The sequence below is a fragment of the Rhizobium sp. BK251 genome (assembly GCF_004345245.1).
Lineage (GTDB): Bacteria > Pseudomonadota > Alphaproteobacteria > Rhizobiales > Rhizobiaceae > Rhizobium.
On the sequence record NZ_SLUQ01000006.1, the window covers coordinates 342,886 to 520,690 of the forward strand.

The window sequence follows — 177,805 nt, forward strand, 5'->3', positions numbered from 1 at the left end:
AGCATCCTCCTTTGTCAGCCCCGCAAAGGCCCGCCACGGCATGATTGGTGCGAGTTCGCGCCCATCGGGGGTCGTGCCCGCCTGGAGAGCGGTGACAATCTGATCGCGGGACCAGGCGCCAATACCTGTCTCCCGGTCCGAAGTGAGGTTAGGACCAACGAAGGTTCCGAGCCCAGGTACGAAGAAGCCCACGTCCGAACCGCCGAGATAACGATCCTGATCCGGCCGCCCGAGAAAGTAACCCGGCGTGTGACAGTCATTGCATCCCGCAATGCCAACAAGGTATTTCCCACGCTCCACCGGGTCCTGCGCCGATGCATTTGCGAAGGAGAGGAGAAAGGCTGCAATTCCAAGAATTCCGACCGCAGATTTGCGGCGGCTGGGCACATTCGAAGCATTGGTCTGTTTCTGCATAACTAGTCCTCTCGTGATCAAGCGGACTTGTTCTAGCCGTTGCGATTTCGACGAATATTTCAGCGCCCCGGACCTTTGCAACGAATTCGGTTGCAACTGAAACGCGGCTGGCCGCGCAATTCCTGGTCGTCTCGACAGCCGGCCAGGGCCAGACCGGCTGCTTCCTTGCTGATCGCACATTGAGGGCAGGCCGGCGTCCCTTGCGCAAAACGAGCGTGCCCTGCGTCTCTTCCTTTCCAAAATAATGGGATCTCGCTGCACGTTCCTCATTTACTTATATTAGTATTAGGTTGAATATGAGCGCGGTGGGGGAGGCCATTCGGCCATCTTTAACAAACGCATCCGAACGGCTTTCTCCCGTTACGAGGGAGGAAAAGTCATGAGGCGTATTCTGTTGAACGCGGCGACATCTGTCGCGGCGCTGTCGCTTGGCGTTTCGTATGCATCCGCACAGTCAGGCAGTGTAGAGAAGGCCGTCGGGGGCTACAGTTTCGAGGAGGCCGCGAAGGAATCCCCTGAAACGAAGAACTTCCATTCGGACGACGGGCATCTCACCTTTGCCATCGTCACCCACACGGCCGGCAACGGCTTCTTCGATCCGGTCTATGTCGGGGCAACCGTGGCCGGCAACCTGATCGGCGCCAAGATCCTGCTGCTTGGATCGGAGTCGCCGGTGGACGATCCCGCCCGCGAGATCGAAATCCTGAACCAGATCGTCCAGGATCCGACGATCGATGGCGTCATCATGACGACACCGCAGGTCGGCGCCTACAACGACATCGTCAAGGCAGCCGAGGCGAAGGGCATTCCGGTCGCCACGACGAACTCCTATGACGGGACGATGATGAACCGCAATGGCATCAGCCATACCGGCCAGGATGCATCGGCGGCGGCAATCGGTGGCGAGGCGCTCGCCAAGTGCGTACTCGCCAGCGGCAAGGACAGCGGCTCGATCCTGCTGCCATCCTCGACGGCAATGGGCAATATCGAGGTGAACAACCGTGTGACCGCGGCCTTCAATGCCATCGTCAAGACCTTGAAGGATGCCGGCAAGCTCGAGAACTTCAAGGTCGACGCCGGCCCCGAGAACGTCGGCATCGACACCAACCCGAACGATCCGGTCAATGCGCTCGTTTCGTTGTTCGAGTCGCGCGGTGATGCCGTTGGCGCCTTTACCGCCAACAACGTCTTCACACCGCCCCTCGTCAAGGCCGTCGCCCAGATGGGGTTGACAGACAAGTTCTGCGCTTTCGGCTTCGATCTCGGGCCGGCGCAGCAGGAGGGCATCGCCGCCGGCAATCTGACGGGCTCGCTCGGCCAGCAGCCATTCCTGCAGGGCTTCTGGCCTGTGATGCAGCTCTACCTGCAGATTGATCGCGGTATCTCCGCGGCCAATCTCGACACGAGGGCCCAGCTGGTGACCAAGGACAACGTCGCCAAGGTCGGCAAGCGTTTCGAGAACTGATTGGCTCGAGCCAATTCAGGCACGGGGCGAGGCTACGGCCCGCCCCGCGTAAAGGTAGCGACCGATCGGACGAAAGCCCATGGCCACCACCACGACGACATCGCTCGGCCCCGCGCCCCGGCAACTTGCCGGAGGCTGGGAGGTCGGGCTTCTCCTGTTTCTTATCCTCCTTTATGTCGTCGGGGCGTTCATCAACCCGACCTTCTTCGCATCCACGGAGGCGCTTCACGCCCTTCTTCGCGACACGTCCCGTGTCGGCATCATCGCCGTCGGGATGACCTTTGTGATCGTCAACAAGGATCTCGATCTTTCCGTCGGCTCCACCTACGGCCTCGTCGCCGTAGTGTTCGCCCGGCTCTTTGCGCCGAGCTTTCTCGATTTCGGCATCGTCACCTCGATCGTTCTCTGCCTGCTCCTGGGTACGGCCATCGGCCTTCTCAACGGGGTGCTCGTCACCATCCTGAAGGCGCCGGCATTCATCGCGACGCTGACGATCCTCTTCATCGGCCGCGGCTTCGTGCTTGCACTCACCCACGGCCAGGCGATCTACTATTCCGACAAGGCGGGCGCGCATCCCCTCTTTTTTCACCTCGGTGAAACGAATGTCCTCGGCTTCAACAACCAGATCCTGATCTTTGCCGCCGTTGCCGTGGTCGGTGCGATTGTCCTCGCGAAGACGCGCTGGGGCTATGAGACCTTCGCCACCGGGGGCAACGAGCAGGCGGCCGTCTACGCAGGCATTGCAACGCGCTGGGTGCGCATACGCGCCTACCTGATCTCATCGCTCTGCGCGACCCTTGCCGCGCTCCTGTCGGCGGCGCAGGACAAGGGCGTCACGCCGCTTTACGGCGTCAGCTGGGAACTCACCGTGATCGCATCCGTCATCATTGGCGGCGCATCGATCCTCGGAGGCCGCGGCCGCGTAATCGGTTCATGCCTGGGGGCAGTGGTGGTCGTCCTGGTCGACAAGGTGCTGCGCGAAGGCTGGCCGATCACGCGCATCGTCGTCATCGACGGCGAGCCGACCCCGGTCAACGCAAAGTTCACCCTGCCGGCGGGCGCGGTGCTGGTCTTCCTCGGCCTCCTCCTCGTCACCGCAGTGCTGATCGAGCCGTACCTCATACGCCGCCAGGCTGCCGGCCGGTTCTGGGCGTGGCTGCGCGGCAGGCCACCACCTCCCGCCTACGAGATCGGCGGGGTCGCGATAGAGGGCGTGCAGACCAAGGGAGGCATGGCAAGCGATCTTGCCTTGTCGGCGACGGGGTTCGGCAGGTTTCTCGCGCGTCGCGATGCGCTTGCCATCATCCTGACGGTGCTCCTGTGGCTGACCGGGCTCGCCCTCAGGCCGGACTACTGGTGGAATCTCTCCAACACCTTCGCGATTCTGCTCAATTACACCGAACTCGCGATCATCGCGGTCGGGCTTACCTATGTCATTGCGGCCGGCGACATCGATCTCTCAGTCGGAGCGGTGCTAGCGCTTGCCGGCAGCACGGCGGCCTATTTCCTCAAGGTGGTGGGCGCCGACCCTATGACGGCCGTGGCCATGGGCCTGCTGGCGGGGATGGCGGCGGGCCTGGTCAACGCCACGGTCACGATCGGTTTCAAGCTGCCCGCCTTCATCGCGACGCTCGGCATGTTTTATATCGCGCGCGGCCTTGCCGCCTGGTTTGTCGCCGGCCAGCAGCTTACCGGATGGCCCGAGAGCTACAACCTGCTCGGCCGCAAGGCGAACGACGTTCTCCTCCATTTCGGCCTTGAGCTTCCGCCGGGCTTCGTTCGCACCGTTGCCGAGGTTGTCAGCGTGCAGACGATCTGGATGGCGCTCGTCGCCCTTCTCGCCGGTATGGTGCTCGCCTACATGCCCCTCGGGCTGAAGGTCCTTTCCACCGGGGGCAATCTCCGCGCCGCGGCCTATGCCGGCATAAACACGAACCGCGTCCGTTTCATTGCGCTTCTGCTGTCGGCGCTCTGTGCCTCCATGGCCGGCATCATCAACATCGCCTACTTCCGCAGCTTCAATCCCGTCGCCGGCCAGTTCCGCGAACTCGACGCCATCGCCTCTGTCATCATCGGCGGCGGATCCATCTTCGGCGGCTACGGCACCATCATCGGCTCGCTCGCCGGAGCCGCGGCAATCACGCTGGTACGGGCGCTTCTGCAATTGAACGTACAGGGCTTCACCATGCCGCAGCACTGGATCAACGTCTTCATCGGCGTCATCCTGATCTTCGCCGTGCTCGTCGACATCTGGGTGCGCCAGGCCAACATCTTCGGGCGCCTGCGATCCCGCCTGGCGCGACAACGGCAGGCAGCGGAGGTAACCCATGCGCAATGACGCCGAAGGCACACCGATCGTGGAAATGCGCGGCATCGAAAAGGCCTTCGGGGCTGTGCAAGCTTTGCGTTCAGTGGACCTCGTGCTCTATCCCGGCGAAATCCTGGGCCTCGTCGGCGACAATTCCGCAGGTAAATCGACGCTGATGAAAATCCTGACGGGCGCCTACCAGCGCGATGCCGGCGAGATATTCGTCGCCGGCCAGCCGGTGCATTTCAAGAGCCCGCACGAGAGCCGCGACGCCGGCATCGAGATGATCTACCAGGATTTCGCGCTTTGCGGGAACATGGATGTCGGCCAGAACATCTTTCTCGGGCGCTGGCCGCTAAGCGGCCCGTTCGTCAGCCGACGCAAGATGTATGCCGAAGCCGACAAGGTGCTCAAACGCCTCAAGGTCGATGTCAACTCGGTCTACCAGAAAGTCGAGAGCCTTTCGGGCGGGCGCCAGCAATCCGTCGCGATTGCCCGCGCCATCTCCTTCGACCCGCGCGTCGTGATCCTTGACGAGCCGACCGCCAATCTTTCGGTCATGGCAACCGAGCGGCTTCTGGAAACGATGCTGGAACTGAAGAAGCAGGGCGTCGCCCAGATCATCATCTCGCATCGTCTGGTCGACATATTCGCGGTCGGCGACCGCGTCATGGTCCTGAAGCGCGGCGAGTATGTCGGCGACCGCTTCATCAAGCATACGGATGAACACGAGGTCCTGGAGATCATCGTTTCCGGCACCCGCGAGCAGGCGCGCACCGCCGACCAGGCAAGGAAAGCCTGACCGGCCGATAGAGATGCTTTTGCGCGGCACCCGCTATGTCGAAGTGCCACAAGCCGATCACCGATGCAGACCCGGCGCCTCTTGTCCCGTCCGCTCCACATATTCGGAGTAGCCGCCGCCATACTGGTGGATCCCATTCTCTGTGAGTTCGAGGACGCGGTTGGAAAGCGCCGACAGGAAATGACGATCGTGCGAGACGAACAGCATGGTGCCTTCGTAGGCCGAGAGCGCCTTGATCAGCATTGCCTTTGTATCGACGTCCAGATGGTTGGTCGGCTCGTCGAGGACGAGAAGGTTCGGCGGGTCGAACAGCATCGCCGCCATCACCAGCCGCGCCTTCTCTCCGCCGGAGAGCACGCGGCATCGCTTTTCGACGTCATCCCCGGAAAAGCCAAAGCAGCCCGATAGCGCCCTCAGCGGCGCCTGCCCGGCCTTGGGGAAGCGCTCCTCAAGCCACTGAAGGATGGTGCTGTCGCCGTCGAGCACGTCCATCGCATGCTGGGCGAAATAGCCGAGCTTGACGTTGGCGCCGATCGTCACGGTGCCCTTGTCCGGTGAGGCCGTGCCCGTGACGAGCTTCAGCAGGGTCGACTTGCCGGCGCCATTGATGCCCATGATGCACCAGCGTTCGCGCCGGCGCACCATGAAGTCGAGGCCGTCATAGATCGTCCGGCTGCCATAGGCCTTGTGGATATTCTTGAGGTTGATGACGTCTTCACCCGAGCGCGGAGCCGGCAGGAAGTCGAAGGCTACCGTCTGGCGGCGGCGCGGCGGCTCGACGCGATCGATCTTCTCAAGCTTCTTCACGCGGCTCTGGACCTGCGAGGCGTGAGATGCGCGGGCCTTGAAGCGCTCGATGAACTTAATCTCCTTGGCAAGCATCGCCTGCTGGCGTTCAAACTGGGCCTGTTGCTGCTGTTCGTTCAGCGCCCGCTGCTCCTCGTAGAAGCCGTAGTCGCCGGAATAGCTCGTCAGGGAACCACCATCGATCTCGATGATTTTCGTGACGATCCGGTCCATGAACTCGCGGTCGTGCGACGTCATGAGCAAGGCGCCGTCATAGCCCTTGAGGAAATCCTCGAGCCAGATCAGGCTCTCGATATCAAGGTGGTTGCTCGGTTCGTCGAGCAGCATCACGTCCGGGCGCATCAGGAGAATGCGGGCGAGCGCCACGCGCATCTTCCAGCCGCCTGAAAGCCCTCCGACATCGCCGTCCATCATCTCCTGGCTGAAGCTGAGCCCGGCCAACACCTCGCGGGCACGCCCCTCCAACGCGTAGCCGTCGAGTTCCTCGTAGCGCGCCTGTACTTCGCCATAGCGCTCTATGATCGCATCCAGTTCATCCATGCGATCCGGATCCGACATGGCGGCTTCGAGCTCGCGCAGTTCCGCCGCCACGGCACTGACCGGACCGGCGCCCTCCATGACTTCAGCGACGGCCGAATGCCCGGACATTTCGCCGACGTCCTGGTCGAAATAGCCGACCGTCACGCCCTTCTCGACCGAGACTTGGCCCTCGTCCGGCAGTTCCTCGCCGGTAATCATGCGAAACAGCGTCGTCTTTCCGGCTCCGTTCGGGCCGACGAGGCCGATCTTTTCGCCGCGGTTCAGGGCCGCTGAGGCTTCGATGTAGAGGATGCGATGGCTGTTGGACTTGCTGATATTTTCGATGCGGATCATGGGGAAGGAAGCCTGGTGGGTTGCGGGCCACCCTATGCCATGCCTCGGCGGCCCTGTCACGCGATCAGATGCACTGCAACATGATTGAGCGCGGTTGAGATCCGGCCGAATGCCTGACCACAGGGTGTGCCACGCGGCATGCGAGAAGTTTTCGAATTTCGGTTGAATAAGTCTGGACTTTGAAGAGCACGGGCGGTGAAACTCGCCCCGGCGAAATTCCCGGATGCATGAGGAGGAACGATCTATGCTTTACGCCATTCTGGCCTATCACGAAGAGGAAGTGGTCGAATCCTGGACCAAGGAGGAAGATGCGGCGCTGATGGATGAGCTGCTTCAGGTCAATGACCGCCTCGTCGAGGAGAAACACCTGGGACCGGCCGCACGGCTTGGTTCGACACAGCGTGCTGTCACCTTGCGAGGCAAAGGTGACGGGATGGTCATCGACGGCCCATTCGCGGAAACCAAGGAACAGCTGCTCGGCTTCTATGTCGTGGATTTTCCGACGCTCGAGGAGGCCGTTGCCGCCGCCCGCGATTTGCGCAAGGCCAATCCGACTGCCGTCTATGAAATCCGGCCGATTTCGCTCTTCATACCCGGTGCGCCGCTGGCATCCAGCGACGAGGGGTAGCCTTTCCGCCTTGCCGCGATGTTGAAGTCCCCTATCGCGCATTCAAGCTGAAATTCTTGGAAAGGTGAAAATCAGCGGTCGAAGAGGTCTTGCCACTGCCGCTCGCCGATCATGCAATCGGTGGTCGGCTGGCTCGTCGCAATTTTCTGCACGCCCGACGGCGGAGTAAGGCCGCTGATCTCCAAGACCAGCTTGCGGCGCACCGCGACGGCGAAGTCCTCGATCTTGTGGACAGGCAAAACGAAGGAACCGGGGCCGCCGATGACGCAATCCGCATAATACTTGTCGAGCCCGCCCGGCGCGCCGGACGGTCGCAGCATGAGCGCAAGCCCGTTGATGACGATGCCGGCTTCCAGCGCCTTGTCGCGGGTCGGCACAACCGGATTGCCGGAATTGTTTGTGCCGTCCCCGGAAACATCGATCACCTGACGCATGCCATGATGGGGACTGGAGACGATCATCGCGGCGCCTTCGGCAATTGCGGCGGAGATAGAGGTGCGGCGTTGGGTTATGATCGGTCGCTGTTCGAGCTTGTTGGCGAAATCAATCGCGTCCTGCTCGGTCTCGATCACGTGCCAGCCGATGGTGGAATCCGGCACCACATAACCTGCCCATTCGAAATAGCTGATTGCAACGCGCCCCGTGAGACCACCCCTCACCGCGTCGATGAATTCCTTGTGTCTGAGTGCTTCGACATAACCCTCGCGCTGGATGCGGACTTCCTCGTAATCCATGGATCGCGATGTATCGACGGCCAGAACCAGCTCCACGTCGACTTCGTTTTCTCCGGCTTGCGCGAGCGTCGGCGCCGCGCCGGAGAGGCTCATGAGAATCGCGAGTGTTGTAAGCATAGCAACCCAACCACTGCCTCATCGAAGGAGTGGACTGTAACACAGCCTCGTGCGAGGGCGACTCCCGGCTGCGGGCCTCCTGTCAACTTTCGGTGATGGATTCATCCGGAGGGATTTGCGGAGCTCGCGACGGCGCAGAAATACAGCCAGGCGGTCCAGGCCAAGCGGTTGCTCAGGTCACATCGACACTGGACTTGTCGATATGACCTGGTCATTGGGGACGCTTTGAGCGGGTCGCCGAGGTTTGCCTTGGCACCGGATCAGCCCCGCGAGCGGACTTGGTACTTTCGACTACCTCACGATTCCAAGGTTGATCAGCTGTACCCGCCGGTTGTCCGCGGCTGTCGGATGGGCAGCATCGACTGGCCATTCCTCCCCGACGCCGATCGAGAACAGGCGGTTCGGCGATACGGCGAAGGTCGTAGAAAGTGCCTCGGTGATCGCATCAGCCCGCTTCTGACTGAGCATCAGATTGTGTTTGGCATCGCCCGTCGAACTGGTGTGGCCAACAACCAGAAACTTGTATTGACGCAGGTTCGGATGGTGCAAGGCATCCGCTATCAGTCCGACAGTTCGATAGGATTCCGGCTCGATTGCAATGGAGTCGTTCTCGAAATCGATCTCCACGATCAGTTGGGAAAGCTTCGACAACTGCTGCCAATCCGGGAGCATCGCCACGCCCTTGCCTGCACGCGCCGTGGCCTCTTGTATCAGCACGGCAACATCGACGGCCGGTGCCGCTCCCTGCACCTGACCCAACGTCTCGACGAGCTGCTTGTCACTTAGTTCCTGGGACGCGACGTATCCGGGGACCATCAAAAGACCAGCCGCGAGGAACGCACGAAATCTCTTCTTCAACATTGTCGTTCTCCGATATCTGGCTGCTACCGCCACCCGGCGTCTGTGATGGCTTGACCGCACTTCCCTCGGGTGGCGGCCCTTGTTTTGAGAAGGCACGCGAGAACGAAACCCTCACCTTTCACGTCACCGCAATATTGCGCCATGTCGTGGTCGCAGACCTTCGTGTAAGCCGCTTGCGCCGCCTGTCTCTGCTGGATCGACGCGATCACGCTGGCCAGGGTCGCGGTGCAGACGGGAGATACCTTGCCTGCATTCTTTTCCAGGCAGTCCTGGATTCGCCCGTTCCCCAGATTGAGGCCCCTGCAGAATTTCTTGATATCGGCGCCGCAGTCCTTGGCTAGCACCGACACCGCATCCGCATAACTGATGGTATCCGCGCGGCTTTCGGCGGCAAAGGACAGGGCGACGAGAAACAGCGCCCCTCCAAAAACGGCAAGTCGTTTGGGCATAGGAAGCTCCTGAAAAGTGGTTCGACTTCTTCATGCAACACCGACGGCTCGTTTGGCGAACCAGCCCGGTTAGGCGCTCTTGCAACCGATACCCCTCTCGAGCGGTCCGGTCAGCGCGGGAGCTTTGCTTAAACCGGGCCGCAATCAAAGTAGGTTACTGTTACAAACACCGTTCGGACGGGCGTGCGCAGCGGCCGAAGTTGCCGGAGAGGCGTCATTTGCGCGACCGGGGGAAAGGAATGATCGCCGTGTTGTCGAGTGCGGTTTCGATCTCGATCCTGAGGCTCTCAACGAGTTCCGCGCACTCGGCGTAGCGCTCGTCGCGTTCGGGCGCGGGCGATCTGGCCCATGTCTCTCGCAGTTCCTCTGCCGTGGCGAAATCACGGCAAAGGTCGCGGAAATCCTCGTCGCGGGCCGCGAGGTCGTCGATCAGTTTGGCGCGGTTCGCAAAGTAACGTTTGGCCAAACCAACGTCCTCTGACATGGATGGCACCTCCCACCGGCGCCGTTTCGCAGCGATCCGGCGATTTGCGGCGACGACACCATCATGACGCAAGTCTGTCGTTTTGCCGCGTATGTTACAGTATCTCGCACGATGAAACCGCAGACCGACAGCCCCGACCAGCATCGGGATCGCATGCTCGTGCGCTGCCTGTATGTAGACGCGGGACCAATCCTGGCGTAGGTTAAAGTAGGGATTCAGAATAAAATTTGCGATTGCAATCAGTCCGCGAGCGTGGTCGGGGAGCCAGCGATATGCAGACTTCGATGCCAGAGCGTGGCGATGAAGTGCAGCCGTCGACAAGGCCTCCACCGAGTCCCGATGAAATACGGGCTCAGCTCAGCCGTATTCTGACAAGCTCGGAATTTCCTCATGCCGGGCGTGGCGCGGCTTTCCTGACATATGTCGTACAAGAGGCACTGGAAGGTCGCGCGGAGCGGCTGAAGGGCTACTCCATCGCCATCGAAGTGTTCAAGCGAAGCGACAACTTCACCCAGGACGATCCTGTCGTACGGATCGAGGCGGGGCGACTCCGGCGTTCGTTGGAGCGCTACTATCTTGTGGCCGGGCAGGAGGATCCTATCCGGATCGATATTCCGAAAGGCGGCTATGCCCCGTCCTTTGCATGGAATTCTCTTCCGTCAAGTGAAGCAATCGAGACCCCGGCTATTCCCCTCACCGGAGTTGCACGGCGGGACGGCTGGCTGCCGGGCCGATGGATCCTGGCTTCCTTGCTCGTCGCAATTTTCGGAGCGACCGCTCTTGCGTACTGGCTCTCGGAACGGGCGACGCAATCCGGGCGGCCGGACGAACCGACCGTCGTGATCGCACCCTTTGCAAACCTCGGCGACGATCCACAGGCGAAACTATACACAGTCGGCCTGACCGAAGAGCTGCTCACCGCGCTTCCGAAGTTCAAGGAGATAAAGGTCTTTGGCCGAGAGACATCGAAGTCATTGACACCCGATGTCGACGTGGCGCGGGTTCGCAGTGAGCTGGGCGCTCGATATCTTCTGACGGGCGGCGTCCGCGTTTCCGGCAACCGTGTGCGGGTGACGGCACGCCTCCTCGATACGTTGGATGGCGAGATCCTGTGGTCGCAGACATACGATGACGACATGACTACGCGGGAGCTCTTCACCATCCAGTCCGACGTTGCCAGCAAGGTCGCGACAGCAGTGGCTCAACCCTACGGGATCATCGCTCAGGCCCTGACGGCCAATCCCCCGCCCGACGATCTTGGTGTCTACGAGTGCACCCTTCGCTTCTATGCCTACCGTGCCGAACTGAGCCCGGAAACGCATGAGAAGGCGCGGAACTGCCTTGAGAACTCGGCGGCGCGCTACCCCGCCTATGCAACGGCCTGGGCCATGCTGTCGATCATCTATCTCGATGAAGGCCGCTTCCGGTTCAACATGCGGCCCGACGCGCAGACACCGACGGAAAGGGCCCTGGTATCGGCACGGCGGGCGGTGGAGCTCGAACCGGAGAACGTTCGCGCCCTTCAGGCACTGATGACATCGCTTTTCTTCAGTCAGCAACCGGATGAAGCCTTGAAAGTCGGCGAGCACGCGCTGGCGACGAACCCCAACGACACCGAATTCCTTGGGGAGTTCGGCACGAGAGTGGCGATGAGCGGACAATGGCAACGGGGAGCGGCATTGCTCGACCAGGCCCTTGCCCTCGACCCTGGCGGGGCAGGCTACTATTACGGCACGCGCGCTTTGGCGGCCTACATGCTCAACGACAACGACAGCGCCGTGGCTCTCATCCGGCGAGCCGACCTGCAGAAATTTCCGCTGTTTCACGTCGTGGCGGCTGGAATCTACGCTGAGGCCGGCATGATCGAGGAGGCCGGGCTCGAGGCAGATACCTTCATGAAGATGCGCCCCGAATTCATTCACGGGATCGTCAAGGAGCTCAAGAGCCGCAACATACAGCCTCGTGACAACGCCCGCATGATTGCCTCGCTTCGCAAGGCAGGATTTCCCGTACCTGACGAGGCGACAGTCAAGGCCGAGATATCGATGCCCGGCGAGTCGAGCGGTTTCTAGCGCATCTTTTTGAGCGCCAGTGCAGGGCAGTCGGTTGAGATTGGCCGCCGCAGCCTTACCGGCCCGGGGGAATTCATCGGGCGGGCTTCATTTCGGCCGGCGGATGGCCCGGATCTTGCCGGTAGTGCCGCCGCCGCAAAAGAGCCGGTCTCCACCGTCGGACTCGAGCCCTGATATTCCGATGCCGGCCGGCATGTCGACACGTTCTAGGACCTCTCCCGTTTCGGGATTCAGCCGCCTCACTTCGCTCTCGTCGCCTTCCCAGGTCGCGTGCCAAAGCTCGCCATCAACCCAGGTAACGCCGGTGACGAAGCGGCTGGATTCGATGGTGCGGAGGATCGCACCTGTTTCGGGATCGATCTGGTGGATTTTTCGGCCGCGATGCTGCCCTACCCAGAGTGTTCCCTCGGCCCAGGCAAGCCCGGAGTCTCCGCCATTGCCGGGCGCCGGGATCGTCGAGAGCACCTCGCCGGTCTTCGGATCGATCTTCTGGATGCGATCCTCGGCTATCTGGAAGAGATACCGGCCGTCGAAGGCCGTGCCCGCATGGGCGGCGACATCGATCGAGCGCACGATTTCCCCGATCTCCGGGTCGAGGGCGTTGAGTCTGTCTCCGGATGCAAACCAGACGTGCTGGCCGTCAAATGTGACGCCACCGACGCGGTCCGCGCCCGGAAAGGGACCATATTCACGAAGAATTTCGGCTTGAGACTGTTTCATGAGATCATCCTAATCGCTTGGCAGTGGACCGGGGAGTAACAAAGTTGACGGGAACCCGGGCACAGAAGGGCTCGTCCAGCGGCGTGCCGGCCCCTGGCCGAAGGACTGCACCTTGCCGTCGGCCGCGAGTGTATCAAGCGCCCGCTGCACCGTGCGCGGGCTGACCCCAAGCGCGATCGCCAGGGCGGAACTCGACCAGGATTCGCCGTCGGCAAGGAAAGCGAGCACTGCTCCATGCTGCCCCTCGATGGGCGGCGCCAAGACGACGACCTCGCGTGCGCGCAGCGGCGTAAGCACGAAGCCCTCCTTGGTTGCCTTCACATCCGCGAATGCACCAAGCTCACCGCGAAGCCGTCCGATTTCGACGCGCAACCGGGCGCGATGCGATTCATCGGCATCCTTTGCCCGGAAAGCACCGGAAACGAGTGCATTGCGCGATACATCCCCCGGCCAGCTCTCGCCAAGCGTGCGGGCCAGCGCAAACAATACCGGACGCGTCGTGAGCGACACAAGCTCGTTGGCATCACGTACCGCGTAACGACAGGCATCCACCACGAGAGCGCCGGAAGCCAGCAACGCCTCGACCTCCTCCAGCAGCAGGAAGCGCTCCTCGCCTCCGGCAATCAGACGTGCGGCGGGAGTCTTCAAGACCAGCGACGCGCTTTCGACCTCCGCCATGAGTGCAGGAATACTCGCCTGGCGCGCGGCTCGCTCGGCGCGCGCCAGGGCCGCGCGCGCTGCCGCCGTCCGCAAGCGGCGGATGGCGATCCCGGCAACGACCAGCTCATGCGCGGCCCTCGATGGAGGCGGGAGCGGTGTGGGATCGAGCGCGGCCAGCAGTCGCTCGGCCTCATCGAGATGGCCGATCAGAAGCAGGCGCCGGACTTCGAGGTGACGCGCAAGCGCGGCATTCAGGCGGTCCCCATGGGCTTCAAGCACCGCTCGTGCTGTCGCCAGCGATTTCGCCGGCCAGGTGAGGTCACGCGAGACGAGCGCAATTTCGGCCTCGGCGACAATACAGCGCGCGCGCGCCATCGCCTCTCTCGGCCCGAAGGCACGGGCAGCCATCTTGAGGAGAACCTTGGCCCTGGCGAGATCGCCAAGCTGCGCCATGGCGATGCCCCGAAGCGCAAGCGCGGGTGCATCCTCGCGCAGGGCAATCCTCTTCAACGCGCCGAGAAGATCGCCGGTCGCGAGCAGCCGCGCCGCAGCGCTGATCATCGAGTCCATCGAAATCCCGTCAAACTTGTAACTCCCACCATCTCGCGGCCCGGCCGTAATCTGTTTGCGACTACCGAGCAACCGCTCGCCCCCACCAATGCTACGACAACAGATGGCCAGAGGAGAAGCATGATGACGATACACATGACCGGGACAAGGGATGAATGGCTTGCGGCACGGCTCGACCTGCTCGAGGATGAGAAGGAGTTGACGCGACGCAGCGACATGCTGGCGCAGCGGCGCCAGGAGTTGCCCTGGGTACGGATCGAAAAGGAATATCGGTTCGATACGGAGAGCGGCAACGCGTCGCTCGTCGACCTTTTCAAGGGACGCTCGCAGCTCCTCGTCTACCATTTCATGTTCGGACCCGACTATACCGCCGGCTGCGCGTCCTGCTCGTCGATCGCCGACGGCTTCAACGGCGTCGCCGTCCATCTCGAAAACCACGACGTCGCCTTCACTGCGGTTTCGCGCGCACCGCTCGCAAAGCTGCAAGCTTTCAGGAAACGGATGGGATGGAACTTCGATTGGGCCTCATCTTTCGGGAGCGATTTCAACAGCGATTTCAGCGTCTGGTTCACCGAAGAGCAGCAGCGCAATGGCGGCATCGGATACAATTATCGCCGTGAGGCTCCGCTGGCAGGACCGCCGGCAGGCCAGACCGTTCAGGAATGGCAGCTGCGGGGCAGCGAAAGTCCGATCGGCCAAATCGCGGCGATGACCGGGACCGACATCGCCACATACACGCGCGACAGGCCCGGCCTCAGCGCCTTCGTGCTCGAAGACGGCGCCGTGTACCACACCTACTCCAGTTACGCCCGCGGGCTGGACGGGGTTTGGAGCACCTATCAATGGCTCGATCGCGCGCCCAAGGGCCGCAACGAACACGGCATCTGGTGGCGACTCCACGACGAATATGGCCGGGAGTGACGATCATGCTCTCGTTCGACCGGACGAATGCCAAGACATCTGCCGGCGCGACCGTCGGTGGTGCAGCCGGCATCGCCGACTGGCTGTGCCTGGCCGCCGCACCAACCTTCGCGATCATGGGGCTTCTGTCGGCGAATGGAGGAGCAGATATGATCTGCTCCTCCATGCCAGATGCCTTCCCGCTCGACGGCATGGCGGCCATGTACTTGCTGATGAGTGCCTTTCACCTGCCGCCATGGCTGCGCCTATTTTCGCATCGTTCGCCCTATAGAAGGCGATGAGCGCCAGCTAGCCTCGTTCAGCCTGACCATCGTCTTCCAACGATTGGCAAGCAGCGTTTGCAGACCCGCCGACGGGCATGTTCATGCCCGTCGGACTATGCGCTGGCCATTACTACCGACCCATTCCCGGATGGCATCAATAGCAGGGCGGAAGCGGGTAACGACCGCACGACTGGGAAAAGTCGTTGTCGCGGTCCTCGTCATAGGCATAGCGATACCGGTAATCCTGACGCCCTGCGACAGTCGTATCTGCAGGGCGGGAATACCAGGCGCCGTGATACACGGGAGCGTGCCAGTAATGATCGTCGGCATCGCCTACGCGGCTGTCGTCGCGCGCAAAATCGCCCCCTCGGTCGCGTCCACCAAAGTCGCCACCACCACGGCCGTCAAAGCCGCCGCCACCAAAGTCGCCACCGCGGCCACCGCCGCCAAAGTCGCCACCGCCGCGGCCGCCATCGCCACCGCCGCCGCGACCACCGCCGCCGCCACCGCCACCGCCTCCGCCGTGTCCGCCACCGCCACGGTCGATGAACAGCGCTGCAGGTCCGCTCGCGCCGCTGAGGCTACCTTCGAGCACCGAAACCTCGAATGTCAGGTTGCCAGCCTCGATCTTCGGCGACCTCAGCGTGACTACCGCATCCTCAACCTTCGAGCCGTCTCCACCGAGGACGGAGATGGTCCCGTTCGGCGGATCCTTTATAAAATTGTCCGCGCCTACGTCCCATTGCATGACGAACTGCTCGGTGGTCACGTGGCCAGCCGCCCGCACGGGGCGGTCAGCAAAGACAATCGAATTGGCCGACACACCTGTCATGGTCAGCGTGTTGCCTTCCAGTTTTGCGCCCGCCGAGTTCAGGACAAAGAGCGACGGGACCGGCCCTGTCGCCGTGACAACGCCGATAGTCTTTTCCAATGGAACATGCGGCTTGACGGCCGCGTCCTGCGCGAATGAGCCGCCTGCCGCAGCGCAAAGGCCGCCGGCAACGAAAACGAGACATGCGAGATTCCTGGTGAGCATGGCTAAACCTCCTCCTTGAGGACCTATGGCAATCCATTACGCTTTGAGGCGATCAATCTTCCCACGGAAGACCCAGTATACTGCAATTGTATAGGTGGGGCGCACACCGAAGCGGTCAAACGCGCCGAGGGCATAAATGAATTCCGTATTGCCCCTCGGTCCCGCCTCGATCATTCGAACGTCAGGATCGGCCGGGAGCTGGTTGCGCACCTCGCCTCGGCAGTCACTGCTCCTGGAAAATCTTCCTCCAGTCGTTTTTCATGCTGATGACGAGCCAGCCGTTCGTCATGGCTTCGTCGTATAGTTCCTGCGTGAAAGTGCCGACCTTGGTGTCGGGCAGCCCTTGCGCCGGACCATAGGCATATTCTCGCTCGGCATCGTCGTGCAGTACCAATACAGAGAGACGGGGCCCATCACCCGCTTCGGTATATTCGAGCATCTCCTTGTCGCCGGTTGAGTTGCCAAAGGCGATGATCGGCTGCCGCCCGATCACCAGATGGATGCCCTCCGGCTTTCCGGCATTGTTGTCGTTCAAGAGAAGCTTGGGTTCTTTCGTCAGGAACGGCTTACCATCCTTGTCGTAGCTAAAGCTCGTTCCGCCGGCCGTTCCCACCACCTGCTCGGGGGGAATGCCGTAAACCGCCTCGGCATACACCCGCACGAAGTCTTGGCCACCGCCCGTCACGATGTAGGTCTTGTATCCATTATCTCGCAGATAGCCGAGCACTTCCTTCATCGGCTGGTAGGCGAGGTCCGTGTAGGGCCGCTTCCAGCGCGGGTCCTTTGCTGATGCGATCCACTTTTGCACCTCGGCCTTGAACTCATCGACGCTCATGCCGGAAAGCGTGGCGGCCAGGACCTTCTCAAGTTCCGACAACGGCAAATTGGCTATTTTCTCGCGGTCGCCGGTCAGAATGGTCTTGAAGGGCTCGACCTCCTTGAGCATGGGCTTCTCGGCAACCAGAGCCGGCACCCGGTCCAGGCAGTAGATGACCTGGCTGTAAATCGGGTGCTCCACCCATAGCGTTCCGTCCTGGTCGAAGGTTGCTATCCTCGCTTCGGGCGGGACAAATGTCGGCTTTGTATTGTCGGTGGTCGCCTGCACGAACTCCACGATGGCCTGCTTCGTCACGGTATCATTCCATGACAGCAACGGATCGGATTGCGCCCGCGCCGCCGCAACGGCGAACAACACCAGGACGCCTGTTGCAATCTGCCTGAGCAAAGCTCTCCGCGACACCATGACACACTCTCCATTTTGATTGCGACAGAAGCGGACGCCACAAGGGCGTCCGTTCACCGTAGCATTTGAAGCACCTACTCGCCCGCGCCTCAGTCGTGTCCTGTCTTCATATCCCGGACCTGCTGCATGACCTGCTCAAGGTTATAACTGGCAGGGTCTTGAAGCGGCGGGAAGTTGATGTAGGTCTCGAGATGCTTCAACCACAGCTGCTGGCCTACGGGCAGGATGTTCCAATCATAGACATAGGCCGTCGATGGAGACGCGATCGCGCCCGCCATGCCAAACAAGGTCTTGATCTGCTGTCCGACCGAGGTCTCGAAAGGATCGCGCTTGATGTTGACGACCTGCGTCCATGAGTAGGGCATCACCCCGGCAATGAAACCAGCCGGATCGTCAGACACCATGGCGAAGTACATCTTCCAGTTCTTGTAGCGAACCGCCGACGGTTCCTTGCCGGAATAGTAAAGGAAAGAGTCGCGCGCGGACGGTGCCTTTCCTTCCAGGAAGTCGCGCTGGTCGATCCCGTCGAGCGTCGTTTTCACCACTCTCGGATATTTGCCCGCCTCGATCTCCTTTTTCAATCCGTCCCCTTTTGGGCCGCCAGCAATGTTCACGAACGTCGGCAGCCAGTCCAGTGACGCAAAGATGTCGTTCTTGACCGTTCCCGGTTCGATATGGCCCGGCCAGCGCACGACCAGCGGCGCTCGCATGCCTCCTTCCCAAGTGCTCAGCTTGCCGCCTTTGAACGGAGTGGTGCCACCATCGGGAAAGGTAATCGTCTCGGCGCCATTGTCGGTGGTGAAGACGACGATGGTATTGTCGAGTTCGCCCATCTCCTCGAGCTTCTTCAGCACGTAGCCGATATTGTCGTCCATCTGTTTCATGCCGGCTTCATTGACGCCCCAGTCCTTGCCGCCCGGCTCGCCGACCATGTTCAGGTACTTGTCCGGCAACACCGTGGTGATGTGCATGCGCGCCGGGTTGTACCACACGAAAAACGGTTTCTTGGTCTTCTCGGGATCGTTCCTGTCGAGGAAATCGATGACCTTGCCGGAGATCTCTTCGTCAATCGTCTTCGAGCGCTCGAGTGTCAGCGGACCTTCATCCTTGCAGGATTGATTTTCCGGAGTTCCGTCGGAGGATACGCACGCTAGCATCGGACGCGGCGGTGTCAGGCACGTTGTTGTCTTGGGATCGACCGCCGCAGGATTCTCGGTCAGTCCGGGGATCGGCGTATTCCTGCAAGGAGGTGCGATCCCTTGCTCTGTCGGCGTCTTGTTGATGTCAGGGAAGCTCACACCTTGCATGGCGTCGAGGTGATAAAGATAGCCCCAAAATTCCTGGAACCCGTGCGCGGTCGGCAGGGATTCTGTGGTATCACCGAGATGGTTCTTGCCGAACTCGCCTGTTGAGTAGCCGAGATCATTCAGGAACCGGGCGAGATGTGGTGTGCCGGCCCTTAGGTAGGACGGGCTTCCGGGAATCTCCGGCAGGACCATGCCAACCCGCACCGGCTGCATGCCCGTAATGAAGGCAGTACGACCAGCGGTGCAGCTTTGCTCGGCATAGTAGGTCATAAATTTCGCACCTTCTTTGCCGATGCGATCGATGTTGGGCGTTTCGCCCACCATCAGGCCCTGATGGTAGATGCTCGGCTGCATCCAGCCGATGTCGTCGCCCATGATGAACAGGATATTGGGCTTGGCCTCCTGCGCGTGTATTGTCGCCGTACTCGCCATAAGGCTGCCCGCGACCGCGACCGCTGCTGTCATGAACTTTACTGTCCGTCTCATGTTTGTCCCCTCCCTGAAGGGGGCCATCTCAAGGATGGCCGAGGTTGGCTTGAAGGCGAGTCAAAGAAAAACGCTGTCGGATCAGGAGATGACCAGTTCGGCAATCTGCGTGGCACGTCAGTCTCGAAGTATTCGGATACGCGCTTCGCGTCCGAGATACTGACCGATGACGTGCGGATGGAGATCGCTCTCCTCCAATCGCAACTCTAACTTCACTTTGTTCAAAGCGATATTGCCCTTTGGGGCAGTTGCATGCCCCAGTGTGGACGATGCCGCGTTTTGGCGTCCGGCCAGTATTACCGGAGTTCCGAGCGACAGCGGAGACGGCAGAAATGCCGACCTTCAACGCGCCGCTACGGCAGTACGTTGACCGCGCGTGCCGCCACGATGACGAGGGTCAACAGCGAAATCGTGCTTTCGAGCGTCATCAGCATCTTCGCCCGCCTGCTAAGCGGCATCACGTCGGTCGGACTGAAGGCAGTCGCCGTATTGAACGCAAGGGACATATAGTCGAGATACCGCGGTCGCCAGTCCACAGGCGTGACCTCCGGAACCGTCGTTTGCGGAAAGAGCCAGTCATGTGGCGCACCGGTTCCGCGCAGCCGAGCTGAGGGGCCGCCCCGATCGATCTGCCAGTAAAGCAGGGAAAAAGTGAGTACGTTGGTGAGCCATATCGCGAGCGATGATGAAAGCAGCGAAATCGACCGCACCTCCGGCGGACGAAGCGTGATCATGCCAATCATATCCGCCAGTTCCGCCGCCGTGTTGACCGCATAGACTGCGGCAAGCACCATGATCGCTGTTCGCTCGACCCACAGCCAGAAGGCCTTGTCCGTCGCCAGCATCACGGCAATCATCGGCAGGACGCCCACAAGAACGACTCCGTAGGCCACCCATTCCGGCATTATATAGACGTGATGGGGCAGAACCTTCAGCACGCCGAACACGACAAGAATGGAAAGTACGGGGGCCCAACGACGTTCGTCACGGCTTGCCTGGGCTGTATCGCTCATGGTGCTCCCCCAGTTCCGACTTCTGGACGCATTTTCCCGGCTCGGAACCGGGGCTGCAGCATCGATCAAGTGAGACACCGACCCAAACAAAGGAACATTCACTTCGTCCATAGCGGGGTGGGCAGTGCGCACCATCCGATGAAAGACATTCAAGAGGCCGCTCAAGTACATTTCCAGCCTAATATTGTCTTGCCCATGTAACAAGCTCCTCCCGCTAAGTTCGATTTGCTCCAGCGGCCAATCAGTGGCATGCTCAGATCGGCAAAATCGTTGCAGTAAGTGTAATCGCGTTCGAGATCCCCCATGATGTCAGTCGATGCCGACCAACTTTCGACCATGATTTCCCATGCAATCGCGCCGGCATTCCTGCTCAGCGCTATCGCGGCCCTGGTATCGATCCTGATCAATCGGATGGCCGATGTCACCGAGCGGATTCGCACGCTCAACCAGATAAGCGAAAGCGATGCGGAGCGTGCGTGGCTGAAGGCCGACACAGCGCGCCTGCAGAAGCGTGAAAGACTGCTGAACAGCGCCCTGCACATGGGCGTCATTGGCGGCATCGGTATCACCTGCCTCCTGCTGCTGGGGTTCGTGGTCGCTTTCTTCGGCTATCGCCATGAGCCGGGCGCCGCATTGCTGTTTGTCGTGGCCCTGTGCTTCCTGCTTGCGTCCCTGTTTCGGTTTTTGCAGGACGTAAGACTGTCCCTCAGCGAACACGACCATCACCGCTAACGATGACCGAACTCCCGCGAAGGCTACCGTTTGCGGACCGGAAAGCCTCGTTGATCAATAGCAGGACGGTAACGGATAGGTGCCGCATTCCGGGAAGGCGTTGAAGGCACCGTAGTAGGGATAGTAGTAGGGGTTGTAGTAGGGACGGACTGCTGCGGCCCCGACCGCTGCACCAACTGCCGCTCCCGCGACGACCGGAGCGCCACGATACCATGCGCCGTGGTAGACAGGCGCGTGCCAGTAGGTGCCTCCGACATGGGCGAAGTCATCGTCGCCGACACGTGCGTAGCTTCCATGGAAATCGCCTGCGGAAAAATCTCCGCCACGGAACCCGCCCCCCGCAAAACCGCCTCCGCCGAAGCTGCCGCCGAAATGATCGATGAAGACCGCAGCAGGCCCGGCGACCCCGCTCAGGCTCCCTTCCAGAACGGCAACGTCGAACGTGAGCGTATTGCCGTCCAGCTTCGGCGTTTTCAGAGTCACGACGGCGTCGCTCACGTCAGATCCGTCGCCACCCAGCACCGACACCGTTGCATTGGGGGGATCGACGGCGAAATTGTTCTTGCCTTCGTCCCACTGCATGATGAACTGTTCGGTGGTGACATGCCCGGCGGCCCGCACGGGCCGATCAGCAAAGACGATCGAATTTGCCGACACGCCGGTCAGGACCAGCTTGCCGTTCTCGATCTTCGCGCCCGCTGAATTGATGACGGCAAGCGACGGAACCGGACCGGTTGGGGTGACTTGCCCGATGGTCTTTTCCAAGGGCACGTGCGGCTTCTTGGCCGCATCTTGCGCAAGGGTGGCCGTGGCCGCCAATATGAGACCGCCGGTAATGATAAAAGTGGTGAAACGGTCGATGTTCATCGTGAATGCCCTTCGGGTTTGGGACAGGTAGAAGGCCCTCTGCCATCTATCGTCATCGCATGATCTGAATGAACGTAGGCCAGGAGCTGACACCGCCTAGTCCGGGAAGATCTTTCTCCAGTCTGCTTTCATGTCTACAACCGTCCAGCCATTCATCGGCGCGAGGTCGAGTGCCTTGTCGAGCCGCCCGAATTCGGTGTCACGATCGTAGGCATATTCACGTTCCGCGTCGGTGTGGTGAACGATCAGGCCGAAGCGCGCCGGCGCACCCGCCAGTGTCGTCCATTGCAACATCTCCAGATCGCCGTCGGAATTGCCGAAGGCGGCAAGCGGTCGGCGGCCGATATATTGGTTGATCCCGACCGGCTTGCCCGCCTTGTCATCAATGAAGTTGATCTCCGGCAGACGATACAGGATCGGCGTATCGGCACTCATCCTGAACTCGGTCTTGATGGACGAGCCGATAACCTGCTCGGGGGGGATGCCGTAGACCCGCTCGGTCCATGGCCGCATGAACTCGATGCCGCCGCCGGAAACGATATAGGTCTTGAAGCCGTTTGCCCGCAGATAGGTCTGCAGTTCGAGCATCGGCTGGTAGACCAGTTCGGTGTAGGGACGCTTGAAGCGCGGATGGCGCGCCGTTGAAATCCAATCGGAGACGATCTTCTGAAACTCGTCTGTGGTCATTCCCGCATGGGTGGCCATCATGATTTCCATGAGACCCTTTTCGCCCGATGCGGCAAGTGCCTTCATGTCGCCCTCAAGCACTGCCTTGAACGGCTGCTTGTCCTTCAATTCCGGATGGGCCGGAACCACTGCCTTCACGCGGTCGAGGGCGAAGGCGAGCTGAGTGTAGATCGGGTGCTCGACCCACAGCGTGCCGTCGTTGTCGAATACGGCAATGCGCTCTGGTTCGGGGACGAACTCGGGCGAATTTTCCTTGGTCACCTTCTCGACGAAGGCGATGATTGCCGCCTTGGGTGCGGTGTCGTTCCAGGAAGGCAGCGGATCGGTCTGTGCCAGCACGGAAACCGCAAAGAGCAGCAGGGCTGCCGCTGCCAGAGAAATGCATCGAGAAACATAGGCCAGTGCGCTCATTGAAATCCTCCCGTTGGAAAGGCCGCGGCCCGCTCGGTTCGGTTCCGATTGGCATCGGAAGGTCTGCGCCCCATGGCGAGGTGATCGACGCACAGGAAACATGCCGGAACATCGCTCATCCGCCGCCCAGTGAATTTGCCGTGGCCACGCCATCACCTCGCTGCGCGAAGGCTACTCCTCGCATGTAAGCCTAGTCAGGAACTCGCCCGAGCGGTATTGTCCTTTGGGGCAGGAGCGCATCGGCGAAGCATTGCCGACCAGGGCATCGCGATTGGGTGTGGAGGCTGGACACGCGGCAGAGCGATCTTGATGCGGAGGAACGGTCCTACTCTTGAGACCGGTGAACCCCGACGGGAAATCGCTCAAGCCGCAACGCCTGCCCCGAAATGCATAGACGGTGAACGGCGCAGGGGACGTTCAATATGGTTCGTGCATCCGGGAATCCATCGGGCCAGGCCATCCGGACTGCTTCAGGATTCATCTGCCTTCTGTTGTTCGCGATCCTGATGAACGCCGGACCTTGCTCGGCCGAGCCGCTTGCTCGCGTCCCGCGCATCCTCATCCTCTATCCCTACGACGAGAGGATTCCCGCCACTGCGGTTGGGGGCGAGGCTGTGCGCAAACGGCTGCTCCAGGCCACCGACGGGAAAGTCGATCTGTTTTCGGAGTTTCTTGATCTCTCCCGATTTCCCGAGAAGGTGCATATTGACCGGACGGCGCGGTATCTCAGCGAGAAATACGCTACTCGGCGTCCGGATGTGGTGATTGCACTCGGTGAGGAGGCAACCGACTTTATCGCAAGGAACCGCAATGAAATTGCTCGGAACGCGAAAATCGTCTTCTGCGGTCTTGGCGGTACGGATGCCGCGGGCATGAGCCTGCCAAGCGACGTGGTCGGTGCCTTCAGCGAGTTTGATATCGCAAAGACGCTCACAATGGCGCGCGGGCTGCAGCCGAATGCCCGAGATCTGTTTGTCGTCGGCGGCTCCTCGGACTTTGACCGCTCCTGGCTGGCCACGGCGCGCAGGGATCTACCCGGCCCCGCAACCGGCCTCAGGACGACCTATCTCGAGGATCTGACCATCGACGAATTCGAGGACCGCGTCTCTCGGGTCCCGGAAGCAAGCATCATACTAGTCCTGACCGTTTTCAGCGACAGCAGTGGCCGAAACTTCATTCCTCAAAACGCGCTCCAACGAATTGCCGCGAAGGCGAGCGCTCCGGTCTACGGGCCCTACTCGACATACGTCGGACAGGGGGCCGTCGGTGGCAATACCGTCACCTTCGAGTCTGTTGGAATGGCTGCCGCCGAATTGGCCGTCGACGCGATCGCCGGAAAACAGATCGCGAATGTCAATGTGCCGCAAACCTATATCGCCGATGCGAGACAGTTGAAGCGTTGGGGATTGGCGGAAAGCAACCTACCTGCCGGCACCGTCGAGAGTTTCAAGGAACCGTCCATCTGGAAGCAATATTGGCCGGCGATCATCGGCATTATCGCCGCGTTCGCGCTTCAGGGCGCGATCATCACCGGGCTGCTCCTCGAGCGGCGGCGGCGCCGGTACGCCGAGCACAATGCACGACTTCGCCTGCTCGAGTTGGTGCATCTGAACCAATCGGCAACGGCGGGAGCGCTGTCGGCGTCCATCGCCCATGAACTGAACCAGCCGCTTGGCGCGATCCGCAGCAATGTCGAGACCGCCGAAGTGCTGCTTCAGCGAGAACATCCGGATATCAACCTCATCCAGCAGATTCTTGTCGACATCCGCGACGACGATCAGCGGGCCAGCGACATTATCATCCGGCTGAGAGGGCTGCTGAAAAAGCGAAGCGAGATCGACCTGCAGGAATTCGACCTGAACGACGTGATCAAAAGCGCGATCCAGATCCTTCACGCAGAAGCCGAGCAAAAGAACGTTCTGGTCAGTTCCACCGAACCGGCACGAGAGCTTCCGGTGCGGGCCGACAAGGTACATGTGCAGCAGGTCATTCTCAATCTCGCCACCAATGCAATGGACGCCATGCTTGATGCGACAACAACAGAGCGAAAGCTCGTCTTCGAGACGACACTGATAGAGAACTCCAAGGTCGAGCTGTCGATCTCCGATACCGGCCGCGGCATTCCGAGCGATCAGCTCGACAGTGTTTTCCGTGCGTTTTACACCACCAAGCCCTCAGGTACCGGGCTTGGGCTTTCCATCGCCCGGGCGATAGTCGAAACCTATGGCGGGAACATATGGGCGGACAATCGGGCCGAAGGCGGCGCTGTGTTCCGCTTCGTCCTGCCGCTTGCGCAACGTGGATGAACCCAGTGGGACCGATCATTCATATCGTCGATGACGACAAGTCTTATCGAACCGCGGTCGGACGGTTGATGGAGGCCTCCGGTTTTCGGGTCGCCACCTATGCCTCCGGCGAAGAGCTTCTGGCGCATCTGCCGAGTGCTGAGCCCGGATGCATCCTGCTCGACCTGCAGATGCCTGGTCTGAACGGGCTGGAGCTGCAGGACCGATTGGCCGAGAAGGCACCGCTGCTGCCCGTCGTGTTTCTGACCGGGCAAGGCGACATCAAGGCCAGCGTCCAGGCAATGAAGGCGGGCGCTGAAGACTTCCTTGAAAAACCGACCTCCAGAGAGGCGCTGCTTGACACCGTGAGGCGGGCGCTGCTTCACTGCGACGCGCGGCGCGTCGAGCATGATCGCATTCATGCACTCCAGGCGCGTCTCGAGAGCCTGACGCCAAGGGAGCTCGACGTCTTCGACCTGATCGTGCGCGGAAAGCTCAACAAGCAGATCGCCTATGCCCTCGGCGCGTCCGAGCGTACCATCAAGGCGCACCGGCACAATGTCATGGAAAAGCTTGGCGTGCGTTCATTGGCCGAGGCGGTATCGATTGCCGAGAGATTGGGACTTCTTGCTCCGGTGTCAGATCCGCCGGCGCAGCAATCCGGGCATCGCTCTTCCCCATAGGACAATATCCAGCCTTCGATGTTGGTCCTACGATTGTCGTGGCCGGGGCCGGTCATGCTTTCCGCATGGGCCCCAGAAAGGCACACCTTGGAAAGCCCACCACGAAAAGTGGCTGTCGTGGATGACGATCTGGGCATGCGGAAAAGCGTTGCGCGGCTCTTGAACGCGCATGGCTTCGAGACGGAGGCGTATGCCTCGGCCGAAGCCTTTCTGAACCGAGCCTCGCCGAGCGTGATCGGCTGCATTGTGCTCGATATTCATCTCGAGGGCATGTCGGGCATCGAACTTTGGCACCATATGAAGCGCTCCAATTCCCAGATCAAGGTGGTCTTCATCACCGCCGTGGACGATGACGCCCTGGAATCGGAAGCAGTGAAGGCGGGCTGCGTTGCGTATCTTCGCAAGCCGTTTCCCGCTGACTCCCTGATCAGGGCAGTCAACGAGGCATTGACGGGTTCGCCGGCCGAGTGAATGGCTGGCCCGTGGCGCTGCGCAACAGTTGCGCCCATTCAGACAGCCAGCGCGAAGTGGTTGGGTTCGATTTCGACGATCTCGTCCACCTGAGCAGCCGAACGCCGACGGATTTCTGCGACCTCCCGCGGCTGCAGCCGCGCCTTCGGATCATCGAAACGGACATCCGGATCCGGCACGGCCGAAAGCAGGAGCCGCGTATAGGGATGCCTGGGATTGTCTATCACCTTGGCAGTGCTGCCCCACTCGACGATCTGGCCCGCATACATGACCGCGATGTCCTCCGCCACGTAGCGGGCGGTGGCGATGTCGTGGGTGATATAGAGCAGGCCGAGATGCATCTCTTTCTTCATCTCGTTCAGGAGATTGAGCACGCCGAGGCGCACGGAGACGTCGAGCATGGATGTCGGCTCGTCGGCGACGATCACCTCCGGCTGCACGGCAAGTGCCCTAGCGATGTTGACGCGTTGGCGCTGCCCCCCGGAAAGCTCGTGCGGATATTTGGGCGCGACAATGTCAGGATCGAGCTTCACGCGTTGCAGCAGTTCACGGATGGTCGCGTCGACCTGGCTGCCGCGCACGTCCGGTCGGTGCAGCTTCAACGGCCGACGCAGATGGTGGGCGATGGTGTGGGCGGGGTTCAGGGAGGCAAAAGGGTCCTGGAAGATCATCTGCACCGAGCGCCGGTAGCGCGCGATCTCATCGGCCTTGGCCGCTTCGATTGGACGGCCCTTGTAAAGGATCTGCCCGGACGTCGGAATGTATTCCCGCATCGCCATGCGGGCGCAGGTGGTCTTGCCGCTGCCGGATTCGCCGACTAGCGCCAATGCCCTTCCCGCATGCAGCGAAAAGGTGATGGAGCGGGCGGCATGGACGGTCGCCGCACCATGGCCGAACGTCTTCGTCACCTTGTCGAGGGCAAGGATCGCATCGTTCATAGCTGCGGGCCCCCGTGAAGCGAAGGGAACGGGGCCCAGAGTTTCCTGGTGTAGTCATGCTGCGGCGTCTTGTAGATCGCCTCGGCGCTGTCCTGCTCGACGAGCTTGCCGGCCAGCATGATGCCGATGCGGTCGCAAAACTGCACCATCAACCCGAGATCGTGGGTGATGAAGAGCACCGAGAAGCCGAACTGCTTCCTGAGCTCATTGATGCGCTGCAGGATCTCGCGCTGGACGACGACATCGAGCGCCGTCGTCGGCTCATCCATGACGACAAGCTTGGGGCCGAGTGCCATGCAGATGGCAATGACGATGCGCTGACGCATGCCGCCGGAGAACTGATGCGGATAGTCGCGCATGCGATCCGGCGAGATATCGACCAGCTTCAGCATCTCGGCGGTGCGCTCGCGAGCCTGCGCCTTCGTCATGCCCTTGTGTGCCCTGAGCACGTCGTAGAACTGGGTCTCGACGCGCAGCACAGGATTCAGCGAGTTCATGGCGCTCTGGAAGACCATGGCCACCTCGCGCCAACGGAAATTGCGGAGCGCCTGTTGGTCGAGATCGAGCACGTCGCGGCCAGCGAGCACGATCCGGCTCTCCTTGCGGATCAGCGCCGGCGGCTTGTGCAGGCGGCTGATTGCGAAGGCGATCGTGCTTTTGCCGCAGCCGGATTCGCCGGCAAGGCCGAAGACTTCGCCCGGAGCTACATCGAAGCTGACGTTGTCGACGGCGCGGAAATCCTTCTCCTCGCCGATGTAGTCGATCGTCAGGTTCTTTACCGAAAGCAGCGCCCCACTCACAAACGGCCCTCCCCTGTGCGGACAAGAAGGGACCAGCGCTTGAGGTGATTGCCGGTGCGCAGCCGCGGGTTGGCGATCTCGTCGACGGCAAAGTTGAGCAGCGACATGCCGATGCCGAGCACGGCAAGCGCGAAGCAGGGCGACAGGATATCCCACCACGCTCCGACCGACAGGGCCGAGGCTTTCTGCGCATTGTAGAGCATGGTGCCCCACGAGACGGCGCGTGGATCGCCGAGGCCAAGGAATTCCAGCGTCGCCTCCGTGATGATGGCGAAGATGACGCTGCCGATGAAGTTGATACCCACGATGGAAATCACGTTGGGAAAGATCTCGAATGTCATGATGCGCCATTGCGGCTCGCCCATCATCTCCGCCGATTTGACGAAATCCTTCTGCTTGACCGAAAGCGTTTCGGCGCGGGTAACGCGCGCCCCCCAGGCCCAGGAGGTGGCGCCGAGAATGAGTGCGATGATGAGCGGGCTCGCCTGGCCGATGAAGGCGGCCAGAACGAGCAGCAGCGGAAGGTTCGGCACCACGAGCACCATGTTGGTGAAGAAGCTGATGATCTCGTCCGTCTTGCCGCCGCGATAGCCTGAAATGATGCCGAGCGCCGTGCCTACGAAGGTAATGAGCAGGCCGGCGCCGAAGCCGACGGCGAGCGAGGTGCGAGCGCCATAGATCAACCGGGCAAAGACATCCTGGCCGATCCGCGTCGTGCCGAGGAGGTGGTCGACCGAAGGTGGCTGGTGCGGTCGTCCCGTGCGGGCGGTGGGATCGTAGTGGGTCAGAAGCGGCGCAGCTATCGCCACGATGACGATGGCGGCGATGATGGCGAGGCCGACTAGCGCCTTGCGATTGCGGAGCAGGCTCTTCATCTCACGCTCCCTTCAGCCGCGGATCGAGCAGCACGTAGCTCACATCGACGATGAAATTGGCGACCAGCATGGTCGCGGTCATGATCAGAAGCTGGCCCTGGATGACGGGGTAGTCGCGCGCCAGGATCGCCTGGTAGAGGATATTGCCGAGGCCGGGATAATTGTAGACGACCTCGGTCACCAGCGAGCCGCCAAGGATGGTGCCGATCGCAATCGCGAGGCTCGATACGGTCGGCAGAAGTGCGTTGCGGGCGGCATACCAGAGCATCACGTGCCGGTCGGAGAGGCCCTTGGCGCGGGCCATGACGATATAGTCCTCGCCGAGCAGGTTGATCATGTTGTTGCGCATCGTCACCGTGAAGCCGCCGACCAGAACGGTGCACAGCGTCAGCATAGGCAGGATGCCGTGATAGGCGACGCTGCCGATATATTGCCAGCTGAGCGACGGATCGAGCGACGGATCGGCGGCATAGCCATTCGGGAACCAGCCAAGGGTGAAGCCGAAGACGAAGAGCACGATCAGCGAGGTGACGACGGCCGGCACGGACGTCGCGAAGATTGCCCCGACGGAAACGACGACGTCGAACCGGCTGCCACGCCGCCAGGCAGCGAGGATCCCGAGGATCGTGCCGAGCGCGAAGCTGAGGATGGTTGCCGTACCCATCAGCCCCACGGTCCAGACCAGGGCATGACCGAGGACAGAGGTGACGGGCAGCGGGAAATATTTGATGGACCGGCCGAGGTCGCCGGTGAAGATGCTGCCGAGATAGGTCAGGTATTGCTGCCAGAGCGGACCATCGACAAAGCCGAAGGTCAGCTTCAGGGCCTGGAGGCTTTCCGGCGGCAGTTCGGCCCCCGCGCTGGAGAACATGATCTGTACGGGGTCGCCCGGCATCAGTCGCGGCAGGAAGAAGTTGATCGTTGCTGCTGCGATGAAGGCTGCGAGGTAGAAGACGATTCGGCGAAGCAGAAAGGCCATCGGAACTCCGTGTGGCCGGGAGGGCGCTTGCAGCGCGCCTCCCGCAGGTTTCAGTGGCTTACTTCACTGGCTCGAGCGCGAGCAGGTTGAGCAGGCGCGCCGGGTTGGTGCGCGAGATCGACGGATTGACGAAGGAGTTTTCCTTGGTCGACCAGCCGGTGAAGCGCTTGGTGTTGTACTGGTACCAGTTCGGATTGTTGAAGACCGGGATCATCGGCATGTTCTCGGCGACGATGCGCTGGGCCTTGTCCATCGCTTCCTTCTGCTTGTCGAGATCGGCCGTGTGGGTGAACTGCGTCACGAGGTCTTCCACCTCCGGGTTGAACCAGCGCTGGGCCGTGAAACGGGTCTTGCCCTTGTCCGAGGCGCTGAAGGCGCGCTTGTACGGATAGTAGGGTGAGGCAGAAGCCGGCAGGCTGTTGATCGCCGCATCGAATTTGCCCTCGATGAGGTCGGAGGTCCAGACAGCCTCTTCCGGCGTCTCGATCTTCGCATCGATGCCGACGGCCTGCATGCCTTCGATGGCGATGTTCACCGTATCGATCCAGTCCGTCCAGGCATTCGGAACGATGATGGAGAAGGAAATCTTCGAGCCGTCAGGATTGTCGCGAAGACCATCACCATCCTTGTCCACATAGCCGGCCTCGTCGAGCAGCGCCTTGGCGGCGTCGGTATCATAGGCGCCGAACTTGCCGAAGTCGGTCTTGACGGAGGGGTCCGCCCAGCTCTTGTAGAGCTCGCCCATGAGGCCCGGGTCCTCGTTCAGCGTTGGATAGCCGTAGCCGGCGACATCGATCATCGTCTTGCGATCGAGCGCCATGGAAACGGCGCGGCGGAACTTCACGTCGTTGAAGGCCTTCTTGTTGGCCTCGTTTGCAGTCTCGAGGTTGAACAGGAAGGCAACCATGCTGCTCGGTGAGTACCAGTAGTGATAATGCTCCGGGTCCTTGGAGACATAGACATTGTCGATGTCCGGGATGAAGGAGACACCCCAGTCCAGCGTACCGTCGGCGGTTGCGGTTAGGATCTGGTTGTTGTCGGCAAGCTGCGGGAAGCGCAGGCAGTCGACCTTCAGATGCTCGGCGTCCCAGTAGTTCGGGTTGCGGCACTGGTCGTAGGTCTGACCGGTAAAGCGCGGAACTTCGGTCAGCGGACCGCTGCCGACCGGGTTTTCGTTGGCGAAAGTGACCGGGTCGGCAACATCCTTCCAGACATGCTCCGGAACGATCGGCAGTTGCGAAAGCTGTTCTGCGGCAAGGGAGCTCGGATTGGCGAGCGTGAAGCGGATCGTCTGAGCATCGACGACCTGGACGTCGGTGATGAAGGTCCAGATGCTGACGAAATCGAGCGCCGGGAACTTCTTCAGATAGTCATAGGTGAACTTGACGTCGGCCGAGGTAAGCGGCTGCCCATCCGACCATTTCAGGTTCGAACGCAGCTTGAAGTCGATGCTCTTCAGGTCGTCGGCGAGCTTGTAGCTTTCAGCCAGGCGATAGACCGGCTTGTTGCTGTCGAAGCGATTGAAGATGACAAGCGGCTCGTAGATGAAATCAAGCGTCGACTGGCGCGAAGAGGTCTGGTTGAACGGATTGAAGTTGCGAACCCAGGTCGTTGCCGGCTCGATATTGGCCGTGAGCACGGTCTGCGCCATGGCTGAGCCCGAAAGAACGGCGAGCGCGACGGCGCTCAAGAAATATCTCTTCATGTGAAATTCCCCTTTTTTTATAGTGATAACAACGCAGATCAGGAGACCTGCGCGCCTGCAAACATGGCTTCGACTTCGGCATGCACTGCGCGGTAGTCGACCTTGAGATTGCCGAGCCGGGCGTTGCCGGCGGCGATGCGCTTCTGCGCCGCATCCGTCAGCGGTCGGGCCGCCTTCGCAGCGGCTTCGCTTTCCGGGATGTCGCCATGGCTGTGCAGTGCAACGTCGAAGCCGGCATCGAGCACCTGCTTTACGCGCTCCGGCAGCGTACCGCGCAGCGACTCCATGAAGATGCAGTCGGAAATCAGCACGCCGTCGTAGCCCATCTCCGTGCGGATGACGTCATGCATGATCGGCGAAACCGAAGCCGGCAATTCGGCGTCGTAGGCCGAATAGACGACATGGGCGACCATGGCCCACGGCGTATCCTTCAAGGCGGTGAAGGGCTTGAAATCCGTTGCGATCAGCGTCTCGCGGGAGGCATCGACGACCGGGCGCTCCTTGTGAGAGTCAAGCGTCGCGCGGCCATGGCCGGGAATGTGCTTCATGACCGGCAGGTTGCCGGTTTCCATGAGGCCGTCCACGACCTCCCGGCCAAGCGCTGCGATGAAATCCGGATCCGGACCGAACGAGCGGGCGCCGATGACCGCACTCGTCGTTTCGAAGACGAGATCGAGAACCGGCGAGCAACCACTTGAAAGACCAAGCTCCGTTATCATGGCGCCCATGGCCTGGGAGGAAAGGCGAAGAGCTTTCCTTCCAAGTTCGAAGTCATGCCGGGCGAGCGCGGCAAACTGGCCGAAGCTGCGGAAGAGCGGCCACGGGCCGGCGTCGAGATGCTGAACCCGGCCGCCCTCCTGGTCGGTGAAGACGGGCGCATCGGCGCGGCCGACCGCCTCACGGAAACGGTCGATCAGGATCCTTGCCTGCTCCGGATTGCGCAGGTTGCGGCGGCCCACGAAGAGGCCGAGCGGATTGGTGTCGCGGAAGAGAGCGAATTCGTCTTGCGAAATCGTTGGGTTCGGCAGGCCGACAAAAAGAGCGAGCGGTGTGGAGGACACGATTTAAAACTCCGATATCAGATGGTCATTTCGGCTGGCTTCGCAGCATGCCTTCATAGATGCCCTTGTCGGGGGCCGGGATTTCGACCGCACCCGCGGTCTTGACGTAGAAGTCGATGGGGCCGGCGTCGCCGATGAATGCATAGGCGTGGCCGAGCGTTTTCATGGTCTGCAGCGCCGCTGAAAAGAGTGCCAGGCCAAGGCCGCGACCGCGAGCATCAGGATCAACCCCGGTCGGGCCGAAGAAACCGCGTGCCGTCGTATCGTAGCAGGCAAAGCCGAGCAGCTTTCCATTCTCCACCGCAATCAGGCAGGCGACGGGGTGGCGGGAGAAGGCAACGGCAACTTCACTTGCCCAATTCTTGCTGAAATGCGCCTGTACCCAATCAACGACGACATGCAGTTCCGGCGGCAGAGCAGGCCGAATCGTGACACTGACGGACCCGGCTTTTTCTTTCAGTTCGCCAAGCTTTGTGGAATATAAACTTACAAGCAGGTCGGACAGCGTCGGTCCTCCTATGATCCATTATTATGGAATGTATCCCCTTTTAATGTCATAGACTTCAATATCTGTGGCAGCTTGTCAATAGAGCTCTCGCGATGACGCAACAGAGATCGGCCCGCAGTCGTCACCGGGGCCGAATGGGCGCCCTGCCCTCTCACCAACGGCAACTGCAGCTGCCAACTCCACCGAATTTGGAGGGGCAGCTCTCGCCGTTTTGATCGGCCGATCTATTTTCCCCTCATGGGATCACAAACCGGAGCAAGGGGAGAAGGCGGCTTGTGGGATGGCTCTCGCTTTGCCGCGGGCCTCGGCAGAGGCTTTGCCGGAGCTTTGATCTTCGCCCTTCCGATGTTCATGACGATGGAGATGTGGGAACTCGGCTTCTACATGGACAGAGGCCGACTCCTCCTCCTTCTTCTCGTCAACATTCCCCTGCTGATCGCCCTGGCCGACCGGGTCGGTTTCGAAGAGACTTCGACTTGGCGAGATGCGTCCAGAGACGCGGCAATAGCCTACGCCATCGGCATCCTCTCGAGCGCCATCATTCTTCTTGCCGTGGGTGTCCTCAAGCTTGGCGAATCGCCCTCTGAAATCGAAGGGAAAATTGCCGTCCAGTCGGTGCCGGCCAGCATCGGCGCGTTGTTGGGCCGAAGCCAGCTAAACGGCGACCGGGAAAATAGCGCCGAGGACGGTGATCCGGTTCAGGAAGGGCCGGTAGGTTACGTGGGCGAATTGTTTCTCATGGCCGTCGGCGCATTGTTTCTCGGGCTGAACGTTGCCCCCACGGAGGAGATGATCCTGCTATCCTACAAGATGACGCCATGGCATACACTTGCCGTCATCATCATCTCATTGCTTGTGATGCACGGCTTCGTCTATGCAGTCTCATTCAAGGGCGGGCATGAAATCGGTGACGACGTGCCCGCCTGGCATATAGTGGTCCGCTTTACCTTGCCGGGTTACGTGATAGCCCTCCTGATCAGCACCTACGCACTCTGGACCTTTGAACGCTTCGGCGCGACGAGTGCACTGCAGATCCTGCCCGCGGTCGTCGTTCTGGGCCTGCCATGCTCCATAGGGGCGGCGGCAGCGCGATTGATATTGTGAGGAAACGAACCGTGCCGGAAAAACGACACCAAGATCGAGGTTCGCCGCATCCCATCGAATGGACCGTTGGAGTGGCGAGCGCCATTCTCGTAGCGGGCCTTATATCCATGACAGCCTATGAGGCTTTCACGAACGCAGATACGCCACCCCAACTAGCCGTTGCCAGGCTTGTCGCGGCGCCCGGGCAGCCTGAAAACCAAGTGCGCTTTGAGATCGTCAATTCCGCCGACACCACGGCAGCCGGCGTTCTGGTTCATGGTGAAATTCGCAATGAGAACGGCGTTGTCGAAACGGCAGAAGCGACATTCGATTATGTGCCTGCCCAATCCAAGGCGGCGGGCGCACTGATTTTCCTCTCGGCCATCAAGGGAAAAGAGTTGACCATTCATGCCGTCGGCTACGCGGACCCATGACTGGAAGGCGAGAGCGAACAACAGACACAGCGGGGCGGCGGTCAATGGTGCAGGGGCCTGTGAGCAAGCGTTGGATCATCAGCAAGGACGCGCACAAATCGAAGGCAAGCTTCCCCGAGCTTTTCTTCGATCTGGTTTTCGTATTCGGATTGATCCAGCTCTCGCATACGCTTGCGACGGATTTCAGCCCGACGGCAGCAGTCGAGGCCGCGATTTTAATCCTTGCCATCTGGTGGGTCTGGATCAACACCACCTGGGTGACGAACCTGCTCGATACCGAACGTGAGCCGGTCAGATACATGCTTTTCGCCTTGATGTTTGCCGGCATCCTGATGGCGATTGCCCTGCCGGAAGCTTTCGGCGAACATGCGCTGCCGTTTGCGGCGATCTACGTGGCGATGCAGATCGGCCGGTCGGCATTTGCCGCCTATGCATTTTGCGACATCGATCAACCTTCGGCCAAGACATTCCTGCGGATCACCCTATGGGCGACGATTTCCGGGATTTTCTGGATCGCGGGTGCCCTTTCGAATATCGAACTGCGCATCCCTCTCTGGATCATTGCGGTATCGATTGAATACGCAGCACCGCTCATTCGCTACCCTCTGCCCGGGCTCGGAAACGCCTCGAAGGAGACGCTAAGCCTTTCCGGCGAGCACATGGCTGAGCGATGCGCGCTGTTTGTCATCATCTGCCTTGGCGAAACGATCCTCACCACCGGGCGCAATGCCGTGGAGCACATGGCCGCCGACAGAACCTTTGTTGTCTTCTGCAGCGCGTTCCTGAGCACGGTAATCATGTGGTGGATCTATTTCCATCACGGCCAGGAAGAGGTCGCGGAAAAGGCCGAGACGACGTCGTCGCCCGAAACGGTGGCCCATAATCTATTCACATACGGCCATTTCCCGATTGTCGCCGGCATCATCCTTACGGCGGTTGGCGAGGATTTTTCTCTCTCGCATGCCGGGGAAGAGGGCAACCTCAAGCACGGACTTGCAATGCTTGGTGGACCTGCCCTGTTTCTCTGCGGCAATATCTGGGTGAAAATGGCATCCGCGCGCCAATTCCCCCTGTCCCACCTGGTCGGCCTGCTCTTGCTCGCTTGCGTTGCGGCTATCGCACCGCTCACGTCCAATTACGTCCTCAATCTCTGCGCCACTGCCAGCCTTCTTGTTGTCGCTGCCTGGGAATATTTCGCTTTGAAGGCGCAGGCGGCGTCAACCGCATAATCGGCCGGCATACATGGCGGCCCGATTTGATGTGTCGAGACATGCTCGACACATCAGTGGTGCTTGTGGAATTGGCGAACGGCGAAAAACGTCGTTCTATCCAACCTTGCGTTTGAGAAAGTCGCGGATCAGCGGCACCAGCTCGTCGGCCTTGTCCTCGAGCGCGAAATGGCCGGTGTCCAGGAGATGGAACTCCACTTCCGGCAGGTCGCGTTTGTAAGGGTGGGCGCCGTCGGCCGGAAAGATCTTGTCATTCTTGCCCCACACGATCAGCGTCGGCGGACGATGCTTGCGGAAATAGGCCTGGACATCCGGATAGAGGGGCAGATTTGTGCGGTAGTCGTAGAAGAGATCCATCTGGATTTCGGCATTGCCCGGCCGATCGAGCAGGGCCTGGTCATGCACCCAATTGTCCGGCGAGATGCGGCTGACGTCGGAAACGCCGTCGGTGTATTGAAACTTCGTCGTCTCGAGTTCCACCAGTACATAAAGCGCCTTGCGATGCGCTTCCGAATGATCCGACCAATAGGCCTTGATAGGGTCCCAGAACTCCTTCAGGCCCTCGTCGTAGGCGTTGCCGTTCTGGACGATGAGGCCGGTGATGCGCTCCGGATGCTTCAGCGCAAGCCGCCAGCCGACGGGCGCCCCATAGTCCATGACGTACATCGCGTAGCGATTGACGCCGACGTAATCGAGGAGCCTGTCGACGAGCTCGCCAAAGCGATCGAACGTGTAGGCGAACTTTGTGTGATCGGGCATGTCGCTCTGCCCGTAACCAGGATAATCAGGAGCAATCACGTGGTAGCGATCCGCAAGGGCGGGTATCAGATTTCTGAACATATGCGACGACGTCGGGAAGCCATGCAGCAGCAACACGACCGGAGCGTCTTTCGGACCCGCTTCGCGGTAGAAGATATTGATCCCGTCGATTTCCACGCTTCGATGGTGCGTCACTTGAGCCGACCTATTCGTTTCCTGAATCCCATTCATACGAACCTCCAGCGTTGAAACCATGTGTTGCGATATCAGCGCGTCCGTTCTCAGACGCCCTCGTAGACCAGCCGCGTGAAGAACGCGGGATCGATGACGAACTGGCCCCATTTCGCGTCGAAGGCCGCTGTCGGCTTGGCTGCGACCGTCTCGTCCCGTGATTTGCCTTGTTGCTTGAGCTTTGCGACGTTGTCGCGGATCGTCACGAGCATGTCGCGGAACTCCTGGAGTTCAGCCCTGTTGCTCACCGGCTTTCCATGGCCGGAAATGATGATCGTCTGGTCAGTCGTCGCGGCGAGATTGGCCTCGGACGCTGCGATCGTTCCGTCGATGCTGCCACCTGTCGAATAGTCGATGAATGGATAAATGCCGTTCCAGTAAGTATCGGCGAGATGGATGACGTCGGCCTCCGCAAACCTGACGGAAATGTCGCTGTCGGTGTGCGCGGGCCCGTAATATTTGAGATCGATCGACGCGCCGTTGAGCTTCAGGTGGTGCTCGTCGGCGAAGACTTCGGTCGGAAGCGCACCCGCAGACGAGGGAAGGAAATTGTAATCCCAGTCCTCGACACGCTGCACCTCGGAAAGATGCTTGCGGGTATTCTCCTGGGCGATGATCTTCGCGCCGGCCGAATGCAGCCATTCATTGCCGTCGGCATGGTCGAAATGCCAGTGGGTGTTTACAAGATGCGTGATGGGATCGCCGCCGAGAGCGGCAAGCGCCTCCGTGATCTGCGGGCGGGAAACGCCGATACCGGCGTCAATGAGCACTTTTCCGTCGGGGCCGGTAAGGACGACGATGTTGCCGCCCGAGCCTTCAAGCACGCTGATATTGTTGCGCAGCTTGTGCGTTACAATCGGTGAAACGGCGGCGCTGTCCTTGATGAGGCTGACAAGTCCTCGGGCTTCCGCGAATGCCTGGCGCGGCGTCGGCCAGAGGCCAGTGGCGGCGAAGGTTGCGCCGCCGATACAGCAGAGGCAAAAGCCACGTCGCGACAGGGTAGCTTCCTTCAAATGTGCCATGACTGCTTCGCCTCCTGCTGCGCTGGATTGCTAAGGTGAGTTTTTCCAAGGGTTGCTCGGGGCGAACTCCTTGGCGGTATCGGTCGACGGGCGGAATATGGATATGACATCTCGGCGGCCAGGATTCGGCTGCTGGCGGGCTTACTCAGTCTGCGTCTCGGATAAATGTCTCACGCAAGGCGTGATATCGGGCACTGTGGCCGGTGCCGGTTTCGGTCGCGAGTTTCGTGTGCAGGTATTTATAGGCGATTGTCGCCCATCGCGACAGCCCTTATGTTTGAAAGGTGGGTTTCCGAAAACCGGAAGGGCGACCCGGGTGGATCGTTTTGAGTTGATGTCGATAGTCGTTGCGATCGCCGAGGCGGGGAGCCTGTCGGCCGCATCCCGCAAACTCGGAAAGCCCATCGCCACGGTCAGCCGCAAGCTCGCCGAGCTGGAGGCACGACTGAATACCCAGCTTTTCCGGCGGACCTCGCGACAAATGGCGCTGACGGAGACGGGACGGTCGTACATCGAGGCCTGCAAACGCATCATCGACGATGTGGCCGACGCGGAACGGGAAGTGTCAGGCGAATACAGAATGCCGACCGGCGACCTGACGGTGACTGCGCCATGGGGGCTCGGACACATGCATCTATTGCCTGTCGCCTGCGAATTTCTGGAAGCCTACCCCGATATCACGCTGCGGCTGCTGCTCAGCGACCGCGTGATGAACCCGCTGGAGGATCGCATCGATGTCTCCATCCGCATCGGCAATCTCGCCGACAGCAGCATGATCGCGACGCGCATCGGCTCGGTGCGTTTCGTACTGTGCGCAAGCCCCGCATATATCGCTGTGCACGGCTGCCCCGCCTCACCCGGCGACCTGGAGAACCATGACTGCATAACCATTGACGAGATGGCCACTCCGCGCTCCTGGAGATTTGCCGTGCAGGGCAGCGACATCATGGCGCCCATACGATCCAGGCTCACGGTGAATACCTCGGAAGCTGCGGTCGAGGCCGCGCTGGCCGGTGCCGGCATCTGCCGCGTCATGTCCTACAAGATGGAAGCAGCAAGAAGAAAAGGCGACCTTGTCATCATGCTGGAGGAGTTCGAGCAGGAGCCATGGCCGGTACATATCATGTACACCGAACGCAAACCGGTGCCGCTCAAGCTGCGCGCCTTCCTCGACTGGATAACGCCGCGCCTCAAGACTCGGTTGAGCTAGCAGTCGAGAGCGTCGGTTGCGTGTGGGGAGAGCGGGATTGATGACTTCGCGCGGCACTTTTCGACCAAAAACGGAGGTGCACGCCGGGCAGACCTGCTTTTTAGCCCAGCGCTGCCACTTGCGAACTCGCGCGTGAGGCACGAAAATGTTACAGACCATTGATCGCGAAGCGATCGAGCTATAGGTTCGCAGTGCGGCAAGCAGCCGCGGAAACGACGAGGAGTTGTCATGCCCATCGGCACCGTTAAATTTTTCAATGAAGACAAAGGGTTTGGCTTCATTACGCCCGAGAATGGGGGAGCTGATGTGTTCGTGCATGTGTCTGCTTTGCAGCAGGCCAGTTCGCTGAGAGACGGACAGAAGGTGAGCTACGAGTTGGGCCAGGATCGCAAGACCGGAAAATCGAAGGCCGAAAACGTCACCGTGCTTTGATCACGTCAGTTGCTTTGGCCAGGAAACGCTCCGCCAGAGCAGCTTGCCACTGGTTTTCGGATTTTCGGACGGCGCAGTTGACTACTGCGCTCTGAGAGGATCCGAACCAGACCCCTTCAAATCGACTTAGGGCTCGAAGGCGCAGGTCGTTGCAGCGGAACTATGCTTTCCGCCGGCGGGGTAGTTGCAAATCTCCGATTTGATGTGTTCATGATCGCGACGCTGCATGCCTGCTTCGCTATCGGCTGGGTGTAGACTCTTGCCGATTTCTGGCAGAATGCAGCGTCGCATCGATCTCGCCAGAAGGTGTCCCGGACGGAAGATCCTTCCTTCCCGAGCTATATCCATTCGATCGAGAACCGCCCTCGGTCACCGTCTCTCATCATGCTCTTGAGGGTTCGAACCGCCGATCCCGCTTACGAGATCAACAGGACCTCTTGCTCTGCGGCTTGCGGGGGTAATCGATCCACCGCCTGGGCAGGAGCTGCGGTCTTGGTCGTGTCGCCTCAGCGGTGTCGTGCGAATAGACGCAGTGGGCCGACGCAAGTTCTGCGAGCCACCGACGTAGCCGCTCCCATGAAAAGCTGTATCTCATCCTCTCCCCCCATGGAGTATCATTGTCTGCGAATTTTCACGCGATCCGCTCTCGATGACCTACGGCCTATTGTCGATCGCAGCGCGCCATTCAAAAATCTCCGTGGACCCATAGATGCCATGAACGACAAATGGGTCGTCTAAACTAAACTCGCGCATTTCCGCGAGATCCGTGACCTCCGCGATTACGACACCGCCCACCTGATCGCCCTCTTCGTTAAAAATCGGTCCCGATTGCAGGACCTTGACCTTTCCCAAGCGGAGATACGCCTTGTGATCCTCAAGATACCGGGCGCGAGCCTCAGCGCTTCCCGGCGCCGAGAGTGACCTACGGATCGCAAGCATTCAATCTACTCCCAATTTCCTGCCTTGCCGCTGTAGTTCGAAATCACCGGCGCGGCCCTCGCCCCCCCGCGCTGGCATAGGCGCCGTGGTTTCCCACGCCTATTGCGGTGAGCACAATCACGCATCCGACCTGCATCGTCGTCCCTCGAAGTTCAGGCGGAGGCTGGTCGCTCGCCGCGATAGGCACGCGCAAGCAGGCCTGTCAGGGCATCCTTCTCCAGTGGCCGCGGGTTCCAATACGGGTTTGCCATCGCCTGCTCGATGGCAGCGCCGACACCCACTTCGGGCATGCCGAGGGATTGCAGCGACATGGATGCGCCGAGGCCCGAGGCAAGATCGTAGAGGCCGACGGCGGCATCATCCGAGCCGAGCGCCCTCGAAATGCGCTTCATCGCTTCAGGAGCGGCGTCCCGGTTATAGGCGACGGCATGCGGCAGGAGGGCGGTATGCATTGGCGCGTGCGGCAGGTTGAACATGCCGCCAAGCGTGTGGCACAGCTTGTGATGCAGCGCCATGCCGACAGAACCAAGGCAAACCCCGCAGAGCCAGGCGCCATACAATGCCGCAGCGCGGGCATTTTTGTTCTGAGCGTCATCTCGAATAAGCGTCAACGCGCGGGCAAGCGACGTGATGCCCTCCTCCGCGACCAGCGAGATGATCGGATTGGCATCGCGCGAGTAAAGCGCCTCGACGGCATGGGCGATCGCGTTGATACCGCTCGTCACCGAGAGGGAAACCGGAAGCGTCATGGTAAGATCGACGTCATAGATGATGACTTCGGGAAGGATGCGCGGATCGGATTTCGTGACCTTTCGGCCATTCTCCGTCTCTCCGAGGATCGGTGTCGCCTCCGATCCCGCATAGGTCGTCGGCACCACGATCTGCGGCAGGTCGGTGCGGAAGGCGATCGCCTTGCCGAGACCGGTCGTCGACCCGCCACCGATAGAGACGACGGCATCGGCCCGCAGCCGTTCGACGATCTGGAGTGCTTCGACGGTCACCTCTGTAGGGGTGTGCATTGTCGCCTTCGGATAGATACCGGCGAGGCGTGCCCCCAGGTGGCGGGCAATGATCTCCGCCTGGTCGGCCTGCTCCGGCGTCGATAGCACCAGCACCCGCTCAGCCGAGAGGCGCTCTGCTTCTTCCTCGAGCTTTGCGACAGCGCCGTGGCCGAAGATAACCCGGCCGGGATTGGCGTTGTAGACGAAGCTTTCCATGGTGATTATCCCTTCATCCGCTGCTGGGGTGTCGCGAGGACGAAGTCACAGGTAACAGCATCAAAGGGGTTCGGAAATCCGAGATCCGCCGCCTTTCGCGGGTCGTCGATCTTCGTGAAGTCCGCTATCAGATCCTCCTTCACGCCGAACACCGCATCCGAATGCAGGTAAGGGCAGTCGGGCGTGAAGATATGGGTCGTAATCGGCTCGTAGCCCTCGGCCCCGACGATGAAGTGAATGTGTGCCGGCCTGTAAGGGTGACGCCCCATCTGCCGCAGCAGCTTGCCGACCGGCCCGTCGTCGGGGATGGGATAGAATTTCGGCCTTACCGACTTGAACCAGTAGCGGCCGTCGCCGTCAGTGGTGAAGATCCCGCGCAGGTTCATGTCCGGCTGGATGCCTTTCTGCTGCACGTCGTAGAAGCCTTCATCGTTGGCCTGCCAGACATCGAGCATTGCCCCCGCGATCGGCCGTCCTTCCGTATCCGTCACCCGGCCGGTCACCAGCAGCGGCTCGCCCTTGCCGTCGAGGCATATATTCGCCCCGCTTTCATATCGCGGTGCATCCGAGACGTGGAAGGGACCGAGAACGGTGGTCTCGGTAGCTCCGGACGGCTTGCGGTTGTTGATCGCGTCGACCAGCATCGAGGCGCCGAGAATGTCGGACAGGAGGATAAACTCCTGCCGCCAGTCGTTGCACATGTGGCCCGTCTCGGTGAGGAACTGGATCGCCGTTTCCCATTCCTGCTGGGTCGGCTCAACTTCCTTCACCAGCGCATGCAGATGGCGAACGACGGCGGTCATGACCTCCTGCAGGCGAGGACTCATATCGCCGGCCATGCGGGCCAGCACCACCTCTTCCGATTTTCCCTCGGAGAAATAGCCGCTGGCGGCATCATGTGCGGCATGGTGATCAGTCATTGGCATGTTCTCCTGCAAGTGCTTCAAGGTATCACCCGATCCGCCCGGAGGCGGTCGAAGGCGTCGGTGAAGGACTCGATCGTATCCTGATAATCGAGAAAGCCGAGCTTTCGGCTCCGTCCCATGTCGTTGAACGTCTCGACTTCGCGACCAAGATCGGCGTCCGTATGCCAGAACGAGGCCACACGGGAGAGCGAATTGGGCTGGAGCCCACGCGCCTTGACGAGACGGTCCCAGACGGGTTCGGCATCTGCCATTTTCGCTTCGAGCGAATCCGGGCCGCCGGGATATTCTGCGGCCTCGATTCCGAAATAGTTGGCGAGCCGCGGCCAGAGCCATCTCCAGCGGAAGATTTCTCCATTGACGACGTTATAGGCTTGATCCGCCGCGGCAGGGGTCGTCGCTGCCCAGGCAAGGTGCCGGGCGAGCAGCCGCGCATCGGTGACGTCCGTGGCAGCCTGCCATTGCTGCGGCGAGCCGGGAAAGACGAACGGCATGCCGGTTTCCTTGCAGATCGATGCGTAGACTGCGAGCGTTGCCGCCATGTTCATGGCATTGCCGACCGCATAGCCGATCAGCGTGTGCGGCCGATGGACCGACCAGGTGAACTGCTCGCGCTTTGCCGCGGCAAAGACCTCGTCCTCCTGCACGTAGTAGAAATTCTCGTTCGGCAACCGCGGCTGCTCTTCCCGGAAAGGTGTCTCCGGAGCGGTCTTGGCATAGGCTTCGAACGGGCCGAGATAGTGCTTGGTGCCGGTCACGAGCGCGGCGTGCCGAATGCCGCGTCCGGCCAGCGCGTCGAGCACGTTGCGGACGATCGCACCGTTGACCCTGCAATTCTCCGCCTCGGTCGCCTGACGCGACCAGGCCGTGATGAACACGTGGCTTGGCCTGACGCCGGCGAGAGCGCCACGGACGGAATCCGGATCGGCGAGATCGCATCTTAGCGTATCGACACCGTCGATCGGACTGACGGATCGGGAAAGTCCCGAAACGCTCCAGCCACCTTTGGCCAGCAGATGTTGCGCGAGGTTGCTTCCGGTAATTCCGGTGGCGCCGACGATCAGGGCATGCTTGCTCATGTGCTCAACCATTCAAAAGGGTAATCTTGATGCTCTTCGTCGGATCCTGTCCGAAGGCGAAGGCCTGGACCGCGTCGGCCAAGGCAAAATCATGCGTCTGGATCGGCGAAAGGTCGAGACCGGTTTTTTCGAGGAAGCGAATGGCCGCTGGCCACACACCCGGCGACCCTATGCATCCGCGCACTGTCAGGTTCTTCATCTGGATCTGCCCCAGTACGACGGGAACCTTGCGGCCGATATTGATACCGACCATGGACATGCGCCCGTCCTCCCGGGCGTAGTCGAAGGCTGCGGCAAGAGATGCGTCGTGGCCGGATGCCTCGATGACGAGGTCGGCGCCCTTGCCTTCAGTCAGATCCCGGATCCGCTCTGCCGCTCCTCCGTCGGAAGGGTCGATGGCGATATCGGCGCCAAGCCGTATCGCGACGTCACGGCGCGATGCCAGGGGATCGACGACAATCACCCGCGCGCCCATGCCGATCGCTGCAGCCGCTGACACCAGTCCGATCGTTCCGCCGCCCGACACGACGACGGTCTCGCTCGCATTCGTGCCGCCGGAGCGAAGGACCGCGTAGAACCCGCATGTAAACGGCTCGATCAGCGCTGCCTTCTTGTCGTCGACGGCGTCGGGAAGCTTGTGCAACCACTCCGGATTGACCGCGAAATACTCCCGATCGGCACCACTCAGCGAGAAGCCGAAGTGGTGGAGCCGTTCAGGCGTTCGCACGACACATTCGCCGACGACCCGGTCGCCCTTGGCGAAGCCGGTGACGTTCCGCCCGACCTCGACAATCTCGCCGCTCCATTCATGGCCCGGCGTAACCGGATAGGAGATTGGGATGATATACCGGCCGGCAAGGAGCTCATAGTCCGAATGGCAGATGCCGACCGCCCGCGTCCGAACGAGCACCTCGTTCGGCGAAATTTCGGGCATGGCCGCGTCGATCACGACAGGTTTTTCCGGAGCTTCGAAAACAAGAGCCTTCATCATGTCCTCCTCAGACCGCTTCAACGGCACCCGTGCGCGCGGAGCGGACGATGGCCTCGAGCAATGCGATGTTGTTGATCATGTCCTCGCCGGTGATCGGATAGTCTCTCCTGCCGCGAACGGCTTGCGCAAAGGCCCGGAGATTGTCGCGCACCGGCTCGGCGGGCGCGACCTCGCGCACGGTGATCGGCCGGTCCTTCCAGCCCTCCGTGACGATCCAGCCGTCCGGAGCCTCGACATGCGCCTTGTCGCGCACTTCGATCCATCCGAGCGTGCCATATACCGCAAAGCGCGAGACGAAGGGTGTCGCGAGCGTCGCCGAAACATAGGCCGACCCACCGTTCCTGAAGCCGATATGAGCGCTCATCGTATCGCCCTGGGGAATCTTCGAGGCGAGGTTCTCGCAAATCACGCGAACGTCCCGTGCGGGGCCCATCAACTTGACGGCAAGGTCGGTCAGGTGAATGCCGGTCGCCGTCATTCCGCCGGCTGGCGCCTGGTCCGCCTTCAGGCGCCAGTTGGATGGATCGAGGCCGAGGAACTTGTCGTGGCTGAAATTCGCCTCGATCTGCAGCAGCCTGCCGAGCTTCCCCGTCTCGGCTGCCTTGAGAATCTCGGCGATCGGCGGCTCGAAGCGGCGCTCGTGCCCCATTCCCAACACCAGGCCGGCGTCCTTGCAAAGCGCCACCGATCTCTCGGCACCCCGCCTGGTCAGGGCGAGAGGCTTTTCGCAAAAGACGTGCTTGCCCGCCGCCACGACCTGCGCGATCTGCTCCTCATGGAGCGCGTGCGGTGTTGCAAGGACGACCGCCTCGATGCTGTCGTCTTCCACTGCTTCGGCAAGCTCGCCCGAGAACTGCAGTCCGAGCTCGTCCGCAAAGCCTCTCGCTTCCGGGTTCGGATCGACCGCGCGGGCGAAATGCATCTCGGCGCCACCGGCATTGACGAGGCTCGCCATCTTCTTGCCCCACCAGCCAAGGCCGACGATCGCGGCGATGACCGGTCTCTGTTCGAGCACTGTCATCGATTGTCCACCCGCTTGCTGAAGGGATGGATATTGACGGTCTTCCAGACACCCGCCTTGGTGAAGGGATCGGCGCGATTGAAGGCGACTACCTCTTCCTTGTTGTCTGCTTCGAGCAGGAACAGCGAGCCGATCATCGTCTCGTTGTCATCGGCGAGCAGCGGCCCGGAGATGACCGTCTTGGTCGATGCACTCGCCAGATAAGCCTTATGTGCATCGTAGTTGGCGAGGCGTTTTTCGACCGCGCCTTCGTGGTCGAGGCAATGAACGATGTAGTGCATGTTTCTTTTCCTTTCAAAATCAGGCGATGGAATAGCCGCCATCGACCATCAGCAGATGGCCGGTGATGCCGCTTGCGGCATTGGACAGGAGTAAGGCCACGGCAGAAGCGATCTCTTCCGGCTTGATCAGGCGGCCGACAGGGGTGTCGTCCATCCATTGGCGCATCACCGCCGGCTGGGTTCGGCCAACTTCGGCAAGCATGGCCGTGTCGGTGTAGCCGGGGCCGACCGCGTTGACGCGAACACCCGATCTTGCCCATTCCGCGGCAAGCACCTTGCACATATGGGCGACGCCGGCCTTCGAGACATCGTAACCGACGTGCAGTTCGGGACGGACAGCCTTCACGCCGGCAATCGAGGCAGTCATCACCACAGATCCTCGCCCGCGAGCGATCATCTGGCGCCCGAACGCCTGCACGGTCCAGAAGACCCCATCGAGATTGACCGACATGACGGTGCGCCAATCGGCCTCGCTGTGCTCGAGTGCCGGGCGCTCGTAGGAGATGCCGGCATTGGCGAAGATTCCGTCGATTTCGCCGACCTTTGCAGCGGCAGCCTCGACAGCCCCCTTGTCGGCAACGTTGAAGGTGATGCATTCGGCGCTGCCGCCGGCGGTGCGGAGGTCGTCGCGTGTCGTCTCGACCGCGTCATCCCGGTCGGCCGCGATGACGGTCGCCCCTAGCGCGGCGAGATAGGTGCAGGCGGCGCGGCCGATCCCGCCTGCCGCACCCGTCACGAGGACCTTGCGACCGCTCATGTCCATCGGGCTCATCATCGATCAGGCCTTCATGTTGACGAGGATCTTCATGTGGGAAGCAGTCGGATCGAGAAGCGCCTCGAAGCCCTTTTCGACCACGTCCTCCGGCGCGATCTGTGCAGTCACGATCTTTTCGACGGGGAAGATGCCGGCACCGATCATCTGGGCGATGCGGGGCCAGATCTGCACCGGATAGCACCAAGTTGCTTCGACGGTGATGTCCTTCAATGCCCAGAGCATCGCGTCAATGGCGGCGGGCCGCACATGAAGACCGACCTGCACGACGGTGCCCTGGCGCCGGACAGCCTTTGCGCAGAGATTGAGGGAAGCCTCGGCGCCAACGCATTCGAGCGCGACATCGACGCCGACGCCCTCCTCCGTATGCTCGCGGAAGAGCTTTGCCGTATCCGTCTCGCGCGGATCAAAGACGATCGCCTCCGGTACGAGCTGTTTTGCGAGCGCCCGGCGGTTCGGGTTGAGCTCTGATACGAAGATCGTCGTCGCACCCGCCGCCTTCGTGGCGAGCAAAACCAGCGCGCCGATCGGCCCGACGCCGGAGACGAGGACGGTGCTGCCTGTTCCGACCTTGCCGCGATCGACGCCATAGAGGGCAACAGCAGCAGGCTCGATCATCGCGGCCTGCACGTCCGTGACGCTGTCGGGGACGGGAAACACGTTGTAGCCGTTGACGACGGCCCTTTCACCCATGCCACCCCAGTCCCAGGACAGGCCGACGCAGGCCATCTTTTCGCTCAGGTGGAAGAGGCCGCGTCGACCGTAGTAGTCGTCGCGCGGCGAGATCAGCGGCTGTATCGAAACGCGCGATCCCGGCGATACATGAGTGACATCCTTGCCCGCCTCGATGACGCGCGCCGAAAACTCGTGGCCGAGGATTTGCGGAAGCCTTGCGCCGGAATAGACGTGCGGCTCCGCCGGCGTCACGATCGGACCCGCGACATATTCATGCAGATCCGTCCCGCATATGCCACAGACCAGCGGCTCGATAAGGACCATGTCGTCTGCGAGCGGCCCGCTCGGTGCAGGAACGTCCTCAACGCGAATGTCTTTCTTTGTGTAGTATCGTACGGCTTTCATGGGTATGTCCTTCTGGTCATTGGGCGGTGTAACCGCCGTCGCAGACAAGGCTGCTGCCGGTCACGAACCGGGCTTCGTCGGATGCGAGGAAAAGAACGCAGTTGGCAACGTCGACAGGTTCGCCAAGCGTCAGGGGATGTTTCGACGCCATCATCTCCAGGTAATGGTCGAGCCCGCCCGGATAGGTCTCCCCCGCCTTCATGAAGAGCGGTGTCTTGGTGGATCCCGGATGGACCGCATTGATGCGGATACCGAAGGGCGCGTAGCAGACGGCATCTGTCTTGGTCATCGCCAGCACGGCGCCTTTCGTTGCATGATAGGGCGGAAGATCGTCATTGCCGATGAGCCCGTAGATCGATGAGAAATTGACGATCGAGCCCGCCTTGGCTGACATCATCGGCTTTACGGCATGCTTGGTGCATAGAAAGACGCCGCGGACGTTGATCGCGAAGATCCGGTCCCATTCATCGACCGCCACCTCGTGGGCGAGCTTGTTGACGCCGGTGACCGCAGCGTTGTTGACCAGAACGTCCAGCTTGCCCCACCTAGCGACGACCTCTTCGATTGCCGGGGCGACCTCGCCCTCGTTGGAGACGTCGACCTTGTAGAAGGCGGCGTCGCCGCCTTCGTCCTCGATGGCCCTTGCAACGCGTGCACCTTGCTCGGCGCTGACGTCGAAGATCGCAACCTTCGCGCCCTCCTGCGCAAACCTGTGGCACGTCGCTTCGCCGATGCCCGTGCTTCCGCCGGTGATGATCGCCACCTTGTCCTTCAGACGCGACATAAATTCTCTCCTCCGCTCTAGATAAGCACCATACCGCCATCCACCATGACGGTCTGGCCGGTGATGTAGTCCGATGCCTCGGACGCCAGGAACGTCGTGACGCCGGTGATGTCCTTCGGTACGGAGACCCGCCCGAGAAGGATCGACTGCGAAAATTCGTTGATCGCCTGCTCCGGCTTGGACGTAAGCCCATGCTCCATGAACTCACGGTCGAGCTGCTGCCAGAGTTCCGTCGCAACCACGCCGGGGCCGAAGCAGTTGACGGTGATCCTGTGCTCCGCGAGTGCCCGGGCCGCCGCCTGCGTGATGGCGACGACGGCAAATTTAGACGCGCAATAATGTGCAAACAGCGGGTATCCCTGCTTGCCCGCGATCGACGCGGTGTTGATGATCTTGCCGCCATCGCCCTGGGCAATCATCTGCCTGGCAGCCTCCTGCGTTCCGATCAGCACGCCCAACCCATTGATCTTCATGATCCGGTTGAAATCGTCCTCCGTGACGTCGAGAAACGGGCAGGTCTGGCTGATACCGGCATTGTTGAACATGACGTCCAGACGGCCATATTGCCGAACCGTCTTGTCGATCAACGCCTTCACGCTGGCGCGCTCGGACACGTCGACACCGGCCGCAATCGCCTCGCCACCGGCAGCCTTGATCTTCGCTGCAAGCGTGCCGGCAGCATCCAGATTGATGTCGGCGATGACGACCTTTGCGCCCTTGTCCGCAAGGTCGGCCGCTATTGCCGCGCCTATCCCGCGGCCGGAGCCTGTAACGATGACAACTTTGTTCACTTCGGACTTTCCCATGAACATCCTCCTCCAATTTTAGCGAACGGTGCGAACATAGAGGCTCGCGGCGACAATGATCACGATGCCCTTGACGATGATCTGAAGCTGCACCGGCATGCCGACCATCACCACCGCGTTGGACAGCACCACCAGGATCGCTGCGCCCGCGAGTGCGCCGATGACCGAACCTCGCCCGCCGGAGAGCGCGACACCGCCCATGACAGCCGCAACGATCGAGTCCAGCTCGAAGCCGCGGCCGACGAAATTGTCGACGACACCGACGAATCCCGAGAGCACCAGACCGGCGATTGCGGCCAGCACGCCGCAGATGACGTAACAGAGGATGATGATGCGATCGGCGGAGATGCCGACAAGGCGCGCCGTGATCGGGTTGCCGCCGGTAATGTAGACGCGGCGGCCGAACGCGGCGCGGTGCAGGAGGAGCGCAAAGACGGCGGCCGCGGCCACCATGACAACAAGATTATAGGGAACGCCCCAAAACGTGCCGGCGCCGAGCGCGCGGAAAACGGGCGGCACGTTGCCCGAGGGCGCCCCTTGCGTCCAGGCAAAGCGCAGCCCCTGCAGCACGATCATCGTGGCGAGCGTGGCCAGGAAGGGCGAGACGTTGCGTTTGGTTACAAGCAGGCCGTTCGCCATTCCCGTTGCCGCTCCCATCAGGATGCAGCAAAGGATCACCAGCGGCGCGTCGCCGTCCAGGCCGCTGAAGCTGGTGGCAATGACTGCAGCCGTCGCCATTACCGAGGCGACGGAGAGATCCAGCCCACGCACGAGAATGACGAATGTCTGGCCGATCACCACGATGCCCAGCGGTGCAAGCTGCATCAGCATGTTGGAGACATTGGCCCCGCTGATGAAAGCCGGGCTCGCGATGGTCGCCGCGACGATCGCAAGCACCAGGAAGATGAAGATTCCGTAGGACTTGGCGATGGCAAGAACACTGATGTTCGACGCTGTGCGCGCCATCGCGGCACTCTCGTTGACATCCGCAACGTTCATCATGCGACCCTCCGCTTTTCAACGTAGACAGAAACCGCCGCGATGATCACCAGCCCCTGCGCAACGAGCTGGAAGTGCGTCGAGACGTCGAGGAAGTTGAGGAGATTGTTCAGCAGCGAGACCAGATAGACGCCAAGCAGCGTTCCCATGACGCCCCCTCGCCCGCCAGCCAGCAATGTTCCGCCGACCACGACCGGGGTGATGGACGACAGCGTATAGTTGGCGCCGGTATAGGGCTGGCCCACGCCGAAGCGGCTGACGAGATAGACGGCAGTCAGGGCGGCAAACAGGCCTGACAGCGAGTAGACGCCGACGATGACGCCCGTCTTCGGCAGGCCCATCAGCACTGCAGCCTGCGGGTCGTCGCCGACAGCATACACATAGCGACCGCTTCTGGTGTTCCGCAGCAGGAGAGCAGTCACGACAAAGAGAAAGAGGACAAACGTCGCGCCGACCGACAGTCCGCCGGCAAGACGGCCGTAGGCGAAATAATCGAAGTTCAGCGGCACCTTGCCGACGGGGCCGAGACCGTAGAGCAGCGCGATGCCTTGAAGGACGGCGCCGGTACCCAGCGTGACTATCAAGGGGTGCACGCCGGTGAGGATGATGACGCCGCCATTGACCGCACCAATCACGGCACCGAGCAGAAGAACGCCTGCGACGACCGGGATAACCATGCTCTGATCGCCATTGATCAGGCCGGACGTGAGCATCGAGGCAAGGCTGATGATCGAGCCTACGGAAAGGTCGATGCCTCCAGTCAGTACCGTCAGCGTCTGGCCGAGGCTGACGAGCGCGAGCCCCGTCGATTGCTCATAGACGTTGAGGATGTTGTTTGCGGTGGCGAAGCGGTCGGAAACCCCAAGACCGATCAGGAACAGCAGGACAAGCAGCCCGACGACCACGGCCAGGCCGGCGCGCGGGCCGCTGAAAAAGCGAAGGCTGGTGGATGCGATAGTGCTCATGACGATCTCCTCAAGCGGCCGCGTGATGCGTCGCAAGGCCAACGACAGCTTCTTCGTTGATCTCGTGAGCGAGTAGTTCGCCGGTGATCGCCCCCTCGCGCATGACGATGACACGATCCGACATGCCGACGATCTCGGGCAGTTCCGATGAGATCATCAGGATAGCAATCCCGCGGTTCGCGAGATCCTGCATGATGCGATAGATTTCGGCCTTGGCACCGACATCGACGCCACGGGTCGGCTCGTCGAGGATCAGCACTCTCGTGCTGGTCCTCGCCCAGCGGGCGACAATCACCTTCTGCTGGTTGCCGCCGGACATCAACGAGACGGCCGTCGACGGGCCGCGACATGCAATCCTGTAGTTCTCGATCTCCGCGCGGGCGATGTCGCCCTCCATCTTCCGGTCGATGAGGCCCATGCGCGTCACGCTAGGCAAGGTCGATGCCGTAACGTTTGCTGCGATATCGAGAAGCATTGCGAGGCCCTGCCCCTTCCGATCCTCGGTCACCAGGCCGACACCCTCAGCAATCGCGCGCGCCGGTGTCATGGAGGCAATCTCCCTGCCATCCACGAAGATCTGCCCGCCGGACTTCTGCAGAGCGCCGAATATCCCGAAGGCGAGTTCCGACCGGCCGGATCCGACCATCCCGGCGAGGCCAGTGATCTCGCCGGCTCTAAGGACGATTGACGCGGACCTTACATGGCCCGGAACGCTGAGATCCCGCGTCTCGAGCACGACAGGGCGCTCGGTCGCCGGCCGGCGCTGCGGAAACAGCTCGGACAACGATCGTCCAACCATAAGGGCGATGAGCTGATCACGATTGACCGCGGAGACGTCGCGCGTCGCCACGTATTTTCCATCCTTGAGGACCGTCACCCGATCGCAGAGCGCGAAGATCTCCTCGAGGCGATGGGAGATGTAGATGATGGCAACGCCTGCGTCGCGCAGCCCGCGAAGACGCCGGAAGAGAACATCGACCTCGTGCCCGGATATCACGGCAGTCGGTTCATCAAGAATGAGCAGCTTGACGTCGTGGACCAGCGCCTTGGCGATCTCCACCATCTGCTGGTCGGCGACGGAAAGGTCTTTGACGAGCGCCTTCGGATCGATCTGCAGTCCGAACCTGGCAAGAAGCTCCTGCGCATCCTTGGCCGTCTTGCGGTGGTCGATCAGCCCGAGGCGGTTTCTGCGTTCATGCCCGATGAAGATATTCTCGGCGACGGTCAGATGCGGAAAGAGCACGAACTCCTGATAGATGACGTGGATGCCGCCTTCCTTCGCGTCTCGCGGCTTCGCCCAGCGCATCTCTTTTCCGTCGAACCTGATGACCCCGCTGTCCGGCTGATGCACTCCGGCGATAATGCGCGTGAGCGTCGACTTGCCCGCGCCGTTCTCTCCGACAAGAGCGTGTATCTCTCCGGCGCGGACGTCGAGCTGCATGTCCGTCAAGGCGCGGACGCCTGGGAACGACTTGGATATTCCGTCGAGTGACAACATTGCCTGATCCTCGCGAGACTCTGGAAAAATCGACGGGGGCATTTTCGCCCCGCCGAACGCCTGGGAGGTTATTGCGGGTAAGCGATCTTGAAGGTCGTCGGGTTGTAGTCCGGACCCATGCCGCCGGTGACCAGCATGTCGGCCGGCGCGTTCGGAAGCACCATGTCCTTGATCTGAAGGTCCGGGTGGATCGAGGGCGTCTCGTCCCCGTCCGTGGTGGCGATCTGCGCGTTGATCTCATAGGTACAGGGAACTTGCGCGCCGGCGAGCACCTTGAGCGCCACATCGATGGCGGTGCCGCCCATGGCCGGGGGATATCCGACCTCAAGCATCGGCACCTTGTATTTCAGGGCCATCTGAAGCGGTCCGTTGACATCGGATGTCGTATGCGGCGGGATCTCACCGGGCTTGAAGCCGGCTTCTAGGAAGGCTTCGATCGAGCCTGGCGTCTGCAGGCCATGCGTGGAGAGCACGGCGTTGATGTCCTTGCCGTATTTCGAGATCACCGCCTGCATGACCTGCTTACCCTTGACCGGGCTCCAGTCGGAATAGACGGTGTCCAGGATTTTGATATCCGGATACTGGTTCAAGACCTGCATGGCGGCTTTCACGCGTAGTTCGTTGGGGCTGGATCCGGCCTGGCCGCCAAGGATCACGATGTTGCCCTTGCCATGCAGCTTTTCGACGATCCACTGCGCAAAGAGGCGCCCCATCATCGCGTCCGATGCCGTGACGAAGGTCACGAAATTGTCGGAAGAGACGCGACGGTCGACCATGACGACGGGAATGCCGCGCTCCATGGCGCGCGAGACGGCCGGATCGACGGCCTGTTCAGTATTGGCGCTGACAACGAGGAGATCGACGCCGCGCGAGATGAGGTCCTGGATGTCGGAGACCTGCTTTGCATCGTCATGGCCTGCGTCAGTGATCAGCAACTGCTTGATCTGGTCCTTGTGCTCGAAGGCGGCCTTTTCCATCGAGTGCAGCATGACGACGCGCCAGCTGTCGCCAAGGCCGGCATTGGAGAAGCCGATCACATAGGGGCCGTCCTTCTTGTATTGCGAAGTATCCTTGAAGCAAACATCGAGCGATGGGTTAAAAAGGAAGGTTCGCGGAACACCGGCATAGGTGTCGGCGAACGCAGATGCGGTGCTCGACAGCAAAGCGAGCGAAGTAAATATACCGATAACTTTGGTTTTCATGATCAATCCTCCTCCTGTATCTTAGTCAAACCGCGATGCAACAAAGTATCCATCCCGAAACGATCAACGCCTCAGGGTATGTCTCTCTGTTGACGGCCTGTATTCCTCCCTTAGGAACCGCCGTGCGATCCGAAGAGAAAGCTAAGGGATGAACCACATCTCTCACAAACCTATAATTATCCAAAATGGATATTTTAGAGCGCGCATTCTATTTCCGCCTCGCCATACTGAAGCTGTGGGGGAGTGACACGCGCTCAGCATCGGCGGAACAAGACCGTGTGATCGCGCACGCCTCCTCGAGAAAAGCAGCATTGATAGCTTCACGTCAGGGCAATCCCTGGCACGGAAGGGAGGTCCAGGATGAGTGAAACATTGAGGGTCGGATGGGCCGGCATAGGCAAGATGGGGGCTCCCATGAGCCGGCGTGTACTGGATGCCGGTTACGCGCTATCCGTATTTGAACCATTGCCGGAGAACCGCGCAACGATTGTCGCGGAAGGCGCCAATGTCGCCCATTCGCTGGAGGATCTCGCGACCGCCTCCGATGTCGTGGTGTTGACGATTCCGAACGATGCCGTCCTTCGCGATCTGGTGCTTGCCAAGGGCGCCCTGGCGGATGCCCTGAGACCCGGCCAGATCCTCATGGAAATGAGCACGGTATCGCCCGAAATATCGGCAGAGGTGAGTGCTGCGCTAGGCGCGCGCGGTGTCGCCTATCTTCGTGCGCCGGTATCGGGCAGCACGATCACAGCCTCCTCCGGGAACCTCTCGGTGATGGTGTCAGGGCCTGATGATGCCTATCGCAAGGTCGAGCCGATGCTGTCATGCTTCGCCTCACGGCAGTTCTATCTCGGGCAGGGGGAAGAGGCTCGCTATCTGAAGCTTGTCCTCAACGCGCTGGTCGGCGCTACCGCTGCCCTCCTGGGCGAGGCGCTGACGCTCGGACTGAAGGGCAATCTCTCCGTCGAGACGATGCTGAGCGTCATCTGCGAAAGCGCCGTAGCGTCCCCGTTGATCGCGTATAAACGCGACCTGTTGGTCAACCGCAACTTCGACCCGGCCTTCTCCGTCTCGCAAATGATGAAGGATTTCGACCTCATTCTCGCAGCGGCAAAGTCAGACCATGTACCGATGTATCTGGCCTCCATGATCCGGCAGCAATACGAAGCCGCCTATACGGATGGGCTCGCCGACAAGGATTTCTTTGTCCTGTTCGAACAATACGAAAGGCTGGCGGGTCTTTCGCCACGCGAAGACCGTCCGCAGCAAAATCTCAAGGCGGTCTGAATACACTCTTCAATCTTGCGTTTTCCTGTCTAAATTCGTTCTGAATGGATGCGCGACGGCGAGGAGACCGACGTGAACGAATACGAGATGCTGCGCGTGATCGACTTCCTGGAGAAGACGCGCCGCCCCTTCAGGGAGGTCGTGGAGATCTCCGACGACGATGCGATCTGGAGGATCGTGACGTACCTCATAAGATCGCACATTCTGAGCCAGAGCGTTTCCATCTCGACGCTCGGGCAGGAATCCGGCCTGCCCTACGCAACGTCGATGCGGCTGATTAACCGGCTGATCGACACAGGCTACATCCAGCGGATCGCCAAGGGAACGACAGGAAAGAGCTTCGCGCTGCAGCCGAGCGATCGTCTACTGACCTCCTTCCAGACATATGCGCGCAAGACGAAGTCGCTGCTGGCGCAAACGCTGGGCCTGCGCGCGGGCGAAGAGGAGGACGAGTATTATTTCGGGGGGACGCCACTCGGGTCCCAGATCATCCCACCCATGCGCCTGCTGCAGAAGCGGGCGGAGTCGCACGTCGAATTGCGATTCCTGCTGAACGACGACAATTACTTCTCCGCCATGCGCAACATGTGGGCGGACTTCCGCAACAACCTTGCCTCCCGCAAGAACTTCGATCTTCTGCCCTTGCCCGATCTCTATCGGCGTGCGCGCGAGAACGGCAGCAAGCCGGTCTCGGATTACGATGTCATCGCCATCAACATGCCGTGGCTCGGGGAATTCGCGGAGAGCGGCATCGTTCGACCCATCGATACCTATATTCAAAAGACCGGCATCAACCCCCTCGACTTCCACCCATCCATCTGGTCCACGGCCACATGGGAGGGAAAGGACTACGGCGTGCCGGGCTACTGCACGATCGGGATCCTGGCGGCGCGAAAAGATCTCTTTGGCGATGCGGACTTGCCATTCCCAAAGACCTTCGACGACGTGATCGCCACCGGCAGGCGATTTCATGCACCCGAGAACGGAATGTTCGGGGCGGTCTGGGACGGGGCGCGAGGCATGCCGATCGCGTCGAGCTTTCTGTTCTTCCTGGGTGCCTGCGGTCAGCCGGCAATTTCGCTCCGGAAGACCCGGTCGGGTTTCACGCTCGATGGTGTCGATCCGGACGAGCTGAGCTGTACGATCATGTCGGAGGCAGGCTTAGCAGCATTGGACTTCATGCGGAGGCTCCTGGAAATATCGCCGCCCAACATCCTCGAGATGGCCTGGGACCGGACGCTCGAAATATTCCTCAAAGGCCACGCGAGCCTTGGCTATTTCTGGACCATGAGGACGGCCCGCTTCGAATATGACGTCCAGTCTGTCGTGAAGCGGCGCGTGGAATACCTGCCCCAACCCTCCGGGCCGGGCGGCACGAGAGCTTCGCCGATCGGCGGCTTTCTCTTTTGTATTCCCACGAATCTTCCCGACGAACGCGTTGAACTCGCTGCCGACGCCATTGCCTGGATGGCATCGCGCGAGGCGATGAAGGCCCATGTGAAGAATGGATTTCCGGTCGCGCCCCGTTTTTCGGTCAGCGCCGATCCGGAAGCGGCGGCGAGCTCGCCAATCGTGCGGTTCGTCGATCAGCTGGCCAAGAAGAACCTTCTCCACACATGGCAGCGCCCCAATATTCCGCAATACACCACGATCGAAAAGGTGCTGGGCGCCGAGATCCACGATGCGCTTGCCGGAAACAAGTCCCCGAGAGCTGCTCTTGAAAATGCAGCTGCGCTGATAGAGTCCGGTTTGAAATCCGGGCATAAGAAGAGGCCGAGGCAACAGGCGATCTAGGCGATCTCCCTGCCTTGTCTGCCACCTTCGTGCCTGGATGCGAGGCAGCTGGCTAAAAATCGCGCATGGCGCGACAGGCATTTTGAAGGTCGGTGAAAGCCTTGTAGCGCTTGGCGTGGATCTCCGACACCGCTCCCCCCGCCGGAGTGTGAACGCCGGCGCTGTTGGACAGGCTGGCCATCGCGTCAAGAGCATTGGCAAATGCGCCTGCGGCCATCGCGCCAAGTATTGCAGAGCCAAGCAGAACCGGCTCTTCCGAACTGGGTGCCACGACAGGTTTGCCGCAGGCATCGGCGAGAACCTGGCGAACAAGGTCATGCTGTCCGGCTCCGCCACTGATGACCACGCGATCCACATTCGCCCCGGCATTCGCCTGGACTTCGATGATCTGCCTGAGGCCGTAGCCGATACCGCAGAGGCCGGCCACGTAGAGTGCGACGAGACTGTCGAAATCCCGTTCCATTCCGAGGCCGGCAATGACCGCGCGCGCCTGCGGGTCGGCAAATGGTGCGCGATTGCCGAGAAACTCGGGAACCACATGCAGACCTGACGCCAGCCGCACGACCTCGGACATATCTCCAGCCTTCTCAGCGGCGGCATCGGCAAGCACGACCGGCACGGGTATGCGTCGCTCCGCCGCCCGGGCGGCCGCCTCGGCCGAAGCGGGATGGAATGAGAGAAGATGGTCGATCGCGGCACCGGCTGCGCTCTGTCCACCTTCGTTCAGCCACATGCCGGGTACCATGGCGGAATAGTATGGACCCCACACTCCCGGAACGAAAACTGGCCCGAACGTGGAGGTCATGGTGCAGGATGACGTTCCGAAGACATAGGCAAGATTGGTTTCCGGCCGGCCGCCGATGCCAACGGTTCCGATGCCGCCCGCATGGGCGTCGATCATCCCCGCCGCTACCGCGGTTCCGGGCTTCAGCCCCATGGCCTCTGCTGCTGCCTTGGTCAGTCCGTTTCCAAGGGGCGTGCCCGGATCGGCAACATCCGTCCCTATCCGCGAAAAATTCTCTTCTGCGAGTTCGCCCAAACCGATCTTGTGAAAATAGCTCGGATCCCAGCGCCGTTCATGGGCGAGAAAGGTCCATTTGCAGGTGACCGTGCAGGTGGAACGAGCAAGCGAGCCGCTCGCCCGCCACGTAAGAAAATCGGCGAGATCGAAGAACTGCCAGGCGGCGGCGAATACCTGCGGGCGGTTCTCCTTCAGCCACAGCAGCTTCGGCGTTTCCATTTCTGGCGAGATACGGCCTCCGACATATTTCAGGACGTCATGACCGAGCGTGTTGATACGTTCCGCCTGAGCGACGGCGCGGTGATCCATCCAGACGATGATGTCGCGACCAGGATCCTCGGAGGAGCCTACGGCGAGCGGCATCCCGCCCTCGCCCAAGACAACGAGGGAGCATGTCGCGTCGAATCCGAGGCCGACGACGGAAACAGGATCAACACCTGCGGCCAACACGACCTCACGCACGACGGTGCAGACCACGTCCCAGATCTCCGTGCTGGATTGCTCGACCATCGCGCCTGGCTCGCGGAATATCGAGATGTCGCGTTTGGCGACGGCAAGCATGCGACCATCGAGGTCGAACAAGCCGGCACGTGCGCTTCCGGTGCCGACATCGACGCCAATGACGTGGGCGGCGACCTTCGGCGCCGCCGTGCTCGGTGTAGTGTTCATGGTCTCTGGCTCTTCCTAAGTCTTGGCAGGCCTACCGGCGGCTGAAGCTACCAGCGTCACAGATCGACGCTGTTCGGCAAGATCACGAGGTCGCGGACCGTGACGTTGCGTGGCCGCGATAGCATGAACAGAACAGCATCTGCCACTTCCTTCGGCTGCATCAGGCTGCCATTTGCAAGCGCTTCCTCCATCTTGGCCTTCGGCCAGTCATCGAGCAGTGCCGTTACCACGGGTCCCGGCAGGACTGCGCCGACACGCACCCCGTATTGGGCAACCTGGCGGCGTGTCGAATGAACGAATGCCTGCACGGCAAATTTCGACGCGGTATAGATCGGCTCCCAAACCACGGGGACGACACCGGCGATGGAACTGGTGAAAAGGATGTCGCCCGACTTCTGCGCGATCATGTGGGGCAGGACGGCATGAACCGAGCGGAAGGCCGCATTGATGTTGAGATTGAGCATGCGGTCCCAGGCATCCGGGTTACCTTCGGCGACAGCGCCGCCGATGTAAGCGCCTGCGTTGGCGTGAAAGATATCGAGTCCGCCGGCCAGTTCCAGGATGCGCGGCAGCATCCCGGAGACCTCCTCCGGAGCGAGCAGGTCGACCACAAGCGGCTTGGCGCGATCGCCAAGTTCCCGGCAAAGCGCTTCAAGCTTGTCCTTGGCGCGGTCGATCAGAACAACGGTGGCGCCTTCCGCAAGCAGCGTACGCGCGCATTCGAGCCCGATGCCCGAGGCCGCACCAGTGATGGCGGCAACCTTGCCTTTCATGAGTTCAGCCATGACATATTTCTCCCTGTAACGTGCTCTAGGCGCGCCCGTGGCTGACACGGGACCGGCGGGCAAGCGAGTCGACGATGACGGCGATCGCCAGAACCGCGCCCGTGATCATGTAGCGCAAGGACGAGCTGAGATTGAGAAGCGTGAGGCCGTTCGAGATCGCCTGGATGACGATAATGCCGAGCAACGCCGAGTAGGCGCTGCCCCTGCCGCCGAACAGGCTGGTCCCACCGATGACGGCGGCCGCGATAGCGTTGAGGTTGACGTCACCGGTACCCGCCTGCTGACTCGACGAAGCCAGTCGGGCTGCGGAAAGGATGCCGCCGAGCGTCGCAAGCGTAGAGCATAGCATGAAAGCGCTCAGGTAAATCCGACGCACATTTATACCGGATCGGCGTGCGGCTTCGCGATTGCCGCCGACGGCAAATACCGAGCGGCCCCACTTGGTCCTGGTCAGCGCATAGTTGAGGATGACGGCCAAGGCCACGAGCAGGCCGAACATCCACGGCACGCCGCGGCCGAGATTGAGATAATAGGCCGCGAATTCCAGTGCGGCCGTCAACACCACGGCCTTGATCACGAGGGCGCCAAGCGGCTGCGACGAGAGATTGACGGCCTGGCGACGCTTGCGCGTGGCAAAGCCAACGACGACCATGATGACGCCAGGCAGCAGAGCCAGCAGATACGAGGCCCAATCCGGCATGACCATGATCTGGCCGAAACGCACCAGCGGCGAGGCATATGGCAGATTGATGCTGCCGGTCGGGCCGAGAATGTAGAGCTGCAGGCCTAGAAGGGCGAGCAGTCCAGCAAGTGTCGCAACGAAGCTCGGCATGCCGAGACGGTTATACAACACGGCATAAAGTGCGCCGACCACCGCGCCCGTGACCAGAGCGGCAAAGATAGCGCCGATGATCGGCCAGCCTGAATTGACCCAGAGCACGCCGATGATGGCCGAAGCCAGACCGCTCATCGAGCCGACGGAGAGATCGATCTCGCCGAGCAGCAGCACGCAAACGATGCCCAGCGATATGATGCCGACCGTGGCACAATCGAACAACAGGTTGACCAGATTGTTCGGCGCGAGGAAGATCGGATTGAGAATGCTGAAGACGGTCGAAATGACGATCAGGCCGACGGCGACCGGCAACATCCCGAGATCGCCGGAGCGGATGCGATCAGCAAATGCGCGCAGCATGTCGACCACACCTTCATCGTGCTTCACGCGCTCATCGCTGCGATCGAGAGCCTGGCCCTGCGATGGGTTCGCCGTATCCTTGGACATTTTCGGGCTCATGGGGTGCTCCCGCTCAAATCGTTGCTCTGGCTCGCCTTGCGATCAAGTCGACGCGATACGGCATTCTCGGTCGCGCCGGTAATGGCCGCGACGAGTTCCTGGTTGGAGGCATCCGGTCTGAAGACACCGTTGTTGCGGCCAAGTCGAAGGACCACGATCCGGTCTGCGACGGCACGCACGTCCTCCATGTTATGGCTGATGATGATGACGCCGAGGCCGCGCTCGCGAACGCGCTCGATGAGGTTGAGAACCTCGGCCGTCTGGGCAACGCCAAGGGCGGCTGTCGGCTCATCAAGCATGATGATCTTCGGGTCGAGCAGCAATGATCGCGCAATCGCGACCGTCTGGCGCTGCCCGCCGGAAAGAGAGGCGATCGGTTGCCGCACGGAGGGTATGCGCGCAGCGAGTTCCCTGAGCAGCGTCCAGGCGCGTACTTCCATCGCCACCTCATCGAGGTTCCACGGCGATACCTCATGCCCCAGGAAGAGATTGGCCACGACGTCGAGATTCTCGCAGAGCGCCAGATCCTGGAATACGGTCGCGATGCCAAGCTCAAGTGCCCGGCTTGGGCTGTCGAGGGCGACATGCTGGCCGCAGTACTCGATCGAGCCCGAGGACGGCTGGTGGACGCCCGCAAGTACCTTGATCAGGGTTGACTTTCCCGCACCATTGTCGCCGACCAAAGCCACCACTTCGCCCGCATGAACTTCGAGTTCGATGTCGGTGAGCGCCGACACCGCCCCGAAATGCTTGGAAATACCGCTTAGCCGCAGAATAAGACCGCCCTTCTCCGGCATGGGACTCACTTCTCGGATCATGGCTGACCGCCTTCTTTGAAAATCGGGGTGTGCCCGGCCGAGGCAAAGCTCGACCGGGCACCTTGGGAGGTATTACTGGATAATGCCGAGCTTCTTGCAACCGTCGGCATACTCGCCGGTGCAAACTTCCTCGGGGGTCTGGATCTTCTTGTCGAAGATTTCGGCCTTGATATTCTCTGCGGTGACGACGGCCGGGACGAATAGCTCGGACGGCGTGTTGTAGAGTGTCGTCTTGGGCTCAGGCGTCTCGCCCTTGGCCAACTGGACGGCGACCTTGGCGGCAGCCGCTGCGACGATCTCGGAGGGTTTGGAGATCGTGTTGTACTGATCACCAGAGATGATCAGCTGCAACGCTGCGATGGTGGCATCGTTACCGGTCACCGGCGGAACCGGCTTGACGCCGGCAGCCTTCAGGGCCGCGATCGCACCGCCGCCCGTGCCGTCGTTCGCAGCCACTATGCCCTTGATCTGATCGCCGAAGCGGGTGATCTGGCCTGCCGTCCATTCCTGGGCCTTCGGCGGCGCCCATTCCGGCGTGTCGAATTCTGCAAGCGTCTTGTAGCCGGAATCCTTCAGGCCGCGGTGGATGCCGTCACGGATCAGGCCTGCAGCCGCGTCCGTCGGGGAGCCGTTGATCTGCAGCACGCCGGAACCGTCGACTACACCATCCGCCTTGAGGTGATCGACAAGCGACTTGGCGATTGCATAGCCGATACCCTCGTTATCGAAGGACACGTAGTAGTCGGCCGCCTTGTCAGGGATCGGGCGGTCATAGGCGATGACCTTGACGTCCTGCGAATGGGCGATTTCAACGAGGCCCGCGGCAGCTGCAGAATCGACCGGGTCAAGCACCACGACCTTGGCGCCCTGGGCGATGACCGAGTTGAACTGCTGCTGCTGAAGGGCAGCATCCGCATTGGCGTTCTGGTAGATGACGGTGCAGCTCGGGCAGAGCTTTTCCATCTCCGCCTTGAAACCGGGAAAGTCGTGCTTTTCATAGCGCGTGGATGCCTGGTCAGGCATCAGGAATGCAACGGTTGCCGCATCTTGGGCATAGGCCGAGCCGGCAAACATGGCGGCGACCGCAGACGTTGCCAACAACATAGTGCGATAGTTCATTCTCTCCTCCTAAGTGAGCGAAACCCCTATTGAGAGACGCCCTCCGGTTTTCGTTCCACGCTCCCTGCGGTTTCGTTCCTTTGGAACGAGACACGTAGATCACAGGCCGACGTCGACAAGCGTCGACCCCGGCTATGACGGTGGATTTTTATCCGGACGCCTCCCGGTTGACCCTCCAAAGTCAACCAACTTCATCGATTGCGCTTCGTTGCTCAATCGATGAAGCAAGAATTGCCACTTTCGTTCAATGATGTCAAGCTGCGTTCCGCATGGAGGCACGCATTCGTGAATCAAGACAAGCAGACGAGGCAGACCAAGAAGACGACGATCTATGACCTGGCCGAACTCGCCGGCACCTCGGCAAGTGCCGTCAGTGCGGTTTTGAACGGCAACTGGAAGAAGCGCCGGATCAGCAGCCAGCTGGCAGACAGGATCACCCGCCTGGCAGAGGAGCAGGGATATGCCCTCAACATGCAGGCGAGCCTTCTGCGGCGGGAGAAGTCGAAGATCATCGGCATGATCGTCCCCAAATATGACAACCGCTATTTCGGCTCGATCGTCGAAACCTTCGAGACCATGGCACGTGAACGCGGGCTGTTTCCGATCATCACCTGCACGCGCCGCGATCCCGAGCTCGAGATCGAGGCTGCCCGCACCATGCTTTCCTACCAGGTCGAGTGGCTGGTCGCGACCGGCGCCACCGATCCTGACCGCATCTCGGATATATGCGCAGCGTCCGGCGTTCGAAGCCTCAATCTCGACCTGCCGGGATCTCGCGCACCATCCGTGATTTCAGACAATTTCGCAGGCGCCCGGGAACTCACTCGGCGGGTTCTTACCAATTGCGAACGCAAGCTTGGCCGAGTCGAGCCGCTGCTCTTCGTCGGCGGGCGCGGCGGCGACCACAACACGTCGGAACGTGTCCGCGGCTTCCGGGCCGCCCATGCCGAGATGGGGCTCGAGGTGAGCGAGAACCACATCCTGACCTGCGGCTATGCTCCGGAGAAGGCAGAGATTGCGCTGGAGGCCCTGGCCGAAAAGGAAGGCAGCCTGACGCCCGGCATGTTCGTCAACTCCACAATCTCGCTGGAAGGCGTCATGCGCTGGATCAAGCGCTCGCGCCACTACGACGCCCGGCCGCCCGTCGTTGGCTGCTTCGACTGGGATCCGTTCGTCGCGCTGCTCGGTGATGACATCGAGATGGTCAGGCAGGATGTGCCAAGCATGCTCAACGCCGTATTCGACATCATCGACCAGGGCACAAGCAAGCAGCCACTCATCGAGATCCCGCCTTTGTTCATGGGACGCGGCTGACGGAAATCCTGCCGCAAGGCGGAATGATGATGACTGGCGTAGGCTAGGCCAGCTGGCATCCTTGAGAGCGGGACGCAGTGCTCACCCGGCGACCCTGCCCGCCAAGACATGCGTGGGTCGCAGGGGAACACTTTATCAGCTGGCTGCGTTCACCACTTCGGTGGGACCTTGATCAGATGGCCATGCGTGTCCTTGATGGCTGAGAACGCGCGCTGTCTTATCTCCTCCGCGTCGTCATCCGCCAATGGAACCGGCCCGAGTGGCAGTCCCTGCGCTGTTGGCCTGCCCACGGAGATTGGCAGAAGCTCAAGCCGCTCGCACATACCGTCGTCAGCCAATGTCAGCCTAATCGCCGCGCTGCGCCAAACATCGACGCCCTTTTCGTCATAGGCCGCAGGCCTGCGCGTGTGGAACACAAAGTTGCCCAGCCCCGGAATGATCGCCCGGCCGCGATGGAAGGCGATCGGCTGCATGACCGGAGCACCCGTGCCGAGGATCAGGTCGGCGCCGTCGTCGATCAGTCCGCGGCAGAGATCGAGCAGCCAGCCCGGCGTTTCCTTCCAATCCGAATCCCAGTGATGGCCGTGGATCGCGACAACTACCAGATCGCCGGCGGCCTTCGCCGTGTCGATGCCTACAATGAGCCGTGCCATGTCCTTGTCATCGGCCGACCAGCGCGCACCGATCTCGTCGCCAGATATAACGGGCGTGCCGAACAGCTCGAGCTGCGGACGCTCACCGGCATCATAGCCAACCGCGGCGCGGGAGGCACTACGCTTGTCGTCGCCCAGCGTCCGGACGATTCGTTGTAGCGTCTCAAGCTCGGCCGGGGGAACCGTGACGGTGCGCTTCATCCGCAGCGGCGCGATTCCAGCACGGCCGTCGGAGGCATAGTTGATATCCGGCTGCGGGCCGAGATCGATCGAGAAGATCGCAAGCGACTTCCCCGATCCCCGCACAATCGCTGGCGCGGCGGCCTCGTCGATATCGGACCCGCTGCCGACAAGCCTTAGTCCAGTTGCTTCTGCTGCGACCCGCGTCGAGGCGATGCCTGGCGGACCCAGGTCGAAGGCATGGTTGTTGGCATGCGTCAGCGCGTGGAAGCCGAGTTCCCGTATCGAGGCAAGCGCCTCCGGCGAGGCAAGATGCAGGGTCTTCGTCTTGGTCGGCCAGCTGCCCGCAGCCTTTACCGTGGCCTCGAGATTTGCGAAGGCGACGTCGGCCTTCAGAAAATCCTTCACGGCACGCGGCCCCTCCCCCGAGATGTCGAGCGGGTCGTGGATCAGGATCTGACCGGTGACGGCGACGGTGAGCGGCATGGGTTACTTCTCGATCGGCTTCAGGGCCACCATCGCCTCCCCGCTGACGATCGGCAAGCGGATCGCAGATGGACGCGCGGCATCACAAAACACGGTGTTGCGGGCGACCTCGGTAGTGCGGCCCAGGCCTTCCGGTGCGTAGGTGTTCGGATTGACGTCGTATTTCGGGAAGTTGGACGAGGAAATATCCAGCCGGATACGGTGCCCCTTTGCGAAGAGGTTCGCCGTCGCGAAAGGTTCGATGGTCACCTTGAACACCTCGCCCGCCATGATCGGCTCCGGCTTTTCGAAGGACTTCCGGTAGCGGCAGCGAATGATCCCGTCGGTGATGTTGAGCGCATAGCCGGTCGGATAGTCCTTGCTCGGGGGATAGACGTCGACCAGCTTGGCGGTGAAATCCGTGTCTGGGGCATCCGAAGAGACGTAAAGCTCGACGGTGATCGGACCGACGACTGCCACATCCTCGGTCAACACCTCCGTCTCGAAGGAAAGCACGTCGGCACGCGCCGCAAGCGGCAGGCTGGGATGCTTCGAGCCGTAAAACTTCTCGCTCTCACGCTGGTCGAAGCCGCCGCCTTCGAAGATCGGCTGGCCGCTGGTCAGCGAGCCGCCGATAGTCGGCACAGGGTTCTTCGGGTCGAAGTCGTAGATGAAGGATGCGGCATCGGCCTCCGGCCCGTCGGTTGAAAGGGAGCCGTTCTGATGGATGTAGAAGTTGTGATACTCGGTGCTGGGCACAGGCCAGTCGGCCGCCTTGATCCAGTGGCCGCCATGTTCGAGACGGCCCTCGGCATCGCGGGCGCCCGAGCCGCCACCCATCACGAAAATGCGCGCAATCGGCTCCTGCGATACGCCGTTCTCCTCGCCCTTCAGCCAGTGGTCGAACCAGTTGCGGCGGAACGCGAGCCAGCTCTCGGTGACATTGCCGCCGAGCGGCGCCGCCGGCCCGAAGGAGATGTCGCCGGCCAGTGTCGTGTTGCGGTTGCCGTGCAGCCACGGCCCCATGATGAGCTGAAGCGGGCGGCTGTCCTTGCCCGACAGACCGCGATAATTGTCGAGCGTCGACTTCACATAGGCATCGTACCAGCTCGACATCAGCACGCAGGGCACCTCCGGGAAGGTCTCGTAGAAACCTTGCATATAGAGCCCGACGCGCCGCCAGCTTTCGTCGAATGTGCCACTACGCCACTGGTCGAGCAGGTAGCCCTCGTATTCCGGCATCCAGCGCACCGGCGAGACGCCCTCGCTCCATGGCATGACGGAGAACCAGGCATGGATATCCTCGGCTTCGATCGCGGCGCGGGCGAATTCGTCCGCCTCACCGATCGCCTGGTTATAAGCCCACGTTGCCTGCTTAAGCTCGAAGGCACCGCCCTGCCTGATGCCACACTGATAGGCATTGGAAAAGCCGCCAGAGTCCATGACCATGCAGGCGAGGCCCGGCGGATTGAGGCAAGCGAGCGCTGCCTGCGTATGCGCCGCGTAGGAGAGACCCATCGTGCCGAACCGGCTGTTCGACCAAGGCTGTTCGACCAGCCAGCGGGCCGTATCGTAACCATCAGCAGCTTCCGAGATATACTTGCTGAACTTGCCTTCGGAATTGTGGCGGCCGCGGCAGTCCTGGTAGATCACCACATAACCGGCTCGCACGAAATAGCAGGCTACCTCCTCGCGCTTCATCGGCGCGGACATGCCGACCTCGATCTCCGAGCGCGAGCGTTCCGCCTTGCCGTAGGGCGTGCGCTCCATGATCGCCGGCAGCTTGCCCTTGATCACCTTGCCGCCCCTGGCCGGGTGGTAGACGTCGGTCGCGAGCCTGATGCCGTCACGCATCGTCACCATCACATCGCGCTCCACGACCACGTCGTCGGCAATCACCTCGAGACGCGATGGCGTCAGGGTATCCATATCCGTATCCTCAGAAAAATTGGCAAGGGAGGACCCGAGCCGGCCACACTCCAGGACGGCCCGGGCTTGTTACCGCCCCGGATAAACGGGGCTGCACATGTCATTTGCACGCCGCCTACCCGGCGTCGGTCACTTGGCAATACCGGCCAGCGTCGCGGTCGTGTCTTCCGTCATGTTGGCGACGTAGGTGAGGTTCGCCTTGCCGGCCCAGTGAACCTTCTGCCAGTAGAGCGGGATGACCGGTACGTCGGCGAAGACCATCCCGGTCGCTTTCTGCAGCATCTCCACGCGCTTCTCGGTGTCGAACTCGGCGGTTGCCGCACGCATTGCGTCGTCGAAGGCCGGATTGGTGTACTTCGTGCGATTGAACGAACCGGTGCCGGCATCCTTGTTGGCGGTCATCAACAGGTTGCGCAGGCCCGTCGCCGAAGTCGGCGTGGAGTTGCCGAGCGAGAAGATGAAGGCGGAGAATTCGCCGGCCGAAGCCCCCTTGGTATAGATGTTATAGGGCTGGGCGACGACGCCGTTTACCTTCAGGCCGCCGCGGGCAAACATCTGGCCGAGTGCCTGGGCGACTTCAGCGTCACCCGGGAAACGGTCGTTGGAAGTGTGGATGGTAATGCCGAAGCCATCCGCGTAGCCGGCCTCCGTCAAAAGCTTCTTGGCCTCTTCCGTATTGAAGGTCGGAGCCTCGATCGATGGATCGTTGCCGGCAACGCCATTCGGCACGAGCTGGCCGGCGGCTTCCGCCGAGCCGTCCAGGAGGCGGTCGATGATCAGCTGGCGGTTGACGAGCTCTGAGAGCGCCTGGCGCACCTTGACGTCCTTCAGCGGGTTCTTGTCGAGCGCCCCTCCGTCCTTGTCGGTAACGAAGGGGCTATTATCGCGGACGCTGTCGAGCGCGAGGTAGATCAAGCGGGAGGACGCGATCGAGAAGACCTTGAGGTCGGAAATGCCCTCGATGGTCTTCACATCGCCCGGCGGCACGGCATCGATGAGGTCAACTGCACCGGAGCGCAAAGCCGCGACGCGCGAGGCGTCGTTGGAGATGAACTTCACCGTGACGTTGTCGAAGTCCTGCTTCTTGCCCCAGAAGGCGTCGTTGCGGGTCAGAACCAGATTATCCCCCGGCGTCCAGGACTTGAACTTGTAGGCACCGGTGCCTACCGCCGCCTTGCCGCTGTTGAAATCCTCGATCGAGGCGCCTTCGGCGACCTTCTTCTCGACGATGTAGACGAAACCGATCTGCTCCATGAAGTCCGGCGTCGGCTTCTTGGTCTTGAATTCAACCGTCAGGTTGTCGATCGCCTTCATGCTGTCGATCGCCGCCACGTTGCCCGAGAAGGGCGCCGGGCTGTTCGGAATTTCCTTCGCACGGTTCAGCGAGAAGATCACGTCCTCGGCAGTGAGCGGGTTGCCGTCATGGAACGTGACGCCCTCGCGCAGCTTGACCTGCCAGGTCAACGGGTCGGTATTCGCCCAGGAAACAGCCAGCGCCGGCTCCATGTTGATCGTCGCATCCGTCTGCACCAGGCGATCGAAAACGGACTGGGCAATGTTCTGATTGTTGCCGGTGCGCGAGAATTGCGGGTCGATCGCGGACGGCTCCGTGGCGCTGCCGATAATAAGGTCAGCGGCCTGAGCCGAGCTCAGCGCGAGCACTGCGGCGGCAACGCCGGCCAGCAGAAGTTTCATCGTCTTCATCTAGTTGTTCCCTTCGTTCTTAGATGGCCGGTTCGGCCGTTGCATTTTTCGTTTCACTGGCGGGCAGGTCGTTCAGGTGGCAAGCGCTGACGTGACCGGTCGCATTTTCCTTCAGGACCGGCCGTTCCACGCGGCAGCGGTCGAAAGCTTTCGGACAGCGAGGGTGAAAGTGGCATCCCGGCGGCGGATGGAGCGGTGAGGGGATTTCACCTTTGATGGGCGTGAAGACCCGGCGGCGGTCGCTGACGCTCGGCAGTTCGCGGATCAGCGCCTGGGTATAGGGATGTTTCGGATTGTCGAAGAGTTCGTCGGGTGTGGCGCTTTCCACCACGCGGCCGAGATACATGACCACCACCCGGTCGCAGATATGCTTCACCACGCCGAGGTCGTGGCTGATGAAGAGGTAGGTGAGACCAAACTCCCGCTTCAGGTCCATGAAAAGGTTGAGGATCTGCGCCTGGATCGAGACGTCGAGCGCCGCGACGGATTCGTCGCAAACCAGCAGCTTCGGCTTCACGGCGAGCGCCCTTGCAATCCCGATGCGCTGCCGCTGGCCGCCGGAGAACTGGTGCGGATAGCGGTCGAGATAGGAGGCATCGAGACCGACGCGTTCGGCGAGCGAGGCGACATAGTCCCGCATCTCGCTGCTCTTGGCGATGCCGTGCACCCTGGGCGCCTCGCCGATCAGGTCGATCACCCGCTTGCGCGGATTGAGCGTCGACATCGGGTCCTGGAAGATCATCTGGGCGGAGAGCCGCATGGCGCGCTTTTCCTCGCCCTGCAGGCTGGTCAGCGGCTTGTCCTTCCAGCGCACTTCGCCATCGCTTGCCGACATGATGCCGGCCATGACGCGGCCGAGCGTCGATTTTCCGCAGCCGGATTCGCCGACGAGGCCAACGACGTCGCCTGGATAGACGGCGAGATTGACGCCATCGACCGCATGCACGGTCTTCTCTTCGAGATCGGCGCCGAAGAAGCGGGCGATCTTCTCGGCATAGTCGAGTTTGCGCGAGAACCGTCGGCTGACGTTGAGGGCTTCCACAAGGGGAGCTTCCACGAGCGAGGTCGTCATGCGGCACTCCATAGATGCGGGTGGAAGCAGCGGAACTCACGGCCGGCGGCGATCTCCAGCATGGGTTCGGTGGCGCAGATCTCGGTCGAACGAGCGCAACGGTCCCGGAAGGCGCAGCCCGAGGGACGCGAGAGCGGCGACGGTGCAAAGCCGGGGATCGGGCGGAGCGGTTCGCCGCGCGGCACTGCGGCCGGAACAGCACTGAGCAGGCCGGAGGTATAGGGATGGCGCGGCTCGGAGAGCACGCCGTCCACCTGGCCAGCCTCGACGATCCGGCCCGCATACATGACCATGATGCGGTCCGCGAGTGCGGCCACCACGCCGAGGTCGTGGCTTATCCAGATCAGCGCCATACCGAACTCTGCGGCGAGCCGCTTGATCTCGAAGAGTATCTGCGACTGGATCGTTACATCGAGCGCCGTGGTCGGCTCGTCGGCGATGATCAGGTCCGGCCGGTGCAGAAGCGCGATGGCGATCGCCACGCGCTGGCGCATTCCTCCCGAGAACTGATGCGGATAGGCATCGAGGCGCTCTTCAGGCGAGGGAATGCCGACCAACCCGAGCGCATCGCGGGAGCGCCGCCTCGCTTCAGCCCTCGAGACCTTGTCGTGGGCGAGAACCGTTTCGACCATCTGGGTACCGATCGAAAGCACCGGGTTCAGCGTCATCATCGGATCCTGAAAGATCATCGCGATGCGCTTGCCGCGGATTGTCCGCATGGCAGCCGACGACATCTTCAACAGGTCATCGCCGTTGAAGAGGATTTGCCCGGAGACGACGCGGCCTGGCGGATCGACCAGTCCGAGGATCGAGAAACCTGTGATCGACTTGCCGGAACCGGATTCGCCGACCAGGCCGACGATCTCGCGCTGGCCGACCGTGAAGCTCACATCGTCCACTGCCTTCAGCACGCCACGGCGGGTCATGAAATGGGTGGAAAGGTTTCTGACTTCGAGGACGGGGGTCATCGCGCTCACCTCTCGCCAAGTCTAGGATTGAGGACTTCGCGCAGCCGATCGCCGACAATGTTGATCGAGAACACGAGGACGAGCAGCAGCACGCCCGGATAGACGCTGATCCAGTATTCGCCGGACATCAGCAGCTGGTAGCCATTGGCGATCAAAAGCCCAAGCGACGGTTCGGTGATCGGCAGGCCGATGCCGAGGAAGGAGAGCGTCGCTTCAGCCGAGATCGCATTCGCGACCTGCAGCATGCCGATGACGATCAGCGGCGGCAGACAGTTTGGCAGGAGATGGCCAATCAGGATGCGTGGCGTGCTGATGCCGAGGGTCACGGCCGCTTCGACATAATCCTTGTTCTTCTCGATGAGCGCGGCACTTCGCACGGCGCGGGCAAACGTCGCCCATTGTACCAGGATCAGAGCGAAGATGACCTTCCACAGCCCCTGCCCCAAGAGAGCCAGAAGCATCAACGCGACGAGAATGGTCGGAAAGCCGAGCATCAGGTCGACTACACGCATGATCAGCGCATCGATGCGGCCGCCGAAATAGGCGGCGACCAGGCCGAGCACGGTCCCGACGATCATTGCCACAAGGCCGGAGAAGACGCCGACACCGAGGCTGGTGCGCAGGCCGTAGATCATCGCCGAGAACATGTCGCGGCCCTGGCCGTCTGTGCCGAGCAGATAGGTCAACCCGTTCATGCTCTGAGAACCCGGCGGCAACTTGGCGTCGAGAATATCGAGGACGGCGAGGTCGTAAGGATTCTGCGGCGCCAGATACGGACCGACGATCGCCGCGAACAGAAGGATAGTGCAGACGATCGCGGCGATGACCGCCTTCGGGCTGCGCCCGATGCCCATCGCCAGCCGGCCGAGCAGCATGTCTTCGCGAAAAAGGGTAACAACGCTCATGACGCATCTCCGAGCCGCACGCGCGGATCGACAAGCGAATAGAGGACGTCGACCACGAAGTTGATGAAGATGAACAGGCTGACGATGACGAGCAGGTAGGCGACGACCACCGGGCGATCGAGCCGCATGATCGAGTCGATCAAAAGCTTGCCGATGCCGGGCCACGCAAAGATCGTCTCGGTCACGACTGCAAACGCCAGCATGCTGCCGAGCTCGAGGCCGATCACGGTAATGAGCGGGATCAGGATGTTCTTGAAGACATGAACAAAGACAATGCGCTTCTCGGAAAGTCCCTTGGCTCGGGCGAACTTCACGAAGTCGAGCGGCATCGTCTCGCGCACGCCGGTACGCGTCAGGCGAATCACCAGCGAGAGCTTGAAGAGCGACAGGTTGACCGCCGGCAGGATGAGATGCTTCAGCCCGTCCAGCGTGAATAGGCTGGAGTGGAAGCCGAGAAACCCGCCCACCTGGCCGCGCCCCGTCGACGGCAGCCAGCCGAGCCAGACGGAGAAGATCATGATCAGCATCATGCCCTGCCAGAAACTCGGCAGTGAAAAGCCGAAGATCGAGCCGGTCATGATGACCTCGTCGGTCGCCGAATTCGGCTTCAGGCCGGAGAGAAGTCCGAGCGGAATGCCGATGGCAAGCGCGATGAACAGGCCGACCAGCGTCAGCTCAAGCGTCGCCGGAAGGCGTTCGAAGATCAGGCCGATCGAAGGACGGTTGAAGACGAAGGATCGTCCGAGATCGCCATGCAGCGCATTCCAGGCGAAGGTAAAGAACTGTTCCCAGAGCGGCTTGTCCAGACCGAGAGAGGCGACGACCTGGGCACGTTCTGCCTGAGTTGCATCCGGCGAGATCAGCATCTCGGCCGGATCGCCGATCGCATAGATGCCGATGAAGACGATGACTGCGGTCACGAGCAGAACTGCGATGCTCTGCAGGAAGCGGCGGATGACGAACACCGTCATGGCGTGCCCTCCTGCTTACCCTTGGTCCCCCTGGGGCAGAGAATTTCCATGGAAGATCGTTCCCTTTTCTAATTATGACGAGACGATAACGGCGCGTGAAAGATCCGCAATATTATGAGAAGAACGCATTGGCCTATGCATTTTGTGTCGCGTGGCAACCTTGTTCACCGTCATCGCTTGTGTTCGACGCCGTCATCCGTAGGATCGCGCCATGAACTTCAAGCAGCTCGAAATCTTCAAGACGATCATGGACACAGGATCGACCATGGCGGCGGCCGCCCAGCTGGGCCTGTCCCAATCGGCGATCAGCCGCCAGCTCGCCTCACTGGAAGAGGAGATCGGCCGCGAGCTTTTCCTGCGCGACAAGGGCCGGCTGATCCCAAGGCCCGAGGCGCACCTGCTCGTTGATGAAGTGGACGAGGTTGCCCAGAGCGTCTCGCGACTCAGGGTCAAGATCGGCGATGTGCGCAGCGGTGCCTTTGGCGAGGCACTGGTGCGCGTAGCCTTTCCGCACAGCCTTTCGACGACCATGCTGCCGCCGATCGTCGCCCGCTTCAAGGCCGATCATCCGCGCGTAACTGTCGAGATCCTCAGCGGTCCCTATGACGCGATCGAGCGGATGGTACATAATCGTGTGGCAGATCTCGGTTTTGTGCGCCTGCCTGCAGAGGGCCATTCCTTCGATGCCCGGCCGCTCTTTACCAGCGGCACGACCTGCGTCATGCCGGCCAGCCATCCGCTGGCGGCAAAGGAGGCAATCGATGTCAACGATCTCGCGCGCAACGACCTCATCCTGCTCGGCCGGCAGCGGATCAACCGCAATGAGCTCGAGCACGAATTGCGTCGCATGGTGCCATCCTATCGCTGCAGCCTGGAGGTCCATTCGGTAGAGACGGCGTGCGCGTGCGCGGCACAGGGGCTCGGTATCGCCATCGTGCCGACGCTGATCGCCGAATTCTTCCGCAGCGATGCCATCGCGATGCGGCCCTTCCTGCCGGACAAGGTCTCGGACTACGGCATCATCACCATGCCCGCAACGCCGCTCTCTTGGACCGCCGAAGCCTTCATCAACATCATCAAGGGCATCAGCACGAATCCGGTCGGGTAACGAGGCCGGAGACAGTGGCAACGAGGGCGTATGGCTCAGCTTGTTGAAGTTGCGGCGGCTTGGGTGAGCAATTCAGCCGCTCATGCCGAGGCTGCGCAAGACCATCAGCTGCCAGCCGCTGACTTGCGCCAACGACGACACCCTTTACAGCACGAAGTCGCCAGCGGCGAATGATCGCCACTGGCGCTCTCCCATCTTCTGTTGGTCAACGCTTGCAGGATTGGACTCGGTCCAATCCCTTGCAGCGATCCCGTTACTTTTTCCCACCCCAAAGCTCCGGATAGCCCGGCAGGTCCTGGCAGCCGCAGAGGCTGTAGTGCAGTGGCGGCATGCGTTCATCGATGTAGTTTGCGAGCACATCCTGAGTGATCGCCGGCTGCGGCAGTACCCATTCCGGGCCCGGAACCGCCTTGCCATCGAGAACGTCGAGGGCGCCGAGAACGGCCGTGCGCCACTGATAGGTCGGGTAGGAAGGACCGATCGCCGTCAGCTTGTCCTTCTGCCATTTGCGCAGGAAGTCCTGCTGGTCTTCGCCGCTGATGACCGGATAGGGCAGGCCCGCATCTTCGAAGGCTTCGAGAGCAGCGGTCGAGGTATCGCCCGCGTCCATCCAGACGGCATCGATCTTCTCGCCACGATTGATGTAGTCCTCTACGATTGCCTTGGTCTTGGCACGATCACTGCCCGTGAATTCGGAGCCTATGACCTTTAGCCCAGCCTCATCGAAGATGTTCTTGGCGGCGGAATAACGAGTTTCCAACACGTCGACGCCCGGCATGATGCGCAATGCAAGGACATTGGCACCCTTCGGCAGCTTACCTGCGATGAATTCTCCCGAGGTGATGCCGAAACCGTACCCACCGACGGGATGTATGTAGGTGACCGGGCAGGTAGTAGCGACACCGCGGTCGAAGACGATGACGGGCAGCTTGGCGCAGGCGGCCTCGACGGCCGGTGTCAGGGCAGCCGTTGTGTTGGGCGAGACAATCAACGCGTCGCACTTGCCACCGCTGACGAGGGCTTCGATGTCGGAGATCTGCTTGTCGTCCTTGCCTTCGGCATCGACGACGACCAGTTCCTTGATGCGATCCTTGTGCAGTTCTGCCTCTGCCCGTAGGTTGTTCATGCCGACGACACGCCAGGGGTTGAAGATGCCGGCGTTGGAAAAGCAGATCGTGACCGGCCCGTCCTTCTTGTACTTGGCGGTATCGACCATGGCGTCGCCGAGATGCTGCGCCCAGGGTTTGCCCTCCGGCCCCTGCGGGGTCATCGAAAGCTGTTCACGCTGCTTCTTGAATTCGGCAGGATCGTTGAAGTCCTGCGCATAGGTTCCTCCGGCAAACGCCATCGCGACCAGTGCTGCGACGACTACTTTATGTTGCATGTCCTTCCTCCTCATTGTGCCGGCGCGCCGGCGCTTCATCGCTTGTCTCTCCCTGCAAGCAATCAGGTCCTCCGCCGGTCGCGCCAGGCGCTGGCGCCGACGGCGGCAATCAGGATCACACCCTGTATGCTGTCGCGAAGGGCCTGTGGCAGGCCGGCGAGATTGAGTAGGGTGAAAAGTGAAAACAGGCTTAGCGCGCCGAAGAGCGCGCTCCAGATCGACCCTCGTCCCCCGAGGAGCTGGGCGCCGCCGATGACGCATGCGGCGATCGCCTGCAGCTCCAGCCCGCGACCGGCATTGACCGACACGCCGGAAAAGCCGCCAACCAGTATGCCGGCCGTCACCGCGGCAAGCGCCGACACGACAAACGCGGTGATCCGCGTGGCGGCGACTGGCAGGCCAGCAAGCTCAGCGGCGCGGGCATTGTCGCCGATCGCCAATGCTCGCTTGCCATAAACCGTGCCGTGCAGGCCCCACCAGGCCAGCACGAGGAAGGCAACGAGCACGACGACCGCAAGCGGCAGGGTACCGATCAACCAAACATCGTGGATGACCAAGCGACCAAGCTCACGGAAATTGTCCGGAAGATCGCCGCGGGCTGCTCCACCCGACCAAGCCAACGCCAGACCGTTGACAAGGAGCATGGTGCCGAGCGTGGTGATGATCGAAGGCACCTTCAGGAAGGCGACCACGAGGCCGTTCAGCAGGCCTATGACGAAACCCATGAGATAAAGCACGCCGATCATCGGCCAGGTAGTCTCGGGATTGCCGTTGATTAGCAGCGAAGCGGCAAGCACGACGAGAGTGACGACCGCGCCCATCGAAAGGTCGAAGCCGCCGGTTAGCACGACATAGAGCTGCCCGGCAGCCAGAATGATGAGGGGCGCGGCGCGGCGCAGGAAATTCATGATAAGGCCGGCTTCAAGATAGTTCGGCTGTATCGCGATAATGCCTGCATAGAGCAGGACGAAGATGATCAGGCCGAAATTGAGCCTGGCAAGCGAGAAACCGAGGCGGCGCATCGGCACGGTTTCGACGATCGGGCTCATGCGACGTGCCCCTTTTCACGCACGGCATGAACGGCAACGGCGATAATGACGATCGCTCCCCGCAGGACCTGTTTCAGGAAGGCATCGACACCGAGCATGTTGAAGCTCGCATCCAGGCTGGCAAAGAGCAGAACGCCAGCGACCGTTCCCCCCACGCCGCCCTTTCCGCCGGCGAGGATCGTCCCGCCGATCACTGTAACGGCGATCGACTCGAGATCGTAGATGCCATCACGACCAATCCACGGCGTGCCTGATTGCAGCCGCGCGGCGAGATACAGACCGGCGACACCGGCGAAGAGGCTGGAGATCACGTGTGCCGCGAGGACGAAGCGCTCGGTGCGAATGCCGGCAAGTCGCGCACCCTCGGGGTTGCCACCGACGGCATAGAGGCGCGCGCCGAAAACGGTACCCGAGAGCACGAAACCGGCGCCGGCAGCGAGCACAACGAACATGAGGAGCGGCCACGGTATGCCGGACAGGCCACTATAGGCGAAAGCCTGAAAGGCCGGCGCGACCGAACCCTGCAAATAGGCAAAGGCGGCCGAAAGGATGCCCTGAATCGTCAGCCCCGTCCCGAGCGTCGCGATCAGCGGATTGATACCGCAATAAGCGACGAGAACGCCGTTCACTGCACCCACGACCACGCAGACGGCCAGGCAGGCAACGATCGCAGGCAGGATCATCGTCGCATCCGCCTGCATGATATAGGAGGCGAGTACTGCCACCGTGCTGATCAAGGCCGCCACCGAAAGATCAATCGAGCCGACGAGGATGACGAACGTCTGCCCCAGCCCGACAAGTCCAAGCGCCACCATTCGTTGAAATAGGCCGGCAAACCCCTCGAAGCTGAGTTGATTGATCTCGCCGGTTGCGAGTGCCGCACCGGCATAGATACCCGCAGACACCAGTACAAGCACGGCTGCGGCGGAAAGCCGGATCGGGACCCGCCGCGGCTGGGCGGTCAGCGCAAGCGTTTCGACACTCATCCGATGGCCTCCCCCTTCTGCTGCATACCGACGCCGAGCGACAACGCCATCACCGCCTCCTCGCCCGCGCCACGCGCCAATTCGCCGGTAATGCGGCCCTGATGCATGACAAGAATACGGTCGGAGATGCCGATCAGTTCGGGCATGTCCGAGGAGACGACGACGATGCCTCGGCCAGAATCCGCGAAGCTGCGCATCGCCTCGTAGATCGCTGCCTTGGCGGCGATATCAATTCCGCGGGTCGGCTCGACGAATACGAGGATCTCCGATTCCCGCGCAAACCATCGCGCAATGATCGCCTTCTGTTGATTGCCGCCCGAAAGGGAGCCGATCGGCTGGTCGAAATCGGCAGCCCGAACATCGATTGCCTTGAGCACATCGTCGATGCGGTGGCTGGCAAGGGCTCCTGCTTTGGGCCGGGCAAAGAAGTGCGACATCGAACGGAGCGCGAGCAGTGCGTTGTCTCGCACGGATTGGCCCAGTAACAGCCCTTCCCGCTTGCGATCGCCCGGCAAATAGCCGATGCCGAGCGCCGTGGCGCGGCGCGGCGAGCCGATCGCATGAGGCTTGCCACTGCGCTTCATGACGCCGGCAGACAACGGCTCGTCGCCGACGATCGCCTGGGCGAGCGCCGCCTTGCCGGAATCCTCCAATCCGGCAATACCGATGATTTCTCCCGATCGCACGTCGAGATTGATGCCCTGCAGCGCGCTGCTCTCACCGTTCTCGATCGCAAGAAGCGAACGGCCAGGCGTGTTCATCGGCGCCGGAGGGTAGAAGTCCTGGAGATCGCGCCCGACCATCGCCTTGACGATCGACCCGACATCGATCTCGCCGCGCAGACGCGTCCATATCTTTCGACCATCTTTCAGGACCGTCACGCGGTCGGCGATTTCCAGGATTTCAGGCATGCGGTGGGAAATATAGACAATCGCCACGCCCTCGCCCTTCAAGCCGCGCACCAGTTGCAGGAGGCTCTGGGCATCGCGCTCATCGAGCGCGGCCGTCGGCTCGTCCATGACGAGGACCTTGGCATCTAGCAGCAGGGCCTTGGCGATCTCCACGAGTTGCTGGCCGGCGATCGACAGCGTTGCGACCTGCCGGTCTGGGTTGATATCGGCGCCAAGGCGTTTCAACAGCGCCGCCGAGCGTCGGCGCATCTCACGGCGATCGAGAATGCCGTGACGCGAGGGCTCGCGGCCCATGAAGATGTTGTCCGCCACGCTACGATGGGGCAGCAGGCAGAGCTCCTGATGGATGATGGAGATGCCCGCAAACTTCGCTTGTTGCGGATGGGTAAAATGCACTGTCCGGCCGCCAATGGCAATTGCGCCGCCGTCCGGCCGATAGCTGCCACCGAGCACGTTCATCAGCGTCGACTTCCCGGCGCCATTCTCACCGCAAATTGCGTGGACTTCGCCCGCATGGCAGTCGAAATCAACTCCGTCGAGTGCGCGCACTCCGGGAAAGACCTTACTGATGCCGATCATTTCAAGCGCGGGCACGGTCATGGAGACAGCCCCGCCTTCGAAGCAACCCGCTCGCCTGCTGCCTGCCATTCCCGCCGAATGAAAGCGACGCTCTCGGCAAAGAGCCGATCGAGGTCGTCGAAGAGATCGCGCCAAACACGAGTGGCTCCGGCAAGCTCCGGCAGGGCACGACTGAAGGATTCGACGGTCAGCCAGCCGTCATAGCCACAGCGGCGAAGTGCCTCGAAATGTGCAGCGAAAGGCACATGGCCGCTGCCAGGAATGCCGCGATCATTTTCCGAGACGTGGAAGTGATTGATTTCACGATGGTAGCGTTCGTAGGTCGCCGGCGGGTCCTTTTCCTCGATATTGGCATGGAAGGTGTCGAACATGTAGCCATAGTTCGAATGGTCGACCTCGCGATAGATCGCGGAGGCCGCGGCAATCGTCGACATCAGGTAGCATTCGAAACGGTTGAGCGCCTCAGCCGAGATGCGGATGCCGGCGGGCGCCGCATAATCGGCAAGCGCACGCATCGCCTCCACACAGCGGCGGCGCTCCTCGTCGGTCGGACCGACGCCTGTGAACACGCCGACAGGCGAATGGACGGGGCCGGCTATCACCTCGCCGCCCATCGCCGCGGTGCAGTCGACGATCCAGCGATGATGATCGGTAGCACGCTGACGCACGAGCGGATCGGCGCTGACCGGGTTGGCCTCGGCCGTCGCCACGGCGGCGGCGCCGGCGGAAAGGCCGATATCGCGTAGCAGCCTGCCGAGCGCGGCATAGTGCTCCTGTTTGCCTGAAAAGACGGGTATCTCGACGGCATCATAACCCAGCGCCTTCAATCTCTCGAGCTGGCGCGCATGGGCGGTCGTAATCTCCGCACCCAGAACGAGCAGGTTGAATGCGATCTTCACGTCTTCATCTCCTCCCGGACCGCAGCAAATCTCGAAGATCTGCCGATGCTTCGACAGATCATGGCAGACTTGACTCGGCAAAACTTGCGTCCGACAACAGTGGTAAATTTCTTAAGTCATTTTATGCGTTGGGAGGCGCGTTGAAGTGAACAAGCACACCGTTATCGATCCTGCCGATATTCGTCGCCCGTCTGTCTTCCGGCAGCCGGACTCAATGATGTATGCCGACAATTGTCGAGATCTGCAGGCTGCTGCTGCGCGCGGCGAGGTCGATCTGCATGCCTGGACGCGCGGCAGCTATCCCGGCCAGGCGCTCGGCGACAGGCTGCCGGGCATTCGCACCGTCGGGTTCTGGGATGCGCGCTATGCACAGAACTGGGGTCTCGGGCGCCATTGCAACGAAGGCTTCAAGATCGCCTATCTCGCACGCGGCAATCTGGACCTCGTCGTCGACGACAGGAAATACGACTTCCAACAGGGACAATTCATCGTCATCCGTCCATGGCAGCTGCATTCGATCGGCAATCCTCTGGTCGATGCCAGCCGGCTCCTTTGGATCATTCTCGATGCTGGTCTCAGACGGCCGAGCGAACCTTGGGACTGGCCGAGCTGGATGGTGTTTTCGAACGAGGAAGCCCAGACGCTAGGTGAACTCCTCACACAGAACAACCAGCCGGTCTGGGACGGCGGTGCTGATCTCTGCCGCGCCTTCGAGGCCCTTCCCTCGATCCTGCTCGGACGCACCCCCGAAGACGGAGAGACCCGCCTGAAGGTGGCAATCAACACGATCATGCTGAACCTGATCGATCGACTGAGTGCACAGGCCCCGAGGCTCGACCCGGATCTGTCGACGTCCCAGCATACGGTCGCGATATTTCTGCGTCGTCTCCCGTTGGCGCTCGGCGAGAACTGGACGCTCGATTCGATGGCAGAGGAATGCGGTCTGTCGCGCACTCAGTTTTCCCAGTATTGCAGGCGGCTCACCAACATGACGCCGCGGCAGTATCTGCAGCATCTGCGCCTCGATGAGGCTGCACGTCTGCTGAAGATGCAGGGACGCGGCAGTATTACCGAAATCGCTTTTTCCTGCGGCTTCAATTCCAGCCAGTACTTTTCCAACGCATTTCGCAAGCGGTACGGTCATGCTCCGAACGCGGTTGGCGCGTGCTAGTTGAAGCTGACTTGGTGACCACCAGGTGATCGCGTCCGAACTCTGCGCCCAACGTCGGCACAGTCGACCCATAGAGTTAGGCTCGCGTCCGGAACAGCGCCACGAAGTCGGTGCGCGCTAGACGAACCCGCCCAACTTGCGCGACAGTTCCGCGGCGTATGGCAAGGCGATGTCGCGAAGTTCTTGCAGCTTTGCGGTATCAAAGCGACTGCTAGGCCCCGAGATTGCGATGCCGCCTGGAACCAGTCCGCCTTTCTCGAAGACGGGCATGGCCAGGCAGCGCATGTCGGGCGCAAATTCCATGTCGTCGAAGGCATAGCGCTGCGCGCGCACGACGGCGAGTTCGCGCCGCATGGCTTCCGGATCGGTAATCGTCTTCGGCGCCACGGCGGGAAGCCCGCGTGATATGATTGTCTCGGTGAATCGGGAGTCCGAATAGGCCATCAGGACCTTGCCGATCGAGGTGCAGTGGAGCGGCGAACGGTCGCCAATCTGGAAATCGACGCTGACGCGCTGAATGCCCTTGGCGCGGTAGACGAGCACGGCGCAGTCGTTTTCCAGCACGGAGTAGTGCACCGTTTCCCCGGTCCTGTCGGAGATCTCGCGCAGGCAGTTCAGTATCTGCACACTGCGCTCGTCCTCGCTGACGAGATAGCGCGCAAGCGACAGAACCTTGTAGCTCAGCCGGTAGTTCTTCGAGCCTTCGTCTCTCGATACATAGCCCGAGTGAACGAGCGTCATCAGCATGCGGTAGGCGGTTGCGCGGTCTGTTCCTATGCCTTCCGCCACTTCCTGGGCCGACAGCGGCCGTTTCTGTTCGCCGATGAAATCGAGAACCGCCAGCGCCTTGAGCGCGGTCGTGCTGATATTGCCGTCGATATCGGCCATTGAAGCTTCCTTATTCAATATTCGTATACGAAAGAGGAAATTCAAAATCAAGTTCAATAATCGTTGACCAGTTTCAATAATTGATCTAGCCCTATCAGTATAAGAGGAGGAGCTTATGTTGATGCTGATTGACGGCGGCTGGACGACGGCTGCCGACGGCCGTGCCGATCCCATTCTCAATCCGGCCACCAACGAGCCGATCGCCGAGGTTCCGCGTGCCGGCGTCGCCGATGTGGAGCGCGCGGTTACGGCGGCCCAGAAGGGCAAGGAGCGTATCGGTGCGCTGCCGGCCTATCGTCGCTATGAAATCCTCGAGGCCGTTGCACGGCGTGTCGAAGCCAATCAGGAAGAACTCGGCCGTCTGCTCTGCCGGGAAAACGGCAAGCGGCTGGCGGAAACGACCAGTGAAGTGGGCGTGGCAGCGCGGATCTTCCGCGGTTATGCCGAGGAAGCCAAACGGCTGTTCGGCAAGACCGTGCCGCTCGATTCCATTCCGGGCCGCGAACGCTCGATTGCCATCACCCGTTACGAACCGTTGGGCGTAATCGCCGCCATCGTGCCCTTCAACTATCCCGTCGAGCTTTGGAGCCACAAGGTCGCGGGCGGGCTTGCCGCCGGCAATGCCGTCATCACCAAGACACCGGAAGATTGCCCGCTCGCTATCATCGAAATCAGCAGATATCTTGAGGAGGCGGGCCTCCCGCAGGCAGCCCATCAGCTGCTGACGGGCGGGCGCGAGACCGGCGAGGCGCTGGTGCGGGCCGAAGGCGTGCAGATGATCGCAATGACCGGCAGCACGGCAGCCGGAAAGCGCATCCTCGAAGCAGCCGCGCAGACCCTGAAGAAGGTACATCTCGAGCTCGGCGGCAACGATGCCACGATCATCTGCGACGACGCCGATATCGATCACGTTGCAGCCGCGCTCGTCTCCGGCCGCTTCACCAGCGGCAATGGCCAGATCTGCTGCGCCGTCAAGCGCGTGCTCGTCCAGCGCCCGATCTTCGATCGCCTTCTGGATGCACTAACTGCACGGACAAAAGCGCTGAAGGTGGGCGATCCGCTGGAAGACGGAACGGATATCGGCCCGCTGATCAATACGCGGGCGGCGGAGCGTGTCGAGGCGCAGGTGCGCCAGGCAATTGCGGATGGTGCCAGGATCGTTACCGGCGGTGCGCGCAGCGGCAATTTCTTCGAACCGACCATCCTCACCGGCGTTACGCCCGGCACGCCTGCTTTCGCCGAGGAGACCTTCGGCCCGGTGCTTCCGCTCATTCCGTACGATGATTTCGAGGACGCGCTGCAGCTTGCCAACGACAGTCCCTTCGGCTTGCAGGCGGCGATCTTCACCCGCGACGTGCGCCGCATCATGCGCGCCTATGAGGTACTCGATGTCGGGACTGTCGTGGTCAACCACACGACGGCCGTGCGCGTGGAGAACCTGCCCTTCGGCGGCAACAAGGCGAGCGGCAATGGGCGCGAAGGCATTCATGAGACGCTGCTCCACATGAGCAAGGAGAAGACGCTGCTGCTGACGGATGTTTTCGGGGCGGAGGCCTGAGAATGGCGGAACTCAGTGTCAGCAAAATTGCCAAAAGCTATGACGGCAATCCCGCCGTTCGGGAGATTTCCTTCTCGGTTTCAGCCGGCAAGGTGCTGGCGCTCTGCGGCGAAAACGGTGCGGGCAAGTCGACCCTGATGAAGATGCTGTCGGGTGCGGTCACCCCCGATAGCGGCGAAATCCGGCTGGACGGGAACGTTGCGGAGATCGGTTCCCCGGCGGACGCCATGGCACTCGGCATCTGCACGGTCTATCAGGAACTGAGCCTGCTGCCGCACTTGAGTGTCGGCGAGAACATGCTGCTCGGCCGCATGCCCTGCCGTCGTCTGCCCTTCATGGTCGACTGGCGGGCCGCAAATCGCATTGCCGGCAATGTGCTTGCCGATTTCGGCTTTCCCGGCATCAATCCCCGGACGCTGGTGCGTGACCTCAGCGTCGCCCAACAGCAGATCGTCGAGATCGCCAAGGCGCTGGTCGCCAAGCCGCGCATCCTCATCCTCGACGAGCCGACGGCCGTGCTCTCCGCCATGGAAACGGAAAGGCTCTTCGCCAAGGTGCGCGATCTCGCGGCAGGCGGAGCGACCATTCTCTATATCTCCCACCGGCTGGAAGAAATCTTCGAGATTGCCGACGAGTTCGTGGTGCTGAAGGATGGCCGCAGCGTTCTTGCCGGTGGTCTCGACGAGGTAAACCAGGGTCGCCTCATCGAAGCCATGGTCGGTCGGCCGCTGGAAGCGATCTTCCCGGATCGCATCCGTAGTCGCGGCGAAGTCGTGCTCGAAGTCGAACACCTCACTCAGGGCGGCGCTTTCGACGATATCGGTTTGCGCGTTCACGCCGGCGAAATCGTCGGCATGTTCGGCCTCGTCGGCAGCGGGCGCACGGAGATTGCGAAGGCGATCTTCGGCGCGCGACCCGCCGATGGCGGCTCCGTCCGGCTCTCCGGAAGCCCGGCCCGCTTCTCCACGCCTGCGCAAGCGGTGCGGAGCGGCATTGCCATGATAACCGAGGATCGCAAGGGTGATGGGCTCGCGCTCGATGCCAGCGTGCTCGACAATGCCGGCCTGGCAAGCTTCGGCCGCACGTCCCGCCTCGGGGTCATCGATGGTACGAAGCGCCGCAGGCTGGTAGAAGACCAGACGGCCAGTCTCTCGGTTCGCCCAAAGGGCACGGCGCGGCCGGTGCGCCAGCTCTCCGGCGGAAACCAGCAGAAGGTAGTGCTGGCGAAATGGCTGCTGGTCGAGGGCATCAAGCTCTTCATTTTCGACGAGCCGACGCGCGGCGTCGATATCGCCACGAAAGTCGAGATCTATCGCATCATCGCGGATCTCGCCGCCAATGGCGCCGCTGTCCTGCTGATTTCCTCGGAGATGCCTGAAGTGATCGGCCTTTCCGACAGACTGATCGTCATGCGGGAAGGACATATTGCCGCCGAGCTGACGCCCGATCAGTTCAGCATGGAAACGCTCTTCATGCATGCTGCCGGCCTTGCCGCGCCCGAGACGAGACAGGAGCGCCTGCATTGACCGATGTCATGGCCCACACGCAGCCGAGGATGGCCTTTATGCAGCGCTTCAGCCGGGCCGATCTGATCTTCACGGCCGCCATCATCCTGCTGATCGTCTTCGCGGCCCTCGCTTCGGATTCGTTCCTGACGCAGCGCAATGTCGTCAATATCTCGCGCCAGATCGTCACCAACGGTTTCCTGAGCCTTGGCATGCTGGTCGTCATCCGTACCGGCGGCATCGACCTCTCGGTGGGTTCGGTGCTTGCCTTTGCCGGGCTGCTGGCAACCGGTCTTCAGGCGGAGATGCATTTCTCGGCCGCCATCCTCGTCGCGCTGGCGATGGGCGTCGCCGTCGGTGCCGTGAACGGCTGGTTGATTGCCAATTTCAACCTGCAGCCCTTCATCGTCACGCTTGCGACCATGGGCAGCCTGCGCGGCCTTCTCTATGTCTATGCCGACACTCCCCGCTACCCCACGGACGATGCCTTCCGCGCCCTGATCGGCGGGGCCTTCATCGGGCCGATCCCGGTCAATTTCATTCTCTTCGCCATCGCCGTGCCGATCGTCTGGTTCTATCTCGAACACACGGTGTCTGGCCGCGCCGCCTATGCGCTCGGCGTCAACAAGGAGGCGGTCAGGCTTGCAGGCGTCGATATCCGCAAGCACCTGATCTTCGCCTATGTCATCTGCGGCCTTTTCGCGGCGATTGCAGGCGTGTTGCTGGCCAGCCGCCTGGGTATCGCCCAGCCGAGCGTCGGCGTGGGTTATGAGCTCGATGCGATCGCGGCTGTCGTCATCGGCGGCGGCTTGCTTGGCGGCGGCGGCGGAACGGCAGCAGGCGTCGTCGGCGGTGTCCTGGCGCTCGCCGTCGTCGACAACGTGCTGAACCTTTTCAACGTCGATTCCTATTACCAGCAGCTCTTGAAGGGCCTCATCATCCTGGTCGCGGTATTGGCGCGTCGGAAGAAGGCCTGAGTTATCAGCACGCCGCCGGGAGGGGCGGCGGAATTTCAAAGGGAGGAAGTCATGAATATCTTCGGGAAAATGAAGCTTATGGGCACGGTGGCGCTGACAGCCGCCGCGCTCTCGACAGGTGGCGCGCGCGCCGCTGACGAAATCAAGATCGGCATGGTCAACCTGTCGCTCTGCTGCGCCTATTTCGTCGGCATGGACGCCGCGGTAAAGGACGAGGCGAAGACCTATCCGAACATCAAGGTGCTTTCGACGGACGCCGGCGGTGACGTCGCCAAGTTGACCGCCGACGTCGAGGATCTCTTGAACCAGAACGTCAAGGGTCTCGTTGTATCCGGCGCCTTCATCGAGGCAGCGCCCGCAGCGCTCGACGCGATCAAGCAGGCTGGTGTCCCGGTCGTCATGGTCGACCGTCTTCTGAAGGGCGGCGACTATACGAGCTGGGTCGGTCCGGACAACCGCGCGATCGGTGAAGGCATCGGCGACTACATCGTCAAGCGCCTGAACGGCAAGGGCAAGGTTGTCATCATCCGCGGTGGCCCGGCCGACAATACGATCGGCTCCAACCGCACCGACGGCGTTACCGCCAAGCTGACGGCCGCGGGCATGACGCCTGCTGTCGCACCGGGCTGGGGCAGCTGGAGCGCGGACGGCGGCTTCAAGCAGATGGAGGATATGCTTGCCAAGGAGAAGGACATCAACGCCGTCTTCTGCGAGAACGACAGCATGTGCCTCGGCGCCCAGAAGGCAATCGCCGACTCCGGCCGCAGCGGCGAGATCTTCCTCGCTTCGGTCGACGGCGAAATGGGCGCGTTGAAGGAAATCGACCGCGACGGCAGCAATTATGGCGCCACGGGTCTCAACAGCGCCGACCAGATCGGCAGAGCCGGCTTCAACCGTCTGATGGCAATTCTGGCCGGTGCAGATGCGCCTAAGGAAACCGCCCTGCCCTCGCCGATCATCACCAAGGAGAACGCGGTCAAGTTCATCAACGAAGGCAGCACGTTCTAAACGGAGCTACGGCGTGGCGGGTCTCTCCCCCGCCACGCCGTGTCTACACAGCATTCCCCGTGGCCTCCGCTGCTGCTGGCCACTGTCGCAGCCAGTGGCTGGAGCCGCTTCGGTTCTCGGGCGTCAAACCAGCTTGCTGCGTTCAGCCTGACGTTGCGCCTCCTGTGCCGCCTTCAGCTGCACCCGCGTATACATCAGCGCATGCGTCGCGAGATCATGACTGTCTTCCCACAGGTTTCGCCAGATACCGAGGATGCCCTCGAGCGGCTGGCCAACGACGCGGGACGAGAAGGATTCGAACGTAATCGGCCCCTGGTAGCCAGAACGGACGAGGGCGCGGAAAACCCCCGCCAGGTCGATGCTGCCCGAGCCCATGTAGCCGCGATGGGAATCGCCGGTGTGGAAATAGCCAAGGTAGTCGCCCGTCTCAATGATGGCGGAGGGAGTGTCCGACTCCTCGATATTCATATGATAGACGTCGAGATGGACCTTGACGTTCGGAGCGCCGATCCGCTTGCACATCTCCACTGCCTGCGACGCGGTGTTGAGGACGTTGGATTCGTAGCGGTTCACAACTTCCAGGACCAGGGTGATGTTGCTCTTGGCGGCAGTCTCCGCCACTTGACGCAGGATGTCGACGGATTGGGCGACCCCCGCAGCCGTGGTGGGTTGCGTATACTTGCCGAAGGCCGAATGCAGGATCCCGCCGATATATTGCCCGCCGCAATCCCGGCAGACGGCAATCGCCTCTTCCAATTTGGCCTTGCCGCGCCGGCCCTTCTCCGGATCGCCGCTGGAAATATCACTGTCGAAATCCAGCCCCAGGGAGAAATTGATGCCGATGCCGTTCTTCTCCAACTCCCTGCGCGTGAAATCCACGTCGATCAGGCTGGGATCAAGTGCCGGTGCTTCAATGAAATCGTAGCCAACCTCCGCGGTTTTGGCGATCGCACGAGCACACTCCTCGTGACTCCATCCCGCTTCCCACACCAAGGCATGCACGCCAAGCTTGTTCATGATTCTCCTCCCGTAGAATGTGGCGCCTCCGAGCCGATTGACAGGTTATCGCAAAACGTCTAATTTGCAATAAAACGTTTTATCGAGGAATAAAAACGTTTTACGGCAACATTAATCGTCGGGAGGGCGGTTGTGTCGCGATCTCACAGTCCGTCCATACGAATGGTTGCCAGCCGCGCTGGCGTTTCCGTCGCGACGGTGTCCAATGTCCTGAATGGCAAAGCCAGCGTGTCGCCAGACATGGTCGCGCGCGTCAACAAGGCCGTCGAGGAGCTTGGCTACGTCGTCGATATCGCGGCCTCCCGGCTGCGGTCGCGCAAGTCGCTGCTTGCCGGCGTGATCGTGCCCGATCTCACCAATCCGATGTTTGCCGCCTTCGTATCCACACTCGAGCATCTGGCGCGGGTTGATGGCTTCGATCTCGTCGTCGTCTCGGCGCGCAACGACGCTGCGGAAGAGGCTGACAGACTGGCCAACATTCGCGCGTGGCGACCTGCCGGCCTGATCGCCATTCCCTGCGACGGCGCTTTCAAGTCGCGACTGCCGGCCGGATTCTCCATTCCGACGGTTCTGGCCGACCGAATCCCTGATCACGACGAGTTCGACCTCGTCGCCGTCGACAACGCGGCTGCAGCGGGTGCGGTTGCCAGGCACCTCGATGAACAGGGATTTCGCAATTGTCTCGTGGTCGGCACAAGGCTGTCGATCAGCAATGTTCGCGAGCGCTGGGAAGGGGTGCAGGCCGCGGCCAGGCAGATGACGCTCGAACTCCTCGAGATCGGCATCGACGATCCCGTGGGACTGGATGCATTCGAACGGCGCCTTCGCGAAAGGTCCAAGCCCCAGGCGATGTTCGCGCTCGACCATGGGACAGCGCTCGCCACGTATCGGATTGTCGCGGAAATGGGCCTCAAGGTCCCCGGCGATATCGCCTTTGCAAGCTTCGACGACATGGAGTGGATGCAGCTCGTCGGCAGCGGGGTTACGGCAGTGCGGCAACCGGTCGAGGCGATGGCCGAGAAGGCATGGCTGCTGTTGTCGCGACGACTGGCGGGAGAGGCTGGCGAACCAGTCACGCGGCGCCTTCGTTGCGCCATAGAGATCCGCGGCTCAACGGCGCGGTCTGCGGTTTCGCGAGGAGGCGAAACCGAGTCACTAAAACGGGAGGAAAAACATGGAAATCAGTAGGCGCGTAGTTTTAGCCGGGCTCGGCAGCGCGGTCGTCGCCGGCGCCCTGGCAACCGGCTTGCCGAAGGCGATGGCAGCCGATCCGCAGGCGGGCATTGTCGTCAAGATCGGCGGCATTCCCTGGTTCAACGCAATGGAAGTCGGCATCAAGAAAGCGGCACCAGAATTCCATGTTGATGCATGGATGATCGGCCCGACCCAGGCCGACGCCGCTCAGCAGGTTCGCGCGATCGAGGATCTGATCGCCAGGAAGGTCTCCGTCATCGGCATTGTGCCCAACGACTCGGCTGCTCTCGAACCCGTACTCGCCCGTGCTCGCGCCGCCGGCATCAAGGTACTGGCGCACGAAGGACCTGATCAGAAGGAAAAGGACTGGGACTTCGAACTCACGACCGTCGACGGCTATGGCCGTGCCCACATGGATCTCCTCGCAAAGGAGATGGGCGAGGAAGGCCAGTACATCGTCTATGTCGGCTCGCTGACCGTGCCGCTGCACAATGCATGGGCTGATGCAGCCATTGCCTATCAGAAGGAAAAATATCCGAAGATGCAGATGCTTGGCGACCGCTTCGGCGTCGCCGAGAGCGTGGACGACAGCATGAAAACCACACAGGATCAGATCCGCGCAAATCCGGACCTCAAGGGCATCCTCACCTTCGGCTCCCAGGGCCCGATCGGTGCCGCGCGCGTCCTCGACGACCGCGGCAAGGCAGAGACGATCGCGCTCGTCGGCGGCTTCTCACCGGGCCAGGGCGTCAAGTACGTCAAATCCGGTACGATCCGCGGTGGGTTCATCTGGAATCCAATGACCGCAGGCGAAATCTTCGCCCAGGTCTCATCCATGCTTGCGGCTGGCAAGGAGCCTACCGACAACATGGAACTGACTGGTGTCGGTGCTGTCCGTGTCTATCCGGACAAGAAACTGATCCAGGCTCAGAAGCTTGAATCGCTCGACAAGGAAAACATCGACCGCCTCGTCGAACTCGGCCTTTAGTCCTCCCAGGACTCTTGCCGGCGGTCCCATGTGGCCGCCGGCCCTTTCTCGAAGTTTCGGAGGCAATCATGACAGGCGCTACGCCGTTCCTGCGGCTTGTCGGCGTTTCGAAGCAGTTCGGTGGCGTCAGGGCACTGACCGACATCGACTGGGAGGTGCAGGCCGGTGAAATCCACTGCCTGGTCGGAGAGAATGGCTGCGGCAAGTCGACCCTCATCAAGACTGTCGCGGGTGTTCACCCGCCGACGACTGGCTCAATTGAGATTGACGGCCAGCCCGTCCTGCCACTTGATCCGGCGCGCGCCAAGGCGCTCGGCATTCAGGTAATATTCCAGGACCTGTCGCTATTTCCCAATCTGTCGGTCGCCGAAAACATTGCCGTCGAGACGAACCTCGAACACGCGCTGAAGCCGATACGCAAGGCCAGAATGCGCCGCATCGCGCGGGACGTCCTCAAACGGCTCGATTTCGATCTCGACCTACATGTGACCGTCGCCGATCTTTCGGTCGCCGAGCGCCAGATCGTCGCCATCGCCCGGGGATTGGCGGCCGAGGCCCGGCTGATCTTCATGGACGAGCCGACCGCATCGCTGACACGCACCGAAGTAGACCGCCTGCTCTCCATCGTCTCGCGCCTCAAGGCGACCGGCATCGCGATCGTCTTTGTCTCGCACCGCCTCGACGAGGTGGTCAAGATCGCAGAACGCGTCACAGTGATGCGTGATGGCCGCAAGGTCGGCACCTGGCCCGTCGCTGAAGTCGACCAGCGCCGCATTGCCCATCTGATGACGGGTCTGGAGATAAACCAGTCCATCGTTGCGCGAGACATGAACGCGGCCGAGCCCTTGCTGCAGGTCGAGAAGCTGTCGCGCCGCGGCGAATTTGCGGACATCGACTTCACCCTCCGGCGTGGCGAAGTGCTCGGCATCGTCGGCCTCCTGGGCTCCGGCCGCACCGAACTCGCCCTGACCCTGTTCGGCATGCACCACGCCGAAGGTGGAACCATTGCCCTGGAGGGACGGCCGCTTCGCCTGAACTCCAACCGCGATGCCGTCAGGGCGGGTATTGCCTACGTGTCCGAAGACCGGCTCGGCCTCGGTGTCATCCTGCCGCAATCGATCGGCGACAACATCATCCTTGCGGTCATGAAAGGCATGGCGAACGGCCTCGGTCTCATTCCGAGAGAGCGGCGACGTGCCCTCGCAGACCAGTGGATCAAGCGCCTTTCCATCAAGATTTCCAGCGCTGACCGGCCTGTACAGGCGCTTTCAGGCGGCAACCAGCAGCGCGTCGTGCTCGCAAAATGGCTCGCGACCAGACCGAAGGTCCTCATCCTGGATTCACCCACCGTCGGCGTCGATATCAAGAACAAGCAGGGCATCTACGAGGTCGTTGCCGAGCTGGCCCGGCAGGGCGTCGGCGTGATCCTGATCTCCGACGAGGTCTCGGAGGTCTTCGCGACCTGCGACCGCGTCTTGCACATGCGGGGTGGCCGCATTCTCGGCGAAGTCATCCCCGGGCGGGTGAGCGAACATGAGCTGGAGGAGCGCATCTATGCCTGAGCACATCTTGCTGCCCGGATTGAAAGCGGTCCGCCGCAGGCCCGAGGCTTGGCTGTTCGTCGTCATCCTGATCGTCGGGACGGTGTTTGCGCTGACGGCACGCGATTTCCTGTCCCTGCCTAACGTCATAGACCTTCTCGAAACCTATTCCGTCCAGGCGATCATGGCGATGGGCCTCTTTGTCGTGCTCGTCTCGGGGGGCATAGACATCTCCTTCGCCGCGACCGCCTCGGTCGCGCAATATTCGGCCGCGCTCATCGCCACACAACTCGGCATGCCGGCGCCGCTCGTGATTGCCGGCGGACTGGCGATCGGCGCCGCGCTCGGCTGCGTCAACGCAGCGCTCATCCACTATTTCCGGATCACGTCAATCATCGCCACCATCGCGATGATGAGCATCTCGTTTTCACTGCTGATGTATTTCTCCGGTGGCAAGTCAATCTATACGCTGCCCGATTGGTGGACCGATCGCATCGTCTTCTGGCAGACCGAGACGGCGTCGCGCGATCTCGCCCGCGTCACCCTGCCGATCGTCGTCATGGTCGTGGTCGCCCTGTTCACCTGGGCGTGGATGACCCGGTCGTCGATCGGACGGCAGATTTATGCCATGGGCGGCAATCCGGAAGCCGCGCGCCGCATCGGCATAGGCATCGGCAAACTCCAGTTCGTCGCTTACGGCTATCTGGGTCTGATGGCAGCCCTCGCCGGGCTGCTTCAGGCGCACAGGGTCGGCGAAAGCGTGCCGAACGCGATGTTCAACACCGAGCTTGCGGTGCTCTCCGCCGCGGTTCTTGGGGGTGCGAGCCTCACCGGCGGCATCGGCACGGTTCCGGGTGTGCTGCTCGGCATCATTCTTCTGGCAATCCTGCAGAACGGGCTCAACCTGCTGGGCGTGTCCTCTTATTTCTTCCAGATCGTCATTGGCCTCACCATCCTCATCTCCACATCGATCACCGTCATCAGTTCGCGACGCGGACGCCGTCATCGCATCATCGCGGAGGCGCAGGCCCATGGCTGACATGATGACGAACGGACGAGACGGCACCGGCGGGCTCAACGATCTCATGGCGAGGCTGAAATCGGGTGTTCCGGGCGGCCATGCGGGCTTGATCGCTCTGCTTCTTGTCCTTCTCGCGGGCTTTTCCATCTTCGTGCCGAACTTCCTGAGTATCGGCACGCTGCAATCATTCATGTACCAACTGCCGCTGCTCGGACTTTTGTCCCTTGCCATGGTCGTCCCGCTGATCACAGGGGGACTGAACCTTGCAATCATAGCCACCACAAACCAGTGCGCGCTTCTGATGGTCTGGATCATGAGGTCGATGATCACGCCTGATATGGCGACCGTTACCGTCGTCGCTGTCATCGCGCTGGCGCTGGTGGCAGGTCTCTTGCTCTGCCTGCTGATCGGGCTCGTGACAGGCTCGCTCGTCGCCTATACCGGCGTGCATCCGATTCTCGTCACCCTTGGAACAAAGTCCCTTATCGACGGCATCAGCATCTATCTGACCCGGGGGATGGCTCTTTCCGGGGTGCCGGAAATCTTCACGCGGATCGGCAGTTCGACTGTCTTCGGCGTGCCGGTGATCTTCCTCATCCTGATCGCGGCGGCCATCCTGCTCGGCGTGATCCTCAGGCGCACGGCCTTCGGCATTTCCTGCGCCATGATCGGCTCCAACGTCGAGGCCGCCCGCTATTCGGCGATCGACACAAAGCGCGTGCTGGTCGGCGTCTACACCTTGTCGAGCCTCGTCTGCTTCGTCGCCGCCCTCGTGATGCTCGTGACGTTCAACTCCGCAAGTGCGGATTACGCGCAGTCCTATCTTCTTGTCACGATCCTGGCGGCGGTTCTGGGCGGGGTCGATCCCTTCGGCGGTTTCGGGACCGTGTCGGGCCTCATGCTGGCGCTTGCAATCCTGCAGATCATCTCCTCTGGCTTCAATCAGTTCGGGCTCAGCAACTACCTGACCGTCGCCATCTGGGGCGCCATCCTGATCCTTGTGGTCATGGCGCAGACGATGCGTCCCCATGTCGAGAGCCTCCTGTCGATCATCCTGCGGCGGGGTGCACGAAAATGACGACCGTCGCCGTCTTTGACATCGGCAAGACCAACGTCAAGCTGTCGGCTGTCACGCAGGACGGCGAGATCCTCGAAATGCTGTCCACGCCGAATGTCGTTCTGGATGAGCCGCCCTACCGCCATCACGACCTCGCAGCCCTGGAGACCTGGCTGATCGACAGCCTGCGCAACCTCGCCCGCCGTCACCCGATAGAGGCAGTCGTAATCTCCGCTCACGGGTCCGGCGGCGTCCTGACCGGCGTCGATGGCCCTGCAATGCCGATGATGGACTACGAACAGCAGGTCCCCGAATACGTCGACCGGATCTACCGATCCGCCGTCGGCAATTATCGCGAACGCGGCAGCGGCATCATGCTCGGGGCAGCCCATCTCGCCAGGCAGATGTTGTGGCAGCAGATGTATTGGCCGCACGAGTTTTCGCGCGCGCGCGCCTTTCTGGCGACGCCACAATATTGGGCGTGGCGGCTCTGTGGCGTGGCTGCGAGCGAGATTACGAGCCTCGCCGCACAATCGCATCTCTGGACGCCTGCCGACCGGCGCCCCGCAAAAATCGTTGCCGATCGGGGCTGGCAACACCTGGTGCCTCAGATGCGGCGGGCCTGGGAAACGCTTGGAAGCATCAGGCCGGAGCTTGCGGTCAGCACGGGCCTCAGCCCCCAGACGCGCGTGCTTTGCGGCGTGCATGACTCATCGGCGAACTTCTACCGCTATCAGGCGGCCGGGCTCTCCGACATGACGGTCGTGTCCACAGGCACCTGGATTGTGCTTCTGACCGACCGGACCGGGGTCGACTTCGACAAGGAACGCCCGGGCCATGCCTGCAATGCGGACGTCTTCGGCCACCCGATGCCGGGCATGCTCACGATGGGCGGCCGCGAATTCGCGGCGGTCGCCGGCAGCGCGACCGGGCCCGCCTCGGCGGAGGCGCTCGCGCGCATCGTCTCGTCCGGCACGCTCGCCCTGCCGACTTTCGGCCCGGACGATGGCCTTTTTCCCGGCACAGCCAAGAGCGGCAGGATTGATGGCGAGTTGGCAGAAGATCCCTCCGCACGCTTCACCCTTGCCGTTCTCTATGCCGCCTTGCTGACGGCGGAATGCGTCGGCGACCTCCCGCACGCGGAGACGGTCATACTGGACGGCAACTTCGTCGCCGAGCCACTCTACGGCCCGCTGGTTGCCGCCCTGCTGCCGGAGGTGCGCGTGCTGGTCAGCAGCAATTTCAACGGCACCGCCACCGGCGCAGCACTGCTCGCTGGCCATGAAACGCGGCGTGAACCTGCACGGCTCTCCGCCACCGTCTGCGACGCATCCGGCCTTCCCGATCTTTCATCTTACCGCGAACGCTGGCGTGACCGCGCCAGGAGCAAGGAGTACTCCCGTGACCTCGTATGACGACAATGCCCTGCGAACCGAGATGGTGGCGACCTGCCGCCGGATGAACGAGACAGGCATCAACCAGGGTACGGCCGGCAACCTTTCCGTCCGCAATTCACGGGGCTTCCTCGTCACGCCGACATCGCTGCCCTACGACCGCATGCAGCCGGACGACCTCGTTCAAATGTACTTCGACGGCAGCTTCGAAGGGGCTCGCCGCCCTTCATCGGAGTGGCGCTTTCACCGCGACATCCTGAATTCGCGCCAGGACATCGATTGCGTGTTGCACTGCCACTCGGTTTACGCCACGACGCTCGCCGTTCACCACAAGACCATCCCGAGCTTTCACTACATGACTGGCGTTGCCGGCGGCACAACGATCCGCTGTGCCCGCTACGCAACGTTCGGAACCCAGGCGCTATCCGACGCGGCCATCGAGGCGCTTGACGGCCGCCTCGCCTGCCTGCTCGGCCAGCATGGGCAGATCTCCCTCGGCAAGACGCTGGGCGCTGCCCTTGCACTGGCTATCGAGGTCGAGACCTTGTCGAGGCTCTACGTGCAGGCTCTGACACTCGGCGAACCACCGGTCCTTTCGGACGAGGAAATGGCCCGCGTGATCCAGCAGATGAAGAACATGAGCTATGGACAGGCCCCGGATCTCGAAGGCGTCAACGACATTGCCCGACCGAGGCCGGCTCTGCGCGCTTCGGAAGATCCCGTGGCCCTCTGACGCCTTGAAAGGCGCCGAGGTGCATTGACTCGCCTTCGATATTCCGGACGTCCGAGGTTACGCTATTGAACCGCGGCGTTGCCGTAGATGAGGTCCGGCAGCCAGAGCGATATCTGCGGGAAGGCGCTCAGGATCACGAGCAGGACGATCATCGTCAACAGATAGGGCATGACCTCGCGGGCATAGGCCATCATCGGCACCTTCATCACCATCGAGGAAATGTACATCAGTCCGCCGACGGGGGGCGTGATGCCCGCGATGGTCAGGTTGGTGATAAAGACGATACCGAAATGCACGCGGTCGATATGGACACCATCGATGATCGGCAAAAGCATGGGGGTCAGGATGATGAGTGCAGCGGAGCCCTCGATGGCCGTCCCGATGATGATCAGCACCAGGTTGATGAGGAGCAGCATCATCAGCGGATTGTCGGTTACACCGCCCATCCAGCCGGACATGGCCTGCGGAACCTCCTCCCATGCTAGATAGAAACCGAAAGCCGCAGCGGCGCAGATCATCACCATTACCACAGCCGAATCCCTGACAGCCTCGGCGAGCACTTCCGGGATCTGGCTGACCGTGAATTCCTTGTATCCGAAGATCGCAACGAAGAGGACGTAGACGACCACCACGGCACCGGCTTCCGTGGTCGTGAACAGCCCGTAGCGCGTACCGACGAAAATCACCACGGGAATGGAGAGCGCCCAGAGGCCATCCACCAGCGCCTTCCAGCCCTCGGCGCGGGTCGCCCGTCGGTCGCGGAGCGCCTTGTATCCGCGCTTCCTGGCGATCACATAGGTCGTCATCATCAGGCCAACGGCCAGAAGCAGGCCGGGCACGACACCGGCCGCAAACAGCCGTCCGATCGAGGTCTCCGCCAGGAAGCCATATACGATCAGACCAATCGAGGGCGGGATGAGCGCCGTGATGATCGCAGCCGAAGAGGTGATGACCGCCGCGAAGGCGCGGCTATAGCCGCGGGCCGCCATCTCGACGCCAAGCGTCTTGGCGAGCATTGCCGCATCAGCATTTGCCGAAGCCGTCAGTCCGCCGAGCAAGGTGGCGAGAACAGTACACATCTGCGCCAGCGCCCCCGTCATATGGCCGACGAGCACATCCGCAAGGTTGAGAAGGCGGCGGGTGATGCCCGAGGCATTCATGATGCAGCCGGCCAAGACGAACAGCGGCAGTGCGAGCAACGAGACGGACTGGCTGCCTTCGGCCATTTCCTGCGCGAAGTTGGACAGCGGGATCATGTCCATGTTGAGCGCGAAGAAGACCAGCGCGCCGATCGCCATCGCCCAGGTGATCGGCGTGGCAAGGAGAAAAAGAACCACCACGACCAGCGAGGGGCCGGCAAGATGCAGCAATGTCATATGATCGAATCCGTAGTGCGGTGAACCGGAGCCGCCCATGGGCGCTCGACGATCAGGTGCTGGACCAGCATGGCGGCCGAGGCCAGCGCCAGGGGCGCATAAGCGAAGCTGCGCGGCAGATCGAGCGCGATCGTGTGAACGTTGCGTGCGATCCAAGCCTGCCAGAGGAACATGCCCGTCATGACCGCAAAGAAGAGCGCCAACAGAATATAGTTGAACCACATGACCCCGCGCTGCATCGAGTGCGGAAATGCGGCGACGAGAACATCGATCGCCGCATGCGTGCGAAGCCGCACCCCAGCCACTGCCCCGAAGAAGACGAGATAGCCGAATGTGAGAAGGGCGATCTCGTAGGTCCATGTCGCCGGCTGCGGAAAGACGTAGCGACTAATGACGCCCCAGAGGATGGAGCCGAGAATCGCGAGCAAGGCCAGAACGCCGACCGCTTCGTCGATACGCTTTGCGCTGAAGAGCGGCGCCCCTTCGTTCAATTGTTCATTGGGTTCCATGAATGGCTCCAAACATGCCGAAGCCGCGCCCTTGCGGCCGCGGCTCCCGAAGTCTTCGAAATTACTTCATTGCATCCTGGACGCGCTCGAACATGCCGGGCGTCAGGTTCGGGACCGCGGAGTAGACGGACTTCGACGCTTCCATGAAGGCGGGTACATCGACATCGGTCACGATCTCGACACCTGAATCGGCGAGCTGCTTGGCGTAGCCGTCGTCCGTGTCGAGCGTCATCTTCGTCAGATCGGTCGCAACCTTCTGCCCCTCTTCCATCATGATGGTCTGCAGGTCTTCGGGCAGCTTGTTGTAAAGGTTCGACGACATGACCCATGCGGTAAACATCGCCTGATGACCCGTCTTCGAGATGACCTTGCGCGTCTCGTTGAGCTTGGAACCGGCGATAGAGCCGAACGGACCTTCAGCGGCGTCGACGACCCCCGTCTGCAGTGCGTTATAGACATCGCCCCACGGAAGTTCCGTGGCGCGCGCGCCATAGCCAGTGAACGTGGCCATCATGATGGGGGATGCCGGCACGCGGATGGTCATGCCGACGAGATCCGTAGGAGTGCGGACAGGCTTGCTTGCAATGATGTGGCGGTAGCCGAACAAGCCGTTGGGCATGAAGATCTTCAAGCCCTGCGATTCAAGCTTGGCCGAAAGCTCCGTGAAGACATCCGATGCAAACAGTTTGTCGCTCGCTTCGAGGCTCGGGTAGACATAGGGACCGGCCAGGATCGAGAGATCCGGCACGAACTGGCCGAGCTGGCCGTAGTCGGTCGCGCTGAGCAGGCTTGCGCCGCTCATCACCATCTCGTTGACCTTCTTCTGGGCGCCGAGCTGGTCGCCGGTCATGACGGTGATGGCGATACGGCCGCCAGAGCGCTCGCCGACGCGTTCGGCGTAGAGCTTCATCGCCTTCACGATCGGCTCGTTAGGGTTCACCTGCGAGGTCGAGAAGCGCAGGCTGAATTCCTGTGCTGATGCCACGCCACAAAACGAAAATGCGGCCACTGCTGCCGCGAGCAAGAGCTTCTTCAAGATTTCCTCCCTGGGCACCCCTCTCCTCTTGGGTGCATTCATATGCGAATATAGAACTTATCAACGAATGGATTGCGATGGTCAAGGCATGCCTATAAAAGATGCCGTAAAATCTTGCGGTCTAGACTTAGAAAGCCGCCTGCCCTCTTGATACTTCATGAATGAATACGAAACTCGCTGGCGCACAAAAAGGAAGGGCAGGGCGCTGCCACGCCCTGCCCCCATCGCTCTGATCGTGCCGGAGACCAATCAGGCGTCCGCCTTGACGTCCTGCCTCTGATTTCCGAGCCCTTCGATCCCGAGTTCGACGACATCGCCTGCCTTGAGATAGCGCGGCGGCTTCATGCCCATGCCGACACCGGGCGGCGTTCCGGTCGAGATGATGTCGCCGGGCTGCAGCGACATGAACTGCGACAGGTAGGATACGAGATAGGCGACGCCATAAACCATGGTCTTAGTGGAGCCATCCTGCATCGTCTCCCCGTTGACCTTCAGCCACATTTTCAGGTTCTGGGGATCGGAGATCTCGTCCTTCGTCACCAGCCAAGGGCCGGTCGGCCCGAACGTGTCGCAGGACTTGCCCTTCGTCCACTGGCCGGAGCGTTCGATCTGGAAGGCGCGCTCCGAGACATCATGGATCGTGCAGTAACCGGCCACGTAGTCGAGCGCGTCAGCCTCGGTCACGTATTTAGCCCTCTTGCCTATGACCACGCCGAGTTCGACCTCCCAATCCGTCTTTTCCGACCCGCGCGGGATCAGGAGATCATCGTTCGGCCCGACGATCGCGGACGTTGCCTTCATGAAGATGATCGGCTCCGACGGCACCGTGGCGCCCGTTTCCGCAGCATGGTCGGAATAGTTCAGGCCGATGCAGATGAACTTGCCGGTCCCGGCAACGCACGGGCCGAGGCGCGGCGCACCTGCGACTTCTGGCAAGGCGGCGATATCGAGACGCGATAGCTCGGCAAGGCTGCGCGGATCGAGAGAGGAACCGGAAAGGTCCTGCACATGGCCGGAGAGATCGCGGATATTTCCATCGGCGTCCAACAGGCCGGGCTTCTCATGGCCGGGCTCGCCATAACGAAGAAACTTCATGGTGCTTCCAATCTATCTTGGTTTTCGAATCAGATGGTCCAGCCGCCATCGATGGAGAAGGCCTGGCCGGAGGTGTAGGTGGCGCCGGCTATGTAGACCGCGAGCTCGGCGATCTCCTCCGGCGTGCCGAGCCTGCCCATCGGCTGGCGGGCGATGAAGGCGGCTCGCGCTGCGTCATAGTCGCCCTGGGCCTTCATGCGTTCCTGAAGCGACGGGCTTTCGACCGTACCCGGGCAGATCGCGTTGCAGCGAATTCCCTGCGCCACGTAGTCAGCGGCAACTGCCTTGGTGAGACCGATGACGGCGGCTTTTGTCACCCCATAGGCAAAGCGGTTCGGCACGCCTTTGATGCTGGAGGCGACGGACGCCATGTTGATGATCGCCCCATCCCTGCGTTCCAGCATGCCCGGCAACACGGCGCGGATCGTGCGCACCATCGCCTTGACGTTCAGATCGAAGGCAAATTCGAGATCGCCGTCCGGCATGTCGAGGATCGTGCCGCTATGAACGACCCCGGCGCAATTGAACAGCACGTCTACTGCGCCGATCTCCGCCACAAGCGCCTTTACTGCCGCCTCGTCGAGGACGTTCAAGGCCTTCGTCGTCACGCCCGCTTCGCTCGCGATCTCGGCCAGCACATCGGCGTTGATATCGGTGGCAACCACCTTTGCCCCTGCCCGTGCGAAAGCAAGCGCCGAGGCGCGTCCGATGCCTTGAGCCGCAGCGGTCACTAGAACCGTCTTGCCTGCCAGAAAGTCTGTCATGATGTCATCCTTGTTTCTGCTTGCGCTCAACGAGCAGGATGTGATCCGCCGCGAGCACCACTTCGTTGCGCTGGTTGAGAACTTCGCACCGCTCCACGACCTTTCCCATGCCGGGCCGTTTGGCGTCTTCTTCCTTTGCCGAGATCGTCACACGCGTGCGGATCGTGTCGCCGATATGGACCGGCCGTACGAAACGCAGGCGATCGTAGCCGTAGGAAAAGGCCACGGGGTTGATCAGCGAGGCGGTCAGCCCGACACCGATCGAGAAAATCATCGTGCCGTGTGCAATGCGCTGGCCACCGGGCAGGGTCTTGGCAAATTCGGCATCCATGTGATGCGGAAAGAAATCACCCGTATGGCCGGCATGCACGACGAAATCGGTCTCGGTGATCGTTCGCCCGCTCGTCAATCGAACGGCGCTCAGCTCATAGTCTTCGAAATAGATCGTCTGTTCGGACACAATTCACTCCTTCGGCAAAGCGCTCAGCGGCGTGGCCGGGCTTGCGCTGGATTGATAGGCGGCTTCGACGAGCGCCATGGTCTGCCACCCATCTTCGACAGAGCCGACCAGAACATCGTCTTCGCCGGCAGCGAAGCGTTGCAGGTTCGCCATGCGGTTGACGAAGGCATCCGGAAACCATGTCCCTTCGAGAGGCACCGAAATCCAGTCGGCAGCCTCCGGCGGCTTGATCCAGAGCTCGTCGGGCTCGCCGCGCGGATAGTCGAGATTGACCCCGAGTTTCAGGTAAGCCGCCCCTTTCGTTCCGCAGACGCGGAATTCGCAGGCCTGGAAGCGGCGACCAAAGTCGTGGTCATGGTTGACCGACAAGACACAGCGCACCTTGTCGCCATAGTCGAGGATCGCGGCTGTGCGCGTCTGCGCCACGTCATGGTTCGGATGACCGATCGTCTTGGCGTGCACGCCGGCCGGATTGCCCAGCAGGTCCCTGACGACGTCGAGGTAGTGTATCGAGTGCATCGCGATCTCGATGCGCGGCAGGCCCTTCAGGAAGGGCCAGAGCCCCCATGGGGTCGCGAGCGCCAACCAGGCATCGAAGTCGACGACCTCACCGAGATGGCCTTTGGCGATCGCATCCTTTAGCGCCAGCATCATTGGCGCGAAACGCAGCTGGAAATTGACGGCCGCCTTGATGCCACGCGTCCGGCAGAGCGTCAGGATCGCCGTTGCCTCGTCGAGATTGCTGCCCATCGGCTTCTGAAGCAGGGCAACGGAGCCGTCCGGCAACTTCTCCAGGATCGATGCATGTGCGGACGGCGGGGTCGCAAGGTCGAAGATTGCATCGCGGACAGCACAGGCCTCCTCAACCGAAGTGAAAGCGCGGATATTCCATCGATCGGCCAGGGCGGCAGCCTTGGCTTGATCGGGGTCATAGATGCCGGCAACGGGAAAGCCCGCCTTGCGGTACGCAGGAAGATGCGCATCGCCGACGATGCTGCCCGCCCCGAAAATGACGATCGGGCGCGCCTTCGTCGGCTTGGGCCATGCTTGCCGCAAGGCAGTCGGATCGAAGGTCTCAGCCATAATGGAAGACCTCCTCCATCATCGCCCACCACTCGCCGGGTTTGCGCGTTTCAAGAGGCTTCTGGCAAGGCATGCAGACCGCCCACCACTCCTTGTTTTTCGGATGCGCCGCCATCCTCGCCATGTCGGCCCCGAAATCGCTGCCGGCGTATTCCCAATAGCCGAAGAGAAGGTTCTCGGGCTCCTTGAGATAGATCGAGTAATTGGCGATGTTGCATTCGGAAATCAGCGCCAATATCTCTGGCCAGACGGCCGCATGGAGACGCTTGTATTCAGCGACCTTGTCGGGTTCCAGCCCGATAACCATTCCCATGCGTTGCACGGCTTGCCTCCTCACCCGCGAAACTCTTTGGTGAACTCGTCGATCGAGCGCGACTTGACGGCTTCCCAATCCCAGCTGATACCGATGCCCGCATCCGACGGCGCGATCGCCTTGCCGCCACGGATCTCCATGCCCTTGGTCGTCAACTCGTCGAGCTGGGGGATATATTCGACATATCTCCCGTTCGGCACGGCGCAGACCAGGCTGACGTGCAGTTCCATGAGGAAATGAGGGCAGACGGGGATGTCGAAGGCCTCTGCAGCATGGGCCACCTTCAGCCATGGCGTGATCCCGCCGATGCGCGCGACATCGACCTGGACAATCGAGCAGGCACCCTTCTGCATGTATTCGCGGAAATGGCGGATCGAATAGACCGATTCACCAATGGCAATCGGCGTCGGCGTGGAACGCGTCAGGCGTATGTGACCATCGAGATCGTCGGCCGGCAGCGGCTCCTCGATCCAGCCGAGGTCGAGTTCCCTTAGGCGCGCAGCCCGGCGGATCGCCTCATCGACGGTGAAGCCCTGATTGCAATCGGTCATGATCTCGAAGGCATCGCCAACCGCCTTTCGCACGGCCGACAGCCGATCATAATCCTCCGAACCGTGAGGCTTGCCGATCTTCACCTTCGATCCCGAAAATCCCTTGGACTTGGCCAGCAGGGCGTCCTCGACGAGCGCTTCCTTGGCGATGTGCAGCCAGCCGCCTTCGGTTGTGTAGAGCGGGCAGCGATCCTTCGCCCCACCCGCCAGCTTCCATAGGGGCAGGTTCTGCTTCTTTGCCCTCAGATCCCACAGCGCCGTATCGACAGCGGCAACTGCCAGAGCAGTAATTGCGCCGATCGTCGTCGCATGTGTGGCGAACTCCATCTCATGCCAGATCGCCTCGATGCAGTCGGCGTCCTGCCCAATCAGCAGCGGCACGAGGTGGTCCGCGAGCAGCCGCATGACGGAGGAGCCACCGGTACCGATCGTGTAGCTGTAACCTGTGCCAACAGCGCCATCCGAGTCCGTGATCGTGACGATCGGTGTTTCCTGGCTGACGAAGCTTTGAATGGCGTCCGTGCGTTTGACCTTGGGTGCAAGGTCCACCATGCGCAATTCGATCTTCTCAATGCGGGCCATTTTCTATCTTTCTCCTCAGATCGCCAGGCTCTTGCCGGTCTCGGCAGAAAAGAGGTGCGCCTGTGACAGGTCGAAGCTCATCTTGATCCGTTCGCCGGTCGGCAATGTTCTTGGGTTGAGCATCCGCGCGATCCATTCGCGACCTGCAAATTCGACGAAAACGAGTGTCTCGTTGCCGAGAGGTTCGGTGATCGTGACCGGCAGCGTCATCTCGTGAACGGCAGCCTCCGTCTCCGAAAAAAGTCCATGCCCGGTCGGAAAGACATCGTCGGGCCGCAGACCGAACACGACCTTCTGCCCATTCGTGACAATCCCCTTGAACTTCGGCGGAAGCGGCAGACGGTCGCCGTTGTCGAAGACGACAGCGTCGCCATCGACCGAGGCGTCGAGGATATTCATCGGCGGCGAGCCGATGAATCCGGCAACGAAGCGGGTCGCCGGCCGCTTGAAGACTTCGTCGGGCGTGCCGATCTGCTCGATGTAACCGTCCCGCATGATGACGATGCGGTCGGCGAGCGTCATCGCCTCCACCTGGTCATGGGTGACATAGATAACCGTCGCCTGCACCTTGCCGTGCAGCTTCTTGATCTCGGTGCGCATCTGCGTGCGCAGCTTCGCGTCGAGGTTGGAGAGCGGTTCATCGAAGAGGAAGACTTCGGGCTTGCGCACGATCGCCCGCCCCATGGCCACACGCTGGCGCTGCCCGCCGGAAAGCTGTGCCGGACGGCGATCCATCAGGGCTTCGAGGCTGAGAATGGCGGCCGCCTCGTTGACGCGCTGGTCGATCTCGGCCTGCGGCACCTTGGCGATCTTCAGCGAGAAACCCATGTTCTCGCGCACGCTCATATGCGGGTAAAGCGCATAGGACTGGAAAACCATCGAGATGTTCCGGTCGCGCGGCGGCAGATCATTGACGACGGTTCCGCCGATCTCGATGTCGCCGCCCGAAATCGGCTCCAGACCAGCGACCATGCGCAGGGTGGTGGACTTGCCGCAGCCGGAGGGACCGACGAGAGCGATGAATTCCTTGTCGGCGATCTCGAGATCGATGCCGTGAACAATTTCGAGCGCGCCATAGCGCTTGACGAGTTTTTTGAGGGAAACCTGGGCCATGGGAAATCAACCTTTGACCGCGCCGAACGTCAGGCCGGAAACGAGATGTTTTTGAATGATGAAGGTGAGCGCCAGCGCAGGGATGATCATGACAACCGCGAGCGCGCACATGCCACGCCAGTCGATCGTGAACTCCGCCGTGTAATCCAGCAGTCCGACCGGCAGGGTCTTGGAATTGACCGAGCGCGTCAGTTGCGAGGCGAGCGCATATTCGTTCCAGCACGTGAGGAAGGCGAAGATCCCAGCCGATGCGATGCCGGGGCCGGCCAGCGGAAATTCGACCTTCCAGAAAGCCTGCCAGCGGGTGCAGCCATCGATCTGAGCGGCTTCCGCGAGGTCTTTCGGCACCTGCCGGAAGAAGCCGTCGATCAGCCAGATCGTGAAGGGCACGTTCAGCGCCACATAGGTCAGGATCAGGCCGAAATGGGTATCGATGATGCCGATGCGCGAATAGACCATGAAGAGCGGCAGCGACAGGGCGATGCCCGGCACCGAGCGCGTCAGCATGAGACCCAGGAAAGTCGCCGACTTGCCCGCGAAACGGAATCGCGCAAAGGCATAGCCGCCCGACATGCCGATGATCAGCGCGATCACCGTCGACGTAACCGAGACGATGATCGAATTGCGGAAGTATTCCCAGATCGGGATGCCGCCCTTGCCGATTCCGGAGAACATCGCCCGATAGGCATCGAGCGACAGCTCGTTCGGAATCCAGACCGGCGGCTTGGCCATGATCTCGACGGGCGGCCTCAGCGAGCTCAGCACGATCCAGAAGCCGGGAAGGCAGATGATGAGCATCGCGATGAACAGGCCGATCAGATAGAAGACCCGGCCGATGCCACGGCGCAAACGTTGTTGAGCGTTGCGATCCATTGTTACCACTCCGCCCCGATTTGCGTGCGGGCAAGAGCCAGCTTGCGGAAGAAATAGACGGTGAAGGCGATCGAGAGAAAGATCGAGACATAGGCCATCGCATTGGCGAGGCCCATTTGGGCGTCGGCATAGGCCGTGCGCCCGACCAGCGTCCAGATAAGCTCGGTGCGCCGCGCGGGCCCGCCGTCCGTCATGATTTTGACGATGTCGTAGGCGCGCGCGACGTCGAGCGAGCGGATCGTCATGGCGATGAAGGCAAAGGGCATCAAGAACGGCCAGATGACGTAGCGAAAGGTCTGCCACGCCGTGCAGCCGTCGACGCGGGCGGCCTCGACCGGCTCCTGCGGCATTGCCAGAAGGCCGGAAAGGATGAGGATTGCGAAGACCGACGTCGACGACCAGACCTCGGCGACGACGATGGAAAACAGCGCCAGATTGCCGTCGATTAGCCAGGGGATCGCATTATCGGTCAGTCCGAGAGCCTGCAACGCGTTGTTGATCAGGCCGACATTGTCATTGAACATGAATTTGAACTGGAAGCCGACAAGCACGGGCGAAAACATCATCGGAAACATCATCAGGGTACGCAGCAGGCGCTGGCCCATCGTTGCCCTGTTGACGAGAAGCGCCAGCCCCAGGCCGAGCAGCATTTCCAGATTGAGAGCGATCGTCAGCAGGACCACGGTGCGCACAAATGCGTACAGAAAGACGGGGTCGCTGAGGATGCGGATATAGTTGCGAAAGCCGATGAAGACGAAAAGCGTCTGCGGCCTAGTCAGCCTGAACGGTGTAAAGCTCGAATAGAGCGACAGCAGCAAGGGAAACAGCACGACCGCCGCCAGCACCACGATTGCAGGCAGCAGCAGAAGCACCGGTGCGGGAATTTTTCTAAACATTTACCAACCTGTCCACGCCAAACCGGACGCTTGGACCGCAATTGTGGAATCGCCCGTCGGGAGGAAGAATTCCGGTTTTCGAAATAAATCCCGCATCCGTTGCCGAATGCGGGATCGATCGCGACAGGCTTAGAGAGCGCCTGCATCCTGAAGGATGGTGGTTGCCTTTTCCGCGGCTGCGTCGAGCGCTTCCTTGGATGTCTTGTCACCCAGGATCGCCGCCTGCAGCTCGGGGTAAACAGCATTGGAAATCTCGATCCATTCCGGAGTGCGCGGCACCGGGAAGGCGTGCTTCATGGCCTCCTGGAAAGCACCGAGAGCTTCCTTCCTGTAAGGATCACTGGCTGCCTGCTGGATGTCCCAGTCCCACACCGCCTTGCGGGTCGGCAGCGTACCGTTCGCAGCTTCGATCTTCTGTGAATCCTCATTGGTGAGGAACCAGACGAGCGATGCCGCCGCGTCCTTGTGCTCGCAGGCTTCCGTGACGGAGAAGCCGTGATGGCCCGACCAGCCGGTGCGCTTGCCGGAGGAGCCGGCCGGCTGAACGATCACGCCGACATTGCCTGCGATCTTCGAGGACTTCGGGTCGTTGAAGTAGGCGGCCCAGCCCGGCCAATCCAGGTCGAGGGCGACGGTGCCGGACGCAAAGCCGGCGCCGAGGTCGTCCCACAAATAATTGGTCGTGCCGGCCGGAACGGCCTTGGCCTTGTACATGTTGACGAACCAGTCGAGCGCGCGCACGCCGGCGTCGGAATTGAAGGCCGGCTTGCCGTCCTTGTCGAGATATTTGCCGCCTTCTGCGACCAGCATTTCGAAGAAGCGGCCGTTGATGGCCTCTTCCTTGCCGGGAAATTGCGTGCCGAAGAAGTTCGGCGGGTTGGCGAAGAAGGTCGCCTGGTCGGAAACCTGCTGCCAGGTATCCGGAGGCGCCAGGTCGTAACCATACTTCTCCTTGAAGGCCTTCTTCTTGGCTTCGTCGGTGTAGAGGCTTTTCTGGTAGTACATCGCCGAAACGTCGAACTGCGCGCGCGGCAGCATGACGAGCTTGTCATCGATCGTGGACGCAGAAATCGTCGAATCGACGAGCTTTGCGATTTCGTCGGCCGGCAGCAGCGGTTTCAGATCCGTGAACAGGCCTTCGTAGATCGGCGCAAAGGAAGAATGGTTGGATCCCACGCACCAGCTGATGTCGCCGGAAGCGATATCCGACTTCATTTCCTTGTCGAGCTCAAAGTAGTTCTTCTTTGAAAGCACGTTGACCTTGGCGCCAGTCGCCTTTTCCCACTCGCCGATACGCGAATAAAGCGGCTCGTACTGCTGGCCGCCGATCAGTTTGGCATCGATCGTCACGCCTTCGAATTTGCCCGGCAAATCAGCGGCGAACGCCGTTCCGGCCACAAGGGAAACCCCAGCCGCGAGGCTGGCGATAAGTCGTTTCATTGGTTCACTCCTCCACAACGGCGGTCGCAAAAAGGTCCGCCGATCTCCTCACATATAATTTTTATTTTTATATACAAACGATAGACATGGTCGTGCGTCAAGCGGAAGTTTTTCTTCTCCGCGCGTCCGTCTGCGTATATGCAGGAGTCATTCAGGGGAGAGCCCACATGGAAACAGACGATGCCGACCGGTACCGCGCACCAGCGTTGGACAAAGGTCTCGACATTCTGGAACTCTTGGCCGGGGTCGACGAGGGCCTGACGCAGGCCGAGATCGCCAAGCGGCTCGATCGCAGCCCCAACGAATTCTACCGCATGCTCGACCGACTCGTACGTCGCGGCTACGTGACGAAGCTTGAGGGCGATCGCTTCACGCTGACGCTAAAGCTCTTCGGTCTGGCGCAGCTGCATGCGCCGACGCGGCGCCTCGCCTCCTTCGCAACGCCATTGATGCGCGAACTCGCTCAGCGCACGCGCCAGGCCAATCACCTCGCGGTTTTCGACCGCGGTTCCGCAGTCGTCATCGCACAGCAGGAAGCGCCGGATTATTGGGGAATATCGATCCGCGTCGGCTCTCACATCAACCTGTTCGATACAGGTTCGGGACATGTCCTGCTTGCTTTCCGCGATGCGGAAGAGCGGCAGATGATGATATCCGAGCATGTGCGCAGCCGCGAGGACATCCAGGTCGGTCCGGAATTCTACGAGCGTCTCGACCAGATCCGCGAGCGGGGCTTCGAAATGATGGCCAGCGCCCAGACCGCGGGCGTCTACAACCTTTCGGCGCCGATCCTCGGTCCTGACGGGCGCGGCATTGCCGCGCTGACGTGCCCCTATATCGCGCTCGTCAACGCGCCGACCGCACCGGACATCACACAGACGATCGCCTTCCTGCAGAAGACGGCCGCTCAGTTGTCGCTTCTGGTCGGCTCGGACGTCAAGACACCGCAATAGCCTGTTTTCTTATTTGAATGTAATGTTCACGAATTGCTGGCGACCGGGAGACGCTTGTGCTCATCGATACACATCTGCATTTGATCGACAAAACGAAACTCACCTATCCCTGGCTTTCCGGCGTGCCGGCGCTCGATCGGGATTTTCTTTATGCGACCTACGCCACGGAAGCACGGCGCTGCGGCATAGACGGCGCGCTGCATATGGAGGTGGATGTCGGAACCGGCGATATCCAGAACGAGACGGAGAATGTTCGGGCATTGTCGCGCCAGGAAGACAGCCTTCTCCTCGGCGCGATCGCCGCCTGCCGACCAGAGGACGTGGGTTTTGCAGACTACCTCGAGCGGCAGACGGCTGACTCCTTCGTCAAAGGCTTTCGGCGCGTCCTTCATGTCATGCCGGACGAACTTTCTGAGGGTGCGCTGTTTCGCGAGAACATTGCGAAAATGGCAGGCAGCGGCCTGACCTTCGATCTCTGCGTGTTGCCGCACCAGGTGGGCAAGGCGATTGCGCTCGCTGACCTTGCCCCCAACGTCCAGTTCATCCTCGATCATTGCGGCGTGCCCGCAATCAGCGCCAACGCCTACGAGCCCTGGCAGGAGGGCATTTTGGAAATCGCGAAGCGGGCGAACGTTGCCTGCAAGATATCCGGCATCGTCGCCTATGCAGACGCGGGGACCTGGGATGTCGAAACGTTGCGGCCCTATGTCGAACAGGTCACGCAAAGCTTCGGCTGGGATCGTCTGGTGTGGGGCAGCGATTGGCCCGTCTGCACGCTTGGCGGCGGCCTCTCCACCTGGGTCGCGACGACCCATGCATTGTTTGCCGGCAGCAGCGAAACGGAGCGGACGAAGCTCTTCTCCGGCAATGCCAGAAAGCTTTGGAAACTCTAGAGCAATTCCAGCAAAAGTGCGAAGCGGTTTTGCGTCCGGAATTGCGTAAAAACAAAGAGATAGAGCATTCCTGCAATTAGGAGAAAAACGGAAATGCTCTAGGTCTCAGATCGTCCTGCTGACGTGGCGCTCGCGTCCATAGAGAGACACGAGCACCACGATGATCACGCCGAGCGCCGCCTGGACCGCCGACGGCTGAAAGCCGAGACCGATCAGCAGCGTGTTGATTTCCGTCAGAACCAATGCGCCGGCAATCGTGCCGAGGTAGCTGCCCTGGCCACCGACAAGGGCCGCGCCGCCCACCACGACAGCGGCAATCGTCTGAAACAGATAGGGCTGACCGACATCGCCATAGGCGGAGCCGGTAAACCCGAGAAGCAGGACACCGGTGAGGGCCGAGCAGAATGCGCTCAGCGCGAAGGTTACGGCCCACATGCCGACCGGGTTGATGAGTGCCAGAGGCGCTGCCCCCGGATTGCTGCCGAGCGCATAGAGCCGACGCCCATAGGGCGTGCGTGCCAGCACGATAATGATGAGGACGGCAAGGACCACGAGGCTCGGCACCATCCACGGCACCGGCAGCGGTCCGGCGGATCCACCGATAGACACGAAATCGGAAACGGCCTGCGGCGCCGACCCGGATGGGAAACCCGCCGTCCACAGGAGCACGCTCCCCTGGACGACCATGCCGGTGCCAAGCGTCACGATGAGCGGATGGATGTCGAGGCGCCGCGAGACGTAGCCATTGAAGGCTCCGATCAACAGTGCGATGACGCCGACGAGTACACAAACGACGGCAAAGTTCCATTGCTCCCCATAAAGCTGCGCTGCCACCACATTGGCGAATCCGATGACGAACGGGATCGAAAGATCGATCCCGCCGAGGATCACCACGAGGGTCTGCCCAATGCAGGCAATGGCAAGCAGCGAAGCGAGCACCAGGAGCGCTCGAATCGCGAAGGGTTGCGAATAGCCAGGGATCAAGGCCGTGCCGACGGCATGCAGCACAAGAACGATGATGAAGGCGCCGATCGCCCTGCCATTGGTCCCGCTCAAAAGGCTCTTCAGATGCTTCATCTATGCGTTTCCTTGAGGGCTCTTTCCTGAAGTGCAGTCAGGACGACGGCGGAAACAAGAATGGCGCCATAGGCAATCTGCAGGACATAGGTCGAGACGTTGAACGACGTGAGGACGCTCTGCAGCAGAAAGATGTCGATCGCGCCGATCGCAGCACCGGCAAGTCCCCCTCGCCCGCCCGCAAGGCTGACCCCGCCGAGGGCCACGGAGGCGATGGCGATCAAGGTGTAGCTCTGGCCGATGTTGGGATCGGCGGAGCCGATCAGTGCCGTCAACATCAGGCCTGCGCCGCCGGCAAAAAGACCCGTCACCAGATAGGCGATGAACCGAACCTTGGTAACCGAGACACCGGCCGTATAAGCCGCGCGATCATCGCTGCCGACGGCCATCAGCAGATCGTAATAGGGCAGCCGCCTGATCAGCATCCAGGCAACGACGATGGCGGCAAGTGGAAGGATCGACCAGCTACCGGCCATGGCTTTCAGCCAGCCGGGCGCCGGCCCGATCGGTGCGGGCACGATCGTCAGCGTGATGCCGCCGAGCACAAGATAGGTGCCGAGGGTCGCAACGATCGGCTGGATACGGACCACCGTTGCCAGGAAGCCGTTGATGGCTCCGACCGCGAGGCCCGTCAAAAGGGCTGCCGGCACGAGCACAAATGGAGACGAAATCCCAACGCTCAGGAACAGCACCTGGATGACGATGGCATTGACGAACCCCATCGTGGGACCAACGGAAATATCGATCCCACCCCTCCCGGCCAGGATGACGGGTGCCGAGGCCAGCGACGCGCCGATCAGCGGCGCAGCAAGGCCGATCAGCGTGCCCCAGTTGCCCGGACTGAACCGAGCCGGGTTCAGGAAAAGATTGACCACCAGCAGAACGGCAAACAACACGACGGCGAAGCCGGCATTCTGGGCGAACCGTGTCAGGCCGGAAAAGTGAACGTTCTTCATGCCGCCTTCCCGAACATTGCAGCGATCACGCCGTCCGCCGTCATCGTTTCACCGGCCATTTCTGCAACCATCTCGTTCTCGCGGAAGATCAGGACGCGACGGCACAGGAGCAGGATTTCCTCAATCTCGCTGGAAAGGATGACAAGGCTCATACCTTCCTGTGCAAGATCGCGAAACACGTCGTAGAGAACGTGCCTCGTTGCCACATCGACGCCGCGGGTCGGATCATTCAACAACAGGACACCGGGATCGAGCGCCAGCGCCCTGGCCAGGAGCACCTTCTGCTGGTTGCCGCCCGACAGTGTGGTGATCGAGGCCTCCAGATGAGGGGCATTGATCGAAAGCTTTTGCTGGTAGGCCTGAAAGCGTTTCCTGCGCCTGTCTGCGCTGATGACGCCACCCGCCGTATCGCGCCAGACGGTCGAGATTGCGAAGTTGTCGAGTACCGACATGGTCGGGAAGATGCCCGTGGCACGGCGATCTCTTGGGAGGTAGGCGATGCCGCTCGCCACGCCATGGCGAAAGCCGCGTAGTGGCGTCGAGCGGCCAGCACGCTCGATGGACACCAAACCGCTCGCAGGCTTCTTGAGACCGGCAAGAGTTTCGAGGAACGCCTCCTGGCCATGGCCGTCCAGCCCTGCGAGGCCAACGATTTCGCCGGCCTCGATATGCTGCGAGATCGGCGCGGATCCGGCCTTCAGCGCGAGCCCCTCGATCTTCAATCGAGTCGGATCAGACATGGCCAAGCTCCGCTGCCATTTGCGGCGCCATTGCCGCCAGTAGTTGCGCCGAGGTCGAGACACCCTTGTCTTCGGTCTTGACGACCCGACCTGCCCGCAAGATCGATATCCGGTCGGAGAGCGCTTTGACCTCATCCATGCGGTGGGTGATGAACAATAGAAGACTGCCAGCCGAGGCAAGTTCGCGCATCAATCTGAAAACGGATTCGCGGTCGCTGAAATCGAGAGCGGCCGTGACTTCGTCCAGGATCAGTATCCTTGGCCGCCGCACAACCGCCCGCGCCAGCACGACCAATTGCTGGGCTGCAAGCGGCAAGGCGCCGGCAGGGGCATCAAGCGGGACATCGCTGACGGCAAACCGCGCCAGCGCCGCGGCTGCCGTTTCCCTTCGCTTGGCCCGTGGGATGCTGCGGCTGAACAGGCCGTCGAGACCAAGGAGAATATTGTCGATAACGCTACGATCCGGCGCAATCAGAATCTCCTGGAATACCGTGGCAAAGCCGGCCTTCTGGAAAGCCGCCGGCGTACTTGCACTGAAGCTTTGCCCGTCTAGCGTGATGTGGCCCTGATCCGGGGGAACGATTCCGGACAGGATCTTGACGAGGGTGCTTTTACCGGAGCCGTTCTCACCCAGAATGGTGTGAATCGTGCCCTGGCGAAACGAAATCGTCGCATCCGACAGCGCGACCGTTTCGCCGTAACGCTTTGAGAGACCATCAATTACAAGCATGGACCTGATCCGAAAGGGGCTGCGGCGAAGACGCCGCAGCCTGTCAGTCGTTACTTCGCGCAGGCATCGGGTGTCTTGGAATAATCCCAACCCGGCGTCGGCTTTGCATTGTCGAAATAGGCGTTCAGCATGTCTTCCGGCATCGGGTCATTCGGCGGTACCGGGAAGATGGAGACCGCATCAGGCGTCATGCAGTCCTTGTACCAGTTCGGCAGATCGGCGTTGTGCACCGCCGGGATCGGAATCATCAGCGTATTCAGCTTCGGCTGCTGACCGTCGAGCATGCGAACCGCGACGCGAAACAGCGTCTGAGCGGTCCAGTGCGGCAGGAGTGCGTGGCCCTCGAAGCGGTACTTGTCGGGATTGGCCTTCCAGTAACCGAGCGCGTCGCCGGTCAGCGAACCGGTAATCAAGGGTGCGGGCCGGCCCGCCTGCGCGAAGGCTTCGGCAACTACGTGGCTCTCGCTGCCGGTCGTCCATACGGCGTCGATCGGCGCCGGATTGGTGGCAATCGCCTGCAGAACGACGGTCTTGGTCACGTTGGCCGTCCAGTTGCCGTTGACCGAGCGGGCGACCTTCAACTGCTTGTCTTCGGCGAGAGCCTTGTCCGCCCCCTGGCGCTCTTGCGCGACGATCGGATGACCGGCAATGCCTTCGACCATCAGCACGTTGCCGCCACTCGGCAGAGACGTATTGATGGCGCTCATCATGTCGTAGCCCCATCTTGCATAGTTGGAATCGACATTGATAGCGTTGGGGCTGGTGACGGAGCCTGCGGCGGTGACAAACGGAATCTTCGCCTGCGCAGCCGCGTCTACCGCATCGTCGAGGGCCGTCGCCGATCCCGGGATAGAGGTGATGATGGAGCAGCCCTTGTCGATGAAGGCGCGGATCTGGTTGATCTGCTGGCTCACATCATTGTTGGAATCCGAGACCTCGAAGCTCGAAACGCTGCCGTCGGCAATCAGCCCGTCGACCAGGCGCTTCAACTCCTTGGTCACGGTCACACGCCACGGATTGCCCTGATAGGATTCAGAATGGCACCACCTCCAAGGCTTGACGGGCGGCGTCCAGCTGCCCCATGCCGACGGACCGACCTTCTGCGGCGCGCCGTCATATTGTGCCTTGAGAAGATCGGGCAGTCCGGCCACCACATTGGCGACGTCGTCCTGCGCCATTGCCGGCACGCCTGACACGAACAGGCTGGCACTCGCCAGCAAACTGCAAATGCTCTTCCTCATGTAACTCCTCCTCCAATGGCGCATAGGTCCTTCCTGCGCCGTCTTCCTCAAAAGCTGTCTGCAAAAAGCCTGTTCAGGTCTGCCACGATCGCGGCCGCTGCGTGCCTGCCTCTCAGGCCTTCGTTCAGTCGATCCGATGCCTGCTGCTGGAAGCGCATGTAGCCATCGTGCCGGGGACGGACCCAGGCGGCTTCGAGCGTCGCGCGAGTGCCGCGGTAAAAATTCGAGGTGGCCGCATTGACTGAGTCGTCTTCCCACGCGGCCGCATGTCCCGGCTGGCCGCCGGAGGCCGCATAGATGCCGCGCTGGACGGGCGCGCTTGCGACCCAATAGGCAAAGTCGATTGCCTCTTTGGCATGGCGGGTAAAGGCCGACACAGCGATGCCCGTGCCGCCAAGCGCAGAGCCGGTGGGACCGAGGCTGCCTGCCGCAGGTATATCGGCGAACTTGATCAGGCGCTCGCGAAAGCCCGGCATCGCATAGTTGACGTAGCCATAGATCAATGGCGCACAGGCAACCGTGCTGCCCGGCCTCGCCATCCTTTCAAGAACGGCAATCGGATCCATCTCGAAGCATTGCGGATCGACGAGGTCGGCTATCTCGCGCATCATCTCGACGGTCTCGACGCCAATCGTAGGATCGATCAGATCGCCCGGCCCTTCCGTCTGGCATGCGTGTCCCCGATTGGCCGACAGCGTATAGAAGGTCATCAGGGAATGCGGCGGCCGCAACGGCAGAAGAACCCGGCCGTCGCGGGCAAGTTCGATGACTTCGCGCCAGCTTGAAACCGGTTGCGGCAGGAGATCCGGGCGCAAGGCCTGGACCTGCGTTGCGGCGTCGATCGGGAAAGCCCATTGGCGCGATTGCCAATGGTAGCTCAGGTAGGATGCGCCAACGCTACCGGCTTCAAGTGCTCTCCGATCGTCTTCGCGACCGGCAACATCGAGTGGCAGCAAGCATCCTTCCTGGGTTATCTGGCCGACATGGGGGTGGTCGATCACGATGAGGTCGTAGAGGCGCGCAAGCTCTTCGACCGGCAAAGTCTCGAAATCCTGCAGCGACCGCTTTTCCCAACTAATCTCTACGCCACTCTGCTCGTTGAAAACCCGCGAGCAGGCAACCATCGGGTCATAGCCGCGCGGGTGGCTCCAGGTCATCCCCTTCAGCAGCACCTTGCTCATAGGCCGAACTCCTGGCGGATGGCCTCGCTGTGTTCCCCGATGCGCGGAGCGGCGCGGTCGAAGCTCGGCCGCACACCATCAACTCGAAGCGGTGAGCGCGTCGTCAGGATGGAGACATCGTCTTCACGCGTTACTGTCTGGAGCATGTCGAGCGACTTGAACCCGTCGCTGTCCATCAGCTCGTTCCAGTTCAGGACCTTCGCGCACCAGATGTCGGCCGGCTCGAGGACGGCAAGCCATTCATCGATCGTCTTCAATGCGATACGCTGGGCAATCAGCTCCTTGATGCGGTCACGTTCCAGAAACCAGCTGGAGGGATCATCGCGATAGGGCGCGAGTTCCGGCATATCGAGAAGATCGGCGAGCTTCGGGATCGGGGTCATGGCGATCGCGAGATAGCCGTCCTGCGCCGCGTAGACGCCGTAGGGAGCAGCAAGGTAGGCATGGGCGCTGCGGAAATTCGAACGCTTCGGCAGCCGTCTGCCGTCGTTCAGATGCGTGGTCAGCACCTCGAACTGGAAATCGATCAGTGCCTCGAGCAGGCTGGTCTCGACGAGGCTGCCCTTGCCGGTAATTCCACGGCGCACAAGCGCAGCAAGGATGCCCTGGCATGCGGCGGCACCGGCCAGCATGTCGCCGATCGCCAGTCCGAAGGGCACCGGGCCCTGATTTTCGTCGCCGTTCAACCACATCACGCCGGAGCGCGATTGGGCAAGCAAGTCCTGGCCGGGTCGCTTGACCCATGGACCCTCGTCGCCATAGCCGCTGATCGATGCATAGACGAGGCGCGGATTGAGCTCTTTCACAGCCTCATAGTGAAGACCGAGCCGCTCGATGACGCCGGGCCGGAAGTTCTGAATGAGCACATCAGCCTTCAGCAGCAGCGCCCGCAAAGCCTTGACGTCAGCCTCGTTCTTGAGATCGATCGCGAGACTTTCCTTTGCACGGTTGATCGCATGGAAAATCGTCGAATCCCCGCCGATCTCGGTGTCGCTGAGATAGAGACGGCGTGAGAGATCGCCGCCGTCCGGACGCTCGATCTTGATCACGCGCGCGCCGAGATCCATCAGACGCAGGGAACAATAGGGACCGGAGAGAAACTGGCTCATGTCGACAACGACAAGGCCGCTCAAGGGAAGATCGCCAGCATGCGTCATCGCGACTACTTTTCCGTCTTGCCGACAAAGTCGGCTGGATTCTTGTATTTGACCGTTTGAAGGTGCTCGCAATAGAGCACCAGCTCTCCCTCGCCCTTGAAGACCTCGTAGCTCGCGCGGATGAGGCCGAGCTCCTTGTATCGCGGCCTTTTGTCGAGGTTGGTCCGGACTGTGTAGATGGTATCTCCGATGAAGACTGGCTTGATGAAGCGCAGCTTGTCATAGCCGTAGGAAAAGGCGTTGACGCAATTCGTCGCAACGAGGCCAAGCCCGGCGGAAAAGACGAACGCGCCGGCAACGAGACGCCTGCCGAAAATTCCCTCCCGCTCCGCAAACATCTGATCCTGCACATAGGGATGGATGTCCGTCACCAGCGTATTGAAGAGATGGCTGTCGCTCTCGCCAAGCGTCCGGCGCAATGAACGGATCTTCTGGCCGACAGGCCAATCCTCATAGAACCAGTTTTCCGCATTCCACACCGGCAGTTCGGCATGCGCCGCCGGCATGTCGGACGGATAGGTCGAGGAAGTCCCGACCGTCGACGGATGCTGCTGCATCTCTCCTCCCAAGTCATGTTTTCTTATGTGAAGATTATTTTCACATATGGATTATCTTTGCAAGTGACATTGATTGTGCGATCTAGTGCGGGACAATGGCGCGCATTCGAAGCGGGAGGTCGAGGTGAGCGAGACGTATTTTCTCTTCGTGGGGTCGTTGAACAGGCCGGCGCCCTATTTTGCCGCAGCCAATGGGACAGGCTTAACCGTCTTCAGGTTCGACGCCGAAACCCTGGAAGCGAAAAGACTGGCCGAGGCACAGGATATAGAAAACCCTACGTTTTTCTCCGTCAGCGCCGATGGCAGTGCCGTCTACGCCAATTCCGAGGTCTTCGGCTGGAAGGAGGGTCTCGTCAGTGCCTTTTCCTTCGACAAGGCGACGCACGCCCTCGACTATATCAACATGCAGCCCGCGCTCGGGAGCATCACGGCACAGAACCTTATCACGCGGGACCGCCGCCATCTGCTGGTTGTCAACTATTCGATGGGTGACGGTGGACCGGATCAATCGCTGGTGATCTATCCTTTCACCGACAAAATGGGCCTTGAACCGCCGATCGCCTCGGTTCGACAGGTCGGCGCAGGGCCGAACCACGAGCGGCAAGAACGCAGCCACGCCCACAGCATCATCGAAATTGGAGACAACGTCTTTGTCGTTGCCGATCTCGGCTGCGACACGCTGACGTCATATCGCCTCACCGAGGACAGCAAGCTGCTTCGCCTATACGAAACAAGATGCGCGCCGGGCGCTGGCCCACGCCATATGGCCCTTCATCCGCGCGGACATTTCCTCTTCGTGCTGAACGAACTCAATTCGACCTGCGCGAGCTTCTCCGTGGATCGCGAATCGGGCCGCCTTTCACCGATCAACGTCGTACAGGCGGTCCCCGACGCGGATCTCGGCGGCAACCATTGTGCCGATATCCAGATTTCCGCGGATGGCCGCTTCCTCTATGGCTCGAATCGCGGCCATGACAGCATCGCCGTCTTTTCCGTTTCGCCGGACACGGGCGAGCTGGCACCGGCCGGCATCTTTCCATGTGGAGGCAAGACGCCACGCAATCTTGCGATTTCTCCCTCCGGCCGACATGTCTTCTGCGCCAACCAGGATTCCGACAGGATCACGATTTTCGAAAGGGATGCCGTCACCGGCGGCTTGAGGGACACCGGCAGGTGCATCGAGACGGGAACGCCGATGTGCATCAAGATCGCAGAGGCTTGAGATCCAAGGCCTGCATAGCGAATGAATATTCTGCAATGCCATACTGCTGCATCCATCCTCGATCGATGTTACGAAGCCTGACGATCGAATGATGTAACGAAACCGGACGTGACCATGCGCCTTTCCGACTGCCACAGTTTTCATGACTTTCGCCGCCTTGCAAAACGCCGCCTTCCCGGGCCTATTTTCAACTATATCGACGGCGCGGCCGACGACGAAGTCACGTACCGGCGCAACACGGCTTGCTTCGAGAGCTGCGATCTCTTGCCGAGTGTCCTGCGGGGTGTGAGTGACGTCGACCTGTCTGTCACCGTCATGGGCCAGAAGCTGTCCATGCCCGTCTACTGCTCCCCGACCGCCTTGCAGCGGCTCTTCCACCACGATGGCGAGCGCGCCGTCGCCGGAGCCGCAGGCAAGTTTGGTACGATGTTCGGCGTTTCTTCGCTCGGCACGGTCAGTCTTGAAGAAGCGCGTAGCATCAGCGGCGCGCCGCAGGTCTATCAGTTTTATTTTCACAAGGATCGCGGCCTTAACCGGGAAATGATGGCGAGAGCCAAGCAGGCCGGTGTCGAGGTGATGATGCTCACTGTCGACAGCATCACCGGCGGCAACCGGGAACGAGACAAGCGAACCGGCTTTGCCATTCCCTTCCGCCTGAACCTTGCCGGCATGGCGCAGTTCGCCATCAAGCCAGCCTGGGCCATCAACCACTTCGCTCATGAGAAGTTTCGGCTGCCGCAACTCGACAGCCACGTCGACATGGGCAGCGGAACCATGTCGATCAGCCGCTACTTCACGGAAATGCTCGATCCCGCGATGAACTGGGACGATGTCGCCGAAATGGTCCAGACCTGGGGAGGCCAGTTTTGCCTCAAGGGGATCATGACGGTGGAGGATGCAAAGCGGGCCGTCGCCATCGGCTGCACCGGCATTGTTCTGTCGAATCACGGCGGACGCCAGCTCGACGGATCCCGAAGCGGTTTCGATCAACTAGCGGAGATTGTCGATGCAGTTGGACACCAGATCGACGTCATGGTCGACGGTGGCATCCAGCGCGGTACCCATGTGCTGAAGGCGCTCTCCCTCGGCGCAAAGGCCGTCGGCATCGGCCGTTATTACCTGTTTGCACTTGCCGCCGCCGGCCAGGCCGGTGTGGAGCGTGCCCTGCTGCAAATGCGCACGGAAATCGAGCGCGACATGAAGCTAATGGGCTGCTCATCGGTCGGTGATCTGTCGGCGGCAAATCTTCGCTTCCGTTGATTGGGGTCTTCGTTGGAAGACCCCTGCTCGGTTCAGTTCCCGGAAACCAGCCTTAGCCCGATCACTCCTGCCAGGATGAGGCCGATGCATAGCAGCCTCATCGGTGCCAGACTATCGCCCAGCACCACGATGCCTACGGTCGCGGTGCCGGCGGCACCGATACCGGTCCAGACGGCATAACCGGTTCCGACCGGCAAGGTTCGCAGTGAGAGGGAAAGAAGAAAGACGCTCGATAGCCCGGTCGCCACCGTCAACAACGCGGGGATCAGACGCGTAAAACCGTCTGATGACTTCATGCTGAGGGCGAATGCGATCTCGAGAATGCCGGCCAAGCCGAGGAGTGCCCATGCCATATGCCAAGTCTCCATTCTAAGCTCGCCGGGCCTTAGTGGCCATACGAGCTCTGGTGCGAGAGTTTATTGTCGGGCAGACGGAAAGCAGGCGCTTGCGAACAGGCTCCAGCATGTCGCGCGCGCCCACCTGCGCCGTGCGTCAGCCCTTGGCCGCGGCGGCCGGCGTCGTGCGGAACGAAATCCCGAACCGATTGAAGGCGTTCATCAGGGCGATCGCATAGGTGAGATCGGCGAGTTCCTTGTCGCTGAATTCAGCCGCGGCGGCGGCATAGTCCGCATCGGGAACACCAGTTTCGGAAACACGTGTCACGGTTTCGGCCCAGGCGAGGGCAGCGCGTTCGCGGGCGCTGAAGACGTCGCGCGCGTCATACCACACGGGTACCAGCACGAGCTTGTCCACCGCGAGGCCGGACTTGAGCAGATCGCGTGAATGCATGTCGATGCAGAAAGCGCAGCCGTTGATCTGCGAAACCCTCAGATAGACAAGGTCTACCAGTTCCTTCGACAGACCACTTTTTTGAAGTGTGACGTAGACACCGCCGAAAGCCTTGAAACCTTCGGGGGAGGCCTTTGCGTAGTCGATGCGATTGATCATGGCGATTTCCTTTCACGAATGAAGGCCATGATCGTCACGCATCTTGGTCTACTTAAGAAGAGCCATGAATGCTCTTCGGCACTAGACCATGATCCCTCTCGTTTCCCCCTCAGATCAGCCTTGCGATGCGGCGCCCGAAATTCTCGGCGACGCTCTCGGATGGAATGTTCGTGAAGTTGAGAAGCAGGGCCTGCTCGCCATCGCCCCGCACCGTCCAATCCGTCAGTGCTTCGGCGTAAAGGCCCTCTTCCCGCATGCGCGCAACAAGCTGGCGATCCGATCCTTCGCCTTGCAGCCGCAGGATCAGATGCATGCCTCCCGGTGGAGAATCGATGCGCATCTGCTTGCCCAATGCATGTTCCAGGCCGGCTACCGTGGCGTTCCTTCTCTCCGCATAGAGCTTGCGCATCCGCTGGATATGACGGGCAAAATACCCCTCTGTTATGAAGGCTGCGACGACCTGCTGCGTCAATTCCGGGCTGCTTCCCGCAAAGACCTGCATGACTTCCTCAAACCGCGCGACCTGCGCTTCGGGCACGACAAGATAGGCAAGCCGCAGGCTTGGAAAAAGCACCTTGCTGAAAGTGCCCGCATAGAGCACGCGCCCATCCCTATCCAGGCTCTTCAGCGCTGGCAGCGGCCGACTGACATAGCGGTATTCCCCGTCGTAGTCGTCCTCGATGATCCAGACATTGTTGCGGGCCGCCCAGTCCAGCAGTTCCAGGCGGCGAGGCAGGGACAGAGACACGCAGAGTGGGCTTTGATGTGCAGGCGTGACCACTGCCGCGCGCGCTCGCGGCGCCAGCCTGATCCCTTCGGCGACGACCATGCCATCGCGGTCGACGGGTATCGCCGCCGGCGCAATATCCATATGCCCGAGCACGTCTCTCGTCGGCGGGTAACCGGGATTTTCCAGCCAGACGCGATCGCCAGCCTTCAGCAGGGCGTGGGCGATCAGCGAGATGGAATGGCGATATCCAGACGTCACGAATATTTGGGATGGCGAGCAGTTGATGCCACGCGAAACCTGCAGATAGGCGGCGATCTGCGACCTCAGGGCCGGTAGTCCGTAGACGGCCGGATGAACCATGTCGGCCGGCTGCATGGCACGCGCACATCGTGCACCAAGGCGCGCCCAGATCTTTCGCGGAAAGGCGTCGAGCGCAGGCAACCCCATCTGGAAGGGCAAAATCGAGTCGGGACGAAAACTTGTTCCAGCCAAGTTGCTGTCGGACGGCGGGACCGGCATTGATGCCGGCATTCGCGGTTTGAGGTCCGGCGAAACGATCGTGCCGGCCTGACCGCAGGCCTGAATGTAGCCCTCGGCGGCCAGCAGGGAATATGCTGCCTCGATCGTGCCCCTTGCCAGACCCAGTTCCCTGGTCAGCGCCCTTGCCGAAGGGATGCGGTCCCCCGGCATCAACACCCCGCTGGCAATCGCGCTGCGAAAGCGGTCATAGATCTGCCGGTAGAAAGGCTCGGCGGCCGCCGGATCCAATGGCGAGATATCGGGCTTCACGACGGTCATGGTCTAGTCATTTTCACAGAGGATCTAGAAATAGCTATGCCATAGTGATCGAGAGACAGCGCCAGTGCAAGGTTGCGCGACCATCGCGCCGAGGCGGCTTTCGATGAGCCTCCCGCGTTCGGTCCACTCGCGAATGCGCCGAGATCATTGACGATCATGGCTCAGTAGGAAGCACCTTTCATGGATCTAGGGCATAGGCCATCGCGGCGATAAAGTGATGGCCTGTCTCGCGCTTGGGACCGGGCCTCGCACGCCCAACGATTCATGACATCAGGCGTGGGCGATGAAACCAGGGACTAGATGGATGAAGAAGATCCTGCATGTCAGCTGCAGCCCCCGCGGGCAAGCGGCCGAGAGCTACCGGCTCTCTCAAAAGATTATCGCCTCCTTGTTGGCGAAGCACCCGGACACGACAGTGATCAACAGGACAGTCGGTGGCGGAGCCATACCGCATCTCGACGAAGATTACGCGATTTCGCAATCATCATCCGAAGACGTCTCCCGGAAGGGTTCCATGGCCCAGTCCGAGGAGTTGATCCGGGAGTTGGAGAGCGCGGATTTCGTGGTCATCAGCACGCCCATGCACAATCTGACCGTACCTTCCGCGCTGAAGGCATGGATCGATCACGTCGTCAGGGCTCGCCGGACGTTCAATGTCACCGCGGCGGGCAAAGTCGGCACGCTCCGCGACCGTCCGATCTTCGTTGCCATTAGCTCAGGCGGGCGATTTTCGGGGGAGCGGGCCCGCCAGCCGGATTTCCTGACGCCCTACCTGAAGGCCATCCTCGGCACCATCGGACTGCACGACCTGACATTCTTTTCCGTCCAGGGGACAGGCGCCGGTCCGGCCGCCGTCGCGGAAACAAGAGCCAGGACGGATCAGGAATTGCGCGCGCATTTCTCGATGCTCTGCGCCTGAGCCAGCCCTCGGGGCTCTGGCCTTAACGGGAGTAAAGCCCGCGAAAGAGTTCAAGTGCCGATACTGGGACGACTATCCCGGAACGCTGCCGACTGGTAATGCGCTGAGAAATCGAATGTCCGCGGAAAAAGAGAAAGCTGCCAGATGACGATACGTTCAATCAAGACCATCGCAGTGTTCTGCGGATCGAACTTCGGCGCATCAGAGGAGTTCGCTGATGGAGCCAGGTCGCTCGGCCGGGCGTTGGGCGAAGCGGAAATAACGCTCGTCTATGGCGGCACGACAAAGGGCCTGATGGGCGTCGTCGCCGATGCCGTTCTTGAATCGGGCGGCAAGGCCCATGGCGTCATTACCGAAAGTCTCCATCGGCGCGGCCAGTCGCACGCGGGCCTGACCATGCATGAAATCGCACCAACCCTGCGCAGCCGGAAGGAGCGAATGGCAGAACTTGCCGATGCCTTCATCGCCCTTCCGGGCGGGATCGGAACCATCGAGGAGCTTATGGAAGTCTGGACCATGAACCAGCTGTCGGAGATCGACAAGCCGGTCGGTCTGTTGAACTCCGCCGGCTTTTTCACGGCATTTCTGGAGTTCATCGATCATATGGTCACCACAAAGTTCCTGCCGGCGGCGCATCGGCACTCGATCTCGGTGAATAGCGACGCGAGCGCCTTGATCGACCAGCTTCGCCGCTATGAACGCGTTGACGTTCCCAAATGGCTGTAGCGGTGAAATCTCGCAGCACGCGATAGATGATGCCACGACCGGAATCTGATCGAGCGCTCGAAAGGCCCGTTTCCTCGCCGTAGGGCCGTCCTTCGCGCTCGAAGGTTGGCACGGCATGCGGGCGCCGCGCCAACTTTCTGGAGTTCAAAACTATCGGCTAGAACCCGCACGGCACCACTGGAGCCGGAAGGCCAGCCGCGCTACGGGTGTCGATCAGGCCGTTGCCGCGGCCGGGCTTTCCGTGCCACTCGAAGAAACTGCCTCGGCAGCCAGCGCATGCCGCAACCGTTGCTCCTGTTCAGGGGAGAGCGAGGTGCGCAGCACGCTGGCGTGCTCGCCCTTGAAATCCTCCAGCACCTTCTCGGGTTGTATCTTGCGAATGAGAAGAAACAGCGCGGAACTGTTCACGGGGATCGTCTCCGCAAGCTTTTCGATGAGATTGTCGTCGATGCCGTAGTCGGACATGGAGCCGGCAAGTGCGCCTGATCCTGCGCCAATAGCCCCGCCGAGCACCATGCCTGCCAGCGGATTGAGAAACAGGAAGCCCACCAGCGTTCCCCACAAGGCACCCGACAGTCCGCCGCTTGCGGCCCCGGCCGCCGCAAGGTTTACGCTCTGCTTGAGGCGAACCTTGCCAGAACTGTCCCGGACAGCGACAACTGCATCTTCAAGATCTACGAGATATTCCTTCTCCAGTTGGACGAGACGATTGAGAATGGCGTCCGCCTTGTCGGGAGCGTCGAAACCAAGCACCACGAATTCTGACATTGGGATTTCTCCGGATTGGATTGGGCTCGACCGGAGATAGCTTCCAAGTCGCTTTTGTCCATAGCCGATGAATTGATCCTTACGACGATTTCAGCGCAAGGCGCTGCCGAGGAAGAAGGTCGCCGCGTCTCCGATTCCGGATGCATTACGTGCGCTTGTTTCTCCAAGCAGGCCGCGTCTGTCCGCCTGCTGCAGCGGCGACGCCGTCATCGTGCACATGGTTCTGCAGAACGCTGCCGAGCATTCCCAGGTCAAGGGCTTTGCTCCTGAAGCGGGGCCTTCAGCACATCTGCGATATGATCGAGGACGACTCGTGTTTTTGGTGGCATCCGGCGCCCGAGGGGGATCAGCGCGTGCACCGGCGGACCGTCGACGTCCACCTCCGGCAGTACCTTCACCAGTTCACCGGACAGGACATTCGGATGGGCCACGCGGTCGAAGATCTGGGCGATGCCGAGACCGTTCTTCGCTGCGTCGATCATCGACCGCCCATCGGACACGACGATGCTCGCATTCGGCGAGACCTCCGAAGTATGCGGCCCCTCGAAGATCGTCCATGGCCGAAGCCGGCCCGATCCGGCCCGGAAAATAATGGCCTCCTGCACAAGAAGATCCCGAATGGATGCAATCGGCTCGCGCGCAGCAAGGTAGGCGGGAGAAGCGTAAAGGCCGAGCCGCAAATCGCAGAGCTTGCGCACCGTGATCTCGCCCTCCGACGGCAGCGAGCCGATACGCACCACGATGTCCCATCCCTCGCCGACGGCATCCGACTGGCGGTCGGTCAAGGACAACTCGATGGTGACGAGCGGATATTTCCCACGGATCTCAGACAGGGTCGGAATGAAGAGCCCGCCTAGTCCGACCGGCGCATCGATGCGGACGCGGCCCGCCGGCTGCTCCCTTCGTGCCGCGAGCGCGATCTCCGCCTCGCTCAGCCCCTCCAGGGCGACACGCGCCGCCTCCAGATAGGTTTCCCCGTCCTCCGTCAGCCGGACCGCACGGGTCGTGCGTTGGAAGAGTTTGGTCCCAAGCCGCTGCTCCAGCCGTTGAACCGCTTTGCCGACATTCGATTTGCCGGTCTCAAGCTGCTCGGCAGCGCGCGTGAAGCTCGCATGCTGCGCCACCGCGACGAAGGTGGCGATGTCATGGATCGGCGGTGAAGTCAGCGCCATTGTCGCTCCTTGATCTACAAGCACCCACGATCACGTCGATAGCACGGCGCCTCGGAGGCTGAAAGGAGCTGAGACGCACGACAATGGGCCAGCAGCAATGGCTCTTTGTCGTATCGAGGTGGCTCCATACAAACCTCGGCCAGCAATATTTGTCGCCCAATGGGATACAGACAATCGCGTGTTGTGGCGTTTATCGCCGCAAGGCGAAATCACACCTTGTCATGCGAAGCGGTCGGTCGGACCGCAGAACCATCTAAGAGGTTTTCATCATGACAAGAAAATCCGGCATCCCTGCCAGTCAGGGGCAAATCTCCGTACTGCTGGCCGTTTGCCTGGCAGCGCTTGTGCTGCCGCTCAGTTTCTCCGGCGCTGCCATGGCGACCCATGCAATCGGCCAGGAACTCGGTGGCAGTACCGCAGCCAGGAACTGGATCACCAATTCCTTCATGCTGACCTTCGGCAGCTTCCTGATGACTGCGGGTGCGCTCTCCGATGTCTTCGGCCGCAAGCGCATCTTCCTTTCGGGCGTCACGCTCTTCGCCCTCGCTTCATTCGCCCTGAGTGTTGCCCCCTCGCTGGAAATCCTCAATGCCCTGCGCGCGGTCCAGGGACTTGCCGCTGCGGCCGCGCTTGCCGGTGGATCGGCGGCGCTCGCCCAGGAATTTGAGGGCCATGCCCGCACCCGCGCCTTCAGCATGATCGGCACCACCTTCGGCCTCGGCCTTGCCTTCGGCCCGATCCTCTCGGGCTTCCTCATCGAAAGCCTCGGCTGGCGGTCGATCTTTCTTTCCGGCACGCTGATTGGCGCTCTATCGCTGCTGATTGCCATCCCGCGCATGAGGGAATCGAAGAATCCCGATGCAGCCGGCTTCGACTGGTACGGCGCAGCGACATTCACCGCGATGCTTTCGTTGCTGACCTTCGCCCTGATCGAAGGCCCCGCAAATGACTGGACGAGCCTCTATGTCCTGGCGCTCCTTGTCGGCGCCGCCGCATCGCTTGCGGCTTTCGTCCTGCTGGAGAACCGTGTGCGGCAGCCACTGCTCGATCTCTCGCTCTTCCGCTATGCCCGTTTCGTCGGCGTACAGGTCCTGCCGATCGCCACGACCTATTCCTATGTCGTGCTTTTGATCCTGCTGCCGCTGCGCTTCGTCGGTATCGAGGGCTATAGCGAGATCGAAGCTGGCCTGCTGATGCTCGCCCTCTCGGCCCCGATGCTCGTCGTGCCGCTGCTTGCTGCAACGCTTGCCCGCCGAATTGCCGCCGGCACGCTTGCAGGCACCGGCCTGCTGATCGCTGCCGCCGGCCTCTTCTATCTGAGCCGCATCGAGATCGGCGCGCATGCTTCAGCGCTCGTCGCGCCGCTCCTGTTAATTGGCATCGGCGCCGGCATGCCCTGGGGTTTGATGGACGGTCTTTCCATCACCGTCGTTCCGAAGGAGCGCGCCGGCATGGCGACCGGCATCTTCAACACGACGAAGGTGGCCGGCGAGGGCATCACGCTCGCCATGGTCAATGCAATCCTTGCTGCTTTCGCCTCGTCAACCCTCCAGCACGCAATGCCGGATGGCCGAACGACCGACGGGATCGGCGAAGCCGCCCGGCATCTTGCGACAGGCGATCTTTCCAGGGCCGCCGACCTGCTGCCGGGAATTGCGCCGAAGATCCTGGCAACGGCCTATGGCATCGCTTTCGACGCGTTGATCTATGTGCTGATCACCATCACGCTCCTCGCTGCCGCGGTCGTCTTTGGACTGCTCGGCAATGCAACGGCAGCGGACGAGGAGCAGGCGGAAACGCTCGGCTCGCCCGCAGAATGATGAAATAGATCGCCCAGACAGCTGATGCACCGCCGGCAGCCAAGGCCGCGAAAGGTTGGGCCGCCCCCAGATCGGATGATCCTCCTCCGGAATCATCATCTGGGAGCGGCCCATCGGGCATCTTCCAATGGCTGGACTGGAAGCCATGATCCACATCCACGCACGGGCGATAAAGTCAGCCAGCACCGACATGCTGTCTCCCCTGCCACAATAATCCATCAAGTACCTTTATCGCTCCGAGGGATACAGAGCGTCGCATTGCCCGGCGTTTATCGCATCAACGTCCTAAGCCACATCTGTCCCAGAGTGCACGGCGGCCAACCGACTGCCGGCTCCGACAACAGAGGATGAAGACATGTTTGGCTTGAATACAGGCTTCGGTTTCAACAGCGAGAGCGATCTGTCGCTTTCCCGCAGACAATTGATGCAGGCCGCAGCGCTGGTCGGCGTGGCGCTCGCACCGCTACCGAGTTTCGGCGCGTCCGCCTCCGACACCGAACTCGTGCCCTTCAAAATCAACGTCCCCCAAGCCGATCTGGACGACCTGAAACTGAGGCTTGCCCGGACCCGCTGGCCGGAGCGCGAAACAGTCTCTGACGCCTCCCAGGGCGCCCAGCTCGACAAGATCAAGGCCTTGGTGGAATACTGGCGTACTGCATACGACTGGCGCCGTCTCGAGGCGCGGCTGAACGGCTATCCGCAGTTCAAGACCGAGATCGACGGCCTCGGCATCCACTTCCTGCACATCCGCTCGAAGCATGAGGACGCCCTGCCGCTGATCATGACACATGGCTGGCCGGGTTCGATCGTCGAATTCCTTGAGGTGATTGAACCGCTCACCGATCCTGCCGCCCATGGCGGCAAGGCCGAGGACGCCTTCCATGTGGTGCTGCCATCGATCCCCGGCCACGGTTTCAGCGACAAGCCGGCCGAAAAGGGCTGGAATCGCACCCGCATCGCCCATGCATGGAACACGTTGATGCACCGCCTCGGCTATGACAGCTATGTCGCCCAGGGCGGCGATTGGGGCAGCGTCATCACCACCGAGATGGGCCTGCTGCGCGTCAACGGCCTAAGGGCCATGCACGTCAACCTGCCCTTCGTCTTCCCGAACCCCTTCCGGCCAATCCGACACCAGAAGAACAGGTCGCGATCGATCAGGTGAAGCGCTTCGGTGGCGAAGGCTCGGCCTATTTCCAGATCCACGCCACGCGGCCGCAAACCATAGGCTATGCGCTCGCCGACTCGCCATCCGGCCAAGCCGCCTGGATCTACGAGAAGTTCGCCTCCTGGAGTGACAGCAACGGCAATCCCGAGAGCGTCCTTACCTACGACCAGATGCTTGACGACATCATGTTCTACTGGATCACCGACAGCGGCGCCTCCTCGGCCCGCATGTATGCCGAGAATGCCGATCTGACCTTCTTCTCGATCCCGGTCGACATTCCGACCGGCGTCTCGGTCTTCCCCGGCGAGATCTTCACGACGCCGAGATCTTGGTCGGAACGCACCTTCAGCAAGCTGGTCTACTGGAACCGGACGGCCAAGGGCGGCCACTTCGCCGCCTTCGAGCAACCGAAGATCTTCACGAACGAAGTGCGGGCTGCGTTTTCGAGCCTTCGACACAGATAGCACCGGCCCGCACACCACGAATGCAATAACGGCTCACGATTGTCTCCCGAGGAGCGACAGAGCATCGCGTCTCGCCGGATTTATCCGAAGAGAGCGACAGAATAGCCTCTCGTCATCGACATCAACTTCCGCAAAAAGGAAACCAGATCATGAAACTCTATATTGCTGACGATACCTGCTCCCGCGCCGTCCAGCTCATTGCCAACGAAATCGGCCTCACCCCGGAGATCGTCCACTATGACGTCTTCGGCAGGAGTGCCTCAAATGGCGATGACTTCGCCAAGGTCAATCCGCTCCTCTATGTCCCGGCGCTGTCGCTGGACAATCAAGAGGGGATATTGGCGGAGACGACCGTCGTCATTTCCTACCTGGCGGACCAGCATCCCGAGGCAGGACTGATCCCGGCTCACGGCACGCTCGAGCGTGCAAAGCTTGACCAACTGCTCGTCTTCATGGCGACGGAAATTGCCCAGAAGCATATTCCGCTCATGCGCAAGCTCCTGACCGTCGAGGGTATCGAGTTCACAACCAACAAGCTGCTCACCGCCTACAAGGTTCTGGACGATCGTCTTGCCGACGGGCGACCCTATCTCCTTGGCGACAAGTTCAGCGTCGCCGACGCCTATGCCTGGGCGACCCTTTGGGTTCGTCGTTCCGGGGTGGACATCGGTCATCTGAAAAATTTCGCGGCCTGGAAGGCTAGGATCGACGCCCGCCCGGCCGCCATAAAGGCGTTGCAGGACGAAGCCGAGATCGTCGCCATCCACAGGGCACAGATCGACGCCCGCGCAGCCTAATTTGCAAATGCGGAGTTGCGACAAATGCGTCGCAACTCCCTCGGCCGGTCTAGAACTGTCTGGCATCCGAAACTGGGGGCGACGCACCTGCCAGGACCTGCGCGACCTGTCTGGCCTGCACACGGATATCGGGTACTGCGGTGATTTCCCAGAATTGTCCAGCCGTCAGCGCTCCCACCGCATGGATCTGCACCCCCTTCTCCTCGCCTGAGCGAGACACGCGGGATTGGCCGTCGACGGCAATACCGAGGCGGAGCGGGTCGGCAGAGATAAGTTTCTGGCGGAGCATCTCTCTCAACAGCGGAGAATGGTCGATGCCGGCCCGCTCCATTCCCGTGCAGTTCACCACCCAATCCGCATCAAGCGACAGAACATCCTTGCGGCCTCTTGCCCTGTATCGGAGCCGCAACCCGTCATTAGTCTCTTCTATTTCCTGCAGGTACCCGGCATGGAGTACGACCTTGCCATCGTGGACAAGGTCTTGGAAACGTTGAAAAACTTCAGGGCCGACACGGTGGCGGTGAATGTTCCACCAAGGCAAGGCATGGCGCAGGAACCGTGCGCGCTCGCTTTTGTCCAGGCGTTGCCACAGAGCCTGGGTTTGCGGACGCAATCCATCCATGACGTCTCGCCAGTCACCCGTCTTCCTGCTCTCGTCCCGCAGTGATCGCAGGAGTTTGCTCATCCGTGTCGGCAAGGCCGCTATATCGATCGATGCAGCATGATGCGGGTTTCGGCTGTGGCCATGCGGCGCCAGACCGCGCCGCGACAGCACGTCCACCTGCCCCTCGAAACCATGAGCGGACAAAGCCAGGACCTGATCGATCATCGTGAGCCCCGACCCAAGAATACACACCCTGTCCTTCGCCCCCACCTTATGGAGCCAGGAGAGGCGCCATGGGTTCTTCACGACTCGCGTACGGGCGGCGGCGGACAGGTGGCCAAGATCGACCGGAAGTTTCGCATTGCCGACCCCGAGACAGAGAACGACGCTGCGCGCCGCGATCTCGTCGCCATTGTCCAGGAAGAACGCCAACGAGCTGCGATATTGCTCCATACAGCCTGTCGCCTTGGCTTTTATGAAATCGACCCTGCAACGCGACTTTCTGTTCCTCAGCAGTGACGCCAGCGTGTCGCGAACATAGAGCCCGTAGTCATTACGGGACGCGAAGTCGCCCGCACTCAGCGAGCGGTCATGCTCGGACAACCACTGGACGAAGGCATCCGGCCGGTCGGGAAACAGGCTCATCCGGGCCGCCGGCACGTTCAAACGATGCAGATAGAGCTCCGTGCGATAGGCAGTGCCGCGACCAAAGCCCGGATCGTCGCCAATGACGGCGATAGCGGATGATGCAGGCAGGAGCTCAATGAGATTGCAGACGGTGGCGATTGCGGAGAAACCGGATCCGACGACAACGACATCGTATATCAATGCGCCCTCCCGGCTGATACCCAGTACGAAACGCGCAGTTGTCGCCACGGTTCAGACGCTTGGCGGTTACCGCGCTTCGCCAGCAGTAAACTACTTGTTCTGCTGAAACGGCAAGGGCTGAGTTGTGTTCTTGCTGGGGACATGATCCTTGCGGGAATTTCGGCGGCGGGCGATCCGGGCAGGCTTTTCAACCCGCCTGCGTCCTATTCGGGCGTGCTTTCAAGGCAGTCAGATCAGTCCGGCCACAAGGGCAAAGAGGAACGCGAAGGACATCGCGGTTGTGGCGATCTGCAGGGCGGCCTCAGCGCGCGAAAACCATCGCGCATCAGCGCGTCGAGATGGCCTCAGGGAAAACTCGGTAACAACGGCCATGGTGCTGCTCCTTCAATACCATGCCCCACCCGCAGCTCTCCAGAAGGAGAGTTCATATTCGCGGGCGGATGGGTCACGCGTCGCGATCGGCGCAATCGCTTGAGGTGAGCGTGACGGACCTATTCTCAACAGGCGATCGAGCCCTGCCTTCACGCTTTGAAGAAAACCGACGTCCATGGGCACCTCCGTAACTGTGAAAGCCTTTGCTGCCAGGCACGTCAGGAAATTCCTCCTGGCGCTGGCAAGACGCTCAACCGGTGGCGTCGCCCCGCCGGAGTTTCCCTATTCGGCCGCGGCCAGCGCCGGGCTGATGCGGGGAAAGAAGGCAGCGAGTTCGCCGACCACGTCCCCGATGCGTTTGGAAAGCTGCTCCGATGAAACGGCGTAGTCCGAGAAATCGCGGTCCGATGCATAGACGGCCGTTGGCAGCGTATGCGCCATGAAGAAGCCGAAGAGCGGACGGAGTTGATGCTCGACCATCAGCGCGTGACGATCGCCGCCGCCCGTCGCGGCGATGATGATCGGCTTGCCGCGCAATTCGTGCGGCTCGACAAGATCGATCAGATGCTTGAACAGGCCGGGATAGGACCCTTTGTAGGTCGGCGAGCCGACAACCAGCGCATCAGCCCTGACGATATCGTCGATCACCTTGGCTGCCTGATCATCGAGGTCCTTGCGCCAAAGGGCGCTCCCAAGCGATGGGCCGACATCGTGCAGATCGTAGGTGGTGGTTGAAAAGCCGTATTGAGCGCTTGCAAGATCGGCAATGTGCCTGACAAGCGCAAGCGTCTTCGACGGCCGGTTGAAGCTGCCCGCAATGCCGACGAGTTTGAAGCCTGCCATCGCATATCCTCTTAATGTTTCGCCTAATATTGTCTATGAAATTACTGGATTAAAGGAACGGGCGTTTCTCATTCGCTCTTAAATAGAAAAACTATCCTTCGTTCGATTGCCGCCGGAAGGGGTTCTACCTGATCGCGCAACCCGCCCGGCAAGGAGGGCGAGAACGGCAGCAGCGCGCGCGGCCTTACGAGCCGCCGCCACGACGGAACCGCGCCTGCACAGCAGGATGCGAGACAGGCAGTCGATCGCCGAGCCCGAACAGCTTTTGCCGCAGCGAACCGGCCTCATAGGCCGTCTTGTATCGCCCTTGTTCCTGCAGGACGGGAACGACGTGGGCGACGAAATCTTCGTAGCTTTCCGGCACGACCGTGCGCGTCAGGTTGAAGCCGTCGATCTCGCCCTCGTCTATCCAGTTGGCAAGCTCGGCCGCAACCATCGATCCGTCGCCTACAATGACGGGATAGCGGCCACCCACGGCCAGCTCGGCCAGGAGCTGGCGCTTCGTCCAGCCGCGCTGCTTGGCAAGCTGGGTAGCGGACTGGATGGCGTTGGACGTGCCATAGGTGATCTGATCGTCGAGCTCGTAGCGAGAAAAGTCGATGCCTGTGCTTGCCGAGAAGTGCGCAAGCCCGGCTTCGGGGCTGGCGTGTTGTAGATACTCGCGGTGCCTGTCTTCGGCGTGCCTAGCCGTCTCGCCGGTAATCACCGTGATGCCGACAAAGATCTTCATGTCCTCCGGCCTTCGCCCGGCCTCCAGCGCCTCCTGCCGCAGCGCGCGAGAAGCGGCTTTGGCGGCCGCCTTGTCGGTGGCCGTGACGAACACGCACTCGGCATGCCGCGCCGCAAATTTCCGGCCCCTGCCTGAAGTACCAGCCTGGTAGAGCACCGGCGTGCGCTGCAGCGAAGGCTCGGCCAGATGATATCCATGCGACCGGTAGAAACGACCTTCATGCGCGATCGGACGCACCTTGGAGGGGTCGGCGAAGACGCGGTTCGCCTTGTCGAGGACGACGGCATCGTCATCCCAGCTTCCCTCCCAGAGCTTGTAAAGCACGTCCATGTATTCGTCGGCGCGATCGTAACGGCTGTCGTGCTCGGCCTGGGCGTCCTGCCCGAGGGCGCGGGCGGCGCTGTCGAGATAGCCGGTGACGATGTTCCAGCCGACCCTGCCATCGGTCAGGTGGTCCAGCGTCGACATACGCCGCGCGAAAAGATAGGGCTCGTCCGAATTCAGGTTGACCGTAATGCCGAAGCCCAGGTTCTTCGTCACCGCCGCCATTGCCGATACGAGAAGCAGCGGGTCGTTGACCGGCAGCTGGATGGATTCCCTCAGCGTCAGCTCCACGGAACCCCGGTAGACGTCGTAGACGCCGATGATATCGGCCAGGAATATCCCGTCGAAGAGGCCCTTCTCCAGCGTCGCGGCAAGCGAGGTCCAGTAGTCGAGGCTCTTGTAGCGATGGGACTGGTCTCGCGGATGCGCCCATAGTCCATGGTTGATATGGCCGACGGAGTTCATGTTGAACGCGTTCAGCAGGATCTGTTTCTTCATTGCCGTCATTGTCCGATTGCCGCGTTAGATCGCGCCATGGCGCGGCGGGAGCTTGCCGTTGAGGTAATAATTCCCGATCGCCTGGTATTTCCAGCGAACCGGATCGTGGAGCGTGTGGGTGCGCACGTTGCGCCAGTATCGGTCGAGATTGTCTTCGCTGAGCGTCGAGGAAGTCCCGGAAAGCTCGAAGAGCTTGTTGGCAGCCAGCAGCCCCGCCTTCGTCGCCAGGATCTTTGCCTCCGCAACGGCAATCGAGGCGCGGGCGACGGAATCCGCGTTCATATCCTCCTGCGCAGCATCGACGGCCGCCGCCGCCCGAACGAGAAGCGCCTCCGCCGCGCGCAGCCTGACCTTCACCTCACCGATATGGTGAAGCGCCAGCGGATCGTCCGCCGCGCGCTCCACCTTGGCGTCGATCCAAGGGCGAGCCCGCTCGCGGATGAACCGCAGCATCTCTTCGTAGGCGCCCTGTCCTATGCCGAGGTCGATCGCTGCATGCATGATCTGCGCATGCGGGCCTATCGTGGTCGGGCGGTCGAAGGACGCCTGGAATGGGACGATCCAGCGCTTCTCGACTGGGACGCGCTCGAACTGCACCGAGCCGCTGCCGGTCACGCGCTGACCGAAGCCGTCCCAATCGTCGATGATCGTCACGCCTGGTGCATTGCGCGGCACGAACACCAGATAGGAGACCTGCCTACCCTGCTCCTCGGCTATCGCCAGCGTCGGTATCCAGTGCGCGTAGATCGCACCCGTGCAATAGAACTTCTGTCCTTCGACATACCAGTCGCCGTCCTCGCTGTAGAGGCGCGTGCGCCGGATGAAGTCGCGCCTTCCGATCTCGGCAAGCGCGTTTCCGAACCGCTCCCCCGCAAGAACGCGATCATAGAAGAAGCGCTTCTGCTCCCAGCTCGCCCCGACGCGGAGCACTTCAAGGGCATAATAGTGGTTCTGCGGGATCTGCGACAACGAACCGTCCGCCACGCCGATGGTCGCGATCACCTTGGCAAGAGTAGCCGTCGAAACACCCGGGCCACCGAACTCCTTCGGCACCGTAATCCCCCACAGACCGCTTGCCGTGAATTCGTCAAGTTCCTTCCATGGAAGCTGTCTTTCGCTATCGCGCTTTGAAGCTCCGGCGGCAAAGCTGTGCGCAAGCCGGGCAGCAACTTCAAGGGCATGGGAATCGCCCTCGATGAGATCGGGCACGCGCGAAGGCGGCGCGGCGGGAGAGACGGGCTCGGTTCGTGCGGAAGACGTCATGTGTTCCTCAATTCCACTGATGGCGGCTGGGCAAGGCACCGTTCAGTTCGTAGTTTCCGATGAGGTGGTACTTCCACCGAACGGGATCGTGCAGCGTATGAACGCGGGCGTTTCGCCAATGACGGTCGAGATTCTGTGCAGCACGCGTCGAAGCGGAGCCGGCAAGATCGAAGAGCTTTTCGGTCGCCTCCAAGGCGATTTCCGTCGTCAGGATCTTTGCCTCTGCGACCGCCACGGACGCCCGTGCACTCGAGGCATCGGTCACCGGCTCTCTTGCGATCGCGTCGATCGTTGCCGCCGCCTCGTGAAGCACGGCCTGGGCGGCGTGGAACTCCGCGTGGAGATGGCCGACTTCATGGATGATCGTCGGATCCTCGGTCGCCGCCTGGAGCCCCGAGTCTACCCAGGGACGAGCCCGCTCGCGGACGAAGGACAACGTGTCTTCTATTGCTGCCGAGGCTATGCCGGAATCGATCGACGCCTGAATCAGCTGCGATATCGGGCCTGCCAGTCCCGGCCGGTTGCCATAGGACCAGACCGGAAAAACGAGATCGGGGTCAACCGGCGCATTGACGAATTCGACCGAGCCGCTTGCCGTCGTGCGTTGCCCGAAGGAGGACCAATCGTCGATCACCCGCACGCCGGGCGCATCGCGGCGAACCCAGACCTGGATCGGCCGGTCCTTCTCGTCGATTGCACGCGTTGGAATCCAATGGGCGAAGATCGCGCTGGTGGAATAGAACCGGCGTCCAGTGAGGCGCAGTCCATCGGGCGCTGCAACCAGGCGCGTCGTGCTAACATTGACTGCCTTCTTTCCCTTTTCTGGACCGGCATTGCCGATCCGGTGTCCATTCAGGATATCGCCATAGATGCGGGCCTTCTGTTCAGGTGAGCCGACATCGCGCAGGAGCGCGAGCACGCCGAACTGGTTCTGTGGAAGCTGGCCCAGCGACGGGTCCGCTGCGCACAATATCTCGAAGGTCTTGGCAAGGGTCGTGAGCGAGACGTCGGCGCCGCCGAATTCGCGTGGAACGGTGATCCCGCCAAGTCCGCTCGCCGTATATTCCTCGATCTCGTCCCAGGGCAGCCGCCTCTCGCGGTCACGGTCGGACGCACCCTCGCGAAAGTGCTCCGCAAGGCGCAAGGCGGTGTCGAGAGCCTCGGAGTCGCTGGTAATGAGGTGGGGCCTGCTTGGAGGAAGCGGCCGGCGCTCCATCGGGCCGTCTGCGACAGCGAAACGATCCGTCATCGATAAGTCTCCTTTATCGTGCCCGCAGGTAGCGGACCGCCGCATCGCCGGCGAATTGCACTGCGCAGACCATGGCGATGAGAACGACGATCACGGCCGCCATCACGGTGGTATCGAAGCGCTGGTAGCCGTAGCGGATCGCCATGTCGCCCAGACCGCCGGCGCCTACGGCACCGGCCATCGCCGAAGCACCGATCATGCTGACGATCGTGATGGTGAAGCCGCCGATGATGCCGGGCAGGGCTTCGGGCAGAAGCACATGCCGGATGATGTGCCAGCGGCGGCAGCCGATTGCCTGCGCGGCCTCGATCAGACCGCTGTCCACCTCGCGCAGGCTGACCTCCGCGATGCGGGCAAAGAAGGGCGTGGCGCTGATCGAAAGCGGAACGACCGCCGCCCAGACGCCGATCGTCGTGCCGGTGATCAGCCTTGTCAGCGGAAGCAGAGCGACCAGCAGGACGATGAAAGGCGTCGCGCGAAAGCCATTGATGATCGCGGCAAGCCCGCGCTGCAGGTTCGGTGCATGGATCAGGCCGCCAGGTGCTGCAAGCACAAGGAAGACGGCGAGCGGAATGCCCGCGAGAAGAGCAATGAGCGCCGAAACGCCCACCATGGCAACCGTGTCCAGGAACGCCTGCCAGAGGCGCTCATACATCATTGCCGACATAGCCGAGTACCTTTACCTGATGTGCCAAGCCGCCGAGGGCTTCCACAAGCGCCGGCTTTGTCGAGCCGGCGACGATGACGAGCCTGCCGTGAACATGGCCCTGGATTCGATCGAGCGCGCTTTGCACGAGGCGGACCTGCGATCCCGCCGCCTTTGCAATTTCCGAGAGATCGGGTTCGAGACCACCTTCGCCGGTATAGGCGAGTTCGAGCACCGTGCCCGTCGTCTCGCGATCCGGTTTCGCCCGCAGCCGCGTCGCCAGATCCTCCGGGATTTCACGGTCGAGAGGCCGCAGAAGCGCCCGCGTTGCCTCGTGCTCCGGGTGGCCGAAGACCTTCCAGACAGGCCCGTGCTCCGCAATCGTGCCATGATCGAGGACGAGCACCTGGTCACAGATTTCCCGGATCACGCTCATCTCATGCGTGATCAAAACGATGGTGAGCTTGAGCCGGCGATTGATGTCCTTCAGCAACTGAAGAATCGAAAGGGTCGTTTCCGGGTCCAGCGCCGAGGTCGCCTCGTCGCAGAGCAGGATTTCGGGCCGATGAACGAGCGCGCGGGCGATCCCCACCCGCTGCTTCTGGCCGCCCGAGAGGCGCGAGGGATAGGTCTTCTCCTTGCCCTCGAGACCAACGAGGGCGAGCGCCTCCGCTACCCTTTGTTCGATCTCGGTACGCGGCAGGCCGGCGACGATCAGCGGCAGCGCCACATTGCCCCAGACGGTCTTGGCCGAAAGAAGGTTGAAGTGCTGGAAGATCATGCCGATCCGCCGCCGCAATAGCACGAGACCGTTCTCGTCAAGCGAGGCGATGTCGGTCCCGTCGATCAGGACGCGACCGGAGGTCGTCCTTTCGAGACGATTGATCGTCCTCAGAAGGCTGGATTTGCCCGCGCCGCTTCGACCGATGATTCCGAAGATCGAGCCGCCGGGAACATCGACGGTTATGCTGCGAAGCGCGTACACGAGACCGGCTGAGGAGGAATATGTCTTCTCCACGCCCTCCAGCACGATCGAGCCGAGCGCCTGCTCGGCCGGATCGCCCGAGGCGGCCTCGGCAGCATTGGAGCCGGATATGGTATCCGGCTCCAATATTTCACGCCTTTCGGCGGTGCGGAGCGCAGTCGCCATCAATGAACCCACGGCAATGTGTAGAGCTTCTGGTCGGAGGCGAAGGCCTTGTTGATGGCCTCCTTCACGGCCGGCGAGTTCTGGTAGAGCGTGACGAGTTCCCTGATGGCCGGGTCGTCCACCTTGTCCGACTTGACCGCGAAGACGATCGCAAACTGCTTGTCATCGACGCCCGAATAGATAAGGCCGGAGCTCGGATCGAAAGCCTTGGAGGCGACGATGAAGTGCGGATAGCCCTGCGCCAAGTCGACGTCACCGGTCACGCGTGCAAGCTGCGGGCCTTCGACTTCGCTGAAGGCCAGGTGCTTGGGATTGTCTGTAATGTCGTCGAGCGTGCCCTTGAAGCCGACACCATCCTTCAGTGTGAGGAGCCCTGCCTTCTGCAGCAGCAGCAGGCCGCGGCCCTGGTTGACCGGGTCGTTGGCGATAGCGACGGTGCCGCCATCCGGAACGTCATCGAATTTCTTGTACTTGAGGGAATAGATGCCGATGTTTGCCAGCACGCCGATCCCGGCGCTCTTGAAGTCATAGCCCCGCTCGGCGATTGCATTGCTCAGGAAAGGCTGGTGCTGGAAATAGTTGACGTCGATGTCACCGGACTGCAGCGCAATGTTCGGCGTCGTCCAGTCGCTGAACTCGACCACCTCGATATCCAGCCCCTTGGCCTTCGCCTCCGGAATGAGCGCCTCGATGGAGTCTGCGTAGACCCCGGGAACGACCCCGACCTTCACCGTTTCAGCGGCGGCGGCATGGGAGAAGACCATGACCGCCGCGGTTGCCAATGCTGCAATGTAGTTTTTCATGTGAGCCCCTTGGTTTCGAAGGCTCAACGATATTAACCTCTATTTTTATAGACAAAGTCGATATTTTCGCTCTTTGGTCCGGAACGAGAAAAGTTTTCCTTATTGGCTGCCGCCGCTTGCCGGCTCCGATCGTGCACCAATCGTCCCAAATCATAGGTAATTGCGCTGCTTGGTGCGATCATAGGACCGGCACCAAGCAGAACAGGTTCTGCCGCAGCCAATATCTAGTAAATCTATCGATAAAGAAACGCCGATCCGAGGCGGCTACCAAAAAGAAAATGTCTTTCCTCGAAGGCCGCCGGTGAATGCTGCATCGTGGCGCCGAATGAAATCGGAGGCAGCCTATGACCGCGCAATTGCACCACCTCACCCTGGATCGCCCCACCGCCACGCGTCTCGAAAACGAGCAGCAGGCCATTGCTGTCGCGCGGGAGCTTGCGGAGCGATTTGGTGCGACAGCATCAAGGCGCGACCACGAGAGGCTGATGCCTTTCGCCGAGCTCGACGCCCTGTCGCAGTCCGGGCTGCTGGCCATCACGGTGCCGGAGGAATATGGCGGACTTGATGTCTCCAATGCGGTCCTCGCCGAGATCACCGCCATCCTTTCCGAAGCCGACGGTTCGATCGGCCAGATCCCACAGAACCACTTCTATATACTGGAAGCGCTTCGCACGGACGGAACGGAGGAGCAGAAGCGCTATTTCTTTGGGCGCGCGCTTGCAGGTGAGCGGTTCGGCAACGCGCTTTCCGAGCGCGGCACGAAAACCGTCGGCCACTACGATACCCGCATCACCCGCGACGGTCCCGGCTACCGCATCAATGGCAGGAAATACTATTCGACGGGCGTGCTGTTTGCCGATTGGATCGCAATTTTCGCTCTCAACGAGGCCGAGCGGCTCGTCATGGCCCTGGTGCCGAGGGGAACGGAAGGCGTGGAAGTCATCGATGACTGGGACGGCTTCGGACAGCGCACGACCGGCAGCGGCACGACCATCCTGAACAATGTCTATGTGAGCGCCGATTCGGTCGTCTCCCACTACAAGGGTTTCGAGCGCCCCTCGACAATCGGTTCGGTCGGCCAGATCATCCACGCGGGCATCGATCTCGGCATCGCCCGTGCGGCTTTTGCCGAGACGCTGGAATTCGTGCGCACCAAGTCGCGTCCGTGGATGGACAGCGGCGTCGAACGCGCCTCCGACGATCCGCTGACGATTGCCAGGATCGGTCAGGTCGCCGTCCGGCTAGAGGCCGCCACCGCGACTGTCGAGTACGCAGGTCGCAAGGTCGACAGGGCACAGATCGAAACGACGGAGGAGAGGATCGTGGAGGCGACGCTTGCCGTCGCGACCGCCAAGGTACTGACGACCGAGATTGCGATCGAAGCCACGAACACGCTCTTCGAACTGGCTGGCACATCTTCTGTCAAGCTTGGCCTCAACCTCGACCGGCACTGGCGCAATGCCCGTACCCATACGCTGCATGACCCGGTGCGCTGGAAATACCATGTCGTCGGCAACTATCACCTGAATGGCATCACGCCACCGAAGAACGGCGCGCTCTGATATCACCCTCCCAAAATGAACAACCCCATTCCCGATGCCGGGAATGGGGCCAGACTGCAGACAAACTTCTTGTGGTTCGGCACACCTTGTTTCTCCGTCATTCCGGCCTTGAGCCGGAATCCAGCCAGCCGCGCGTCTGGGCGGCGAAAGAGTCTTTTGCGATCAAGGACTTGATCGCGCTGGATACCGGCACGAGGCCGGTATGACGGTGGTGGGTATCTAAGCAATCAATCGAGTTGACGGCTTTGTCAGCAGCCTAAGCCCCATTCCCGATGCCGGGAATGGGGTTCTCTCTTATTTGGATTGGGCGGATCTCAGCTATAAAGGCTGACCTCCGGGATCTTGTCGTTAAGCACGAATTCGCCGACTTCCTTGGCCTTGTAGAAGACCGGATCATGCAGCGTGTGGGTGCGCACGTTTCGCCAGAAGCGATCGAAGCGGTATTTTTCGGCCGTTGAGCGCGCGCCGGTCAGTTCGAAGATCCGCGATGTGATGTCGAGCGAGACATTCGTGGCGTGCACCTTGGCGGCATAAGCCTCTGCCGCCGCTTCGCCGCGCTCGCGAGCCGTCACGTGATGGCCCTTGGCAAGGCCTGCCTGAACGGCTGCGGCAGCGCTGTCTGCAAGCGCAGCAGACGCCTTCAGCGTCGCCGTGAACTCGCCGACGCGCTCGAGGATATAGGGATCATCGGCAGCGCGCTGGACGCCGGAAGTCACCCAAGGCCGCGTCGTCGTGCGGACATAATCGACCGCGGCCCCGAGCGCACCCTCGGCCGTGCCGAGGTAGAAGTTGACGAAGACCAGCTGAATAAGCGGCGTGTTGAAAGTCGAAAGCACAGGCGGTGCGGCGTCCGGCGCCGCGGGCGCACCCACAAAATCCTCCTCGTAGACGGGGAAGTCGTGGAACTCGGCACTACCGCTATCCGACAGGCGCTGACCAAAATTGTCCCAGTCATCATTCGCGACATAGCCGGGACGGTTGGTCGGTACGGCAAAACCGACGATCTTGTCGTCGAGGGTCGCGTTGGCGTTGATGTAGTCGGAGACGTGTGCGGCGGTCGAGAAGGACTTGCGTCCGTTGAGCACGTAGCCGTTTCCGCGCCGTGTCAGGACGAGGCCGGGATCACGCGGATTGACGGCTGCACCCCAGTAGAGGTTCCTTGCAACCGTTTCACTTCCAAGAGCGCGAGCGCGCGCTTCCTCCAGCGCCCAGTAGATGTATTGGCTGTTGACGTAATGATAACCGAGGAGCTGGCCTATGGAGCTTTCCCCCCGGGCGAGGATGCGCACCAGCCTCAGGCCATCCACCCAATCGAGCCCGCCGCCACCGATCTCGGGCGCGTGCAACGCATTGAGCAGACCGGCATTCTTCAGTTTGACGATCTCGGCAAGCGGCGGCCGTCCATCGCGGTCAAGTTCTGCGGCGCGCCTTGAAAGGTCCGCCGAGATTTCCTCGGCGCGAGCGAAAAGGTCCTCTCGGGTCGTGTTGCGGTTGGTAGCGAAGACGACGTTGGACTGGCTCATGGTTCGGAACTCCGGTTCATTGAAATGGGACCGGCGGAGGCCGCAAGGCCCCCGCCGAAGGATCGAGGCAGGCCGATCAGAAAAGCTTGTCCGGGATCCAGCTTGCGGTCGCCGCGTCGCTCGTGCTGAAGGCCGGGATTTTCTGCGCCAGTTCCTCGATCGTCTTGACGCCGGCCGCCCTCAGGCTCTCCTGCGTCAACAGCGTCGGCTTGACGACGATCTGCTGTGGCACGTCCTGGCCGGCAACCTGGAGTGCTGCCGCGCGCACGGACACCGCGCCGACAACAGCCGGATTGGTCGCGACAGTCGCCACCCACGGGCTGCCTTCCTCGGTGATTTCCTGAATGTCGGCGGTAGAAACATCAGCCGAATAGATCTTCAGCTTGCCGGCGATGCCGAGGTCGTTTGCGGCGAGCTTCACGCCGCGGGCGAACTCGTCATAGGGCGCAAAGACGACGGTCGTGTCCGGGTTGGCGGTCAGGGCCGCCTTCGCCTGGTCGGCCGTCGAGGTTGCCGTCGTGTCGTTGACGACGCCAAAGCGCGTCTTTTCCACGACACCCGAATTTTCCGACTTGAACTTGTCCCAGACCTCGTTGCGACGATCGAGAGGCGCAAAACCGGCGACGTAGACATAGGCGGCATTGAAACTCTTGCCGTTATCCTTCACCGCCTGATCGAGCGCGAGCTGGGCGAGCTCATGGTCGCTCTGCTCCACCTGGGGAATCTTTGGATTGTTGAGGTTCACGTCGAAGGCGACAACCTTGATGCCCTTGTCCAGCGCCTGCTGGGCCACATCGCCAAGCGATTCCGGCAGGCCGTGGTCGATTACGATGGCGGAGACACCAAGATTGATCGCCTGCAGCACCTGCTCCCGCTGCTCAGCGGCATCCTGGCGACCGGGGAAAACACGCAGGTCGATGTCGAGCGACTTCGCCTGCGCCTCGGCGCCGGCCTGATAGGCCTGGAAGAAGTCACCGGCGGAAATGTAGCTGATCAGCGCTATCTTCACGCCACCCTTGTCGAAGGGAGCGGGCGCACCGGCAATGCCGTCAGCGAAAGACGCCTGGGCGAAAAAGAATGGGATGGCGGCGCTCAAGGCAAGCCGTGCGAAAGATTTCATCGTCGCGTTCCTCTGGTCTTGGCAAGCGTCGTCTGACGGACGGCAGATCCCCGCGACGCATGAAATTATTAGATATAAACTCTATATTTTTAGTAGATTAAATGATCCGATTGTGCGCCCCTTGAGAGATTCTTTGTTCCCGTTGAAAGGCATTGGCGGCAATGGCTTGCCTGGAACTCCGCTGGCCGGACGGGCCAATATGTCGCCCGGAAAGCAGACCCGGACGCCACCAGATGCCACTTCTTCATGTTGAAAATCTCTCCCGCAGCTTCGGCTCGACCCGAGCGCTTGCCGGCACCCATCTGTCGATCGAGCGCGGAGAAATCGTGGCCCTCATGGGCGCGAACGGCGCGGGCAAATCGACGCTGGTGAAGATCCTTTCCGGGGTGCTTGCTGCCGAAGGCGGCACCATAAGCCTGGGTGATCGTCACTTCGCGCCGAGGACACCGTCCGAAGCGGCAAGGGCTGGCATCGCGACGGTCCATCAATCGACCGATATCGTCGGCCCCGCGGGCCTGACGGTGGCGGACGCCCTGCTGCTCCACCGCTTTGCCGAGCGCAGCACGCCTCTTTTCGTCTCGCGCAAGAGCATTCGCCGCGAGGCGAAGGCCATGCTCGACGCCGTCGGCTTTTCGCTGCCGCTCGATCGGGATTTCGGCGATCTATCCGCCGCCGACCGCCAGTTGGTGGCGATCGCCCGGGCGCTGGCGAACAGGGCCGATCTGCTGATACTCGACGAGCCGACGGCCAGTCTTTCAGGCGATGAAAGCCGCCGGCTTTTCGATATCCTCCTGCGCCTGCGCGCGCAGGGCCTTGCGATCCTTTACATATCCCATCGCATGGCGGACCTCGAGGCCATCGCCGATCGGGCGATCGTCATGCGCGGCGGCCGCGTCGTGGGCAGCTTCACGAGGCCGATCGACTTCCCGAGCGCCGTCGAAACCATGATCGGCCGCAGGCTGGATGCCGCGCGACCGGACGCACGACTTGCGACGGGACCGGCGATCTTCGAGATGCGCAATGCGCAGTTGGTGCCGACAAGCGACCCATTTGACCTGGAACTGCGCGAGGGCGAAGTCGTCGCCATCACCGGCGTGCTCGGCGCCGGAAAGAGCCGGCTGCTTTCCACGATCTTTGGCATATCGCGGCTTGCCGGTGGCGAAATGCTGCTCGACGGTCGTCCGCACAGGCCAAAATCGCCGGCCGACGCGATTTCAGCAGGTGTCGCCATGGCTGCGGAAGATCGCCACCGCTCCTCGCTGATGCCGGCCGCCTGGCCGGGGAATTCCCTGGCAGCCACCATCAGCCTTCCGCATCTTGCGAAATGGTATCCGAGCGGTTTCCTATTCGGCGGCCGCGAGCGGAGCGAGGCGGCCCAGGCGATCTCACGCCTCGGGATCAAGGCGGCAGGTCCTCTCGCTTCCGTCTGGACGCTCTCCGGCGGCAACCAGCAGAAGGCCGTAATTGCCCGCTGGGAGGCGGAACCGAGCCGCCTGCTTCTTCTCGACGAGCCGTTCCAGGGCGTCGATGTCGGCGCCCGCCGCGATATCATCGAGGCGATCCGCGCCCGCACGGACCGCGCCACATTGATCGCCACGTCCGATCCGGAAGAGGCCTACGAGGTCGCCGACCGTATCCTCACCATCGATCGACACGCGTTGCGACCGATTGCGATCGACGCAATCTCTCCAGCCATTCAGGGAACATACGCATGACGACGATCGAGGACGAGGTCCTTCAGGAGAAGGTTGCAGCGCAGGCGACCGAACGCATCGGCCGCCTGGGAGGCGCAGCAAGCGCAGTCCTTCGGTCCGGCGCCGTCTTTATCCTGCTCGGCCTGATGCTGGTCGGCTTTGCCATTGCCGAGCCCGCCTTCATCAATCTCGGCAATCTGATGAGCATCCTGCAGGCCGTATCGGTCGTCGCCATCCTTGGCGCAGGCGTCACGGTGACGCTCGCCGTCGGCGGTTTCGATCTCTCGATTGGCGCCGTTGCCGCCTCGAGTGTCATGGCCGCAAGCTATGCGATGATCGTCTGGCATCTCGATGCCTTTGCGACAGTACCGCTGGTTCTGGCCCTCGGCGCTGCCATCGGGCTCATCAACGCCTTCCTGATCGTGCGTCTGCGCGTGCCCGATTTGCTCGCGACACTCGCCATGATGTTCCTGCTTTCGGGCCTCCAGCTCATTCCGACGGCAGGCCGCTCGATTTCCGCCGGCCTCGTCCTGCCGGATGGCTCCAAGGCGACGGGCGCCTATGATCCCGCCTTCCTCCTCATCGGCCGCTACAGCCTCTTCGGCACCCTGCCGGTCTCGGTCGTTCTGATGGCCGTCGTTGCTATCGTTCTTTTCGTCCTGACCGAGCGCACACGCATCGGCCGGTTGCTTTTTGCGACGGGTGGCAACGAGGTCGCCACGCGGCTTGCAGGCGCTTCCACGACGCGTCTTAAGACCCTTGCCTACGTCATATCGGGAGCGCTCGCCTCCCTCGGCGGCATCGTGATCGCAGCCCGGGTCGGCCGCGGTGATGTCTCGTCCGGCGGCTCCCTGTTGATGGATTCGGTCGCCGCCGCGCTGATCGGCTTTGCCGTTCTCAATCTTCGTCGCCCGAACGTGCTGGGCACCGTCGTCGGCGCCGTCTTCGTGGGTGTGCTTCTCAACGGCCTGACCATGCTGAACGCGCCCTACTACACGCAGGACTTCGTCAAGGGTGCCGTTCTGGTCGGAGCGCTGGCCCTCACCTACGGGCTCGGCCGCAACGTCGATCGCTGACGTCCGGCTCCGGCCCTGCGAAATTTTCCTGCCGGGCCGCGCTTTTGGAATAACGTTCCTCCTTAGATATATAAATCTATATAATTTATCGACTACACAAAACGAGAGAGGGCTATTTCATGAGTGAAGGACTTGGATCCGGCTTCGGACGCCGGGAAATCTTGAAGCTCGCGGCGGTCGCCGGAGCAACATTCGCCGGCACCGGTATCTTTGCGGCCGGACAGGCAAGTGCCGCAGACGACGGCCTTTCGCTGAAGGGCAAGCGCGTCGCGATCAGCGCCACCGGCACCGACCACTATTTCGACCTGCAGGTTTACAACGCCCAGATCGAAGAGGTGAAGAGGCTCGGCGGCGAGCCGATTGCCGTCGACGCCGGCCGCAATGACGGAAAGCTGATCGCCCAGCTGCAGACGCTCGTCGCGCAGAAGCCGGATGCCCTGGTGCAGATCCTCGGCACGCTCAGCGTCATCGATCCCTGGCTGAAGAAGGCGCGCGACGCGGGCATTCCCGTCCTGACCGTCGATGTTGGCTCCACCAACTCGATCAACAACACGACCTCCGACAACTGGGGCATAGGCAAGGACCTCGCCCTGCAGCTCGTCTCCGACATCGGTGGAGAAGGCAACATCGTCGTCTTCAACGGTTTCTATGGCGTCACACCCTGCGCCATCCGCTACGACCAGCTCGTCAACGTCACCAAATACTTCCCGAAGGTGAAGATCCTCCAGCCGGAACTGCGCGACGTCATTCCGAACACCGTCCAGGATGCGTTCACGCAGATCACCGCGATCCTCAACAAGTACCCGGAGAAGGGCTCGATCAAGGCCGTCTGGTCGGCCTGGGATATTCCGCAGCTCGGCGCCACCCAGGCGATTGCCGCGGCCGGCCGCAACGAGATCCGCACCTACGGCGTTGACGGCAGCCCGGAAGTTCTCCAGCTCGTTGCCGATCCGAACTCCCCGGCCGGCGCCGATGCGGCGCAGCAGCCGGCCGAGATCGGGCGCGTTGCGGTCCGCAACGTCGCCAGGCTGCTCGCCGGACAGAGCCTGCCGCGCGAAACCTACGTACCGGCACTTCTCGCCAACAAGGAAAACGTTGGCGAGATCATCAAGAAGCTCGGTATCGGCTGAGACCGGACCTGCGATGCGGCACAGGGCCGCATCGCTCCACTTCTCTCCAGGACCAGCAGCATGACAAAACCCGCCTCAGCGCAGACAGCCGACCATGGCGACCATATCATTCGCTTCGACCACATTGTGAAGCGCTTCGGAGGCGCGCAGGCGCTCGCCGGCGTGTGGCTCGCCGTCCGCCGCGGCACGGTGCATGGGCTCGTCGGACAGAACGGAGCCGGCAAATCGACGCTCATCAAGATTCTGGCCGGACTGCACAGACCCGACGAGGGTCTGATAGAGATCGAGAACCAGTCTTACGAACGGCTGACGCCGCATCTCTGCGAAGAACTCGGCATCCATTTCATCCACCAGGACCGACTGCTGGTGCCCACCTTCACGGTCGGCGAAGCGCTGTTTCTCGGGCGGGAAACCCGGTTTGCCGGCACGCCGTTCCTCAATCGCCGCGCCATGCAGAAGCGCGCCGAAGAGATTCTCGCCAACTATTTCGGCGTTGAGCTGCCCAGGGATGCCCTGATCAGCGAACTCTCCGCCGCCGAGCGCCAGATCGTCCAGATCACCCGCGCGCTGCTTCACCGGCCAAAGGTACTGGTCTTCGACGAGCCGACTGCAGCGCTCGTCCGCCGCGAGGCCGAAATACTCTTCCGCCTGATCCGCCGTCTTCGCAGCGAAGGCGTCACGATCATTTACATCTCTCACTATCTCAACGAGATCGAGGAATTGTGCGACCACGTGACGGTGTTGCGCAACGGCACGGATGTCGCGTCCCTTCCGATCGGCGAAACCTCGGCAAAGGCGATCGCCAGCTTGATGATCGAGCGCGACATCGCCGAGATGTTCCCGAAACGCCAAGTGGAGCTGGGCGAGGAGATTCTGAAGGTCCAGGCCCTCTCGACGCCGAACCGCTTCGAAGACATCAGCTTCACGCTGCGGCGCGGAGAGATCCTCGGCATCACCGGATTGCTGGGGTCCGGGGCCAAGGACCTTGTCCGCACGCTCTTCGGATTGGAACAGGCAGCATCCGGCGTCATCGAGATCAAGGGCGAGGCAGCACAGCCGCGCAACCCCGTACAGGCAGTCGACCGACAGCTGGCACTGGTGCCCGAGGATCGGCGCGGCCATGGCGTCGGCCTCGATCTCAGTCTTTCCGAGAACATCACGCTTTCGAGCCTCGCCCGCTACACGCGCTTCGGATTCCTGAAGCGGAAACGCGAGCGCGCCGATACCGACGACCTCATCAGGCGCCTGCAGATCAAGGCGACCGGGCGCGACGCCTTGGTTCGCACGCTCTCCGGCGGCAACCAGCAGAAGGTTGCGATCGCGAAATGGCTGAGCCGCCAGTCGGAAATCTATCTCCTCGACGAGCCGACCGTCGGTGTCGACATCGGCTCCAAGGTCGAGATATACACGCTCATCGGCGAACTCGCCGCCCGCGGCGCCGGCGTCATCTTGCTCTCGTCGGACCTGCCCGAACTTGTCGGAATCACTGACCGGATTCTCGTGTTCTTCCGAGGCCATGTGATCCGCGAGCTCGTCTCCTCGAAGACTACAACCGATGAAGTGCTGGCAGCATCGACCGGCGCTTCGGAAGGATTGCGCCATGTCGGCTGACGTCCATTTTGCCTCCCTCCCCGCCACTTCGACCGGCCACTCGCCCCAGGCAAAGGGCAGGGTCGCGGCTTCGGCCCTCCGGTTCGGCTCGCTGCTCGCCTTCGCGTCGATCCTCGTCCTCTTCTCGCTCACGGCCCCTTATTTCCCGACGATCGGCAATATCGGCAATGTTCTTGGCCAGTCGGCCATTGCCGGCGTCCTGGCAATCGGCCTGACGATCGTGCTGATTGCCGGCGGCTCGAACGTCGTGACCGGCGGCATCGACCTTTCGCTTGCCGCGAACATGGGATTGAGCGCCGCGACCTATGCCACGCTGATTCAACTCGGCTATGGTGATCTTGTCGCGGGAGGCGGCGCGCTACTCGTGGGACTTGCGATCGGCGCCGTCAACGCGGCAGCGGTGGTCCTCGCCGGCATCGTGCCGCTTCTGGCAACGCTTGCCGTCATGAACGTCGTCGCCGGTTTGGAACTGGTGCTCACCCAGAACACCGTCGTTCCCGCCTCGACCGATTTCCTGACGGCGATCTCGGCCTCCGACCGCTTCAGCATCCCTGTCCTCGCCTATGTGCTGATCGGCTTTACCGCTGTCGCGGCGGCAATCGTGCAGCATACCCCGCTGGGGCTGAGGCTTTATGCCGTCGGCGAGTTTCCGGATGCCGCCCGTGCAGCGGGCCTGCCGCTTAAGCGCTTGCTTGCCGGCGCCTTCGTCGCCAGCGGCCTGTGCGGCGGCTTCGCCGGCATTCTCTCAGTTTCCTATCTCAGCGGGAGCACGACCGGTTCCGGCGAAATGCTCCTGCCGGTCGTCGTCACCGCACTGCTCGGCTCGGTGTTCTCGCGCCGCCTCGTGCCGACGATCACCGGAACCCTGGTCTCTGCTCTCTTCGTGGGCTTCCTCATCAACGGTTTCCAGCTTCTGAACCTTCCGAGCACGCTCGTCAGCGGCGTCCAGGGCCTGCTGATCCTGATCGTCGTATCGGCCACGACGTTGTTGCGCAAACGGGAGATCTGACCATGTCCGCCTCGACATTCGCCGGGCGATCCTCCGCCAGTTTCGCTCGCTTTGGCCTCGTACTGGCCCTTATCGTCGTCTTCTCGATCTTCTCTGCCGCCGCACCGACTTTCCTCACTCCGGCCAATCTGCAGAGCATTCTGGTCAACAACTTCACCCTGCTTGCGATCGTCTCGATCGCCATGACGCTCGCGGTATCGGCCGGAGGCATCGACCTTTCGGTTGGCACCGCGGTAGATTTTGCGAGTTTCGCCTTCGTATCGCTCGTCCTTGCCGGCAAACCGATCGCCCTTGCGCTTGTCGCCGGCCTCGCGGCAGGCGCCCTCGTCGGCGCCTTCAACGCGATCCTGATTTCGGCGATCGGCGTGTCGCCGTTTCTGGCAACGCTCGGCACGTTGTTCATCGGGCGCAGCATCCAGCAGTTGTTGACGAATGGCGGCAATCCCGTCTACCTGCCGCCAGCGGGCGTGCCCGAGGCTTTCCGTTTTCTCGGCCACGGATCGATCGCCGGCGTGCCGGTGCCCCTTCTTGTCGCCGCTCTCACCATCGCCGGCGCTTCGGTGCTGCTTACCCGGACGCGGTTCGGTCGTGTCGTGCTTTCGATCGGGATCCAGCCGAGCGTCGTTCGCTATTCCGGGATCGGCCGTGGCCCCCATGTTGCCGCCACCTTCATTCTCGCGGGAATTGTCGCGGCCGTCGCCGGCATCATCCTGACCGCAACGGTCACCGTCTACATCCCCTCCTCCGGCAATGCCTTCCTGCTGAACGCAATCGGCGCGACCTTCATCGGCACGACCTTCTCGCCGCTCGGGCGCCCGAATGTTGCGGGCACCGTCCTTGGCGTCCTGCTCCTCAGCATCGTTGCCAACGGCCTCCTTCTGACGGGCCTGAATTTCTACTGGCAGCAGGTCGGCACCGGCACCCTCATATTCGCCGTGCTGGCCTTCAGCTTCATCAACAGGAAAGCGGTGGCCGCCTGAGCGAGGTCGACCGAAACCATGCAGGAACAATGACATGAGCCGAGAAATCAGGCTGAACGCCTTCGATATGAACTGCGTCGGACACCAGTCGCCGGGCCTCTGGCGCCACCCGCGCGACAAGTCATGGACCTACAAGGACCTCGACTACTGGGTTCACCTTGCAAAGACGCTGGAGCGCGGCAAGTTCGACGGCCTGTTCATTGCCGATGTGCTCGGCGTCTACGACGTGCTGAACGGCAATGTCGATGCGGCGCTGCGCCATTCCGCCCAGGTGCCGGTCAACGATCCACTGCAGCTCATCCCGACCATGGCCTACGAGACCGAGCATCTCGGCTTCGGGCTGACCGCGTCGCTGTCCTTCGAGCATCCCTATACATTCGCGCGGCGCATCTCGACGCTCGACCATCTCACCAAGGGTCGGGTGGGCTGGAACATCGTCACTTCCTATCTCAACAGCGGTGCATTGAATATCGGCCAGCCCGCTCAGACGAACCATGACGACCGCTATGACCTAGCCGACGAATATCTCGAGGTCTGCTACAAACTCTGGGAGGGAAGCTGGGAAGACGATGCCGTCGTGCGCGACCGGGAAAAGGGCATATTTACCCATCCGGAGAAGGTGCACCCCATCCGCCACGCCGGCAAGCATTTCAACGTTCCCGGCATTCATCTCAGCGAGCCCTCGCCACAGCGCACGCCCGTGCTCTACCAGGCGGGCGCCTCCAGCCGAGGCAAGGATTTCGCCGGCGCGCATGCGGAATGCATTTTCGTGGCCGCGCCTTCGAAGGCGGTGCTCAAGCGCTATGTCGCCAATGTGCGGCAGGCCGCTGAGCGTGTCGGTCGCAACCCGCGCGAGATCCTGGCCTTCAACCTCCAGACCGTCGTCGTCGGCGAGACGGATGCCGAGGCTCAGCGCAAATTCAACGAGTACCGCGAATACGCTTCGTTCGAAGGCGCCCAGACGCTCATCTCCGGCTGGACCGGCATCGATTTCGGCCAGTTCGGCCCGGACGAGATATTGCGCCACCGCTATACCAACGCCGTTCAATCGGCTGTCGAGACCTTCACGACCATCGATCCCGACAAGGAATGGACGGTTCGGGAGATGGCGGATTGGGTGGGCATCGGCGGTTTCGGCCCGGTCTTCGTCGGTTCACCGTCGACCGTTGCCGACCTGATGCAGGAATGGGTCGAGGACACCGACGTAGACGGCTTCAACCTTGCCTACGCCGTAACCCCTGAGAGCTTCGAGGATACGGTCGACCTCCTGGTGCCGGAACTGCAGAAGCGCGGTGTCTATAAGACCGAATATCGCAAGGGCACGCTGCGCGAAAAGCTAGGCGGCAAAGGCCCGCGACTGGTGGCGCCGCATCCGGGTGCCGCCTACCACGATCTCGGATCGGATCCGGCAAGGCTGATCAAGCGAGCATAGCACCCGTACTTGGCTATCTGGGTCGGGGTCGACGCATCGCTAGGAAAGATGGCGCTTGGCCGAATTTTTCAGCAATTCCATCTCGGCAAGAATAGTGCGGATCGTCGCCGGATCGACATCCGCCATCAGGTCGCGCAGCCAGCTTTCGTGCGCTTCGGCCATACGGGAAAAAATCGCCTTTCCTTCATCGGTGAGACGCGCGACCGTCACCCTGCGATCGTCGTCGGGCGTCTCCCTGCGTACGAAGCCATCTGCCTCCAGCCGTTCGATGAGACCGGTTATGTTGCCATTCGTCACCATGGTCCGCTTCGACAGTTCGCCGAGGCGCAGGCCTTCGGGCTCGCGATAGAGCTGGGCGAGCAGGTCGAATTGCGGCAGCGTTGCACCGAACTCGCTGCGCAAACGCCGGCGGACTTCCTGGGAAATCAGCTTCGTGGTCGAAAGCAGCCGAAGCCAGAGGCGAAGCTCCTGCTTGTTGCTGTCGTGCGTGTCGTTGACGATGATTTCCAGATCGACGGCCATGATCGGCAACACCCTGTTCCTGGGACGGCTGATCCTGCCTGCAAGAGCAGAACCGCCACGTCAAGACTAGGTATTACAATCCTAAAGGAATTAACAGGTTTCAGACACCGGCGAGCATTTTCGCGAGCATGAATCCCGAGCCGGCCCCAGTTCCCGCGCCGGGCCAGGTCGACGCGCCGCACATATAGAGCGACGGGACTGGCGTCTTGTACCGCGAATATCCGGCCATCGGCCGGAAGAGAAAATTCTGGTCGAGGTGATGCGAACCGGAGAGGCTGTCGCCGCCGACGAGGTTCGGGTTTTCCCGTTCGAGGTCGATCGGCGAGAAGACTGCTCGCTTGCGGATCCTTGCCTTCGTGCCCGGCGCGTAACGCTCGATGATGTCGACGACGCGATCCGCATAGACCTCTTTCACGGCATCCCAATCCGATCCTTCGATCATGCCCAGGGCATCACCGCGAATGACGGCGGGCAGCACTCGTACCTGCACCCAGAGCACATGCTTGCCTTCCGGCGCGCGGGAGCGATCGACGGCCGTCGGCTGCCCGACGACAAGAGCCGGCTCCGCCGGCAAGAGCCCGTCCATTGCCTCTGCATAGACGCGGCTCATCATCCGCATGTCCGGCGCGATATGGACATAGGCATAGTCCTTCAGCGCCTCACCCGCCGTCCAGTCCGGCAATCCGTCCATGGACATGTGGATCATCATCGCGCCCGGGCCTGGCCGAAAACGGGATGCCTTCTCCTCGACGGCGCCAAGCGCCGGCGCACTGGGCACCAGTCGGCCAAACAGGAGTTTCGGGTTGAGATTGGCGATCACGGCGCGTCTGGCGGCGATCTCCCGCCCGTCGGCCAGCACGGCGCCCGTCGCGCGTTCACCCTCGAGCTTCACTGAAGCCACCGCGCTCCCAAGCAGGATCTGCCCTCCCTTCCCCTTCAGCACTCCCGTCATGGCGTTGATGATGCTGTCGGCGCCGCCCTGGCCGATCACCATTCCGAAGGCCTGGTTCGCCATGGATTCGAGATAGGGGAAGAGCGCACCGCCGGCGACATCGGGCGAAAAGTCGAGATGCAATCCCCAGGCCGCCATCATTGCCTTCAGCTTGTCATTCTCGAAATGAGCATCGAGAAAGTCTCGCGGCGTCGCAAGCAGCAGCCGAACGAGCCGATAAAGCCCGTCGAGCCCGATCGCGCGATAGGCCTTCCAGACCACCTTGACCGTGGCAAGGGACGGCATGGGGGCGCCGAGCAGCGCAAAGATGTGCGGTGCGTCGCGCCCGAAATCCTTGAGCATGGCCTTCCAGGCGTCGGCATCTGCGGAAGAAAGCGAGGCGATGCCCGCAACGGTCTGTTCGAGATCGGTGCCCACCCCAAGATACGTGCCGTCACGAAAGACACTCGCGAAGCATTTCGGCGCCGGTGCGAATCCGAGTCCGGCATTCACCAGTTCTTCCCGATAGGCCGAGAAGAAGGCGGAGCCTGCAAACATCGAAAGATTCATGGCACAGAGATCATGACGAAAGCCCGGTTCCGTCAACTCGCGCGTCTTGACCGCGCCGCCCGCTTCGGAGGCTGCCTCGACGACAACGACCTTCCACCCCTTCGATGCGAGATGAACCGCTGCCGCAAGGCCGTTGTGGCCGGCTCCGATCACTACGGCATCGCAACTCGCAATCGATGTCATGAAAAGCTCCCTCGCCCGATATACTTATATGCATACATTTTTGGATCGGACCCGCAAGTGGCCGAGAACTGCGAGACCAGCTGTTCATTCGCCAAGGAATTCCGCGTTGCAAAGCTTCAGCGTCCGCCCTTCGCTTACGCGAGACAGGAGCAACGGCGAGCGGCCACAGGAATTGACCGAGGATATACTTGCAACATCATATTTTCTTTCATAGGCTCGCGCGGAGCCTGAAATCGGACCGGTTGGATGAAAGACCGCTATGACGTGGCGGCACCGGATCCGGGCCAAAAAAGGGGAACTAAATGAGTAGCTCAGCCATCCTTTCCAATCTCGGTTCCGCGCTTCTGACCGGCGAAGTCAAGGTCGTGGATATTACGGCTCCGCTCGGACCCGAAACACCGGTTCTCTACCTCCCACCCCAGTTCGGAAAGAACACTCCGCAGGTAAAGGTCCATGCAATCTCCAAATACGATCAGGACGGCCCGTTCTGGGCGTGGAACTGGATCGAGCTTGGCGAGCATACCGGCACCCATTTCGATGCGCCCTGTCATTGGATCACCGGCAAGGACAACCCGAACAACACGACCGACACGATCCTGCCGCAGAACTTCGTGGCGCCGGTCAACGTCATCGACCGTTCCAAGGAAGCCGGCCTCGATCCGGATTACCTGCTGACGGTCGAGAGCATCCAGGAATGGGAGGCCCAGCATGGCGAGATCGAAGCCGGCAGCTGGGTGCTGATGCGCACGGACTGGTACAAGCGCAACGGTTCGACCGAAACCTTCCTCAATGCCGATGACAAGGGTCCTCACTCGCCCGGTCCGACCGCCGAGGCGATCAAATACCTGCTGTCGAAGGGTATCATCGGCTGGGGCCAGGAAACGATCGGGACGGATGCAGGCTCCGCCGGGGGCATGACCCCGCCCTTCCCGGCCCATCACCTGATGCATGAGGCCAACAGATACGGGCTTGCGAGCCTCAGCAACCTTGATCAGTTGCCTGCGAAGGGTGCGATCCTGATCGCCGCCCCGCTGAAGTTCGTCAAGGGAACCGGATCGCCGGTTCGCGCGCTCGCGCTGATCGCCTGAGATCGTCAAGGGCCCGGCATTTGAGTGCCGGGCCTTTTCGTTGCAAGCAGTTCGGTGCCCCATGGCGGAATTCGACTATATCATCGTCGGCAGCGGCATAAACGCGCTCGTAGCGGCCGCCATGCTTGGAAAGAAGGGCCGACGTGTTCTCGTGCTGGAACGCAACGACCGGATCGGCGGCTGCCTGCGTACCGAGGAAATCACCGCGCCGAGCTTCGTCCACGACGTCATGGCAACGACCATGGTGCTGTTCCTGACATCGCCCGCCTACGGGGCGATCGGCAAGGATCTCGAAGCCCGCGGGCTTGAGTTTGCCCATGCCGACCTGCCGACGGGTGTCTTGCGCCCGGATGGCTCGCATGTGGTCCTGTCCAAGGACCGGCAGCGCAATGTCGCGGCGTTCGAGGCACTCGCACCGGGCGACGGCAAGGTTTTCGACCGGGAGATGGGAGCTTTCGGCGCGGACGCCGCCTTCGTCTTCGCACTTCTCGGCGGCAATCTCTGGTCGTCGACGATCCTGAAGACCGTTGCCCGCGAGGCCTGGAAGCGAGGGTTGAGGGGCCTTGCCGCCTGGTTCGGCGAGGCACTGGAGCCCGCCCGGCCCTATCTCGAGAGCACCTATCAGTCGGAGGTGCTGCAGGCTCTCTGGGCACCTTGGGCCCTGCATTGCGGTCTTGGCCCGGAGAGCGCCTATTCGGCGGAGATGGTCAAGGTCATAGGTTTTGCCATAGAGCTGGCCGGCTGCCCTATCGTCAAGGGCGGCGCTACGAACCTGCTGGCCGCCTTTGAAAAGCTGATCGCCGACCAGGGCGGCTCCATCAGAACAATGGCGGATGTGGAGCAACTGCTACCGGGCCCCGGCGGCCGCGCGGACGGCGTGCGGCTTGTCGACGGAACGGAGATCCGGGCTAAGTCGGGTGTGATCGCATCGGTCACTCCGCACCAGCTTTACGGCCGTTTGATGGGCGACTGGCCGGCGCCCCTGCCTGCAGACGTGGAGACCGGCCTCAAGCGCTACCGCTACGGCAAGGGCGACATGCAGATCCACTATGCGCTGAAGGCGCCGCCACGCTGGAAACATGGAGAGGATCTCGGCAAGGTCGCCCTGCTACACCTCACGCCAGGCCTCGATGGCGTCTCGCGCTCGGCCAACGAAGCTGAGCGTGGCATGCTGCCGGCCGTGCCGACCATCTGCGTCGGCCAGCCGACATCCTTCGATCCGAGCCGCGCGCCGGAAGGCCAGGCCATTCTCTGGATACAGTTGCCCGACGCCCCACGCCACATCAAGGGCGATGCCGGCGGCACCATCGCGTGTCCAGCCGACGGACGCTGGACGGAGAGCGTGCGCGAAGCCTTCGCCGACCGGGTCGAGGCGATCCTGAAGGACCATATCGAGGGTCTTGCTGAAGATGTGATTGCCCGCAGGAGCTATTCGCCGGCAGATCTCGAAGCCATGAACATCAATCTCGTCGGCGGCGATCCCTATGGCGGATTTTGTGGGCTCGATCAATTTTTCCTCTGGCGGCCGTTCAAATCGACGGTTAACCACAAGACGCATGTTCCGGGGCTTTACAATATTGGAGCCTCAACGCATCCCGGCCCTGGGCTTGCCGGCGGCTCCGGCTTCCTGCTGGCCTCGTCGCTCAAATAGACTGAAGGAGACTTGATGGAGGAACGTTTTTCCGGCGGCATCCTGAGATCGAACCGGCAGGACGACACCATCGTTCCGAGCCTCGGCGAGATCGGCCTGAACAACTTCGCGCCCTACCTGATGAACAGGCTCATGGCGCGCTACAATGCGAATCTGGCCGAAGAGCTGAAGCACATGGACATGACGACAGCGAAGGTGCGTACGCTCGCCGTGCTCAGCGTCACCTCGTCGGTCACGATCAACGAACTGTCTGTCTTTGCCGTCATCGAGCAGTCGACGATGAGCCGCACCCTCGATTCGCTCGAGGAACAGGGCTTTATCCGCCGCCAAGCACGCGCCGAGGACATGCGTGTTCGCGACGTGACGATCACGGAAGAAGGCCGTGCGGCATTCGACCGAGTCTGGCCGACGATGTATGGCTTTCTCCTGCAGATGTTCGACGGCATCGACGAGGATGAGCATCGCGCATTTGTCGGGACATTGCAGAAAATCCTTCGCAACGTGCGAAAGCACGACATCTGAGAAGCCGTCAGAGACTTGCGACTGTCTTCAATGCGCCGTCGAGCGCAACGCCATTCTCGTCGAGGAGCGCCGATTGCTTGAGCCGTCGCAACCAGGCGGCCCCGTCCTCCCGTTCAATGAGCATCGGCAATGCGGAGAGCACCCGGTCGAACTTCGAGAGGCCGCGCGAATGGGTGTCGGAATACCCCTTCACCAACCGCCGACAGCCAAGCACTTCGACCGCCAGATCATAGTTCTTCGGCAGGGCTGACAGTGCCTTTTCGAGCCAGGCCTCGCGGTGAATCACTTCGCGATGGTGGCGCAAGCTTCCGCGCCTGCGGCTCCTCAAACCCGCGATAAGATAAAGCCCGCTGAACCAGAAGATCGTCCCGGTCTTCACGCGTCTTCCCCTGTTGACCATCCGGTCGAGACGGGCAAAGAGCGCCGGCCGGTTCTCGATCCATTCGCCGAGCTTCCTCGGAAGCGTGCCGCACACCTCCTCCATGCGAGGATGCATGTATTCGGTCATGTAGACGATCTGCTCGCCCCTGGCGCCGACTTCGTTGCGCACGCGATCGAAGCGCGAGGCGCGAACCTTGAGATCGGCGACGCGAACGACGTCGTCATAGGCCATGGCGATGGCGACATACTTGGCAGCCTGCACCGTGAAGGCGAAACCCTTCTCCTCGCCGCCATTGACGCGGTCGGCCGCGTAAAGAGCACCGACCCGGTCGATATATTCCCCGGCATAGGCAGGGTCCTGAAAATCCGTCAGCTTCTTGACGCCGGCATAGAGCAGGCCATGGGCTTCGGCCGGAAACTCCTTCCGGATGCGGGATACGAGCCTGTCGAGCTCGGGATGGCCCGTCCGATCGGGAAGGGGCTCGATGCGCTTCGGCGGCGTTGCGTTCAGTTTCTCGCTTTCACCCTGGAGCGCGCGTTGATGGGCTGCGTTGAAGGCTTTCAGGCTAGCCTCGATGCCCTTTCCGCCAGCCCTGATCGTCGCCTCGAACGCTTCCTTGGCAAAGGGAAGCGCCTTTGAAGCGGCAAGAGCGCCGAAGAGCGCCGAAGAGATGACGCTGCCGTTCTTCGCGGCAAGCGTGTCCATGTCGAAGGCGATCGTCTTCCTGGCCGCGAATTCGGTCGCGTCGACGACGACGGTCGGATCGCCGATGCCATCGCCGGGCTTCTCCTTCTCGCCGACCGCGTAGGAGCGGTGCGTCGAGGCGATGAGCATGGTCTTGTCCGGCGTCACCAGCCCGCGCATGACCGAGCGCCCCGCCTCCATCAACTCAGCCGCAATGACGACATCGACATCGCCTGGCGTCGGCATCAGTGACAGGATCGGCGTGACGTCCTGGCGGGCCGGAAGCATCTCGAGATAGTAGATCGTAGCGCCGGTGCGCTGGGCGACACCCGGCACCGAGGTCGTCTGCGCGACCCAGCCCTGTTCTTCGGCAAGGGCGACGATCCAGTCCGCAAGGACGCCGCCGCCCTGCCCGCCCATGGCGAGGATGGCGATCGACAGCGGCCTGTCGGTGGATAGCAGGGGCGACGAGCTCATGGCCGGCATTTCCAAGGCAATTGTTCCTCAATCCGCAAAGACGATGCGTCCGGCCTGACGGCGCTTCTGCAGCCAGCCGATGACGGCCGAACGGAGCCGATGGACGAAGTTGTCCCAGCCGGTCGGGTTGTGAATGATGTCGGCGCGGTAGAAGGAAGGACAGAGGACCGCGGCCTCCGACACCTCTCCGCAATTGCCGCAGCCGACGCAGGAATTGTCGATCGCCGCGACCGGATCATCCTTCAGGGGATCATCCGTATGCTTGACCGACAGCGAAGGACAGCCGGACAGGCGTATGCAGGCGTGATCGCCGGTGCAGACGTCTTCATCCACGCCAAAACGTTCCTTCACCATGCGCTTGCCGTCCTTGACGGCCTTGGTGAATTGCGGCTTCACGCGGCGCTGCTTGTTGAGCATGCATTCGGACGAGGCGACGATAATCTTCGGCCCGGCCTCCTTCGTCGTCAGAGCTTCCCTGAGCGTGTCGCGCATCCTTGCGACATCATAGGTTCGATCGATCTGGCGCACCCAGGTGGCGCCGATCCCCTTGACCGCGTCGACGATGGAGTTGTTGGTCTTGCGTCTGGCGTTGAAGGCGCGGGACGACATGATGTCCTGCCCGCCGGTCGCCGCGGAATAGTAGTTGTCGACCACGAGAATGACGCCGTCCTGCTTGTTGAAGACGGCGTTGCCGACAGATGTCGCCAGACCGTTGTGCCAGAAACCGCCGTCACCCATCACCGAGATCGAGCGCTTGTCCGCCTCGACATTGAAGGCCGACGCGGAGGCTGGACCAAGCCCATACCCCATCGTCGTGCCGCCGATGTTGAAGGGCGGCAGGATCGAGAACAGGTGGCAACCTATATCGGCCGAGACATGATGCGGGCCGAGTTCCTTCTCGACAAGCTTCATCGCCGCGAAGATCGGCCGCTCCGGACAGCCGGTGCAGAAGCCCGCGGGGCGCGGCGGGACGACCTCGGCGAGAGCCTTGACCTTGGGATCGTTGAGGACGGGGGTCGGATCCGGGACCGGCGGCCGGTTGCCGAGCAGCTGCGGGGCATTTGCCTCGAAGAACGCCGCCATACCCTTGATCAGCACCGGCGTCGTATATTCCCCGCCGAGCGGCAGGACATCCTTGCCGGACACCTTGGTCTGGATGTCGCGTCGGCGAAGCAGGGTGTGCAACGCCTGCTCGATATATTCGGGCGCGCCCTCCTCGATCATCAGCACGGCTTTCTTGCCGGCGGTAAACGCGACAACCTCGTCGTCGATCATCGGATAGGCGACATTCATCACATAGAGCGGGACGCGACTGTTTCCGTAGACATCGGCAAGGCCCATGTGCTGCAGAGCGCGCATTGCACCATTATAGATGCCGCCCTGCAGGATGATGCCGACTTCCCCTTCCTCCGGGCCGAAGAACTCGTTGAGTTTCGCGGACCTGATGTATTCGACGGCAGCCGGCCAGCGACGCTCGAGCTTTTCCTTCTCATGAATGAAGGATGCAGGCGGCAGCACGATGCGGTTGACGTCGCGCCTCGGATTTTCCAGCGCCTGCTTGAGCGAATATTCGGGGCGTCTGTTGTCCTTGGCCGCGAACTGGCCGTGGACATGGCAGCTCCTGATGCCGACCTGCAGCATCACGGGCGTGTTGGACGCCTCGGAAAGCTCGAAACCCTTCTCGACGGCATCGACGATCGAAGGCAGGTTGGGGCGCGGGGTCAGCAGCCACATCTGCGACTTCATCGCATAGGCATGGCTGCGCTCCTGCATGATCGAGGAACCCTCGCCATAGTCCTCGCCGATGATGACCAGGGCACCCCCTGTCACGCCGCCGGAAGACAGGTTGGAAAGCGCGTCGGCGGCGACATTCGTTCCGGCCGTGGATTTCCAGGTCACGGCACCCCTGACGGGATACATGACCGAGGCCGAGAGCATGGCGGCTGCGGCGGCTTCGGAAGCCGAGGTCTCGAAATGAACCCCGAGGTCCTGCATGACATCCTTGGCATCTGCCAGAACGTCCATCAGATGCGAGATGGGTGAGCCCTGGTAGCCGCCGACATAGGAAACGCCCGACTGCAGCAGCGCCTTGGTGATGGCAAGAATGCCCTCGCCCTTGAATATCTCTCCCTCGCCGAGCTTCAGATCCTCGACTTCCCGGGCGAACGAACGTTCAGCCATGGCAGTTCCCCTTATCCCGTTGACCGGAATTGTTCAATTATCATGCATGAGCATATTTTCGGCAATCGCCCGATGTCAAATGAAATAGCGAGCGCGAAGAGAATTGTGGCATGCCGGTATTCTTGCTGCAGGTCGCCGGCGATCAGGGCCGATGTAAATAAAATGCATTTGCATATTTTCTTGCCAGCAACGGGCGTTTCGGCGCCGGCAAAAATTTCAAACATCAAACAATCGCCCTTGTCGAAACCAAGGGATCATTTTAAGGTTAAAGCATATCAACAAGAAATGCCTTCGCAGGGCTCGAATCTTGCAGAAGTCAGGGGAACAACGGAGTATTGCCATGCTGACACTTTCACGTCGTCAGACCCTAGGTCTTGGCGCTGCTGCATTCATTACCGGCGTATTGGCCGGTCGGTTGCCGGTTTCGGCAGCCGATGCTTCCACACTTACAATTGCCTTCAACGTAAACCTGCCCTCCTTCGATCCGACCGTGGGACCATCCGCGGTCAATCCGACGATCCAGGCGATCTACCGCTCGATCTTCGACCAGTTCGTGGCCCAGGGCCCGGACCTCTCCTTCCAGCCGGGCCTTCTGACTGCGTGGGGCTGGAACGACGACAAGACCAAGATATGGATGGATGTTCGCGAAGGCGTCACCTGGCATGACGGCACGCCGTTCACGCCCGCAGATATCGTCTGGTCGCTGGAGCGTGCGGCAAAGGCCGAGACCGGCAACCCGATCCAGTTCGTGTGGTCCACTGTCGGCAACTTTACGGTGGACGGGAACCGCATCACGGGCGACGTGCTGCGGTTCGATCCCACCGTCTTCAAGTGGATGGCCTTCCTGACCGGCTACGTCATGCCCAAGGCCTATTACGAGAAAGTCGGTCCCGAAGGCTTTGAAAAGGCACCGGTCGGCACGGGCCCGTATATGTTCGACGCCTATGAGGGCAACGCCTTCCTGAGGCTCAAGGCCAATCCGAACTATTTCGGCGGCAAACCGGCATTCGATACGGTCGTATTCAAGTTCGTTCCCGACGCCACCAGCCGTGTCGCCGAAATCGAATCCGGCTCGTCCGACATCACGCTCGAAATTCCCTATGAGGAGTTTGACCGGCTGAAGGAGAAGGACGGGCTTGCCGGCGTGTCGACGCCGATTTCGGACATCGGCATGATCTTCATCAACAATGTCGATGTCATGCTCGACAAGAATGTGCGCCTCGCCGCCCACCACGCCATCGACAAGAAGGCAATCGTCAGCCGCCTGCTGCGCGGCTATGGCGTGCCGATCGATACCCTCGAAGCGCCGGAATATATCGCCTACGACGCCTCGATCACCGTCGGCTACGATCCGGAACTGGCCAAGAAGCTGCTTGCCGATTCCGGCTATTCGCCCGACAAGCCGGCAAAGTTCACGATCCAGACCACTCGCGGCTTCAAGCCGAAAGACTACGAGATGATCCAGGCGATCGCCGGCATGTGGCGCAAGGTCGGCATCGAGGCAAATATCGAAGTCTACGAGATCGCCAAGCACTACGAACTGCGCGCAGCCGATACGCTTGCACCGGCGGCCTTCTACAACTGGGGCAACGCGATCGGCGATCCGACGACATCGACCGGCTTCGCGATGTTTGGCCCCTCGCCGCACTCCGTCTGGAACACTGACGACCTCGACAACATGATCGCGCCGCTCTGGGGTGAAAAGGACGAGGAAAAGCGCATCGCCGGCTGGAAGGCCGTCAGCAAGTACATTGCCGAGCAGGGCTATGTTATCCCTGTCCTGCAATATGCGCAGCCGATCGTCTACAAGTCGGCGCTCAAGGTGACGCCGAACGTTTCGGGTGCGCTGCAGCCGACGCTCGTTGCCGGCGCCTGACGGCCGCGGGGGCGGTGCAAGCCGCCCCTCTTTCCCTGGCGTCTACCGTAATCTGCCTTTACTGGCCGACGGATATTCATGAACAGCTACCGCATCCTCAATCGCATTGCGATGGCGGCCGTGACCTTGTTCGGCGTCGCCGTGATCGTCTTCGTGCTGCTGCGCGTCGTGCCGGGCGATCCGATCGCCATGATGATCTCGCCGGGCGCGAGCGCGGCCGACATCGCAACGTTGCGCGCCCAATACGGGCTCGATGCCAGCATCCCGGTCCAGTTCGGCATATGGCTCAAATCCGTTCTCGCGGGCGACTTCGGAACCTCCATTTCGCTACGGCGCGGCGTACTCGAACTGTTGATGGAGCGACTTCCCGCCACGCTGGAGCTGGCCTTCGCCGCACTTGCCCTCGGCGTCCTCGGCGGCGGGTTGATCGCAATCGTCGCAACGCTCCTGCGCAAGACGCCCGCCGAACCTCTCATCGACATCCTGAATGGCCTGTTCCTCGCCGTCCCGGATTTCGTCTGGGCGCTCGTCCTGGTGCTTTTCCTCGGCGTTTTCTATCCGATCTTTCCGCTCTCCGGCCGGATCGACCCGTCGCTGGCGGCGGGGTTCACCACGAATTTCTACCTGCTCGAAAGCCTGCTAACCCTGCGCTTTGGGCTCTTTGCCGATATTCTGTCTCACATGGTCATGCCGATGCTTGCGCTTGGCCTGCCGCTTGCGGCCGTCATCGCGCGTACGCTCAAGGAAGCGCTGATCGAGGTGATGCTCCAGGACTATGTGCTGCTGGCGCGGATCAAGGGAATGTCGAACCTGCGGCTCGTCCTGCAGGAGGCGCTGCGCAATGCGATAGGACCGACGCTGACGCTCACCGGCGTGCAGTTCACCTTCATGATTGGCGGCACCGTCATCGTCGAGCGGATCTTCTCTTATCCCGGCATCGGCAACATGGCGATCGATGCGGTCATCAACCGCGATCTGCCACTGATCCAGGGGCTCGTCCTGATGTTCGGCCTCATCTTCATCCTGATCAATATCCTGATCGACATGCTGACCATGCTCTTCAATCCGAGGATCGCCCATGGCTGAAGTGCAGCATATCGCACGCGGCGAAATGCCGGCGCTCCCGCACTGGCGTCGCCTATGTTCTGAGCTCCTCGGTGAACCGCGAGTCATCTGGGGTGGGGCCTTCATCTTGTTCCTCATCGTCCTTGCGCTCTTTGCGCCCTGGATCGCGCCGAAAGATCCGCTGGAACAGGACCTGATGCTCTCCACCCTGCCCCCCGCAGGCTATAGCGGAGCCGAGCCCGGCTACTATCTCGGCACTGACGATCTCGGTCGCGATGTCCTCTCGCGCCTGATCTACGGCAGCCGGGTCGCACTGACGGTTGCCTTCATTGCGGCTGGCCTTGCGGCCCTCGTCGGCACGATCCTCGGCCTGGTCGCGGGCTGGTACGGCGGCTGGGCGGACCGGATCATCTCCCGCCTCGTCGATATCTGGATGGCATTCCCGCCCGTGCTGCTTTCGGTGCTGCTGGTCGCGGTCCTCGGCTCGGGCTTGCATTCTGTCATTGCCGCGATTGTCATCATCGACTGGACCCGTTTCTGTCGTGTCGTGCGCGCCGAGACGATCGCCCAGGCAAGCCTCGATTATGTGACTGCGGCGCGAACCATCGGCTTTTCGCGATTCCAGATCCTGAGGAACGAGATTCTTCCCAATATCGCGCCCGTGCTCGTTGCACTTGTGAGCCTCGAAATGGGCATTGCTGTCATCGTCGAGGCGATCCTGTCCTTCGTCGGGCTATCGATTTCCTCCGATACGCCCACCTGGGGCGGCATGATCGCACAGGGCCGGCAGACGATCCACCATAGCTGGTGGGTTCTGGTCGCGCCGCTCGCAATGCTGTTCCTGACTGTCCTTGCCTTCAATCAGCTCGGCAGCGGTCTGCGTCGCGCGCTTGATCCGGTGATGCGCCGATGAGCCGTCCCCTTCTCTCCATCGAGGCGCTTAGCGCCTCATCGCTCCGAGACGGCAACCAGCCCGTGCTGCGTGACGTCAGCCTTTCGCTCGAACCTGGGCAGGTTCTCGGCCTTGTCGGTGAATCCGGTGCCGGCAAGTCGACGATCGCCAAGGCGCTGCTCGGCATACTCCCAGCGGGCATCAAGGTCACCGACGGCCGGATTCATTTCGATGGCCGCAATCTTCTGGAGCTTGATCAGCGCGCCTTGCGCGGCATCATGGGTAGCGAGATCACCCTGATACCACAGGATCCGCAGACGGCGCTCAATCCCGGTCGTCGCATCGGCGCACAGCTGACAGATGGTCTGCGCCTGAAGCGTGGGATGAGCGTGCGCGACGCCGACGAGCGGGCTTTGCAGTTGCTCGAGGAGGTTCATATCCGCGATCCCGAGCGCGTCGTCAGGTCGTATCCGCATGAACTCTCCGGCGGCATGCGCCAGCGCGTACTGATCGCAGCCGCCTTTGCGCTGGAGCCAAAACTTGTTGTCGCTGACGAGCCGACGACGGCGCTCGACGTCACCGTGCAGAAGGAAATCCTGCGGCTCATTCGCCGAATGCAGGAAAGCCACGGAACCGCGGTGGTCTTCGTCACCCACGACCTGGGTGTCGTTGCCCAGATATGCGACCGCATCACGCTGCTCTACGCCGGCAAGGTCATCGAGGCAGGAACGACCGCCGATGTGCTTACGGCACCGAAGCATGCCTACACCAAGGCCCTCATCGCGGCGAGCCCGCGCTATGACCGACAGGATGCCGGGCTGGAGCCCGTGCCCGAAACAGTGTTCGAGGCGCTGCGCTGCGAGGTGGGGACGCAAGGCAAGGAGACCGCCGATGGCCGATGATCTGCTTGTCGCGACCGGCGTCGAGGTCACTTATGGAGGCCGCGCCTCGATCCTCGGTGCCGGCAGGCCGGGCAACAAGGTTCTGCACGGTACGGATATCCGTATCGGACGCGGGGAGACGGTCGGCATCGTCGGCGAATCCGGCTCCGGCAAGACGACGCTCGGACGGGCACTGCTGCGGCTCATCGATGTCTCGGCCGGCCGCATCCTCTTCGACGGCCGCGATATCACGAGGCTTCCGGACCGCGACATGCGCCCGCTGCGGCGGCGGATGCAGATGATCTTCCAGGATCCCATGGCCTCGCTGAACCCACGTCATTCCATCCGCCGCATCCTGGCCGAGCCGCTCTTCCTCCATGGCCTCGCCTCGGACAGACGGCAGGCGGAGGGCCTGCTGCGCGAGATGCTGGATCGCGTCTCCCTTCCTGCCGTGGTGCTGGAACGCAATCCTCACGAGTTGTCGGGCGGCCAGCGGCAACGCATCGGGATTGCCCGTGCGGCCCTCCTGCGGCCTGACTTCGTGCTCGCCGACGAGATCGTCTCGGGGCTCGACGTCTCCACCCAGGCGCAGGTGCTGAACCTTCTCAAGGGATTGTCACGCGAGATGGGGCTCTCCATGGCCTTCATCAGCCATGACCTTTCGGTCATCCGCGCCGTGTGCGACCGCGTCTATGTTCTGCGCCTCGGCAAGATCGTGGAACATGGCCCCTGCCAGCAGGTCTTCAGTGCTCCGCGATCGGCCTATACCAAGGTGCTGCTCGACGCGATACCGTTGCCGGAGATCGACCCGAGCTGGCTCACGCGCTCATCCGTCAGCGAGGACGCGGTCTGACGAAACGGTTTCCAAACGGGCGGGACAGGCTCGATTAATGCTTGACGCCCTGCTCGGCAAACCTATATTTTAAACTTAAAATATCTGCACGCGGCGAAAGCCATGCAGTTGAGGAAGGTAGCGGATATGCGGATCGTATGCATCGGCGGTGGACCGGCGGGCCTCTACTTTGGGCTGCTCATGAAGAAGCTCCACCCCGCCCACGACGTCACCGTCGTCGAGCGCAACCGGCCTTACGACACGTTTGGCTGGGGCGTCGTTTTCTCCGATGCCACGATGGAATCGATGAGGCGGTGGGATCCGGAAAGTGCCGTCGACATCGAGGACGCGTTCAATCATTGGGACGATATTGAGGTCTGGTTCAAGGGCACGCGCCAGCGCACCAGCGGGCACGGCTTTGTCGGGATAGGCCGCAAGCGCCTCCTCAATATCCTGCAGAAGCGCTGCGAAGAGCTCGGCGTCAGGCTCGTCTTCGAAACTGACGTCAACAGCGACCTCGATTTTCCCGATGCCGATCTCATCATTGCGTCGGACGGCCTCAACTCCAGGATTCGCCAGCGCTACGAGAAGGAATTCGAACCCGATCTCGTCGTACGGCCCAATCGCTACATCTGGCTTGGCACGAAAAAGCTCTACGACGCCTTCACCTTCGACTTCCGCAAGACCGAGCATGGCTGGTTTCAGGCGCATATCTACAAGTTCGACGACAAGACCTCGACCTTCATCGTCGAGACTACGGAAGAGGCGTATCTCGCACACGGTCTCGACAGGATGGACCAGCAAGGCTCCATCGACTTCTGCGAGAGCCTGTTTTCCGAGGTTCTCGACGGTGCGGAACTGATGACCAATGCGCGCCACCTGCGCGGCTCGGCCTGGCTCAACTTCAACCGGCTGATCTGCGGCAAGTGGAGCCTGTTCAATGGCAAATCCCACGTCGTCCTGATGGGCGACGCCGCCCATACCGCCCATTTCGCGATCGGTTCAGGTACCAAGCTCGCCATCGACGACGCGATCGAGCTGACCAATCAGTTCGAGCAGTTCGGTCACCAAAAGACGAGCATTCCGGCAGTGCTTGCAGCCTATGAGGAGATTCGCCGCGTCGATGTCGCGCGCATCCAGAACGCGGCGCGCAATGCCATGGAATGGTTCGAGGTCGTCGGCCGCCGCTATGCCGACACCCTGGAGCCGGAGCAGTTCATGTATTCCATGCTGACCCGCTCGCAGCGTATCAGCCACGAAAATCTGCGCCTGCGCGACAAGGACTGGCTCGAAGGCTATGAGCGCTGGTTTGCCCGCAAGGCGGGGCTCGAGGTCAAAGACGGCGAGCGCTGCCTGCCACCGATGTTCACGCCCTATACAGTTCGCGGCCTGACGCTGCAGAACCGCGTCATCGTCTCGCCGATGGCGATGTATTCGGCGACGGACGGGCTGATCAACGATTTCCATCTCGTGCATCTCGGCAGCCGCGCACTTGGCGGCGCGGGCCTCGTCTTTGCCGAGATGACCTGTGTCTCGCCCGATGCCCGGATTACGCCCGGCTGCCTCGGCCTGTGGAATGACGAGCAGATGGCCGGATGGAAGCGCGTTGTCGATTTCATACACGGCAGCACCAATGCCAAGGTCGGCGTCCAGCTTGGCCATGCCGGTCGCAAGGGTGCAACGCGCCTCGCCTGGCAAGGGATCGACCAGCCGCTTGAAGAAGGCGCGTGGCCGCTGATCTCGGCTTCGGCCCTGCCCTATCTCAAGCACGGCCAGGTTCCGAAAGCCATGGACCGGGCGGACATGGATCGCGTCAAGGCCGATTTCGTGGCAGCAACCGAGCGTGCCGCGGCTGCAGGTGCCGACTGGCTCGAATACCACTGCGCCCACGGATACCTGATGTCGAGCTTCCTCTCGTCACTCACCAACCAGCGCACGGATGAATATGGCGGCAGCCATGAGAACCGGGCGCGCTATCCGTTGGAAGTCTTCACGGCGATGCGCGCCGCATGGCCTGCAGACAAGCCGATGTCGGTGCGCCTCTCCTGCCACGACTGGTATGAAGGCGGCAACATACCGGAAGACGCGGCGATCTTCGCCGAAATGTTCAAGGAGGCGGGAGCCGACCTGATCGACTGCTCGTCCGGACAGGTCAGCAAGGAGGAAAAGCCGGTTTACGGCCGCCTGTTCCAGACGCCGTTTTCCGACAAGATCCGCAACGAGATCCACATTCCGACGATCGCCGTCGGCGCCATATCAGAGGCCGACCACGCCAACTCGATCATCGCTGCCGGTCGCGCCGATCTCTGCGCGGTCGCACGCCCGCATCTGGCGGATCCCGACTGGACGCTGCATGAAGCGGCGAAGATCGGCATCACCTCGATTGCCTGGCCGAAGCAATACCTCTCGGGCAAGTCTCAGTACGAGACCAACCTCGCCCGCGCGGCGCAGGCACCGAAATAAGGACGGCCGATGATGGATCGGACACTGGCAGGACGTCACGCCTTGGTCACTGGAGCGGGCAGCGGCATCGGAGCTGCAATCGCGCGCCGCCTCGCATCCGCCGAGGCCCTCGTGACACTTGCCGGCCGCCGCCGCGAGCCGCTGGAAGCGCTTGCAGCCGAGATGGGCGCACGCGACGTTTTCGTGCTGGATGGTTTCGACGTTACCAGCCCAGAGGCCGTCGCATCCGGTCTTGCCAGGGCGCGTGACGCCTTTGGGCCGGTCTCGATTCTCGTCAACTGTGCCGGAGAAGCCCCGAGCGCATCCTTCGAGAAGACCTCGCTCGACATGTGGAACCAGGTTCTTTCCGTAGACCTGACGGGTGTCTTCAATGTCACGCAGGCCGTGCTGCCTGACATCAAGGCTTATGGCGCCGGCGCGCGCATCATCAACATCGCCTCGACTGCCGGCCTGACCGGCTACGCCTATGTTTCCGCCTATTGCGCCGCCAAGCATGGCGTCGTCGGCCTGACGCGCGCGCTCGCACTCGAACTCGCGAAGAGGGGCGTCACAGTCAATGCGGTTTGCCCTGGTTTTACCGACACCCCGATCATCCAGCGTTCCATCGCCGAGATCATCGCAAAGACGGGGCGAAGCCCGGACGAGGCTCTGGCCGAATTCGTGAAGGTCAATCCGCAAGGAAGGCTTGTGCAACCGGAGGAGGTTGCCGACTGCGTGCTCTGGCTCGCATCGCCGGGCGCGTCATCGATCAATGGACAGGCGATCGCGATCGCCGGTGGGGAGGTCATGTCAGGATGAGCGAACAAGACGTTTCGACTGCGAGCAATCTGAAGTCCTTCGCAAGCTATCAGCCGCGCCACTTCCTCTGGGAGACGAGCGAGGATGGCCGGGTTGCGACGCTGACCCTCAATCGCCCCGACCGTAAGAACCCGCTGACCTTCGAAAGCTATGCGGAGCTGCGCGACCTGTTCCGCGATCTCGCCTACGCCTCGGATGTGCGCACCATTGTCCTGACCGGTGCGGGCGGCAACTTCTCTTCCGGCGGCGATGTCTTCGAGATCATTGAGCCGCTGACCCGCATGACCATGCCCGATCTGCTCGCTTTTACGCGCATGACCGGCGATGTGGTGAAGGCCATGCGCAAATGCCCGCAGCAAATCATTGCTGCCGTCGACGGCATCTGCGCCGGGGCTGGCGCGATCCTCGCCATGGCGTCAGACCTGCGCCTTGCAACGCCGGAGGCGCGCACGGCATTTCTCTTCACCCGCGTCGGGCTGGCCGGCGCGGACATGGGTGCCTGTGGCATCCTGCCGAGGATCATCGGCCAGGGACGGGCCTCCGAACTTCTCTATACGGGCCGCTTCATGACGGCATCGGAGGGCGAGCGCTGGGGCTTTTTCAACGCAATTCACCCGGGTGACGCCCTGTTGCCGGCGGCACACGAGCTTGCTCGAACGATCGCCGATGGCCCCTGGTTCGCCCATGGCATGACCAAGACCATGCTCAACCAGGAATGGGCAATGGGCATCGAGGAGTTGGTCGAGTCCGAAGCGCAGGCCCAGGCGATCTGCATGGCGACGCAGGATTTCCGCCGCGCCTTCGAGGCCTTCGCCGCCAAGCGCAAGCCGGTATTCGAGGGAAACTGAGCAATGGCCGCCTCAACTGCGCGGGCCGTGTCCCGCGAGCATCTCGCCTGGCCGTTCTTCGATGCCTCCCATGCCGAATGGGCGGTACGGCTCGACGGCTTTGTGGCATCGCCCGCAGCGACCGGCATCGACCATCAGGATGTCGACGGCGCCTGCCGCAGGCTTGTGCGCTCTCTCGGGGAAGCCGGTCTGCTCGAAGCGACGGTGAGCCTTGAGGGCCATGACGGGATCGACTCCCGCAAGATATGCCTGGCGCGCGAGACGCTCGCCTTTCATGACGGGCTCGCCGACTTTGCCTTCGCGATGCAGGGCCTTGGCACTGGCGCAGTCTCGCTTGTCGGCTCCAGGGAACTGCGGCAGGCAATCCTGCCGAAGGTCGGGCGCGGAGAGTGGATTTCGGCCTTCGCGCTTTCGGAAAAGCACGCGGGCTCCGATGTCGCGGCGATGACCTGCGCGGCGCGCCCCGACGGCGATCACTATGTTCTCGACGGCGAGAAGACCTGGATCTCCAATGGCGGTATCGCTGACGTCTATACCGTCTTTGCCCGCACTGGCGAGGCGCCCGGCACCCGCGGCATCTCCGCCTTCGTGATATTCGCCGACGATCCCGGCTTCTCGATCACCGAGCGGATCGACGTGATCGCACCCCACCCGCTTGCGACGATCCGTTTCGACAACTGCCGCATTCCTGCATTGCGCCTGCTTGGCAACGCGGGAGAAGGCTTCAAGATCGCGATGCGCACGCTCGACATCTTCCGCTCGTCGGTTGCCGCAGCCGCCCTCGGCTTTGCGCGCCGGGCACTTGCAGAGGCCCTCGCCTATGGCCAGGACCGGCCGATGTTCGGCGCAACGCTCGCCGACCTTCAGCTTACCCAGGCGTCCCTGGGCGACATGGCGACTGCGATCGATGCCGCGGCTCTCCTGACCTATCGCGCCGCCTGGCGGCGGGACGTCCAGAAATTGCCGACCACGCGCGAAGCCGCGATGGCCAAGATGACGGCAACGGAAAACGCCCAGACAGTGATCGACCGCGCCGTACAGATGTTTGGGGGCCGCGGCGTCAGAAGCGGGGAAATCGTCGAGCGCCTCTACCGCGAAATTCGCGCCCTCAGGATCTATGAGGGCGCCACCGAAGTTCAAAAGCTCATCGTTGCCCGCGAACTTCTCAAGGAAAATGCACAGCAGGGAAAATCATGACCGCGCAGAAAGCCGTTTTCGATTGGGCCGATCCCTTCCGGCTCGAGGATCAACTGACCGACGAAGAACGCATGGTCCTTCGCACGGCGCATGAGTACGCGCAGGAGAAGCTGGCTCCTCGGGCGCAGATGGCGTTTCGAAAGGAAGTCACCGACCCCGCGATCTTCCTCGAGATGGGTGAATTGGGATTGCTTGGTCCGACTATCTCACCGGATTACGGCGGCGCCGGTCTCGGCTATGTGGGCTATGGCCTGATCGCCCGTGAAGTCGAGCGCGTCGACAGCGGCTACCGCTCGATGATGAGTGTGCAATCTTCCCTCGTGATGGTGCCGATCGACGCATTTGGCTCGGAGGAGCAGAAGCAGAAGTACCTGCCGAAGCTCGCGACCGGCGAGCGGATCGGTTGCTTCGGCCTGACCGAGCCCGATCATGGCTCCGACCCGGGCTCGATGATCACCCGAGCGAAGAAGGTTGACGGTGGCTATAGCCTGAAGGGCGCAAAGACCTGGATTACCAACGCACCGATCGCCGATGTCTTCGTCGTCTGGGCAAAGACCGAGGATGGCGTCATCCGTGGGTTTATCCTGGAAAAGGGCTGGAAAGGCCTTTCGGCCCCGGCGATCCACGGCAAGGTTGGTCTCAAGGCCTCGATTACCGGCGAAATCGTGCTCGACGATGTCTTCGTGCCCGAAGAAAACCTGTTGCCTTCCGTCACCGGGTTGAAGGGTCCCTTCACCTGCCTGAACTCAGCTCGTTTCGGCATCGCCTGGGGCGCGCTGGGCGCGGCGGAATCCTGCTATCACACGGCGCGTCAATATGTGCTCGACCGCGAGCAGTTCGGCAGGCCGCTTGCCGCCAACCAGCTCATCCAGAAGAAGCTTGCAGACATGGTGACCGAAATTTCCCTCGGCCTCCAGGGTTGCCTGCGCCTTGGCCGCATGAAGGAAGAGGGTCATCCACCGGTCGAGCTCACTTCCATCCTGAAGCGCAATTCCTGCGGCAAGGCGCTTGCGATTGCCCGTGACGCCCGTGACATGTTGGGCGGCAACGGCATTTCGGACGAGTTCCCGATCGCGCGCCATCTGGTCAACCTCGAAGTGGTCAACACCTATGAGGGTACGCACGACATCCATGCGCTGATCCTCGGGCGGGCGATCACCAACATCGCCGCTTTCGCCAACTGAGGAGCCCCCGTGATGTTCACAACGACGCGGGAGCTTGGTTTCGGGGATTGCGACCCTTCGGGCATCGCATACTTTCCCGCCTATCTCGACCACCTCGTCGGAGCGCTCGAAGATTTCTTCGCAGCCGCAGGCATTCCCTGGCCGAAAATGATTGCCGAGCGCCGGATCGGCACGCCCACTCTCAAACTCGACCTTACCTTCGTCAAGCCTGGTTTCCATGGCGACCGACTGGAATTCGCCATTCGCGTCATCAGGCTCGGCACCTCCTCGATGGATCTGGAGCACAAGGTTTTCCGCGACGACGAACTGCTTTGGTCAGCCAATCAGCGCATCGTCGCCACGTCGCTGGAGACCCACAAATCCTGCCCCTGGCCCGACGACATGCGTGCCGCCTTCATGCCCTATCTGGAGAACAAAGATGCATAAGATCCTTCAACCCGCGGGCTGGGCAAAGCCTCTCGGCTATGCCAACGGCGTCGAAGCGCGAGGGCGGCAGGTCTATGTCGGCGGCCAGATCGGCTGGAACGAGCAATGCGAGTTCGAAACCGACGACTTCGTGGGGCAGGTCCAGCAGACGCTGAAGAATGTCGTTGCCGTTGTCGCCGAGGCCGGCGGCGCGCCCCATCACATCACCACCATGACCTGGTACTTCACCGACAAGCGGGAATATCTCGGCAATCTGAAAGGCATCGGTGCAGCCTACCGCGAGGTGATCGGCCGCCACTACCCCGCCATGGCCGCCGTCCAGGTCGTGTCGCTCGTCGAGGACCGCGCCAAGGTCGAGATCCAGGCGACCGCCGTCATTCCCGATTGATGGAGTTCGGCTGATGGAAATATCGTCCGAAAGCGGCGTCCCGCAGGAATTCTCCTCGACGGTGCGTGGCGAGATGCGTGGTTCTACCCTCGTCGTGACGATCGACAACCCACCGGTCAATGCGACGGGTGCGGACGTGCGCGCCGGGCTGATGACAGCGCTTGATCGCGCGAAAGCGGACGACGTCGCCGCAATCGTGCTGACGGGTACGGGAAAGACCTTCATCGGTGGTGCCGACATCAAGGAGTTCGGCAAGCCTCCTGTGCTGCCGACACTTCCGGACGTCATCGAGGCAATCGAGTCATCACCAAAGCGCATTGTTGCAGCGGTAAACGGGGCAGCGCTTGGCGGCGGCCTTGAAGTGGCGCTTGCCTGCCACGCACGCATCCTGTCTCCGGCTGCCTCGCTCGGCTTGCCGGAGGTGACGCTCGGCCTCGTTCCCGGCGCAGGCGGTACCCAGCGCCTGCCGCGACTCGTTGGTGCCATTGGCGCCCTCGACATGATTGCAGGCGGGAAGCCGATAGCCGCGGGTAAGGCCGTCGAGATCGGACTTGCGGAACGCCTTGCGGGCGGTGATCTCGTTGCCGAGGCTGCTTGCTATGCAGACGAACTCGCCAATGCACCCATCAGGAGGACCGGCACGCTCCCGGTGTCCGCTTTTGCGCCCTCCGAGTTTGAGGACTTGGCGGCTCGCTACGTCAAGCGCGCTCGCGGCCAGACCGCACCGCAGGAAGCGATCCGCCTGGTAGCGCTGGCGAGCAAGGTGGACCTGCAGGCGGGACTGGCCGAGGAACGCACGACATTCCTGCGGCTGCGCGACGGGACGCAATCGAAGGCGCTTCGCCACATCTTCTTCGCCGAGCGTGCCGCGGGCAAGCCCGCAGATATCTCCAGCTTCGAACCGCGCAGCCTTGCCGTTGTCGGCGTTGCCGGCACGGGTCTGATGGGGTGTGGTATTGCAGTCGCGACACTTGCTGCCGGCTATTCGGTCATCGCACTCGACCAAAGCCCCGAAGCTGCCGCCAAGGGTCGGGAGCGGATCAGCGAACTGATTGGAGCGGCCGTGAAATCCGGCCGCCTTTCGTCCGAGGCCGCCGATGAGCAACTGGGCCGGCTCGTCGTTTCTGCCGAACCGAATGATATGAAAGCGGCCGACCTGGTGATCGAGGCGGTCTTCGACGAACTGGACGTCAAGATCGATCTCTTTCGCAAGCTCGATGGTATCGTGCGCAGTGACACGGTGCTTGCGACCAATACGAGCTATCTCGACCCCGACGTTATTGCGGCGGCCACTGCCCATCCCGAGCGTGTCATTGGCCTGCATTTCTTTTCGCCCGCCCACATCATGCGGCTGGTCGAGGTCGTTCGTTGCCAGCAAACCGATCCCGCCGTGCTCGCAACTGCCCTCGCCTTCGCGCGAAAACTCCGCAAGGTGCCGGTTGTCGCGGGCGTCTGCGAGGGCTTCATCGGCAACCGCATCTTTTCCGCCTATCGCACGGAAGCCGAGCGGCTCATCGAGGAGGGCGCGCTTCCCCAGGACATCGATCTCGCAATGGAGGACTACGGCTTCGCCATGGGGCTCTTTGCGGTCTATGACATGGCGGGGCTCGAAATTGCCTGGGCGCGCCGGAAGCGGCAGGCGGCCTCACGAGATCCGAATGCTCCCTACTTCGAGATTCCCGATCGCCTCTGCCAGGCAGGGCGCTTCGGCCGCAGGGCTGGCAAGGGCTGGTACCTCTATCAGAATGGCGAGCGGACGGTCGATCCCGAGATCGACCGGATGATTGCCGACTATCGCATCGAAAAGGGCTTCGTCGCCCGAGCGATCGGCAAAGACGAGATCATGAGCAGGCTGTTGCAGGCGATGGCGCGCGAGGGCCAGGCGCTGATCGACGAAGGCATCGCGGGAACGGCCGACGATATCGACGTGGTCCTGGTCCTGGGCTACGGCTTCCCGGCCCACCAGGGCGGTCCGATGTTCGCCGCAGCCCATGGATCTGATCGATGACGGCCCCGACGCGACACGGGAGAAGGACAGGATGACCGAAGCCTATATCTGCGACTACATCCGCACGCCGATCGGCCGTTTCGGCGGATCGCTGTCCTCGGTGCGCGCCGACGATCTCGGGGCTATCCCGCTGAGAGCACTGATGGCCCGCAACCTCTCCGTCGACTGGGAGGCGGTCGACGACGTCGTCTTCGGCTGCGCCAACCAGGCCGGCGAGGACAACCGCAACGTCGCGCGCATGTCGCTGCTGCTGGCCGGCCTGCCGGTCTCGGTGTCGGGCACGACGATCAACCGGCTCTGCGGCTCCGGCATGGATGCCGTCATCACCGCCGCCCGCGCCATCCGCTCGGGCGAGGCGGAACTGATGATCGCCGGCGGCGTCGAAAGCATGAGCCGCGCGCCCTTCGTCATCCCGAAGGCCGACAGCGCCTTCTCGCGCAATGCCGAGATCTACGACACCACGATCGGCTGGCGCTTCGTCAACCCGCTGATGAAGAAGCAGTACGGCGTCGATTCGATGCCGGAGACCGGCGAGAACGTCGCCGAGGACTATCGTGTCAGCCGCGAGGACCAGGATGCCTTTGCGGTACGCAGCCAGGCCAAGGCCGCAGCATCGCAGGCAAGCGGCCGGCTTGCGAAGGAGATCACCCCGGTGACGATCCCGCAGCGCAAGGGCGATGCGATCGTCGTCGACAAGGACGAGCATCCGCGGGCAACGACGATGGAGGCGCTCGCCAAGCTCGGCACGCCGTTCAGGAAGGAAGGCGGCACGGTCACCGCCGGCAACGCCTCTGGCGTCAATGACGGTGCGGCCGCCCTGGTCATCGCCTCGG

General features: G+C 61.6%; 166 protein-coding genes (1 of these 166 cut by a window edge). 67 read left to right on the top strand and 99 right to left on the bottom strand.

Annotated features, from left to right (window positions below; all coding sequences use genetic code 11):
- Nucleotides 1-414, bottom strand: the 5' portion of a protein-coding gene (locus EV286_RS17155; RefSeq protein ID WP_132958357.1) for a c-type cytochrome. The gene continues 126 nt to the left of window position 1, outside the view; only the first 414 of its 540 coding nucleotides appear in the window; it begins with the start codon at nt 412-414; its stop codon lies off the left edge, out of view.
- Between the two features lie 379 nt (nt 415-793).
- On the opposite strand from EV286_RS17155, the gene EV286_RS17160 reads away from it, so the two are divergent.
- The 3 genes from EV286_RS17160 to EV286_RS17170 all read left to right on the top strand — a co-directional run bounded on the left by EV286_RS17160 (nt 794) and on the right by EV286_RS17170 (nt 4,989).
- Nucleotides 794-1,879, top strand: a complete 1,086-nt coding sequence (locus EV286_RS17160) for a substrate-binding domain-containing protein (protein WP_132958358.1) — start codon at nt 794-796, stop codon at nt 1,877-1,879.
- Nucleotides 1,880-1,958: 79 nt separating this feature from the next.
- Nucleotides 1,959-4,217, top strand: coding sequence for an ABC transporter permease (locus EV286_RS17165; RefSeq protein WP_132958359.1), 2,259 nt, complete (start codon nt 1,959-1,961; stop codon nt 4,215-4,217).
- Nucleotides 4,207-4,989: an ATP-binding cassette domain-containing protein gene (locus EV286_RS17170; protein WP_132958360.1), complete on the top strand. Its 783-nt coding sequence runs from the start codon at nt 4,207-4,209 to the stop codon at nt 4,987-4,989. The genes EV286_RS17165 and EV286_RS17170 overlap by 11 nt, the downstream gene beginning before the upstream one ends.
- Nucleotides 4,990-5,046: 57 nt before the next feature.
- On the opposite strand, the gene EV286_RS17175 is transcribed toward EV286_RS17170, so the two are convergent.
- Nucleotides 5,047-6,669 carry an ABC-F family ATP-binding cassette domain-containing protein gene (locus tag EV286_RS17175; protein WP_132958361.1) on the bottom strand — a complete coding sequence of 541 codons (1,623 nt, stop codon included), beginning with the start codon at nt 6,667-6,669 and terminating at the stop codon, nt 5,047-5,049.
- 244 nt (nt 6,670-6,913) lie between these two features.
- Here EV286_RS17175 and EV286_RS17180 point away from each other — a divergent pair, with 244 nt between their 5' ends.
- Complete coding sequence (locus EV286_RS17180; protein WP_132958362.1) at nt 6,914-7,297, top strand: YciI family protein; 384 nt, start codon at nt 6,914-6,916, stop codon at nt 7,295-7,297.
- Nucleotides 7,298-7,368: 71 nt separating this feature from the next.
- On the opposite strand, the gene EV286_RS17185 is transcribed toward EV286_RS17180, so the two are convergent.
- The 4 genes from EV286_RS17185 to EV286_RS17200 all read right to left on the bottom strand — a co-directional run bounded on the left by EV286_RS17185 (nt 7,369) and on the right by EV286_RS17200 (nt 9,942).
- Nucleotides 7,369-8,148 (bottom strand): DUF1194 domain-containing protein, encoded by a 780-nt coding sequence (locus tag EV286_RS17185; RefSeq protein WP_132958363.1) that lies wholly within the window; start codon nt 8,146-8,148, stop codon nt 7,369-7,371.
- 291 nt (nt 8,149-8,439) lie between these two features.
- Entirely contained in the window at nt 8,440-9,009 is a 570-nt protein-coding gene (locus tag EV286_RS17190; protein ID WP_132958364.1) for an OmpA family protein, read from the bottom strand.
- A gap of 23 nt (nt 9,010-9,032) precedes the next feature.
- Complete coding sequence (locus tag EV286_RS17195) at nt 9,033-9,458, bottom strand: cysteine rich repeat-containing protein (protein WP_132958365.1); 426 nt, start codon at nt 9,456-9,458, stop codon at nt 9,033-9,035.
- A 214-nt stretch (nt 9,459-9,672) separates the two neighbouring features.
- The gene (locus EV286_RS17200; RefSeq protein WP_132958366.1) at nt 9,673-9,942 is read right to left on the bottom strand and encodes a hypothetical protein; all 270 of its coding nucleotides are present in this window, start codon (nt 9,940-9,942) and stop codon (nt 9,673-9,675) included.
- A gap of 272 nt (nt 9,943-10,214) precedes the next feature.
- Between EV286_RS17200 and EV286_RS17205 the strand changes: the two genes are divergently transcribed.
- Nucleotides 10,215-12,014, top strand: coding sequence for an adenylate cyclase (locus tag EV286_RS17205; protein WP_132958367.1), 1,800 nt, complete (start codon nt 10,215-10,217; stop codon nt 12,012-12,014).
- Nucleotides 12,015-12,101: 87 nt separating this feature from the next.
- Here the strand turns inward: EV286_RS17205 and EV286_RS17210 are convergent, their stop codons facing one another.
- Both EV286_RS17210 and EV286_RS17215 read right to left on the bottom strand, forming a co-directional pair.
- Nucleotides 12,102-12,734: a PQQ-binding-like beta-propeller repeat protein gene (locus tag EV286_RS17210; RefSeq protein WP_132958368.1), complete on the bottom strand. Its 633-nt coding sequence runs from the start codon at nt 12,732-12,734 to the stop codon at nt 12,102-12,104.
- A gap of 9 nt (nt 12,735-12,743) precedes the next feature.
- Complete coding sequence (locus EV286_RS17215) at nt 12,744-13,964, bottom strand: HTH domain-containing protein (RefSeq protein WP_132958369.1); 1,221 nt, start codon at nt 13,962-13,964, stop codon at nt 12,744-12,746.
- Between the two features lie 123 nt (nt 13,965-14,087).
- Here EV286_RS17215 and EV286_RS17220 point away from each other — a divergent pair, with 123 nt between their 5' ends.
- Together EV286_RS17220 and EV286_RS17225 are read left to right on the top strand one after the other, a co-directional pair.
- On the top strand, nt 14,088-14,885 hold the full coding sequence (locus tag EV286_RS17220) for a thioredoxin family protein (RefSeq protein ID WP_132958526.1): 798 nt from the start codon (nt 14,088-14,090) through the stop codon (nt 14,883-14,885).
- A gap of 5 nt (nt 14,886-14,890) precedes the next feature.
- Complete coding sequence (locus EV286_RS17225; RefSeq protein ID WP_132958370.1) at nt 14,891-15,166, top strand: hypothetical protein; 276 nt, start codon at nt 14,891-14,893, stop codon at nt 15,164-15,166.
- A gap of 136 nt (nt 15,167-15,302) precedes the next feature.
- On the opposite strand, the gene EV286_RS17235 is transcribed toward EV286_RS17225, so the two are convergent.
- The 4 genes from EV286_RS17235 to EV286_RS17250 form a co-directional block, all read right to left on the bottom strand.
- Nucleotides 15,303-16,184, bottom strand: coding sequence for a hypothetical protein (locus tag EV286_RS17235; RefSeq protein WP_245500736.1), 882 nt, complete (start codon nt 16,182-16,184; stop codon nt 15,303-15,305).
- 223 nt (nt 16,185-16,407) lie between these two features.
- Nucleotides 16,408-17,427, bottom strand: coding sequence for an HAD family hydrolase (locus EV286_RS17240; protein WP_132958371.1), 1,020 nt, complete (start codon nt 17,425-17,427; stop codon nt 16,408-16,410).
- A gap of 89 nt (nt 17,428-17,516) precedes the next feature.
- Nucleotides 17,517-19,166: an arylsulfatase gene (locus EV286_RS17245; protein ID WP_207909869.1), complete on the bottom strand. Its 1,650-nt coding sequence runs from the start codon at nt 19,164-19,166 to the stop codon at nt 17,517-17,519.
- A 407-nt stretch (nt 19,167-19,573) separates the two neighbouring features.
- Entirely contained in the window at nt 19,574-20,233 is a 660-nt protein-coding gene (locus EV286_RS17250; protein WP_132958373.1) for a hypothetical protein, read from the bottom strand.
- 303 nt (nt 20,234-20,536) lie between these two features.
- Between EV286_RS17250 and EV286_RS17255 the strand changes: the two genes are divergently transcribed.
- Complete coding sequence (locus tag EV286_RS17255; RefSeq protein WP_245500737.1) at nt 20,537-20,965, top strand: DUF2721 domain-containing protein; 429 nt, start codon at nt 20,537-20,539, stop codon at nt 20,963-20,965.
- Between the two features lie 54 nt (nt 20,966-21,019).
- Here EV286_RS17255 and EV286_RS17260 read toward each other — a convergent pair whose 3' ends face one another.
- A complete protein-coding gene (locus EV286_RS17260; protein ID WP_132958374.1) occupies nt 21,020-21,832 on the bottom strand; it encodes a hypothetical protein in 813 nt (270 codons plus the stop codon).
- Nucleotides 21,833-21,928: 96 nt separating this feature from the next.
- Nucleotides 21,929-22,930, bottom strand: a complete 1,002-nt coding sequence (locus tag EV286_RS17265; RefSeq protein WP_132958375.1) for an HAD family hydrolase — start codon at nt 22,928-22,930, stop codon at nt 21,929-21,931.
- Nucleotides 22,931-23,436: 506 nt separating this feature from the next.
- Here EV286_RS17265 and EV286_RS17270 point away from each other — a divergent pair.
- Genes EV286_RS17270 through EV286_RS17280 form a run of 3 tightly spaced genes read left to right on the top strand, consistent with a single transcriptional unit; the run spans nt 23,437 to nt 26,369 of the window.
- The gene (locus EV286_RS17270; RefSeq protein WP_245500738.1) at nt 23,437-25,236 is read left to right on the top strand and encodes a sensor histidine kinase; all 1,800 of its coding nucleotides are present in this window, start codon (nt 23,437-23,439) and stop codon (nt 25,234-25,236) included.
- Nucleotides 25,233-25,898 (top strand): response regulator transcription factor, encoded by a 666-nt coding sequence (locus tag EV286_RS17275; protein WP_132958377.1) that lies wholly within the window; start codon nt 25,233-25,235, stop codon nt 25,896-25,898. Before EV286_RS17270 ends, EV286_RS17275 begins: the two co-directional genes overlap by 4 nt.
- Nucleotides 25,899-25,952: 54 nt before the next feature.
- On the top strand, nt 25,953-26,369 hold the full coding sequence (locus EV286_RS17280; RefSeq protein ID WP_165932868.1) for a response regulator: 417 nt from the start codon (nt 25,953-25,955) through the stop codon (nt 26,367-26,369).
- Between the two features lie 38 nt (nt 26,370-26,407).
- Here EV286_RS17280 and EV286_RS17285 read toward each other — a convergent pair whose 3' ends face one another.
- From EV286_RS17285 to EV286_RS17315, 7 genes are read right to left on the bottom strand one after another with little or no spacing between them, the layout of a single operon-like run.
- Nucleotides 26,408-27,307, bottom strand: a complete 900-nt coding sequence (locus tag EV286_RS17285) for an ATP-binding cassette domain-containing protein (protein ID WP_132958379.1) — start codon at nt 27,305-27,307, stop codon at nt 26,408-26,410.
- Entirely contained in the window at nt 27,304-28,107 is an 804-nt protein-coding gene (locus EV286_RS17290; protein WP_132958380.1) for an ABC transporter ATP-binding protein, read from the bottom strand. Before EV286_RS17290 ends, EV286_RS17285 begins: the two co-directional genes overlap by 4 nt.
- Nucleotides 28,104-28,982, bottom strand: coding sequence for an ABC transporter permease (locus tag EV286_RS17295; protein ID WP_132958381.1), 879 nt, complete (start codon nt 28,980-28,982; stop codon nt 28,104-28,106). The genes EV286_RS17290 and EV286_RS17295 overlap by 4 nt, the downstream gene beginning before the upstream one ends.
- A 1-nt stretch (nt 28,983) precedes the next feature.
- Nucleotides 28,984-29,961 carry an ABC transporter permease gene (locus tag EV286_RS17300; protein WP_132958382.1) on the bottom strand — a complete coding sequence of 326 codons (978 nt, stop codon included), beginning with the start codon at nt 29,959-29,961 and terminating at the stop codon, nt 28,984-28,986.
- Nucleotides 29,962-30,019: 58 nt separating this feature from the next.
- Entirely contained in the window at nt 30,020-31,666 is a 1,647-nt protein-coding gene (locus EV286_RS17305) for an ABC transporter substrate-binding protein (protein WP_132958383.1), read from the bottom strand.
- A gap of 38 nt (nt 31,667-31,704) precedes the next feature.
- On the bottom strand, nt 31,705-32,727 hold the full coding sequence (locus EV286_RS17310; RefSeq protein ID WP_132958384.1) for a glycoside hydrolase family 3 N-terminal domain-containing protein: 1,023 nt from the start codon (nt 32,725-32,727) through the stop codon (nt 31,705-31,707).
- A 25-nt stretch (nt 32,728-32,752) separates the two neighbouring features.
- Nucleotides 32,753-33,232: a GNAT family N-acetyltransferase gene (locus EV286_RS17315; protein ID WP_132958385.1), complete on the bottom strand. Its 480-nt coding sequence runs from the start codon at nt 33,230-33,232 to the stop codon at nt 32,753-32,755.
- 240 nt (nt 33,233-33,472) lie between these two features.
- Between EV286_RS17315 and EV286_RS17320 the strand changes: the two genes are divergently transcribed.
- The 3 genes from EV286_RS17320 to EV286_RS17330 all read left to right on the top strand — a co-directional run bounded on the left by EV286_RS17320 (nt 33,473) and on the right by EV286_RS17330 (nt 35,981).
- Nucleotides 33,473-34,339: a TIGR02587 family membrane protein gene (locus EV286_RS17320; RefSeq protein WP_132958386.1), complete on the top strand. Its 867-nt coding sequence runs from the start codon at nt 33,473-33,475 to the stop codon at nt 34,337-34,339.
- Between the two features lie 107 nt (nt 34,340-34,446).
- Complete coding sequence (locus tag EV286_RS17325) at nt 34,447-34,752, top strand: hypothetical protein (protein ID WP_165932869.1); 306 nt, start codon at nt 34,447-34,449, stop codon at nt 34,750-34,752.
- A 44-nt stretch (nt 34,753-34,796) separates the two neighbouring features.
- Nucleotides 34,797-35,981 carry a low temperature requirement protein A gene (locus EV286_RS17330; protein WP_132958388.1) on the top strand — a complete coding sequence of 395 codons (1,185 nt, stop codon included), beginning with the start codon at nt 34,797-34,799 and terminating at the stop codon, nt 35,979-35,981.
- A gap of 96 nt (nt 35,982-36,077) precedes the next feature.
- Here the strand turns inward: EV286_RS17330 and EV286_RS17335 are convergent, their stop codons facing one another.
- Together EV286_RS17335 and EV286_RS17340 are read right to left on the bottom strand one after the other, a co-directional pair.
- Nucleotides 36,078-36,971 carry an alpha/beta hydrolase gene (locus tag EV286_RS17335; protein ID WP_245500739.1) on the bottom strand — a complete coding sequence of 298 codons (894 nt, stop codon included), beginning with the start codon at nt 36,969-36,971 and terminating at the stop codon, nt 36,078-36,080.
- 50 nt (nt 36,972-37,021) lie between these two features.
- Entirely contained in the window at nt 37,022-37,993 is a 972-nt protein-coding gene (locus EV286_RS17340; RefSeq protein WP_132958390.1) for an MBL fold metallo-hydrolase, read from the bottom strand.
- Nucleotides 37,994-38,309: 316 nt separating this feature from the next.
- On the opposite strand from EV286_RS17340, the gene EV286_RS17345 reads away from it, so the two are divergent.
- Together EV286_RS17345 and EV286_RS17350 are read left to right on the top strand one after the other, a co-directional pair.
- Nucleotides 38,310-39,203 (top strand): LysR family transcriptional regulator, encoded by an 894-nt coding sequence (locus EV286_RS17345; RefSeq protein ID WP_132958391.1) that lies wholly within the window; start codon nt 38,310-38,312, stop codon nt 39,201-39,203.
- 228 nt (nt 39,204-39,431) lie between these two features.
- Nucleotides 39,432-39,635 carry a cold-shock protein gene (locus EV286_RS17350; protein WP_132958392.1) on the top strand — a complete coding sequence of 68 codons (204 nt, stop codon included), beginning with the start codon at nt 39,432-39,434 and terminating at the stop codon, nt 39,633-39,635.
- A gap of 654 nt (nt 39,636-40,289) precedes the next feature.
- Here the strand turns inward: EV286_RS17350 and EV286_RS17355 are convergent.
- From EV286_RS17355 to EV286_RS17425, 15 genes are all read right to left on the bottom strand, one after another.
- Entirely contained in the window at nt 40,290-40,574 is a 285-nt protein-coding gene (locus EV286_RS17355; protein ID WP_132958393.1) for a YciI family protein, read from the bottom strand.
- Nucleotides 40,575-40,726: 152 nt separating this feature from the next.
- A complete protein-coding gene (locus tag EV286_RS17360) occupies nt 40,727-41,791 on the bottom strand; it encodes a maleylacetate reductase (RefSeq protein ID WP_132958394.1) in 1,065 nt (354 codons plus the stop codon).
- Between the two features lie 5 nt (nt 41,792-41,796).
- Nucleotides 41,797-42,711, bottom strand: coding sequence for an intradiol ring-cleavage dioxygenase (locus EV286_RS17365; RefSeq protein ID WP_132958395.1), 915 nt, complete (start codon nt 42,709-42,711; stop codon nt 41,797-41,799).
- A 23-nt stretch (nt 42,712-42,734) separates the two neighbouring features.
- On the bottom strand, nt 42,735-43,793 hold the full coding sequence (locus EV286_RS17370; RefSeq protein ID WP_132958396.1) for an SDR family oxidoreductase: 1,059 nt from the start codon (nt 43,791-43,793) through the stop codon (nt 42,735-42,737).
- Between the two features lie 4 nt (nt 43,794-43,797).
- Nucleotides 43,798-44,781 (bottom strand): zinc-binding dehydrogenase, encoded by a 984-nt coding sequence (locus tag EV286_RS17375; protein ID WP_132958528.1) that lies wholly within the window; start codon nt 44,779-44,781, stop codon nt 43,798-43,800.
- A 10-nt stretch (nt 44,782-44,791) separates the two neighbouring features.
- Nucleotides 44,792-45,805 carry a Gfo/Idh/MocA family oxidoreductase gene (locus tag EV286_RS17380; protein ID WP_132958397.1) on the bottom strand — a complete coding sequence of 338 codons (1,014 nt, stop codon included), beginning with the start codon at nt 45,803-45,805 and terminating at the stop codon, nt 44,792-44,794.
- The gene (locus tag EV286_RS17385) at nt 45,802-46,086 is read right to left on the bottom strand and encodes a YciI family protein (RefSeq protein WP_132958398.1); all 285 of its coding nucleotides are present in this window, start codon (nt 46,084-46,086) and stop codon (nt 45,802-45,804) included. The genes EV286_RS17380 and EV286_RS17385 overlap by 4 nt, the downstream gene beginning before the upstream one ends.
- A 19-nt stretch (nt 46,087-46,105) precedes the next feature.
- On the bottom strand, nt 46,106-46,861 hold the full coding sequence (locus EV286_RS17390; RefSeq protein WP_132958399.1) for an SDR family oxidoreductase: 756 nt from the start codon (nt 46,859-46,861) through the stop codon (nt 46,106-46,108).
- Between the two features lie 3 nt (nt 46,862-46,864).
- The gene (locus tag EV286_RS17395; RefSeq protein ID WP_132958400.1) at nt 46,865-47,938 is read right to left on the bottom strand and encodes a 2,3-butanediol dehydrogenase; all 1,074 of its coding nucleotides are present in this window, start codon (nt 47,936-47,938) and stop codon (nt 46,865-46,867) included.
- Between the two features lie 16 nt (nt 47,939-47,954).
- Complete coding sequence (locus EV286_RS17400) at nt 47,955-48,722, bottom strand: SDR family oxidoreductase (RefSeq protein WP_132958401.1); 768 nt, start codon at nt 48,720-48,722, stop codon at nt 47,955-47,957.
- Nucleotides 48,723-48,739: 17 nt separating this feature from the next.
- Complete coding sequence (locus EV286_RS17405) at nt 48,740-49,528, bottom strand: glucose 1-dehydrogenase (RefSeq protein WP_132958402.1); 789 nt, start codon at nt 49,526-49,528, stop codon at nt 48,740-48,742.
- A gap of 18 nt (nt 49,529-49,546) precedes the next feature.
- The gene (locus EV286_RS17410) at nt 49,547-50,530 is read right to left on the bottom strand and encodes an ABC transporter permease (protein ID WP_245500740.1); all 984 of its coding nucleotides are present in this window, start codon (nt 50,528-50,530) and stop codon (nt 49,547-49,549) included.
- Complete coding sequence (locus EV286_RS17415; RefSeq protein WP_132958403.1) at nt 50,527-51,492, bottom strand: ABC transporter permease; 966 nt, start codon at nt 51,490-51,492, stop codon at nt 50,527-50,529. Before EV286_RS17415 ends, EV286_RS17410 begins: the two co-directional genes overlap by 4 nt.
- Nucleotides 51,493-51,502: 10 nt before the next feature.
- Nucleotides 51,503-52,990, bottom strand: coding sequence for a sugar ABC transporter ATP-binding protein (locus EV286_RS17420; RefSeq protein ID WP_132958404.1), 1,488 nt, complete (start codon nt 52,988-52,990; stop codon nt 51,503-51,505).
- Between the two features lie 68 nt (nt 52,991-53,058).
- The gene (locus EV286_RS17425) at nt 53,059-54,192 is read right to left on the bottom strand and encodes an ABC transporter substrate-binding protein (protein WP_132958405.1); all 1,134 of its coding nucleotides are present in this window, start codon (nt 54,190-54,192) and stop codon (nt 53,059-53,061) included.
- A gap of 360 nt (nt 54,193-54,552) precedes the next feature.
- On the opposite strand from EV286_RS17425, the gene EV286_RS17430 reads away from it, so the two are divergent.
- On the top strand, nt 54,553-55,479 hold the full coding sequence (locus tag EV286_RS17430; RefSeq protein ID WP_132958406.1) for an NAD(P)-dependent oxidoreductase: 927 nt from the start codon (nt 54,553-54,555) through the stop codon (nt 55,477-55,479).
- Nucleotides 55,480-55,551: 72 nt separating this feature from the next.
- Nucleotides 55,552-57,273 (top strand): extracellular solute-binding protein, encoded by a 1,722-nt coding sequence (locus EV286_RS17435; protein ID WP_165932871.1) that lies wholly within the window; start codon nt 55,552-55,554, stop codon nt 57,271-57,273.
- Nucleotides 57,274-57,325: 52 nt separating this feature from the next.
- Here the strand turns inward: EV286_RS17435 and EV286_RS17440 are convergent, their stop codons facing one another.
- The 5 genes from EV286_RS17440 to EV286_RS17460 all read right to left on the bottom strand — a co-directional run bounded on the left by EV286_RS17440 (nt 57,326) and on the right by EV286_RS17460 (nt 62,979).
- On the bottom strand, nt 57,326-58,963 hold the full coding sequence (locus EV286_RS17440; RefSeq protein WP_132958408.1) for an FGGY-family carbohydrate kinase: 1,638 nt from the start codon (nt 58,961-58,963) through the stop codon (nt 57,326-57,328).
- A 56-nt stretch (nt 58,964-59,019) separates the two neighbouring features.
- A complete protein-coding gene (locus EV286_RS17445) occupies nt 59,020-59,748 on the bottom strand; it encodes an SDR family oxidoreductase (RefSeq protein ID WP_132958409.1) in 729 nt (242 codons plus the stop codon).
- 25 nt (nt 59,749-59,773) lie between these two features.
- Nucleotides 59,774-61,042 (bottom strand): sugar ABC transporter permease, encoded by a 1,269-nt coding sequence (locus EV286_RS17450; protein ID WP_132958410.1) that lies wholly within the window; start codon nt 61,040-61,042, stop codon nt 59,774-59,776.
- A complete protein-coding gene (locus EV286_RS17455) occupies nt 61,039-61,860 on the bottom strand; it encodes an ATP-binding cassette domain-containing protein (RefSeq protein ID WP_165932872.1) in 822 nt (273 codons plus the stop codon). Before EV286_RS17455 ends, EV286_RS17450 begins: the two co-directional genes overlap by 4 nt.
- A gap of 72 nt (nt 61,861-61,932) precedes the next feature.
- Complete coding sequence (locus EV286_RS17460; protein ID WP_132958412.1) at nt 61,933-62,979, bottom strand: sugar ABC transporter substrate-binding protein; 1,047 nt, start codon at nt 62,977-62,979, stop codon at nt 61,933-61,935.
- Nucleotides 62,980-63,264: 285 nt separating this feature from the next.
- Between EV286_RS17460 and EV286_RS17465 the strand changes: the two genes are divergently transcribed.
- Complete coding sequence (locus tag EV286_RS17465) at nt 63,265-64,293, top strand: LacI family DNA-binding transcriptional regulator (RefSeq protein WP_245500741.1); 1,029 nt, start codon at nt 63,265-63,267, stop codon at nt 64,291-64,293.
- A gap of 149 nt (nt 64,294-64,442) precedes the next feature.
- Here EV286_RS17465 and EV286_RS17470 read toward each other — a convergent pair whose 3' ends face one another.
- From EV286_RS17470 to EV286_RS17500, 7 genes are all read right to left on the bottom strand, one after another.
- Nucleotides 64,443-65,612, bottom strand: a complete 1,170-nt coding sequence (locus EV286_RS17470) for a CapA family protein (RefSeq protein ID WP_132958414.1) — start codon at nt 65,610-65,612, stop codon at nt 64,443-64,445.
- Nucleotides 65,613-65,615: 3 nt separating this feature from the next.
- Nucleotides 65,616-67,520, bottom strand: coding sequence for a CocE/NonD family hydrolase (locus EV286_RS17475; RefSeq protein WP_245500742.1), 1,905 nt, complete (start codon nt 67,518-67,520; stop codon nt 65,616-65,618).
- 129 nt (nt 67,521-67,649) lie between these two features.
- Nucleotides 67,650-69,224, bottom strand: coding sequence for an ABC transporter substrate-binding protein (locus EV286_RS17480; protein ID WP_132958415.1), 1,575 nt, complete (start codon nt 69,222-69,224; stop codon nt 67,650-67,652).
- Between the two features lie 19 nt (nt 69,225-69,243).
- Complete coding sequence (locus EV286_RS17485) at nt 69,244-70,296, bottom strand: ABC transporter ATP-binding protein (protein ID WP_132958416.1); 1,053 nt, start codon at nt 70,294-70,296, stop codon at nt 69,244-69,246.
- Nucleotides 70,293-71,264, bottom strand: a complete 972-nt coding sequence (locus EV286_RS17490) for an ABC transporter ATP-binding protein (RefSeq protein ID WP_132958417.1) — start codon at nt 71,262-71,264, stop codon at nt 70,293-70,295. Before EV286_RS17490 ends, EV286_RS17485 begins: the two co-directional genes overlap by 4 nt.
- A 5-nt stretch (nt 71,265-71,269) precedes the next feature.
- Nucleotides 71,270-72,169 (bottom strand): ABC transporter permease, encoded by a 900-nt coding sequence (locus EV286_RS17495; protein ID WP_132958418.1) that lies wholly within the window; start codon nt 72,167-72,169, stop codon nt 71,270-71,272.
- Nucleotides 72,166-73,140 carry an ABC transporter permease gene (locus tag EV286_RS17500; protein ID WP_132958419.1) on the bottom strand — a complete coding sequence of 325 codons (975 nt, stop codon included), beginning with the start codon at nt 73,138-73,140 and terminating at the stop codon, nt 72,166-72,168. Before EV286_RS17500 ends, EV286_RS17495 begins: the two co-directional genes overlap by 4 nt.
- A 211-nt stretch (nt 73,141-73,351) precedes the next feature.
- Between EV286_RS17500 and EV286_RS17505 the strand changes: the two genes are divergently transcribed.
- Nucleotides 73,352-74,248: a LysR family transcriptional regulator gene (locus EV286_RS17505; protein ID WP_132958420.1), complete on the top strand. Its 897-nt coding sequence runs from the start codon at nt 73,352-73,354 to the stop codon at nt 74,246-74,248.
- Between the two features lie 253 nt (nt 74,249-74,501).
- Here EV286_RS17505 and EV286_RS17510 read toward each other — a convergent pair whose 3' ends face one another.
- The 5 genes from EV286_RS17510 to EV286_RS17530 all read right to left on the bottom strand — a co-directional run bounded on the left by EV286_RS17510 (nt 74,502) and on the right by EV286_RS17530 (nt 80,056).
- On the bottom strand, nt 74,502-75,632 hold the full coding sequence (locus EV286_RS17510) for a substrate-binding domain-containing protein (RefSeq protein WP_207909859.1): 1,131 nt from the start codon (nt 75,630-75,632) through the stop codon (nt 74,502-74,504).
- Nucleotides 75,633-75,694: 62 nt separating this feature from the next.
- A complete protein-coding gene (locus tag EV286_RS17515) occupies nt 75,695-76,681 on the bottom strand; it encodes an ABC transporter permease (RefSeq protein ID WP_207909862.1) in 987 nt (328 codons plus the stop codon).
- A complete protein-coding gene (locus EV286_RS17520; protein ID WP_132958422.1) occupies nt 76,678-77,667 on the bottom strand; it encodes an ABC transporter permease in 990 nt (329 codons plus the stop codon). The genes EV286_RS17515 and EV286_RS17520 overlap by 4 nt, the downstream gene beginning before the upstream one ends.
- Nucleotides 77,664-79,178, bottom strand: coding sequence for a sugar ABC transporter ATP-binding protein (locus EV286_RS17525; RefSeq protein ID WP_132958423.1), 1,515 nt, complete (start codon nt 79,176-79,178; stop codon nt 77,664-77,666). Before EV286_RS17525 ends, EV286_RS17520 begins: the two co-directional genes overlap by 4 nt.
- Complete coding sequence (locus EV286_RS17530) at nt 79,175-80,056, bottom strand: sugar phosphate isomerase/epimerase family protein (protein WP_165932873.1); 882 nt, start codon at nt 80,054-80,056, stop codon at nt 79,175-79,177. Before EV286_RS17530 ends, EV286_RS17525 begins: the two co-directional genes overlap by 4 nt.
- Before the next feature lie 145 nt (nt 80,057-80,201).
- Here EV286_RS17530 and EV286_RS17535 point away from each other — a divergent pair, with 145 nt between their 5' ends.
- Nucleotides 80,202-81,227 carry an AraC family transcriptional regulator gene (locus EV286_RS17535; RefSeq protein WP_132958425.1) on the top strand — a complete coding sequence of 342 codons (1,026 nt, stop codon included), beginning with the start codon at nt 80,202-80,204 and terminating at the stop codon, nt 81,225-81,227.
- Nucleotides 81,228-81,344: 117 nt separating this feature from the next.
- Here the strand turns inward: EV286_RS17535 and EV286_RS17540 are convergent, their stop codons facing one another.
- A complete protein-coding gene (locus EV286_RS17540) occupies nt 81,345-82,115 on the bottom strand; it encodes an IclR family transcriptional regulator (protein WP_165932874.1) in 771 nt (256 codons plus the stop codon).
- Between the two features lie 115 nt (nt 82,116-82,230).
- Here EV286_RS17540 and EV286_RS17545 point away from each other — a divergent pair, with 115 nt between their 5' ends.
- The 4 genes from EV286_RS17545 to EV286_RS17560 are packed head-to-tail and all read left to right on the top strand — an operon-like array spanning nt 82,231 to nt 87,163.
- On the top strand, nt 82,231-83,673 hold the full coding sequence (locus EV286_RS17545; protein ID WP_207909866.1) for an aldehyde dehydrogenase family protein: 1,443 nt from the start codon (nt 82,231-82,233) through the stop codon (nt 83,671-83,673).
- Between the two features lie 2 nt (nt 83,674-83,675).
- The gene (locus tag EV286_RS17550; protein WP_132958427.1) at nt 83,676-85,199 is read left to right on the top strand and encodes a sugar ABC transporter ATP-binding protein; all 1,524 of its coding nucleotides are present in this window, start codon (nt 83,676-83,678) and stop codon (nt 85,197-85,199) included.
- Nucleotides 85,196-86,155 carry an ABC transporter permease gene (locus EV286_RS17555; protein WP_207909867.1) on the top strand — a complete coding sequence of 320 codons (960 nt, stop codon included), beginning with the start codon at nt 85,196-85,198 and terminating at the stop codon, nt 86,153-86,155. Before EV286_RS17550 ends, EV286_RS17555 begins: the two co-directional genes overlap by 4 nt.
- A 51-nt stretch (nt 86,156-86,206) precedes the next feature.
- On the top strand, nt 86,207-87,163 hold the full coding sequence (locus EV286_RS17560; protein WP_132958428.1) for a substrate-binding domain-containing protein: 957 nt from the start codon (nt 86,207-86,209) through the stop codon (nt 87,161-87,163).
- A gap of 123 nt (nt 87,164-87,286) precedes the next feature.
- Here the strand turns inward: EV286_RS17560 and EV286_RS17565 are convergent, their stop codons facing one another.
- The gene (locus EV286_RS17565; protein ID WP_132958429.1) at nt 87,287-88,180 is read right to left on the bottom strand and encodes a sugar phosphate isomerase/epimerase family protein; all 894 of its coding nucleotides are present in this window, start codon (nt 88,178-88,180) and stop codon (nt 87,287-87,289) included.
- Between the two features lie 132 nt (nt 88,181-88,312).
- Here EV286_RS17565 and EV286_RS17570 point away from each other — a divergent pair, with 132 nt between their 5' ends.
- The 7 genes from EV286_RS17570 (at nt 88,313) to EV286_RS17600 (ending at nt 96,108) form a co-directional block, all read left to right on the top strand.
- On the top strand, nt 88,313-89,368 hold the full coding sequence (locus tag EV286_RS17570; RefSeq protein WP_245500743.1) for a LacI family DNA-binding transcriptional regulator: 1,056 nt from the start codon (nt 88,313-88,315) through the stop codon (nt 89,366-89,368).
- A complete protein-coding gene (locus tag EV286_RS17575) occupies nt 89,355-90,362 on the top strand; it encodes a substrate-binding domain-containing protein (protein WP_132958430.1) in 1,008 nt (335 codons plus the stop codon). The genes EV286_RS17570 and EV286_RS17575 overlap by 14 nt, the downstream gene beginning before the upstream one ends.
- Nucleotides 90,363-90,430: 68 nt before the next feature.
- A complete protein-coding gene (locus EV286_RS17580; protein WP_132958431.1) occupies nt 90,431-91,924 on the top strand; it encodes a sugar ABC transporter ATP-binding protein in 1,494 nt (497 codons plus the stop codon).
- Entirely contained in the window at nt 91,917-92,942 is a 1,026-nt protein-coding gene (locus EV286_RS17585) for an ABC transporter permease (RefSeq protein WP_132958432.1), read from the top strand. Before EV286_RS17580 ends, EV286_RS17585 begins: the two co-directional genes overlap by 8 nt.
- Nucleotides 92,935-94,002: an ABC transporter permease gene (locus EV286_RS17590; RefSeq protein WP_245500744.1), complete on the top strand. Its 1,068-nt coding sequence runs from the start codon at nt 92,935-92,937 to the stop codon at nt 94,000-94,002. The genes EV286_RS17585 and EV286_RS17590 overlap by 8 nt, the downstream gene beginning before the upstream one ends.
- Nucleotides 93,999-95,396 (top strand): FGGY family carbohydrate kinase, encoded by a 1,398-nt coding sequence (locus EV286_RS17595; protein ID WP_132958433.1) that lies wholly within the window; start codon nt 93,999-94,001, stop codon nt 95,394-95,396. Before EV286_RS17590 ends, EV286_RS17595 begins: the two co-directional genes overlap by 4 nt.
- Nucleotides 95,397-95,418: 22 nt before the next feature.
- Nucleotides 95,419-96,108, top strand: a complete 690-nt coding sequence (locus EV286_RS17600) for a class II aldolase/adducin family protein (RefSeq protein WP_132958536.1) — start codon at nt 95,419-95,421, stop codon at nt 96,106-96,108.
- 62 nt (nt 96,109-96,170) lie between these two features.
- Here the strand turns inward: EV286_RS17600 and EV286_RS17605 are convergent, their stop codons facing one another.
- From EV286_RS17605 to EV286_RS17665, 13 genes are all read right to left on the bottom strand, one after another.
- Nucleotides 96,171-97,484: a TRAP transporter large permease gene (locus EV286_RS17605; RefSeq protein WP_132958434.1), complete on the bottom strand. Its 1,314-nt coding sequence runs from the start codon at nt 97,482-97,484 to the stop codon at nt 96,171-96,173.
- A complete protein-coding gene (locus EV286_RS17610) occupies nt 97,481-97,993 on the bottom strand; it encodes a TRAP transporter small permease (RefSeq protein WP_132958435.1) in 513 nt (170 codons plus the stop codon). Before EV286_RS17610 ends, EV286_RS17605 begins: the two co-directional genes overlap by 4 nt.
- Nucleotides 97,994-98,054: 61 nt before the next feature.
- Nucleotides 98,055-99,029 carry a C4-dicarboxylate TRAP transporter substrate-binding protein gene (locus tag EV286_RS17615; RefSeq protein ID WP_132958436.1) on the bottom strand — a complete coding sequence of 325 codons (975 nt, stop codon included), beginning with the start codon at nt 99,027-99,029 and terminating at the stop codon, nt 98,055-98,057.
- 249 nt (nt 99,030-99,278) lie between these two features.
- Entirely contained in the window at nt 99,279-100,124 is an 846-nt protein-coding gene (locus EV286_RS17620) for a fumarylacetoacetate hydrolase family protein (RefSeq protein WP_132958437.1), read from the bottom strand.
- A 29-nt stretch (nt 100,125-100,153) separates the two neighbouring features.
- A complete protein-coding gene (locus EV286_RS17625) occupies nt 100,154-100,888 on the bottom strand; it encodes an SDR family oxidoreductase (protein ID WP_132958438.1) in 735 nt (244 codons plus the stop codon).
- A 4-nt stretch (nt 100,889-100,892) separates the two neighbouring features.
- Nucleotides 100,893-101,348, bottom strand: a complete 456-nt coding sequence (locus EV286_RS17630; RefSeq protein WP_132958439.1) for a MaoC/PaaZ C-terminal domain-containing protein — start codon at nt 101,346-101,348, stop codon at nt 100,893-100,895.
- Between the two features lie 3 nt (nt 101,349-101,351).
- Nucleotides 101,352-102,431: a Gfo/Idh/MocA family oxidoreductase gene (locus EV286_RS17635; protein ID WP_132958440.1), complete on the bottom strand. Its 1,080-nt coding sequence runs from the start codon at nt 102,429-102,431 to the stop codon at nt 101,352-101,354.
- Nucleotides 102,424-102,744, bottom strand: a complete 321-nt coding sequence (locus EV286_RS17640; protein ID WP_245500750.1) for an L-rhamnose mutarotase — start codon at nt 102,742-102,744, stop codon at nt 102,424-102,426. Before EV286_RS17640 ends, EV286_RS17635 begins: the two co-directional genes overlap by 8 nt.
- Nucleotides 102,745-102,764: 20 nt before the next feature.
- Complete coding sequence (locus tag EV286_RS17645) at nt 102,765-103,877, bottom strand: mandelate racemase/muconate lactonizing enzyme family protein (protein WP_132958442.1); 1,113 nt, start codon at nt 103,875-103,877, stop codon at nt 102,765-102,767.
- A gap of 15 nt (nt 103,878-103,892) precedes the next feature.
- Complete coding sequence (ugpC, locus tag EV286_RS17650) at nt 103,893-104,990, bottom strand: sn-glycerol-3-phosphate ABC transporter ATP-binding protein UgpC (RefSeq protein ID WP_132958443.1); 1,098 nt, start codon at nt 104,988-104,990, stop codon at nt 103,893-103,895.
- Nucleotides 104,991-104,996: 6 nt separating this feature from the next.
- Nucleotides 104,997-105,863, bottom strand: coding sequence for a carbohydrate ABC transporter permease (locus tag EV286_RS17655; protein WP_132958444.1), 867 nt, complete (start codon nt 105,861-105,863; stop codon nt 104,997-104,999).
- Nucleotides 105,864-105,865: 2 nt separating this feature from the next.
- Nucleotides 105,866-106,759: a sugar ABC transporter permease gene (locus EV286_RS17660; protein ID WP_132958445.1), complete on the bottom strand. Its 894-nt coding sequence runs from the start codon at nt 106,757-106,759 to the stop codon at nt 105,866-105,868.
- 129 nt (nt 106,760-106,888) lie between these two features.
- Nucleotides 106,889-108,199 (bottom strand): sugar ABC transporter substrate-binding protein, encoded by a 1,311-nt coding sequence (locus EV286_RS17665; RefSeq protein ID WP_132958446.1) that lies wholly within the window; start codon nt 108,197-108,199, stop codon nt 106,889-106,891.
- Nucleotides 108,200-108,366: 167 nt separating this feature from the next.
- Between EV286_RS17665 and EV286_RS17670 the strand changes: the two genes are divergently transcribed.
- Both EV286_RS17670 and EV286_RS17675 read left to right on the top strand, forming a co-directional pair.
- The gene (locus tag EV286_RS17670; protein ID WP_132958447.1) at nt 108,367-109,152 is read left to right on the top strand and encodes an IclR family transcriptional regulator; all 786 of its coding nucleotides are present in this window, start codon (nt 108,367-108,369) and stop codon (nt 109,150-109,152) included.
- Nucleotides 109,153-109,208: 56 nt separating this feature from the next.
- Nucleotides 109,209-110,045: an amidohydrolase gene (locus tag EV286_RS17675; protein ID WP_132958448.1), complete on the top strand. Its 837-nt coding sequence runs from the start codon at nt 109,209-109,211 to the stop codon at nt 110,043-110,045.
- A gap of 105 nt (nt 110,046-110,150) precedes the next feature.
- Here EV286_RS17675 and EV286_RS17680 read toward each other — a convergent pair whose 3' ends face one another.
- The 8 genes from EV286_RS17680 to EV286_RS17715 are packed head-to-tail and all read right to left on the bottom strand — an operon-like array spanning nt 110,151 to nt 117,684.
- On the bottom strand, nt 110,151-111,122 hold the full coding sequence (locus EV286_RS17680) for an ABC transporter permease (RefSeq protein WP_132958449.1): 972 nt from the start codon (nt 111,120-111,122) through the stop codon (nt 110,151-110,153).
- A complete protein-coding gene (locus EV286_RS17685; protein ID WP_132958450.1) occupies nt 111,119-112,078 on the bottom strand; it encodes an ABC transporter permease in 960 nt (319 codons plus the stop codon). Before EV286_RS17685 ends, EV286_RS17680 begins: the two co-directional genes overlap by 4 nt.
- On the bottom strand, nt 112,075-112,818 hold the full coding sequence (locus tag EV286_RS17690; protein WP_132958451.1) for an ATP-binding cassette domain-containing protein: 744 nt from the start codon (nt 112,816-112,818) through the stop codon (nt 112,075-112,077). Before EV286_RS17690 ends, EV286_RS17685 begins: the two co-directional genes overlap by 4 nt.
- Complete coding sequence (locus EV286_RS17695) at nt 112,811-113,548, bottom strand: ATP-binding cassette domain-containing protein (RefSeq protein ID WP_132958452.1); 738 nt, start codon at nt 113,546-113,548, stop codon at nt 112,811-112,813. The genes EV286_RS17690 and EV286_RS17695 overlap by 8 nt, the downstream gene beginning before the upstream one ends.
- A gap of 50 nt (nt 113,549-113,598) precedes the next feature.
- Nucleotides 113,599-114,789: a substrate-binding domain-containing protein gene (locus EV286_RS17700; RefSeq protein WP_132958453.1), complete on the bottom strand. Its 1,191-nt coding sequence runs from the start codon at nt 114,787-114,789 to the stop codon at nt 113,599-113,601.
- Nucleotides 114,790-114,836: 47 nt separating this feature from the next.
- A complete protein-coding gene (locus EV286_RS17705) occupies nt 114,837-115,970 on the bottom strand; it encodes an extracellular solute-binding protein (RefSeq protein ID WP_132958454.1) in 1,134 nt (377 codons plus the stop codon).
- On the bottom strand, nt 115,967-117,127 hold the full coding sequence (locus EV286_RS17710; RefSeq protein ID WP_132958455.1) for a CaiB/BaiF CoA-transferase family protein: 1,161 nt from the start codon (nt 117,125-117,127) through the stop codon (nt 115,967-115,969). Before EV286_RS17710 ends, EV286_RS17705 begins: the two co-directional genes overlap by 4 nt.
- A 5-nt stretch (nt 117,128-117,132) precedes the next feature.
- Nucleotides 117,133-117,684: a MaoC family dehydratase gene (locus tag EV286_RS17715; protein ID WP_132958456.1), complete on the bottom strand. Its 552-nt coding sequence runs from the start codon at nt 117,682-117,684 to the stop codon at nt 117,133-117,135.
- Nucleotides 117,685-117,808: 124 nt separating this feature from the next.
- Between EV286_RS17715 and EV286_RS17720 the strand changes: the two genes are divergently transcribed.
- Together EV286_RS17720 and EV286_RS17725 are read left to right on the top strand one after the other, a co-directional pair.
- Complete coding sequence (locus EV286_RS17720; RefSeq protein WP_132958457.1) at nt 117,809-118,906, top strand: lactonase family protein; 1,098 nt, start codon at nt 117,809-117,811, stop codon at nt 118,904-118,906.
- A 114-nt stretch (nt 118,907-119,020) separates the two neighbouring features.
- Nucleotides 119,021-120,166, top strand: a complete 1,146-nt coding sequence (locus tag EV286_RS17725; protein ID WP_132958537.1) for an alpha-hydroxy acid oxidase — start codon at nt 119,021-119,023, stop codon at nt 120,164-120,166.
- Between the two features lie 32 nt (nt 120,167-120,198).
- Here EV286_RS17725 and EV286_RS17730 read toward each other — a convergent pair whose 3' ends face one another.
- From EV286_RS17730 to EV286_RS17740, 3 genes are all read right to left on the bottom strand, one after another.
- Nucleotides 120,199-120,519, bottom strand: a complete 321-nt coding sequence (locus EV286_RS17730; protein ID WP_132958458.1) for a multidrug efflux SMR transporter — start codon at nt 120,517-120,519, stop codon at nt 120,199-120,201.
- A gap of 139 nt (nt 120,520-120,658) precedes the next feature.
- Entirely contained in the window at nt 120,659-121,114 is a 456-nt protein-coding gene (locus tag EV286_RS17735; RefSeq protein WP_132958459.1) for a carboxymuconolactone decarboxylase family protein, read from the bottom strand.
- A gap of 109 nt (nt 121,115-121,223) precedes the next feature.
- On the bottom strand, nt 121,224-122,642 hold the full coding sequence (locus EV286_RS17740) for a PLP-dependent aminotransferase family protein (RefSeq protein ID WP_132958460.1): 1,419 nt from the start codon (nt 122,640-122,642) through the stop codon (nt 121,224-121,226).
- Nucleotides 122,643-122,946: 304 nt separating this feature from the next.
- Here EV286_RS17740 and EV286_RS17745 point away from each other — a divergent pair, with 304 nt between their 5' ends.
- Together EV286_RS17745 and EV286_RS17750 are read left to right on the top strand one after the other, a co-directional pair.
- Nucleotides 122,947-123,561, top strand: coding sequence for an NAD(P)H-dependent oxidoreductase (locus EV286_RS17745; RefSeq protein ID WP_132958461.1), 615 nt, complete (start codon nt 122,947-122,949; stop codon nt 123,559-123,561).
- 144 nt (nt 123,562-123,705) lie between these two features.
- Nucleotides 123,706-124,287 (top strand): TIGR00730 family Rossman fold protein, encoded by a 582-nt coding sequence (locus EV286_RS17750; protein ID WP_132958462.1) that lies wholly within the window; start codon nt 123,706-123,708, stop codon nt 124,285-124,287.
- A gap of 213 nt (nt 124,288-124,500) precedes the next feature.
- Here the strand turns inward: EV286_RS17750 and EV286_RS17755 are convergent, their stop codons facing one another.
- Nucleotides 124,501-125,055, bottom strand: coding sequence for a DUF1269 domain-containing protein (locus tag EV286_RS17755; RefSeq protein WP_132958463.1), 555 nt, complete (start codon nt 125,053-125,055; stop codon nt 124,501-124,503).
- A 251-nt stretch (nt 125,056-125,306) separates the two neighbouring features.
- Nucleotides 125,307-126,227 carry a LysR family transcriptional regulator gene (locus EV286_RS17760; RefSeq protein ID WP_132958464.1) on the bottom strand — a complete coding sequence of 307 codons (921 nt, stop codon included), beginning with the start codon at nt 126,225-126,227 and terminating at the stop codon, nt 125,307-125,309.
- A gap of 269 nt (nt 126,228-126,496) precedes the next feature.
- Between EV286_RS17760 and EV286_RS17765 the strand changes: the two genes are divergently transcribed.
- The 4 genes from EV286_RS17765 (at nt 126,497) to EV286_RS17775 (ending at nt 130,476) form a co-directional block, all read left to right on the top strand.
- A complete protein-coding gene (locus EV286_RS17765) occupies nt 126,497-128,047 on the top strand; it encodes an MFS transporter (protein WP_132958465.1) in 1,551 nt (516 codons plus the stop codon).
- Nucleotides 128,048-128,402: 355 nt separating this feature from the next.
- Entirely contained in the window at nt 128,403-129,212 is an 810-nt protein-coding gene (locus EV286_RS32865; RefSeq protein ID WP_348633556.1) for an epoxide hydrolase, read from the top strand.
- Nucleotides 129,209-129,679 carry a hypothetical protein gene (locus tag EV286_RS32870; RefSeq protein ID WP_348633557.1) on the top strand — a complete coding sequence of 157 codons (471 nt, stop codon included), beginning with the start codon at nt 129,209-129,211 and terminating at the stop codon, nt 129,677-129,679. Before EV286_RS32865 ends, EV286_RS32870 begins: the two co-directional genes overlap by 4 nt.
- Nucleotides 129,680-129,828: 149 nt before the next feature.
- Nucleotides 129,829-130,476 (top strand): glutathione S-transferase C-terminal domain-containing protein, encoded by a 648-nt coding sequence (locus EV286_RS17775; protein WP_132958466.1) that lies wholly within the window; start codon nt 129,829-129,831, stop codon nt 130,474-130,476.
- Between the two features lie 49 nt (nt 130,477-130,525).
- On the opposite strand, the gene EV286_RS17780 is transcribed toward EV286_RS17775, so the two are convergent.
- The 10 genes from EV286_RS17780 to EV286_RS17815 all read right to left on the bottom strand — a co-directional run bounded on the left by EV286_RS17780 (nt 130,526) and on the right by EV286_RS17815 (nt 139,786).
- Nucleotides 130,526-131,908, bottom strand: coding sequence for an FAD/NAD(P)-binding protein (locus EV286_RS17780; protein ID WP_132958538.1), 1,383 nt, complete (start codon nt 131,906-131,908; stop codon nt 130,526-130,528).
- Nucleotides 131,909-132,136: 228 nt separating this feature from the next.
- Nucleotides 132,137-132,280: a hypothetical protein gene (locus EV286_RS31995; RefSeq protein ID WP_165932875.1), complete on the bottom strand. Its 144-nt coding sequence runs from the start codon at nt 132,278-132,280 to the stop codon at nt 132,137-132,139.
- Nucleotides 132,281-132,292: 12 nt separating this feature from the next.
- Nucleotides 132,293-132,457: a hypothetical protein gene (locus EV286_RS32000; protein ID WP_165932876.1), complete on the bottom strand. Its 165-nt coding sequence runs from the start codon at nt 132,455-132,457 to the stop codon at nt 132,293-132,295.
- Between the two features lie 105 nt (nt 132,458-132,562).
- Complete coding sequence (msuE, locus tag EV286_RS17785; RefSeq protein WP_132958467.1) at nt 132,563-133,123, bottom strand: FMN reductase; 561 nt, start codon at nt 133,121-133,123, stop codon at nt 132,563-132,565.
- Between the two features lie 184 nt (nt 133,124-133,307).
- A complete protein-coding gene (locus EV286_RS17790; protein WP_132958468.1) occupies nt 133,308-134,675 on the bottom strand; it encodes an LLM class flavin-dependent oxidoreductase in 1,368 nt (455 codons plus the stop codon).
- A gap of 24 nt (nt 134,676-134,699) precedes the next feature.
- Nucleotides 134,700-135,938: an SfnB family sulfur acquisition oxidoreductase gene (locus EV286_RS17795; protein WP_132958469.1), complete on the bottom strand. Its 1,239-nt coding sequence runs from the start codon at nt 135,936-135,938 to the stop codon at nt 134,700-134,702.
- Nucleotides 135,939-135,945: 7 nt separating this feature from the next.
- Nucleotides 135,946-137,187: an SfnB family sulfur acquisition oxidoreductase gene (locus EV286_RS17800; RefSeq protein WP_132958470.1), complete on the bottom strand. Its 1,242-nt coding sequence runs from the start codon at nt 137,185-137,187 to the stop codon at nt 135,946-135,948.
- Nucleotides 137,188-137,200: 13 nt separating this feature from the next.
- Nucleotides 137,201-137,854 carry a methionine ABC transporter permease gene (locus EV286_RS17805; protein ID WP_132958471.1) on the bottom strand — a complete coding sequence of 218 codons (654 nt, stop codon included), beginning with the start codon at nt 137,852-137,854 and terminating at the stop codon, nt 137,201-137,203.
- Nucleotides 137,835-138,983, bottom strand: a complete 1,149-nt coding sequence (locus EV286_RS17810; RefSeq protein WP_132958472.1) for an ATP-binding cassette domain-containing protein — start codon at nt 138,981-138,983, stop codon at nt 137,835-137,837. Before EV286_RS17810 ends, EV286_RS17805 begins: the two co-directional genes overlap by 20 nt.
- A complete protein-coding gene (locus EV286_RS17815; protein WP_132958473.1) occupies nt 138,983-139,786 on the bottom strand; it encodes a MetQ/NlpA family ABC transporter substrate-binding protein in 804 nt (267 codons plus the stop codon). Before EV286_RS17815 ends, EV286_RS17810 begins: the two co-directional genes overlap by 1 nt.
- A 344-nt stretch (nt 139,787-140,130) precedes the next feature.
- Here EV286_RS17815 and EV286_RS17820 point away from each other — a divergent pair, with 344 nt between their 5' ends.
- Nucleotides 140,131-141,348: an SfnB family sulfur acquisition oxidoreductase gene (locus EV286_RS17820; protein WP_132958474.1), complete on the top strand. Its 1,218-nt coding sequence runs from the start codon at nt 140,131-140,133 to the stop codon at nt 141,346-141,348.
- Between the two features lie 314 nt (nt 141,349-141,662).
- Here the strand turns inward: EV286_RS17820 and EV286_RS17825 are convergent, their stop codons facing one another.
- Together EV286_RS17825 and EV286_RS17830 are read right to left on the bottom strand one after the other, a co-directional pair.
- On the bottom strand, nt 141,663-142,871 hold the full coding sequence (locus tag EV286_RS17825) for an acyl-CoA dehydrogenase family protein (protein WP_132958475.1): 1,209 nt from the start codon (nt 142,869-142,871) through the stop codon (nt 141,663-141,665).
- A 76-nt stretch (nt 142,872-142,947) separates the two neighbouring features.
- Nucleotides 142,948-143,991 carry a substrate-binding domain-containing protein gene (locus EV286_RS17830; protein ID WP_132958476.1) on the bottom strand — a complete coding sequence of 348 codons (1,044 nt, stop codon included), beginning with the start codon at nt 143,989-143,991 and terminating at the stop codon, nt 142,948-142,950.
- Between the two features lie 233 nt (nt 143,992-144,224).
- Here EV286_RS17830 and EV286_RS17835 point away from each other — a divergent pair, with 233 nt between their 5' ends.
- The 7 genes from EV286_RS17835 (at nt 144,225) to EV286_RS17865 (ending at nt 152,923) form a co-directional block, all read left to right on the top strand.
- On the top strand, nt 144,225-145,706 hold the full coding sequence (locus tag EV286_RS17835) for a sugar ABC transporter ATP-binding protein (protein ID WP_132958477.1): 1,482 nt from the start codon (nt 144,225-144,227) through the stop codon (nt 145,704-145,706).
- Complete coding sequence (locus EV286_RS17840) at nt 145,703-146,761, top strand: ABC transporter permease (RefSeq protein WP_132958478.1); 1,059 nt, start codon at nt 145,703-145,705, stop codon at nt 146,759-146,761. The genes EV286_RS17835 and EV286_RS17840 overlap by 4 nt, the downstream gene beginning before the upstream one ends.
- A gap of 119 nt (nt 146,762-146,880) precedes the next feature.
- Nucleotides 146,881-147,891, top strand: coding sequence for a substrate-binding domain-containing protein (locus EV286_RS17845; RefSeq protein ID WP_132958479.1), 1,011 nt, complete (start codon nt 146,881-146,883; stop codon nt 147,889-147,891).
- A gap of 60 nt (nt 147,892-147,951) precedes the next feature.
- A complete protein-coding gene (locus EV286_RS17850) occupies nt 147,952-149,502 on the top strand; it encodes a sugar ABC transporter ATP-binding protein (protein WP_132958480.1) in 1,551 nt (516 codons plus the stop codon).
- On the top strand, nt 149,492-150,511 hold the full coding sequence (locus EV286_RS17855; RefSeq protein ID WP_132958481.1) for an ABC transporter permease: 1,020 nt from the start codon (nt 149,492-149,494) through the stop codon (nt 150,509-150,511). Before EV286_RS17850 ends, EV286_RS17855 begins: the two co-directional genes overlap by 11 nt.
- Before the next feature lie 2 nt (nt 150,512-150,513).
- Entirely contained in the window at nt 150,514-151,491 is a 978-nt protein-coding gene (locus EV286_RS17860; protein WP_132958482.1) for an ABC transporter permease, read from the top strand.
- A 34-nt stretch (nt 151,492-151,525) separates the two neighbouring features.
- The gene (locus EV286_RS17865) at nt 151,526-152,923 is read left to right on the top strand and encodes an LLM class flavin-dependent oxidoreductase (RefSeq protein WP_132958483.1); all 1,398 of its coding nucleotides are present in this window, start codon (nt 151,526-151,528) and stop codon (nt 152,921-152,923) included.
- A 39-nt stretch (nt 152,924-152,962) separates the two neighbouring features.
- Here the strand turns inward: EV286_RS17865 and EV286_RS17870 are convergent, their stop codons facing one another.
- Both EV286_RS17870 and EV286_RS17875 read right to left on the bottom strand, forming a co-directional pair.
- A complete protein-coding gene (locus EV286_RS17870) occupies nt 152,963-153,445 on the bottom strand; it encodes a MarR family transcriptional regulator (RefSeq protein ID WP_132958484.1) in 483 nt (160 codons plus the stop codon).
- 100 nt (nt 153,446-153,545) lie between these two features.
- The gene (locus tag EV286_RS17875; RefSeq protein WP_132958485.1) at nt 153,546-155,129 is read right to left on the bottom strand and encodes an NAD(P)/FAD-dependent oxidoreductase; all 1,584 of its coding nucleotides are present in this window, start codon (nt 155,127-155,129) and stop codon (nt 153,546-153,548) included.
- A 302-nt stretch (nt 155,130-155,431) separates the two neighbouring features.
- On the opposite strand from EV286_RS17875, the gene EV286_RS17880 reads away from it, so the two are divergent.
- The 3 genes from EV286_RS17880 to EV286_RS17890 all read left to right on the top strand — a co-directional run bounded on the left by EV286_RS17880 (nt 155,432) and on the right by EV286_RS17890 (nt 158,390).
- On the top strand, nt 155,432-156,217 hold the full coding sequence (locus EV286_RS17880) for a cyclase family protein (RefSeq protein ID WP_132958486.1): 786 nt from the start codon (nt 155,432-155,434) through the stop codon (nt 156,215-156,217).
- A 61-nt stretch (nt 156,218-156,278) separates the two neighbouring features.
- A complete protein-coding gene (locus EV286_RS17885; protein WP_132958487.1) occupies nt 156,279-157,868 on the top strand; it encodes an NAD(P)/FAD-dependent oxidoreductase in 1,590 nt (529 codons plus the stop codon).
- A 15-nt stretch (nt 157,869-157,883) separates the two neighbouring features.
- On the top strand, nt 157,884-158,390 hold the full coding sequence (locus EV286_RS17890; RefSeq protein WP_132958488.1) for a MarR family transcriptional regulator: 507 nt from the start codon (nt 157,884-157,886) through the stop codon (nt 158,388-158,390).
- A gap of 7 nt (nt 158,391-158,397) precedes the next feature.
- Here EV286_RS17890 and EV286_RS17895 read toward each other — a convergent pair whose 3' ends face one another.
- Entirely contained in the window at nt 158,398-159,942 is a 1,545-nt protein-coding gene (locus EV286_RS17895) for an indolepyruvate oxidoreductase subunit beta family protein (protein ID WP_132958539.1), read from the bottom strand.
- 18 nt (nt 159,943-159,960) lie between these two features.
- Nucleotides 159,961-162,114: an indolepyruvate ferredoxin oxidoreductase subunit alpha gene (locus tag EV286_RS17900; RefSeq protein ID WP_132958489.1), complete on the bottom strand. Its 2,154-nt coding sequence runs from the start codon at nt 162,112-162,114 to the stop codon at nt 159,961-159,963.
- A gap of 340 nt (nt 162,115-162,454) precedes the next feature.
- Between EV286_RS17900 and EV286_RS17905 the strand changes: the two genes are divergently transcribed.
- From EV286_RS17905 to EV286_RS17970, 14 genes are all read left to right on the top strand, one after another.
- Nucleotides 162,455-163,990: an ABC transporter substrate-binding protein gene (locus tag EV286_RS17905; RefSeq protein WP_132958490.1), complete on the top strand. Its 1,536-nt coding sequence runs from the start codon at nt 162,455-162,457 to the stop codon at nt 163,988-163,990.
- Nucleotides 163,991-164,068: 78 nt separating this feature from the next.
- Entirely contained in the window at nt 164,069-165,076 is a 1,008-nt protein-coding gene (locus tag EV286_RS17910; RefSeq protein WP_132958491.1) for an ABC transporter permease, read from the top strand.
- A 25-nt stretch (nt 165,077-165,101) separates the two neighbouring features.
- Nucleotides 165,102-165,968: an ABC transporter permease gene (locus tag EV286_RS17915; RefSeq protein ID WP_132958540.1), complete on the top strand. Its 867-nt coding sequence runs from the start codon at nt 165,102-165,104 to the stop codon at nt 165,966-165,968.
- Complete coding sequence (locus tag EV286_RS17920) at nt 165,965-166,849, top strand: ABC transporter ATP-binding protein (protein ID WP_132958492.1); 885 nt, start codon at nt 165,965-165,967, stop codon at nt 166,847-166,849. Before EV286_RS17915 ends, EV286_RS17920 begins: the two co-directional genes overlap by 4 nt.
- Nucleotides 166,839-167,681, top strand: a complete 843-nt coding sequence (locus EV286_RS17925) for an ATP-binding cassette domain-containing protein (protein ID WP_132958493.1) — start codon at nt 166,839-166,841, stop codon at nt 167,679-167,681. Before EV286_RS17920 ends, EV286_RS17925 begins: the two co-directional genes overlap by 11 nt.
- Nucleotides 167,682-167,807: 126 nt before the next feature.
- A complete protein-coding gene (locus EV286_RS17930; RefSeq protein WP_132958494.1) occupies nt 167,808-170,123 on the top strand; it encodes a bifunctional salicylyl-CoA 5-hydroxylase/oxidoreductase in 2,316 nt (771 codons plus the stop codon).
- A 9-nt stretch (nt 170,124-170,132) separates the two neighbouring features.
- Nucleotides 170,133-170,921, top strand: a complete 789-nt coding sequence (locus EV286_RS17935; protein ID WP_132958495.1) for an SDR family NAD(P)-dependent oxidoreductase — start codon at nt 170,133-170,135, stop codon at nt 170,919-170,921.
- Nucleotides 170,918-171,769, top strand: coding sequence for an enoyl-CoA hydratase family protein (locus tag EV286_RS17940; RefSeq protein ID WP_132958496.1), 852 nt, complete (start codon nt 170,918-170,920; stop codon nt 171,767-171,769). Before EV286_RS17935 ends, EV286_RS17940 begins: the two co-directional genes overlap by 4 nt.
- Before the next feature lie 3 nt (nt 171,770-171,772).
- On the top strand, nt 171,773-172,966 hold the full coding sequence (locus EV286_RS17945) for an acyl-CoA dehydrogenase family protein (RefSeq protein WP_132958497.1): 1,194 nt from the start codon (nt 171,773-171,775) through the stop codon (nt 172,964-172,966).
- Nucleotides 172,963-174,150, top strand: a complete 1,188-nt coding sequence (locus tag EV286_RS17950) for an acyl-CoA dehydrogenase (protein ID WP_132958498.1) — start codon at nt 172,963-172,965, stop codon at nt 174,148-174,150. The genes EV286_RS17945 and EV286_RS17950 overlap by 4 nt, the downstream gene beginning before the upstream one ends.
- A gap of 12 nt (nt 174,151-174,162) precedes the next feature.
- Nucleotides 174,163-174,576: a thioesterase family protein gene (locus tag EV286_RS17955; protein WP_348633558.1), complete on the top strand. Its 414-nt coding sequence runs from the start codon at nt 174,163-174,165 to the stop codon at nt 174,574-174,576.
- Entirely contained in the window at nt 174,569-174,964 is a 396-nt protein-coding gene (locus tag EV286_RS17960; RefSeq protein WP_132958500.1) for a RidA family protein, read from the top strand. The genes EV286_RS17955 and EV286_RS17960 overlap by 8 nt, the downstream gene beginning before the upstream one ends.
- 13 nt (nt 174,965-174,977) lie before the next feature.
- Nucleotides 174,978-176,972, top strand: a complete 1,995-nt coding sequence (locus tag EV286_RS17965) for a 3-hydroxyacyl-CoA dehydrogenase NAD-binding domain-containing protein (RefSeq protein WP_207909868.1) — start codon at nt 174,978-174,980, stop codon at nt 176,970-176,972.
- A gap of 31 nt (nt 176,973-177,003) precedes the next feature.
- Nucleotides 177,004-177,805 (top strand): acetyl-CoA C-acyltransferase (locus tag EV286_RS17970; RefSeq protein WP_132958542.1); only part of this gene is annotated, 802 nt, incomplete at its 3' end.

Coding starts and splice junctions, on each gene's coding strand:
- EV286_RS17735 (WP_132958459.1), bottom strand. CDS start 121,114: ATGATCAATCGCATCGACTACGCAAAGGCCTCCCCCGAAGGTTTCAAG.
- EV286_RS17840 (WP_132958478.1), top strand. CDS start 145,703: ATGACGACGATCGAGGACGAGGTCCTTCAGGAGAAGGTTGCAGCGCAG.
- EV286_RS17855 (WP_132958481.1), top strand. CDS start 149,492: ATGTCGGCTGACGTCCATTTTGCCTCCCTCCCCGCCACTTCGACCGGC.
- EV286_RS17525 (WP_132958423.1), bottom strand. CDS start 79,178: ATGACCGTGCCCGCGCTTGAAATGATCGGCATCAGTAAGGTCTTTCCC.
- EV286_RS17690 (WP_132958451.1), bottom strand. CDS start 112,818: ATGTCTGATCCGACTCGATTGAAGATCGAGGGGCTCGCGCTGAAGGCC.
- EV286_RS17215 (WP_132958369.1), bottom strand. CDS start 13,964: ATGGACTCGATGATCAGCGCTGCGGCGCGGCTGCTCGCGACCGGCGAT.
- EV286_RS17340 (WP_132958390.1), bottom strand. CDS start 37,993: ATGGCACATTTGAAGGAAGCTACCCTGTCGCGACGTGGCTTTTGCCTC.
- EV286_RS17660 (WP_132958445.1), bottom strand. CDS start 106,759: ATGTTTAGAAAAATTCCCGCACCGGTGCTTCTGCTGCTGCCTGCAATC.
- EV286_RS17645 (WP_132958442.1), bottom strand. CDS start 103,877: ATGGCCCGCATTGAGAAGATCGAATTGCGCATGGTGGACCTTGCACCC.
- EV286_RS17620 (WP_132958437.1), bottom strand. CDS start 100,124: ATGAAGTTTCTTCGTTATGGCGAGCCCGGCCATGAGAAGCCCGGCCTG.
- EV286_RS17585 (WP_132958432.1), top strand. CDS start 91,917: ATGCCTGAGCACATCTTGCTGCCCGGATTGAAAGCGGTCCGCCGCAGG.
- EV286_RS17790 (WP_132958468.1), bottom strand. CDS start 134,675: ATGAAGAAACAGATCCTGCTGAACGCGTTCAACATGAACTCCGTCGGC.
- EV286_RS17560 (WP_132958428.1), top strand. CDS start 86,207: ATGAATATCTTCGGGAAAATGAAGCTTATGGGCACGGTGGCGCTGACA.
- EV286_RS17700 (WP_132958453.1), bottom strand. CDS start 114,789: ATGAGGAAGAGCATTTGCAGTTTGCTGGCGAGTGCCAGCCTGTTCGTG.
- EV286_RS17510 (WP_207909859.1), bottom strand. CDS start 75,632: ATGCAACATAAAGTAGTCGTCGCAGCACTGGTCGCGATGGCGTTTGCC.
- EV286_RS17600 (WP_132958536.1), top strand. CDS start 95,419: ATGGTGGCGACCTGCCGCCGGATGAACGAGACAGGCATCAACCAGGGT.
- EV286_RS17450 (WP_132958410.1), bottom strand. CDS start 61,042: ATGAGCCCGAAAATGTCCAAGGATACGGCGAACCCATCGCAGGGCCAG.
- EV286_RS17385 (WP_132958398.1), bottom strand. CDS start 46,086: ATGCACTACATCGTTCATTGCCTCGACCACGAAGGCGCGGTCGAAAAA.
- EV286_RS17390 (WP_132958399.1), bottom strand. CDS start 46,861: ATGATGAGCCCGATGGACATGAGCGGTCGCAAGGTCCTCGTGACGGGT.
- EV286_RS17815 (WP_132958473.1), bottom strand. CDS start 139,786: ATGAAAAACTACATTGCAGCATTGGCAACCGCGGCGGTCATGGTCTTC.
- EV286_RS17220 (WP_132958526.1), top strand. CDS start 14,088: ATGACGATACACATGACCGGGACAAGGGATGAATGGCTTGCGGCACGG.
- EV286_RS17935 (WP_132958495.1), top strand. CDS start 170,133: ATGATGGATCGGACACTGGCAGGACGTCACGCCTTGGTCACTGGAGCG.
- EV286_RS17495 (WP_132958418.1), bottom strand. CDS start 72,169: ATGAGCGTTGTTACCCTTTTTCGCGAAGACATGCTGCTCGGCCGGCTG.
- EV286_RS17825 (WP_132958475.1), bottom strand. CDS start 142,871: ATGAGCCAGTCCAACGTCGTCTTCGCTACCAACCGCAACACGACCCGA.
- EV286_RS17850 (WP_132958480.1), top strand. CDS start 147,952: ATGACAAAACCCGCCTCAGCGCAGACAGCCGACCATGGCGACCATATC.
- EV286_RS17925 (WP_132958493.1), top strand. CDS start 166,839: ATGGCCGATGATCTGCTTGTCGCGACCGGCGTCGAGGTCACTTATGGA.
- EV286_RS17725 (WP_132958537.1), top strand. CDS start 119,021: ATGCGCCTTTCCGACTGCCACAGTTTTCATGACTTTCGCCGCCTTGCA.
- EV286_RS17900 (WP_132958489.1), bottom strand. CDS start 162,114: ATGGCTGAACGTTCGTTCGCCCGGGAAGTCGAGGATCTGAAGCTCGGC.
- EV286_RS17205 (WP_132958367.1), top strand. CDS start 10,215: ATGCAGACTTCGATGCCAGAGCGTGGCGATGAAGTGCAGCCGTCGACA.
- EV286_RS17425 (WP_132958405.1), bottom strand. CDS start 54,192: ATGAAAACCAAAGTTATCGGTATATTTACTTCGCTCGCTTTGCTGTCG.
- EV286_RS17285 (WP_132958379.1), bottom strand. CDS start 27,307: ATGAACGATGCGATCCTTGCCCTCGACAAGGTGACGAAGACGTTCGGC.
- EV286_RS17710 (WP_132958455.1), bottom strand. CDS start 117,127: ATGACGCATGCTGGCGATCTTCCCTTGAGCGGCCTTGTCGTTGTCGAC.
- EV286_RS17835 (WP_132958477.1), top strand. CDS start 144,225: ATGCCACTTCTTCATGTTGAAAATCTCTCCCGCAGCTTCGGCTCGACC.
- EV286_RS17280 (WP_165932868.1), top strand. CDS start 25,953: ATGCTTTCCGCATGGGCCCCAGAAAGGCACACCTTGGAAAGCCCACCA.
- EV286_RS17760 (WP_132958464.1), bottom strand. CDS start 126,227: ATGGCGCTGACTTCACCGCCGATCCATGACATCGCCACCTTCGTCGCG.
- EV286_RS17965 (WP_207909868.1), top strand. CDS start 174,978: ATGGAAATATCGTCCGAAAGCGGCGTCCCGCAGGAATTCTCCTCGACG.
- EV286_RS17445 (WP_132958409.1), bottom strand. CDS start 59,748: ATGGCTGAACTCATGAAAGGCAAGGTTGCCGCCATCACTGGTGCGGCC.
- EV286_RS17940 (WP_132958496.1), top strand. CDS start 170,918: ATGAGCGAACAAGACGTTTCGACTGCGAGCAATCTGAAGTCCTTCGCA.
- EV286_RS17865 (WP_132958483.1), top strand. CDS start 151,526: ATGAGCCGAGAAATCAGGCTGAACGCCTTCGATATGAACTGCGTCGGA.
- EV286_RS17235 (WP_245500736.1), bottom strand. CDS start 16,184: ATGCTCACCAGGAATCTCGCATGTCTCGTTTTCGTTGCCGGCGGCCTT.
- EV286_RS17595 (WP_132958433.1), top strand. CDS start 93,999: ATGACGACCGTCGCCGTCTTTGACATCGGCAAGACCAACGTCAAGCTG.
- EV286_RS17870 (WP_132958484.1), bottom strand. CDS start 153,445: ATGGCCGTCGATCTGGAAATCATCGTCAACGACACGCACGACAGCAAC.
- msuE (WP_132958467.1), bottom strand. CDS start 133,123: ATGGCAGGCTTCAAACTCGTCGGCATTGCGGGCAGCTTCAACCGGCCG.
- EV286_RS17305 (WP_132958383.1), bottom strand. CDS start 31,666: ATGAAGAGATATTTCTTGAGCGCCGTCGCGCTCGCCGTTCTTTCGGGC.
- EV286_RS17580 (WP_132958431.1), top strand. CDS start 90,431: ATGACAGGCGCTACGCCGTTCCTGCGGCTTGTCGGCGTTTCGAAGCAG.
- EV286_RS17930 (WP_132958494.1), top strand. CDS start 167,808: ATGCGGATCGTATGCATCGGCGGTGGACCGGCGGGCCTCTACTTTGGG.
- EV286_RS17170 (WP_132958360.1), top strand. CDS start 4,207: ATGCGCAATGACGCCGAAGGCACACCGATCGTGGAAATGCGCGGCATC.
- EV286_RS17380 (WP_132958397.1), bottom strand. CDS start 45,805: ATGACAGTGCTCGAACAGAGACCGGTCATCGCCGCGATCGTCGGCCTT.
- EV286_RS17805 (WP_132958471.1), bottom strand. CDS start 137,854: ATGTCGGCAATGATGTATGAGCGCCTCTGGCAGGCGTTCCTGGACACG.
- EV286_RS17430 (WP_132958406.1), top strand. CDS start 54,553: ATGAGTGAAACATTGAGGGTCGGATGGGCCGGCATAGGCAAGATGGGG.
- EV286_RS17185 (WP_132958363.1), bottom strand. CDS start 8,148: ATGCTTACAACACTCGCGATTCTCATGAGCCTCTCCGGCGCGGCGCCG.
- EV286_RS17945 (WP_132958497.1), top strand. CDS start 171,773: ATGGCCGCCTCAACTGCGCGGGCCGTGTCCCGCGAGCATCTCGCCTGG.
- EV286_RS17550 (WP_132958427.1), top strand. CDS start 83,676: ATGGCGGAACTCAGTGTCAGCAAAATTGCCAAAAGCTATGACGGCAAT.
- EV286_RS17775 (WP_132958466.1), top strand. CDS start 129,829: ATGAAACTCTATATTGCTGACGATACCTGCTCCCGCGCCGTCCAGCTC.
- EV286_RS17685 (WP_132958450.1), bottom strand. CDS start 112,078: ATGAAGAACGTTCACTTTTCCGGCCTGACACGGTTCGCCCAGAATGCC.
- EV286_RS17565 (WP_132958429.1), bottom strand. CDS start 88,180: ATGAACAAGCTTGGCGTGCATGCCTTGGTGTGGGAAGCGGGATGGAGT.
- EV286_RS17590 (WP_245500744.1), top strand. CDS start 92,935: ATGGCTGACATGATGACGAACGGACGAGACGGCACCGGCGGGCTCAAC.
- EV286_RS17640 (WP_245500750.1), bottom strand. CDS start 102,744: ATGGGAATGGTTATCGGGCTGGAACCCGACAAGGTCGCTGAATACAAG.
- EV286_RS17165 (WP_132958359.1), top strand. CDS start 1,959: ATGGCCACCACCACGACGACATCGCTCGGCCCCGCGCCCCGGCAACTT.
- EV286_RS17335 (WP_245500739.1), bottom strand. CDS start 36,971: ATGAATGGGATTCAGGAAACGAATAGGTCGGCTCAAGTGACGCACCAT.
- EV286_RS17820 (WP_132958474.1), top strand. CDS start 140,131: ATGACCGCGCAATTGCACCACCTCACCCTGGATCGCCCCACCGCCACG.
- EV286_RS17480 (WP_132958415.1), bottom strand. CDS start 69,224: ATGAAGACGATGAAACTTCTGCTGGCCGGCGTTGCCGCCGCAGTGCTC.
- EV286_RS17740 (WP_132958460.1), bottom strand. CDS start 122,642: ATGACCGTCGTGAAGCCCGATATCTCGCCATTGGATCCGGCGGCCGCC.
- EV286_RS17520 (WP_132958422.1), bottom strand. CDS start 77,667: ATGAGTGTCGAAACGCTTGCGCTGACCGCCCAGCCGCGGCGGGTCCCG.
- EV286_RS17915 (WP_132958540.1), top strand. CDS start 165,102: ATGCCGGCGCTCCCGCACTGGCGTCGCCTATGTTCTGAGCTCCTCGGT.
- EV286_RS17890 (WP_132958488.1), top strand. CDS start 157,884: ATGGAGGAACGTTTTTCCGGCGGCATCCTGAGATCGAACCGGCAGGAC.
- EV286_RS17605 (WP_132958434.1), bottom strand. CDS start 97,484: ATGACATTGCTGCATCTTGCCGGCCCCTCGCTGGTCGTGGTGGTTCTT.
- EV286_RS17200 (WP_132958366.1), bottom strand. CDS start 9,942: ATGTCAGAGGACGTTGGTTTGGCCAAACGTTACTTTGCGAACCGCGCC.
- EV286_RS17190 (WP_132958364.1), bottom strand. CDS start 9,009: ATGTTGAAGAAGAGATTTCGTGCGTTCCTCGCGGCTGGTCTTTTGATG.
- EV286_RS17830 (WP_132958476.1), bottom strand. CDS start 143,991: ATGAAATCTTTCGCACGGCTTGCCTTGAGCGCCGCCATCCCATTCTTT.
- EV286_RS17320 (WP_132958386.1), top strand. CDS start 33,473: ATGGGATCACAAACCGGAGCAAGGGGAGAAGGCGGCTTGTGGGATGGC.
- EV286_RS17800 (WP_132958470.1), bottom strand. CDS start 137,187: ATGACGGATCGTTTCGCTGTCGCAGACGGCCCGATGGAGCGCCGGCCG.
- EV286_RS17950 (WP_132958498.1), top strand. CDS start 172,963: ATGACCGCGCAGAAAGCCGTTTTCGATTGGGCCGATCCCTTCCGGCTC.
- EV286_RS17325 (WP_165932869.1), top strand. CDS start 34,447: ATGACAGCCTATGAGGCTTTCACGAACGCAGATACGCCACCCCAACTA.
- EV286_RS17670 (WP_132958447.1), top strand. CDS start 108,367: ATGGAAACAGACGATGCCGACCGGTACCGCGCACCAGCGTTGGACAAA.
- EV286_RS17440 (WP_132958408.1), bottom strand. CDS start 58,963: ATGAACACTACACCGAGCACGGCGGCGCCGAAGGTCGCCGCCCACGTC.
- EV286_RS17575 (WP_132958430.1), top strand. CDS start 89,355: ATGGAAATCAGTAGGCGCGTAGTTTTAGCCGGGCTCGGCAGCGCGGTC.
- EV286_RS17540 (WP_165932874.1), bottom strand. CDS start 82,115: ATGGCCGATATCGACGGCAATATCAGCACGACCGCGCTCAAGGCGCTG.
- EV286_RS17750 (WP_132958462.1), top strand. CDS start 123,706: ATGACGATACGTTCAATCAAGACCATCGCAGTGTTCTGCGGATCGAAC.
- EV286_RS17195 (WP_132958365.1), bottom strand. CDS start 9,458: ATGCCCAAACGACTTGCCGTTTTTGGAGGGGCGCTGTTTCTCGTCGCC.
- EV286_RS17330 (WP_132958388.1), top strand. CDS start 34,797: ATGGTGCAGGGGCCTGTGAGCAAGCGTTGGATCATCAGCAAGGACGCG.
- EV286_RS17470 (WP_132958414.1), bottom strand. CDS start 65,612: ATGCCGCTCACCGTCGCCGTCACCGGTCAGATCCTGATCCACGACCCG.
- EV286_RS17765 (WP_132958465.1), top strand. CDS start 126,497: ATGACAAGAAAATCCGGCATCCCTGCCAGTCAGGGGCAAATCTCCGTA.
- EV286_RS17680 (WP_132958449.1), bottom strand. CDS start 111,122: ATGAAGCATCTGAAGAGCCTTTTGAGCGGGACCAATGGCAGGGCGATC.
- EV286_RS17460 (WP_132958412.1), bottom strand. CDS start 62,979: ATGAACTATCGCACTATGTTGTTGGCAACGTCTGCGGTCGCCGCCATG.
- EV286_RS17485 (WP_132958416.1), bottom strand. CDS start 70,296: ATGACGACCTCGCTCGTGGAAGCTCCCCTTGTGGAAGCCCTCAACGTC.
- EV286_RS17500 (WP_132958419.1), bottom strand. CDS start 73,140: ATGACGGTGTTCGTCATCCGCCGCTTCCTGCAGAGCATCGCAGTTCTG.
- EV286_RS17905 (WP_132958490.1), top strand. CDS start 162,455: ATGCTGACACTTTCACGTCGTCAGACCCTAGGTCTTGGCGCTGCTGCA.
- ugpC (WP_132958443.1), bottom strand. CDS start 104,990: ATGGCCCAGGTTTCCCTCAAAAAACTCGTCAAGCGCTATGGCGCGCTC.
- EV286_RS17955 (WP_348633558.1), top strand. CDS start 174,163: ATGTTCACAACGACGCGGGAGCTTGGTTTCGGGGATTGCGACCCTTCG.
- EV286_RS17275 (WP_132958377.1), top strand. CDS start 25,233: ATGAACCCAGTGGGACCGATCATTCATATCGTCGATGACGACAAGTCT.
- EV286_RS17175 (WP_132958361.1), bottom strand. CDS start 6,669: ATGATCCGCATCGAAAATATCAGCAAGTCCAACAGCCATCGCATCCTC.
- EV286_RS17300 (WP_132958382.1), bottom strand. CDS start 29,961: ATGGCCTTTCTGCTTCGCCGAATCGTCTTCTACCTCGCAGCCTTCATC.
- EV286_RS17370 (WP_132958396.1), bottom strand. CDS start 43,793: ATGAGCAAGCATGCCCTGATCGTCGGCGCCACCGGAATTACCGGAAGC.
- EV286_RS17755 (WP_132958463.1), bottom strand. CDS start 125,055: ATGTCAGAATTCGTGGTGCTTGGTTTCGACGCTCCCGACAAGGCGGAC.
- EV286_RS17695 (WP_132958452.1), bottom strand. CDS start 113,548: ATGCTTGTAATTGATGGTCTCTCAAAGCGTTACGGCGAAACGGTCGCG.
- EV286_RS17705 (WP_132958454.1), bottom strand. CDS start 115,970: ATGAGCAAGGTGCTGCTGAAGGGGATGACCTGGAGCCACCCGCGCGGC.
- EV286_RS17960 (WP_132958500.1), top strand. CDS start 174,569: ATGCATAAGATCCTTCAACCCGCGGGCTGGGCAAAGCCTCTCGGCTAT.
- EV286_RS17260 (WP_132958374.1), bottom strand. CDS start 21,832: ATGAACATCGACCGTTTCACCACTTTTATCATTACCGGCGGTCTCATA.
- EV286_RS17410 (WP_245500740.1), bottom strand. CDS start 50,530: ATGATGAACGTTGCGGATGTCAACGAGAGTGCCGCGATGGCGCGCACA.
- EV286_RS17910 (WP_132958491.1), top strand. CDS start 164,069: ATGAACAGCTACCGCATCCTCAATCGCATTGCGATGGCGGCCGTGACC.
- EV286_RS17475 (WP_245500742.1), bottom strand. CDS start 67,520: ATGGATACCCTGACGCCATCGCGTCTCGAGGTGATTGCCGACGACGTG.
- EV286_RS17455 (WP_165932872.1), bottom strand. CDS start 61,860: ATGATCCGAGAAGTGAGTCCCATGCCGGAGAAGGGCGGTCTTATTCTG.
- EV286_RS17515 (WP_207909862.1), bottom strand. CDS start 76,681: ATGAGCCCGATCGTCGAAACCGTGCCGATGCGCCGCCTCGGTTTCTCG.
- EV286_RS17895 (WP_132958539.1), bottom strand. CDS start 159,942: ATGCCGGCCATGAGCTCGTCGCCCCTGCTATCCACCGACAGGCCGCTG.
- EV286_RS17875 (WP_132958485.1), bottom strand. CDS start 155,129: ATGACATCGATTGCGAGTTGCGATGCCGTAGTGATCGGAGCCGGCCAC.
- EV286_RS17250 (WP_132958373.1), bottom strand. CDS start 20,233: ATGAGCGATACAGCCCAGGCAAGCCGTGACGAACGTCGTTGGGCCCCC.
- EV286_RS17355 (WP_132958393.1), bottom strand. CDS start 40,574: ATGCTTGCGATCCGTAGGTCACTCTCGGCGCCGGGAAGCGCTGAGGCT.
- EV286_RS17415 (WP_132958403.1), bottom strand. CDS start 51,492: ATGAGCACTATCGCATCCACCAGCCTTCGCTTTTTCAGCGGCCCGCGC.
- EV286_RS17625 (WP_132958438.1), bottom strand. CDS start 100,888: ATGACAGACTTTCTGGCAGGCAAGACGGTTCTAGTGACCGCTGCGGCT.
- EV286_RS17375 (WP_132958528.1), bottom strand. CDS start 44,781: ATGAAGGCTCTTGTTTTCGAAGCTCCGGAAAAACCTGTCGTGATCGAC.
- EV286_RS17160 (WP_132958358.1), top strand. CDS start 794: ATGAGGCGTATTCTGTTGAACGCGGCGACATCTGTCGCGGCGCTGTCG.
- EV286_RS17490 (WP_132958417.1), bottom strand. CDS start 71,264: ATGACCCCCGTCCTCGAAGTCAGAAACCTTTCCACCCATTTCATGACC.
- EV286_RS17505 (WP_132958420.1), top strand. CDS start 73,352: ATGAACTTCAAGCAGCTCGAAATCTTCAAGACGATCATGGACACAGGA.
- EV286_RS17295 (WP_132958381.1), bottom strand. CDS start 28,982: ATGAAGAGCCTGCTCCGCAATCGCAAGGCGCTAGTCGGCCTCGCCATC.
- EV286_RS32865 (WP_348633556.1), top strand. CDS start 128,403: ATGTTTGGCTTGAATACAGGCTTCGGTTTCAACAGCGAGAGCGATCTG.
- EV286_RS17240 (WP_132958371.1), bottom strand. CDS start 17,427: ATGGTGTCGCGGAGAGCTTTGCTCAGGCAGATTGCAACAGGCGTCCTG.
- EV286_RS17810 (WP_132958472.1), bottom strand. CDS start 138,983: ATGGCGACTGCGCTCCGCACCGCCGAAAGGCGTGAAATATTGGAGCCG.
- EV286_RS17610 (WP_132958435.1), bottom strand. CDS start 97,993: ATGGAACCCAATGAACAATTGAACGAAGGGGCGCCGCTCTTCAGCGCA.
- EV286_RS17795 (WP_132958469.1), bottom strand. CDS start 135,938: ATGACGTCTTCCGCACGAACCGAGCCCGTCTCTCCCGCCGCGCCGCCT.
- EV286_RS17360 (WP_132958394.1), bottom strand. CDS start 41,791: ATGGAAAGCTTCGTCTACAACGCCAATCCCGGCCGGGTTATCTTCGGC.
- EV286_RS17270 (WP_245500738.1), top strand. CDS start 23,437: ATGAACGCCGGACCTTGCTCGGCCGAGCCGCTTGCTCGCGTCCCGCGC.
- EV286_RS17265 (WP_132958375.1), bottom strand. CDS start 22,930: ATGAGCGCACTGGCCTATGTTTCTCGATGCATTTCTCTGGCAGCGGCA.
- EV286_RS17635 (WP_132958440.1), bottom strand. CDS start 102,431: ATGGCTGAGACCTTCGATCCGACTGCCTTGCGGCAAGCATGGCCCAAG.
- EV286_RS17880 (WP_132958486.1), top strand. CDS start 155,432: ATGAGTAGCTCAGCCATCCTTTCCAATCTCGGTTCCGCGCTTCTGACC.
- EV286_RS31995 (WP_165932875.1), bottom strand. CDS start 132,280: ATGGCCGTTGTTACCGAGTTTTCCCTGAGGCCATCTCGACGCGCTGAT.
- EV286_RS17180 (WP_132958362.1), top strand. CDS start 6,914: ATGCTTTACGCCATTCTGGCCTATCACGAAGAGGAAGTGGTCGAATCC.
- EV286_RS17225 (WP_132958370.1), top strand. CDS start 14,891: ATGCTCTCGTTCGACCGGACGAATGCCAAGACATCTGCCGGCGCGACC.
- EV286_RS17400 (WP_132958401.1), bottom strand. CDS start 48,722: ATGTCGCGTCTGAAGGACAAGGTGGCGATCATCACCGGCGGAAGCACG.
- EV286_RS17655 (WP_132958444.1), bottom strand. CDS start 105,863: ATGGATCGCAACGCTCAACAACGTTTGCGCCGTGGCATCGGCCGGGTC.
- EV286_RS32000 (WP_165932876.1), bottom strand. CDS start 132,457: ATGGACGTCGGTTTTCTTCAAAGCGTGAAGGCAGGGCTCGATCGCCTG.
- EV286_RS17365 (WP_132958395.1), bottom strand. CDS start 42,711: ATGACTGATCACCATGCCGCACATGATGCCGCCAGCGGCTATTTCTCC.
- EV286_RS17885 (WP_132958487.1), top strand. CDS start 156,279: ATGGCGGAATTCGACTATATCATCGTCGGCAGCGGCATAAACGCGCTC.
- EV286_RS17395 (WP_132958400.1), bottom strand. CDS start 47,938: ATGAAAGCCGTACGATACTACACAAAGAAAGACATTCGCGTTGAGGAC.
- EV286_RS17715 (WP_132958456.1), bottom strand. CDS start 117,684: ATGCAGCAGCATCCGTCGACGGTCGGGACTTCCTCGACCTATCCGTCC.
- EV286_RS17665 (WP_132958446.1), bottom strand. CDS start 108,199: ATGAAACGACTTATCGCCAGCCTCGCGGCTGGGGTTTCCCTTGTGGCC.
- EV286_RS17920 (WP_132958492.1), top strand. CDS start 165,965: ATGAGCCGTCCCCTTCTCTCCATCGAGGCGCTTAGCGCCTCATCGCTC.
- EV286_RS17845 (WP_132958479.1), top strand. CDS start 146,881: ATGAGTGAAGGACTTGGATCCGGCTTCGGACGCCGGGAAATCTTGAAG.
- EV286_RS17545 (WP_207909866.1), top strand. CDS start 82,231: ATGTTGATGCTGATTGACGGCGGCTGGACGACGGCTGCCGACGGCCGT.
- EV286_RS17745 (WP_132958461.1), top strand. CDS start 122,947: ATGAAGAAGATCCTGCATGTCAGCTGCAGCCCCCGCGGGCAAGCGGCC.
- EV286_RS17420 (WP_132958404.1), bottom strand. CDS start 52,990: ATGTTGTCACTCGACGGAATATCCAAGTCGTTCCCAGGCGTCCGCGCC.
- EV286_RS17210 (WP_132958368.1), bottom strand. CDS start 12,734: ATGAAACAGTCTCAAGCCGAAATTCTTCGTGAATATGGTCCCTTTCCG.
- EV286_RS17245 (WP_207909869.1), bottom strand. CDS start 19,166: ATGGCGAGTACGGCGACAATACACGCGCAGGAGGCCAAGCCCAATATC.
- EV286_RS17255 (WP_245500737.1), top strand. CDS start 20,537: ATGATGTCAGTCGATGCCGACCAACTTTCGACCATGATTTCCCATGCA.
- EV286_RS17350 (WP_132958392.1), top strand. CDS start 39,432: ATGCCCATCGGCACCGTTAAATTTTTCAATGAAGACAAAGGGTTTGGC.
- EV286_RS17405 (WP_132958402.1), bottom strand. CDS start 49,528: ATGGGAAAGTCCGAAGTGAACAAAGTTGTCATCGTTACAGGCTCCGGC.
- EV286_RS17860 (WP_132958482.1), top strand. CDS start 150,514: ATGTCCGCCTCGACATTCGCCGGGCGATCCTCCGCCAGTTTCGCTCGC.
- EV286_RS17730 (WP_132958458.1), bottom strand. CDS start 120,519: ATGGCATGGGCACTCCTCGGCTTGGCCGGCATTCTCGAGATCGCATTC.